The 224,556-nt window shown below is 70.8% G+C and carries 215 protein-coding genes, 3 tRNA genes, 4 pseudogenes and 1 riboswitch (1 of these 223 only partly in view); of the genes and pseudogenes, 128 read left to right on the top strand and 94 right to left on the bottom strand.

Features of this window, described 5'->3' with window-relative positions; genetic code table 11:
• Positions 1-68: 68 nt before the first annotated feature.
• Positions 69-1,505: a M1 family metallopeptidase gene (locus tag KV100_RS00905; RefSeq protein WP_220341037.1), complete on the top strand. Its 1,437-nt coding sequence runs from the start codon at positions 69-71 to the stop codon at positions 1,503-1,505.
• 113 nt (positions 1,506-1,618) lie between these two features.
• Positions 1,619-2,374, top strand: a complete 756-nt coding sequence (locus KV100_RS00910; RefSeq protein WP_220341038.1) for an SDR family oxidoreductase — start codon at positions 1,619-1,621, stop codon at positions 2,372-2,374.
• A gap of 154 nt (positions 2,375-2,528) precedes the next feature.
• On the opposite strand, the gene KV100_RS00915 is transcribed toward KV100_RS00910, so the two are convergent.
• The 4 genes from KV100_RS00915 to KV100_RS19970 all read right to left on the bottom strand — a co-directional run bounded on the left by KV100_RS00915 (position 2,529) and on the right by KV100_RS19970 (position 5,652).
• Positions 2,529-2,813 (bottom strand): hypothetical protein, encoded by a 285-nt coding sequence (locus tag KV100_RS00915; protein WP_220341039.1) that lies wholly within the window; start codon positions 2,811-2,813, stop codon positions 2,529-2,531.
• A 273-nt stretch (positions 2,814-3,086) separates the two neighbouring features.
• Positions 3,087-3,971 carry a deoxyribonuclease IV gene (locus tag KV100_RS00920; RefSeq protein WP_220341040.1) on the bottom strand — a complete coding sequence of 295 codons (885 nt, stop codon included), beginning with the start codon at positions 3,969-3,971 and terminating at the stop codon, positions 3,087-3,089.
• A gap of 9 nt (positions 3,972-3,980) precedes the next feature.
• Positions 3,981-5,048, bottom strand: a complete 1,068-nt coding sequence (locus tag KV100_RS00925; protein ID WP_220341041.1) for a DUF2776 family protein — start codon at positions 5,046-5,048, stop codon at positions 3,981-3,983.
• 382 nt (positions 5,049-5,430) lie between these two features.
• Positions 5,431-5,652 carry an FAD-binding protein gene (locus tag KV100_RS19970; protein ID WP_220341042.1) on the bottom strand — a complete coding sequence of 74 codons (222 nt, stop codon included), beginning with the start codon at positions 5,650-5,652 and terminating at the stop codon, positions 5,431-5,433.
• A 98-nt stretch (positions 5,653-5,750) separates the two neighbouring features.
• Here KV100_RS19970 and KV100_RS00935 point away from each other — a divergent pair, with 98 nt between their 5' ends.
• The 4 genes from KV100_RS00935 to KV100_RS00950 all read left to right on the top strand — a co-directional run bounded on the left by KV100_RS00935 (position 5,751) and on the right by KV100_RS00950 (position 10,571).
• The gene (locus KV100_RS00935; protein ID WP_220341043.1) at positions 5,751-8,540 is read left to right on the top strand and encodes an AAA family ATPase; all 2,790 of its coding nucleotides are present in this window, start codon (positions 5,751-5,753) and stop codon (positions 8,538-8,540) included.
• Positions 8,541-8,655: 115 nt separating this feature from the next.
• The gene (locus tag KV100_RS00940) at positions 8,656-9,294 is read left to right on the top strand and encodes a sigma factor (RefSeq protein WP_220341044.1); all 639 of its coding nucleotides are present in this window, start codon (positions 8,656-8,658) and stop codon (positions 9,292-9,294) included.
• 78 nt (positions 9,295-9,372) lie between these two features.
• Positions 9,373-9,960: a hypothetical protein gene (locus tag KV100_RS00945; RefSeq protein ID WP_220341045.1), complete on the top strand. Its 588-nt coding sequence runs from the start codon at positions 9,373-9,375 to the stop codon at positions 9,958-9,960.
• A 53-nt stretch (positions 9,961-10,013) separates the two neighbouring features.
• Positions 10,014-10,571: a TOPRIM nucleotidyl transferase/hydrolase domain-containing protein gene (locus tag KV100_RS00950; RefSeq protein WP_220341046.1), complete on the top strand. Its 558-nt coding sequence runs from the start codon at positions 10,014-10,016 to the stop codon at positions 10,569-10,571.
• Between the two features lie 168 nt (positions 10,572-10,739).
• Here KV100_RS00950 and KV100_RS00955 read toward each other — a convergent pair whose 3' ends face one another.
• Together KV100_RS00955 and KV100_RS00960 are read right to left on the bottom strand one after the other, a co-directional pair.
• On the bottom strand, positions 10,740-11,192 hold the full coding sequence (locus KV100_RS00955; RefSeq protein WP_220341047.1) for a DUF1203 domain-containing protein: 453 nt from the start codon (positions 11,190-11,192) through the stop codon (positions 10,740-10,742).
• A gap of 70 nt (positions 11,193-11,262) precedes the next feature.
• Positions 11,263-12,321, bottom strand: a complete 1,059-nt coding sequence (locus tag KV100_RS00960; protein ID WP_220341048.1) for a saccharopine dehydrogenase NADP-binding domain-containing protein — start codon at positions 12,319-12,321, stop codon at positions 11,263-11,265.
• Between the two features lie 71 nt (positions 12,322-12,392).
• Here KV100_RS00960 and KV100_RS00965 point away from each other — a divergent pair, with 71 nt between their 5' ends.
• Together KV100_RS00965 and KV100_RS00970 are read left to right on the top strand one after the other, a co-directional pair.
• Positions 12,393-13,352: a GlxA family transcriptional regulator gene (locus tag KV100_RS00965; RefSeq protein WP_220341049.1), complete on the top strand. Its 960-nt coding sequence runs from the start codon at positions 12,393-12,395 to the stop codon at positions 13,350-13,352.
• A gap of 54 nt (positions 13,353-13,406) precedes the next feature.
• A complete protein-coding gene (locus tag KV100_RS00970) occupies positions 13,407-14,018 on the top strand; it encodes a GyrI-like domain-containing protein (protein ID WP_308291317.1) in 612 nt (203 codons plus the stop codon).
• Here the strand turns inward: KV100_RS00970 and KV100_RS00975 are convergent.
• Positions 14,000-14,650 carry a TetR/AcrR family transcriptional regulator gene (locus KV100_RS00975; RefSeq protein ID WP_220341050.1) on the bottom strand — a complete coding sequence of 217 codons (651 nt, stop codon included), beginning with the start codon at positions 14,648-14,650 and terminating at the stop codon, positions 14,000-14,002. The genes KV100_RS00970 and KV100_RS00975 overlap by 19 nt on opposite strands.
• 79 nt (positions 14,651-14,729) lie before the next feature.
• Between KV100_RS00975 and KV100_RS00980 the strand changes: the two genes are divergently transcribed.
• The 3 genes from KV100_RS00980 (at position 14,730) to KV100_RS00990 (ending at position 16,176) form a co-directional block, all read left to right on the top strand.
• The gene (locus tag KV100_RS00980) at positions 14,730-15,404 is read left to right on the top strand and encodes a GNAT family N-acetyltransferase (protein WP_220341051.1); all 675 of its coding nucleotides are present in this window, start codon (positions 14,730-14,732) and stop codon (positions 15,402-15,404) included.
• Entirely contained in the window at positions 15,397-15,687 is a 291-nt protein-coding gene (locus KV100_RS00985; RefSeq protein ID WP_308290348.1) for a helix-turn-helix transcriptional regulator, read from the top strand. Before KV100_RS00980 ends, KV100_RS00985 begins: the two co-directional genes overlap by 8 nt.
• Positions 15,688-15,768: 81 nt before the next feature.
• Entirely contained in the window at positions 15,769-16,176 is a 408-nt protein-coding gene (locus KV100_RS00990; protein WP_220341053.1) for a VOC family protein, read from the top strand.
• A 36-nt stretch (positions 16,177-16,212) separates the two neighbouring features.
• Here KV100_RS00990 and KV100_RS00995 read toward each other — a convergent pair whose 3' ends face one another.
• Complete coding sequence (locus KV100_RS00995; RefSeq protein ID WP_220341054.1) at positions 16,213-16,653, bottom strand: peptidoglycan-binding protein; 441 nt, start codon at positions 16,651-16,653, stop codon at positions 16,213-16,215.
• A gap of 184 nt (positions 16,654-16,837) precedes the next feature.
• Between KV100_RS00995 and KV100_RS01000 the strand changes: the two genes are divergently transcribed.
• Positions 16,838-17,815: a helix-turn-helix transcriptional regulator gene (locus KV100_RS01000; protein ID WP_220341055.1), complete on the top strand. Its 978-nt coding sequence runs from the start codon at positions 16,838-16,840 to the stop codon at positions 17,813-17,815.
• Positions 17,816-17,830: 15 nt separating this feature from the next.
• Here KV100_RS01000 and KV100_RS01005 read toward each other — a convergent pair whose 3' ends face one another.
• The 4 genes from KV100_RS01005 to KV100_RS01020 form a co-directional block, all read right to left on the bottom strand.
• A complete protein-coding gene (locus tag KV100_RS01005; protein ID WP_220341056.1) occupies positions 17,831-18,538 on the bottom strand; it encodes a GAF and ANTAR domain-containing protein in 708 nt (235 codons plus the stop codon).
• An 84-nt stretch (positions 18,539-18,622) separates the two neighbouring features.
• Positions 18,623-19,582: a manganese catalase family protein gene (locus KV100_RS01010; RefSeq protein ID WP_220341057.1), complete on the bottom strand. Its 960-nt coding sequence runs from the start codon at positions 19,580-19,582 to the stop codon at positions 18,623-18,625.
• 211 nt (positions 19,583-19,793) lie between these two features.
• Positions 19,794-20,675, bottom strand: coding sequence for an RNA polymerase sigma-70 factor (locus KV100_RS01015; protein WP_220341058.1), 882 nt, complete (start codon positions 20,673-20,675; stop codon positions 19,794-19,796).
• Between the two features lie 2 nt (positions 20,676-20,677).
• The gene (locus KV100_RS01020; RefSeq protein ID WP_220341059.1) at positions 20,678-21,277 is read right to left on the bottom strand and encodes a carboxymuconolactone decarboxylase family protein; all 600 of its coding nucleotides are present in this window, start codon (positions 21,275-21,277) and stop codon (positions 20,678-20,680) included.
• Positions 21,278-21,511: 234 nt separating this feature from the next.
• Here KV100_RS01020 and KV100_RS01025 point away from each other — a divergent pair, with 234 nt between their 5' ends.
• The 4 genes from KV100_RS01025 (at position 21,512) to KV100_RS01040 (ending at position 25,922) form a co-directional block, all read left to right on the top strand.
• A complete protein-coding gene (locus KV100_RS01025) occupies positions 21,512-21,769 on the top strand; it encodes a hypothetical protein (RefSeq protein WP_255559275.1) in 258 nt (85 codons plus the stop codon).
• Positions 21,766-23,034 carry a cupin domain-containing protein gene (locus KV100_RS01030; RefSeq protein WP_220341060.1) on the top strand — a complete coding sequence of 423 codons (1,269 nt, stop codon included), beginning with the start codon at positions 21,766-21,768 and terminating at the stop codon, positions 23,032-23,034. Before KV100_RS01025 ends, KV100_RS01030 begins: the two co-directional genes overlap by 4 nt.
• Positions 23,024-23,959 (top strand): sucrase ferredoxin, encoded by a 936-nt coding sequence (locus tag KV100_RS01035; protein ID WP_220341061.1) that lies wholly within the window; start codon positions 23,024-23,026, stop codon positions 23,957-23,959. The genes KV100_RS01030 and KV100_RS01035 overlap by 11 nt, the downstream gene beginning before the upstream one ends.
• 100 nt (positions 23,960-24,059) lie before the next feature.
• The gene (locus KV100_RS01040) at positions 24,060-25,922 is read left to right on the top strand and encodes a glycoside hydrolase family 3 protein (RefSeq protein WP_220341062.1); all 1,863 of its coding nucleotides are present in this window, start codon (positions 24,060-24,062) and stop codon (positions 25,920-25,922) included.
• A 15-nt stretch (positions 25,923-25,937) separates the two neighbouring features.
• Here KV100_RS01040 and KV100_RS01045 read toward each other — a convergent pair whose 3' ends face one another.
• Positions 25,938-27,020, bottom strand: coding sequence for a HAMP domain-containing sensor histidine kinase (locus tag KV100_RS01045; RefSeq protein WP_255565883.1), 1,083 nt, complete (start codon positions 27,018-27,020; stop codon positions 25,938-25,940).
• A 10-nt stretch (positions 27,021-27,030) separates the two neighbouring features.
• A complete protein-coding gene (locus KV100_RS01050) occupies positions 27,031-27,726 on the bottom strand; it encodes a response regulator transcription factor (RefSeq protein WP_220341064.1) in 696 nt (231 codons plus the stop codon).
• Positions 27,727-27,813: 87 nt separating this feature from the next.
• On the opposite strand from KV100_RS01050, the gene KV100_RS01055 reads away from it, so the two are divergent.
• Both KV100_RS01055 and KV100_RS01060 read left to right on the top strand, forming a co-directional pair.
• Positions 27,814-28,416, top strand: coding sequence for a M15 family metallopeptidase (locus tag KV100_RS01055; RefSeq protein ID WP_220341065.1), 603 nt, complete (start codon positions 27,814-27,816; stop codon positions 28,414-28,416).
• Positions 28,413-28,964, top strand: coding sequence for a VanZ family protein (locus KV100_RS01060; RefSeq protein ID WP_301022291.1), 552 nt, complete (start codon positions 28,413-28,415; stop codon positions 28,962-28,964). The genes KV100_RS01055 and KV100_RS01060 overlap by 4 nt, the downstream gene beginning before the upstream one ends.
• Here the strand turns inward: KV100_RS01060 and KV100_RS01065 are convergent.
• Positions 28,855-30,141, bottom strand: a complete 1,287-nt coding sequence (locus KV100_RS01065; RefSeq protein WP_220341066.1) for an MFS transporter — start codon at positions 30,139-30,141, stop codon at positions 28,855-28,857. The genes KV100_RS01060 and KV100_RS01065 overlap by 110 nt on opposite strands.
• A 17-nt stretch (positions 30,142-30,158) precedes the next feature.
• On the opposite strand from KV100_RS01065, the gene KV100_RS19245 reads away from it, so the two are divergent.
• Entirely contained in the window at positions 30,159-30,623 is a 465-nt protein-coding gene (locus KV100_RS19245) for a hypothetical protein (RefSeq protein ID WP_255565884.1), read from the top strand.
• Here the strand turns inward: KV100_RS19245 and KV100_RS20305 are convergent.
• Positions 30,575-30,688, bottom strand: a pseudogene (locus KV100_RS20305) (hypothetical protein); the annotation flags it as partial. The gene KV100_RS19245 and the pseudogene KV100_RS20305 overlap by 49 nt on opposite strands.
• Positions 30,689-30,759: 71 nt before the next feature.
• On the bottom strand, positions 30,760-31,416 hold the full coding sequence (locus KV100_RS01075; protein ID WP_220341067.1) for a DUF4230 domain-containing protein: 657 nt from the start codon (positions 31,414-31,416) through the stop codon (positions 30,760-30,762).
• A gap of 94 nt (positions 31,417-31,510) precedes the next feature.
• Between KV100_RS01075 and KV100_RS01080 the strand changes: the two genes are divergently transcribed.
• Genes KV100_RS01080 through KV100_RS01090 form a run of 3 tightly spaced genes read left to right on the top strand, consistent with a single transcriptional unit; the run spans position 31,511 to position 33,860 of the window.
• Entirely contained in the window at positions 31,511-32,566 is a 1,056-nt protein-coding gene (locus tag KV100_RS01080) for a tocopherol cyclase family protein (RefSeq protein ID WP_220341068.1), read from the top strand.
• Between the two features lie 37 nt (positions 32,567-32,603).
• A complete protein-coding gene (locus KV100_RS01085; protein ID WP_220341069.1) occupies positions 32,604-32,984 on the top strand; it encodes a hypothetical protein in 381 nt (126 codons plus the stop codon).
• Between the two features lie 36 nt (positions 32,985-33,020).
• Positions 33,021-33,860 (top strand): alpha/beta fold hydrolase, encoded by an 840-nt coding sequence (locus KV100_RS01090; protein ID WP_220341070.1) that lies wholly within the window; start codon positions 33,021-33,023, stop codon positions 33,858-33,860.
• Between the two features lie 19 nt (positions 33,861-33,879).
• Here KV100_RS01090 and KV100_RS01095 read toward each other — a convergent pair whose 3' ends face one another.
• Entirely contained in the window at positions 33,880-34,251 is a 372-nt protein-coding gene (locus KV100_RS01095) for a PH domain-containing protein (protein ID WP_220341071.1), read from the bottom strand.
• A 59-nt stretch (positions 34,252-34,310) separates the two neighbouring features.
• Entirely contained in the window at positions 34,311-34,769 is a 459-nt protein-coding gene (locus KV100_RS01100; protein ID WP_220341072.1) for a hypothetical protein, read from the bottom strand.
• A 102-nt stretch (positions 34,770-34,871) separates the two neighbouring features.
• Between KV100_RS01100 and KV100_RS01105 the strand changes: the two genes are divergently transcribed.
• Entirely contained in the window at positions 34,872-37,082 is a 2,211-nt protein-coding gene (locus tag KV100_RS01105; RefSeq protein WP_220341073.1) for a glycoside hydrolase family 15 protein, read from the top strand.
• A gap of 26 nt (positions 37,083-37,108) precedes the next feature.
• Here the strand turns inward: KV100_RS01105 and KV100_RS01110 are convergent, their stop codons facing one another.
• The 6 genes from KV100_RS01110 to KV100_RS01135 form a co-directional block, all read right to left on the bottom strand.
• Positions 37,109-37,903, bottom strand: a complete 795-nt coding sequence (locus tag KV100_RS01110; protein ID WP_220341074.1) for an SDR family oxidoreductase — start codon at positions 37,901-37,903, stop codon at positions 37,109-37,111.
• Between the two features lie 172 nt (positions 37,904-38,075).
• Positions 38,076-38,912 carry an SDR family oxidoreductase gene (locus tag KV100_RS01115; protein WP_220341075.1) on the bottom strand — a complete coding sequence of 279 codons (837 nt, stop codon included), beginning with the start codon at positions 38,910-38,912 and terminating at the stop codon, positions 38,076-38,078.
• Between the two features lie 74 nt (positions 38,913-38,986).
• Positions 38,987-40,360: a hypothetical protein gene (locus KV100_RS01120; protein ID WP_220341076.1), complete on the bottom strand. Its 1,374-nt coding sequence runs from the start codon at positions 40,358-40,360 to the stop codon at positions 38,987-38,989.
• Positions 40,357-41,040, bottom strand: a complete 684-nt coding sequence (locus tag KV100_RS01125) for an ABC transporter ATP-binding protein (RefSeq protein WP_220341077.1) — start codon at positions 41,038-41,040, stop codon at positions 40,357-40,359. The genes KV100_RS01120 and KV100_RS01125 overlap by 4 nt, the downstream gene beginning before the upstream one ends.
• The gene (locus tag KV100_RS01130; RefSeq protein ID WP_220341078.1) at positions 41,037-41,555 is read right to left on the bottom strand and encodes a PadR family transcriptional regulator; all 519 of its coding nucleotides are present in this window, start codon (positions 41,553-41,555) and stop codon (positions 41,037-41,039) included. Before KV100_RS01130 ends, KV100_RS01125 begins: the two co-directional genes overlap by 4 nt.
• A 59-nt stretch (positions 41,556-41,614) precedes the next feature.
• Positions 41,615-42,781, bottom strand: coding sequence for a sugar MFS transporter (locus KV100_RS01135; protein WP_220341079.1), 1,167 nt, complete (start codon positions 42,779-42,781; stop codon positions 41,615-41,617).
• 30 nt (positions 42,782-42,811) lie between these two features.
• Here KV100_RS01135 and KV100_RS01140 point away from each other — a divergent pair, with 30 nt between their 5' ends.
• From KV100_RS01140 to KV100_RS01160, 5 genes are all read left to right on the top strand, one after another.
• On the top strand, positions 42,812-43,861 hold the full coding sequence (locus tag KV100_RS01140; protein ID WP_220341080.1) for a LacI family DNA-binding transcriptional regulator: 1,050 nt from the start codon (positions 42,812-42,814) through the stop codon (positions 43,859-43,861).
• A gap of 89 nt (positions 43,862-43,950) precedes the next feature.
• On the top strand, positions 43,951-44,925 hold the full coding sequence (locus KV100_RS01145) for an ABC transporter ATP-binding protein (protein ID WP_220341081.1): 975 nt from the start codon (positions 43,951-43,953) through the stop codon (positions 44,923-44,925).
• Positions 44,922-45,740 (top strand): ABC transporter permease, encoded by an 819-nt coding sequence (locus tag KV100_RS01150; RefSeq protein ID WP_220341082.1) that lies wholly within the window; start codon positions 44,922-44,924, stop codon positions 45,738-45,740. Before KV100_RS01145 ends, KV100_RS01150 begins: the two co-directional genes overlap by 4 nt.
• The gene (locus tag KV100_RS19975) at positions 45,737-46,876 is read left to right on the top strand and encodes a histidine kinase (RefSeq protein WP_220341083.1); all 1,140 of its coding nucleotides are present in this window, start codon (positions 45,737-45,739) and stop codon (positions 46,874-46,876) included. The genes KV100_RS01150 and KV100_RS19975 overlap by 4 nt, the downstream gene beginning before the upstream one ends.
• Positions 46,873-47,493, top strand: coding sequence for a DNA-binding response regulator (locus tag KV100_RS01160; protein ID WP_220342446.1), 621 nt, complete (start codon positions 46,873-46,875; stop codon positions 47,491-47,493). The genes KV100_RS19975 and KV100_RS01160 overlap by 4 nt, the downstream gene beginning before the upstream one ends.
• Positions 47,494-47,500: 7 nt before the next feature.
• Here KV100_RS01160 and KV100_RS01165 read toward each other — a convergent pair whose 3' ends face one another.
• On the bottom strand, positions 47,501-48,232 hold the full coding sequence (locus KV100_RS01165) for an SDR family NAD(P)-dependent oxidoreductase (RefSeq protein ID WP_220341084.1): 732 nt from the start codon (positions 48,230-48,232) through the stop codon (positions 47,501-47,503).
• 53 nt (positions 48,233-48,285) lie between these two features.
• On the opposite strand from KV100_RS01165, the gene KV100_RS01170 reads away from it, so the two are divergent.
• Complete coding sequence (locus KV100_RS01170) at positions 48,286-49,113, top strand: hydrolase (protein ID WP_220341085.1); 828 nt, start codon at positions 48,286-48,288, stop codon at positions 49,111-49,113.
• Positions 49,114-49,120: 7 nt separating this feature from the next.
• Here the strand turns inward: KV100_RS01170 and KV100_RS01175 are convergent, their stop codons facing one another.
• Positions 49,121-49,705 (bottom strand): dihydrofolate reductase family protein, encoded by a 585-nt coding sequence (locus tag KV100_RS01175; protein WP_220341086.1) that lies wholly within the window; start codon positions 49,703-49,705, stop codon positions 49,121-49,123.
• 74 nt (positions 49,706-49,779) lie between these two features.
• Positions 49,780-50,796 carry a magnesium and cobalt transport protein CorA gene (locus KV100_RS01180; RefSeq protein WP_220341087.1) on the bottom strand — a complete coding sequence of 339 codons (1,017 nt, stop codon included), beginning with the start codon at positions 50,794-50,796 and terminating at the stop codon, positions 49,780-49,782.
• A gap of 175 nt (positions 50,797-50,971) precedes the next feature.
• On the opposite strand from KV100_RS01180, the gene KV100_RS01185 reads away from it, so the two are divergent.
• From KV100_RS01185 to KV100_RS01195, 3 genes are all read left to right on the top strand, one after another.
• A complete protein-coding gene (locus tag KV100_RS01185) occupies positions 50,972-51,568 on the top strand; it encodes a hypothetical protein (protein ID WP_220341088.1) in 597 nt (198 codons plus the stop codon).
• 48 nt (positions 51,569-51,616) lie between these two features.
• The gene (locus tag KV100_RS01190) at positions 51,617-52,078 is read left to right on the top strand and encodes a GNAT family N-acetyltransferase (RefSeq protein WP_220341089.1); all 462 of its coding nucleotides are present in this window, start codon (positions 51,617-51,619) and stop codon (positions 52,076-52,078) included.
• 106 nt (positions 52,079-52,184) lie between these two features.
• Complete coding sequence (locus KV100_RS01195) at positions 52,185-53,291, top strand: neutral zinc metallopeptidase (RefSeq protein ID WP_220341090.1); 1,107 nt, start codon at positions 52,185-52,187, stop codon at positions 53,289-53,291.
• On the opposite strand, the gene KV100_RS01200 is transcribed toward KV100_RS01195, so the two are convergent.
• Both KV100_RS01200 and KV100_RS01205 read right to left on the bottom strand, forming a co-directional pair.
• The gene (locus tag KV100_RS01200) at positions 53,275-53,682 is read right to left on the bottom strand and encodes a DUF6069 family protein (RefSeq protein WP_220341091.1); all 408 of its coding nucleotides are present in this window, start codon (positions 53,680-53,682) and stop codon (positions 53,275-53,277) included. The two genes, KV100_RS01195 and KV100_RS01200, sit on opposite strands and share 17 nt — an antisense overlap.
• Positions 53,679-54,686 (bottom strand): RNA polymerase subunit sigma-70, encoded by a 1,008-nt coding sequence (locus KV100_RS01205; protein ID WP_220341092.1) that lies wholly within the window; start codon positions 54,684-54,686, stop codon positions 53,679-53,681. Before KV100_RS01205 ends, KV100_RS01200 begins: the two co-directional genes overlap by 4 nt.
• Before the next feature lie 132 nt (positions 54,687-54,818).
• Between KV100_RS01205 and KV100_RS01210 the strand changes: the two genes are divergently transcribed.
• From KV100_RS01210 to KV100_RS01230, 5 genes are all read left to right on the top strand, one after another.
• Positions 54,819-55,214: a DoxX family protein gene (locus tag KV100_RS01210; RefSeq protein ID WP_255565885.1), complete on the top strand. Its 396-nt coding sequence runs from the start codon at positions 54,819-54,821 to the stop codon at positions 55,212-55,214.
• A 259-nt stretch (positions 55,215-55,473) separates the two neighbouring features.
• Positions 55,474-56,028: an ATP-binding protein gene (locus KV100_RS01215; protein WP_220341093.1), complete on the top strand. Its 555-nt coding sequence runs from the start codon at positions 55,474-55,476 to the stop codon at positions 56,026-56,028.
• Between the two features lie 298 nt (positions 56,029-56,326).
• Positions 56,327-57,052 carry an AAA family ATPase gene (locus KV100_RS01220; protein ID WP_220341094.1) on the top strand — a complete coding sequence of 242 codons (726 nt, stop codon included), beginning with the start codon at positions 56,327-56,329 and terminating at the stop codon, positions 57,050-57,052.
• Positions 57,053-57,137: 85 nt separating this feature from the next.
• Positions 57,138-58,064, top strand: coding sequence for a hypothetical protein (locus KV100_RS01225; protein ID WP_220341095.1), 927 nt, complete (start codon positions 57,138-57,140; stop codon positions 58,062-58,064).
• Positions 58,065-58,373: 309 nt separating this feature from the next.
• Positions 58,374-58,691 (top strand): YciI family protein, encoded by a 318-nt coding sequence (locus KV100_RS01230; protein WP_255565886.1) that lies wholly within the window; start codon positions 58,374-58,376, stop codon positions 58,689-58,691.
• Positions 58,692-58,741: 50 nt separating this feature from the next.
• Here KV100_RS01230 and KV100_RS01235 read toward each other — a convergent pair whose 3' ends face one another.
• On the bottom strand, positions 58,742-59,398 hold the full coding sequence (locus tag KV100_RS01235; RefSeq protein ID WP_220341097.1) for a response regulator transcription factor: 657 nt from the start codon (positions 59,396-59,398) through the stop codon (positions 58,742-58,744).
• The gene (locus KV100_RS01240) at positions 59,395-60,534 is read right to left on the bottom strand and encodes a histidine kinase (protein WP_220341098.1); all 1,140 of its coding nucleotides are present in this window, start codon (positions 60,532-60,534) and stop codon (positions 59,395-59,397) included. The genes KV100_RS01235 and KV100_RS01240 overlap by 4 nt, the downstream gene beginning before the upstream one ends.
• Positions 60,535-60,657: 123 nt before the next feature.
• On the opposite strand from KV100_RS01240, the gene KV100_RS01245 reads away from it, so the two are divergent.
• The 3 genes and pseudogenes from KV100_RS01245 to KV100_RS01255 all read left to right on the top strand — a co-directional run bounded on the left by KV100_RS01245 (position 60,658) and on the right by KV100_RS01255 (position 63,770).
• A complete protein-coding gene (locus tag KV100_RS01245; RefSeq protein ID WP_308291318.1) occupies positions 60,658-61,188 on the top strand; it encodes a DUF6326 family protein in 531 nt (176 codons plus the stop codon).
• A 439-nt stretch (positions 61,189-61,627) separates the two neighbouring features.
• Positions 61,628-62,107: a YfbM family protein gene (locus KV100_RS01250; protein WP_220341099.1), complete on the top strand. Its 480-nt coding sequence runs from the start codon at positions 61,628-61,630 to the stop codon at positions 62,105-62,107.
• Positions 62,108-62,674: 567 nt separating this feature from the next.
• A pseudogene (locus tag KV100_RS01255) lies at positions 62,675-63,770 on the top strand (IS481 family transposase).
• Between the two features lie 748 nt (positions 63,771-64,518).
• Here KV100_RS01255 and KV100_RS01260 read toward each other — a convergent pair.
• The gene (locus KV100_RS01260; RefSeq protein WP_220341100.1) at positions 64,519-64,824 is read right to left on the bottom strand and encodes a hypothetical protein; all 306 of its coding nucleotides are present in this window, start codon (positions 64,822-64,824) and stop codon (positions 64,519-64,521) included.
• A 603-nt stretch (positions 64,825-65,427) separates the two neighbouring features.
• Positions 65,428-65,500: transfer RNA gene (locus tag KV100_RS01265), tRNA-Lys, on the bottom strand.
• A gap of 141 nt (positions 65,501-65,641) precedes the next feature.
• On the opposite strand from KV100_RS01265, the gene KV100_RS01270 reads away from it, so the two are divergent.
• Positions 65,642-66,748, top strand: coding sequence for an alpha/beta hydrolase (locus KV100_RS01270; protein ID WP_220341101.1), 1,107 nt, complete (start codon positions 65,642-65,644; stop codon positions 66,746-66,748).
• A gap of 16 nt (positions 66,749-66,764) precedes the next feature.
• Entirely contained in the window at positions 66,765-67,373 is a 609-nt protein-coding gene (locus tag KV100_RS01275) for a class I SAM-dependent methyltransferase (protein ID WP_220341102.1), read from the top strand.
• Here KV100_RS01275 and KV100_RS01280 read toward each other — a convergent pair.
• The 4 genes from KV100_RS01280 to KV100_RS01295 form a co-directional block, all read right to left on the bottom strand.
• A complete protein-coding gene (locus KV100_RS01280; RefSeq protein WP_220341103.1) occupies positions 67,362-68,039 on the bottom strand; it encodes a bifunctional 2-polyprenyl-6-hydroxyphenol methylase/3-demethylubiquinol 3-O-methyltransferase UbiG in 678 nt (225 codons plus the stop codon). The genes KV100_RS01275 and KV100_RS01280 overlap by 12 nt on opposite strands.
• Before the next feature lie 4 nt (positions 68,040-68,043).
• Positions 68,044-68,547, bottom strand: a complete 504-nt coding sequence (locus KV100_RS01285; protein WP_220341104.1) for an Lrp/AsnC family transcriptional regulator — start codon at positions 68,545-68,547, stop codon at positions 68,044-68,046.
• A gap of 12 nt (positions 68,548-68,559) precedes the next feature.
• Entirely contained in the window at positions 68,560-72,051 is a 3,492-nt protein-coding gene (locus KV100_RS01290) for an indolepyruvate ferredoxin oxidoreductase family protein (RefSeq protein ID WP_255565887.1), read from the bottom strand.
• Positions 72,052-72,302: 251 nt separating this feature from the next.
• Positions 72,303-73,820 carry an NAD(P)/FAD-dependent oxidoreductase gene (locus tag KV100_RS01295; RefSeq protein WP_220341105.1) on the bottom strand — a complete coding sequence of 506 codons (1,518 nt, stop codon included), beginning with the start codon at positions 73,818-73,820 and terminating at the stop codon, positions 72,303-72,305.
• Positions 73,821-73,910: 90 nt separating this feature from the next.
• On the opposite strand from KV100_RS01295, the pseudogene KV100_RS20310 reads away from it, so the two are divergent.
• Positions 73,911-73,970, top strand: a pseudogene (locus KV100_RS20310) (hypothetical protein); the annotation flags it as partial.
• 108 nt (positions 73,971-74,078) lie between these two features.
• Here KV100_RS20310 and KV100_RS01305 read toward each other — a convergent pair.
• Positions 74,079-76,010: an MFS transporter gene (locus KV100_RS01305; protein ID WP_220341106.1), complete on the bottom strand. Its 1,932-nt coding sequence runs from the start codon at positions 76,008-76,010 to the stop codon at positions 74,079-74,081.
• A 92-nt stretch (positions 76,011-76,102) separates the two neighbouring features.
• On the opposite strand from KV100_RS01305, the gene KV100_RS01310 reads away from it, so the two are divergent.
• From KV100_RS01310 to KV100_RS01325, 4 genes are all read left to right on the top strand, one after another.
• Positions 76,103-76,990: a LysR family transcriptional regulator gene (locus tag KV100_RS01310; RefSeq protein ID WP_220341107.1), complete on the top strand. Its 888-nt coding sequence runs from the start codon at positions 76,103-76,105 to the stop codon at positions 76,988-76,990.
• Between the two features lie 9 nt (positions 76,991-76,999).
• Positions 77,000-78,517 carry a glycerol kinase GlpK gene (gene glpK, locus KV100_RS01315; protein WP_220341108.1) on the top strand — a complete coding sequence of 506 codons (1,518 nt, stop codon included), beginning with the start codon at positions 77,000-77,002 and terminating at the stop codon, positions 78,515-78,517.
• A gap of 1 nt (position 78,518) precedes the next feature.
• Complete coding sequence (locus tag KV100_RS01320) at positions 78,519-80,261, top strand: glycerol-3-phosphate dehydrogenase/oxidase (protein ID WP_220341109.1); 1,743 nt, start codon at positions 78,519-78,521, stop codon at positions 80,259-80,261.
• A gap of 119 nt (positions 80,262-80,380) precedes the next feature.
• Positions 80,381-81,205 (top strand): pseudouridine synthase, encoded by an 825-nt coding sequence (locus KV100_RS01325; protein ID WP_220342450.1) that lies wholly within the window; start codon positions 80,381-80,383, stop codon positions 81,203-81,205.
• Between the two features lie 39 nt (positions 81,206-81,244).
• Here KV100_RS01325 and KV100_RS01330 read toward each other — a convergent pair whose 3' ends face one another.
• The 3 genes from KV100_RS01330 to orn form a co-directional block, all read right to left on the bottom strand.
• Positions 81,245-82,291 (bottom strand): biotin/lipoate A/B protein ligase family protein, encoded by a 1,047-nt coding sequence (locus tag KV100_RS01330; protein ID WP_220341110.1) that lies wholly within the window; start codon positions 82,289-82,291, stop codon positions 81,245-81,247.
• 113 nt (positions 82,292-82,404) lie between these two features.
• Positions 82,405-82,477, bottom strand: a tRNA-His gene (locus KV100_RS01335).
• A gap of 48 nt (positions 82,478-82,525) precedes the next feature.
• Positions 82,526-83,212 carry an oligoribonuclease gene (gene orn / locus KV100_RS01340; RefSeq protein ID WP_220341111.1) on the bottom strand — a complete coding sequence of 229 codons (687 nt, stop codon included), beginning with the start codon at positions 83,210-83,212 and terminating at the stop codon, positions 82,526-82,528.
• Between the two features lie 119 nt (positions 83,213-83,331).
• Between orn and KV100_RS01345 the strand changes: the two genes are divergently transcribed.
• The 3 genes from KV100_RS01345 (at position 83,332) to KV100_RS01355 (ending at position 85,488) form a co-directional block, all read left to right on the top strand.
• On the top strand, positions 83,332-84,126 hold the full coding sequence (locus tag KV100_RS01345; protein WP_220341112.1) for a thioredoxin domain-containing protein: 795 nt from the start codon (positions 83,332-83,334) through the stop codon (positions 84,124-84,126).
• A 3-nt stretch (positions 84,127-84,129) separates the two neighbouring features.
• Positions 84,130-84,930, top strand: a complete 801-nt coding sequence (locus tag KV100_RS01350; RefSeq protein WP_220341113.1) for a thioredoxin domain-containing protein — start codon at positions 84,130-84,132, stop codon at positions 84,928-84,930.
• Between the two features lie 111 nt (positions 84,931-85,041).
• Positions 85,042-85,488 carry an OsmC family peroxiredoxin gene (locus tag KV100_RS01355; RefSeq protein ID WP_220341114.1) on the top strand — a complete coding sequence of 149 codons (447 nt, stop codon included), beginning with the start codon at positions 85,042-85,044 and terminating at the stop codon, positions 85,486-85,488.
• A 1-nt stretch (position 85,489) separates the two neighbouring features.
• On the opposite strand, the gene KV100_RS01360 is transcribed toward KV100_RS01355, so the two are convergent.
• Positions 85,490-85,563 (bottom strand) — tRNA-Arg (locus KV100_RS01360).
• A gap of 60 nt (positions 85,564-85,623) precedes the next feature.
• On the opposite strand from KV100_RS01360, the gene KV100_RS01365 reads away from it, so the two are divergent.
• From KV100_RS01365 to ettA, 5 genes are all read left to right on the top strand, one after another.
• Positions 85,624-87,039 carry a PrsW family intramembrane metalloprotease gene (locus KV100_RS01365; RefSeq protein ID WP_220341115.1) on the top strand — a complete coding sequence of 472 codons (1,416 nt, stop codon included), beginning with the start codon at positions 85,624-85,626 and terminating at the stop codon, positions 87,037-87,039.
• A gap of 105 nt (positions 87,040-87,144) precedes the next feature.
• Positions 87,145-88,863 carry a dynamin family protein gene (locus KV100_RS01370; RefSeq protein WP_301022093.1) on the top strand — a complete coding sequence of 573 codons (1,719 nt, stop codon included), beginning with the start codon at positions 87,145-87,147 and terminating at the stop codon, positions 88,861-88,863.
• Position 88,864: 1 nt separating this feature from the next.
• Entirely contained in the window at positions 88,865-90,490 is a 1,626-nt protein-coding gene (locus KV100_RS01375; protein ID WP_220341116.1) for a GTPase, read from the top strand.
• A 102-nt stretch (positions 90,491-90,592) separates the two neighbouring features.
• Entirely contained in the window at positions 90,593-91,063 is a 471-nt protein-coding gene (locus KV100_RS01380) for a single-stranded DNA-binding protein (protein WP_220341117.1), read from the top strand.
• Between the two features lie 91 nt (positions 91,064-91,154).
• Complete coding sequence (gene ettA / locus KV100_RS01385; RefSeq protein WP_220341118.1) at positions 91,155-92,837, top strand: energy-dependent translational throttle protein EttA; 1,683 nt, start codon at positions 91,155-91,157, stop codon at positions 92,835-92,837.
• A gap of 15 nt (positions 92,838-92,852) precedes the next feature.
• Here the strand turns inward: ettA and KV100_RS01390 are convergent, their stop codons facing one another.
• The gene (locus tag KV100_RS01390; protein ID WP_220341119.1) at positions 92,853-93,338 is read right to left on the bottom strand and encodes a MarR family winged helix-turn-helix transcriptional regulator; all 486 of its coding nucleotides are present in this window, start codon (positions 93,336-93,338) and stop codon (positions 92,853-92,855) included.
• Between the two features lie 143 nt (positions 93,339-93,481).
• Between KV100_RS01390 and KV100_RS01395 the strand changes: the two genes are divergently transcribed.
• Positions 93,482-94,018 carry a YceI family protein gene (locus tag KV100_RS01395; RefSeq protein WP_255559266.1) on the top strand — a complete coding sequence of 179 codons (537 nt, stop codon included), beginning with the start codon at positions 93,482-93,484 and terminating at the stop codon, positions 94,016-94,018.
• Positions 94,019-94,103: 85 nt separating this feature from the next.
• Here the strand turns inward: KV100_RS01395 and KV100_RS01400 are convergent, their stop codons facing one another.
• A complete protein-coding gene (locus tag KV100_RS01400) occupies positions 94,104-94,685 on the bottom strand; it encodes a TetR/AcrR family transcriptional regulator (RefSeq protein WP_220341121.1) in 582 nt (193 codons plus the stop codon).
• A 101-nt stretch (positions 94,686-94,786) separates the two neighbouring features.
• Between KV100_RS01400 and KV100_RS01405 the strand changes: the two genes are divergently transcribed.
• The 4 genes from KV100_RS01405 to KV100_RS01420 are packed head-to-tail and all read left to right on the top strand — an operon-like array spanning position 94,787 to position 98,740.
• Entirely contained in the window at positions 94,787-95,932 is a 1,146-nt protein-coding gene (locus KV100_RS01405) for an acyl-CoA dehydrogenase family protein (RefSeq protein WP_220341122.1), read from the top strand.
• A 39-nt stretch (positions 95,933-95,971) separates the two neighbouring features.
• Entirely contained in the window at positions 95,972-97,195 is a 1,224-nt protein-coding gene (locus tag KV100_RS01410; RefSeq protein ID WP_220341123.1) for an acetyl-CoA C-acetyltransferase, read from the top strand.
• Positions 97,192-97,956, top strand: a complete 765-nt coding sequence (locus tag KV100_RS01415) for an SDR family oxidoreductase (RefSeq protein ID WP_220341124.1) — start codon at positions 97,192-97,194, stop codon at positions 97,954-97,956. The genes KV100_RS01410 and KV100_RS01415 overlap by 4 nt, the downstream gene beginning before the upstream one ends.
• A 1-nt stretch (position 97,957) precedes the next feature.
• Positions 97,958-98,740, top strand: coding sequence for an SDR family oxidoreductase (locus KV100_RS01420; RefSeq protein WP_220341125.1), 783 nt, complete (start codon positions 97,958-97,960; stop codon positions 98,738-98,740).
• 12 nt (positions 98,741-98,752) lie between these two features.
• Here KV100_RS01420 and KV100_RS01425 read toward each other — a convergent pair whose 3' ends face one another.
• The 3 genes from KV100_RS01425 to fabG are packed head-to-tail and all read right to left on the bottom strand — an operon-like array spanning position 98,753 to position 101,766.
• Entirely contained in the window at positions 98,753-99,961 is a 1,209-nt protein-coding gene (locus KV100_RS01425; RefSeq protein WP_220341126.1) for an acyl-CoA dehydrogenase family protein, read from the bottom strand.
• 19 nt (positions 99,962-99,980) lie between these two features.
• Entirely contained in the window at positions 99,981-101,009 is a 1,029-nt protein-coding gene (locus tag KV100_RS01430) for a phosphotransferase family protein (RefSeq protein ID WP_220341127.1), read from the bottom strand.
• 1 nt (position 101,010) lies between these two features.
• Positions 101,011-101,766, bottom strand: a complete 756-nt coding sequence (gene fabG / locus KV100_RS01435; RefSeq protein ID WP_301022839.1) for a 3-oxoacyl-ACP reductase FabG — start codon at positions 101,764-101,766, stop codon at positions 101,011-101,013.
• 167 nt (positions 101,767-101,933) lie between these two features.
• On the opposite strand from fabG, the gene KV100_RS19980 reads away from it, so the two are divergent.
• Positions 101,934-102,671, top strand: a complete 738-nt coding sequence (locus KV100_RS19980) for an acyl-CoA thioesterase (RefSeq protein WP_220341129.1) — start codon at positions 101,934-101,936, stop codon at positions 102,669-102,671.
• Positions 102,672-102,693: 22 nt separating this feature from the next.
• Complete coding sequence (locus KV100_RS01445; protein ID WP_220341130.1) at positions 102,694-103,116, top strand: globin; 423 nt, start codon at positions 102,694-102,696, stop codon at positions 103,114-103,116.
• Here the strand turns inward: KV100_RS01445 and KV100_RS01450 are convergent, their stop codons facing one another.
• Together KV100_RS01450 and KV100_RS01455 are read right to left on the bottom strand one after the other, a co-directional pair.
• Entirely contained in the window at positions 103,117-104,151 is a 1,035-nt protein-coding gene (locus KV100_RS01450) for a mechanosensitive ion channel family protein (RefSeq protein WP_220341131.1), read from the bottom strand.
• Between the two features lie 10 nt (positions 104,152-104,161).
• On the bottom strand, positions 104,162-105,577 hold the full coding sequence (locus KV100_RS01455) for an amidase (RefSeq protein ID WP_220341132.1): 1,416 nt from the start codon (positions 105,575-105,577) through the stop codon (positions 104,162-104,164).
• A 44-nt stretch (positions 105,578-105,621) separates the two neighbouring features.
• Here KV100_RS01455 and KV100_RS01460 point away from each other — a divergent pair, with 44 nt between their 5' ends.
• The 4 genes from KV100_RS01460 to KV100_RS01475 are packed head-to-tail and all read left to right on the top strand — an operon-like array spanning position 105,622 to position 108,667.
• On the top strand, positions 105,622-105,936 hold the full coding sequence (locus KV100_RS01460) for a hypothetical protein (RefSeq protein WP_220341133.1): 315 nt from the start codon (positions 105,622-105,624) through the stop codon (positions 105,934-105,936).
• A gap of 37 nt (positions 105,937-105,973) precedes the next feature.
• Positions 105,974-106,891 (top strand): tetratricopeptide repeat protein, encoded by a 918-nt coding sequence (locus tag KV100_RS01465; protein ID WP_220341134.1) that lies wholly within the window; start codon positions 105,974-105,976, stop codon positions 106,889-106,891.
• 46 nt (positions 106,892-106,937) lie between these two features.
• The gene (locus tag KV100_RS01470; protein WP_220341135.1) at positions 106,938-107,666 is read left to right on the top strand and encodes a hypothetical protein; all 729 of its coding nucleotides are present in this window, start codon (positions 106,938-106,940) and stop codon (positions 107,664-107,666) included.
• Entirely contained in the window at positions 107,663-108,667 is a 1,005-nt protein-coding gene (locus KV100_RS01475) for a hypothetical protein (RefSeq protein WP_220341136.1), read from the top strand. The genes KV100_RS01470 and KV100_RS01475 overlap by 4 nt, the downstream gene beginning before the upstream one ends.
• Positions 108,668-108,675: 8 nt before the next feature.
• Here KV100_RS01475 and KV100_RS01480 read toward each other — a convergent pair whose 3' ends face one another.
• From KV100_RS01480 to treS, 4 genes are read right to left on the bottom strand one after another with little or no spacing between them, the layout of a single operon-like run.
• Positions 108,676-109,512, bottom strand: coding sequence for an NUDIX hydrolase (locus tag KV100_RS01480; RefSeq protein ID WP_220341137.1), 837 nt, complete (start codon positions 109,510-109,512; stop codon positions 108,676-108,678).
• The gene (gene glgB / locus KV100_RS01485; RefSeq protein ID WP_255565888.1) at positions 109,505-111,310 is read right to left on the bottom strand and encodes a 1,4-alpha-glucan branching protein GlgB; all 1,806 of its coding nucleotides are present in this window, start codon (positions 111,308-111,310) and stop codon (positions 109,505-109,507) included. The genes KV100_RS01480 and glgB overlap by 8 nt, the downstream gene beginning before the upstream one ends.
• A gap of 13 nt (positions 111,311-111,323) precedes the next feature.
• Positions 111,324-112,799 carry an aminoglycoside phosphotransferase gene (locus KV100_RS19265; RefSeq protein WP_255565889.1) on the bottom strand — a complete coding sequence of 492 codons (1,476 nt, stop codon included), beginning with the start codon at positions 112,797-112,799 and terminating at the stop codon, positions 111,324-111,326.
• Positions 112,799-114,514, bottom strand: coding sequence for a maltose alpha-D-glucosyltransferase (gene treS / locus KV100_RS01490; protein ID WP_220341139.1), 1,716 nt, complete (start codon positions 114,512-114,514; stop codon positions 112,799-112,801). The genes KV100_RS19265 and treS overlap by 1 nt, the downstream gene beginning before the upstream one ends.
• 50 nt (positions 114,515-114,564) lie before the next feature.
• On the opposite strand from treS, the gene KV100_RS01495 reads away from it, so the two are divergent.
• The gene (locus tag KV100_RS01495) at positions 114,565-115,215 is read left to right on the top strand and encodes a hypothetical protein (RefSeq protein WP_220341140.1); all 651 of its coding nucleotides are present in this window, start codon (positions 114,565-114,567) and stop codon (positions 115,213-115,215) included.
• Between the two features lie 37 nt (positions 115,216-115,252).
• Here KV100_RS01495 and KV100_RS01500 read toward each other — a convergent pair whose 3' ends face one another.
• Together KV100_RS01500 and glgX are read right to left on the bottom strand one after the other, a co-directional pair.
• Positions 115,253-117,172 carry an alpha-1,4-glucan--maltose-1-phosphate maltosyltransferase gene (locus KV100_RS01500; protein WP_220341141.1) on the bottom strand — a complete coding sequence of 640 codons (1,920 nt, stop codon included), beginning with the start codon at positions 117,170-117,172 and terminating at the stop codon, positions 115,253-115,255.
• A 32-nt stretch (positions 117,173-117,204) separates the two neighbouring features.
• On the bottom strand, positions 117,205-119,175 hold the full coding sequence (gene glgX, locus KV100_RS01505) for a glycogen debranching protein GlgX (protein WP_220341142.1): 1,971 nt from the start codon (positions 119,173-119,175) through the stop codon (positions 117,205-117,207).
• Positions 119,176-119,317: 142 nt separating this feature from the next.
• Between glgX and KV100_RS01510 the strand changes: the two genes are divergently transcribed.
• From KV100_RS01510 to KV100_RS01525, 4 genes are all read left to right on the top strand, one after another.
• Positions 119,318-120,097: an enoyl-CoA hydratase/isomerase family protein gene (locus KV100_RS01510; RefSeq protein ID WP_220341143.1), complete on the top strand. Its 780-nt coding sequence runs from the start codon at positions 119,318-119,320 to the stop codon at positions 120,095-120,097.
• A 9-nt stretch (positions 120,098-120,106) separates the two neighbouring features.
• Positions 120,107-121,057 (top strand): class I SAM-dependent methyltransferase, encoded by a 951-nt coding sequence (locus KV100_RS01515; RefSeq protein ID WP_220341144.1) that lies wholly within the window; start codon positions 120,107-120,109, stop codon positions 121,055-121,057.
• A gap of 27 nt (positions 121,058-121,084) precedes the next feature.
• Positions 121,085-121,786, top strand: coding sequence for an acyltransferase (locus KV100_RS01520; protein ID WP_220341145.1), 702 nt, complete (start codon positions 121,085-121,087; stop codon positions 121,784-121,786).
• An 88-nt stretch (positions 121,787-121,874) separates the two neighbouring features.
• Entirely contained in the window at positions 121,875-122,267 is a 393-nt protein-coding gene (locus tag KV100_RS01525; RefSeq protein ID WP_220341146.1) for a helix-turn-helix domain-containing protein, read from the top strand.
• Here the strand turns inward: KV100_RS01525 and KV100_RS01530 are convergent, their stop codons facing one another.
• The 5 genes from KV100_RS01530 to KV100_RS01550 form a co-directional block, all read right to left on the bottom strand.
• Complete coding sequence (locus KV100_RS01530; RefSeq protein ID WP_220341147.1) at positions 122,268-122,882, bottom strand: ClpP family protease; 615 nt, start codon at positions 122,880-122,882, stop codon at positions 122,268-122,270.
• Positions 122,879-123,490, bottom strand: coding sequence for a ClpP family protease (locus KV100_RS01535; protein WP_220341148.1), 612 nt, complete (start codon positions 123,488-123,490; stop codon positions 122,879-122,881). The genes KV100_RS01530 and KV100_RS01535 overlap by 4 nt, the downstream gene beginning before the upstream one ends.
• 94 nt (positions 123,491-123,584) lie before the next feature.
• Entirely contained in the window at positions 123,585-124,331 is a 747-nt protein-coding gene (locus KV100_RS01540) for a bifunctional 2-polyprenyl-6-hydroxyphenol methylase/3-demethylubiquinol 3-O-methyltransferase UbiG (RefSeq protein WP_301021585.1), read from the bottom strand.
• A 28-nt stretch (positions 124,332-124,359) separates the two neighbouring features.
• The gene (locus tag KV100_RS01545) at positions 124,360-124,872 is read right to left on the bottom strand and encodes a DUF6069 family protein (RefSeq protein WP_220341149.1); all 513 of its coding nucleotides are present in this window, start codon (positions 124,870-124,872) and stop codon (positions 124,360-124,362) included.
• Positions 124,873-124,902: 30 nt separating this feature from the next.
• Positions 124,903-126,006, bottom strand: a complete 1,104-nt coding sequence (locus KV100_RS01550; protein ID WP_220341150.1) for an AI-2E family transporter — start codon at positions 126,004-126,006, stop codon at positions 124,903-124,905.
• A 270-nt stretch (positions 126,007-126,276) separates the two neighbouring features.
• On the opposite strand from KV100_RS01550, the gene KV100_RS01555 reads away from it, so the two are divergent.
• The 12 genes from KV100_RS01555 to KV100_RS01610 all read left to right on the top strand — a co-directional run bounded on the left by KV100_RS01555 (position 126,277) and on the right by KV100_RS01610 (position 142,877).
• On the top strand, positions 126,277-127,056 hold the full coding sequence (locus KV100_RS01555; protein WP_220341151.1) for an electron transfer flavoprotein subunit beta/FixA family protein: 780 nt from the start codon (positions 126,277-126,279) through the stop codon (positions 127,054-127,056).
• 13 nt (positions 127,057-127,069) lie between these two features.
• Entirely contained in the window at positions 127,070-128,026 is a 957-nt protein-coding gene (locus KV100_RS01560) for an electron transfer flavoprotein subunit alpha/FixB family protein (protein WP_220341152.1), read from the top strand.
• Positions 128,027-128,358: 332 nt separating this feature from the next.
• Positions 128,359-129,960, top strand: coding sequence for an ABC transporter substrate-binding protein (locus KV100_RS01565; protein WP_220341153.1), 1,602 nt, complete (start codon positions 128,359-128,361; stop codon positions 129,958-129,960).
• Between the two features lie 151 nt (positions 129,961-130,111).
• The gene (locus KV100_RS01570) at positions 130,112-131,038 is read left to right on the top strand and encodes an ABC transporter permease (RefSeq protein ID WP_220341154.1); all 927 of its coding nucleotides are present in this window, start codon (positions 130,112-130,114) and stop codon (positions 131,036-131,038) included.
• Positions 131,031-132,005 carry an ABC transporter permease gene (locus KV100_RS01575; protein WP_220341155.1) on the top strand — a complete coding sequence of 325 codons (975 nt, stop codon included), beginning with the start codon at positions 131,031-131,033 and terminating at the stop codon, positions 132,003-132,005. The genes KV100_RS01570 and KV100_RS01575 overlap by 8 nt, the downstream gene beginning before the upstream one ends.
• Positions 132,002-133,708: an ABC transporter ATP-binding protein gene (locus tag KV100_RS01580; RefSeq protein WP_220341156.1), complete on the top strand. Its 1,707-nt coding sequence runs from the start codon at positions 132,002-132,004 to the stop codon at positions 133,706-133,708. Before KV100_RS01575 ends, KV100_RS01580 begins: the two co-directional genes overlap by 4 nt.
• A gap of 128 nt (positions 133,709-133,836) precedes the next feature.
• Positions 133,837-134,520 carry a hypothetical protein gene (locus KV100_RS01585; protein ID WP_220341157.1) on the top strand — a complete coding sequence of 228 codons (684 nt, stop codon included), beginning with the start codon at positions 133,837-133,839 and terminating at the stop codon, positions 134,518-134,520.
• On the top strand, positions 134,520-136,073 hold the full coding sequence (locus tag KV100_RS01590; RefSeq protein WP_220341158.1) for a DNA polymerase Y family protein: 1,554 nt from the start codon (positions 134,520-134,522) through the stop codon (positions 136,071-136,073). Before KV100_RS01585 ends, KV100_RS01590 begins: the two co-directional genes overlap by 1 nt.
• A gap of 15 nt (positions 136,074-136,088) precedes the next feature.
• Positions 136,089-139,544 (top strand): error-prone DNA polymerase, encoded by a 3,456-nt coding sequence (locus tag KV100_RS01595; RefSeq protein WP_220341159.1) that lies wholly within the window; start codon positions 136,089-136,091, stop codon positions 139,542-139,544.
• A 113-nt stretch (positions 139,545-139,657) separates the two neighbouring features.
• A complete protein-coding gene (locus KV100_RS01600; protein WP_220341160.1) occupies positions 139,658-140,986 on the top strand; it encodes an NAD(P)/FAD-dependent oxidoreductase in 1,329 nt (442 codons plus the stop codon).
• Positions 140,983-141,930: a bile acid:sodium symporter family protein gene (locus KV100_RS01605; RefSeq protein ID WP_220341161.1), complete on the top strand. Its 948-nt coding sequence runs from the start codon at positions 140,983-140,985 to the stop codon at positions 141,928-141,930. The genes KV100_RS01600 and KV100_RS01605 overlap by 4 nt, the downstream gene beginning before the upstream one ends.
• Positions 141,927-142,877: an SDR family oxidoreductase gene (locus tag KV100_RS01610; protein WP_220341162.1), complete on the top strand. Its 951-nt coding sequence runs from the start codon at positions 141,927-141,929 to the stop codon at positions 142,875-142,877. Before KV100_RS01605 ends, KV100_RS01610 begins: the two co-directional genes overlap by 4 nt.
• A 30-nt stretch (positions 142,878-142,907) precedes the next feature.
• Here the strand turns inward: KV100_RS01610 and KV100_RS01615 are convergent, their stop codons facing one another.
• Genes KV100_RS01615 through KV100_RS01625 form a run of 3 tightly spaced genes read right to left on the bottom strand, consistent with a single transcriptional unit; the run spans position 142,908 to position 145,071 of the window.
• Positions 142,908-143,780 (bottom strand): LLM class F420-dependent oxidoreductase, encoded by an 873-nt coding sequence (locus tag KV100_RS01615; protein ID WP_220341163.1) that lies wholly within the window; start codon positions 143,778-143,780, stop codon positions 142,908-142,910.
• Positions 143,781-143,789: 9 nt separating this feature from the next.
• A complete protein-coding gene (locus tag KV100_RS01620; protein WP_220341164.1) occupies positions 143,790-144,647 on the bottom strand; it encodes an aldo/keto reductase in 858 nt (285 codons plus the stop codon).
• Complete coding sequence (locus tag KV100_RS01625; RefSeq protein WP_220341165.1) at positions 144,637-145,071, bottom strand: hypothetical protein; 435 nt, start codon at positions 145,069-145,071, stop codon at positions 144,637-144,639. Before KV100_RS01625 ends, KV100_RS01620 begins: the two co-directional genes overlap by 11 nt.
• A 62-nt stretch (positions 145,072-145,133) precedes the next feature.
• Between KV100_RS01625 and KV100_RS01630 the strand changes: the two genes are divergently transcribed.
• The 5 genes from KV100_RS01630 to ligA all read left to right on the top strand — a co-directional run bounded on the left by KV100_RS01630 (position 145,134) and on the right by ligA (position 153,041).
• Positions 145,134-146,339, top strand: a complete 1,206-nt coding sequence (locus tag KV100_RS01630) for a cysteine desulfurase family protein (protein ID WP_220341166.1) — start codon at positions 145,134-145,136, stop codon at positions 146,337-146,339.
• Positions 146,339-147,439 (top strand): tRNA 2-thiouridine(34) synthase MnmA, encoded by a 1,101-nt coding sequence (gene mnmA, locus KV100_RS01635; protein ID WP_220341167.1) that lies wholly within the window; start codon positions 146,339-146,341, stop codon positions 147,437-147,439. Before KV100_RS01630 ends, mnmA begins: the two co-directional genes overlap by 1 nt.
• 23 nt (positions 147,440-147,462) lie before the next feature.
• Positions 147,463-148,410, top strand: coding sequence for a methionine synthase (locus KV100_RS01640; protein ID WP_220341168.1), 948 nt, complete (start codon positions 147,463-147,465; stop codon positions 148,408-148,410).
• A gap of 72 nt (positions 148,411-148,482) precedes the next feature.
• Positions 148,483-150,840, top strand: coding sequence for an Ig-like domain repeat protein (locus KV100_RS01645; RefSeq protein WP_220341169.1), 2,358 nt, complete (start codon positions 148,483-148,485; stop codon positions 150,838-150,840).
• A gap of 53 nt (positions 150,841-150,893) precedes the next feature.
• On the top strand, positions 150,894-153,041 hold the full coding sequence (ligA, locus tag KV100_RS01650; protein ID WP_220342453.1) for an NAD-dependent DNA ligase LigA: 2,148 nt from the start codon (positions 150,894-150,896) through the stop codon (positions 153,039-153,041).
• Between the two features lie 492 nt (positions 153,042-153,533).
• On the opposite strand, the gene KV100_RS19270 is transcribed toward ligA, so the two are convergent.
• The gene (locus KV100_RS19270) at positions 153,534-153,668 is read right to left on the bottom strand and encodes a hypothetical protein (protein ID WP_255565890.1); all 135 of its coding nucleotides are present in this window, start codon (positions 153,666-153,668) and stop codon (positions 153,534-153,536) included.
• Here KV100_RS19270 and KV100_RS01655 point away from each other — a divergent pair.
• The 5 genes from KV100_RS01655 (at position 153,667) to KV100_RS01675 (ending at position 158,911) form a co-directional block, all read left to right on the top strand.
• Positions 153,667-154,578, top strand: a complete 912-nt coding sequence (locus KV100_RS01655) for a hypothetical protein (protein ID WP_220341170.1) — start codon at positions 153,667-153,669, stop codon at positions 154,576-154,578. The two genes, KV100_RS19270 and KV100_RS01655, sit on opposite strands and share 2 nt — an antisense overlap.
• Positions 154,579-154,654: 76 nt before the next feature.
• Positions 154,655-154,957 (top strand): Asp-tRNA(Asn)/Glu-tRNA(Gln) amidotransferase subunit GatC, encoded by a 303-nt coding sequence (gatC, locus tag KV100_RS01660; RefSeq protein ID WP_220341171.1) that lies wholly within the window; start codon positions 154,655-154,657, stop codon positions 154,955-154,957.
• Entirely contained in the window at positions 154,954-156,477 is a 1,524-nt protein-coding gene (gene gatA / locus KV100_RS01665; RefSeq protein ID WP_220341172.1) for an Asp-tRNA(Asn)/Glu-tRNA(Gln) amidotransferase subunit GatA, read from the top strand. Before gatC ends, gatA begins: the two co-directional genes overlap by 4 nt.
• Positions 156,474-157,988, top strand: coding sequence for an Asp-tRNA(Asn)/Glu-tRNA(Gln) amidotransferase subunit GatB (gatB, locus tag KV100_RS01670; protein WP_220341173.1), 1,515 nt, complete (start codon positions 156,474-156,476; stop codon positions 157,986-157,988). The genes gatA and gatB overlap by 4 nt, the downstream gene beginning before the upstream one ends.
• Positions 157,989-157,993: 5 nt before the next feature.
• Positions 157,994-158,911, top strand: coding sequence for a 2-hydroxyacid dehydrogenase (locus tag KV100_RS01675; RefSeq protein WP_220341174.1), 918 nt, complete (start codon positions 157,994-157,996; stop codon positions 158,909-158,911).
• On the opposite strand, the gene KV100_RS01680 is transcribed toward KV100_RS01675, so the two are convergent.
• From KV100_RS01680 to KV100_RS20315, 3 genes and pseudogenes are all read right to left on the bottom strand, one after another.
• Positions 158,886-159,758 (bottom strand): oxygenase MpaB family protein, encoded by an 873-nt coding sequence (locus KV100_RS01680; protein WP_220341175.1) that lies wholly within the window; start codon positions 159,756-159,758, stop codon positions 158,886-158,888. The two genes, KV100_RS01675 and KV100_RS01680, sit on opposite strands and share 26 nt — an antisense overlap.
• Positions 159,759-159,767: 9 nt before the next feature.
• Positions 159,768-160,667 (bottom strand): hypothetical protein, encoded by a 900-nt coding sequence (locus KV100_RS01685; protein WP_220341176.1) that lies wholly within the window; start codon positions 160,665-160,667, stop codon positions 159,768-159,770.
• A 359-nt stretch (positions 160,668-161,026) separates the two neighbouring features.
• Positions 161,027-161,365 (bottom strand): annotated as a pseudogene (locus tag KV100_RS20315) (PadR family transcriptional regulator); the annotation flags it as partial.
• Here KV100_RS20315 and KV100_RS01695 point away from each other — a divergent pair.
• The 11 genes from KV100_RS01695 to KV100_RS01745 all read left to right on the top strand — a co-directional run bounded on the left by KV100_RS01695 (position 161,355) and on the right by KV100_RS01745 (position 172,479).
• Positions 161,355-162,440 (top strand): exo-alpha-sialidase, encoded by a 1,086-nt coding sequence (locus KV100_RS01695; protein WP_220342454.1) that lies wholly within the window; start codon positions 161,355-161,357, stop codon positions 162,438-162,440. The pseudogene KV100_RS20315 and the gene KV100_RS01695 overlap by 11 nt on opposite strands.
• 157 nt (positions 162,441-162,597) lie before the next feature.
• A complete protein-coding gene (locus tag KV100_RS01700) occupies positions 162,598-163,146 on the top strand; it encodes a transposase (protein WP_301021650.1) in 549 nt (182 codons plus the stop codon).
• A gap of 12 nt (positions 163,147-163,158) precedes the next feature.
• Positions 163,159-163,734 carry a hypothetical protein gene (locus tag KV100_RS01705; RefSeq protein ID WP_220341179.1) on the top strand — a complete coding sequence of 192 codons (576 nt, stop codon included), beginning with the start codon at positions 163,159-163,161 and terminating at the stop codon, positions 163,732-163,734.
• A gap of 57 nt (positions 163,735-163,791) precedes the next feature.
• The gene (ilvD, locus tag KV100_RS01710) at positions 163,792-165,477 is read left to right on the top strand and encodes a dihydroxy-acid dehydratase (protein WP_220341180.1); all 1,686 of its coding nucleotides are present in this window, start codon (positions 163,792-163,794) and stop codon (positions 165,475-165,477) included.
• Positions 165,478-165,761: 284 nt separating this feature from the next.
• Positions 165,762-167,516: an acetolactate synthase large subunit gene (locus KV100_RS01715; protein ID WP_220341181.1), complete on the top strand. Its 1,755-nt coding sequence runs from the start codon at positions 165,762-165,764 to the stop codon at positions 167,514-167,516.
• Complete coding sequence (gene ilvN / locus KV100_RS01720) at positions 167,516-168,052, top strand: acetolactate synthase small subunit (RefSeq protein ID WP_220341182.1); 537 nt, start codon at positions 167,516-167,518, stop codon at positions 168,050-168,052. Before KV100_RS01715 ends, ilvN begins: the two co-directional genes overlap by 1 nt.
• Before the next feature lie 81 nt (positions 168,053-168,133).
• A complete protein-coding gene (gene ilvC, locus KV100_RS01725; RefSeq protein ID WP_220341183.1) occupies positions 168,134-169,162 on the top strand; it encodes a ketol-acid reductoisomerase in 1,029 nt (342 codons plus the stop codon).
• Positions 169,163-169,465: 303 nt separating this feature from the next.
• Positions 169,466-169,557: riboswitch (TPP riboswitch) on the top strand.
• The gene (gene thiM / locus KV100_RS01730) at positions 169,546-170,337 is read left to right on the top strand and encodes a hydroxyethylthiazole kinase (RefSeq protein ID WP_220341184.1); all 792 of its coding nucleotides are present in this window, start codon (positions 169,546-169,548) and stop codon (positions 170,335-170,337) included. (Overlaps the previous riboswitch by 12 nt.)
• The gene (gene thiE, locus KV100_RS01735; protein WP_220341185.1) at positions 170,337-171,002 is read left to right on the top strand and encodes a thiamine phosphate synthase; all 666 of its coding nucleotides are present in this window, start codon (positions 170,337-170,339) and stop codon (positions 171,000-171,002) included. Before thiM ends, thiE begins: the two co-directional genes overlap by 1 nt.
• 14 nt (positions 171,003-171,016) lie before the next feature.
• Positions 171,017-171,802, top strand: a complete 786-nt coding sequence (thiD, locus tag KV100_RS01740) for a bifunctional hydroxymethylpyrimidine kinase/phosphomethylpyrimidine kinase (RefSeq protein ID WP_220341186.1) — start codon at positions 171,017-171,019, stop codon at positions 171,800-171,802.
• Positions 171,799-172,479 (top strand): TenA family protein, encoded by a 681-nt coding sequence (locus KV100_RS01745; RefSeq protein ID WP_220341187.1) that lies wholly within the window; start codon positions 171,799-171,801, stop codon positions 172,477-172,479. Before thiD ends, KV100_RS01745 begins: the two co-directional genes overlap by 4 nt.
• A gap of 21 nt (positions 172,480-172,500) precedes the next feature.
• On the opposite strand, the gene KV100_RS01750 is transcribed toward KV100_RS01745, so the two are convergent.
• The 3 genes from KV100_RS01750 to KV100_RS01760 are packed head-to-tail and all read right to left on the bottom strand — an operon-like array spanning position 172,501 to position 175,619.
• Complete coding sequence (locus KV100_RS01750; protein ID WP_220341188.1) at positions 172,501-173,571, bottom strand: hypothetical protein; 1,071 nt, start codon at positions 173,569-173,571, stop codon at positions 172,501-172,503.
• A complete protein-coding gene (locus tag KV100_RS01755) occupies positions 173,568-174,140 on the bottom strand; it encodes an RNA polymerase sigma factor (protein ID WP_220341189.1) in 573 nt (190 codons plus the stop codon). Before KV100_RS01755 ends, KV100_RS01750 begins: the two co-directional genes overlap by 4 nt.
• 39 nt (positions 174,141-174,179) lie before the next feature.
• Positions 174,180-175,619 (bottom strand): PLP-dependent aminotransferase family protein, encoded by a 1,440-nt coding sequence (locus KV100_RS01760; RefSeq protein ID WP_220341190.1) that lies wholly within the window; start codon positions 175,617-175,619, stop codon positions 174,180-174,182.
• Positions 175,620-175,681: 62 nt separating this feature from the next.
• On the opposite strand from KV100_RS01760, the gene KV100_RS01765 reads away from it, so the two are divergent.
• Positions 175,682-176,374, top strand: a complete 693-nt coding sequence (locus KV100_RS01765; RefSeq protein ID WP_255565892.1) for a YitT family protein — start codon at positions 175,682-175,684, stop codon at positions 176,372-176,374.
• Here KV100_RS01765 and KV100_RS01770 read toward each other — a convergent pair.
• Positions 176,352-176,915 carry an O-methyltransferase gene (locus tag KV100_RS01770; RefSeq protein WP_220341192.1) on the bottom strand — a complete coding sequence of 188 codons (564 nt, stop codon included), beginning with the start codon at positions 176,913-176,915 and terminating at the stop codon, positions 176,352-176,354. The genes KV100_RS01765 and KV100_RS01770 overlap by 23 nt on opposite strands.
• A gap of 294 nt (positions 176,916-177,209) precedes the next feature.
• Between KV100_RS01770 and KV100_RS01775 the strand changes: the two genes are divergently transcribed.
• From KV100_RS01775 to KV100_RS01785, 3 genes are read left to right on the top strand one after another with little or no spacing between them, the layout of a single operon-like run.
• Positions 177,210-177,353, top strand: a complete 144-nt coding sequence (locus KV100_RS01775) for a hypothetical protein (RefSeq protein ID WP_220341193.1) — start codon at positions 177,210-177,212, stop codon at positions 177,351-177,353.
• A gap of 56 nt (positions 177,354-177,409) precedes the next feature.
• Positions 177,410-178,474, top strand: a complete 1,065-nt coding sequence (locus KV100_RS01780) for a 3-isopropylmalate dehydrogenase (RefSeq protein WP_220341194.1) — start codon at positions 177,410-177,412, stop codon at positions 178,472-178,474.
• A gap of 48 nt (positions 178,475-178,522) precedes the next feature.
• Positions 178,523-179,623 (top strand): branched-chain amino acid aminotransferase, encoded by a 1,101-nt coding sequence (locus tag KV100_RS01785; RefSeq protein ID WP_220341195.1) that lies wholly within the window; start codon positions 178,523-178,525, stop codon positions 179,621-179,623.
• Between the two features lie 42 nt (positions 179,624-179,665).
• Here KV100_RS01785 and KV100_RS01790 read toward each other — a convergent pair whose 3' ends face one another.
• Positions 179,666-180,676 (bottom strand): NADP-dependent oxidoreductase, encoded by a 1,011-nt coding sequence (locus KV100_RS01790; protein ID WP_220341196.1) that lies wholly within the window; start codon positions 180,674-180,676, stop codon positions 179,666-179,668.
• Positions 180,677-180,785: 109 nt separating this feature from the next.
• Here KV100_RS01790 and KV100_RS01795 point away from each other — a divergent pair, with 109 nt between their 5' ends.
• Both KV100_RS01795 and KV100_RS01800 read left to right on the top strand, forming a co-directional pair.
• Entirely contained in the window at positions 180,786-181,739 is a 954-nt protein-coding gene (locus KV100_RS01795; RefSeq protein WP_220341197.1) for a hypothetical protein, read from the top strand.
• Positions 181,736-183,181 (top strand): FAD-dependent oxidoreductase, encoded by a 1,446-nt coding sequence (locus KV100_RS01800; protein ID WP_220341198.1) that lies wholly within the window; start codon positions 181,736-181,738, stop codon positions 183,179-183,181. The genes KV100_RS01795 and KV100_RS01800 overlap by 4 nt, the downstream gene beginning before the upstream one ends.
• Here KV100_RS01800 and KV100_RS01805 read toward each other — a convergent pair.
• Entirely contained in the window at positions 183,159-183,854 is a 696-nt protein-coding gene (locus tag KV100_RS01805) for a hypothetical protein (RefSeq protein WP_220341199.1), read from the bottom strand. The genes KV100_RS01800 and KV100_RS01805 overlap by 23 nt on opposite strands.
• Positions 183,851-184,909, bottom strand: coding sequence for an NADP-dependent oxidoreductase (locus tag KV100_RS01810; RefSeq protein ID WP_255561125.1), 1,059 nt, complete (start codon positions 184,907-184,909; stop codon positions 183,851-183,853). Before KV100_RS01810 ends, KV100_RS01805 begins: the two co-directional genes overlap by 4 nt.
• Positions 184,910-185,056: 147 nt before the next feature.
• Here KV100_RS01810 and cimA point away from each other — a divergent pair, with 147 nt between their 5' ends.
• Positions 185,057-186,646, top strand: coding sequence for a citramalate synthase (gene cimA, locus KV100_RS01815; RefSeq protein WP_220341200.1), 1,590 nt, complete (start codon positions 185,057-185,059; stop codon positions 186,644-186,646).
• Positions 186,647-186,715: 69 nt separating this feature from the next.
• Here the strand turns inward: cimA and KV100_RS01820 are convergent, their stop codons facing one another.
• The 8 genes from KV100_RS01820 to KV100_RS01855 all read right to left on the bottom strand — a co-directional run bounded on the left by KV100_RS01820 (position 186,716) and on the right by KV100_RS01855 (position 193,791).
• Positions 186,716-188,011 carry a C39 family peptidase gene (locus KV100_RS01820; RefSeq protein WP_220341201.1) on the bottom strand — a complete coding sequence of 432 codons (1,296 nt, stop codon included), beginning with the start codon at positions 188,009-188,011 and terminating at the stop codon, positions 186,716-186,718.
• A 134-nt stretch (positions 188,012-188,145) separates the two neighbouring features.
• Complete coding sequence (locus KV100_RS19985; RefSeq protein ID WP_220341202.1) at positions 188,146-189,354, bottom strand: ROK family protein; 1,209 nt, start codon at positions 189,352-189,354, stop codon at positions 188,146-188,148.
• A 243-nt stretch (positions 189,355-189,597) separates the two neighbouring features.
• On the bottom strand, positions 189,598-190,476 hold the full coding sequence (locus tag KV100_RS01830; protein WP_220341203.1) for a 3-methyladenine DNA glycosylase: 879 nt from the start codon (positions 190,474-190,476) through the stop codon (positions 189,598-189,600).
• Positions 190,467-190,859 carry a Fur family transcriptional regulator gene (locus KV100_RS01835; RefSeq protein WP_220341204.1) on the bottom strand — a complete coding sequence of 131 codons (393 nt, stop codon included), beginning with the start codon at positions 190,857-190,859 and terminating at the stop codon, positions 190,467-190,469. The genes KV100_RS01830 and KV100_RS01835 overlap by 10 nt, the downstream gene beginning before the upstream one ends.
• Positions 190,856-191,719, bottom strand: a complete 864-nt coding sequence (locus KV100_RS01840) for a metal ABC transporter permease (protein ID WP_301021742.1) — start codon at positions 191,717-191,719, stop codon at positions 190,856-190,858. The genes KV100_RS01835 and KV100_RS01840 overlap by 4 nt, the downstream gene beginning before the upstream one ends.
• Complete coding sequence (locus KV100_RS01845) at positions 191,707-192,501, bottom strand: metal ABC transporter ATP-binding protein (protein ID WP_220341205.1); 795 nt, start codon at positions 192,499-192,501, stop codon at positions 191,707-191,709. The genes KV100_RS01840 and KV100_RS01845 overlap by 13 nt, the downstream gene beginning before the upstream one ends.
• Positions 192,498-193,466 carry a metal ABC transporter substrate-binding protein gene (locus KV100_RS01850; RefSeq protein WP_220341206.1) on the bottom strand — a complete coding sequence of 323 codons (969 nt, stop codon included), beginning with the start codon at positions 193,464-193,466 and terminating at the stop codon, positions 192,498-192,500. Before KV100_RS01850 ends, KV100_RS01845 begins: the two co-directional genes overlap by 4 nt.
• Before the next feature lie 61 nt (positions 193,467-193,527).
• A complete protein-coding gene (locus tag KV100_RS01855; protein ID WP_220341207.1) occupies positions 193,528-193,791 on the bottom strand; it encodes a hypothetical protein in 264 nt (87 codons plus the stop codon).
• 45 nt (positions 193,792-193,836) lie between these two features.
• Between KV100_RS01855 and KV100_RS01860 the strand changes: the two genes are divergently transcribed.
• From KV100_RS01860 to KV100_RS19990, 7 genes are all read left to right on the top strand, one after another.
• Positions 193,837-194,166, top strand: coding sequence for an antibiotic biosynthesis monooxygenase family protein (locus KV100_RS01860; protein ID WP_220341208.1), 330 nt, complete (start codon positions 193,837-193,839; stop codon positions 194,164-194,166).
• A gap of 25 nt (positions 194,167-194,191) precedes the next feature.
• Complete coding sequence (locus KV100_RS01865; RefSeq protein ID WP_220341209.1) at positions 194,192-195,181, top strand: aldo/keto reductase; 990 nt, start codon at positions 194,192-194,194, stop codon at positions 195,179-195,181.
• Between the two features lie 123 nt (positions 195,182-195,304).
• A complete protein-coding gene (locus tag KV100_RS01870; protein ID WP_220341210.1) occupies positions 195,305-196,693 on the top strand; it encodes a glycine--tRNA ligase in 1,389 nt (462 codons plus the stop codon).
• Entirely contained in the window at positions 196,690-197,292 is a 603-nt protein-coding gene (locus KV100_RS01875; protein WP_220341211.1) for a hypothetical protein, read from the top strand. Before KV100_RS01870 ends, KV100_RS01875 begins: the two co-directional genes overlap by 4 nt.
• 22 nt (positions 197,293-197,314) lie before the next feature.
• On the top strand, positions 197,315-198,526 hold the full coding sequence (locus KV100_RS01880) for a pyridoxal phosphate-dependent aminotransferase (RefSeq protein WP_220341212.1): 1,212 nt from the start codon (positions 197,315-197,317) through the stop codon (positions 198,524-198,526).
• A gap of 70 nt (positions 198,527-198,596) precedes the next feature.
• Positions 198,597-199,739 (top strand): tRNA dihydrouridine synthase DusB, encoded by a 1,143-nt coding sequence (gene dusB, locus KV100_RS01885; protein ID WP_220341213.1) that lies wholly within the window; start codon positions 198,597-198,599, stop codon positions 199,737-199,739.
• Positions 199,740-199,881: 142 nt separating this feature from the next.
• Positions 199,882-200,799 carry a DUF559 domain-containing protein gene (locus KV100_RS19990; RefSeq protein ID WP_220341214.1) on the top strand — a complete coding sequence of 306 codons (918 nt, stop codon included), beginning with the start codon at positions 199,882-199,884 and terminating at the stop codon, positions 200,797-200,799.
• Positions 200,800-200,901: 102 nt separating this feature from the next.
• On the opposite strand, the gene KV100_RS01895 is transcribed toward KV100_RS19990, so the two are convergent.
• Both KV100_RS01895 and KV100_RS01900 read right to left on the bottom strand, forming a co-directional pair.
• Positions 200,902-202,332 carry a PH domain-containing protein gene (locus KV100_RS01895; RefSeq protein WP_220341215.1) on the bottom strand — a complete coding sequence of 477 codons (1,431 nt, stop codon included), beginning with the start codon at positions 202,330-202,332 and terminating at the stop codon, positions 200,902-200,904.
• Positions 202,316-202,807, bottom strand: a complete 492-nt coding sequence (locus KV100_RS01900; protein ID WP_220341216.1) for a PH domain-containing protein — start codon at positions 202,805-202,807, stop codon at positions 202,316-202,318. The genes KV100_RS01895 and KV100_RS01900 overlap by 17 nt, the downstream gene beginning before the upstream one ends.
• A 184-nt stretch (positions 202,808-202,991) precedes the next feature.
• Here KV100_RS01900 and KV100_RS01905 point away from each other — a divergent pair, with 184 nt between their 5' ends.
• Positions 202,992-204,065: an ABC transporter ATP-binding protein gene (locus KV100_RS01905; RefSeq protein WP_220341217.1), complete on the top strand. Its 1,074-nt coding sequence runs from the start codon at positions 202,992-202,994 to the stop codon at positions 204,063-204,065.
• A 21-nt stretch (positions 204,066-204,086) separates the two neighbouring features.
• Here the strand turns inward: KV100_RS01905 and KV100_RS01910 are convergent, their stop codons facing one another.
• Together KV100_RS01910 and KV100_RS01915 are read right to left on the bottom strand one after the other, a co-directional pair.
• Positions 204,087-205,046: an ROK family protein gene (locus KV100_RS01910; RefSeq protein ID WP_220341218.1), complete on the bottom strand. Its 960-nt coding sequence runs from the start codon at positions 205,044-205,046 to the stop codon at positions 204,087-204,089.
• Positions 205,043-206,569, bottom strand: a complete 1,527-nt coding sequence (locus KV100_RS01915; protein WP_220341219.1) for a glycoside hydrolase family 3 N-terminal domain-containing protein — start codon at positions 206,567-206,569, stop codon at positions 205,043-205,045. The genes KV100_RS01910 and KV100_RS01915 overlap by 4 nt, the downstream gene beginning before the upstream one ends.
• A 230-nt stretch (positions 206,570-206,799) precedes the next feature.
• On the opposite strand from KV100_RS01915, the gene KV100_RS01920 reads away from it, so the two are divergent.
• The 3 genes from KV100_RS01920 to KV100_RS01930 all read left to right on the top strand — a co-directional run bounded on the left by KV100_RS01920 (position 206,800) and on the right by KV100_RS01930 (position 211,172).
• Complete coding sequence (locus tag KV100_RS01920; protein WP_220341220.1) at positions 206,800-207,000, top strand: hypothetical protein; 201 nt, start codon at positions 206,800-206,802, stop codon at positions 206,998-207,000.
• Between the two features lie 145 nt (positions 207,001-207,145).
• Positions 207,146-210,703: a chromosome segregation protein SMC gene (gene smc / locus KV100_RS01925; RefSeq protein WP_220341221.1), complete on the top strand. Its 3,558-nt coding sequence runs from the start codon at positions 207,146-207,148 to the stop codon at positions 210,701-210,703.
• 19 nt (positions 210,704-210,722) lie between these two features.
• Entirely contained in the window at positions 210,723-211,172 is a 450-nt protein-coding gene (locus tag KV100_RS01930; RefSeq protein ID WP_220341222.1) for a thioesterase family protein, read from the top strand.
• Here the strand turns inward: KV100_RS01930 and KV100_RS01935 are convergent.
• Genes KV100_RS01935 through KV100_RS01950 form a run of 4 tightly spaced genes read right to left on the bottom strand, consistent with a single transcriptional unit; the run spans position 211,135 to position 213,784 of the window.
• On the bottom strand, positions 211,135-211,680 hold the full coding sequence (locus KV100_RS01935) for a GNAT family N-acetyltransferase (RefSeq protein WP_220341223.1): 546 nt from the start codon (positions 211,678-211,680) through the stop codon (positions 211,135-211,137). The two genes, KV100_RS01930 and KV100_RS01935, sit on opposite strands and share 38 nt — an antisense overlap.
• A 29-nt stretch (positions 211,681-211,709) precedes the next feature.
• Positions 211,710-212,921: a 26S protease regulatory subunit gene (locus KV100_RS01940; RefSeq protein WP_220341224.1), complete on the bottom strand. Its 1,212-nt coding sequence runs from the start codon at positions 212,919-212,921 to the stop codon at positions 211,710-211,712.
• Positions 212,918-213,199 (bottom strand): hypothetical protein, encoded by a 282-nt coding sequence (locus tag KV100_RS01945; RefSeq protein WP_220341225.1) that lies wholly within the window; start codon positions 213,197-213,199, stop codon positions 212,918-212,920. Before KV100_RS01945 ends, KV100_RS01940 begins: the two co-directional genes overlap by 4 nt.
• Positions 213,200-213,232: 33 nt before the next feature.
• Positions 213,233-213,784, bottom strand: coding sequence for a tetratricopeptide repeat protein (locus tag KV100_RS01950; protein ID WP_220341226.1), 552 nt, complete (start codon positions 213,782-213,784; stop codon positions 213,233-213,235).
• A gap of 225 nt (positions 213,785-214,009) precedes the next feature.
• Between KV100_RS01950 and KV100_RS01955 the strand changes: the two genes are divergently transcribed.
• Positions 214,010-214,225: a hypothetical protein gene (locus KV100_RS01955; RefSeq protein ID WP_220341227.1), complete on the top strand. Its 216-nt coding sequence runs from the start codon at positions 214,010-214,012 to the stop codon at positions 214,223-214,225.
• Here the strand turns inward: KV100_RS01955 and KV100_RS01960 are convergent.
• Positions 214,202-215,113 (bottom strand): M56 family metallopeptidase, encoded by a 912-nt coding sequence (locus KV100_RS01960; protein ID WP_220341228.1) that lies wholly within the window; start codon positions 215,111-215,113, stop codon positions 214,202-214,204. The genes KV100_RS01955 and KV100_RS01960 overlap by 24 nt on opposite strands.
• Entirely contained in the window at positions 215,110-215,502 is a 393-nt protein-coding gene (locus KV100_RS01965; protein ID WP_220341229.1) for a BlaI/MecI/CopY family transcriptional regulator, read from the bottom strand. The genes KV100_RS01960 and KV100_RS01965 overlap by 4 nt, the downstream gene beginning before the upstream one ends.
• A 176-nt stretch (positions 215,503-215,678) precedes the next feature.
• Here KV100_RS01965 and KV100_RS01970 point away from each other — a divergent pair, with 176 nt between their 5' ends.
• Genes KV100_RS01970 through ftsY form a run of 5 tightly spaced genes read left to right on the top strand, consistent with a single transcriptional unit; the run spans position 215,679 to position 222,647 of the window.
• Positions 215,679-217,091: a cytochrome ubiquinol oxidase subunit I gene (locus tag KV100_RS01970; RefSeq protein WP_220341230.1), complete on the top strand. Its 1,413-nt coding sequence runs from the start codon at positions 215,679-215,681 to the stop codon at positions 217,089-217,091.
• A 13-nt stretch (positions 217,092-217,104) separates the two neighbouring features.
• A complete protein-coding gene (gene cydB / locus KV100_RS01975) occupies positions 217,105-218,130 on the top strand; it encodes a cytochrome d ubiquinol oxidase subunit II (protein ID WP_220341231.1) in 1,026 nt (341 codons plus the stop codon).
• Positions 218,127-219,812 (top strand): thiol reductant ABC exporter subunit CydD, encoded by a 1,686-nt coding sequence (gene cydD / locus KV100_RS01980; RefSeq protein ID WP_220341232.1) that lies wholly within the window; start codon positions 218,127-218,129, stop codon positions 219,810-219,812. The genes cydB and cydD overlap by 4 nt, the downstream gene beginning before the upstream one ends.
• The gene (gene cydC / locus KV100_RS01985) at positions 219,809-221,437 is read left to right on the top strand and encodes a thiol reductant ABC exporter subunit CydC (protein ID WP_220341233.1); all 1,629 of its coding nucleotides are present in this window, start codon (positions 219,809-219,811) and stop codon (positions 221,435-221,437) included. The genes cydD and cydC overlap by 4 nt, the downstream gene beginning before the upstream one ends.
• The gene (gene ftsY / locus KV100_RS01990; protein WP_220341234.1) at positions 221,430-222,647 is read left to right on the top strand and encodes a signal recognition particle-docking protein FtsY; all 1,218 of its coding nucleotides are present in this window, start codon (positions 221,430-221,432) and stop codon (positions 222,645-222,647) included. The genes cydC and ftsY overlap by 8 nt, the downstream gene beginning before the upstream one ends.
• A 112-nt stretch (positions 222,648-222,759) precedes the next feature.
• On the opposite strand, the gene KV100_RS01995 is transcribed toward ftsY, so the two are convergent.
• Positions 222,760-224,556, bottom strand: the 3' portion of a protein-coding gene (locus KV100_RS01995; protein ID WP_220341235.1) for a penicillin-binding transpeptidase domain-containing protein. 93 nt of this gene lie beyond the right edge of the window; 1,797 of the gene's 1,890 nt are visible here — the last part of the coding sequence; its start codon lies off the right edge, out of view; its stop codon occupies positions 222,760-222,762.

Below are 224,556 nucleotides of genomic sequence, written 5' to 3' on the forward strand. Positions count from 1 at the left end.
TGTGAACAATTGTGAAGACGAAATAGCAGACAAGGGTAGAGACCCCTGAGGAGCGCTAGCGTCTGCCCATGAGTCCTTTGCACCGCACCCTCCCCGTCGCCACCGCTCTCGTCCTCGGCCTGACCGGTGCCGCCCTCGGCTCCTCGGCGAGTGCCGCCCCGGCCGCCCGGCCCCCCGTCGTCGGGCACCCTGGCGGGTCCTGGGCCGGTGACCCCTACTTCCCGGCCATGGGCGCGACGGGATACGACGCGCTGACCTACCACCTCGACCTCGACTACGACCCGGTCGACGCGACGAGCGGCACCCTGGACGCGACCGCCCAGCTCACGCTTCGGCCCACCACGACGCTGTCGTCGTTCAACCTCGATCTGCGCGGGCTCGACGTCTCGTCGGTCAGCGTCAACGGTCGACGCGCCGGCTTCACCCACGAGGACGGCGAGCTGACGGTGACGCCGCGGCGACCGTTGCGCAAGCACGTCCGGGCGGTCGTGCGCATCTCGTACGGCGGGACGACCGGGCGTCCGGTCGACGCCGAGGGCTCCCTGTACGGGTGGGTCTCGACCGCCGACGGTGCGATGGTCGTCAACGAGCCCGATGGCGCCCCGACGTGGTTCCCGGTCAACGACGACCCCAACGACAAGGCGATCTACGCGTTCAGCATCACGGTGCCCAAGGGCAAGGCAGCCGTCGCCAACGGCGTCCAGATCGGCAAGCCGAAGACGCGTGCCGGGCGCACGACCTACCGGTGGTTCGAGTCGAGCCCGATGGCCAGCTACCTCACTACGGCGACGATCGGCGACTTCGACATCACGACCACCCGCGGCCCTCGCGGCATCCCGATCATCAACGCGATCGATCGCGACGTGACGCCGGCCAACCGCGCCACCAGCGAGGCGTCGCTGGCCAAGCAGGCCGACATGATCGCGTTCTTCAGCGACCACTTCGGGCGCTACCCCTTCGCGTCGGCCGGCGCGATCGTCGACGACGACTCGGTCGGCTACGCGCTCGAGACCCAGTCGCGCGCGATCTACTCCCGCTCGGCGAGCGAGGGCACGGTGGCGCACGAGATCGCCCACCAGTGGTACGGCAACGCGGTCTCGCCCCACCGTTGGTCCGACATCTGGCTCAACGAGGGGTTCGCGACCTACGCCGCGTGGATGTGGGGCGAGCACACCGGCGGTCGTACGGTCGAGGCGCGCGCGGCCGCGGTCTACGCGACCCCGGCGACCTCCGGTCTCTGGACGACGGTGATGGCAGACCCGGGCCCGCTGAACCTGTTCGCCGGAGCCGTCTACGACCGGGGAGCGCTGACGCTGCACGAGCTGAAGCAGAAGATCGGCGACGACGACTTCGCCAGGCTTCTGAAGGCATGGGCGCGTGGCTCCCGCTACGGCAACGCGACGACGAGCGACCTGGTCGCGCTGGCGGAGTCGATCTCGGGCCAGGACCTGAGCGCGTTCTTCGATACCTGGGCCTACACGCCGGAGAAGCCCACCACCTGGTGACGCCGGGCACCTCCGCAGGAGGGGCGAGAGGGCGTTGTCACAGACGGGCCTGCTGTCAGGTCACTACGTCGAGGGGCAACGCCCTCCGTCAACCGAGCCAGAGAGGTGCAGTCATGAAGGTCACCATCATCGGTGGAACCGGCCTGATCGGATCCAAGATCGTCGAGAGGCTCCGGGCACACGGCCACGAGGCCGTCCCCGCCGCGCTCCAGACGGGCGTCAACACACTCACCAACGAAGGCGTCGACGCCGCGCTCGTCGGCGCCGACGTGGTCGTCGACGTCTCCAACTCGCCGTCGTTCGCCGACGACGACGTCATGAGCTTCTTCGTCACCTCGACGACCAACCTCGTCGGGGCTGCGAAGCGGGCGGGGGTGGGGCACTACGTCGCGCTGTCCGTCGTCGGCGACGACCGCCTTCCCGCGAGCGGCTACCTGCGTGCCAAGGTCGCGCAGGAGAAGCTCATCCAGGAGTCGGGCATCCCGTACTCGATCGTCCGTGCGACCCAGTTCTTCGAGTTCGTCCCGGCCATCGCGGATGCGTCGACGGTCGATGGCGTGATCCACCTCCCACCGGCGCACTTCCAGCCGATGGCCGCGGACGACGTCGCCGCGACCGTCGGTCGTACGGCGGTCGGACCACCCGTGGAGGGCGTCCGCGAGATCGGCGGCCCGGAGAAGGTGCGGATGAGCGAGTTCATCTCCGACGCGCTCCAGCAGACCGGGGACGACCGTGAGGTCGTCGCCGACGAGCACGCGACCTACTTCGGCACCGAGGTCGCCGACGACAGCCTCGTCCCGGCCGACGGTGCCGAGCTGGGCGCCACCACCTACCGCGCCTGGGCCGACGCTCGCAGCGTCTCGGCCTGAGACGCAGAAGGACGCCGGTGACCAGATGCGCTCCGGTCGTCGGCGTCCTTGCACGCTCAGGCGACGCCGGCGACGGAGCACTCGTCGAGTGCCTCGACGATGGTGTCGGTGACGGCTGCAGGCCGAGACAGGCTCACCGCGTGCGACGCCCCGCTCAGCTGGGTGATGCTGCGGGCCTCCGCCCGACCAGCAGGACGGGGCGGTCGAGGCCGGCCACGACGTCACGCACGTACGCGGCATCGCCGCTCACGCTTCGCAGCGGATTAGCCGCGGCCACGACCTCCACGTCCCGGGCGTGGAGCATCTCGATCACGGGGTACCAGCTCGCCGACTCGGCGAAGGCGCCGTGGACCAGCACGACGGCCGGTGTGTGGTCGCTCCGCAGTTCGAGCTGGAGGTCGGTGGACCCGTCGTCGCGGGCGCGCAGGTAGATGTCCATGACCTCGGGCGCCGCCGTAGACGAGACCGAGCACCACGGCGCGACGCAGGCCGTCCCCGCGGATGGCCAGCACGGTCCTCGGCCGCAGGAGGAACAGGGCAGCGGCGGCGATCGCGAACCGTACGGCGAGGAAGTCGACCGGCGGGACGACCTCGACGAGGTCCTTGATGAGGAAGAACGTGGACCCCCACGCTGCCGTGACGGCGAGCAGCGCGGCTGCGGCGAGGACCCCGTACGAGCGGGGCGCCAGCTCCATGGCGCTGTCGGCGGCGCTCACTGCGGGCGGAGCGAGGCCAGGAGCGCCAGGTCCTCGCGCCACGCGTCGGCGCCGCCTGGGGTCTCGAGGACGAACGGCACACCTACGGTGGCCGGGTGCGCGAGCATCGCGGCGAACGCGTCCTTGCCGAGGTGCCCGACGCCGATCCGCTCGTGGCGGTCCTTGAAGCTGCCGCGGACGTCCTTGGAGTCGTTGGCGTGGACGAGGGCGAGTCGGCCGGGACCGGCGACCTCCACGAGACACTCGAGGGTCGCGGCGACTCCCGTGGGCTCGTCCAGCGGTTCGCCGGCGGCGAAGGCGTGGCAGGTGTCGAGGCAGATCCCCACGCGAGGGTGGCGTTCGAGCGCCTCGAGGTACGGCTCCAGGTCGTCGACCTTCGCGCACAGCGAGCGCCCCTGCCCCGCGGTCGGCTCGAGCAGCAGTCGAGGCCCCTCCTCGGGGAGGGCGTCGAGCAGCGGGAGCAGACCTTCGCGGACCTGCGCGAGCGCGGCGTCGTACGCGCCGTCGTCGACGCACGAGCCGGTGTGGACCACGAGCCCGCGTGCCCCGATCGCGTGCGTACGGGCCAGGTTGTGGGCCACGCTCGCCACAGACTTCTCGTACGTGGCGGGGTTCGGGCTGCCGAGGTTCACGAGGTACGGGGCGTGGACGAACGCAGGCACGCCCTCGGCCTCGCAGAGTGCGCGGAACGCGGCGTCCTGCGCCGGGTCGCCCGCGGACGCGGCCCATCCGCGGGGGTTGCCGGTGAAGACCTGCAGCGTGTCGCCACCGAGATCGCGCATGGCGCGCCAGGCACCCTTCGCCAGGCCCGGACCGACGGGGACGTGCGCCCCCAACGGGTTGCGGGCATGCGTCGGCGGAGGGGTGGCAGGGGAGGGCACGGCCGCATTCTAGGGCGCCTGGCCGGAGGTCCCGCTCTCGAGGATGCTGACGATCGAGTACAGCGAGAAGGCGACCGCCCCGAGGCCGACGAGGACGCGGGCAGCGATGAAGAGGTTCGTGTCGTCGACCGCCGCCTGGAACACGAAGGCCGCGAGGAACAGGCACGCGAGGGCGGTCGTCACCGGGATCAGAGGGACCCGGTTGGCGAGGTCGAACGTCCGGCGCCAGACGAGCGAGAGGAGGCCGACCTTGCTGAGGATGCTGTAGCAGACGAGGCCGAGGCCGATCATCACGAACCCCGGCGTCAGGGCGTACGGCTCGTCGTTCACCAGGAGCACCACGACGCCCCAGACCAGGCTCACGGTGCCCATCGCCACCACGAGCCACGGCCAGAGGATCCGCTCGCGGGCGACGTACTTGTTCTCGATCTGGCGGACGATGCTGACGACCAGGCCGACGAGGCTCGTGCAGATGCACGCAAGCCCGGCCATGACATGACCGACGGTGAAGCGAGCCGGGGTCGTCGACCCGAAGAGGTTCGCGAGGGCGAACCCCCACGCCACCGCGGCGAGGACGATCGGGACCGCGACCAGCAGCGGGGCGGTCGGGCGGCCGAACGCCTCCGGCCGTACGTGGTGGTCACCCACCTCGAAGCTCGAGTTCTCCGGGATGAGGGTGAACTTGGTCGACGCCGTGGCCACGGTCGCGACGCATCCGCTGATCAGGCCCAGGCCAAAGACCACGTGCCCCGCCACGTACTCCTGGCTCTGGGCCGTGCCCGATGCTCCGGCGAACAGCGTCACCCCGTACGAGGCCGTTCCGGCCGCTACCGCGTAGCCGAGAACGGGGTAGAGGACGCGGTCGAGCGCGGTGAACCGCTGAAGGAGCTGTCTGATGATCGTCGCCGCCGTGCAGAACAGGCACAGGCAGATGGCGGCCAGGAACGTCACCACGTGTCCCGCGACGAAGTTGTCGGCCACATCGCCGGCGTTCCACACGTAGAGCCCGAAGCCGAGGCACAGCGCCATCATCGCGACCGGGATCGCGCGGAAGACGACGCTCTCGACGTAGCTCACAGCTTCTGAGCCTAGGGCCGGCCCTACCCGGCCGCGAGCCGATCGGCGCTGGATCAGACGATGCGCAGGACGATCGTCGAGCCCGGGGGTGCCTCGTCGCCGCTTCCGGGGGACTGCCGGGACACCGTCCGTCCTGGGATCGCGGGGGAGAGCCGAGGAAGGCCCTCGTGAAGAAGTCCTCGAGCACCGGGCCAGGTCGTGTTCGTGTCACGCAAGCGCGGGCGTCGGCACCTTCCTAGAAGTAGGGAGCCGATGATCGAGGAGGGGCGACGCATGGGGGCGCCAACCGGGAGGGACGGTCGTGAGTACCTCGACGCTCCCGGCCGATACCAGCACGAGACGTGCAACTACATCGTCGACCGCGCCCACTACTACGCCCTCGCTAGAAAACCCGAGGAGGACCACGCCGCAGCCATCCGGGCCCGCTACCGGGCTCATCCAAGCCACCGGCCGCCAACGAGGTGTGCGCATCGGCGACGGGTCGCTTGCCCAGCGCCAGCACCGCCACACCGGCCTCGGCGACCTCGATCGCCGCGCGCAGGCCGGACCCTCCCGTCCCGACGACAAGGACAGACGTGGCGAGCTGGTTCTCTCGTCGCACCACGGTCGCTCCTCGATAGAATGCAGGCCTACGTCGACCCGACCGAGCAGCGTCGCGATCTGTGACACCGGCATTGCGGAGCGTTCCTGCAGGAGCCGCCCATGAGCGCCACCCCCCGCACGCAGCTGCTCGGGCGTCGGCGAGAGGCAGAGATCCTGTGCGACCTCGTCGATCGGACGCGACACGGCGCCGCCGCTGTCTGCGTCGTCCGGGGCGAGGCGGGCATCGGCAAGTCGACGCTCCTCGACCACGTCGCCGTCCACGCCTCTGACCTCACCGTGGTCCGGGCGCAGGGCGTCCAGGCCGACATGGACCTCGCTTTCGCCGGCGTCCATCAGCTGTGCGCGCCGTTCCTCGGACAGCTCGGCGACCTCCCCAGCCCTCAGCGCGACGCGCTCCAGGTCGCCTTCGGGTTGGTGGACGGACAGGCGCCCGACCGCTTCTTGGTCGGTCTCGCGGTGCTGAGCCTGCTCACGGCATCGGCTGACGCGCGGCCGCTCGTGGTGATCGTCGACGACGCCCAGTGGCTGGATCGGGTCTCACTCCAGACACTCGAGTTCGTGTCGCGTCGTCTGCTGGCCGAGCCGGTGGCCGTCGTCTTCGCCGTGCGGCACTCCGAGGGTGAGCCGGTCCTCGCCGACCTCCCGTCGTTGGAGGTGGGCGGGCTGGATGACCACGCGGCGCGGCAGCTGTTGGCCTCGGCGGTGCACGGACCGATCGACGACCAGGTCCGCGACCGGATCGTGGCGGAGACCCACGGCAACCCGCTCGCGCTGCTGGAGCTGCCGCGGGGCCGCAGTGCCGCCGACCTCGCGTACGGCTTCGAGATCGGGGACGCAGGATCGGTGTCGACGAGAGTCGAGCGCGACTACGCGCAGAGGCTGGCGGGCCTGCCGCGGCCGACTCGGCTGCTGCTGCTCCTCGCCGCGGCGGATCCGGTCGGTGACGCGAGCCTTCTCGCGCGGGCCGCCGGGCACGTCGGCATCACCGCGGACGCAGCGCCGGCGAAGGCCGCCGGCCTGCTCGAGTTCGGGGAGTCGGTCCGGTTCCGACACCCGTTGGCACGCTCGGCCGTCTACCGCGACGCGCTCCCTGACGAACTGCGCCAGGTCCACCGCGCGTTGTCGCTGGCCACCGACCCGGTCCAGGACCCCGACCGGCGTGCCTGGCACGCCGCGAAGGCCGGCTCCGGCCCGGACGAGGAGGTCGCGGCCGCTCTCGAGAGCTCCGCAGAACGCGCTCGGCTCAGGGGCGGCATGGCCGCTGAGGCCGCGCTCCTCGACCAGGCAGCGCGGTCGACACCGGATCCGCGACGGCGTGGGCGACGCGCGTTGGCCGCGGGGGAGGCGTACGTCGCTGCAGCGTCGCCCGACGCCGCGTCCGAGCTGGCCGGCGTCGCCGTGCTGTGCCCGTTGAGCGCGCAGGACCAGGCGCGGCTCGTACGCCTGCGGGCACGTGTCCTCTTCGCCCGCAGCCGCAGCGACGAGGCCGCACCACTGCTCCTGGACGCAGCCGCCGCCTTCGCGAGCGAAGGGTCACCCCTCGCGCGCGAGACCTACCTGGAGGCGATCAGCGCCACCGTGTTCTCCGGTCGGGTCCACGGGCCCGCGGGTGCTCAGGCTGCGGCGATCGCCGCACGTGACTACGTGACCGGCGTTGTCGGCGCGCCGTCATCACCGCCTGCCCCGTCAGACCTGCTGCTGGAGGGGGTCACCACCCTGCTCGCCGACGGGCTTCCCGAAGGGGCGCCGCTGCTGCGACGAGCGCTCGGGCCGTTCGCGGACGAGGAACCAACCGACAGAGAGGCGACCCAGCGGTGGTTGGCGCTGGCCCCTGTGGCGCAGGAGACCTACGTCCACCAGCTGTGGGACTTCGCGGCGTGGACGACGCTGGCGGCCCGGATGGTGCGCGTCGCGCGAGACGTCGGCGCACTCGGCGTGCTGCCCCAAGCACTGCAGTTCGAAGCCGGGGTGCACCTCCACCGCGGCGATCTCGCCGCTGCCGCGCGCCTGATCGCGGAGGGTGACGCGATCAGCAGGGCGACCGGCTCCGCGCGGCTGACGTACGCGGCGCTCGTGCTCGCGGCCTGGCGGGGTGAGGAGGCTGATGCCACACGCATCCTCGACGAGGCACGCGAGAGCGCGACCGTCCGCGGCGAGGTCTCGCTCCTCGGAGTCAGCGGACATGTCGAAGGGGTCCTCTACAACGGGCTCGCCCGCTACGACCGAGCGCTGGACGGAGCCCGCGCAGGGATCGAGCACGACGGCTTCAACTTCACCGGCTGGGCGCTGGCCGAGCACGTCGAGGCGGCCGTCAGGTGTGGCGAGGACGACCTCGCCGCGGAGTCGCTCCGTCGCCTGACCGAGCGGACTGCTCGGGTCGGCACCGGGTGGGCCCAGGGCATGCGAGCACGCTGCGAGGCCCTGCTGCGGGCCGGGGACGAGGCGGACCGTCTGTACGAGGCAGCGCTGGAGCACCTGCGGGGCGAGGGCATCACGGTTCAGGTCGCCCGCACGCACCTTCTCTACGGCGAGTGGCTCCGGCGTACGAAGAGGCGAGCGCTGGCGCGCGAGCACCTTCGTGCCGCGCACGAGCTGTTGCATGCGATGGGAGCCGACGCCTTCGCGGAGCGGGCCCGCCGCGAGCTCCGCGCGACGGGGGAGAGTGCCCGTCCCAGCGACGACCGCCGGGACGACCCCCTCACACCCCAGGAGTCGCAGATCGCCGCGCTCGCGGCGGAGGGGATGACCAACCCGGAGATCGGCGCCGAGCTCTATCTGAGCCCGCACACCGTCGAGTGGCACCTGCGCAAGGTGTTCGCGAAGCTCGGGATCGGCTCACGGCGTCATCTGCGCGACGCGCTGACGTCGGGGACGGCCGCTCGTCCGTAGGCGCGCGACCACGCACCGGACCACGGATCTCCGGGGCGCGGGGCACGAGGCGACGACCGGAGGCTGGATCTCCCAGGCACTCGGGTGCCGTCGGTCCGGTCCCACAGGAGCCCGCATGTCCCCACACGACCTCGACGCCGCCCTCCAGACCTTTCTCTGTCACCGCACGCACCTCTTCCGGGTCGCCTACCGCATCGTCCACGACGTCGCCGGCGCCGAGGACGTCGTCCAGGACGCGTGGCTCCGCTGGCAGCGCACCGACCCTGCAAAGGTCACGAACCCCGCTGCCTTCCTCTCGACGACCACCACCCGCCTCGCGATCAACGTGATCCAGTCGGCCCACCACCGGCACGAGAGGTCAGGCAGCCCGGCCGTGCTCGGGCTCGCCGACCCCGCCCAAGACCCGTCAGGGCACGTCGAGCGCGCCAGTGAGGTCGAGCAGGTCCTTCACCTCCTGCTGGAGCGGTTGACCGCGGCCGAGCTGGCGGCGTACGTCCTCCGCAAGGGTTTCGACTACCCCTACGCGACGATCGCCCGGCTGCTCGAGACCACCGCCGCGAACGCTCGGCAGCTGAGTCGTCGAGGGCAGGAGCACCTCTCGAGCGACCGTGCGCGTCGAGTCGACGCCGATGCTCACGGTCACCTCCTCCAGGCGTTCTTCGCGGCCTCGCGTACCGGTGACCTGAGGTCCCTGGAGCGGCTGCTCACCGAGGGCACGCGTGTGCCGTCCCGGCTCGCTGACGTGGCCGCCTAGTCCGGACCTGCCGCAGAGAGCGGTGCGGGCGTGCGGCACCATCGGTGCACCACCCCTTCTCTTGATGGCGAGACGGCGTTGAACGACCATGAGACGCGGCGCGAGACGCCGCGCCGAGCTGCGCTGGCGGTCGGTGTGGTGGTGGCCGTCGCCGCTGCGTCGATCGGAGCGCTCGCGTTCGTGACCGGCGGAGCCCCGGTCGAGGACGTCGAGGGAGACGGCTCGGTCGCGGCCGTTGCTCGCGTTGCCGGCCCGGGCAGGCTGACGCTCTCGGTCGGCCCGCTCTGCGCGGACGCAAACGGGGCCGTCGACGTTCTCGCCGTTGCGGCCGCCGGTCGTGCCCGTGGGCTGGCAGTGACCGACTTCGGCTTCGTGGCTCCCGTGCGAGCCGCCAACGGCGACAGTGGGGTGGTGGTCGACGAGAATGCCTCGCTGCACGAGAACCTCGATGGCCGGCCGGTCACGACGCGGTTGTCTGCGCCGTGCAGCGGGGCCGCAGGCAGCCCTCCGGAGCTGGTCGTGGAGCTCCGCAAGACCCTGAAGGGGATCGCTCGGGCGCGCGGGTTCGACATCACGTACCGGGCAGGTGGTCGCAAGCACCAGATCTTCGTCCCGTACGGCCTTCGGGTGTGTGAGCCGACAGGGAAGTGCGACACGACGGCCTGAGGCGTCGACCGGGACGACCCCGCTCCTGACGCTGGGGTGGCTATCGTCAGTCCATGCCACGCAGGCTGCTGCTGGTCGAGGGCGAGAGCGACGAGGTCGCCGTGCGGGCGCTCGCGCGTCGGCGGGGAACCGACCTCGCGGGCGCCGGGGTGGCCGTCGTGGCGCTGGGCGGGGTGACCAACCTCGGCCGCCATCTCGACCCCGTCGATGATGCCGAGCTGGTCGCTGTCCTCCACGACGTCCGCGAGTCCCCGTACGTCGAGCGGACCCTCGCCCGTCACCAGGCCATCCCGACCGCGAGGTTCGTCTGTGACCTCGACCTCGAGGACGAGCTGATCCGCAGCCTCGGCGTGCCGCGGGTCCTCGAGGTGATCGAGTCGGCGGGCGACCTCGGCGCGTGGCGCACGCTGACCCGACAACCGTTCCACCGAGACAGGCCGGAGGACCAGGTGCTTCGGCGCTTCCTCGGCACGACGAGTGGACGAAAGGCACGCTACGCGCGGCTGCTCGTCGGTGCGCTCGACCTCGACCGGGTGCCGCGCCCTCTCGTCGATGCCCTCACGGCAGTTGGTGCGTCATCCCTCTCGCCGGGGGAGAGTCCCCTGTCTTGACTCGAACCGTTCCAGCTCCCTGCCACGATCCGTGGCTACCTCACCGCGCACGAGCCGGTGCCCCGACGCCGCGCTCCGTGCGTGCACCCCCAGATCGACCGCCTCCTGCGCCCAGCTCACGCACACGACCGAGCTCGTCGGCGCTCAGCGCGTGGACGACGATCCGAGTCACGCCGCCGGGTGGACTGCGAACATGTAGCAGCCGTAGACCGTGTTGCGGACGTGCAGAAAAGCGACGTCTGGCTCCGCCAACAACCGCTCGGCCACAGCCTCTTGACCGGTGCCCGGCTCGACGATCTCACCACCAACTATCTGCCCACGCTGGTCGTACGCCCGGAAGACCACCGTCCTTGAGCGGAAGTCGTCCGGATAGCCCGGAGACTGCGGCCCCTCGCAACCGTCGGCGTGTAGGAAGACCGGCCCGGTCTCGGCGTACACACCTTGCGGGCCGGGCGGGGTCACGGCGCCCAGACGCACTCGCTCGCCGACTCGACTGTTGCGCAGGCAACAGCGCAGCTGAGCACCACCTTCGGTGTCGAGCCAGTCCCTGGCGTGCGTGATCGAGACGGAGGCGGGCAGCGCGTGAATTGACATGCTCATAGACAGATCCTTGTCAGCCACCGCACTGCATGCTGGCGGTTATCGGACGTCGTGATCCCGGTGCGGAGGTGGACGGAATCGCGGTGCTGGTTCAGGAGCGCGCGGCAGCAGCGGACGGTTGAGCGCGGCGGACGTCCCGCCGCAGGGTCAGCACGTCAGGCGTGAGCGCCCGCAGGAAGTCCTCGGCGTCGAACACCTCACCCGGTGCGACGGCACCTGTACCGGAAGCGCGGCCGTCGAGCAGTCGAGCCGTTGCCTCGACGATCACCGGTGCCGTGGCGGCGTAGATGTCCCGGCCACTGGCTGACATCCGGTGCGTCTGCGTCCCAGCCTGCGCGACGACGTCGACCACGAACTGCTGGGACGAACGGCCGCGGTCATCGATCGCCGGGGGAGGAGGGGTCTCTGGATCGCGGATGTCGGTGAGTGCCGACGCGCTGAGGTAGGAGTCGAGCCGGTCGACGGGCAGGTGCCGCGCGATGAGGACCGGCTCCGAGAACGGGACGGCGACGACGGCCTGCTCGCCCAGCCCCGGGAAGTCCCACGGGTCGGGCGGCGGGGACTCGCCGAGTGGTGCCAGCCGTCCGTCGACGATGGTCCGTCGAGGTGCGGTGTTGCGGCTCCCTGTGAGTCGTGTGCCGGTTGTCGGCCACCAACGGTCGAGCCCGACCGCGACCGTGAGCGCGGCCGGCTCTGTCAACCCGTCGAGGATGGACGTCGCGAGCAGGTCGGCGAGGCCGCCGTAGAACGCCATCGCGGGGATGACCGCGACCCCCGCCTCCTCTGCATCGAGAGCGCGCGCGGCGTACACGGCTTCGACGGCAGGCTGTTCGGCGGTGACGTCGAGGTAGTGGGCTCCCGCGGCAACCGCAGCACCCGACACGATCACGCCCGTGTCGAGGAACGGGCCGGCGACGTTGATGACGGCAGCCGCGCCAGCCACCGCCGTACGCAGCGCATCGGGATCGTCCACCCGCGCCGGACGGATCTCCAGGTCGCGCCGCCCGTCGGTCATCGCTGCGAGTCGCGTCTCGTCACGGCCGGAGAGGATCGGAGTGAGGCCGCGTCGAAGGAGCTCGTCGACGACGAAGCGGCCGGTGTGACCGTACGCGCCGTACACGACGACGGGACCGGGGGAGGAGGAAGTCATGTCCCCATCCCATCGCGAGCCACCGCTGAACAGCCAGTGTCCGAACCGACGCCTGTCGTACAGTTTGCGACATGGTCAACGTGGGGCTGGCTCTGCACGCTGACGCGATGCTGTACGAGACGGCGATCGCCGCCGAGGTCTTCGGCGTCGACCGGTCGGACCTCTCGGGCGACGGCGCGTGGTACTCCCTCGTCGTCGCCACCCCCGACGGCACACCCGCGCCGTGGCTCGGCGATGCGCCGACCGTGGGGTACGACGCGCTGACAGGGGTCGACCTCGTCATCGTCCCGTCGACGAACCACCTCGACGCCGCGCCCGACCCGACCCTGGTGGACGCGCTGCGGGCGGCTCATGCGCGAGGGGCGCGCATCGCGTCGTTGTGCACCGGCGCCTTCGTCGTCGCCGCGGCCGGACTGCTCGACGGGCGTGAGGCCGCGACGCACTGGATGCACGTCGCTGAGCTCGAGCGCCTCTATCCGGCCGTACGCGCGCGTGCCGACGTGCTCTACGTCGATGACGGGCAGGTCCTCACCTCCGCCGGCAAGACGGCCGCCCTCGACCTGTGCCTGCACCTGGTGCGTTCCGACTTCGGCAGCGCCGCCGCCAACGGGCTCGCGCGGCGCCTGGTCGTGGCGGCGCAACGACCGGGCGGGCAGGCACAGTTCATCGCGGCACCCGTGAGTCCGACCGGGCCGGACTGCGTGGGTGCTGCCCTGGACTGGGCCCGCGAACACCTCGACCAGCCGCTCACGGTCACCGACCTGGCACGCGAGGCCGGACTCGGCGCACGCCAGCTGACGCGCCGGATGAGCACCGCGACCGGGCTGACGCCTCTGAGGTGGCTCCACCGCGAACGCGTGCTCCGCGCCCAGGAGCTGCTCGAGCGCACCGACGCGTCGGTGGAGCAGATCGCCACCCGGTGCGGCCTCGGCACGGCCACCACGTTGCGTCGGCACTTCGTCCGTACGGTTGGTGTCAGTCCCACCACCTACCGCGCGACGTTTCGCGGTGAGCTGACCCGCAGCCACTAGGGTCGTCTGCACGCCGGAGGGGCCGGTCGTTCACGGGGCGCGGGGGAGCGGACAGTGTCGAGCTACGACATCAAGAAGGAACGCAAGGACCTCTACGCGCCCAAGGCTGACGACTTCGTCGTCGTGGACGTCCCCGAGATGTCGTTCCTCATGATCGACGGACACGGTGACCCCAACACCTCGCCCGCCTATCGAGAGGCGGTCGAAGCGCTCTACACGACGTCGTACGGCGCCCGGTCGATCGCGAAGACGCGACTGGACCGGGTACACACGGTGGCGCCGCTCGAAGGACTCTGGACCGCCGACGACCTGTCGGTGTTCCAGACGCGGGACAAGAGTGCGTGGGACTGGACGATGATGATCGCTCAGCCGGACTGGATCACCGGCGACATCGTCGACGAGGCGTTGGCCGTGGGGAGCAAGAAGGGACTACCGGCGCTGGGTCTGCTCAGGTTCGAAGGATACGACGAGGGCCGGAGCGTGCAGATCCTCCATCGAGGCTCGTACGACGACGAGGGTCCGACCCTGAGACGCCTCCACGAGGAGTTCCTTCCCGCGCACGGGCTGCGTCCGTCCGGACGCCACCACGAGATCTACCTCTCCGATCCTCGCAGTACGGACTCGTCCGCGCTGCGGACGATCTTGCGTCAGCCCGTCGTCGGGTGACCGTGGGCGGCCAAGCGCAGGCGGTCGCGGATGGCGCGTCGGGCGCGGTCGTAGGACGTGTCGCCGCGGTCGAACAGGGAGTCGAGGTTGGCGCCGTCGAGGAACGCGTTCAGCTCGAAGACGAGCTGGTCGATTGATTCGGCGGCATCGAGCTCGCCGAGGGCCTGGGCCTCCATCAGCGACCGCTCGATGAGCTGAAGCCACTCGTAGTGCGCCGTGGTCAGGGCGTCACGCACCGCGCCGTCGCGGGCGGCGTACTCGGTGCTCGTCCTGGCGAAGAAACAACCGCCCGGAAAGACGCGTTCGCGCGAGTAGTCGAGCCATGCGGCGAGGAGGGCCGACACCCGCCCGAGGCCGGGGGTCGTCTCGAGCGCCGGGCGGACCACGGTGTCGAAATAGATCCGCTTCGCTGCCCGGATGGTGGCGAGCTGGAGCTGCTCCTTCGCGCCGAACAGGGCGAACAGGCCGCTCTTGCTCATCGAGAGCTCCGTGGCCAGGCGCCCGATGGAGAGTCCGTCGAGGCCCTCGACGGAGGCCACATCCACGGCACGACGGAGCACTGCCCGCCGCGTCGCATTGCCGCGGCGCACCCTCCCGTCGGGATGGTCGCCGAGAGTGGTCTCCGTCTCCATGTCTCCCCGAACTTAGCGCAGAGCCACAGCCTAACAAATGATACGATCGTTCGTATTGTCTTTGCTTTCGGGGGGTTTTATGACAGCGACGGTCGAGCCGAGCGACGTGGAGCTCCGTGCGGGTTCCCTCGACGACCTCGAGGCGATGGAAGCCTTCCTGTTCGCTCTGTCGCCAGACACCTCATATCGGCGCTTTCTCACCGGCTTCGGACCCCAGACACCACCGGCCCTCGCGAAGCACCTGCTCCGGCCCGGTGCCGTGGGCGGTTCGGTGCTCGCCTTCCGCGGCGCCGCTGTCGTCGGACATGCCATGTGGGCACCGATCGCGACGAGCACGGGCGACGGCGAACCGGCCGGCGGCGGGTTGACGGCCGAGGTCGCGGTGGTGGTCGCCGACTCCGACCAGGGCAGAGGTCTCGGCTCCCGCCTGATCGACGCCGTCGTCCACGACGTCCCGAGCGAGGACTTCTCCGCCGTCCAGGCCGTCGTCAGTGCCGAGAACCGCATCGCGCGGCGGATGATCCTCGCGCGGGTGAGCGACCCGGCCTACGTGCGCAACGGTGCGGAGATCACCGTCACGGCAGAGGTAGGTCAGATCGCGACGAGCGCGGCCGACGGGGCGGTACCGTCGGGAGGTGCAAGCGCAGAGCCCGCAGACCCTCGCGCACCTTCGTCGTGCTCGCGACCTGATGGACGCCGACTACGCGCGTGCGCTCGACGTGCCAGCGATGGCCAGACGCGCGTGCATGTCTGACGCGCACTTCAGCCGCGAGTTCAAACGCGCGTACGGCGAGACGCCGTACGGCTACCTGATGACACGACGTGTGGAGCGCGCGATGGCGCTGCTGCGCGCCGGCGTCAGCGTGACGGATGCCTGCATGGCCGTCGGCGCCTCCTCGCTCGGATCCTTCAGCTCGACGTTCACGCGCATCGTGGGAGAGACGCCCAGCGCCTATCGCGCGCGGCCCCACGACGCGGTCGAGGCGATGCCTCCCTGCATCGCGCGTCTGCTCACGCGCCCTGTGCCCCTTCGCTGAGGACGGGGGGAGGGCCGAGGACAGGGCAGCTCAGCAGGATCGGAGAAGCCTCGGCGTCGCCGTGTCCGTAGCGTGAGGCGCATGGACATCAGAGCGAAGTACTTCCCGATCACGGTGGACGACGTCGACGCCGCGATCGGCTTCTATCGCGACGCGCTCGGCCTCGAGGTGGTCAACGACGTCGAGTCCGACGGTCACCGGTGGGTGAGCCTCGGCTTCCCCGGCCAGCAGGGTGTCACCGTCGTCCTCTCCGACCCGGGAGCGGGACGGTCCGAGGACGACGGCGACTCCCTGCACCGTCTCGTCGCCAAGGGCTCCGGTCCGGGCCCTTACGTGTTCAGCACGAGCGATCTGGACGCCCTCTTCGACAAGGTCAGCTCGAGTGGCGTCGACGTCTTGCAGGAGCCGATGGACCAGCCATGGGGTCCACGGGACTGCGCGTTCCGTGATCCGGCCGGCAACCTGATCCGGGTCGACCAGCTGACCTGAACACGGTGATGGCGGCACCGCCTAGCGCGTCGGTCACTAGAGCCTTCGGCAGACGTTAGTGTCCTGGTCGCCCTCCCACACGTCTTGTCGGTGCAGCATCTTGTCCCTGGTCGCCGGTCCGTACACGCCGTCAGCCGTGATCTTTGCGATCTGCTGGACCCGCTTGACCGCGGCCTTGGTCGCCGGGCCGTAGTTGCCGTCGACGGCGATCTTGAGGACCGCTTCCCCCCGGCCTCGGTAACACCAGTTGATCGAGTTCTGGAGAGTGCGGACCGCTGCAGAGGCGTAGCCCTGCTGGAGGTGGCAATGGTCATCGCCGCTGCTCGTCGCGGGTATGGCGACGATGTTGCCGGTGCTGGCCACTGCCAGTCCCTTGTGGGTGCAGCCGGGACTGGCCGAGGCCGGCGCGCCCGACGTGACCAGCAGGCCGGCGGTGAGCCCGACGGCGGCCAAGGCCGAGTAGATCTTCCTCTTCATGTTTCCCCCTGGTGATGCTGATGGACGCCGTGGCGCGTCGACGTGCTGCGTGCACGGCGCCTCGGCGAAGGGATCGTGTCATCCGGCCGCACCAGAACGACAGGCATTTCGACGAGCATCGAAATAGGCAGCGCTGACCTACCCGTGTGCGAGCCTGTGGGAGGTCTGACAAGGGGGGAAGCCAGTGCTGCGCATTCACTTCAGCGAGCACGATCTCGCTCTCACGAGCGTTGCTGCCGCGCCCGATCCCATGTGGGAGATCGCGTCCAGCCTCCACCGGTTCCAGACTCGTGGGGGCCGCTGGCTGCACGAGAGGTGGTACGAGGATGCGTTGCGCAACCTGCGCGACACCGGCCTCGGACGCGCGGTTCGTTCGATGCTGCTGCCGTTGTTTCCGCTCGCCCGCTACTACCCCGACTTCCTCACGCCGGGAAGGGCGGCGGAGGGTCTCGATGCCGGGCTGGACGCGATCCTCGAATCGCCCGAGCATCGCGTCGCCGAGCAGATCGCGCGGGTGGATCCGAGCCGGGGCGCCGGTTCACCGCTGAGCACGCTGGCCGAGCCCCGTTCGCGCTCGACCCTGACCGATGCCCTGCGTGCCTACCACGCCACGGTGATCTCGCCGGTCACCGGTCAGATGGAGAGCCTGTTCGAGAGCGAGCGAGCACTGCGCGCCCGGCAGCTGCTGGACGGGGGTGTGGACGGACTGCTCCGGGGCCTCGGTCCGTCATTCGTCTGGCATGCACCGGTGCTCGGTGTGGTCGACCACGTGGACGACCGCGACGTCTATCTCGAGGGTCGCGGGCTCCGCCTCGTCCCTTCGTACTTCTGCTGGCGGCAACCGGTCACCCTCAGGGATCCCCACCTGCCGCAGGTCCTCGTCTACCCCGTGTCGCGAACCGCCGCGGACCTCGTCGCCGTGTCCCCTGAGCGGGCCCTCGCCGCCCTCATCGGAGGCAGTCGCGCGACGGCGCTCGCCGCCTGTGCTGTCGGTGCCACCACCTCCGAGCTTGCCGCTCGGGTGGGCGTGTCGGCCGCGACCGTCAGCTATCACACCCGCACCTTGCGCGAGGCCGGGCTGATCACCAGCCGCCGCGACGGCGACTCGGTGCTGCACACCCTGACCCGACTCGGCGGGGACCTTCTGCGCGAGACCTCGTGAGAGGTCTGGCCAGCGCTAGCCGGCCGCCGTGTGCTGCTCGGGGATCCGCCGGGTGGTGACGATGTGCTCGGCAACCGCGAGGAGCCGGGTGTTCGTGATGCTGGAGACTCGCTGCAGGAATCGGAACGCTCGCGAGTCGTCGAGCCCGTACCTCTCCATGACGATGCCCATCGCCTGGCCGATGACCGTGCGGCTGTTCACCGACCGTCCGAGGTTGTCGATCTGGCGGGACGAGGCGAGGGCGACGGCGATGTGGGCGGCCATGGCCAGGCCCACGATCTGGTCATGGCCGTCGAACGCGTCGGCGCGCTCGGCATACATGTTGAGCGCGCCGTAGTCGGTGGCGGTGGTGAACAGCTGGAAGGAGAGGGCACTTCCGAAGCCCAGGTCACGGTTGACCCGTTGACTCCAGCGCGGCCACCGCGCCTCGTCGGCCAGATTGGGCACGAGCGTGGTCTCGTGGTGGGCGATGGTATCGAGGCACGGCCCCTCACCGGCGTCGTACTGGAGCTGGTCCGCCTCTGCCGCCCGCGACCCGATGGTGTTGAGGGTCTCGATGCGGCCCCCGCGTCGGATCAGGCTGACGGCCGCCTCGTCGCACCCCGAGATGATGTCGACCGCCATCTTGAGAGCATGGTCAAGGGTCTCGCTCTCGTCGCCTTGTTCTTTGAGCGAACGCGCCAGTTCGACGAACCGGTCTTCGGGATCCTGCTGACGTGGCATTCACACATGATAAAGCGAGACGTCGGAGTGGTCAGGCTGGCACACGGCAGCCCCGCCGCGGTGCGACGGGGCCGCTGCGTAGTCCTAGGCCTTGGTCGTGGGCCCGAAGAGCGGGTCGGACGCCTCCGCCATCTCGATCTCCGCGGTGGCCTGGATCAGCGACAGGAGCTCGGGGTCGAGACCGGGCGAGAACTCTTCGAACCGCTCCTCGGCGATCGTCAGAGGGACCCCCATCGGCGCCTGCTCCGTGGCGTCGAGCTGCGTCCCGTCGTTCGACGGTGACATGCCCTGGAAGATGCGTCCGGCCTCCGAGGCACCCTCGAGATCGAACGTGTACTGCTTCGACTGGAGTCCGAGGTCCACCAGCTTCTTGACCTCCGGGTACCTCTCGGCGTTGGTCTTGGGGATCGGGAGGACCGATGCCCAGTTGACGCCGAGCGTCTCGAGAGCGCGCGCATAGGCGTTCTCGTGGGCCTGGTCGCGCACGATCAGGTACGAGATCGTCGAGCGCGCCGTCTTGTTGCTGGTCATCTCGTAGATCCGGCACTTCTGCAGGCGTCCGGTGGACTCGAGCATCAGGTTGTACAGGAGGTCGAGGACGAGGTTGCCCGAGTTGTAGACATAGCTTCCGGACCACGGATTGCCCGCGGCGTCGACCGGCAGGGCGCCCTGAGCGGCCACCAGGTAGTGGTGGATGTTGCTCTCGTGGAGCGCCGTGTCGAGAGGAGTCTTGCCCTTGGCGCCGGGCATGTCGAGCGGGTCGGTCTTCTTCCCGTTGTATCGGGGCGAGCCGTCGAGCAGGCGCGAGATCGTGGTGCCGATCAGCTCGACGTGGCTGATCTCCTCTGTCCCGATCCCCTGGAGGAGGTCCCGGTAGGGCTTCCCGTCCGGGCCGCGGAAGTTCATGCTCTGGAAGAGGTACTGCATCATCGTCCGCATCTCGCCGAACTGGCCGCCGAGCCCTTCTTGCAGCGCGTTGGCCGCTGCGGGGTCCGGCTCGTCCGGGATGATCTCGTTGATGAGTCGCTGAACGTGCAGATACATCGCTGCCTCCTGGCGAGCCCGCGCACCCCCGCTCCATGGATGGAGCGATCTGGTGAGGGCGTGCAAGGCTATGGAGGTACCCCCTACGCGCGTCGTCAACCTTCCTCAGGCTTCGCTTTTCTCGCGGTGACGGCGGCTCGGGCTCAACCTGCGGATCCCGCCGGGGATGGACCCGGCGACCGCGATGGAGAGGGACGCCCGTACGCCGGCCCTAGCGGCTCAGCGTCGCCACGACGTCGATCATGCCGAGCTTGGCCGGGTTGCGCACCACGTAGATGCGGCTGATCCGACCGGCTTCGACGACGAAGCTGATCGCGGTGTCGAACCCGTCGGCGATGCCGACGACCCGAGCGCCGAGGGTCCCGTTGAACACGGTGGGAACGATCTCAGCACCCGGAGTCAGACGTCTGAACGGCTTCAGGAGGTTGGCGACCTTCTTGGCGCCGGCCACCGGGTTGAGCACGGCCTGAGCGACGCCGCCGCCGTCGGCCACGAGCACGACGTCCGGTGCCAGGACATCGAGCAGCCCTTGCAGGTCCCCCTCCCACACCGCCGCGAGGAAGCGGTCGACCACCTGCCGTTGCTCGACGCGGCCGACCTCCATCCGGGGCCGCCGCGCTGCGACGTGCTCACGGGCACGGTGCCCGATCTGGCGTACGGCTGCCGGAGTCTTGCCGAGGGTCTCCGCGATCTCCCCATACGGCGTCTCGAACACCTCGTGCAGCACGAACACCGCGCGCTCGGTCGGCGTCAGCGTCTCGAGGACGGTGAGCATGGCGATCGAGACGCTCTCGGCAAGCGCGACGTCGTCCGCCACGTCCGGCGCCGTGAGCAGCGGCTCGGGGAGCCACTCTCCGACGTACTCCTCACGCCGCCGTGCGTTCGCCCGGAGCCGGTCCAAGGCCTTGCGCGTCACCATCCGTACGAGGAACGGGCGCGGGTGGCGCACGTCCGCGCGGGCGTCGGCGCCGATCGCGTCCCACCGCAGCCAGGTGTCCTGGACGACGTCCTCGGCATCGGCCGCCGAGCCGAGCATCTCGTAGGCGATCGTGAAGAGGAGACCTCGGTTGGCGAGGAACGGGTCGTCGGACACCTTCACGACCCTACGGCCGTCGGTGGGGTTGTGGTCGGCCCTGCGAGAGGAGGGAGTCCGCACGCCGCAGCGAAACCGTCGGACTCGATACCGAGAGCGATGTTGCCTCGTGTCGTGAAGTTGGCGAAGGCGATGATGGCGGTCAGCTCGACGACGGCGGCCTCGCCGAGCTGCGCGACGAGCGACGCCACCATCTCGTCGGTCACCGTCGGCTCCGTCGTCGACATCGCCTCCGCGTACGCCAAGACCTCGCGCTCGAGCGGGGAGAAGACGTCGGACTCGCGCCACCGCGGGATCTCGCGCGCCTTCTCGATGTCGAGGTTCTTGTTGAAGGTCTCGAAGTAGTTGAAGTCCAGGCACCAGCTGCACCCCACCTGGGCGGCCACCGCCATGTGCGCGAACGACTTCAGCTGTTCGTCGCAGGCGTCCCACTTCTCGACCTTGGTACTGGCACCGCTCAGGGCCATCATGACCTTCTGGTTGTGCCAGTACACGCCGACCGACGCCGGCACCTGGCCGAGCTTCTTCTTCGCGAACCGCTTGATGACTGCGCCCTTGATGCCGGTGATCTCGGCGGGGGCGATGCGGGGTGATCCGTTCATGTCGACCTCCTGTGCGAGCGGGTATGACATGGAGACGCACACCGACCCCGGAACGTGACAGCGCACGATGATCCCGCTCGGATCGCACGTGACCTGAACCCGGGACCGATTCGCCGTAAGGTTTCGCCCACACGGCAAGAGGGCAAGACTGAGGTGGTGGAGTCCTCCGTGGCTCCCGGTCTCAGCACATCCGCACTCCGCCGGCGTGGTCGGCGTAGGCAGAAGGAGATCCACATGAGCGAACGCGATCCCGAGACAGAAGGCCCCGCGGACGGTGGCGCCGAGGGTGTCCCCGGTGTGCACGACGGTGGCGCGGACGGTGGTGCCGACAGCGGTGCCGAGGGTCCCGCCGACGGTGGCGCCGAGGGCGTTCCCGGTGTGCACGACGGTGGCGCGGACGGTGGTGCCGACAGCGGTGCCGAGGGTCCCGCCGACGGTGGCGCCGAGGGCGTTCCCGGTGTGCACGACGGTGGGGCAGACGGCAGCGCATGACAGCTGATCGGATCGGGGCGCCCCTCTCCGAGGGGCGCCCCGCTGTCGTTCCTGAGGCCGCGTCGGCGAGCCCGACGGCACGCCTGCTGGGCCGACCGCTGGAGGAGTTCGCGTCGACCTACTGGGGCCGTGAACCGCTCCTGGCGACGGCCGCCGAACGCGACGGCGGGTTCGAGGACCTGCTCGACGAGGACGCGGTCGACGCGCTCCTCTCCGAGCACGGTCTGCGTACGCCGTTCCTCCGGGTGGCGCGCGACGGGACGACGCTGCCGAACCGCGACTTCACCGCCGGGGCCGGCGTCGGTGCGGGCATCACCGACCAGGTCGACGACTCCCGCCTGAGCACGCTCTTCGGCGACGGCGCGACGTTGGTGCTCCAGGGGCTGCACCGCACGTGGCCGCCGCTCGTACGCTTCGTCGCAGATCTGGCCGAGGAGCTCGGCCACCCCGTGCAGGCCAATGCATACGTCACCCCGCCGCAGGCGCAGGGGTTCGACGACCACTATGACGTTCACGACGTGTTCGTGCTGCAGGTCAGCGGTGAGAAGGAGTGGCGTATCCGCCCTCCGGTCCTCGAGGCGCCGCTGCGTGATCAGCCGTGGACGGAGCGCCGCGCCGCGGTCGCGCACGCCGCGCAGGAGCCGCCGCTGATCCGTACGGTCCTGCGGCCCGGCGACTGCCTCTATCTGCCCCGCGGATATCTGCACGCGGCCACCGCGCTCGGAGACGTCAGCACGCACCTCACGCTCGGCGTCCATGCCTGGACCCGGCACGCGCTCGCCGGTGAGGTCCTCCAATCGGTGCTCCGGTCGCTCACCGACGACCCCGCGATCCGTGCGTCCCTCGACGTCGGCGTCGATCTCGGGGACGAGCAGGCGATCGGTGACGATCTCGACCTCGTACGCGACCGACTGGCCTCGGCGATCGCCGACCTCGACCGTGCCGCCGTCGCTCGTCGGCTCGAGGGTGCCTCGCGTCGCGCTGGCAGGCCCGCGCCCGTCGGCCCCGTCGCGCAGCTGCGAGCCTCGCAGCAGCTTCAGCCGGACGACGTGGTGACGTTGCGTGAGCACCTGCACGGAGAGCTGCGCCTGCGCGACAACGGTGGCGCCGATCTTGTGAGCCGTGCGGGGACGGTCCGGCTCGATGCCGCGGACCTTCCTGCGGTCCGCGAGCTGCTGGTCTCGCGGGAGATCCCGGTCGGGACGCTCGGGATCGACCTCGCGCGCCGTCTGCTGGCACGGGCAGTCGTGGTCCGTGGCCGCTGATCCCGTGCCGACCGAGGCGCCGGCCGCCGAGCCGTTCCGTTGTGCGACGGCGGCGCGGCGACGTGAGGACCCGCTCGTGGCCACCGCGACTCCCGCGCGCCGCTGGCTCCTCGTCGAGCACCCCGGGCCGTGGCCGTTCAACGCCTTCGCGTCCGACGCGATCGAGCCGCACGTCCTGGCGGAGCTGGCTGCCGCGATCCGTCCCGCGCGGTCACGGCTGCTGATGATCCGCAGACCGGGACGTCAGGTGGTCGGTGCCGAGCGGCGCTGGGCCGTCCTGGACACCGAGCCGGGGCGCGAGCAGGTGTGGGGCACGTGGCGGGACAGCGCGGACCTCCGTGACGCCGCCGCCATCGTCGGCGAGCCGCTCCCGGAGGCGACGGGGCCGACGCCGACGACCCTCTTGGTGTGCACCCACGGCAGGCACGACGTCTGCTGCGCGGTCCGCGGTCGCCCCGTCGCGGCGGCTCTCGCCGAGCGCTGGCCCGAGGGGACGTGGGAGTGCTCGCACATCGGCGGCGACCGCTTCGCCGCCAACGTGATCGTGCTGCCCGGCGGCACGACGTACGGCAACCTCGATGCCGACAACGCCGTCGACATCGTCTCGTCCCACCTCACGGGCGCAGTCGTCCCGGCGTACCTGCGCGGTGTGGCGTCAGCGCCGCCGTACGGCCAGGCAGCGGTCATCGCGGCGTACGAGCGGTACGGGCCGTTGCCCGCCGAGGCGGTGCGCTTCGTCGACGGTCGTCAGGTCGGAGACGGTCGGTGGGTCGCGGAGCTGGAGGTTGGCCAGGAGCGTCGAGCGGCGGCCCACGTGGTGGCCGAGGTCGAGGCGAGCGAACGACCTCCGACGCTGCTCACGTGCGCCGCGCACATGGAGACGTCGGCGAGGGCGTACACGGTGACGCGGATGGGCGAGGCCTAGGCGGACGCACAGCGCCGCTGTTTTTCGCCTTCCCAACCCGCCTCGCGCGGGTCTAGGGTGCGTGTGACCCTCGTCACAGGTCGGGAACCCGGAGGCTCACATGTCCGCTCGGTCCACATCCACCACTCGCCATGTCCGGACACCGCTCCGGCTGCTGGCGATCGGGCTGTCGCTGGCGCTGGTCGCCGCGTTCGGGCCACCTGCGGCCACGGCGAGCGGGCCGGGGCACTCCGGTGACGCGCCGTACCGCGGCAAGGTGATCTCGCAGCTGCGGCACATGACGCTCGAGCAGAAGGTCGGTCAGCTCTTCGTCATCGAGGTGGCCGGGCGCGACGCCTACGCGCCGAGCGACGCAGCGAAGGCGATCAACCGGCGGATGTACGGCGTGGACACCCCGGCCGAGGTCGTGGCGAAGTATCAGCCCGGGGGAGTCATCTACTACACGCTCCGCAACAACGATGACAACATCGGCGACCCTGCGCAGGTCGCGACGTTGTCCAACGGCCTCCAGCGGGCTGCGCTGTCGCTGCCGTCCCGCATCCCGCTGCAGATCTCGGTCGACCAGGAGGGCGGCGCACTCGTCGCCCGCTTCGGGCCTCCCGCGACCCAGATGCCCGGCAACATGGCGCTCGGTGCAGGCCGGTCGACACGAGATGCTCGACGCTCGGCCGAGGTCATCGGCACCGAGCTCGATGCCGTCGGGGTCACTCAGGACTACGCGCCCGTCGCCGACGTCAACGTCAACCCCAACAACCCGGTCATCGGGATCCGGTCGATCGGGTCCGACCCGGGGCTGGTCTCGCGTCTGGTCGCCGCCCAGGTCCGCGGCTACCGTGCCGGCGGGGTCTCCGCCGTCGCCAAGCACTTCCCGGGGCACGGCGACACCGCCAAGGACAGCCACTTCGGTCTCCCCGAGGTGACGCACGACCGAGCCGAGCTGGAAGCGATCGACCTCCCGCCGTTCCGGGCCGCGATCGACGCCGGGATCGAGTCGATCATGACGGCGCACATCGTCCTGCCGGCGATCGACCCCGGTGTGCCGGCGACCATGTCGCACAAGATCCTGACCGGTCTGCTGCGCGAGGAGCTCGGGTTCGAGGGCCTCATCGTCACCGACGCGCTGGACATGCAGGGCGCCACCGCGACCTACCCGCCGGACGTCGCGCCCGTCCGCGCCTTCCTCGCGGGAGCCGACCAGCTGCTCGTGCCGCCGCAGATGGACACCGCCTACAACGCCGTGCTCGACGCCGTCCGCAGCGGCGAGATCAGCAAGCAGCGTCTCGACGAGTCGGTCTACCGCATCCTGCTGCACAAGCACCGCCGCGGGATCTTCGGTGACCCCTACGTCGACCCGGTGGCGGCCACCCACGTCGTCGGAGCCCCCGAGCACGTGGCCGACGCCCAGGCCATCACCGACCGGACGACCACCCTGGTCAAGAACGACGACGCGCTCCTGCCGCTCACGGCCGGACCTCGTCGGGTGCTCGTCGCCGGGTGGGGAGTCGGGACCACACAGACGATCGCGAACGCGGTCGCAGCACGGGGGGCGACCCCCCAGGTCCTGGAGTCGGGGACGACACCGACGGCCGCCGCGATCGCCAACGCCGTGACAGCAGCGCGAGCGTCCGACCTCGTGGTGGTGACGACCAACAACGCCTACGGCTTCAACCCGGACACCGGCCAGCCGACCGCGGCCGCGGTGGCGCAGACCGCGCTGGTCCGGGCGCTGCTGGCGACGGGGACGCCGGTCGTAGCCGTGGCGGTCCGCAACCCGTACGACGTCGCGTCGTTCCCCGCGGCGCCCACCGTGCTGGACACGTACGGGTACACCGCGCACCAGATGGACTCACTGGTCCGCGTCATGTTCGGCGAGCTCGAACCCACCGGGAAGCTTCCGGTCTCGATCCCGCGGGCGGACGGCACGGGCGACCTGTTCCCGTTCGGGCACGGGCTGGGCTACTGACGGGAGCGTCTGCGGCTATCGGTCCGTGTGAGGCTGTCCCCGCAGGAGGGGCAGCCGGACCGTGACGCACAGCCCACCGGCAGGCCGAGGGGCGAGGGTCAGAGTCCCAGCGTGCGCGCGGGCGATGTGCTGGACGATCGCCAGGCCGAGGCCGACCCCGGAGTGGTCGGCGTGGATGCGATCGGTGCCGCGCCGGAACGGCTCGGCCAGTGTCGCGACGAGCTGCGGGGTGAGCTGCTCGCCGGTGTTCTCCACGGTGAGCAGCGTGCTGGTCGGCTGAACGCTCGTGGTGACCTGCACGCTTCCGCGATCAGCGAGGTTGTGGACGATCGCGTTGTGGATGAGGTTGGTGGTCATCTGCAGCAGCAGCGCGGGTGAGCCGCTGGTCGTCGCGACGTCACCAGAGGTCTGGATGCTGACGCCGCGCCGTTCCGCGAGCGGGAGCAGGGTCTCGGTGGCCTCTTCGGCCACCAGCGACAGGTCGACGGGCTCGTGGGTGAAGGAGCCCTGGTCGGTGCGGCTGAGCAGGAGCAGGGCTTGGGTGAGCTCGATCGCCCGGGTGTTGACTGCCGAGAGACGTTCCACGAGCTCCCCCGTGTCGCGGCTCGGGTCCTTCCGAGCGAGATCGAGGAGCGTCTGCGTCACCGCCAGCGGCGTACGCAGCTCGTGCGAGGCGTTGGCCGCGAACCGCTGCTGCTCGGCGACGTGCGCCTCGAGTCGTCCCAGCATGGTGTCGAAGGCGTCGGCGAGCTCACGGAACTCGTCGTGTCGACCGTCGAGGTCGATCCGGTGCGAGAGCTCGCCGGTCGCCGCCCGACGCGTGGCAAGGGTGATGCGGGTCAGTGGAGCGAGCATCCGACCGGCAAGGAACCAGCCTCCGGCGAGACCGACCAGGAGCAGGACCGCCAGTGCTTGAGCAGCTCTCGGTGCGAAGGCTTCCAGCAGGTCGGAACGTGTGGGGGTGAAGGGGCCGGGGCCGAGGTTCGCATGGTCGGGCACATAGCGCAGGAGGAACACCCAGACCGTGGCGAGGAGCAGGGCACCGGCGACCATCAAGAAGCCGGCATAGCTGAGGGTGAGCTTGAGCCGCACGCTCATCCCCGGCGCCCTAGCCACCGCGTGCTCCCTCGCGCCCCACGTGCGTCTGCGTGTCGAGGCGATACCCGACGCCGGGAACCGTGGCGATCAGCCCGGGTTCCCCGAGTCGCTTGCGGAGGCCGGAGACGGTGATGCGTACGGCGTTGGTGAACGGGTTCGCGTTCTCGTCCCACGCCCGCTCGAGGAGCTGCTCCGCGCTGATGACGCCACCCTCGGCAAGGACGAGGATCTCGAGGACGGCGAACTGCTTGCGGGTGAGCGGGACGTAGCGGCCGTCTCGATAGACCTCACGACGGAACGGGTCCAGCCGCAGGCCGGCCACCTCGTGCACGGGCGGTCTGCTGTGCGCGCGGCGACGATCGAGCGCCCGCAACCGCAGCACCAGCTCCCTCAGCTCGAACGGCTTGGTGAGGTAGTCGTCGACACCCAGCTCGAACCCTGACGCCTTGTCGTCGAGGCGGTCGGCGGCGGTGAGCATGAGGATCGGTGTCCCGGCCCCGGAGTCGACGATGCGCCGGGCGATCTCGTCTCCGGACGGGCCGGGGATGTCACGGTCCAGCACGGCGATGTCGTAGGCGTTGACGCTGAGCAGCTCCAGAGCGGTGTCACCGTCGCCCGCGATGTCGGCGGCGATCGCCTCCAGCCGGAGGGCGTCGCGGACCGCCTCCGCCAGGAACGGCTCGTCCTCGACGACCAGTACGCGCATCCTCCGATGGTAGGGAGTGGGAACCTATCGCCGCCGTATCGAAATCTGCGTACGCCCTGACAACACGCCCTTTCCTTGACTGGCGGCATGTCCCGTCCCCAGGAACCGCGAGCGGCAGCGCGCCGCACCCGATCGATCCTCCTCACGGTCACGGTCGCCGCCGCGGCTGCCGCCACCGCCGCGCTGTGGGTGACCGTTCTCGGCATCCCGCAGACCGGCGTTCCCGCGGAGACCCGTGCCGTCGGCGCGAGCGGCAGGATCGCCGAGGGCGCGTCCGTCCTCGCCGAGATCCCTGCGGTGACGAACCTCGACCCAAGGCTCCGTACGGCGCTTCGCCGGGCGGCGACCGATGCGGCCGACGACGGTGTCGAGCTCGCCGTCAACAGTGGATGGCGCTCGTCCGACTACCAGGAGCAGCTCTTCCGAGAGGCCGCGGAGAAGTACGGCTCGGACGAGGAGGCCAGGCGGTGGGTCGCCCGGCCCGGGGCCTCGGTGCACGAGGCCGGGGACGCTGTCGACATCGGTCCGTCGACGGCCACGGCATGGCTGGCCGAGCACGGCGCCTCCTTCGGGCTCTGCCGGATCTACGACAACGAGCCGTGGCACTATGAGCTGCGAACCGACGCCGTGGCTCATGGTTGCCCACCGACCTACGCCGACCCGACCGAGGACCCGAGGATGCAGCGGTGATCATCGACCGGTACGGCGGCATCGGCCTCGTCATGCTGGCTCTTCTGCCGGTGGCAGCAGTGGTCGCGTGGGCGCTGGCACGCGTACGCCGTCGCGCAGGGAGCCCGACGAGATCGGCGTGGCGGGTGTCGCTCACCGAGGTCGGCATCGTGTACGGGACGGCACCGTGGGTCTGGCTCACCATGGAGCCGGGCAACCCCGCTGAGACCGGCACGGTGAGCCTGGTGCCGCTCCGGGACGTCGTCACCATGCCGCCGTACCAGGTCGTCGGGAACCTGTTGGTGTTCGCGGTGCTCGGCCTCCTGATCCCCGTGAGGTTCCGGGCACTCGCCTCGGTCCCGCGGGTCATGGTCGTCGCGGCCTTCTGCTCGCTGCTGATCGAGGTCACGCAGTACGTCGTCCAGCTGGGGCGCGTGGCCTCGGTCGACGACATCCTGCTCAACAGCGTCGGCGCAGGTCTCGCCGCTCTCGTCTCGCGCCCGTGGTGGCGCCGGTCGCGAGGGGCCGGCACGGCGTCGCGGCGGGAGCAGCCACGCGCGATCGCGTGAGCGCCACGACCATCAGGACCGACATCATTCCTCCGAAGATGCCGAACGCGCCCGCGAGCGACACACCACCTGCCACCGCGCCGAAGGTGGCCATCGCCGCCGGCATGAGGCAGTCGTCGCCGAGGCGCTGGATGGAGCCGAGGCGACCGAGGAACTGGGGCGCGACACTCCGGACGAAGACGGCATAGAGCAGCGCCGAGGCGGCTCCCGCGGTGAGACCGATGACCACGCACGACGTAGCCGTGACGAGGACCGTGGGCATCGCGAGGAGGACGATCGCCAGCCCCTGCACGACGAGCAGCGTGAACGCCAGTGGGGCGGGCCGGTGGGGTTGCCAGCGGATCATGACGGCTCCGCCCACGAGTGCGCCACACGCGACCAGGGCCTGGAGCAGGCCCAGCGTCCCCGCGCCCCACTCCGCGTCGCGCACGCGGAGGGCGAGACCGAGCCCGAGCGCCGGTCCGACGGCGAGATTGAGGCCCGAGAGGGTGATCACGAGCGTCCTCGTCGTCCGGGTGGTCCTCAGGTGCCCGAACCCCTCCCCGATCGCGCGCAGCATCGGGGCCGGATCCATCCGAGGCATGGGGAACCGGAGGCGGAGCGCCACCGCCAGATAGCCGAGAACCCCGAGATAGGTGATCGCGTTGAGCGCGGCACTGACCGTCAGCCCGCCGAAGGCGACCAGTCCACCGCCAATCGCGGCGCCGGTCATGGCGCCGAGACGTGCGGAGGTCTGGCTCGCCCCTCCGTACGCGGACAGGTCGTCCTCTCGCACGAGGTGACGACCGAGGGTGACGGCGGCCGGCTCGAAGATCGCGTCGCAGAGTCCGAAGCCGATCGCGGCGACGGCGAGCAGGGCGATCGACTCTCCTGCCAGGACCGCGACCGCGATGGTGCCGAGGAGGACGAGCACCCGAGCCGCGGTCGTCACGGTGAGGATCCGGCGTACGTCGAAGCGGTCGGCGACCGCCCCGCCGACCAGGAGGGCGGCGGCCCGGGGGAGCGTGCCGGCGGCAACGACCAGGCCGGCGACAGCGGGACTCGCGAGCTGCACCGACGTCCACGCGAGAGCGATGATCCATGCGGCGTCGCCGGCGTCCGAGACACCCTTGACCACGAACCACCCGTGGACCATCCGATCTCGGGCGAAGGGCGGCACGGTCGACGTCGTCGTCATGGCGCGCTGGGGAAGCCGTGCGTGAAGACGAAGACCGGCTCTCGATCGTGGCCGTCGTCGACGTCGATCGCGTCGCGCCACTCGCGCCAGGTCCGGACGAGGGCCTGATGGAGCGCGTCCAGCTCCGCGGTGTGGCGGAGGCGATCAACCCGCTGTTGAACGCGGCACGACGCCACTCTTCGCCCGCACCGTCAGACGCCCGCTTCCACGCTGCGAGCTTGGCGAGCTGGTGGTCGATGTTGACCCGCTCCGCGGCCTTCGCCTCCATCCGCGCAGCAGGGTCGGTGTTGAAGTCGTCGACCGACCAGGAGATCGAGCTCTGCACCAGTCGCCACCAGCTCGTCCGGGCGTCGGTTGCCAGCTCCGTCGCCTGGGAGACGACTCCGGCGCGCTCCAGCATCCGGAGGTGGTGGCTGATGCTTCCGACCTGCTGGTCGAGCGCGCGGGCCAGCGTGCTCACCTGGCACGGCCCGTGCAGATAGAGGTACTCGATCATCCGTCGCCGGGTCGGCTGCATCACGGCGCGCAGTGTCTCGATGGACGTCATGTCGCGACGCTAAGTTCGGTGTCGCTGTTAGACAACAGTTCTTGTACATCTCCGCCGAGCCGCTGCGGGCGCTACTGCCAGGTGATGCTCACGGTCTCAAAACCTGCCGCTGCGAGGAACGTGCGGAGCCACTGCTCGGTGTTCGCGCGCGCACGGTCGACCAGCTCGGACTCGTCGGCTGCCTTGTCGATCCGGGCCTTCGCGGTCCGGAAGACCGGACTGTCGTCGGTCGGGTTCTCGGCGAAGAAGTCCTCGACGCGGTCGGCGACGCCCCGCTGGCGCGAGACGATCCGTACCGACTGCTCGTCGATCTCGGCGCCGCTCAGCGTCGGTTGCGGGAGGGTGATCCTGATCGTGCTGGAGTCCTCCTCGACCGCGACGGAGTCCGCGTCGAGGCGGCTGAAGTCGACGGTGGCGCCCACCGAGCCGGTCACGATGGCGACGACGCGTTGGCCCGAGACGAAGCCGGGGACGAACTTCGTGTCGTTCTCGATGTCCACGTCCTGGGTGAAGTTGCCCTCGGCCGCGGTGAACTCCTCGAGCGTACGGATCCGTTCGAGCATCGTCGGCCCCGAGCGATCGACCGTCTCGGAGCCGAAGGGGTTGAAGCCGTCAAAGATGTTGAGGCGGTCGATCGCCATGACAGCAGCGATGGTGAGCAACGACGACGCGATCACCAGAGCGATCACGGTCTTGAACGCGGTCACACCGCTGCGCTGGAAGGCCACGGGCGTCAACATAGTGGCTCGACACGCGTCTGTGGTCCGGCCAGGGCCGCCGACGCGGCGCCTTCGGGCTCCGGTGCTCTGCCATAGTGCGGGGATGACTTCCTGGGTGCGCACCGCCGTCTCGTCAGTCCGGCAGGCGTACCGCGCGAGTGGTGCCGACCGACCGTTCGGCGACCCGCTGCCCGCGCACGGGGTCGCGATGGAGGGCTACTTCTGGCGGTTCACCGACCCCGCGTCGGGTCGCGTCGTGATCGCGCTCGACGGGGTGAACCAGGCCGCCGACGGGACGTGGTCGACGCTGGGACTCGCGGCTCACCCGGGCGGCTTCCTCCGCACCACGGCGCACCCGGCGGGCTCTGCCGCCGCGGACGGGCTGGGAGTGCTGTCGGGAGAGGCCTTCCACGGCACACCGGACAGCCTGCGGGTCGATCTCGGCCCGGACGCGCGGCTCGACGTCAGGGTCACGACCCCGGTGCCGTGGCCGCGTCGGAGCGTGGGTGGATCGAGTGTGTTCCAGGCCGTGCCTGGTCTCAACCAGTACTGGCACCCGTGGCTTCTCGGTGGGTCTGCGTACGGCCAGGCCGTCGTCGGGACGGAGACCTGGGACCTCGACGGGTGGTCGGTGTACGCCGAGAAGAACTGGGGCAAGGGCGGGTTCCCCGACTCCTGGTGGTGGGGGCAGGCCCAAGGGTTCGCCGAGCGGTCGGTGTGCGTCGCCTTCGCCGGCGGAGAGGTGACTGCCGGCCCGATCCGGACCACGGTGACCGCCGTCGTCGTGCTCCTGCCCGACGGCCGGTTGGTCCGGCTGGGCGACCCGGTCGTGTCGCCGGTCCGTGCGGAGGTGAGTGACGAGCGTTGGACGCTGCGCGGGCGCAGTGCCCAGTGGCAGCTCGAGATCGAGGGCTCGGGCAGTCTGGCGAGCGCGCACGTGCTTCCCGTTCCCCTCCCCGCGCAGCGGCGCAACGTCCCGGGTGCGATCGAGCATCTCGGCGCCACCATGCAGGTGACGGTGCGTCGCCGGGGACGGCGTGTCTGGGAAGGCGAGTCCCACCTCGCCGCACTCGAGCACGGCGGTATCGACCGGGCGCGCGCCGAGGTCGTACGCCGTGGCGGCGGGCCGGACGCCGTGGATGCCCCGCCGTTGTCGTAGCCGAGGCCTGACACCGGCGCGGCCTTATCGTGGCGGTGTGAGCGACGCCGCGGCGCATCTGCAGGTCCTGGTGATCGGCCTCGACCCCTTCCGGGTTCCCGGACCGTGGGATCCGGAGCCGGTCGCCGAGGCGATCGAGAGCGGCATGGCCGACCTGGCCGCCCGCGGTCATGACGCCGAGGCATGTCTGGTGGGGCTGGACGGCAGCGACGACATCCGCACGCGCGTCAGCAGTGCGCTTCGAGCGCGCCCTTGGAACTGTGTTGTCGTCGGCGGTGGTCTCCGCAAGGATGAGGACCAGCTCGAGCTCTTCGAAACGGTCGTCAACCTGGTCAGGCGTCACGCCTCTCAGGCGACCATCGCCTTCAACAGCACGCCCCACGACCTCGCAGACGCGGTCGTCCGATCTCTGCGATGAGCCCACGCCCAGGACCCGGCATCTGAAGGGATCCCCATGAACATCACTGCCCCCGACGGAACTCGCCTCGGCTATCGCCGAGTCGGTGCTGGCTCGCCGCTGGTGTGCGTCCCGGGAGGTCCGGCGTTGCCCGCCGACTACCTCGGCGACCTGGGCGGCCTCAGCGACGAGGCGGAGCTGGTGCTCCTCGACCCCCGGGGGACCGGTGCGTCCGAGGCGCCCGCCGACCCCGCGACGTACCGGTGCGACCGGCTGGTCGACGACGTCGAGGCGCTGCGGCTGCACCTCGGCCTGGACACGCTCGCGCTGCTCGGCCACTCGGCCGGGGCGAACGTCGTCTACCGATACGCCGAGCAGTATCCGGACCGCGTCGAGCGACTCGTGCTGATCACTCCGAGCACTCGGGCCGTCGGCGTCGAGATCAGCGACGAAGCCCGGTCCGAGGTGGCGCGCTCGCGAGCGGCCGAGCCCTGGTACGCCGACGCGGCGGCCGCGCTCGACCGCATCCAGTCCGGCGCTCCCGACGAGGCGGACTGGGCCGCGATCACCCCCTTCACCTACGGGCGGTGGGACGACGAGGCCGCCGCGTACGACGCCGAGATGGACGCGGCTCGCAACCCGGTGGCAGCCCAGGAGTTCGGCGCCGACGGGGCCTTCGAGCCCGAAGCCACGCGGTCCGCCCTGGCAGCGCTCGACATCCCGGTCCTCGTCCTCGCTGGGAGCGTGGACGTGGGCAATCCGGTCGGCCCGTTGAAGGAGCTCGCCGCCCTGTTCCCGCGCGGAGAGCTCGCGGTGCAGGACGGCGCCGGCCACTTCCCGTTCTTCGACGACCCGGCGGCCTTCCGCGCACTCGTGGCCGGGTGGTTGGCGCGCTGAGGCCGGTCGGGCGACCGTGTCAGTGGTTGCCGAGCACGGCCCACGCGATCAGGCTGTCGATCCGCCGGACGTCCGCGCCCTTGCTGAGCTTGACCTTGATGTGGCCGGCGCGCGTCCAAAGCTCGATCTCCGAGTTCCAGTCGAGCCGGCCGGCGTTCTCCGACGACCACATGTTGATCGTGTTGTACGGAAGCGAGTAGATCTCGACCTTCTTGCCGGTCAGCCCTTGTGCGTCCCGCACGATCAGGCGTTTCGACGTGAAGACGGCGCTGTCGCGGAAGGTCTTGAAGGCGGCGACGGGTTCCTCGCCCGGCACCAGCAGTGGCCTCACGTCCTCGGGGATCGGGATCTCGTTCTGCAAGGTCCAGGCGGCAATCGGGGCGGTTTCCATGCGGGTGCTCCTCAGAGCTCGATGACGATGTCGCGGAACAGACTGCCGTACGAGCGCCGTCAGACGGCCGTGTTCCGGATCATCTGCTGGAGGACCTTCACCGTCGTCGCATAGTCGGCGTCGTCGATGCCGCGATGGATCGCCTCCCGGATCGCCGGGGTGTGCTGCTTGAACGCGACACGAGCCTCCTCGCCCGCATCGGTGAGCCAGAGCCTCCCCTCGGCATCGCGAGTCAACCATCCGCGGTCCAGCATGACCTCCGCTTCGGCAGCGAGGTCGTCCTCGACTCTGAGGTAGGAGCTCATGGCCTGCTGGAGGGCGGGGACGGTCATGCCGTGGCCGTCGGAGGAGATGTCGTTCTTCGACAGGTTGCGCAGCAGCCAGAACTGCGGCTGGGTGAAGCCGAGCGCGGCTTGCTTCGCGCGGATGAACGCGATCACCGACTCGTAGGCGACCCCGGTCCAGTAGGCGACCGGTTGCGCGGTCACGTCGGCGTCTGCGGTTTGCTGTGTCGTCATTCGACGACCGTAGGACTTCAAGCAACGTTGAGGTCAACACGCCGGGTTTGTGGTGCAGGTCACAGGGAACAAGACGGGCAGCGCAGCGCTCTGGAGGTCCCCATGCCCGCACCCCGCCCCGCCCGACGTCCTCTCGCCGCAGTCTTGGCCGCCACGGCCGCGGTGCTGCTCGGCGCCTCGTTGCTCGCGGCTCCGCCGGCCGCCGCAGCACCTGACGGCCCCGCGCCCGGGAGCCCCGGCGCCAAGAGCACCTGGACCGAGGCCGACAAGACCGGCTTCGGCACCGCTCGGGCTCGCCGCAGCAACGTGTGGTTCACACTCCAGCGTGGCCGGGTCGGCGAGGTCTTCTATCCCGATCTGTCGACACCGAGCGTGCGGAGCCTCGAGCTCGTCGTCACCGACGGCAGGAGGTTCACCGACCGCGAGTCCGTCGACATGCGTCCGGCCACCACGCGACCTGACGCACGCAGCCTCCGGTTCCGCCAGGTCGGCGGGCGAGCCGGTCGCTATCGCATCGTCAAGCAGGTGACGACCGACGCGCGCCGCGCGGCCCTGGTCGTCCGTGTGCGTCTGCAGTCGCTGGACGGGCGCCGCTACCGCCTGTTCGTACGGCACGACCCGGCCCTGAACAACGGCGGAATGGATGACCGTGCCCGTACGGTCGGCCGGACGCTGGTCGCCAGTGACGGCCAGGTCGCGACCGCGCTGCGGTCCCGTCCGCGCCTCGGCGCGAGCAGCAACGGGTACGTCGGTCGTGCCAGCGACGGGTGGCGTGACCTGCGCCGTGACCACCGCCTCGACCGGCGCCACCGCTCGGCCGGACCCGGCAACGTCGTCCAGACCGCCCGCGTCAGCCGTGTCACTGGTCTGCCGGGGCGACAGCGCGCCACGCTCACCCTGGGGTTCGGGCGACGCCCGGCTGCAGCACGTGCGACCGCCGCCGCGAGCGCCCGTACGGCGTGGTCCAGCATCCAGCGCCGGTACGACCGCGGATGGCACCGCTATCTCGCCTCGCTGAAGCGGGTTCCCGCGTCGGCGGCTCCGGTCCGGCGGCAGTACCTCGCTTCCGCGCTCGTGCTGGCCGCCGCCGAGGACAAGCGCAACCCCGGTGCCGTCGTCGCCTCGCCGTCCGCGCCGTGGGTGTGGGGCGACGAGATCCCCGAGCTCTCCTCGCCGTCCGGCGCCTACCACCTCGTCTGGTCACGCGACTCGTACGAGTTCGGCAGCGCGATGTGGGCCATGGGGGACAAGGCGGCGGCGCGACGCATCGTCGACTGGCTGTTCCGAGTGCAGCAGGAGCCCGACGGATCCTTCCCACAGAACTCCGACGTCGAAGGCGATCCGGTGTGGTCTGAGCTCCAGCTCGACGAGGTGGCGCTGCCGATCGTGCTCGCGCGGCTGACCGGCAAGACCGACCGCGCGACGTACCGGGGGGTAAAGCGCGCGGCCACCTTCCTCGAGCGTTTCCGCGACGAGGAGACCGGGCGCCCCGCGCCGTTCTCGCCGCAGGAGCGCTGGGAGAACCAGTCCGGCTACTCGCCGAACTCGATCGCCGCGCAGATCGCCGGCCTGGTGTGCGCCGCCGACATCGCGCGCAGGAACGGCGACCAGGAGTCCGCGGGCCGCTGGCTCCGCCTCGCCGACCGGTGGGCGTCCCAGGTCAAGGGCTGGACCGTCACCACAAACGGCCCGCTCTCGACGCGTCCGTACTTCCTGCGGCTCACCAAGAACGGGCTCCCCGACACGGCTTCGCCGTACGAGATGGGTGACGGGGGACCCGTCAGCATCGACCAGCGCCGGGTGGTCGACCCGAGCTTCCTCGCCCTCACCCGGTGGGGGATCCTCCCCGCGAACGACCCGGTGATCGCGTCGTCTCTCGCTGTCGTCGACCAGGAGCTGAAGGTGCAGACGCCGAACGGTCCGTTCTGGCGCCGGTTCAGCTTCGACGGGTACGGCGAGACGCGCGAAGGTCGCCAGTGGGAGATCACCGAGCCGGGCACGGGCACCACGCTCGGCCGGGCCTGGCCGCTCCTCACCGGTGAGCGGGGTGAGCAGGAGGTGGCCGCCGGGCGCGACGCGTCGTCGTACCTCGCCGCGGTGGCGGCGGCCGCCAACGAGAGCGACATGATTTCCGAGCAGGTGTGGGACGGCCGACCACCGACGGGCAGACCCTGCTGCCAGCTGGGGGAGAACACGCGTGCCGCGACGCCGCTCGTCTGGTCGCACGGGCTCGTGGTGCGGCTGGCCTGGTCGATGCAGCGCGGCCGGCCCGCGGACCAGCAGGACGTGGTGGCGCGGCGATACCTCGACTGAGCGCGACCGGCGGCGACCGGCGGCCCTCAGACGTCGCGCCAGTCGGAGTTGGCCTGGTCGTGACCGTGCGCCGCCATCAGGCTCAGGCCGCCGTCGACCGTGAACGAGGCGCCGGTGACGTACGCCGACCGCGGTGAGGCGAGGAACCCGATCACCGAGGCGACCTCGGCGACGTGGCCGGGTCGTCCGAGGGGGTTGCCCGGGCGCTCCTGGTCGTACGCCTCGGACTCGTCCATGCCGGTCATCTCGGTGGCGATCTCGCCAGGGGCGACGGCGTTGACGGTGATGCCGTGCTCGCCGAGCTCGAGGGCCAGCACCTTCGTGAACATGCCGAGCCCAGCCTTGGCGGCACAGTACGCCGCGGAGCCCGCTCGGGGGAGGTGCTCGTGGACGCTGGTCACGTTGATGATCCGGCCTCCCTGGCCTGCGTCGATCATCACCTGAGCCGCGCGCTGCGAGGTGAGGAACGGGCCGTCGAGATCGGTCGCGATCACGTGCCGCCAGGTGTCGAGAGGGAGGTCGACGACCTTGTCGGAGTGACCCGTACCGGCGACGTTGACCAGCACCCCGAGGCCTCCGAGCTGTTCGACGAGCCGGTCGACCAGCGCTCCCGCGTCGGGGTTCGCCGCGTCGAAGGACTCGACGTACACCCGTTGCCCGCGTGCCTCGATCTCCTTGGCGGTCTCGCGGACGCCCTCGGTGTCGTGGTGGCAGGTGAGGCCGACGTCGAAGCCCTCGCTGGCGAGCAGCTGCGCCGTGGCCTGGCCGATGCCGGAGTCGCTGCCGGTGACGATGGCGAGCCGGGGATGCGTACGGGTCATGGGTCCTCCTGTCGAGTGGGTCCTCGACATCCGTTCCCCGTCAGCGCCGCACCACACCCGTACGCCCTAGGTGTCCCCGTCCCGCCGCGCGCCCGATTTGTGCAGTTGGTATGCGAACTCCGTGCCGAGAACCTTGACGAACTGCGCACATCGCGGACGGGGCCGCGGGAGATCAACGGAAGAGGTGTGCGTGGTCGCGCGCCCAGGTCGCGAAGCTGCGCGGGGGAGCACCGGTGATGTCGGTGACAGTGGTGGTGACCGGCTCGGGATCTGCGATGAACGACTCCCACCCGTCGAGGACGGCGTCGGGCGAGGAGAACCCTCCCAGCGCGGTGCGTAGCAGCTCGCGCGCCTCGTCTCGACCGAGGTCCTGCCATCGCAGGGCCCGCCCCAGCGCCTGACCGATCAGCGCCACCTGCTCGTCCTGCCGGAGGAGCTCGGGCCCACTGATCACGTGCCGCTGACCGGCGTGGCCGTCGCCGGTGAGGGCGGCGGCCGCGACGTCGGCGATGTCGCGCTCGTCGACGAGCGGGCGTCTCGCCGCGCCGAACGGCCAGCGCACCACGTCACCGGCACGGATCTGGTCGGCCCACATCTGGGTGTTGCCGGCGAAGCCGACCGGTCGCAGCTGGGTCCACTCACGCGCACGCTCCTCGACCTCGCGCTCGACGATCGCCCAGAACGACTGCGGTCTGCCCTCAGCCGCCTGCGCGGACAGGTGGACGACCCGAGGCGAGCGTGCGGCGATCGTCGAGACCACCCCCGGCGCCCAGCGTGCAGCGTGCTCGGGGGAGGAGAACGGCCACAGCAGGAACGTGGCGTCGGCACCGTCGGCCGCATCTGCCAGGGCGTCCAGGTCGAGGATGTCGGCCGCGACCACGTCCACTCCGTCAGGAACGTCCGTGCGGTCCACCGAGCGCGACATCGCACGCACCTTGTGTCCGTCGCTGACGAGTCGTTCGACGAGTGGGCGGCCTACCTTGCCGGTCGCTCCGGTTACGAGAATCATCGAAGTCCGTCCTTCCTACGAGTCGCCGATGTCTCGACCGACGCTAGGACTTCAACCTCGCTCGAGGTCAAGGACTACTCCGTTCGCAGGTTCTCCGCCGTGAGGGCACCTCGTACGACGCTGCGGGTCAGGCGGTTCGCGAGGTGGAGCGCGAGGACCATGAGGCCGATCGTCGCGACGAGTCCGACGAGCGTGGCGACGCCAGCACCGCTGTCGCTGCTGAGCGCGGCGATCGAGAGGGTGCCGATGACAGCGCCGACGACGGTCACCGGCAGCGCGACGAGACGTGCCTCCACCGCCAGCGAAGACGTGACGACCTCGGCAGGCACGCCGGTCGCAACCAGGGAGGAGATCTCGCGCCGCCGTTCGGCGACGGCCTCAGCTGATCGGACGACGATCGCGATGGCGATGATGCCCATCGACGCGACGATCGCTGCCAGGCATGCGAGCAGCGCGACGGTGAAGCTGGTGTCTACGTTGCCGCCGGCCCGAGTGTCGATCCCGAGACCGATGGCGACGCTGCAGGCAAGGGCGGCAGCGCCGGCGGTCGCGGCTGCGCGAGCTGCCGGTCGCGGATCGGCAGACAGACGCCGCGCGGCGAGGAGCGTCTCGACTCGGTTCGTCCGGACCGCGACCGCACGAGCGATCCTCCAGCCGAACCAGGGGGCAAACGCGGCGAGCGCGACGATCAACAGCGCGATCACGGGGATCATCACGACCTGAGAGTCGATGCCGGTCTCGACGAAGAGCGCAAGGGAGAGAACGGGGACGGCGACCACCACGAGGAGCAGCATGACCGGCCGCCAGATGCCGGGCGGGCGTGGCAGGGCCTTCGAGGCGAACCAGGCGTCTGCCGAGCGCCCGCCTGCGCGCGCTCCGACGACAGCCGCATCGGTTATCACCAGCAGGACGATGATGAGGGCCCACCACGCCGGGCCTGTCTCAGTGGGGACGAGCCCGCCGGCACCTCCGGGGTCGAAGCGTGGCCAGCCGAGGGTGTACCGCGACAGCTGCCAGAGGCCGAACCCGAGCACCACACCCACCGCGGTGGGCCCAACGACCTCGAGAGCTGCCCACCTGACAAGGTCCTGTCGCGTTGCCCCCGCCACCTGCAGCGAGGCGTAACGGCGGTCACGTGCTGACGACCCCAGGCGTACGGCCTGCCGCAGGAGGACGAGCAGGGGCACCGTCATGAGGAGGATCGCGAACAGGACTCCACCTCGCGTGCCGGGATCGGTGAGCGGTGCCAGCAGCACCTCCCCACCGCCGTTCGAGAACCCGTGCTCGGTGGGACCGTACGACACCCAGGACGCATCGGCCCTCGGATCGATCCGCGCAATCGAGGCCGCGATCAGCAGCAGCGCCACCACCGGAGCTGTGACGAGTGCGAGCATGGCTGGTCGTGCGCGTCCGGCAGCCGCGACCACCGCCAGCGCGGGCGGTCTCATGCCTGATCGACCAGACGCTCGACTGCCCCGTCGCGGAGCACCACGTCGCGGTCGGCCGCTGCGGCGACCCGGTTGTCGTGCGTGACGATCACGAGGCTGGCTCCGGTGTCGCGAGCTGTGGTGACGAGCAGGTCGAGAACAGACTCGGCGGAGACGGAGTCCAGGGCTCCCGTCGGCTCGTCGGCGAGGATCAACCGCGGGGCGGTGACGAGTGCGCGCGCGATCGCGACACGTTGCTGCTGCCCGCCGGACAGCTCTCCCGGGCGCTGGTCGGCGACCGCCCCGACGCCCAGCCGGTCGAGCCAGTCGAGGGCGATCGTCGTCGCTGCCGCGCGGTTCTTCTCCTCCAGCAGGAGAGGAAGTCCGACGTTCTCGGTCGCGGTCAGCTCCGGGACGAGCTGACCGAACTGGAGAACCAGACCAATCTCACGGCGTCGCAGCCGCGTCCTCGCCGTGGCGCTCAGCTGGTCGAGGTCGGTGCCGAGCATGTTCACCGTGCCGGTCTCGGGTGTGAGCACGCCGGCCAAGCACAACAGCAGCGTGGACTTGCCTGAGCCTGACGGGCCGGTGATGGCGACGGACTCTCCGTCGGCGACGCGGAGCGAGGCACCCCGCAGAGCGGGTGTGGGCCCGAACGCCTTGTGGAGGTTGGTCGCCTCCACGGTCGGGGGAGTGGTCATCTGCGGGTCCTCTCGACGATGCGGAGTCGGGATGCCTCGAGCCACTGGAGGTCGGCGTCGAGGTGGGTCAGGGTGTGGTCGAGCGCGATGCGCTGCGCGAGCTCGTCGGTCTCGGCGATCTGGTGACGCAGTCGCCGCATGGCTTCGAGATGATCGGCACGTTGGCGCTGCAGGAACCCGGCCGCGTCACCGCCCAGGCGCAACGCGGTCACGGTCTTGCGAACCAGGTCGATCGCGGCGTACTGCCCGGCGGGCTCGGTCTGCCCCAGCCATCGGTCGAGTGCCGTACGCCCGACGTCGGTGATCGCGTAGACGGTGCGCTCGGGACCGTTGCCGGGCATCGTCTCGAGCTGCTCGACCTCCCCGCGCTTCTCCATCGATGCCAGAGCCGCGTAGACCTGGCCGTACGCGAGGGGTTTCGTTGCAGGGAAGCGTTCGTCGTACGCGCGCTTGAGGTCGTACCCGTGCTCTGGCCCCTCGCTCAGGACGCCGAGGAGCGCGTGTGCCAGTGTCATGGCGAGGACTATACACAGAATGAATACACAGTGTGAATAGTCGAGGCCGACTGTCGTCGCTACCGCGACGCGGCGTGCGAGCCCGCCCGGAGCCCGGCGAGCAGCAGCGCGAGGCACGCGGCGATGAGCACGGGCTCGATCGCGAATGCCGTGGTGAGGCCGAAGCGGTCGGCGACGGTGCCGAGCAGGTACGGAGCGGTGATGACCACCAGGCCCCCGAGCAGCTGGGAGAGGGAGTTCGCACGGTCCTCGTGCCCGTCCGCGGCGCCGAGGCTGAGCGCGACCGAGAGCGGATACAGGTTGGCGATGCCGAGGCCCGCGACGAACAGGCCGAGGACGACCGCCAGCGTTGCCGTGCCCAGCCAGAAGAGCAGGAAGCCGCCGGTGGTCGTCACGAGCGAGAGGTGGAGCAGGGGAACGGTACGGCCGGGGCGCCGTGTCGCCGTCGCCCCGAGGAGTCGACCGACGAGCAGCCCGAGGAAGTGGCTGCTCATCGCGAAGGTCGCAGTCGTCGCCGTCAGGCCGATGGCTCGGAGCTGCTCCGCGCCGAAGTAGACGAGGCAGAACTCCACGCCCATGCCGCCTGCGGCAAGGCCGGCGAACAACCAGCAGGCGAGCGGCAGGCGGCCGTCCCGCCGTACGGTGCGCCGGTCCGACGGTGTGGGCATCGGCTGCCGTCGATACCGCAGGACGAGCCACCCGAGCCCGACCGCGGGGAGGAGGTACGCGACTCTCCAGCCGAGCGGGCCCACAGCCAGTGCGCCGAGGGCGAGGGGTGCGACCACGGCGCACGCGGCGGCGCCGATGTTGGCCTCGGTGAGTGCGCGGTCCCGACGTGCGCCGTGGCGGTCGGACAGGATCCCCTGGATCGTCGCGAGCAGTGTCGTCCCGCCGAGCCCCAGGACCCAGCCGCCGAGCAGGGTCAGTGACGTGGTCGATCCCGCCACGAAGGCGAGGGCGCCGAGGGTGGCGAGCGCGGCCGAGCCCCACAGGAGCGCGGCACGGGACAGCCTTCGGGCCGCGAGGGGGAAGGTGATGCCGGTCATCACGGTGCCGATGGACCAGACCGCGGTGTGCACGCCGAGCATCGTGTAGGAGAAGTGCAGCTCGTCTCGCAGCAACGAGAGCGCGGGGCCGTAGCCGTAGTTCCAGAACGCGAAGCACAGCAGCGCGGAGTAGGAGAGGGCGGTCGAGGCGTCCCTGCTGAAGGAGGTCTCGCTGGTCATTGTGTAACGCTACACAGATAGAGTGACGTCATGCAACCGTCATCTCGCCCGTCCTCGTCGCGACGCGTCACGATGACCGACGTGGCCCGCGTCGCGGGGGTGTCCCCGATGACGGTGTCCTACACCTACAACCGCCCGGACCGCGTGTCGGAAGAGAGCCGGGCCAAGGTCCTCGACGCCGCGGCGACGCTGGGCTATCCCGGTCCGGACCCCAGCGCGCGCTCTCTCCGGTACGGCGCCACGCAGACCCTCGGCGTGGTGCTCGGCGAGCACCTGACGTACGCCTTCGACGACCCCCAGGCCGTCGCCTTCCTGGCCGGCGTCGCCGAGGTGTGCGCCGAGCGCGGGTACGGTCTCCAGATCGTGCCGACGGGTACGGGGGAGGGCGACCGAGACCGGGTGGTCGGTGCGGCCGTCGACGCGTACGTGGTGTGGACGACCACCGCCGACGACCCGATCCTGGAGGCGGCCCGCAGCACGCGACGTGCCGTCGTCGTCCACGGAGGGCCGAGCCTCGAGGGTGCGACGCTGATCGGCATCGACAACCATGCCGCCGCGCGAGAGGTGGGGGCAGCCGTGTTCGCGACTGCTTGGCGTCCTGCGGTGCTGAGCCTTCCCGTGGACCGCCAGCGGGAGACCTTCCTGGCCCCCGGACTTGACCCGACGACCGTCGCGTACCCCGTGACCCGTGACCGGTTGGCCGGATACCGCGACGCGGCCGACGACCGCGGGATCGCGTGGTCCGACGTGCTCGTGGGTGTGTGCCGGACGAACGACCCGGGCGACGCCCGATCGGTCATGCGGCAGATGCTCGACGTGGCACCAGACATCGACGCTGTCGCCGCGATGAGCGACCAGCTCGCGGTCGGCGCGCTCGAGGCCATCCCCGGCACGGTGCGGATCAGCGGCTGGGACGACTCCGACGCCGCTCGAGAGCGCGAGCTCACGACGGTGGCCCAGTCGCTGCGCGAGCAAGGCGTCGCCTGCGCCACCGCCGCGCTCGGTGACCCGGCACCGGACCACCGCGACGCGTGGAGAGTCGTCCGCAGGGCGTCGACCGAGAGAACCGGCCGCCGATGACATTCGTCATGGCTCAGGCATTGCCTCTCCACACGCACCGGTGACATCGGGCACTACTGGCGGTGTCCCCGCCCCGGCAGGGTGGAGACATGAGCGAAGACCTGAGAACAACCAGGACCGAGCACCGTGATCCGGTGATCGCGGTGCGCGGGCTCCGGCGCGTGTACGGCGAGGGGAGATCCGTCTTCGAAGCGGTCCGCGGGATCGATCTCGAGGTTGCCGAGGGTGAGGTGTTCGCGCTGCTGGGGACCAACGGTGCCGGGAAGACGTCGACCTTCGACGTGCTGGAGGGGTTGGCGGAGCCGACGGCGGGGGAGGTGCGGGTCTTCGGGCGCGACCCCGTCCGTGACCGGCGGCAGATCCGGCCGTACGTGGGGACGATGCTCCAGTCCGGCGGGCTCCCCGCCGAGCTGACCGTCGCCGAGACGCTGGAGATGTGGCGCGGGACGTGCAGCACGCCGACGACGGTGGACGACGTCCTCGAACGGGTCGGGCTGACCGACCGCGCCGGGGTACGCGTGGCGGCGCTCTCCGGGGGTGAGCGCCGCCGCGTCGACCTGGCCTGCGCGTTGCTCGGGCAGCCGCAGCTGCTGTTCCTCGACGAGCCGACCACGGGACTCGACCCGGAGAGCCGTCGGGGGACGTGGCAGCTGCTGTCCGACCTCAAGGCGGCGGGGGTGACGATGGTGCTCACGACGCACTACCTCGACGAGGCCGAGGCGCTGGCCGACCGGATCGCCATCATGCACCACGGCGCGATCGTCACGAGCGGCACGCTGCGCGAGATCGTCGACTCCGAGCCGGCCACGATCCGGTTCGATCACCCCGGCCTGGCCCTGCCTCCGCTGCGCGACGCGACAGTGGATGCAGGGGCTCGCGTCACGATCACCACCCCGGACCTGCAACGTCACCTGTCGGAGCTGTTGGAGTGGGCCGATGATCAGCGGCTGCGGCTCACCGGGCTGGATGCGCGCGCCGCCTCGCTCGAGTCCGTCTTCCTCCGTATCGCCCAGGGCGAACGCACCTCCGCGACCGCCGCCGTACCGATGGGAGCAACGGCATGACTACGACCGCGACCACCCCTGCCACGGTGCAGAGCCGTACGCGACCTCTGCTCGCGCTGGCGAAGGCGGAGTATCTCCAGTTCCGGAGGAACCGGACCCTGATGTTCATGGGGACCGCGTTCCCGATCGCGATCCCCCTGCTGCCGTACGTCGTGGGCCGCCGGACGGGCGGAAGCACACCCGAGCTGGCGGCGACCGCCCTCGAGATGGTCGCCTTCATCACCCTGGTCTTCGTGCAGTACTACTCGGTGCTGTCGATGGTCACCACCCGGCGCGGCGAGGGGGTGCTCAAGCGGCTGCGGACCGGAGAGGCCGCCGACTGGCAGATCATGTCGGCACCCGCGGTGCCTGGCGCGCTGCTCGCGTTCGCCGGCGCGGGAGCCGTCGCCGTCGTCGTCTACGCCACCGGCGCACCGATGCCGGTGAACGCGCTGGCGATGGTCCTCGGTCTGGTCGGCGGCCTCGTCGTGTTCGCGCTGCTCGCGCTGGTCACGGCAGCACACACCAAGAACGCCGAGGCCGCGCAGATCACCTCGCTGCCGGTCATCGCGCTCGCCACGGCCGGCCTGGGAAGCCTGCGCAGCGTCTTCCCCGACAACATCGCCGCGGTCGTCGACTGGACGCCGTTCGCCGCGGTCTCCGACCTCGTCTCGGTCGGAGCGCTCGGTCGGCCGCTGGCCGCCACGGATGCCGACGTGGTGGACTTCGCGGCATCCTTCGGCGAGCTCGGGCGCCCGGTTGCCACACTGGTCGCATGGACGGTCCTCACCCTCGTGGTCGTGCAGCGGAGCTTTCGTTGGGACGACCGCGGGTGACACGCGTCGCCTCGTGGTGGGGCGGGCTGAGCGACTGGCAGCGGTTCCGGCTCTACAGCCGGTTCACCCTCGAGGTGGCGCTCGGGGTGGTGCTCGTGGTGACCGCCCTGGTCGCGAGCACGGTGTGGGCGCGGATCGGGATCATCGTCGTCGCCCTGGCGATCGCGGTCGCGATCGAGGCACGTCCGGAGCTGGCCGACTGGCCGAGGGCGGTGCAGCGGTGGATGGCGGGTGCTGCCGTGTCGGTCGTGGTCGTCGTCGGTGCCGTGGCCTCGGTCGTCGTCCACACCTCCACGGACGACACCGCGGTCGACGACGCGCGTACGACCGGGGTGCTCGCCGTGCTCATGGTCGCCGTCGCGATCGTCCCGTTCCTGCGCTGGAGGTGGCCGGCCGTCGGGGTGCTCGCCGTCGTCGCCGGGTTGGCGTACGGCACCTCGCCGGCCGGGATGCTCGGCGTCGCGGTGGGTGTGGCGCTGGCGGGTGTGTTCATGACAGGGACCACGGTGCTGACGCTCTGGGCGCTGCGCGTCGTCGAGGACCTCGAGCGAGCCAGGTCGGTCGAGGCGCAGCTGCAGGTCGCCGAGGAACGACTGCGGTTCGCTCGTGACCTGCACGACGTGGTCGGCCGCGGGTTCTCGGCGGTCGCGGTCAAGAGCGAGCTCGCCGCGACGCTGCTGCGGGCGGGAGAGGAGGAGCGCGCCGCCACCGAGATGGAGGAGGTCAAGGTGCTGGCCGTCGAGTCGATGGAGCAGATGAGGGCGCTGGTGCACGGATACCGCGAGGTCAGTCTCGCCGCGGAGGTCGCCGGCGCGCAGTCCCTGCTGTCGGCGGCCGGTTGCCGGCTCGTCGTCGAGGGTGACGCCTCCGCCGTGCCCGACGCCTACCATGAGGCCGCCGCCTGGGTCGTCCGGGAGGGGACCACCAACATCGTCAAGCACTCCTCGGCTACCCTCGCGACGCTCGCGCTCGGAGCCGACGGCATGTCGTTGACCAACGACGCGCCGCGTGCGGTGTCCGAGGTGCGATCGGGGCAACAGGGGCTGGCCGAGCGGCTGGCGGCCGTGGGCGCGACGATGCGGACCGTGGCACGCGATGACGAGTACGTCCTGGAGGTTCGGTGGCCGACCCGATGATTCCCGTGCTCCTGGCTGATGACGAGACCCTGATCCGTACGGCGGTCGCGACGATGCTCGACCTGGAGGCGGACCTCGACGTCGTCGCGCACGTGGAGTCAGGGGAGGAGCTGCTCGCGGTCTGGCAGCAGCGGGCACGCTCCGGCGAGCCCCTCGGCGTCGCGGTGATCGACCTGCAGATGGGTGGGCTCGACGGGATCGAGACCGCGGTGCGCGTCCTGGAGACCACTCCCGAGGCCGGCATCCTCATCGTGACCAGCCACGGGCGTCCGGGATATCTCAAGCGGGCGCTGTCGGTCGGCGTACGCGGGTTCGTCCCCAAGACGAGCTCCGCGGCGACGCTCGCGTCGGTCATCCGTACGGTCCACCAGGGTGGCCGCTATGTCGACCCGTCGCTGGCGGCGGAGGCGATCAGCGCCGGTGACTCGCCACTGACCGCACGCGAGGCGGACGTGCTCGAGTTCGCGCTCGACGGCGCGTCGGTCGAGGAGATCGCGCGACGTGCGCACCTGGCCGTCGGGACGACGCGCAACTACCTCTCGGCCGCGATGACCAAGCTCGCGGTCACCAACCGGTACGAGGCCGCGCTCAAGGCTCGCGAGCTGGGGTGGATCTAGCGGCTGGTCAGGCCGGGAGAGGGATGCCGGTGCGGGCCTCGAGCGCGTCGACCACCGCGTCCTGGAACCCGGGATCCGACGCGGCGGGATGAGGCGCCTGCGCAGCCTGGTGATACCAGTAGCCGCCCGTGCGCGGGTCGATCGAGTCCGTGTCGGCGGTCGCGAGCCACACCTGGGTCCGGTGACCGTCCTCCAGGCTCTCCGGCGCCGACGGGCCACCCATCCGGGTCGGCACCCAGCCGGGGTCGACGGCGTGCGACAGGGTCTGCGGCAGGCGGTGAGCCAGCGCCAGGGCCAACGCTGTGACGAAGAGCTTGCTGTCTCCGTACGAGGTGCGGCCGGGCCGCGCGAAGTCGGGAGCCAGACGTTGCGGTGAGCCGGAGTGGTGCAGCCCGCTGCTGAGGAAGATCGCCCGCTTGGGCGGTGTCATGATCGCGGTGAGGACGAACGGTGCCACTGTGTTCACGGTGAGGACGTCGTCGCCGCGCATGACGCCGGCGTTGTGGACGACGGCGTCGAACCGGCCGATCGCGTCAGCCCGTCGCGCGACCTCGGCGGTCTCCTCGCGGCGTGAGAGGTCGCCGTAGACGACGTCGTACATCTGCTCGAGGACGCGTACGTCCTCGATGCGGTCGGCGTTGCGGGCGTGCAGCACGACGTCGTGCCCGCCCGATGCGAGAGTCGTGGCGGTCGCGAGTCCGAGCCCCGTCGACGCTCCTGTCACCAGCAGCAGTGCCATGATCGCTCTGAACCAGAGGAGTCGTTCATGCTCCTCACTGTAGGGAGGTTGCGATGCAGATCTGTGCGACGTGCGGCGTCGAGTACAGCGAGCCGCTCCCCGAGGTGTGCCCGATCTGTGCCGACGAGCGCCAGTGGGTGCCGGTCGACGGTCAGCGCTGGACCACGACGGCGGAGCTCGGCGCGGCAGGCCAGCGACTGGTCTGGACCGACCGCGAGCCAGGTCGTGCCGAGCTCGCCACCGACCCGAAGGTGGGGATCGGTCAGACCGCGCAGCTGGTGACGACGGAGCAGGGATCGCTGCTATGGGACCCGCCCGGCTACGTCGACGACGAGACCGCCGCCCGGATCCTCGATCGTGGTCCCGTGCTGGCGGTCGCCGCCAGCCACCCGCACATGTTCGGCGTCCAGACCGCGTGGGGCGACGCCCTCGACGCTCCCGTGCTGGTGTGCGCGTCGGACGAGGGCTGGGTCGGACGTCGTACGGAGCGCATCGGGCTCTGGGAGGACGACCACGCGCTGGCGCCGGGACTGACCCTCCATCGCGTCGGCGGCCACTTTGCTGGCGCGGCGGTCGCTCACTGGGCCGGCGACGCCAGCGGGGGAGGACTCCTGCTCAGCGGCGACACGGTGTTCCCGAACCCCGACCGGCGGTCGCTGGGCTTCATGCGCAGCTATCCGAACAAGATCCCGCTGTCGGCGGCCGTCGTCCAGGCGATCGCCGACCGGCTGAGCACCCTCGACTTCGACCGCATCATCGGCAACTTCGGCAACCCGATCGACGGTGACGCGAAGGCCGTTCTCGCGTACTCCGCCGCCCGCCACATCGCCTGGGTGCGGGGCGACCACGACGACGAGACCGGCATCCGGACCGGCCGGTGAGGCAGGGTCAGCGGTGCGGGCTCGGTCGATAGACGAGCTCCTGGGTGCGGCCGTCGAGGGTACGGGCCTCCAGCAGCTCGAGGTCGAAGTCGGCCGCGCCGCCGAAGATGGGGGCCGTCCCCGTCTGACCGCTGATGACGGGAAAGAGGGTCACCTGGAGGCGGTCGACGAGGCCGGCCGCCATCAGCGCGCGGTTCATCGACAGGCTGCCGTGCGAGCGCAGCGGCACGTCGGACTCCGCTTTGAGACGGGCGACGACGTCCACGGCGTCGCCGCTCGCGACGCTCGCGTTCGGCCAGTCGAGCGGTCCTGTGAGGGTCGACGAGACCACGGTCGTCGGCATGCTCACCATGCGGTCGTTGATCGGGTCTGCCCCTGGTGTCCTCTCGGCGCTCGGGCCCAGGATCTCGACGAACTCCCGATAGGTGTTCGCGCCGAGGACCATCCTCTGCTCGGCCTCGTACTGGGCGAGGCGGTGGGCGAGGAACTCAGGGCCCTGCTTGCCCCAGTAGCCGCCCCAGTCGCCACCCTCTCCGTACGAACCGAAGCCGTCGAGGGTGGAGACGATGTCGAACGTGTAGCTGGCGGTCATGCTGATCTCCTCGCGGGGCTGGGTCGACTCTCTGCAGAGGAGACCGGCTCCGCGCCGAAACTCATCGGCGTCGGCTAGAGCCAGCCACGTCGTTTGAACACGACGTAGAGCGTCGCGCACACCAGTGCCATCAGCGCGATGGCGAAGGGGTAGCCGAACAGCCACCCGAGCTCGGGCATGTGCTCGAAGTTCATCCCGTAGATCGTGCCGACGAGAGTGGGCGCGAAGAGGATCGCCGCCCACGAGGAGATGCGCTTGACCTCCTCGTTCTGGAGCAGGCTGGCCTCGGTCAGACGCTGCATCTCCTCGTTCTGCCGTTGGCCGACGAGCGTGGAGTTGACGGCGAGGATGTTCTGGAGGAGCAGCCGGAAGCCCTCCACCCGCTCGACGACCCGGATCACGTGGTCCTCGACGTCGCGCAGGTTGCGTCGCAGCTCCTCGTCGACCTCGTACTTCTCGAAGCCGCTGCGCAGCGCGTCGAGCATGCCGATGAGCGGGCGGGTGGCGCGTTGGAACTCGATGACCTCGCGAGACAGCTCGTAGATGCGTCGCGAGACCGCGGGGTCGCCGGCGAACACCTGGTACTCGATCTCGTCGATGTCGTTCTCCAACCCGTCGACGACCGGACCGTACTCGTCGACGACCTCGTCGAAGATGGCGTACAGGACGGCTTCCGGGCCGAGGGAGAGGAGGTCCGGCGCTGCCTCGAGGCGACTCCGGACGTGTCCGAGGTTCGGAGCCTCTGCGTGCCGGACCGTGACGACGAAGTCGGCTCCGGTGAAGACGTGGACCTCGCCGAACTCCACGCGCTCCTCGGCGTCGAGATAACGCGCCGGCCGTAGGACGGTGAAGAGGACGTCGCCGTAGCGCTCGAGCTTCGGGCGCTGGTGAGCACGGATCGTGTCCTCTACCGCGAGCTCGTGGAATGAGAACTCCGCGGCGACCGAGTCGATCTCCTCGCGTGACGGACGGTAGAGGCCGATCCAGCCCATGCCGTGCTCGTCTCGCAACAGCTCGTAGGTGTCCTCGAGGGTCGGCGGCTCCACCTTGCGTGCCCCACTGACGTACACGGCGTTGTCGACGATCCCCATCGCGCCTCCCCTCGTTGCCACGCCGACCGTACCCCGCTGACGCGCGTGAGGCGCTGACGCCACCGGGATTCGGCAACCTCAGAAGGACCGGATCCGGCCGCGGCGCCGACCCGCGGCGCGCGTTGCGACCGGCTTCTGACGCAGTGGATGATGGGGCGTCGCGGGGGAGGCCCGCGTGAGCCGATGGGGAGATCAGATGGCGGTCACGACCGCAGGTGTCGTCGATCGAGGGCTACGGCGCACGGGCGATCCGCGCGTGTGGGGCACGACCATCGGCGCCGCGGGCGCCAGCGTGTTCGTCCATGCCAACCGGGGCGAGCTGTCGTCGGCGGCCTCGATCGTTGCGGTGGTCCTGTGGGCGGGCGCCCTGGCGGCGTACGTCTGGGCGGTGTTCGTGAGGCCGCGCTGGTTCCCCGAGCCCGAGCCGGTCCGCGGCAGTGCCCCCTGGATCTATCTGGCCAGCGTCGTCGGCATGCTCGCCCTGGTCCAGGTCGGACAGATGGCGCTGGACGCGGGGGACAAGGTCGGCGTCCTTCCGGCCGTCATCGTGCTCGCCGTCGGACTGCACTTCCTGCCCTTCGCCCGGGCTTTCCACACGCCGATGTTCATCCGGCTCGGTCTGGCCATGGCCGCGCTCGGTGTCGTGGGGCTGGTGCTCGGCCTCGCGTGGACCGAGACGGCTGCCCCGGCGATCGCCGTACTCGCGGGCCTGGTCATGCTCCTCGTGATCACGGAGGCGGCCCTGCGGGACGACGGTCACGCGCCGTTCTGACCGGCCGGTTCGTTGCGGCGCGGGGTCGCACGGAGGATCGTGGTGCCGGTGCCTGAGGTAACACCCGTACCCGCCGAGCCCGCGGACGCAGGCGCCGTCCGCCAGATGGTGCGCAGTGCGTACGCGCCGTACGTCGAGGCCATCGGTGGCGAGCCGGCACCGATGAACACCGACTACGGGCGGGCGATCGCGGACGGCGACATCCACGTCGTGCGCGAGGACGGCGAGATCGCCGCCGTCGTGGTCACCCGCGGGCAGGGGGACCACCTCCTGATCGAGAACATCGCGGTCGCTCCTGCGCGGCAGTCGCGCGGACTGGGCCGGGCGATGCTGGTGTGGGCCGAGGCCCAGGCCGCGAGCCGCGGGTACGAGGAGGTGCGGCTCTACACCCACGAGACGATGGTCGAGAACATCGCGTTCTATCGCCGGCACGGCTTCGAGATCAGCCGCATCGCCGCCGCCGATCCGTACGGGCGGGTGCACCTGCGCAAGGTGCGCTCCTCGCCCTGACCGGGCGTCCTCGTACCTCTCGCCAAGCGCGCCGCGACGTCTTATGTTGACGGGACCACACGACCCGGCTGCGTTGCCGTCCGGGTCTCACCTCAAGGAGACGCGCGTGAACAGATCCACCCGTTTGCTCGTGGCGCTCGGCGCCACGATTCTCCTGGCCCTGGGACTGGTCAGCCCGGTCGCCACCGCGACCGCGGCCCCCACGCCCACCGCGACATCAACCGACCGCGACCTGGTCGAGATCCCAGCCAAGGCCGCGTTCGAGCGGGCCGTCTCGCCCAGCGAGTGCGGCAGCACCTTGCTCGACTCGTACGTCGACGGCCTGATCGCCGACTGGACGCCCGAGCAGCTCAGGTTCGCGGCCGCCCACCTCAACGTCCTGACGAGTGTTCCCACCTACGACGCGCTCTTCTTCGGAACCACCGGTGACCCGGACTATGCGCTGGAGTCCCACGAGCACCAGCTCCAGAACACCTTCCGTGACCTCCGGCGCTTCTGGGACATCGAGTCCGCCGACATCCAGCTGATGGCCATGCACGGTGACGTGCTGCTCGACGCCGACCGCATCGCCGCCACGCTGACCGCCATGGTCGCGACCAGGCAGATCGCTCCGCTGACGCCGGCGCAGATCCAGCGCGAGGCCGAGACCGTCGCCACCTTCATGCAGGCGCAGGGCGACTTCTACGACGATCCATTCTGGACGTTGAACGCCTTTGCCTTCAGCGGCGAGGACGAGACCGATCCCTTCCTCAAGGCGCTCCCCGACAAGCTGGTCTTCGGTGACGGCATCCTCGAGGCGTACGACGCCATCGGTCTCGGCGACGTCGGTCCGCGGGTGATCATGGCGCACGAGTTCGCCCACCATGTGCAGTTCGAGCTCGGCGTCTTCGACACCGGGCCGTCCGATCCGTCGGAGGCCACCCGCCGTACGGAGCTGATGGCTGACGCCATGGCGTCGTACTACGGCACCCACAAGAAGGGCCTTGCCCTCAACAAGAAGCGGGTCACCGACGCGCTGCTGAGCTTCTACACAGTGGGCGACTGCAGCTTCGCCAGCCCCGGCCACCACGGGACGCCGCTGCAGCGCGAGCGCGCCGCCGCGTGGGGCGCCGAGCTCGCGGCTGCTGCCCAGCCGAAGAGCTACGTGCTGCCGGCTGCGACGTTCATCGACCTGTTCGAGGCTGCGCTGCCGGGGATCATCGCCGGCAGCTGACCGGTGCCGGCTCTGGCGCGCGGCTGAGGGCGCGCGCCAGGGTCGGGATCATCACCGCCGCCGCGAGGAGATGCAGGCCGATGAGGGTGACGGTGGTGGGGGTGTCTGCCTCGACGAGGACGGGCGGGATCAAGGAGACCCCCGTCAACGCGAGGGCCGTCCACACGAACCGTTCGGTGGGGCGAGCGCTCCACCGATGAAGTGCGGCCGCGATCACGACGCCGACGAGCGAGAAGAAGCTGGTCACGACGGAGATCCCGGACAGCGGGATCGCTTCACCCTCGGACACCTCGAGGTCGACACCGGCAGCGCGGGCGAGCGCGGCGGCCAGGGTCGTGACGACGACGGCTCCGAGCGCCGCGAGCACGCCGACGCCGACGAGGCGCCTCATCCCTCCGCCTGCAGGCGGTCCGGGAGCCCGAGCAGCGGGAACTGGTCGGCGTGGAACGTGACGATCTCGGTGACCGCCCCGCCGTTGATACGTAGGACGTCGATCGTGAGCGGCAGGTAGGCGCCCGTCGGCTTGCGCCGGTGGTAGAACGCAACGGCGGGCTGCCGGTTCGCTGCGGTGGGGAGGGCGCGCAGTCCCGTCATGCTCTCGAAGCCGTCCGCGCTCCAGTCGTTCAGCACCGCCACGCGGCCGATGCACAGGCCGGGCGTGGGCGGCATCGAGAAACGCACGTCGTCGCGCAGCATGGTGGCGAGCGTGGCGACGTCCGTGGCCACGCTCGCGTCGGTGAATCGGCGCACCAGCTCGCGTGTCGCGGCGTCTTCCTCACCGCCGGTCCAGTCCTGACGTTCGGCGGGCAGATGCTCCCGCATGCCGGCTCGGGCACGCTGCAAGGCGCTGTTGACGGAGTTGACCGAGTCTCCGAGGAGCTCAGCGACGTCCTTCGCCGGCCAGCCGAGCACGTCACGCAGGATCAACACGGCCCGCGGACGCGGTGCGAGGTGCTGGACGGCGACGATGTACGCGAGCTCGATCGTCTCCCGCGCGACGGCGGCGCTCTCCGGCTCGTCCGCGGCGTCTGCGGAGAGCTCGTCGAGCAGCCGGTCCGGGTACGGCTGCAACCACAGCACCTCGCCACCGGTCGCCGGCTCCGGGCGGCGCTTGGCGAGCAGGTCCAGGCAGGCGTTGGTGGCGATCTTGTAGAGCCAGGCGCGCACCGTGGACCGTCCTTCGAAGGTCTCCCTCCGTCGCCAGGCCCGGAGGAACGTCTCTTGGACGGTGTCCTCAGCGTCCTGGAACGACCCGAGCATCCGGTAGCAGTGCACGTGCAGCTCGCGCCGGTGCCGTTCCGCCAGTCCGGAGAAGTCCCGCTCGTCGAGCGCGCTCAGACCGCCCCCACCCGGATTGCTCACGTCGATCTCCTTCAGCCGCGTGTCCGCAGTCATGAGTCATCCTTCCCTCTTTCGTGTCCCGTCGTACGTGTGACGGGGGAGGGCGGGATTAGTCATCACTCGACTCGGTCGGGGCAGGAGCGCCGCCTCGTGTCACAGCACGCGGTCACGCGGCGTCTCCATGACATGAACCTCGACATGAACGTGGTGCTGTGGATCGCCACCGGCCTGCTGGCCCTGGTCGCCGTGGTGGGTGGAGTCACGAAGACCTTCATCCCCAAGGAGAGGCTGACTGCACAGCGCGGTGGTGAATGGACCGCTGATGCGAGCGTCGGCTTCGTCAAGACGCTCGGTGTCGTGGAGCTCCTGGCCGCCGTGGGGCTGATCGTTCCCGCCGTCGTCGGTATCGCGCCAGTGCTGGCCCCCGTCACTGCCGCCTGTTGGGTGGTGCTCATGGTCGGGGCGATGATCACTCATGGCCGGTTGGGGCAGCCAGCCCTCGTGGCACTCACTGGGTTCTATCTCGCGATTGCGGCCTTCATCGCATGGGGTCGCTTCGGCGACTATCCGCTCGTGAGCTGATCGGCGGCGTACGGCTCGTTCGTCGAGGAAGCCGTCCTGTCACAACGAGTGGTCGCACGGTGTCTTCGTGACATGAACCTCGACATGTGCGTGTCGCTGTGGATCGCCACAGGTCTGCTGGCTGTGGTCGTCTTCGTAGGTGGCGTCACCACGACCTTCGCGCCCAAGAGGCCCCATCGTGGTGGCCATCATCGGTGTCGCTCGCGGCCGGCTGGGTCAGTCGTGGGTCTGCGTGCTTGCGACGTGACAGGCTTTCTCCGTGAGCGCGACAGCAACCCTTCACCTCATGGTCGGGCTGCCTGGCGTCGGCAAGACCACGGTCGCTCGCGGCCTCGAAGACACTGCACGAGCCGTACGCCTCACCCCTGACGAGTGGATGATCCCGCTGTTCGGTGACCCGGAGGCCGACGGAAAGCGCGACATCCTCGAGGGGCGGCTCCTCTGGACGGCCCACCAGGTCCTTCGCGCCGGGGCGTCGGTCGTCGTGGACTTCGGTTGCTGGGTGGCGGCCGAGCGATGGGCCGTACGTGCGATTGCCGAGCATGCGGACGCGCAGTTCGAGATGCACGTCGTCGACCTGCCGGACGCCGAGCGCCGTGCCCGGGCCGCAGGTCGATGGGAGAGCGACCCGGAGACCACCTTCGACCTGCAGGAGTCGGACCACGAACGAGCTCTTGCGGTCTTCGAGCCCCCGTCCGCCGACGAGCTGGGCGATGGTCCGCTTGCCAGTCCGCCGCGTGGTTTCAGCTCATGGCTGATGTGGGCTGCACATCGGTGGCCGAGCCTGCCAGACCTGAGCGAGCAACGTAGGTAGTCGGTTCGTTCGACCCGCGTGGCCGACCTGTTCCTCTCGCCAGACCTCCGTCGGCAACTCAGCGGCGGGTTCGCCGTCCTGGAGCTGCCGAACCGCGAAGCGGCGAGGAAGCGGGCACGAAAGATCGCGGTGGGCTGTCGCTGCGCGCAGCTGTCCGACCTGGGTGGGAGGCGTGGTGGGGCGGGGTAGACGGAGGGTGGCACCGCCCGGCGGGGTAGACCATCCCGAATGCACGACACATCGCCGTTCCGATGCTTCGCGTGCGGTCTCGCCTTTGCCGTGATGCGACAGTGGTCGCGTGAGCTTCGATCAGCAGCCGGTGGTACGAGTATCGGCGAACCCGGGCGCGCCGCTGCCCGACGACTGGGCCGGCGACATCCCCGCTGTGAAGCAGCTTCTCAGCGAGGGCCTTGACCTCGCACCCGGCGTGACGTTCCTCGTGGGTGAGAACGGGTCGGGCAAGTCGACGATCGTCGAGGCCATCGCCGTCGCGTACGGGTTGTCGCCTGAGGGTGGCACCGCCTACGGGCATCACCAGACGCGCCGTACGGAGTCAGATCTGCACGGCTCGCTGTTGCTGCAGCGAGGCATCGGATCAGGGCGGTGGGGCTTCTTCCTGCGCGCAGAGACGATGCACGGCTGGTACACGTTCCTCGAGGACAACCCGGGCAGCGGTCCGGACTTCCACGCGATGAGTCACGGGGAGTCGTTCCTCGCGGTGCTCGAGGCACGCTTCAACTCAACGGGTTTCTACGTGCTCGACGAGCCGGAGGCCGCGCTGTCTTTCGCGTCGACGCTGGGGCTGATGGCGCGACTCGACGACCTCACGCGCTCGGGCGCACAGGTGCTGTGCGCGACTCACTCGCCGGTCCTCGCCTCGCTTCCCGCCGCGCGGATCATCGAGGTCGGTCCCTGGGGTCTGCGGGACGCTCGCTGGGAGGAGCTCGAGCTCGTACGCCACTGGCGTGCATACCTCGAGACGCCCGAGCGGTACCTCCGTCACCTGCTCGACCCCGGCGGCTGACCAGCGCCGCGAGTGCCTGCGCTCGAGGAACGGGCGAGCCACCCGAATGGTGGACGGGTGGACATCGAGGGTGCAGACTGCCCCCGTGATCGACGACGACGCCTATCTGGCGCAGCTGCAGAGGATCTTCGACGCGAACGACCCTGGAATCGGCATCGATCGATTCACCGGGTACGGCAGCGAATGGCGTGTTTCGGGCCTCCGTGTGGTCGCCAACGAGGATGGGTTCGACGACGTCGACGTCGATGTTGAGGTCAACGGGAGCGGTGCGGACGGGGCGCTGCAGGTGCGGTCGCAGGTGCTGTTCGATCGGCAGTGGCGCAGCGACGCCGGGTATGAGGATCCGGCGGTGTTTGCGCCATACCTCGTCCGGGAGCTCGATGGGAGGATCTACGGTCTTGTCCGCGATCGCGACTCCGATGTCGCGGGCACACTCCCTCCGGCCATCGACGGCGCCACGCGCGACGAGTGGTGGGCCGCTCTGCTCGACGATCTGAGTGGTGAGGCCGTCGTGGCGCGGGAGGTCGGTCCGGGGACCATCGAGGTTGAGCAGCTCGACGAACCCACCACGTGGGTCCATGTGACCAGTGACCAGTGGGCCCGGTACGTCTCCGAGCACGGGTGGGATCAGGCTACGGAGGACCTCGCGACGACACGGTCTGCGCTGTGGGAGGAGCACACGGTCCTGTTCCGAGGGCGCCTGTGGTGCTCGATCCGCGCGGAGCTTCCTCCCATCAGCCAGGAGCAGGATGAACGCTCCAAGGGAATCCCGCCCGAAGAAGGGAGGATGGCCGGGGGCTATTGGGTGGCGGTCGACGGGCGGGGGCAGGAGCACCGCTTTCCCGAGATGCTCGAGGACGAACCGGGCGGGTTCGCCGGTGTGGTGCGGCGTCAGTTCGATCGGTTGCGCCGGCGCTGCACGGACTGTCGGACGACACCCGGCTCGTGGTCTCCGAGCTGCTCGGCGACCTGCGCGGCGCGTAGCGGGAGGTCCCGGAGTCGACGTGCGTGATCGTCCACGGCGGCTCGGAGGAGCTGCGCGCCTTCGAACCCGTGTAGGTAGCCATCTGCCGGCACGACTCACCGCGCGCGTCTCCCGCCTGCGAGACATCGAGTCCGGCTTCCGGCCACGGACGGGCCGTGGTGGTCAGCTGGCTCACGTCAGCGCGGGTGCTGCCTTGACTCCTAATCTGAATGATTAAGACTGGGCCGGTACGTGGGCCGGTACGTGGGCCGATGAGTCCCCGCGTCGAGGACGGTCGTACACCGCATGAGCCAATTCCTGCTTTCCGTCCCGCACGACTCCGATGAGGAGCCGACTATGGAGACCATGGACCCGGCTGAACTCGAGGCGGCCATGGCGGTCACTGGCGCGATCATCGAGGAGCTGACGTCGACCGGAGCCTTCGTCTTCGCGGGTGGTCTGATGCCGCCCTCGAGCGCGATCACGGTCGACAACACAGGCGAGTCGCTGAGCACCGTCAACGGCCCGTTCGTGGAGGCGCCGGAGTACCTCGGGGGCTTCTGGGTGATTGACGTCGCCGATGAGGAGGCAGCCCTTGGCTGGGCTGCCCGGGCGTCGAAGGCCCTCGGCGGCCGGATCGAGGTCCGAGCCTTCCAGGTGCCGGCGGGGGAGTGAGCTCGGTCACCGAGCGGGGTTCCCGAGCTTACGGGCTGCGATCTGTACCGCTAATCGGCTCTCACGCGTCTGGTGCCGTATGCCCACATCGCGATCTCGACGCGGTTGCGGGCGCCGAGCTTGGTCATCAACGAGGCGACGTGGGTCTTGACCGTGCTCAGGCCGACGAAAAGCTCCGTGGCGATCTCGGCGTTGGTCCGGCCCTGTGCCACCAGCGCGAGGACCTCCTCCTCGCGCTCGGTGAGCGGGTCGATCGGCTGGACCGGCACCACCGGCGTCTGGTCGGCGAAGGTCGCCAGCAGTCGGCGGGTGACGTTGGGGGCGATCAGCGCGTCCCCGTTGGCCGCCGCGTGGATGGCCTGCACCAGGAGCTCCGGCCCGGCGTCTTTGAGCAGAAAGCCGCGAGCGCCGGCGCGTAGGGCGCCGAGGACGTACTCATCGAGGTCGAAGGTGGTGATCACGACGACCGCCATCGGGTCCGTCACGTCTGGCCCGGCCAGGCGCCGTGTCACCTCGACGCCGTCGAGCCCGGGCATCCGGATGTCGACGAGGAGGACATCGGGTCGCAGCCGGGCCGCCAGGTCGAGCGCTTCGAGCCCGTCTGCCGCCTCCCCCACGACCTCGAGATCGGGTTGCGCGCCGAGGATCATCACCAGCCCGGTCCGGACCAAGTCCTGGTCGTCGGCGACGACAACGCGGATGCTCATGCCAGCGGCTCCGCCGGCAGCACGGCCTCGACCACCCAGCCACCCTCCGGCCCCGGCCCCGCGGAGAGCGATCCGCCGAGGAGCTGGGCGCGTTCGGCCATGCCCAGCAGGCCGAACCCAGGCTCCGGGGCTGGTCCCGGCTCGATCTGTCCATCGTCGCTGACACGCAGCCTGACGGCGTCACCCTCCCGGCGTACGTCGATCCCGACGCGGGTCGCGCTCCGCGCGTGCCGTACGGCGTTGGTCAGCGACTCCTGCGCAAGCCGGTAGAGCGCGGCGTCGACGGGTCGTGCCAGCTGGGTTGACGAACCGTCCAGCGAGACTTCGACGGTGGGCGTCGCGTCGGCGCGCGCCAGCGCAGGCAGGTCCGCGACACCCCTCGGCGGTGAGTAGGTGACCGCTTCCTCCTCACGCAGCACCCGCACCATGGATCTCATCTCCGCAAGGGTCGACGACGCTTCGGACTCGATCGCGGCCAGGATCTCGGCAGCCTTCTCAGGCTGGATGCCGGCGACCACGCCACCGGCCTGCGCCTGCACCGCGATGGCCGAGACGTGGTGGGCCACGATGTCGTGCAGCTCGCGCGCCAGCGCCACCCGCTCCTGATTGCGGATCTCGCGCTGTTGGCGATGCCAGAGGTCTGCGCGGTAGCGGAACACCGCCGCGAGGGCGACGAACAACAGCAAGAGGACGCTTCCGCCGAAAACGTCGGCCCAGCCGACGGAGGAGGCGTACATCCCCAGCGCGACGACGAAGGTCACGAACGCCGTCCCCAGGACAATCTCCCGTCCCGAGCCCCACCGCACCAGGGAGTAGAGCAGGATCAGCACGGCCATCATGGAGTAGAGGCCGAGGTCCCCGGCGTGCGCAGTCAGCTGGAGGACCGAGAGCAGCCCGGCGACGCCCCACCCGACCAGGGCGGCTGTCAGAGGGCGGTCCCGCCGCCAGAGCAGGGCAGGAATCAGCGCCAGGGCGAGCACCGTGACAACGGGTCGCCAGGTCAGGTCCGGACGAACGATGCCCTCGACCAAGGCCGCGACCGCGAACACTCCCACCAGCAGCCAGTCGAGACGACCGACGGGTGGGGCGTCAGCAGGCCGCGGCTCGTGCCAGAGGGAGCGCCGGACAGTGACCACGGGCCCAGCCTAGGGATCCGCGCGCCTCGGCGTACCCGCCGAAAGTACGAGCGAGAGACCATGCCATCGGCCAGGTGAACTCCGGCCTCCGGACCGAGGCGCCCGCCGCCGGGCTCAGCGAGCGTGGACCTACCGATCCGCACGACACCAACGGAGCCCATGATGAGAAAGCGTCAACCCACCACCGCGGCGCTGGAAGACCAGCCGATCCCGGTGAGAGTCAAGCTCGCCGCAGCGTGGACAAGCCTCATGTTCCTGTACGCCTACGTGGACATTCTGAACTTCTTCACGCCCGGCGTCGTCGACGACATCCTTGACGGCAGGGTCTTCGAGTTCGACCTCTCTCAGACCTTTTCGACCGCGGCGCTGACCCTCATGGCCTTCCCGATCTTCATGGTCGTGCTGTCGACGACGCTGCCGGCCCGGGCGAACCGTATCGCGAACCTCGTCGTGGCCGCGGTCTACGTCCCCGTCACGGCGTTCAACGTGGCAGGCGAGTCCTGGCTGTACTTCTTCGGCCTTGGCGTCGTCCTGGAGCTGATTCTTCTCGCCCTCATCGTCCGGTTGGCCTGGACCTGGCCCCGCACGGCAGGGTCGACGACGAAGGCGACCACACCGGACCGGGAGAACGTTCGCGCGCCACAGCAAGCGTGAGCCCGAGAGCAGTCCCGTCGAGCCGGCGGCGGTACGGGACTGCTCGACCATAGCGACGTACGACGAAGGCCAGGCATCGTGATGATGCCTGGCCTTCCGTTGATGTGCGCCATCGAGGACTCGGACCCCGAATCCAGTGAGAAGCGGGACGGGTTTTCATCGGTGCGGTCGAGTGCTCGCAACTGTCCTCTGACCTGCGGCGACGCTCGATCCGGTGTATCGGCCGTGCTCGCTCGTTCGCGCCGTTTCACGCTGAAAGAGGGAGCATAAGCCGGAGGCTCCGCTCCTGAAATTGCATGCCAGGCAGCGTTTGTCAGCAACGTCATTCGCGGCGGTAAGACGCACCTCGGGCCGCGTCCGGCGGCGTAAATCATCGTCCGCATGGCGTCGCTTTGCGATTGCGGCACGTCGTCGCAGTCCGAGGGCATAGCCTGCGCCCATGGGAATGCTGTGGGTCGGATATCGCCGGGGTGCTGATGAGGCAGCCAGGATCTTGAACGACCCCGAGCTGGTCGAGGATCTGCTTGAATCCGAGGACGACGAGAGTTTCGTCGACCTCGACAAGAGCTGGCACGGCATCCACTGGCTGCTGACCGGTTCGGGCGAGCCGACTCCCGCCGAGGTGTCCGATGCGATCTGGGGTGGAGAAGAGGCCGGCGAGGACCTCGGCTACGGGCCGCCACGGCTGTTGTCACCCGCTGGAGTCCGGGCTGTCTCAGCCACGCTCGAAGCCATCAGCGTGGAGAACCTTCGGTCGAGGATGGATCCGGCGGCCATGGCGCAGGCGCAGATCTACCCCGCGATCTGGGACGAAGAGGACGTTTTCGATGAGTACGTGGCTCCCTCCTTCGAGCAGTTGCGCCAGTTCTATGCCGCCGCTTCGGAGGCGGGCGAGGCTGTGATCCAAACTCTCTGCTGAGCTGCCTCTGCCGCCATGGATCAAGATTCGACACAGACGAGGGTGTGTCCGGGAAGCGGCGATATGACGCGCGTGCGCAACCGCACTCACCGCGGCACGAGCGGGCGTCCTGCTAGTCGTCGCGTCGTCCGCGAACGAGTTCGGGATGGTCGCGAACGGCCATAGACACCCATTGGATGTCGACGACTTCCTGTGAGTCCCGGTCCCGGAACAGTCGAACGAACCGTTATCGCAGTGGTCGCAAGACTGATCGGTCGTCCACGAGTGCGGTGAGGCTTTCGCATGCCTTGCAGAATCCGCCTGGCGTCCCGCAGGAGACTGATGACAACGGATGGGTGGAGTTCGAGGAAGTCAACACGTGACCAGTTTCTGGGAACGTGCGTGCGGAATCAGCACTGCTCACGCGCATCGACGATGAAGGTCATCGTCGGTCGACTAACTGTGATGTCCGGGGAGGTTGTCGGGGTCGGGGTCGGGGTCGGGGTCGGTGAGTCTGGCTGACAGACGAAGGCCTCCGGTTGTGAAGTGGAGCTGTCTAGTTCACCGCTTCACTGACCGGAGGCCCTCGTGTCCCACGCTAACGCTGCCCTGACCCCACGTGCCCGACTGCGTCTGGCTCGTCTCGTCGTCGACCACGACTGGACCTACGCCGCGGCAGCCAAGATGTTCATGGTCGCCCCACGCACCGCGAAGAAGTGGGCCGACCACTACCGCACCGAAGGCCCGGCCGGGATGGTCGACCGCAGCTCACGGCCACACGCCAGCCCGACCAAGACGAGTCCCGATCTGGTGCGTCGCATCGTTCGGCTGCGGTGGCGCCAGCGGCTCGGCCCGGTCCAGATCGCCGGCCGACTCGGCATGCATGCCTCCACCGTCCACGCCGTGCTGGTCCGTTGCCGGATCAACCGGCTCTCCCACATCGACCGCGTCACCGGCGAACCCCTGCGCCGCTATGAGCACCCCCACCCCGGCTCACTGATCCACGTCGACGTCACCAAGTTCGCCAACATCCCCGACGGCGGCGGGCACAAGTTCCTCAACCGCCAGCAGAGCAGAGCCAACGCCATCGCGACCGCCAAGAGAACCGGCGAGCGCGGTAACCAATACCGGCCGCTGATCGGCACGGCCTACGTCCACACCGTCATCGATGACCACTCCCGCGTCGCCTACGCCGAGATCTGCACCGACGAGAAAGCCGACACCGCCATCGCCGTCCTGCGACGAGCCGTGGCCTGGTTCGCCGACCACGGCGTCACCGTCGAACGCGTCCTCTCAGACAACGGCAGCTGCTACCGATCCCACGCCTGGCGCGCCGCCTGCGCCGACCTCGACATCGTTCACCAACGCACCAGGCCCTACCGGCCCCAGACCAACGGCAAGATCGAACGTTTCCACCGCACCCTGGCCGACGGCTGGGCCTACGCACGCCACTACGAATCAACCGAGCAACGCAACACCGCCCTACCCAGCTGGCTCCACTTCTACAATCACCACCGCGCCCCACTCCGCCACCGCAGGCAAACCACCGATCACCCGACTGACCAACCTCAACAACGCCCTACCCAGCTGGCTCCACTTCTACAATCACCACCGCGCCCACTCCGCCACCGCAGGCAAACCACCGATCACCCGACTGACCAACCTCCCCGGACATCACAACTAACCGGCCCGACAGGCGGCGGAGTGACACAGCCATTGGGACCTGCCGAGTGGCTCAGCAACGTCAAGAGATACAACAGCAAGGGCGACCTTGCGACCGAAATGGGAGATCTGTGGCGTCACGAGCATCAGCTGCACTGTTCGCTCTCGCAAGGGGACGAGATGCGTGGCTGCGTCGCCGAGAAGTGCGGAGCCAGTCCAAGGCAATGGCTTCGCTCTGGTCTGAGCGAGCAGGAATAGCCACGGACCAGTGCGCTATCGGCATCAACCCAGACGCGCCGCTGTCAGCAGTGCTGTTGGGGCTACGACTCGGAACGTGCCAACTCGAGATCCAGTGTGTCGTGGCCGGAGTCGACGCGATGGCGACCGTGACCCATGACGTAGTACGCGGACGCGTTCTCCGGCTGGTAGTTCGTCCGCGCGTTCCCCGGCAGTACCCTCGCTGGACTGTCCAGCCCGACACACTTGCGCAGGTACGACACATCACGGCCGAAGACGGCGTCGCTTGCCTTCTGGACGAGGTCCACATAGGCCACTTGCGCACAGACGACGACCTAGATCCGTACATGATCGGCAGCACAGCGCTCGTCGAGCTCGGTGATGGCACTGTCACATCGAGGCGCTGGACGGCGAATCTGCTTGGAGCGTTTCGACCGGCAGATCGATGGTCCGGGGTCCTGGCTAACGTTGACCTGACCATCGGCACCTACGAGGGCGAACCACACGAAGGGCACCTGACTGCTCTCGCGCAGTCAATGCGCTTGGACACCTTTCAACGCCTCGTTCGTGATGCGAGCTGGCGCCGCGACCACGTTGCGGGTGAGTACGCCCAGCTCCTGCGGGTCGAACTCCAGTTCTCCCGGCCCGTCACCGTTCTGGAAGCGGAGGCGTACCTCCTTGATCACGTCTGCCGGCTGTTGCATTTGTTCTCCGGCGCACGACCGGCGTTGTGCGGCCTGTGGGACCCGAACGGCGGGCTTGGCCGGCTGGTCGACCTTGGGCGGCCCCTCCTGGGCGATCGTCGGTTGCTGATCGACAGGAACACCGTGACGCTTCATCATTTCATGGACGAGGTCGCGCCAGCCTGGGACGCGTTGCCCGAGGACCGCCGGAAGGTTGTCAAAGTCGCTATGGATGCGTTGACCGCGATGCCTCCGGACGTTGAGCCCGCGGTCGTAGCCGGCGCCATGACGCTCGAGTTCCTGGCTGATGCGCTGCTCCCTAAGGCCAACAACAGCTACAACCTCACCAAGGCGCAGCGAAAGGAGATTCTCGCGGGCCTTACCGCACTGTCCGGAACGATTGCCCCCGGCTCTACCTGGGAACAAGACCTGACCCGCACAGCCTCCAGGATCTTTGAGGCGCCTACCGGCGACCGAATTCTCGCCTTGCTGAATGCTTTTTCGCTCCAAACGAGTGCAGCTGAGCGAAAGGCGTACACGGCCGTCAGTAACTCGATAACTCACGGCCGACCGGGCGATGCGACGCTTGATGAGAAGGTGACAACGACGGCGTTCGCGCGATACGGCGGCTGGTCGGTCGTGATGCGCACCGTCGGCTTCACGGGTGTTGTGGCAGATCCCCGAAGTCGCTTCGCTCGCTCAACCAGCGCACGTACGACGAAGGCCAGGCATCTCGCGATGCCTGGCCTTCGTGGATTGTGCGCCATCAGGGACTCGAACCCCGAACCCGCTGATTAAGAGTCAGCTGCTCTGCCAATTGAGCTAATGGCGCGTGGTGCCCCTAGACCGTCGTCCGAAGCAGTAGGAACTTTAGCAGGGCCTCCAGACCAGTCCTAATCGAGCCCTGGTGTGTGACCTAGGACACCGCCCGACCTGCAAGAATGCGGCTCCGACCGATCGAGAGAGTCCCCCGATGAGCCAGGCTACGTCGCGCCCCCTGTCCCTGCCTCTGCGCCTCGAGCGGGCCGCGATCCGCGGCTTCGCCCGGCTCCCGCAGGCCGTCATCGCACGCCTGGGCGCAGGCGCCCCGGTCAACCGCGACGGTGAGCGCCTCGCGCCCGAGGTCGCCGCAGCGCTGGGTGTCCTCAACCGCATCCCCGGCTCCGACTTCTCCACCAAGCCGCTCGACGCCGCGCGTCACCAGATCGAGGACGAGTCGCTCGTCTTCGCCGACACGTTCCCTCCGTTCGCTGTCGAGGAGGACCTCCTCATCCCCTCGCCGCACGGCGCGATCCCCGCGACCCGCTACCGCGCCACGGCGGGGGCGTCGCGTGGGCTCGTGGTCTACTTCCACGGTGGCGGCTGGGTGCTCGGGAGCCGCGTGAGCACCGACTCCGCCGTACGGTTCCTCGCCCTGCACGCCGGCGTGGACGTGCTGTCGGTCGACTACCGGCTCGCGCCCGAGCACCCGTTCCCCGCGGCGATCGAGGACGGGCTGGCTGCGTGGGAGTACGCGGTCGCGCAAGCACCGGTATGGGGCCTCGACCCGTCGCGCATCGTCGTCGCGGGCGACAGCGCCGGCGGCAACATCAGCGCCGTCCTCGCCCTCGAGCTCCGCGGGCGAGAGGTCGAGCCGTGCCTGCAGGTGCTGTTCTTCCCCGTCACCGACCTCTCCACGAAGCACCCCTCGTACGCGGAGTTCTCCGACGGCTACTTCCTCACTGAGCGGCAGATGGACTGGTATCGCGAGCACTACCTCGCCGATCCCGCCGATGCCCTCGATCCACGCGTCTCGCCACTGCTCGCCGACGACCTCTCCGGTGTGGCGCCTGCGTACATCGCGGTAGCCGGCTTCGACCCGCTTCGCGACGAGGGCATCGCGTATGCGCGTCGGCTCCAGGAAGCCGGAGTCCCGACCGAGCTGGCCCGTACGGGCGACCTCATCCACGCGTTCATCAACATCACCGGCGTCAGCCCGAGCGCGTACGAGGCGACGCTGCACGCGGCCCAGGCGATCAAGGCCAGGCTCCTGACGACCCCCTCGGGCTCCCGCAACGCCTTCCGGCAAGGCACCCGGTGACATCGGGGCGCGCCTCGTGACGACGGGGACGGTGGCCGAGGCGTACGCGCGCCGAGCCGCCGAGTACGCGCACGTCCTCGGGTCGATGGAGGCGGTGCACCCCTCCGACCGGCAGCTCGTCGAGAGCTGGGCCGACACCGTGACGGGGCCGGTGCTCGACGCGGGGTGCGGACCTGGCCACTGGACGCACCACCTCGCGGGGCGTGGCCTCGACGTTCGCGGCATCGACCTCGTCCCCGCCTTCGTGGAGCATGCTCGGCGGAGCTATCCGGACGTGCCGTTCCGGATCGGCAGCATCGACGCGATCGAGGAGCCCGACCAGTCCTGCGGCGGGGTGCTGTCGTGGTACTCGACGATCCATCATCACCCGTCCCGGATCGCCGCCACCTTCGACGAGTTCGCCCGTGTCCTCCGGCCCGAAGGCGGGCTCGTCCTCGGCTTCTTCGACGGACCAGCGATCGAGGCGTTCGACCACGCGGTCACGCCGGCCTACCGGTGGCCGCCCGAGGAGCTGCACCGGCTCCTCGCGGCGAGCGGCTTCACCGTGAGCGAGACCCGTACGAGGACAGGACAAGGGCAGCGGCCCCTCGGCGCGATCGTGGCCCGACTCGGCTCAGCCTTGTGAGGCGGACCGCTCCAGGCGCCACACGTTGTCGACGTGCGTCCCCGTACGGCCGTCGGGTGCCGTCGATGCGCGCTCGACGCCTTCCTTGGTGACGACCGTCCACTCGTCCTCGGGGAGCGACAGCACGTCGAGGACCTCTTCGAGTGTCGGGAAGACGGCGTGGGGCACGGAGTGCTCGTGCGGCTCGGCCCACGAGGGCCAGCCGCCGTGCATGACGACCAGCAGCGTGCCGCCCGGGGCCACCGCGTCGGCGGCGCTGCGGAGCACGCCGTCCTGGTCGAGGGCGACGGGGGACTGGAGGTAGTGCGCGTTGACGAGGTCGTACGAGCCGTCGGGGAAGGTGACGCCCAGCTCGTGCCGCTCCCACGTCGTACGGTCGGCCACCCCGGCGTCGGCGGCGTGCACCGCTGCGCGGTCGAGGGCGGTCTGCGAGATGTCGACACCCGTGACCGTCCAGCCCTGCGTGGCCAGCCACACGGCGTCGGCGCCTTCGCCGCAGCCGAGGTCCAAGGCGGTGCCGGGAGTCAGGTCGGCAACCTCGCGGACGAGCAGCGGGTTGGGCTTGCCGCTCCAGATGCGGTCGGAGCTGCCATAGCGCTGCTCCCAGAACTCCGTCGGATCCGTGGGCTCGGCGGGGGCGGTGGGCTCTGTCGCGTCGTTGCTCATGCTGCTAGTCGACCACGGGGGTGGAGCGGCCGTAGCCGGATCTGCGGGTCAGCTTGTCCAGCAGCGGCTGCACGCGGTACGGGAGAGGAGTCGAGATCGCCAGCGTCGAGGTCGTGTGGCGGACGCCGTCGGTGTCGATGATGCGGACGACGACCTCCTGCAGCTCGGCGTGCGTCACCGCGCCGACGCGTACACGCAGGTCCTCACGTCCGGCCTGCGTGATGATCTCGAGCACCTCCGGGATCTCCGAGATCGCCTGCACGACGTAGGCCATCCGCCGCTGGTCGAGCTCGACGTCGACGAACGCCTGCACGGACACGCCGATCGCCTCGAGGTCGACGTCCGGGCGGAAGCCGCGGAGGACGCCGGTCTCTTCGAGCCGCTTCAGGCGCGCCTGCACCGTGTTGCGGGCGACGCCGAGCGCCGACGCGAGCTCGACGACGCCGGCGCGCGCGTTGCGGGTCAGTCTCCCGATGATCTCGGCGTCGAGGCGGTCCAGGCGAGGCACGGGTCGAGTCTGTCAGACCAGTCCGTCGACCGGCGCACCCTCGGCACGCAGCCGCTCGACGTACGTCGCGACGTTGCGCAGCTTGACGTCCTCGTAGCCACGCACGAGGTCCGGCAGCTCGGCGATCCGCACCGCACGCTCGTACGAGTCCGCCGACAGGCCGGCGGTCACCGTGTCGAGCAGCGCGTCGTAGTGCGCGGCGAGACGACGCTCGAGGCGCCGGACCTTGGCGTAGCCGAACACGTCGAACGGTGTCCCGCGCAGGCCCTTCATCCGCGCGAGCCCGCGCAGCACCACGTGCGAGCGTGGCGTGAATCCGACCTTGGAGCTGCGGCCCATCGAGCGCATCACGGGCGGGTGCAGCTTGTAGGTGAGCGTGGCGCCGCCGGGCACCTGACGCGCGACCTCGTCGGCGAACGAGGAGTCGATGAGCAGGCGAGCCACCTCGTACTCGTCCTTGTAGGCGGTGAGCTTGAAGAGGTACTGAGCCGCGGCCCGCGTCAGCCGGTCGTCGCTGGTCACGGCGCGCTCGGCGTCGCGTACGGCGGCGACCCTCGCGACGTAGCGCTGCGCCGTCGCCATGCCCTGGAATCCGACGAGGTCGCTGGCCCGGCGGGCGACCATGGCGCGGATCTCGTCGCTGAAGCCGGCAGCGTCGACGGCCGGCACGGCGACGAGCGGAGCTGCGCTCGTCTGCGGGCGCGTGGCCGTGGCAAACGCCTCCGGATCGGCGACCGCCACACGGCCCCACCGGAAGGCGGCCACGTTGGCGTCGACCGCGACGCCGTTGATCGTGATGGCCTCCTCGATCGCCTCGGCCGGGATCGGGAGAGCGCCGGCCTGGTAGGCGGCACCGACGAGCAGGAAGTTCGCGGTGGTCGTGCTCCCGAACAGCTCCTCGGCCGCCTCGAGCGCGTCGAAGGCGTGCACGTCACGCGTGACCGCGTCCAGGCGGCCGATCAGCGTGTCGAGCTCGGGATAACCGACCGATGCGTCATAGACCATGTCACCGGTGGGCGTCCTGCTCGTCGACGCGACCGCGACGGTCGTCGCCGGGTCGCCGTACCCGAGGTTCTTCGGGGACGTTGCGGCGAGCAGGTCGAACGCGAGGACGCAGTGCGCGCCCTGCGGGGTGAGCCGGTTGGACGGCTCGAGGCCCGCCCCGGACTCTGTGCGCGGCGAGAAGCGCAGGTGCCCGGTCACCGGACCGGCCTTCTGGCTCAGACCAGTCTGATCGAGCGTCTCGGCGTCGAAGCCCGCCCGCATCGCCGCCATCGCGAGCACCTGGTTGACCGTGACGATGCCGGTCCCGCCGATGCCGGCCATCAGCACGTCGTGGGTGCCGGCGAGCGGGGGAGCGGTGGGGTCGGCGACCGCCGTCGGCGTCGGCGTCGTACGGCGCGCCGGGCGTGCATCCGGGTCGACCTCGACCGTCACGAACGACGGGCAGTCTCCGTCGAGGCACGAGTAGTCGGTGTTGCACGACGTCTGGTCGATGCGCGTCTTGCGGCCGTACTCGGTGTCGACCGGCTGCACCGACAGGCAGTTGCTCTTGACGCCGCAGTCGCCGCAGCCCTCGCACACGGCCTCGTTGATCACGACGCGGGTGTTGCGCGCGGGCAGGGTGCCCCGCTTGCGCTGACGGCGAGCGTCGGCGGCGCAGTGCTGGTCGTAGATGAGCACGGTGACACCGGGGACGTCGCGCAGGATCCGCTGCGCCTCGTCGAGCCGGTCGCGGTGCCACAGGAGCGTGCCCTTGGCGAGCGAACGCCTGCGGTGCCGCTGCGGCTCGTCGGCCACCACGATGACGCGCGCGACGCCTTCGTCGGTGAGCTTGTGCGTCAGCTCCGGGACGGTCAGCGCGCCCTGGGCGTCCTGCGCACCGGTCATCGCGACGACGTCGTTGTAGAGGATCTTGTAGGTGATGTTGACCCCTGCCGCGATGCACGCCTGGATCGCGAGCTGGCCGGAGTGGAAGAACGTGCCGTCGCCGAGGTTCTGGAAGATGTGCCCGGTGCGTGTGAAGCCGGACTGGCCGATCCACTGGCTGCCCTCGGCGCCCATCTGGGTGAAGCCCGTGACGGCACTGTCCTCGCGGCCCGACGTCGACACCATGATGTGGCAGCCGATGCCGCCGCCGGCCAGCGAGCCCTCCGGGACGGCGGTGGAGCGGTTGTGCGGGCAACCGCTGCAGAAGTACGGCGCGCGCGAGGTCGACAGCAGGGGGAGCGGGATGGTCTGGGGCCTCGGGATCTCGATGCGGACGCGGCCGTCGAGCACGTGGCGCAGAGGTGCGAGCAGGCGGCCGGAGGTGACCTCGCCGTCGGCGGGGACGAGCCGACGGCCGGCGGCGTCCTTCTTGCCGATCACGCGGGGAGCGCCGGGCAGCCCGTAGAGGATCTCGCGGACCTGCGTCTCGATGAACGCGGTCTTGTCCTCGACGACCACGATCTCGCCGAGACCGGTCGCGAACTTCTCGACGATCCCCGGCTCCAGGGGCGACACCAGGCCGAGCCGCAGCACCCGGATGCCGGCGGCGTGCAGCGCGTCGTCGGTGAGGTTGAGGTCGAGGAACGCCTGACGGAGCGCGTCGTACGTGGTGCCGGCGGCGACGAAGCCGATGGTCGCGTGCGGCGGGTCGATGTCGACGACGTTGAGCGGGTTGGCGGCGGCGTACGCGAGGACGGTCTCCGTGCGCGGGCCGACGAGCTGCGCCTCCGCCCCCACGATCGCGTCCGGGTTCACGATCATCGGCGCCTGGGCGTACGACCAGGGCTTGCCGTCCCACTCGATCGACGGCACGACCGGGCGGAAGGCGTCGGCGGGGCGGTCGACCACCCACGAGCCGTCGGCGACGTCGGCGACGATCTTGAGCCCGACCAGGCAGCCCGACGCACGCGAGAGCGTGACGGCGTGGAGCCCGAGCGTGACGATCTCGGCGGCGTTGCGGGGGAAGAGGACGGGGATGCCGAGCGCGGCCAACGTCCGCTCGCTGACAGCGGGGACGGTGGACGACTTGGAGGCGGGGTCGTCGCCCGCGAGGATCACGGCTCCGCCGCGCGGATCGACGCCGTACATGTTGGCGTGCCGCAGCGCGTCGGTCGCGCGGTCGACGCCGGGCGCCTTGCCGTACCAGTAGCCGACGACGCCGTCGAAGACCGCCTCGGCCGGATCGAGCGGCTGCTGGGTGCCCCACACCGACGTCGCGGCGAGCTCCTCGTTGAGCCCGGGGACGAAGCGGATGTCGTGCGCCTCGAGCACGTCGGGCATCTCGGCGAGCATGCGGTCGACGCCCCCGAGCGGGCTGCCCTGGTAGCCGGACACGAACGACGCGGTGCGCCGGCCCTCACGCCGGTCGTGCTCGCGCTGCTCGACCAGGAGGCGCGCGATGGCCTGGACGCCGGTCAGCAGCACCGGCGGCGAGCCGGCGCGATAGCGGTCACGCAGGTCGTACGGCTCCGGCTCGGGAAGCGAGTCCGGGCGGCCGATCATCAGCTCGGTCATGGGAGCTCCTTCACGCGGCGGGCATCGATGTGATGCCCCCACGGTGGAGGAGCGTGACGGATCGCGCAACAGCCCGCTAAGCAGCGACGCATCATGCTCAAATGTGACGCCCGTAACGGACAGCAGGACCGCAACGTGACCAGCATCACGCCGGGGTGCGGCACCGTCCCCGTTTTGTCGAGTTGTGGACCGAATCACGACGAAGAACAGACCGGAACTCGACGAAACGCGGACGGGGCGGACGGGGACGCTCAGGCTGCGCGGCCCTCGTGGTCGAGCACCGCCATCGCAGCGTTGTGCCCCCCGATGCCGCTGACCGCGCCGCCGCGCCGTGCACCCGATCCGCACACCAGCACGCGCGCGTGCCCGGTCTGGACACCCCACCGCTCCGCCGGCGTACGGCCCAGCTGCTCGACCCAGGGCCACTGCAGGTCGCCGTGGAAGATGTGGCCACCCGGCATCGCGAGATCCTTCTCGATGTCCGCCGGAGTCTTGACCTCGACGCAGGGGTCGCCGTTCGCGTCGCGCGCGATCACCGACGCGATCGGCTCCTCGAGGTAGGCGTCGATCGCCGACTCGAACGCCCGCCAGCCGCGCGCCTTGGCGTCATCGCTGCTCTCGGCGTACGGCCAGTGGATCCCGAAGTACGTCAACGTCTGCGCGTCCGTCCCCGCGAGCTCCGCACCGAGGATCGAGCGGTCGGTGAGCGTGTGGCAGTACAGCTCCCCGCAGGCCACGTCGGGCGACGGCGTCGCGAACGCCCGCTCGAGCTCCTCGTAGGTCTCGCCGAGATGGAAGGTGCCGGCGAAGGCGACCTTCGGGTCGACGCCCGACTTCAGCCGAGGCAGCCGGTCGACGAGCAGGTTGATCTTGAGCTGGGACCCCTCGGGCTTCGAGGGCAGGGGATCACCGAGCAGCCCCGCCAGCACGTACGGTGCCACGCCCGACAGCAACCAGCGGGCCTCGACGTCGAGGCCGTCGGCGTGGACGACGACGCCGTCGGTGTCCGCATCGACGGCACGGACCGTCACCCCCGTCCGGATCTCCGCGCCGGCCTCCTCGGCGACGCGACGCAGCTCGTCGGTCACCGCGCCCATGCCGCCCACCGGGACCCGCCACTCGCCGTTCCCGTTGCCGACCAGGTGATAGAGGAAGCAGCGGTTCTGCTGGAGCGTCGGGTCGTGCAGCGAGGCGTACGTGCCGATCAGGCCGTCGGTCGCGACCACGCCGCGGACGAGGTCGCTGGTGAAGCGACGCTCGATGGCGTGGCCCAGCGGCCGCGCCACGAGGTCGCTCCACACGGCCTCGCCCACGTCCTCTCGGATCGCCTCGGTCGTGGGCAGCGGCCGCAGCAAGGTCGGCGCCACGGAGAGCGCCAGCCTCTGCGCGTCGGCGTAGAAGGCCCGCCAGGCGTCGTACTCGGTGTTGGTCCCCGTCGTCTCCCGGAACGACTCTGCTGTCGACCGTCCCTCGCGCGTCTCGACGAGCAGCCCGCCACCGTCGTAGGGCGTGTACGAGGCGGTGTCGCGTGCCCGCAGCTCGAGCTCGAGACCGAGGTCCTTGATCAACTCGTGCGGCATGAGCGAGACGAGGTAGGAGTAGCGCGAAAGCCGGGCATCGACCCCCGGGAACGGGCGCTCGCTCACGGCGGCGCCGCCGGTCCGGTCGAGGCGTTCGAGCAGCACCGTACGGAGGCCGCTGCGGGCGAGGAGGGTTGCGGCGACGAGGCCGTTGTGGCCCCCGCCGACGATGACGACGTCGTGAGTCATGCGGGTCAGCCTAGGCTGGTTGATCGAGTAGTAGTGCGTGCCAGCCAGCCAGCCAGCCAGCCAGCCAGCCGTCGGGCGGACATGGACCCGATGGGCGAGGTCGAATACGCGCCGGGCGAGCCCAAGGGCACGCCGTGGCACCCGCACCGCGGCTTCGAGACCGTGACCTACATGCTCGATGGCGTCTTCGACCACGCCGACTCCCACAGCGGCGGATCGATCACCGACGGCTGCGGCCTTCGCGGCGGACCGGGGCCCCTACACCCGCGACCCGCTCCCGATCCGCTGACCCCGGCCCCTGGCACCCTTACTCGGGTCCGGGGGCTTCGCTTTTGCCCTGAGCAGCGCGCGGCGCCCTGGCGGACTCCCTCCCCGATCGTTCCCTGACGTCCTAAGAGGCCACATGAGATTCAAGAAGTCGCTCACCGCGCTCGCTGGTGTCGCCGCTATCGGCACACTCACGACGTCGTGTTCTTCAACGGGATCACGGACAAGTACCTTCTGACGATCGAGGGCCGGTGCGCGATCGAGGACGATGGCGGGCAACTCGAAGTGACGTGCAAGGTCGGGAAGGGCGCCTACAAGAAGCACTTCCTCGGGCTGTCTGACAACGTCTCGTACTTCGTCGAGCAGATCGAAGGCGCGTACGCGGACCCGAACCACTATCGGGTCACGTTTAAGCCGGAGGCGATCGTCCCATCGATCGACCTGCGCACGTCTGCCGACGACTGACCGTTCCTGAAGGCCCCGGCTCCTCTTCATGAGGGGTCGGGGCCTTTTGTGTGAGCAGCCTCCGGCGTCCTGGCGGACTGCGCGCTCATGTCTCCCTGTTACGTCAGGAGGCATGGAGGCGTACGAGGACTTCCGCAGGGGACGGTTCGGCCAGATCCCGGCGAAGGAGATGCCGCACGGCGACGTCGGCGGAGCCGCGCCCGGCGCGTGAGGCACTGGCCCGCGTTGAGCCCCGTTGGGCGAGTGGGGCGGAGCGCCAGCGGAGCCCGTATCGAGATCCCTCGGCGCCCGCCGTCCCTCGAGCCACACCACGCAGGTCGAGGCCGCGAGCACGGCGCCGAGCGCGCTGACCGCGGCCCACCCGCCGGCCACCCAGGCGGCGGTCGTCGCGGCCGACCCTGCGGCCCCGCCGACGAAGAACGCCGTCATGAACGCCGCGTTGAGCCGGTTGCGCATCGCAGGGTCGAGCGCATAGATCGCGTTCTGGTTCGCGTTGAGCAGCATCTGCTGCGCCACCACGAGCGCCAGCACGCCGAGCAGCAGCCACGTCAACCCCGCCGCGCCGCCTCCTCCGCCGAGCGCGATCAGGCCCCACGCGATCGGCAGGGCGAGCGTCGACGCCCGGGCGACCGCACGGGCACGCCCGGCGTCGACCAGCCGCCCCGCGACCGGCGTCGCCACGACTCCGGCGATCCCCATCAGACCGAAGGCGCCGATCGCTGCCTCCGACCACCCGTACGAGGTGGCGAGCAGGAAGGTCGACGCAGTCCAGAACGTGTTGAAGGACGCCAGCGACAACGCGGCGACGAGCGCACGGCGGCGCAGCACGGGTTGCGTCCCGAAGAGCGCGAGCGTCGAGCCGAGGAGGGCGGGATAGGCGAGGCCGCTCGGTGTCTGGAGCGTCGGGAGCCGCACCCGAAGCGCCACCGCGACCGCCGCCACCAGCACCCCGCACACGACGTAGACCGACCGCCACCCGGCGAGCTGCGCGACCGCCCCCGAGATCGGCCGCGACACGATGCTCCCCAGGAGCAGACCGCTCATCACGACAGCGACCACCCGGCCCCGCTGCTCCGGCTCGGCGAGCGTCACCGCGAACGGGACGACGACCTGCGCCGCGACCGACGTCAGCGCCGTGAGCGCGGTGGTGACGAGGAGGACGCGGCCGCCGGGCGCGAGCGACGACGCGACCAGCAGGACGGCCGTCGCGCCGAGGAGGGAGACCGCCAGCCGACGCCGTTCGAGGAGGTCACCCAGAGGGACGATGGCGAGCAGGCCGACGGCGTACCCGACCTGCGCGGCGGTCACGATCATGCCCGCTGTCGAGTCTCTGATCCCGAGGTCGTCGGCGAGCAGGTCGAGGAGGGGGAGCGCGAGGTAGTTCGCCGAGACCGACAGCCCGGTGGACAGCGCCATGAGCAGGAGCAGGGAGCGGGGCAGGTCGCGCGGGCCGGGCATGACTCCAGCCTGAGCCGTCAGGGTGCATGAGTCCAACGCATGCTTGTCACGCCAGCGATCGCGATTTGAGATCGATCTGCCACCATGGGCGGATGGAGCTCCAGCAACTCCGCTACGTGGTCGCCGTCGCCGAGACGCGCAGCTTCACGCGCGCCGCACAGCGCTGCCACGTCGTCCAGTCGGCGCTCAGCCACCAGGTTGCCAAGCTCGAGCGAGAGGTCGGGGCCCGGCTGTTCGAACGCACGAGTCGCCGGGTCGCGCTGACCGCGGCGGGCGAGGCGTTCCTTCCCGCGGCACGGGAGGCTCTCGACGCGGCCGAGCGTGCGCGGGCGGAGGCGGCCGCCGTCTCCGGCGTGGTGAGCGGACGACTGCGTCTCGGTGCCATCCCGACCGTCACCGCCGTCGACGTCCCCCAGGTCCTGCGCGCCTTCCGTGACGACCACCCGCGCGTCGACGTGAGTCTGCGGACCGACGGGAGCGAGGAGCTGGTGGCACGGATCGCGGGCGCGTCGATCGATGTCGCGTTCCTCGGCCTTCCGCCAGGGCGCGAGCCCGCCGGCGTACGCTCGCGTCTCCTCGGTCGCGGCACGCTCGTGGCCGTCCTCGCACCGGACCATCCACTGGCGGATCGGCGCCGCACGAGCCTCGCCGAGCTGGGAGACGACGACTTCGTCGACTTCACGGCGGGGACGCCGGGACGCGTCCAGTCCGATCTGGCCTTCGCCGCCTCGGGCGTCGAGCGGCACGTCGCCTTCGAGGTCACGACCGGTGACCTCGCCGGACGTCTGGTCGCGGAGGGTCTCGGGGTGGCGCTCTTGCCGGAGGCGTACGCGGCCACGCTCCCCGGCGTCCGTACGGTCCCGATCACCGACGCCCCGGTCCGCGAGGAGCACCTCGCCTGGAGCCGCTTCCGCCCGTCACCGGCGGCAGCGGCCTTCCTCGCGATGCTCGGGGTGCCGGAGGCGGGGGCGAGCGTGTAGAAACGTCGCATGGCCGACTTCGTGGGGTCCGTGGACCAGGGCACGACCAGCACCCGCTTCATGATCTTCGACCACGGCGGCAACGAGGTCGCCCGTCACCAGCTCGAGCACGAGCAGATCATGCCGCGCAGCGGCTGGGTGGAGCACAACCCGCTGGAGATCTGGGAGCGCACGAGCGCCGTCATCCAGACCGCGCTCGCCAAGGCCGGCCTCTCGTCGTCGGACCTGGCGGCCCTCGGGATCACGAACCAACGTGAGACCACCGTCGTCTGGGACCGCCGCACCGGACGGCCGTACGGGCCCGCGATCGTCTGGCAGGACACCCGCACCGACCGGCTCGCCTCCCGCCTGGAGCACGACGGCCGCGGCCAGGTCATCCGCGAGAAGGCGGGCCTGCCGCCGGCCACCTACTTCTCCGGCGGCAAGATCGCCTGGATCCTCGAGAACGTGCCCGGTGTCCGCGAGGCCGCCGAGCGCGGTGACGCGCTGTTCGGGACGACCGACTCGTGGGTGGTCTGGCAGCTCACCGGCGGACGCCGGGGCGGCGTGCACGTCACCGACGTGACCAACGCCAGCCGGACGATGCTGATGAACCTCGAGACTCTCGACTGGGACGACGACCTGCTGGAGATCTTCGACATCCCGCGCGCGATGCTCCCCGACATCCGACCGTCGTCGCTCACCGACGCGTACGGCACCACGCTCGACAACGGTCCTCTCGACGGCGAGGTGCCGATCACCGGCATCCTCGGCGACCAGCAGGCGGCGCTCGTCGGGCAGGTGTGCTTCGCGCCGGGGGAGGCCAAGAACACCTACGGCACCGGCAACTTCCTCCTCCTCAACACCGGCACCGAACTCGTGCGCAGCAAGGCGGGTCTGCTGACGACGGTGGCCTACCAGCTCGGAGACGCCGACCCGGTCTATGCGCTGGAGGGCTCGATCGCCGTCACCGGGTCGGCGGTGCAGTGGTTGCGAGACCAGCTCGGCATCATCTCCGGGGCCGCCCAGTCCGAGGCCCTGGCACGCCAGGTCGAGGACAACGGCGGCGTCTACTTCGTGCCGGCGTTCTCGGGGCTGTTCGCGCCGTACTGGCGCTCGGACGCCCGCGGCGCGATCGTCGGCCTGTCCCGCTACAACACCAACGCGCACCTGGCGCGAGCGACGCTGGAGGCGATCTGCTTCCAGTCGCGCGACGTCGCCGACGCCATGCGCGAGGACTCGGGCGTGGCCGTCGACGTGCTCAAGGTCGACGGCGGCGTCACCGACAACGAGCTCTGCATGCAGATCCAGGCCGACGTGCTCGGGACTCCGGTCAGCCGGCCCGTCGTGTCGGAGACCACGGCGCTGGGAGCGGCGTACGCGGCGGGACTGGCCGTGGGCTTCTGGGACAGCACCGACGAGCTGCGGGAGAACTGGCAGGAGTCGAAGCGCTGGGAGCCGCAGTGGGACGAGGAGCGGCGCGAGTCGGCGTACGCGGGGTGGCAGAAGGCCGTCGAACGCACCCTCGACTGGGTGGAGGTCGACTGACGTGCGGCCCGTCGCGCTGGACCACGCAGCCCGCAGGGGGGCTCTCGAGCGGCTGCGCGCAACGGCCTCGGAGGGCCCGCTCGACGTCCTCGTGATCGGCGGCGGCGTCGTCGGCGGAGGGTGTGCCCTCGACGCCGCGACCCGGGGTCTGACGGTCGGGCTGGTCGAGGCACGCGACCTCGCCTCCGGCACGTCGAGCCGCTCGTCGAAGCTGATCCACGGTGGCCTGCGCTATCTCGAGATGCTCGACTTCTCGCTCGTCGCCGAGGCGCTGGCCGAGCGCAGCCTGCTGGTCGAGCGCCTCGCGCCGCACCTCGTCCGCCCGATCCCCTTCCTGTACCCGCTCACGCACCGCGGGTGGGAGCGGGCGTACGCCGGCACGGGGGTCGCGATGTACGACTCGATGGCGTGGCTGTCGGGGCAGTCACGCGGGATGCCCCGTCACCGTCACCTCTCACGGCGCAAGGCGATGCGGCGGATGCCGGCGCTGCGCAAGGACGCGCTCGTCGGTGCGATCGAGTACTACGACGGCCAGGTCGACGATGCGCGCCACACGATGATGCTCGCGCGGACGGCTGCCTCGTACGGGGCGCACGTCGCCACCCGCACGCGCGTGACGGGCATGCTGCGCGAGGGCGAACGCGTCACCGGTGTGGTCGCGCGCGATCTCGAGAGCGGAGACGAGCTCGAGATCCGTGCGTCGCAGGTGATCAACGCGACGGGCGTCTGGACCGACGAGACGCAGGCGATGGTGGGTGAGCGCAGCCAGTTCCACGTGCGGGCGAGCAAGGGTGTGCACCTCGTCGTGCCGCGCGACCGCATCCAGGGCGACGTCGGGCTCATCCTGCGGACCGAGACGTCCGTGCTGTTCGTGATCCCGTGGAAGCGGCACTGGATCGTCGGCACCACCGACACCGACTGGTCGCTGTCCAGGGACCATCCTGCGGCGAGCCGGACCGACATCGACTATCTGCTCGCGCACCTCAACAGCGTGCTGGCGACGCCGTTGACCCACGACGACGTGGAGGGCGTGTACGCAGGGCTGCGCCCGCTGCTGGAGGGGGAGTCCGACGCGACCTCGACGCTGTCGCGCGAGCACGCGGTCTCGCACGCGGTGCCGGGCCTGGTCGTGGTCGCCGGCGGCAAGTACACGACGTACCGGGTGATGGCGCGCGACGCCGTCGACGCGGCCGCCGACGCGCTCGGTGTCCAGCTGTCGCGAGCGATCCCGGCGTGCGTGACCGAGGACGTGCCGCTGCTCGGCGCCGACGGGTACGCGGCGCTGTGGAACCGTCGTGGCCTGATCGCTGCGCGCAGCGGGCTGCACGAGGTGCGGGTGGAGCACCTGCTCCGGAGGTACGGCGCCCTGGTGCACGAGCTGCTCGAGCTCATGGAGGCCGACCCGACGCTGGCGGAGCCGCTCGCGGGCGCGGACGACTATCTGCGGGCCGAGATCGTCTATGCCGTGACCCACGAGGGCGCGCGCCATCTCGACGACGTCCTCACCCGCCGTACGCGGATCTCGATCGAGACGTTCGACCGCGGTGTCGACTCGGCCGACGAGGTGGCCGCCCTCATGGCGGGCCCGCTCGGATGGGGACCCGAGCAGGTGCGCCGGGAGGTCGAGCACTATCTCGCGCGGGTGGCCGCGGAGCGCGAGAGCCAGACGATGCCGGATGACGAGACAGCAGATGCGGCGAGGATGGGGGCGGGGGACGTCGTGCCGGTGGCGCGCGGCGGGTAGAGCGCCCCACCTACGATCGACGTGTGCCACCTCGCTCCCCGCTCCCACCCCAGAACGGCCTCGGCGCCGTCTGGTTGCGGACGCCGGACCGCGGTCGCGAGGCGGTGACCTGGGCGACGATGGGGGAGTGGCTGCGCTGGCGGCTGCCGGAGCAGGTCGACGTCGCCGGCATGTTCGCGACGCGACGGTTCGTCGACGACGGGGGAAGTCCCGTGGCCGCCGACGACCCGTACCAGCCGCACGCCTTCGTGTGGTTCTACCGCGACCTGCGCGAGGAGGCCCCGGTGCCGGGGGAGCTGCGCATCCTGCATCGCGACGAGCGCCTCGTGGTGGTGGACAAGCCGCCGTTCCTCGCGACGATCCCGCGGGGACGCCACGTGCGCGAGAGCATCGTGGTCCGGCTGCGCGACGAGCTCGGCCTGCCCGAGATCTCGCCCGTGCACCGGTTGGACCGGATCACCTCGGGCGTCCTCGTGCTGACCACCGAGCGGAGATGGCGCGGCGCGTACCAGATGTTGTTCCAGCGGCGGGAGGTGCGCAAGACCTACCGGGCCCTCGCGCCGGTGGACCCCGGGCTGGACCTGCCGGTGACCGTACGCAACCACCTCGTGAAGCGCCGCGGGCTCTTCCAGGTGGCGGTGGTCCCGGACCTGCGGGTGAACGCCGTCACCCGCGTCGTCCTCGAGGGCCGCCTCGGCGAGCACGGCGTCTACCGCCTGGAGCCCGAGACCGGCCGGACCCACCAGCTGCGGGCTCATCTCCACGGCCTCGGCATCCCGATCGTCGGCGACCCGGTCTATCCCGAGGTTCTCGACGTCGACCTGGACGACTTCACGCGACCGCTCCAGCTACTGGCGAGCGAGCTGGCGTTCACCGACCCGATCGACGGTTCCGAGCGCCGCTTCGTCAGCGAGCGCGCGCTGCCGCTCCTCCCCGAGGACTAGCGTCCTCGGCGCCGCTCGGCCGGGACGAGACGAGCCGGCTCACGGTACGCGCGCGGTCCACTCCTCGGTGGCGTACTTCGCCGCGGCCAGCGACTCCATCGCCTCGCGTGTTCCCTCGTCGAGCGCGACCGGCCTCAGCCCATAGCTGGCGTCGAAGTGCTTGACCATCGCACGGACGATCTCGTCGCGGGTCATGCCCGTCTGGCTCCGCAAGGGGTCGACCCGCTTGGCGGCGCTGGCCGTCCCCTTGTCCGACAGCTTCTCGCGCCCGATCCGCAGGATGTCGAGCATCTTCGCGGCGTCCATGTCGTACGACATCGTCACGTGGTGCAGGACCGCGCCGCTGGCCAGCCGCTTCTGCGCGGCGCCGCCGATCTTGCCGTGCGGGGTCGCGATGTCGTTGAGCGGCACGTACGACGCGTCGAGGCCGAGCCCGCGCAACGCACGGATCACCCAGGCGTCGAGGAATGCGTACGACTCGGCGAACGTCATGCCCTCGACGAGGGACGCAGGGACGTACAGCGAGTACGTGATCGTGTTGCCGGGCTCGACGAACATCGCGCCGCCGCCGGACATGCGACGTACGACCGTCGCGTCGTGCCGTGCCGCGGCGTCGAGGTCGACCTCGTTCGACAGCGACTGGAACGAGCCGATGATGACCGCGTTGGACGCCCACTCCCAGACGCGCAGCGCCGGTGCGCGCAGACCCTCACCGACCTGCGTCGCGAGGACCTCGTCGAGCGCCATCTGCTGCGCAGGGTGGAGCGGGCCGGCGTCCACGAGCTCGAAGTCGAGGTCGTGCCACGCGGTCGAGCGTCCGAGCGCGCGTGCCACCGCGAAGCCGACGGAGCGCGGGTCGAAGCCGATCATCGTGGCGTCCTCGAGCGCGTCCTCGACGGCGCTCGCGTACGACCCCACCGAGGCGTCGGCCGGCTGACCCTCGAGCGCGTCGGTGATCCGGTCGAGCCCGTCGTCGGGCTCGAGGAAGAAGTCGCCCGACAGCCGGACGTCCTTGAGCCGGCCGTCGACCACCTCGAGGTCGACGACCACCAGCTTGCCTCCGGGGACCTTGTACTCGCCGTGCACCGCGACCTCCTCCTCGACTGCGCCGACGTCGGGGTCAACGCGCGACGAGGGGCAAGGCTTCCCAGGAACGGGAGAAGCCCGGTCGGGACATCGTCCTGACCGGGCCTCATCGGGGTGGATGACGGGACTTGAACCCGCGACCACCGGCACCACAAGCCGGTGCTCTACCAACTGAGCTACACCCACCGCGCGCGACCCGGCTCGTACCGAGTGCGGCCAGACGAGTGTAGCGGGTCAGCCTTCGTCGTCCGAAATCCGGGTCGGGTCCACCTGCTCCACCGCGGCGTCTGTCTCCGGCGCCGCCGGAACCGTCGCCCGGAGCGATCCGGAGTGCTCTGCGGCGAGCGCCTTGGCGGTCTCGCTGTCCGGCCCGGGCTCGGGGACGAAGACGGCGGCGCGGTAGTAGCGCAGCTCCTCGATGCTCTCGAGGATGTCGGCCAGCGCCCGGTGGTTGCCGGTCTTGGCCGGGCTGTTGAAGTAGGTGCGCGGATACCAGCGGCGCGAGAGCTCCTTGATGGAGGAGACGTCGACGACCCGGTAGTGCAGGTAGCCCTCGAGCTCGGGCATGTCGCGCAGGAGGAACGCGCGGTCGGTGCCGATCGAGTTGCCTGCGAGCGGCGCCTTGCCGGCCTCGGGGACGTGCTGCTTGATGTAGTCGAGGACGACCTGCTCGGCGTCGGCGAGCGGCAGACCGGCATCGAGCTCGGTCAGGAGGCCCGACGCGGTGTGCATCTGCGTGACGACCTCGTTCATCTGGTCGAGGGCTTCACGTGGCGGCTTGATCACCACGTCGATGCCGTCGGCGATCGGGTTGAGCTCGAAGTCGGTGACGATCGCGGCCACCTCGATGAGCGCGTCGCGCTCGAGGTCGAGCCCGGTCATCTCGCAGTCGATCCATACAAGCGTGTCCACGACGATCAACCCTAGCGGGAAGGGCGGACACCGACCGGTAGCCTGGTAGCTGTCCCTGGGAACGTGCGACGCTGTGCCGCGCGTTGGACGGGGGACACGTGTCCGTAGGCGAAGGATGGTTGAGCCAGGTGGCCAGCAGGGATGACAAGCGCGCGCGGCGTGAGCGCGCGGAGCAGATGCGCATGGAGCGAGAGCGGAAGGACAAGCGTCGCCGCACCCTCATCACCGCCGCGATCGTCGCGGTCGTGCTGGTCGTGATCGGTGGAGCAGGCTTCGCCGTGAAGTCGGCGGTCGACAACTCCGCCGACGAGCCCACGCGTGCTCCCGGCGGCCTGACCGACGACGGTGGCGTGGTGCTGACCGCCACCGACCTCGGCGGCTCCGCCGCCTCCGACCCGGTCAAGGTGACGGTGTTCGAGGACTTCGCGTGCCCGCACTGCAAGACCTTCGAGGACGAGACCGGCGACTGGATCGACGAGCAGGTCGCGGCAGGTGCGATCGACGTGGAGTTCCGTCCGGTGGCGTTCCTGTCCGACTTCTCCCACGACACGATGGGCGCCGCGATGTGCGTCTTCGAGGAGGGCGGGTCCAAGGCCTACCGCGACTTCGCGAAGCTCGCCTTCGCCAGCCAGCCCACGGAGGGCTCGGGCCTGGACGAGAAGGACTACGTCGACATGGCCGAGCAGGCCGGAGCGCCCGGAGCAGCGACCTGCATCAAGGGTCGTCCCTTCCGCGATTGGACCGACCCGGCGACCAAGGCGTCGTTCGACCAGCCCGACTCCGAGGGCGAGAAGCTCTCCGGCACGCCGACGGTGTGGGTGGACGGCGCCACGGTCAACGGACCCGAGGGCTCCGACGGCAAGCCGACCGTCCCCGGGCTCGCCGACATCCAGAAGGCCGTCGCGGCCGCGAAGGCGAGGTGACCCATGGCAGCCGAGAGCTCGCGAAGCCGTCGTGAACGCGCTGAGCAGATGCGCAAGGAGAAGGAGCGGCAGGACAAGCGTCGCCGCACCCTCATCACGGCGGCGGTCGTCGCCGCGGTGCTCATCGTCATCGCCGGTGCGGGCTTCGCCGTGAAGTCGGTGATGGACGACTCCGCCGGTGACGAGGTCCGCACTCCCAAGGGGCTCACCAAGGACGGTGGCGTGCTGGTCACCGCCGAGGACCTGGGCGGCACCGCCCAGCCGGACCCGGTCAAGCTGACCATCTTCGAGGACCTCCAGTGCCCGGTCTGCAAGGCCTTCGAGGAGACCTCGGGTGGCTGGATCGACGAGCAGGTCGCCGCCGGGGCGATCGAGGTCGAGTACCGCCCGGTCGCGTTCCTCAACGAGTTCTCCGGCGCCGCGCTGGCGGCGTCGATGTGCGTGTTCGAGGAGGCCGGCGCCAAGGGCTGGGTCGACTACACGCGCACCGTCTATCAGAACCAGCCCGACGAGACCAGCACCGACGTCGACGAGGACCAGCTCGTCGAGTGGGCCGACCAGGTCGGCGCCGGGGCAGCGACCGACTGCATCAAGGGTCGTCCGTTCCGTGAGTGGGCCGGCAACCCGCCGGGCAGCACGAGCGAGGTCACCGACGAGGCGTTCGCCTCCAAGGACTCCGAGGGGCAGCAGGTGTCCGGGACCCCGACGGTGTGGGTCGACGGCACCGCGGTGACCGGCTCCGGCGGCAACATCCCGACGCCCGCAGACCTCGAGGCGGCGGTGACCGCCGCGAAGGCAGGCTGACGCCCGCAGGTCGAGCGATCGTGATCGACGCCCCGTACGCCTTGTGCGTGCGGGGCGTCGCGTCTCTACGGTGGGGCAGGAACACCACCGACGAACGACGGGAGCGACACCATGGCCACACGCACCGCGACGACACAGTGGACCGGCGGGCTGCAGGACGGATCAGGACGGGTCAACCTCGACACCTCCGGAGCCGGATCGTACGAGGTCTCGTTCCCGCGGCGGATCGCCGACGAGGCCGAGGGGGTGACCAGCCCGGAGGAGCTCCTCGCGGCGGCGCACGCGGCCTGCTACGCGATGGCGCTGTCGGGCGGGATCGCGAAGGCCGGAGGCACGCCGCAGTCCTCTACGGTGCGGGCCGACGTCACCGTCCGTCCCGACCGTGAGGGTGGTGGGCTGCTCATCTCCACGATCACGCTGACCGTCCGCGCGAAGGTCGACGGCCTGACGGCCGAGCAGTTCACCGAGGTCGCCGAGCAGACCAAGAAGGACTGCCCGGTGAGCAAGGCGCTCGCCTCCGTCCCGGAGATCGAGCTCGACGCTGCTCTGGAGAGCTGAGCGCGCCCGGCAGGATTCGAACCTGCGACCGGCGGATTAGAAGGCCGCTGCTCTGTCCAGCTGAGCTACGGGCGCTCACGGGAACCAACCCTAGCGGCGACGTCGCTCTCGGCGCTCGCCGCTAGGGTTCTCCCTGTGTCCCCGCCGTTTGCGGCGCGTCTGCCGCAGCCCCCTTCGTCGCCGGTCCCGCCAGGGCCGCTTCCTCGGCTGCGCGACCCCATGTGGCAGCGGGGGCACACGCTGCTGGTCGTGCTCATGCTCATCACCGCGGTGATCGGTGTGGTGGGCGCCGGCTTCTTCGCCGTCGGGAGCGGCGACGCGGCCGGGAGCGGGCTGAGCCTGCTGTACGCGCTTCTCCCTCTGCCCGCTCTGCTCGGCTGCTTCTTCTGGCTCGACCGCTACGAGCCGGAGCCGTGGCACTATAAGCTGGCCGCGGTGGTCTGGGGTGGAGTCGTGGCCGTCGCGATCGCGCTCGCGGCGCAGATCTTCGTCTCCGAGACGTTCGACCTCTCCGACCCGGTGCTCGCGACCTTCATCGCACCGGTGACCGAGGAACCGGCCAAGTGCCTCTTCCTCGTGCTGACCTTCCTGCGGATGCGACGCGTGATCGACGGGGTCATCGACGGGCTGGTCTTCGCCGGGCTCGTCGGGCTGGGCTTCGCCTTCGTCGAGAACATCGGCTACTACGCCGGCGCGTACGTCGGCATCGACGAGACCGGCATCGAGGGGGCCGGCGCCACGACCGTGACCTTCGTCCTCCGCGGCATCATGAGCCCGTTCGCGCACCCGATGTTCACCGCCGCCTTCGGCATCGCGGTCGGTCTCGCCGTGAGTCAGCGTTCCCGCCTCAAGCGCGCACTCCTGTGGTCCGCGGGTCTGCTCGGGAGCGTCCTGCTGCACGGCATCTGGAACGGCGGCGTGAGCTATCTGGGGGGCGGCGGTTTCCTCATCGCGTACGCCTTCACCGGTCTCCTGCTCGCGGCCACCGTGGTCCTCGCCGCCGTCGCGCGACGCAACCAGGGCCGCTACCTGACGCGTGCGCTGACCGACATCGCGCGCCGAGGATGGCTCGTCGCAGACGAGATCCCGTTCATCGCTTCCCTCTCCTACCGGCGCAAGGCGGTCAAGCACGCACGGACGCACGGTGGCCGGATCTCGGCCAAGGCGACGCGGCGCTACCAGCGCGACGCGATCACGATGGCGTTCCTGTACGCGGGAGTGATCGACCGGATGCCCAAGCCGCACGCCGTGGAGCGCGTCGACGCCTTCCTCGCCGAGATGCGGATCCTCCGGCCGTACGTCGTCCTCCCGCCGCCGCTGCGCTTCGCCTCGCCCCCGGTCGGCCCGTACGGGCAGGGCTACGGCCAGACCCACGGTCCCGGCCCGTACGCGGTCCCTCCCTACGGTCGGGCGCCGTCCGTCCCGCCTGGGCCTGCTGCGCCGCACTACGGGATGAACACGCCGTACGCCCCTCGGCCGCAGCCGCGACCGGCCGACGTACCCCCGAACGCGCCGGGGCCTGACAGCCCCGAGCCGCATCGTCGAGAGTGACCGCGACCACCTGACGGGCTCGTCCCCGGTCACCGGTGCGTCAAGCGTGGTGCTCTCCACTACGCTGAGGCCGGGGCAAGCACACCCACTCTCCCGGAGGTCCGAGTGTCGAGGGACGGTTCTACCGCCACCCTGCTCGCTGCGCTGCTCAAGCTGCGCGCCGAGCTGAGCGGTGCTGCTCTCGGGCTGGAGATCGCGGGGGCGTCCGACGGGCGCGAGGCGCAGCGCCGACTGCTGTCACAGCTCGACGACTACGTGCTGCCTCGCCTGGTGCAGCTCGACGCGCCCTTGCTGACGGTGGTCGGCGGGTCGACGGGCGCAGGCAAGTCCACGCTGGTCAACTCGCTCGTCGGCCGCCGGGTCACCGCCTCGGGGGTCCTGCGGCCCACGACGCGGTCAGCGGTGTTGGTGCACAACCCCGCCGACGCCGAGTGGTTCCAGCCCGACCGCATCCTGCCCGACCTGGCGCGTGCGACCACCCAGTCGCACGACACCCGGGCGCTGACGCTGGTGCCCGCGCACACCGTCCCCAAGGGCCTCGCGCTCCTCGACGCCCCTGACGTCGACTCCGTCGAGGCCGAGAACCGTCGGCTCGCGAGCGAGCTGCTCGCCGCGGCAGATCTCTGGCTGTTCGTCACCTCGGCCGCACGGTACGCCGACCAGGTCCCGTGGGACTACCTGCGCGAGGCCGCCGAGCGCAGTGCCGCCGTCGCGATCGTGCTGGACCGTACGCCCGACCAGTCGATGGGCGAGGTCCGCGGCCACCTGGCCCGCATGCTCACCGCACGTGGCCTGAAGGACTCGCCCTTGTTCACGGTCCTGGAGGCCGAGGTCGACGACGACGGACTTCTGCCGCCGAGCGCGGTCGCCCCGATCCTCAACTGGCTCCACGACCTGGCGGGCGACCCCGAGGTGCGTGCGTCGATCGTGACCCAGACCCTCGACGGCGCGGTGCGCAAGATCGTCTTCGGGGCCTTCGACGTCGCCGACGCCGTCGCCGAGCAGGGCACGGTGCTCACCGGGCTCGTCGAGGACGTGGACCGCGCTTACAACGGCGCTGAGGCCGCGTTCGCCAAGAGCCTCTCCGACGGCACGTTGATGCGCGGCGAGCTGGCCGCGCGCTGGCGCGACTTCGCCGGCTCCGGCGACCTGCTGCGCGGCAACGAGGACAAGATCGGGCGACTGCGCGACCGCATCGTGGACAGCGTCCGCGGCCGTCGAGCGCGCGTCAACGAGGTGCAGGAGAGCTTGTCCCACAACGTCGAGCTGCTGCTGCTCGAGCAGGCCGAGGCCGGCGCCCACGCGGCGTACCAGCTGTGGGAGCAGGTGCCTGCCGGCGCCATCCTCCTGCGCAACGCCGGCCGCGACCTGGAGCGTGCCAACCGCATGCTGCGTCCGCGAGCCGAGCGGATCGCCGCCGACTGGATCGAGGCGTGCACCGAGATCGTGCGCGCGGAGGGCTCCGAACGCCGGATGACGTCCCGCTTCCTCGCCCTCGGCACGACCGGCTCCGCGGTCACGCTCGGCGTCTGCGTCATCAACGAGCTCGCACCCCGCGACGAGGAGATCGCCACCGGGGCCTCGACGGCCCGTGAGCTGCTCATCGACGTCTTCGGGGAGACGACGGCGCGACAGCTGCTCGACCTCGCCAAAGAAGACCTTCTCCGGCGAGCCGCGACCGTTCTGCGAGACGAACGCCAGCGTTTTTACGACGTACTCGCACGGGCTGCCGCAGCACCCTCGGCAGCCGATAGCATTCGAGCCGCTGCTCGGGCCGCCGAGGATGCACGCCACACCGACCTGATCCCCGAGGACTGGGACTGACGTGAACGACACCCCACCCGCACCGCTGTTCAGCACGAATGGCGGTGACGTCGCCGCGCGCGTCGACGGCCTCGCCGCCGCCGTGGATGCCGCCTCCGGCCGGCTCGACCCTGGCCTGGTGAACGAGGGCGCCACCGTCGTCCGTCGCGCCGCGGACCGCCTGCGCCTGGCCAGCGACCGTACGGTCGTCGCACTCGCCGGTGCCACCGGCTCCGGCAAGTCGTCGCTGTTCAACGCGGTGGCCGGCATCGAGCTGTCGGCCGTCGGCGTGCGCCGCCCGACCACCTCCTGGGCGATGGCAGTCGCCTGGGGCGAGAGCGGGTCCCGTGACCTGCTCGAGTGGATGGGCATCCCCGAGCGCCAGCAGATGTCGCTGACCAGCCCGCTCGGGACCGTCCCCGACGACACGAACCTCGACGGGCTGGTGCTCCTCGACCTGCCCGACCACGACTCGACCGAGGTGAGCCACCACCTCGAGGTCGATCGGCTCGTGCAGTACGCCGACGTCCTGGTGTGGGTCCTCGATCCCCAGAAGTACGCCGACGCGGCGATCCACGACCGCTACCTCCGCCCGTTGGCCCGCCACGCCGGCGTGACCATGGTCGTGCTCAACCAGATCGACAGGCTGCCACCCGAGAAGTGGGACGGGACGTTGCAGGACGTCCGCCGGCTCCTGGCCGACGACGGGTTGGCGGGGGTCCCGCTCATCGCGGTGTCCGCCCTGCGGGGCGACGGCGTGGACGACTTCAAGCGCGCGCTGGTCCGCAAGATCCGGGACAAGCAGGCCGCCGGGATGCGGACCGGTGCCGACGTCGAGCACATCGCCAAGGCGTTCGAGCAGATGAGCGGAGACGTGCCGGCGATCGGGTTGACCGACTCCGACCGCGACCAGCTGGTGGCGACCCTCGCCGAGGCGGCGGGCGTGTCGGCGGTCGCGGACTCGGCCGAGAAGGCACTCGTCTCGCGTGCGGTCACGGCGACGACGTGGCCGCCGCTGCGGTTCGTCGGCCGCTCGAAGCGGCCCTCGGCCACCGAGGGCGGGGCCCTGCGGTCGCTCGAGTTCGATGACGTGAGCGCGAGGGTGCAGCGGCCGGCGGTCGACGTGGCTGTCCGCGACGTCGCCGAGAAGGCCACGATCGGCCTGACCCCGCCGTGGGTGCAGTCCGTACGCCGCGCCGTCGTCGTCCCGAACCGCGACCTGGCCGACGTGCTGGACCACGCGATGTCCCGCACCGGGCTGGGTCTCGACCGCGCGCCGACCTGGTGGTCGGTCGTCAAGACGGTCCAGTGGACGGCGCTCGCGGTGACGGTGGCGGGTCTGCTCTGGTTGCTCGCGCTGGTCGGCGCGGAGGTGACCGGCGACGCAGCGGCGCCGATGATCGGCGGAGTCTGGCTGCCCGTCTACCTCTCGGTCGGAGGGCTGGTGATCGGTCTGGTGCTCGCGATGGTCGCGACGGTGGCAGCGAAGTCCTCAGCGAGTCGCCGGGCGCAGGAGATCGACGAGGCGCTCCGAGCGACGATCGTCGACGTCGCGAGCGAGCGGGTCCTCGCGCCCGTCGACAACGAGCTCGCCGCGTACGACCAGGTTCGCCGCGGCATCGCGACGGCCCTGGGCCGCCGCATCTGACGTCGCGCACAGCGCGCCGCCGTCCACAGCCGGCAGCGGCGTGCTGCCGCCGCGCTCTGGCAGGCCCCACCATCGGGATGTCCCCGATGATTGGAGCAGCACATGAGCGACAACCAGATGACCGTCTACGGCAACCTCGGCACGCCGGTGGATCTCAGGGAGAGCAACGGCTTCGCCTGGGCGATGTTCCGGGTCGGATCCACGCCTCGCTACTACGACCGCCAGCAGGGCGGGTGGCGCGACCTCGAGACCGTGTGGATCACGGTCAAGGCCACCCGCGCTCTCGCCCAGAACGCCGCTGCCTCCCTCGCCCTCGGTGACCCGATCGTCGTGATCGGCAGGCTCCGGACCCACTCCTGGCAAGACCGGGAGACCGGAGAGCAGCACTGCCGCGACGTCCTCGAGGCGACGGCGGTCTGCCACGACCTCAACCGTGGGACGACCGAGTTCCACCGCAACGAGCCCGCGGCGACACCCGAGCCCGCAGGCGGCGAGGGTCAGGCGGTCGCGGCGTTCGAGAGCACGCACGTCGTCGACGGGGGCGCTCCGCGGGGCGAGCCGGTGGCTGTCTGACGCCCCGCTTCCGTCCCGGCCGTCGCGGCCGCAGGCCGCTCGACGGTCCGATTCACGCGGCGGCCGGGGGAGCGCCTACCCTTGACCCATCATGTCTGACTACGTCTTCACCCTGCGCAACGTCCGCAAGTCGCTCGGCGACAAGGTCGTCCTCGACGACGTGACGCTCTCCTTCCTCCACGGGGCCAAGATCGGTGTCGTCGGGCCTAACGGCACCGGCAAGTCGACCCTGCTCAAGCTGATGGCCGGCATGGAGCAGCCGAGCAACGGCGACGCCCACCTCGATCCCGGGGCCAACGTCGGCATCCTCCTCCAGGAGCCGCCTCTCACCGACGGCGCGACCGTCCTCCAGAACGTCGAGGAGGCCGTCGCCGACATCAAGGGCAAGCTCGACCGCTTCAACGCGATCAGCGAGGAGCTCGCGAGCCCCGACGCCGACTTCGACTCCCTTCTCGCGGAGATGGGCGACCTCCAGACCGCCCTCGACCACGCCAACGCGTGGGACCTGGACTCGCGTCTCGAGCAGGCCATGGACGCGCTGCGGTGCCCGCCGCCGGACGCCCTCGTCGACAAGCTGTCGGGTGGAGAGCGGCGGCGTGTCGCGCTGTGCAAGCTCCTGCTCCAGCAGCCTGACCTGCTCCTCCTCGACGAGCCCACCAACCACCTGGACGCCGAGAGCGTGCTCTGGCTCGAGCAGCACCTCGCCAAGTACCCAGGCGCCGTCCTGGCCGTGACCCACGACCGCTACTTCCTCGACAACGTGGCGCAGTGGATCCTGGAGCTCGACCGCGGCAAGACCCACCCGTACGAGGGCAACTACTCGACCTACCTCGACACGAAGCAGCAGCGGCTGGTCGTCGAGGGCAAGAAGGACGCCAAGCGGCAGAAGATCCTCGAGCGTGAGCTCGAGTGGGTCCGCTCGAACCCGAAGGCCCGCCAGGCCAAGAGCAAGTCGCGTCTGGCCCGGTACGAGGAGCTCGCCGCCGAGGCCGAGCGCAGCCGGGCGGTGGACCTCTCCGAGATCAACATCCCGCCGGGCCCCCGCCTGGGCGACGTGGTCCTCGACGTCCGCGACCTCAAGAAGTCGTTCGGCGAGCGGACGCTGATCGACAACCTCAACTTCTCGCTCCCGCGTGCCGGCATCGTCGGCGTGGTCGGTCCCAACGGCGTCGGCAAGACGACGCTGTTCAAGATGATCACCGGTGAGCAGCAGCCTGACTCCGGCGACCTCACTGTGGGCACCACGGTCAAGATCTCCTACGTCGACCAGTCCCGGTCGGGCATCGACCCCTCCAAGAACGTGTGGGAGGTCGTGTCGGACGGCCTCGACCACATCAAGGTGGCCAACTTCGAGATGCCGAGCCGCGCCTACGTCGCGTCGTTCGGATTCAAGGGGCCCGATCAGCAGAAGCGTGCCGGCATCCTCTCCGGCGGTGAGCGCAACCGCCTCAACCTGGCGCTGACGCTCAAGATGGGCGGCAACCTGCTGTTGCTCGACGAGCCGACCAACGACCTGGACGTCGAGACGCTTCAGTCGCTCGAGGACGCGCTGCTCGACTTCCCCGGCTGTGCCGTGGTCGTCTCCCACGACCGGTGGTTCCTCGACCGGGTCGCCACCCACACGCTGGCCTGGGAGGGCGACGCCGAGAACCCAGCCCGCTGGTACTGGTACGAGGGCAACTTCGCCGACTACGAGGCCAACAAGGTCGAGCGACTCGGCCCCGAGGCTGCACGGCCGCACGCGCTGACCTATCGGCGCCTCACCCGCGACTGATCCACCGAGGGTCGGTCAGAAGCGCGCGCCGCCGAGGTCGTTGCGGATGCGCTCGAACACCCGACCGATCACCTCGAACTCCTCGTCGGTGGCGTTGTCCAACAGATATCGGCGTACGCCGCCGACGTGGGTGTGGGCAGCCTCGCGCAGCCGCTCCATGCCGGCCTCGGTGAGCTGCGCGTTGACCCCGCGGCCGTCCGAGACGCACGAGCGGCGCACGACCAGCCCTGCGCGCTCGAGGCGCGCGACGGTGTGGGTGACCCGGCTGCGAGAGTGGGAGACCTGGTCGGCGAGCTGGGCCATCCGCAGCGTCCAGTCGTCGGCCTCGGACAGGCGGACGAGGATCTCGTACTCGGGCATCGAGAGGTCGTGCTCGCGCCTCAGGTCGCGGTCGAGCTGGTCGAAGAAGACCGTCGAGCCGCCCAGGAACGACCGCCAGATCGCCTGCTGGCCGTCGTCGAGCCAGCGTGTCTCGGGGGAAGCCTGCGTGGTCGAGGTCATGCGAGAAGTGTAGCGCGGGAATAGTTGGATCTTAAATCAGTTGTGCTATCGTGACGGCAGTTGGTTGAAACCGCAGGAACCTAGCGGATCGCCAGCGCCAGACCAGACCGACGAGCACAACCCGCCCGAAGAGGATGCAACCCATGGCACAGATCACCACAGGCACCTGGACGTTCGACCCGACCCACACGGAGATCGGCTTCACCGTCCGCCACCTCATGAGCAAGGTTCGCGGCAAGTTCGAGCGGTTCGAGGGCAGCATCACCACCGCGCCCGTGATCACCGACTCGACCGCCACCGCCACGATCGACCTCGTCTCGATCAACACCGGCACGCCTGATCGTGACGCCCACCTGCGCTCGTCCGACTTCTTCTCGGTGGAGACCCACCCGACGATGACCTTCACGTCGACCGGCGTCGTCGAGAAGTCCGACACCGAATTCGTTCTGCGTGGCGACCTCACGATCAAGGACGTCACTCGCCCGGTCGAGCTGGCCGTCGACTTCCTCGGCGAGGGTCAGGACCCGTGGGGCGGGACGCGCGTGGGCATCGAGGCCACCACGACGATCAGCCGCAAGGACTTCGGCATCGACTTCAACATCCCGCTCGAGGGTGACAAGGTCATGATCGGCGACAAGATCAGCATCATCATCACCGGCGAGGCCGTCCTCGCCCAGTAGCACGCGACATCGACGTCCCGAGGACGTCGATGACGACGACGGCCGTCCTGGAGCCCACGGCTCCGGGGCGGCCGTCTTGCTGTGCTCAGCGGTGCACGGCCCCCACGGCTCGGAGCGCCAGGTCGGCATACAGGTTGCCGACAGCCTCGGGCGTACGAGGCCCACCCGGCTGATACCAGCGGACGAGGTCGATCGCCATGGAGATGAGGGCGAGCGCGGTGCCAGGGACATCGCTGACCTCGAAGACGCCCTTGTCGACGCCCTCGCCGATCGCGTCGCGGTAGACGCGCTCGATGTCGCGCCGGTAGCCCGCGACCTCCTTGCGGTGCTCAGGCGTGAGCGCAGAGATCTCGTACTGGACCACCCGGGCGCGCTTGCTGTGGACCGCGTGCCACCGCGTGAACTCGAACTGGATGGTGGCGAGCCGCTCGACGGGGTCGGCGGTGGAGGCGTACGCGGCGGCGATCATGTTGCGGGTATTGAGGTGGCCGGCCGAGCTGATCTCGTAGAGGAGCTGCTCCTTGGACGCGTGGTGCACGTAGAGCGCTGCCGGGCTCATGCCCGCCCGCGTCGAGATGTCGCGAGTCGTCGTGGCGTGGAACCCACGCTCGGCGAACGCCTCGACTGCGGCGTCCATCAGCCGCTCGCGTGCGGGAACCTCGGTCATGGGCGCTCCTGGTCTTCGACGGCGGGGTGGGGGACCCCTGGCGCTAAGCGATCGCTTAGTACACTCTAGGTGATCGTGACCCCATGACCCGGAGGCACTCCGTGAAACGAGCCATCTTCGACGACGACCACGAGGCATTCCGCGCATCGGTCGCGGCGTTCGTCGAGCGTAGCGTCCTGCCCCACGCCGATGCGTACGCCGAGGACAAGGGCCTGCCGCGTGACTACTGGCTCGAGGCCGGCAAGCAGGGCTTGCTCGGCCTCGAGGTCCCCGAGGCGTTCGGCGGCGCCGAGGCACGCGACTTCCGCTTCAACGCCGTGCTCGCCGAGGAGCTGTCCAAGGTCAACGCCGCCCTCCCGTCGTGCACCGGCATCCACTCCGACATCGTCGCGCCGTACCTCGTCGAGCTCACCACCGACGAGCAGAAGGCGCGGTGGCTCCCGCGCTTCGTGACCGGCGAGCTGCTCACCGCGATCGCGATGACCGAGCCGTCGGGCGGCTCCGACCTGGCCGCGCTCAAGACCACCGCCGTGCGCGATGGTGACGGGTGGGTCATCAACGGCTCCAAGACCTTCATCACCAACGGCTGGTCCGCCGACCTCGTGGTGGTCGCGGCCCGCACCAGCCCGGAGAAGGGCGCCAAGGGCATCACGCTGTTCGCCGTCGAGACCGGCATGGACGGCTTCACCCGTGGCCGCAAGCTCGACAAGGTCGGCCAGAGCGAGTCCGACACAGCCGAGCTGTTCTTCTCCGACGTGCGGGTGAGCGACAACCAGGTGATCGGCGAGGTCGACCGCGGGTTCATCGCGATGATGGAGCGTCTCCCGCAGGAGCGGCTGTCGTGCGCCGTCTCCAACGTCGCGCACGCCAAGCAGATCCTGCTCGAGACGATCGCCTACGCCAAGGAGCGGCACGCGTTCAAGCAGCCGATCGGGTCGTTCCAGCACAACAAGTTCCTCCTCGCCGAGCTCGTGACGCGGATCGAGTCGGTCGAGGCGTACGTCGACGCCGCCGTGCTCGCGCACACCTCGCGCGAGCTGACCGCGATCGACGCGGCCAAGGTCAAGTGGCTGTCGTCGCAGGTCCAGAACGAGGTGCTCGACCACTGCGTCCAGATCCACGGCGGGTACGGCTACATGAACGAGTACCGAGTCGCCCGTGCCTGGCGTGACGCCCGTGTCACCAAGATCTGGGCGGGTTCCAACGAGATCATGAAAGAGCTCATCGGTCGCGACCTCGGGCTCTGACCACACGACAAGATCCGGCCCCTCAGACAAGGAATCCTCATGACCGAAGCCGTCATCGTCTCCACCACGCGCTCGCCGATCGGCCGTGCCTTCAAGGGCTCGCTCAAGGACATGCGTCCTGACGACCTCACCGCGCAGATGGTGCGTGCCGCGCTCGACAAGGTGCCCGAGCTCGACCCGCGCGAGATCAACGACCTCATCCTCGGGTGCGGTCTGCCGGGTGGCGAGCAGGGGATGAACATGGGGCGCGTCGTCTCTGTGCTCCTCGGCTACGACTTCCTGCCCGGCACCACCGTGACCCGCTACTGCTCCTCGAGCCTCCAGTCCACCCGGATGGCGTTCCACGCGATCAAGGCGGGCGAGGGCGACGCCTACATCTCGGCCGGTGTCGAGACGGTCAGCCGCTTCGTCAAGGGCAACAGCGACGCGATCCCGGGTCAGGAGATCACCAACCCGGTCTTCGCCGATGCCGCGCAGCACACCGAGGAGCTCTCGAAGGGTGGTCAGACCTGGACCGACCCGCGCGAGGACGACCGGCTCCCTGACGTCTACATCGCGATGGGCCAGACCGCCGAGAACGTCGCCCAGATCCTCGGCATGAGCCGCGAGGAGCAGGACCGCTTCGCGGTGCGCAGCCAGAACCTCGCCGAGGAGCGCATCAAGGACGGCTTCTGGGAGCGGGAGATCACCCCGGTCACGCTGCCCGACGGCACCCAGGTCACCGTCGACGACGGCCCCCGCCCCGGCACGACGTACGAGGCGGTGTCGCAGCTGAAGCCGGTCTTCCGACCCGACGGCACCGTGACCGCCGGCAACGCCTGCCCGCTCAACGACGGCGCCGCGGCCCTGGTGATCATGAGCGACACCCGCGCCAAGGAGCTCGGCCTCACCCCGCTGGCGCGCATCGTGTCCACCGGCGTGACCGGTCTCTCCCCGGAGATCATGGGGCTCGGCCCGGTGGAGGCGATCCCGCAGGCGCTCAAGAACGCCGGGATGGCTCTCGGCGACATCGACCTGTTCGAGATCAACGAGGCGTTCGCGGTCCAGTCGCTCGGCTCGGCCCAGCAGCTCGGCATCGACATCGACACGCTCAACGTCAACGGCGGTGCGATCGCGGTCGGTCACCCGTTCGGCATGACCGGTGCTCGGATCACGGCGACGCTGATCAACTCGCTCCAGACCCACGACAAGCAGTTCGGCGTCGAGTCGATGTGCGTCGGCGGCGGCATGGGCATGGCGATGGTGCTCGAGAGGCTGTCGTGACCGGCGGCGCGAAGCGCTTCGAGGGCCGCACCGCGATCATCACCGGGGCGAGCCGTGGCATCGGGCTCGGCATCGCGCAGCGCATCGTCGACGAGGGTGGGCGGGTGTGCCTGACTGCCCGCAACGACGAGGCGCTGCAGGAGGCCGTGGTCCACCTCGGTGGCCCCGAGGTGGCGATCGGCGTCCCGGGCAAGGCTGACGACCCTGCCCACCAGGAGGAGGCGGTCGCGCGCACGCTGGAGGTGTTCGGGTCCCTCGACCACCTGGTCAACAACACCGGCATCAACCCCGTCTACGGGCGCATGATCGATCTCGACCTGGCGGCGGCGCAGAAGATGTTCGCGGTCAACGTGCTGAGTGCCCTGTCCTGGACGCAGCGGGCCTACGCTGCCTGGATGGAGACCCACGGCGGCACGGTCGTCAACGTCGCCTCGGTCGCGGGCACGAAGCCGGCGCCCGGGATCGGCTTCTACGGAGCCACCAAGGCGATGCTCATCCACATCACCCAGGAGCTCGCGGTCGAGCTCGGCCCGCAGCTGCGCGTCAACGCGGTCGCGCCGGCGGTCGTGAAGACGCGGTTCGCGTCGGCGCTCTACGAGGGTCGAGAGGACGAGGTGGCCTCGGCGTACCCGATGAAGCGCCTCGGTGTCCCGGCCGACATCGCCTCCGTGGTCGCGTTCCTGCTGTCGGACGACTCCGGGTGGTTGACCGGGCAGAACATCGTCGTCGACGGCGGGCTCACCCTCACCGGCGGGGTCTGACGTGCTTCCCGATCGCGCGGGTGTCGTCGTCACCGGCGGCGGCAACGGGATCGGACGGGCGATCGCGCACCGGCTCGTCGCAGCCGGTGCGCGGATCGTCGTCAACGACCTCGATGGCGACGCTGCCGCACGGGTCGCGGAGGAGGTCGGAGGGCTGGCGGTCGCCGGTGACGCGGCCTCGGCCGACGGCGTCCAGGCCCTCGTCGACGCTGCACGCGACCACCTCGGGTCGATCGACGTCTTCTTCGCCAACGCCGGGATCGCCCGCGGCGACGCCGCGACGGCGACCGACGCCGACTTCGAGACGTCGTGGCAGGTCAACGTCATGGCGCACGTCCGCGCCGCGCGGGCGCTGCTGCCGGAGTGGCTGGAGCGGGGGGAGGGGCGGTTCGTCGCGACCGCCTCGGCCGCCGGCCTGCTGACGATGCTGGGCTCTGCCCCGTACACGCTGAGCAAGCACGCTGCCGTGGCGCACGCCGAGTGGTTGTCGGCGACCTACCGGCACCGGGGTGTCGTCGTGCAGGCGCTGTGCCCGCAGGGAGTGCGTACGGCGATGCTCGACGACTCCGGGCCGGCGGGGGACGTCACCCTCACCGAGACCGCGATCACGCCGGAGCGCGTGGCGGCGACGGTCTTCGACGCGCTCGAGGACGACCGGTTCCTGATCCTGCCCCATCCCGAGGTCGCCGACTACGTGCGGGCGAAGGCAGCCGACCCCGACCGCTGGCTGGGTGGCATGAACCGGCTCCAGCAGCGGGTCGAGGAGCTGCGCGCCGACTTCTGAGCCGGCGCCGCGTCAGGCGTGCCGACGGAGCTCGGCCTTGGCGAGGGCGTTCTTGTGCACCTCGTCCGGGCCGTCGGCGAACCGGAGCGTACGGATGCCGGCGATCGCGGCGGCCAGCGGGAAGTCCTGCGAGAGCCCGGCGGCCCCGTGCGTCTGGATCGCCTTGTCGAGGATCCACTCCACCGTGCGGGGCGTGGCGATCTTGATCGCCTGGATCTCGGCGTGCGCGCTCTGGTTGCCGACGGTGTCCATGAGCCAGGCCGTCTTGAGCGTCAGCAGGCGCAGCTGCTCGACCTTGACCCGCGACTCGGCGATCCAGTCGCGGACCACGCCCTGCTCGGACAGCGGCCGACCGAAGGCCACCCGGCTGCTGGCGCGTCGGCACATGGCCTCGATCGCGCGCTCGGCGATCCCGATCGCCCGCATGCAGTGGTGGATCCGGCCGGGCCCGAGACGGGCCTGGGCGATCGCAAATCCGTCGCCCTCGCCCGCGATCAGGTTCGACGCGGGCACGCGCACGTCGGTGAACACGATCTCCGCGTGACCTCCGTGGTCACGGTCGTCGTAGCCGAGGACGTGCATCCCGCGGACGATCTCGACGCCGGGAGTGTCGCGCGGGACCAGGATCATCGACTGCTGGCGGTGCCGTCCGGCGGTCGGGTCGGTCTTGCCCATCACGATGAAGATCGCGGCGTTGGGGTTCATCGCGCCGGTGATCCACCACTTGCGCCCATTGATCACGTAGTCGTCGCCGTCGCGCACGATCGACGTCGCGATGTTGGTCGCGTCGGAGGAGGCGACATCGGGCTCGGTCATCGCGAACGCGGACCGGATCTCACCGGCGAGCAGCGGCTCCAACCAGTCGCGCTTCTGCTCCTCGGTGCCGAAGGCGTGGAGCACCTCCATGTTGCCGGTGTCAGGCGCGGCGCAGTTGAGGGCGACAGGCGCGATGGCGGAGCTGCGGCCGGTGATCTCGGCGAGGGGAGCGTACTGGAGGTTGGTGAGCCCGGCGCCGCCGTCCCCGGGAAGGAAGAGGTTCCACAGGCCCTGCTTGCGCGCCTCCGCCTTCAGGTCCTCGATCATCGGTGGCGGGCCCCAGTGGTCGGGGTGGGCGTCGACCGCCGCGTGGAACTCCTTCTCGGCCGGATAGACGTGCTCGTCCATGAAGCCCAGCAGCCGCTCGCGCAGCTCGATCGTCGTGGAGTCGTACCCGAAGTCCATGGTGCTCCTTGCTCGGGGGTCAGGTGCGGGCCGAGGCGAGGCCGGCGGCGATCAGCGGCTCGGTCGCCGCGCCCATGCGGCTGAAGCCGTCGCCGACCGTCTGGCCCTGGGTGTAGCGGTAGTGGATGCCCTCGGTGATGACCGCGAGCTTGAAGTAGCCGAGCGCCAGGTGGAAGCCCATCGTCGAGACGTCGCGTCCGCTCCGGGAGGAGTAGCGCTCGAGCACCTCGTCGACCGTCGGGTAGCCCGGCGCTGCCGTCGCGTCGGCCACCGCGTTGTTGCGGGTCGACCGGCCCATCTCCTGGTAGACGATCGTGAGGGCGATGTCGGAGAGCGGGTCGCCGAGCGTGGCCATCTCCCAGTCGAGCACCGCGGTGATCGCGTCCTTGCCGTCGGGGGAGGTGTCGACGAGGACGTTGTCGAGACGGTAGTCGCCGTGCACGATCGTCGCGTCGGAGTGGGTCGGCACGTGCGTGCCCAAGAAGTCACGTAGCTCCTCGTACCCGGCGAGGTCCCGGCTCTTCGATGCCTCCGCCTGCTTGGTCCACCGGCGCACCTGGCGCTCGAGGTAGCCCTGCGGCCGCCCGAACTCCTCGAGGCCCACGGAGGCCGGGTGGACGGCGTGGAGGTCGGCGAGCGTGTCGATCAACAGGCCGGCGATGTCGGCGGTGCGCTCGGGCCCCAGCTCCTCGAGCTCTCCGGCACGCCGCAGAGCACGGCCCTCGGCCTTGCTCATCACGTAGAACGGCGAGCCGATGACGTCGGTGTCCTCGCACAGGACGTACGCGTGGGGGACCGGGACGTTCGTCGAGCCGAGCGCGTTGATGACGGTGAACTCACGCCGCATGTCGTGCGCGGTGGCGAGCACGTGCCCCAGCGGCGGGCGACGCACGACCACGTGGGTCTCGCCGTCGGTCACGTCGTACGTCAGGTTGGAGCGCCCGCCCGGGATGACGGATCCGGTGAGCGGACCTCCGACCAGGCCGGGCACCGAGTCCTCGAGGTAGGTGCCCAGCCGGTCCAGGTCCAGGCCTGGGAGGTCGGTCATGTCAGTCCTTCGGTCCGCCGGCGACGTAGATGACCTGGCCGGAGACGAAGCCGGACTCCTCGCTGGTGAGGAACGACGCCGTCGCGGCGATGTCCTCGGGCTGACCGACGCGCGCCACCGGGATCTGCTGGGCGCTGAACTTCTTGAAGTCCTCGTAGTCGACGCCCACGCGCGCGGCGGTCGCCGCGGTCATCTCGGTCTCGATGAACCCGGGTGCGATCGCGTTGGCGGTGATGCCGAACTTGCCGAGCTCGATCGCGAGGGTCTTGGTGAAGCCCTGGAGACCGGCCTTGGCCGCGGAGTAGTTGGCCTGGCCGCGGTTGCCGAGCGCCGAGGTCGACGAGAGGTTGACGATGCGGCCGAACTTCGCGTCCACCATGTGCTTCTGGGCGCCTCGGGACATGAGGAACGCGCCGCGCAGGTGGACGTTCATGACCGCGTCCCACTCGGCGACGCTCATCTTGAAGAGCATGTTGTCGCGGATGATGCCCGCGTTGTTGACCAGGATCGTGGGAGCCCCGAGCTCGGCCTCGACGCGTGCGTAGGCGGCCGTGACCGCCTCCTCGTCCGAGACGTCGGCGCCGACGGCGATCGCCTTGCCGCCCGCGGTGGTGATCGCGTCGACGGTGCCCGCGCACGCGTCCTCGTCGAGGTCGATGACGGCGACGGCGTGTCCGTCCGACGACAGCCGCCTGGCGACGGCGGCGCCGATCCCGCGTGCGGCGCCGGTGACGATGGCGGTGCGCTGCTGGCTCACAACTTCTCCTCGTGGCTTCGGGTGAGTGCTCGTGGTACCGCTAAGCGGTCGCTTAGCAAGGTACCGCATGGCAGTGGGGCGAAACACAGGGTCACATCACGGTTCGCCCCAGACCTGGGGGCCGAGTCTGCCACGATCGTCGGGTGCACCACGTCTACTCGTGTCCGATGCGTTGGGCCGACATGGATTCCCAAGGTCACGTCAACAACGTCACCTACGCCGACTACTTCCGCGAGGCCCGGCTGGCGGCCGGGGAGGGGGCGCGGCTCGTCCGCCTCGAGCTGGAGTACCGCGCACCGCTGGTCTTCCGTCCCGAGCCGGTCCTGGTCGAGTCGAGCGTCTTCGGGTCGAGGACCCGGGGTGACACCGTCCTGGAGCAGCAGATCATCGACCTGCGGGAGGACGGCGGCCGCACGGTCTACGCCCGGGGCCGGAGCGTGCTCGTCCGTACGCGGGGACGACTGCCCGCGGTCGCACCGTCGTCGGGGCCCGCCACGGACGTCCCCGTGCTCGTGCGGGCCCGCGACCTCGGTCCCGACGGAGCGGTAGACGAGGCAGCCACCCTCGAGCTCTTCCAAGAGGGTCGTGTCGCCTTCGTCTCGTCGATCGGTGCCCGCGATCCCGAGCTCCCCTGGGTCATCGGGCGCAGCGAGCTGACCTACCTGCGCCCGATCGTGCACCGCGAGCGCCCGTACGCCGTGCGCACCGCCGTCACCCGCGTCGGCCGGTCGTCCTTCGAGATCCGTGCCGAGATGGTCGACGACGAGCCGGCCGAGGTCGACGGTCCGGTGGTCCTCGTGACCTCGCGCGCGGTCATCGTCGGGTTCGACCCTGGGGAGCAGCGGTCGCGGTCGCTGACCGAGCACGAGAGGTCCCATCTCCTACCGCACCTCGCCCGGGCTTGAGGCGACCGGTGACAATGGTGGCGTGAGCCAGAACCAGGCGGAGCAGCAGCAGACCTTCTACGACGCGATCGGCGGGTACGAGACGATCGCGTCGATCGTCGCTGCCTTCTACGAGGGTGTCGCCGACGACCCGGTCCTCCGTCCGATGTACCCGGAGGAGGACCTCGGCCCCGCGCAGGAGCGTTTCACGGACTTCCTCGTCCAGTACTGGGGCGGCCCGACGACCTACTCCGAGCGCCGGGGTCACCCGCGCCTGCGGATGCGCCACGCTCCCTTCGCCGTGACACCGACCGCCGCCGAGCACTGGCTGCGCCACTTCCGGGCGGCCCTCGACCGCGTCGGTCTGTCGCCCGAGCACGACCGTGAGTTCTGGGCGTACGTCACCCATGCCGCGCAGTTCATGATCAACGCGCCGCAGGACCTCGGACCGGCACAGCCGCGCTGATCAGCCCGCGTCGCTCGCCTGGTCCGAGTCCTGCTGCCCGTCCTGGTCCCGGTCTGAGTCCCGGTCCTGCGTGGGCAGGGGAGGGGCCCCGTACGCCGCTGCGTGCGCGTACGGGATCTCGATCCCGAGCGAGTCGAACCGCTCCTTGATCAGCTCGCGCATCTCGCGCGCGACCTCCCACTGCTTCATCGGGGCGGTCTTGAGGACGACGCGGACGACGACACCCTCGGGCGTCCACCGCTCGACCCCCCAGACCTCGGGCTCCTCGAGGACGGCGCCGCTCCAGGCCGGGTCCTGCCACAGCGCGAGCGCGACCTCGTGCAGGGTCGCGCGGACCTCGCCCAGGTCGACGTCGTAGCCGACCGGCACGTCGAGGACCGTGCGGGCCCAGTTCTGGCTCTGGTTGCCGACGCGCAGGATCTCGCCGTTGCGGACGTACCAGACCGTCCCGTTGACGTCGCGCAACCGCGTGACGCGCATGCTGACCGCCTCGACCGTGCCGGTCGCGTCGCCGAGGTCGACGACGTCGCCCACGCCGTACTGGTCCTCCAGGATCATGAAGATGCCGGAGATGAAGTCCTTGACGAGGCTCTGGGCGCCGAAGCCGAGCGCCACGCCCAGGATCCCCGCGGACGCCAGCAGCGGCCCGATGTTGTAGCCCATCGTCGCGATCACCATGAAGGCGACGACGGTGAAGATCACGATGGTCGAGATGTTCTTGAGCAGCGAGCCCATGCTCCGGGCACGCTGCTCGCGCCGCTCGTGCAGGATGGGGGTGATCGCCTCGGCGGCCCGCGCACCCGGGACGGTGCCGGCCGCGGCGGTCCGGGTGATGCGGTCGATCAGGCGGTTCACGAGCCACCGGGCCGCGACCCCCGCGAGCACGAGGACGAGGATCGCCAGCGGCTTGGCCAGCAGCAGGTCGGAGAGCTCGGCAAGGGTGTCGTTGTCGGTCCACCGGTGGACGAGCCGGCAGATGGTGTTGTCCGAGTCCGCCCAGCACGGGTTCTCGGTGGCGTCGGCGGTCACGAGCATGCCCTCGACGTTAGCGGTCGGTCATCACCGTGCGCGGACGCCTCCAGGGGTTGCCCCGGCTCGAGCACTCGTGCTCGACCTGGGCCGCGAGGCTCAGCAGGAGCGGCTCGGCGCCCGGCTTCCCGGCGATCATCGTGCCGATCGGGAGACCCGTCCGACTCCACCCGGTGGGCAGCGAGAGGGCCGGGGCGCCGGCGATGTTCCAGACCGACGTGTAGGGAGTGAAGCCCTTCTGCGCCTCGAAGTCGGCAACGGGATCGGCGTCGTCGCGCAACGAGCCGACGAGGGCAGGCAGCTGGCCGAGCGTGGGGGTGAGGACGACGTCATAGCCGGCGTAGGCCTCGAGGGTGCGCTGCTCGGCCTGGCGCATCGCGAGCAGCGCGGCGGCGTACTCGACGCCGGTGGCGGCGCGGCCGCGGTCCCGCTCCCAGCGGGTGAGGGGTCGCAGCAGCCCCTCGCGCTCGGGGGGCACGTCGACCGAGGCGGCGCCGACGAACCAGGCGGTCTCGAACGCGGCGACCGTGTCCGGCCCGAACGGAGGGGCGACGTCGACCACGTCGTGCCCGAGGCGCTCGAGGAGGCGGCTGGTCTCCTCGTACGCGGCGACCACCTCGGGGTCGGGAGGCAGCTCGCTGATCACCGGGTCGCAGAAGCGTGCCACCCGCAGCCGGCCGGGTGCCCGGCCGCAGGCGTCGAGCATGCGGCTCCCGGTGAGCGCGACGACGTCGAGCATCGCCGCGGCGTCACCGACGGTGAGAGCGAGGGTGCCGGGCACGGAGAGGCCGGCGACGTCGATCTCCTCGGGCGTCCCGGCGACCAGCCCTCGGCTCACCTTGATGCCGACCAGTCCGCACGAGGATGCGGGGATGCGGACCGAACCGCCTCCGTCGGAGCCGACGGCCACGGGGACGAGGCCTGCCGCCACCGCTGCCGCGGCGCCGCCCGACGAACCACCGGCGCCACGGCTCAGGTCGTACGGGGTGCGGGACGGCGGTGCCACGTCCGGCTCGGTGTAGCAGGGGAGCCCGAGCTCGGGCGTGCTCGTCTTGCCGAGGCTGATCATCCCGGCCGACGCGACCCGTACGGCGATGGAGCCGTCGGTCTCCGGCACCAGGTCTGCGAAGGCGGCAGAGCCGTACGTCGTACGGACACCCGCGGTCGGCGTGAGGTCCTTCAGCGCCGTCGGCACCCCGAACATCGGCGGGAGGGCGTCGGCTCCGGACCCGCGCAGCGCGTCGCGGGCCGACAGCGCGGCGGCGCGTGCCTCGTCGGCGGTGACGGTCACGAAGGCACCGACCTCCGCGTCCAGAACGCCGATCCGCTCCAGCAGCCTGTCGACCACTGCGACGGGATCGGTCTGGTCGCTGCGGTAGGCGGCGGCCAGCGCGAGGGCGGAGGCGGGAGGTGTGCCGAGCTGAGCGGGCATACCGCCGAGCCTAGACGCGGTCCCCCCTCGGCTAGAATGTCGCCATGCTGAGCCGGAGCCGTACCGCTGTCCGTTCTGCCGTCGCCGGTGCGCTGGTCGCGTCGCCGCTGCTTGCGGTCGCTGCTGCCGCACCCGCCGCCGCCGACGTCCCGGTCGGCTGGGAGGACCCCCAGTCGCTGACGACCCTCCAACTGATCCTCATCTTCGCCGGGATCCCGCTGGGGATCGCGCTGGTCCTGACCGTCTTCGGCTACCTCCTGGCACGCCGGACGACGCCGAGCTACCTCCCGTACGTCGTGGCGCCGGGCAAGGCGGTCACCTCGTCGTCCGAGCGCAAGACGCTCGAGTCCCACCGCTGACCGTCCGTCCTACCCGAGCCTTCGAGGAGACCCGCCCGTGAGCTTCTCCCGTCCTGGTGCGATCGATCTGTCCGCCCTCAAGAACGCTGCTCCCGGTGCTCCGGCCGGCGCTCCACGCGGCCCCGCACCCGCGGGTGCCTCGTGGGTGCTCGACGTCACCGAGCAGAACTTCCAGGACGTTCTCCAGAGCTCCCTCGACCATGTGGTCGTGCTGGCGCTCTGGTCGTCCCGTGCCCCGCAGGGTGACGACTTCAACCGGGTGCTCGCCACCGTCGCCAACTCCTACGGCGGTCGGCTCCTTCTGGCGCGGGTGGACGTCGACACCAGCCCGCAGATCGCGCAGATGCTCGGTGCACAGGGCGTTCCGTTCGTCGTCGGTGTCGTCAAGGGTCAGCCGGTCCCGCTGTTCCAGGGGACGGCTGACGAGGCGCAGGTCCGTCAGTACCTCGACGAGCTGCTCCGCGTCGCCCAGGCCAACGGCGTCACCGGGTCCGCCCCGCCGGTCGGCGGCGTGGCCGAGGTTGCCGAGGAGGAGCCCGCAGACGACCCGCGTTTCGCCGTGGCCGACGACGCCTTCGCGGAGGGCGACTACGCCACCGCGATCAGCGAGTACGAGAAGCTGCTCGCCGCCAACCCTGCCGACACCGAGGCAGCCGAGCGGCTCGCCGGTGCGCGACTTCTCGACCGCACCGCCGACGCCGACCTGACGGCGGCGCGCGAGGCGGCCGCCCAGAACCCCGACGACCTGGACGCGCAGATGCTCGTCGCCGACCTCGACCTCTCGGGCGGCCACGTCGACGACGCGTTCGGTCGCCTGATCGACCTCGTGCGACGCACGGCCGGTGACGAGCGCGAGCGGGTCCGCGGGCGGCTCGTCGAGATGTTCACGATCGTCGGCTCGGACGACCCCCGGGTCGCCCAGGCGCGCCGCAAGCTCGCCTCCGCCCTGTTCTGAGCGCGGGCCCCGGCGTCCGCTGTGGCGGCCCCTGCATACTGGCTCCATGCGACGGGTGGCGGGGGCCGGGCTGCTGACGCTCGGGATCCTGCTGGCGATCCTGGGCGCTGTGGTCGCGTTCGCTGTCGGCCCGGACGACCGCATGACGACCGGGACGCGCACGCTCGACACCGACTCGCGTGCGGTCGCGACCAGCCCGTCGGTGCTCGCCCGCCACGGCCCTCAGGTCAGCGTTCTCGTCGAGGTTCCGGACGATAAGCCGGTGTTCGTCGGACTGGCACACTCCCTCGACGTCGCCGACTACCTCTCGTCGACCTCGCACCTGGAGCTGACGCGCTACCGCGTCCCGTGGTCGGTGCGCACCCGGGCCGTCGAGGGTGAGCCGCAGCTTCCCGCGGCACCGACCGCGCTCGACTGGTGGCTCGAGCAGGCCTCCGGCGTCGGCGGTGCCGAGCTCCGCTTCCGGCTGCCCGACGAGACCGTCTCGCTGGCTGTGCTGGCCGTCGGCGACTCCGACCTCGCGGGCCTGCGCCTGACCGGTGCGTACGAGGTGCCGGGTGCCTTCGGGGTGGCGGTGGGGACGACGCTCGCCGGTCTCGGAGCCGTGGTCCTGGGTCTCGTCGCCCTCGGTGCCGTCGCGGGCGTACGCCGTCCGCCGCCGCCTGCCGATGCACCCGGGTTCGCCGACGACGAGTGGGACGCTCCCTGGCTGGAGACCGATCCCGCCGACGCCGACACGTGGGACGACTTCCTCACCGAGAAGGCAACCGCATGATCAGCGGCCGCCGTCCGGGCGCGGTGCTCGCTGCAGGACTCCTCGTCGGGGCGCTGGTCAGCGGGTGCGGCATCGTGCCACTCGAGAAGACCAGCACCGAGGTCTCGAAGATCGCGGCCGACCACGACGAGGTCGACCGTACCTACCGCAACTACGAGAAGGCCCGAGCCGCCGCCTTCGGCGCGCTGGATCCCGACATCCTGGCGCTCGTCGAGACCGGGCCGGTGCTCGCGGTCGACGGACGTGCGATCGACGTGGCGAAGCGAGTGCACGGCAGCGCGTCGACCGGGGCAGCGGTGGCGCCGGCGGAGATCGAGGACGTCTACACGCCGCGCCTGGACGCCTACCCTCTGTGGTTCGTCGTGACCGCGCGCGACGCGGCACGCGGCATGCGGAGGATCCAGGTCTTCGAACGCGCGTCATCCACCGAGCAGTGGGAGCTCACCGCCTCCCCCGAGGCGCTCCTCAGCACGGTCCTCCCCGTGCCGAGGACGGTCGACGGGGTGCTCGAGACGGTCCCCGCCGACGACGGCGACGGTCTGGTCTCGAGCCCGGCGGCCGCGATGCAGGCGTACGCGGCGGTCCTGGGCGACCCGAGCTCGCCGCGCGCCGACCAGGTCACCGCGGACTCGTTCGTCACCCAGATGCGCGCCCAGGCTGCCGGGCTCGCCAAGCCCGGCACGACCTTCCGCCGGACCTGGTCGTCGCAGCCGGTCACGCACACCATGCGGACGCAGGACGGCGGTGCGCTGGTCTTCGGGACGCTGATGCGCCAGGACGGCTGGGTCCTGGCACCCGGCGCGACGGTCACCTGGCCGGAGGCGTCGGAGCACAAGGCCTACCTCGGGAGCCCGATGACGGGATCCGGCGTGCTGCGCTACTACCACCAGGTGCTCATGTACGTCCCGCCGCAGGGCGGGGTCGGTCTGCCCCGCGTCCTCGGGCAGTACGGGGGAGTGGTCGACGTCGAGGAGACCGGCCCGGTGGAGGCGAGCCCCTGACTTCCAGGTCAGCGCTCGGGCGAGGGCCGGAAGACGTGGCCCGCCTCGCGGTAGGTGCCGTCCGGGTCGGCGTCGAGGTTGTCGAGCAGGTCGATCGTCGCTGCCGCGGCGCGCTCTCGCAGGAGGTCGCGGTCGCACCAGTGGACCGCGGCGATCTCGGTCGGCTGAAGCGTGAGCGGGGCGTCGGGGTCCCACGCCTCGACGTCGAACACGAACAGCACCGCGTCGTCCCAGGCGCTCCACGGCGGCAGCCAGTTGACGGTGCGCAGCCCGCGGATCCGTGCCTCGACACCGAGCTCCTCGCGGAGCTCCCGCACGACCGCGTCGGCGGGTGACTCACCGGGGTCGACGACCCCGCCGGGCAGGTCCCACTCGCGCTTGTAGGTCAGCTCGCACAGCAGCACCCGGCCGTCGGGGTCGCACACGAGCGCCTGCGCGATCGCGCGCTTCTTGGGCAGCGCCGCGTTGAGCATCGCGACGAAGCCCTCGCGGCTCTGCGGCTGGGGGTCGTCGGCGAGCCGCGACAACAGCTCCTGGTCGGGCCTGTCGACGTGGCGGATCAGTCCGTCGCGTCGCATGCCCGCACGCGCCGCGGCCCGGCGGTCGGGCACGGCGTCCTCGTCGGTCAGTGTCTGGACCCGGGTGACGCCCAGCTCGTCGAACGCATGGGTGATCGCGAGGTTGACCGCCTGGGAGCGCAGGGGTTCCTCCGTGGGCCCGAGGTCCCACCGCAGGGACGCCGTACGCGCGTCGTCCAGACGCAGCGAGACGGTGCCGAGCGCACGGCCGTCGTCCAGGACCTCGAACGTCTCCGCGTCGACCGGCCGCAGCGTGAGGTCAGCCATCGGCGGGCTCCAGCCAGGTCACCGAGAGGGCAGGCAGACGGAGCTCGACCGAGTGAGGCTGGTCGTGCCACGCGACCTCGTCGGCCACGATCTCGGGACCGGGGGTGTCGCCCGTGCCGCCGTACGCCGCGTCGTCGGTGCAGAGCGCGACCCGCCACGCGCCCGCCAGGGGCAGCCCGACGCGGTAGGTCGGCCAGGTGCGGCCGGACAGGTTCGCCACGCACACGAGCGTACGACCGCCGCCGCGCCGCACGAAGGCGTAGACGTTGCCGGCGGCGTCGTCGGCCTCCAGCCACCGGAACCCGTCCGGGTCGTGGTCCTTGGCCCACAGCGCCGGGTTCGCGCCGTAGACCGCGTTGAGATCGGTGACGAGCCGCTGCACGCCGGCGTGCCCGGGATCGTCGAGCAGCGACCAGTCGAGCGAGCGTTCGTCGGACCACTCGGAGAGCTGGGCGATCTCCCCGCCCATGAAGAGCAGCTGCTTGCCCGGGTGGGACCACTGGTAGGCCAGCAACGAGCGCAGGTTGGCGAGCTGCTGCTCCCGGTCGCCCGCCATCTTGCCCAGCAGCGAGCCCTTGCCGTGCACGACCTCGTCGTGCGAGAAGGGAAGCACGAAGTTCTCGGCGTCGTGGTACATCATCGCGAACGTCAGCCGGTTGTGCTCCCCGCTGCGGTGCACGGGATCGACGGCGAAGTAGTCGAGTGTGTCGTGCATCCACCCGAGATTCCACTTGAACCCGAAGCCGAGACCGCCGTGGGTCACGTCGCGCGTCACGCCGTCGTAGGCCGTCGACTCCTCCGCGATCATCGCGATCGCGCCGAAGCGGTCATAGCACGACGCGTTGAGCTCCTGGAAGAACGTCACCGCGTCGAGGTCGATGTTGCCGCCGTGCGCGTTCGGCACCCAGCCGCCCGGTCCGCGCGAGTAGTCGAGATAGAGCATCGACGCGACGGCGTCGACCCGCAGGCCGTCGACGTGGAACTCCTCGAACCACCAGAAGGCGTTGGCGAGAAGGAACTCCCGCACCTCCTCCTTGCCCAGGTCGAAGACGTACGTCCCCCAGTCGGGGTGCTCGCCGCGGAGCGGGTCCGCGTGCTCGTAGAGGGGGGTGCCGTCGAAGCGCGCGAGCGCCCACTCGTCGCGCGGGAAGTGGGCCGGGACCCAGTCGAGGATCACGCCGATGCCCGCGGCGTGGAAGGCGTCGACGAGCGCCCGGAAGTCGTCGGGGTCGCCCCATCGCGAGGTCGGCGCGTAGTAGCCGGTCACCTGGTAGCCCCATGAACCGCCGTACGGGTGCTCCATCACCGGCATCAGCTCGACGTGGGAGAAACCGCGTTCTGCGACGTAGGGGACGAGGGTCTCGGCCAGCTCGCGATAGCCGAGACCGGTGCGCCACGAGCCGAGGTGCACCTCGTAGACGCTCATCGGCTCCGCCCACGGTCGCCGATCGCGCCGTTGCTCCATCCAGTCGTCGTCGGCCCAGGTGTAGCCCGACGCGAACACGCGTGAGGCGTTGGCCGGCGGGACCTCCGTCCAGAGGGCGAGAGGATCAGCCTTCTGACGCCAGACGTCGTCGGCGCCGTGCACGGCGTACTTGTAGAGCGCGCCGGCACCGAGCCCTTCGACGCGACCCCGCCACACGCCGTCGTCGCCGCGGACCAGCGGGTGGCCGCCGCCGTCCCATCCGTTGAAGTCGCCCAGGACCTGGACGTCACGGGCGTTCGGTGCCCAGACGGCGAAGTCGACGCCGCCGCCGCGCAGGTGCGAGCCGAGGTCGTGCCACAGGTCTCGAGTCATGGTCGGAGGCCCCTCACGTCCGGTCGTCGGCGAGCAGCTGGTCCAGCGCCTGCTCGGGAACCGCGCGCCAGTCAGGTCGGTGGTCGAGCTCGTAGACGAGCTCGTAGACGGCCTTGTCGATCTCGTACGCCCGCAGCAGCGCCGCCTCGACCGGCGTCGGCCCCGTGCGTTCGGCACTCTCATCCGGCTGCCCGTGGTAGCCGTCGAGGAACGCCTGCCGGTTGCGCCGGACCCACGCGCGGGCCTGGTCCACCTCGTCCTCGCCGCGCGTGCCGGTCTGGAGGAGGTAGGAGAAGGCCGCGTAGTCGAACGACCGGACCATCCCGGCGACGTCACGCAGCCGGGAGTCGAGGGTCACTCGCTCCTCGAGCGGCGCGACCGGCTCGCCCTCGAAGTCGATCAGCTTCCACCCCGCCGTCGTGCGCAGCGTCTGGCCGAGGTGGAGGTCGCCGTGGACCCGCTGGGCGACGACCGGTCCGTCGAGCGAGCGCAGGTCGCCGTAGCGCTGCCTCGCGCCCTCGGTATAGCCCTCCACCTCGGGGCAGCGCTCGGCGAGCCGGTCGAGACGGGCGTCGAGGCGGTCGGCCAGCGCCTGCAGGTCGGCGGCCGCCCACTCGGTGGTCGGCAGGCGGTCGGCCATCAGGGTGTGCACGAACCGGACGGTCGCACCCAGACGGGCGGACTCGGCGGCGAAGTCGCCGCCGGCCTCCTCGGGCGCCAGGCCGGGCTCGGCGAGGAGGTCGCGCACGCTGGCTCGGGCGCCCTCCCACCCGTTGGTGGCCGTACGGAGGAACTTCTGCAGCATCGCCAGGTCGTACGAGGTCTCACCCTCGGCCGGTGTCGCCGAGATCCATCCCCACATGGGCGCGATCGCGTCCTCACCCGGACCAGCGAGCGCGTCGTGGATCTCGACGTCGGGGTTGCGGCCGGGGACGACCTTGCGGAAGACCTTCAGCATCGCGCGCTCGTCGACGACGACGGAGGTGTTGGACTGCTCGACCGAGAGCAGGACGGACTCCGACTCCGAGCCGATCGACGAGGTGCCGTCGTCGTCGGACGGGATCCGGGACACGTACGTCGCCGCGGACCCGGTGTCCTCGGCGAAGAACCCCTGCATGATCACCCGCCGCGCCTCCGGGTCGTGCAGCGCGTCGTAGACGAAGAGGTCGTCGACGGTCTCGCCGAGCCCGGGGGAGTAGGTGCCGATGAAGCCGTACGCATTGGCCTCGACCGGCTCGGCGCGGTAGGCGAGCGGCACGTTGTAGGTGTGCGTGCCGCCGGGGCCGCGCACGGTCACGAGCTCGAAGCGGACGCCGAGGCCGGTCGCCGGCCGGCTCAGCCAGCCCAGCGGCGCGACGCGCTCCAGCTCCCAGCCCTCGCCCTCCCCGGAGAACCAGCGGCGTCGGACGAGGTAGTCGAGCAGGTCCTTGCGCTCGGCCGTCCTCCGATCGGCCGTCCCTCGGTCACCCGTCGTACGGTCGGTGCTCATCAGACCCCCTCGGTCTCGGCCGGTCGGCCCAGGCGGAACCAGTAGAACCCGTGCCCCGCCAGCGTCAGCAGGTAGGACAGCTCGCCGATGGCCGGGAACTCCACGCCTCCGAACGTCTCGATCGGGCGGACCCCGGCGTAGGCGTGGAGGTCGAGCTCGACCGGCTGCGGGAACCGCGACAGGTTGTTGACGCAGAGCATGACGTCGCCCTCGTGCTCGCGCAGGAACGACAGCACCGACGGGTTGGAGCCGCCGATGTCACGGAACGTGCCGACGCCGAACGCCGGGTGCTGCTTGCGGATGTGGATCATGCGTCGTGTCCAGTGCAGCAGCGAGGAGGTGTTCTCGCGCTCTGCCTCGACGTTGACCGACTGGTACCCGAAGACGGGGTCCATGATCACCGGGAGCGTCAGCTTGCCGGGATTGGCGACGGAGAAGCCGGCGTTGCGGTCGGGCGTCCACTGCATCGGCGTCCGGACGCCGTCGCGGTCGCCGAGCCAGATGTTGTCGCCCATGCCGATCTCGTCGCCGTAGTAGAGCACGGGAGAGCCGGGCAGGCTCAGCAGCAGCGCCGTGAACAGCTCCATGCGGTTGGTGTCGTTGTCCAGCAGCGGGGCGAGCCGGCGGCGGATGCCGATGTTGGCCTTCATCCGCGGGTCGGTGGCGTACTCGCTCCACATGTAGTCGCGGTCCTCGTCGGTCACCATCTCGAGGGTGAGCTCGTCGTGGTTGCGCAGGAAGATGCCCCACTGGCACCCCTCGGGGATGTCGGGCGTCTGCTCCATGATCTCGCTGATCGGGTAGCGCGACTCCCGGCGCACGCCCATGAAGAGGCGCGGCATCACGGGGAAGTGGAAGCACATGTGGCACTCGTCGCCGCCGACGGCCGGGTCGCCGAAGTAGTCGACCACGTCGGAGGGCCACTGGTTGGCCTCGGCGAGCAGGACGCGGCCCGGATAGTGCTCGTCGACGTAGCGACGGACCGTGCGGAGGAAGGCGTGGGTCGGCTCGAGGTTCTCGCCGCTGGTCCCCTCCTGCTCGTACAGGTAGGGCACGGCGTCGAGCCGGAACCCGTCCACACCGAGGTCGAGCCAGAAGCGGAGGACGTCGAGCATCGCCTCGTGCACCGCCGGGTTCTCGAAGTTGAGGTCCGGCTGGTGGCTGTAGAAGCGGTGCCAGAAGTAGCGACCCCGGACAGGGTCGTACGTCCAGTTCGAGCTCTCGGTGTCGACGAAGATGATGCGGGCGTCGGAGTAGGCCTCGTCGTCCTCGCGCCACACGTAGAAGTCGCCGTACGGCCCGTCGGGATCGGTGCGCGACTCCTGGAACCACGGGTGGGCGTCGGACGTGTGGTTCATGACGACGTCGATGATGATGCGGATGCCGCGCTCGTGGGCGGCGTCGAGGAGCGTCTTGAAGTCCTCGACGGTCCCGAGCTCGGGCGACACGCTGGTGTAGTCGGCGACGTCGTAGCCGCCGTCACGCAGCGGGGAGGGGAAGAACGGCGGGAGCCACAGGCAGTCGACGCCGAGCCACTGGAGGTAGTCGAGCTTGCTGGTGATGCCGGCGAGATCGCCGATCCCGTCACCGGTCGAGTCGTGGAACGACCGGACCAGAACCTCGTAGAACACGGCACGCTTGAACCACAGCGGATCGTCGTCGCGCCGGTCGGTGGGGGAGCCCGGCACGGGCACGGGGGCGTCCATGCGCGCCATCCTCGCACGGCCTCCCACAGCCCCGAAGGTCGCGGCACTAGGCTGTTCCCATGCTTCTGGCCGTGGTCGCCGCAGCCCTCACGGGAGTCGCCATCGGGGCGCTCATCGTGTGGTTGAGCGCACGCCAGGGCGCGCCCGAGCCGATCACCGGACGGCAGCTCACGCCGATCGCGCCCGAGCTCAAGAAGGCCGCGCTCGAGACGCGCGGCAACCGCCCGGTCGACGAGGTGACGCGCTCGGAGATCACCCGTCTGCTCGAGTCGGGCCGCAAGATGGAGGCGACCCGGCTCCTCCACGCCAGCGCCGACATGTCGCTGCTTCAGGCCAAGGCCCGCATCGAGGAGTGGTCCGACGCGGTCGAGCGTCGCCTGCTCGGCCAGGCATATGCCGACGCCGTCAACCTCGACCACGCCGAGATCGACGAGACGCTCGCGGGCGACCTGCGCGAGCTGCTCAGCCGGCGGTGGGGACGATGGCGCGCGCTCAAGGTGCTCCGGCGCCGGACGACGATGCGGCTCATCGACGCCATGCACTACCTCGACGCACTCCTCCGGACCCCCAGCGCCGCTCGGCTTCCCGTCGACGTCCCGGAGGCGGTCCCGTCGACGACCGAGCCGACCATCGTGGTGCAGCCGGCCCCGGTCGTGCAGCCGGCTCCGGTCGTACGGCCCGCCCCGGTCGAGCGTCCGCCCGGCGGCTGAGCGGGAGCCGAGCGGGAGCGACGACTCGGGGAGGTCCCTACCGCAGCACGGTCAGCACGTGCGCGACCTCGGCGTCACCGCCCAGCCGGACGTAGTTCTCCTCGGTCCAGTCGAACACCTCGCCGCTGAGCTCGTCGCGGACCGCGAAGCGCTCACCCCAGCCGATGCCGAGCGCCGGCAGGTCGAGGCGGACGATCGTCTCGTGGGCGGCGCCGGGGTCGAGGTTCGCGACGACGATCACGGCGTCGTCGCGGGTGTCGCCGAGGTGGCGGCGCGAGAAGCAGAGGATGTGCTCGGAGTCGTTCGGGTGCACGGCGAGCCGGTGCAGCTGCCGTAGTGCCGGGTGCCGGCGCCGTACATCGTTGAGCCTCGCCACGAACGGCGCCAGCGAGTCGGCGACGCCGTAGTCGCGGTGCTTGATCTCGTACTTCTCCGAGTCGAGGTATTCCTCCGAGCCTGGACGCAGCGCGGTGTGCTCGAGCAGCTCGTAGCCCGAGTACATCCCCCACGTCGGCGCACCTGTGGCCGCCAGCACGGCCCGCAGCCGGAACATCGCCGGATCGCCGGTCTGGAGGTGGACCGGGAGGATGTCGGGGGTGTTCACCCAGAACGCCGGGCGCATCACGTCGGCCTTGCGGCCCGTGACCTCCTCGAGGTAGGCGGTGAGCTCCTCCTTGGTCTCGCGCCAGGTGAAGTAGGTGTAGGACTGGTGGAACCCGATGGTCCCGAGGGCCCGCATCATCGCCGGACGGGTGAACGCCTCGGCGAGGAACACGACGTCGGGGTCGGTGCGACGGATCTCCGCGAGCAGCCGCTCCCAGAACGGGACCGGCTTGGTGTGCGGGTTGTCGACCCGGAAGATCCGGATCCCGTGGGACATCCAGTGCCGCACCACTCGCAGCACCTCCGCATGCAGTCCCTCGGGGTCGTTGTCGAAGTTGAGCGGATAGATGTCCTGGTACTTCTTCGGCGGGTTCTCGGCGTAGGCGATGGTGCCGTCGGCGCGGGTCGTGAACCACTCCGGGTGCGCGGCCACCCACGGGTGGTCAGGAGCGCACTGGAGCGCGAGGTCGAGCGCCACCTCCATGCCGCGGTCACGCGTCGCGGCCACGAAGGCGTCGAGGTCCTCAAGGGTGCCGAGCTCGGGGTGGATCGCGTCGTGGCCGCCCTCCGCGGCACCGATCGCCCACGGCGACCCGGGATCGCCCGGCTCGGCGTGGAGCGAGTTGTTGCGCCCCTTGCGGTTGACCCGCCCGATCGGGTGGATCGGCGGCAGGTAGACGACGTCGAACCCCATCGCCGCCACCCGGTCGAGCTGGTCGATCGCCGGCCGCAGACCCCCGAACGATCGGGGGAACAGCTCGTACCAGGCGCCCGCGAGGGCCCGCTCGCGGTCGGCGAAGACGGGGTACGGTCCGGTGCTGCCGACGAGGTCCCGCAACGGGAACCGGCTCATGATGCCGAGGATCTCCGGCGTCCTCGCCGCGTCGACCCGCTCGGCGGCGTCGAGGCTCGGGTCACGGAGGACCTTCGCCGCCTTGCGAAGCGCCGCTCGTTCCGCCGTCCGGTCGCGGGGGAGCGTCGTCGCCGCGCGCTCCAGCACGACCGCTCCTTCGATGGGCATCAGCTCTCTGTCCACGTCCGCGGCGACCTTTACCGGGGCGTCGTGCAGCCACGTGCCGAACGGGTCGGACCAGGTCTCGATCCGGAACGTCCACGGTCCGACCTCGTCCAGGGTCACCCACAGCTCGTGGTGGTCGTTGTCGAGGTGCGGCAGTGGGAGCAGGGGCCGGTCGCGTCCGTCCGGGCCGGCGAGCACCACCCCCGCGCCGAGGGCGTCGTGGCCCTCACGGAAGATCCGGGCACGGATCGGGAACGGTTCCCCCACGGCGGCCTTCGCGGCGTAGGCGCCATTCTCGACGACAGGGCACACGTCCATCACGGGGATGCGCAACATGGGCCCGACGCTATCCGACGCGACGCGGCCCCTCAGGAGGCGATCAGCAGCACCATGCTGTGCGCGGCGACCGGCACCGCGGCACCAGGACCGTAGGACGTGGCGTGGTCGAGATCGGCGGTGTCGAGCGCCACGGCGTACGTCTGCTCCCACGCGCCGTCGGGGAGCGCCCACTCCTGCGGCTCGTCTCCGGCGTTGAGCAGCACGACCGCGCACGCCGCGTCGGCGCCGCCGTCGAGCGCCATCCCGATCGTGCGGAGGCCTTCGTCGTGCCAGTCGTCGGGGGCCCACGGCCGCCCGTCGGGGTGGAGCCAGCGAAGGTCCTCGCGGCCGGTCTCGTCCGACACCTCGCCGGTGAAGAAGCGGGTGGTCCGGAGCGCCGGGTGCTCGGCCCGCAGCGTCGTCACCCGCGAGACCACCTCGCGGACGTGCTCCCAGCCGACCTCCGGCACCGGCGGCAGCCAGGTGGTGGGGGAGTCGTGGCAGTACGCGTTGTTGTTGCCGCCCTGGGTCTGACCGAGCTCGTCGCCCGCGCGCAGCATCGGCACGCCGGCTGCGACCAGCGTGGTCGCCACGAGGTTCGCCGACTGGCGTCGCCGTAGCGTCAGGACGTCGACGTCGACGTCGTCGGTCTCGCCCTCGACGCCGCAGTTCCACGAGCGGTTGTCGGAGTGCCCGTCGCGGTTGTCCTCGCCGTTGGCCTCGTTGTGCTTGTCGTCGTACGAGACGAGGTCGCGCAGCGAGAACCCGTCGTGCGCCGTGACGAAGCTCACCGACGCCTGCGGTGGCCGTCCGCTCGGTGCGAAGACCTCCGACGACCCGGCGAGGCGGGTCGCGATCCCGGCGACGCCGCCGCCGTGCCCGCGCCAGAAGTCGCGCACGTCGTCCCGGAAGCCGTCGTTCCACTCGCTCCAGCCCTGGGGATACCCCCCGACCAGGTAGCCGTCCATGCTCGCGTCCCACGGCTCGGCCACCAGCTTGACGTCGCGCAGCACCGGGTCGCGGCCGATCGCGGCGATCAGCGACTCGGCGAGGGTGACCCGACCAGCCTCGTCGCGGGCGAGGGCCGAGGCGAGGTCGAAGCGGAACCCGTCCACGTGCATCTCGCGGACCCAGTAGCGCAGCGACTCGAGGATGAGCTCCGACCCGGGCCCGGAGTCGGACCGCACCGTGTTGCCGCAGCCGGTCACGTCGAAGTAGTGGCCGTCGGAGTGCCGGTAGTAGCCGTCGTCGTCGAGGGCACGGAGATGGATCGTCGGCCCGCCGTCGCCGCCCTCGCCGGTGTGGTTGTAGACGACGTCGAGGATCACCTCGAGGTTGCGGGCGTGCAGCGCCCGCACCATCTCCTTGAACTCGCGCACCGGATCGTCGGACGCGGCGTACGGGGCGTGGGGCGCGAGGAACGAGACGCTGTTGTAGCCCCAGTAGTTGACGAGCCCGCGGTCGGCAACGGTCGGCTCGGTGACGAAGTGGTGGATCGGCAGCAGCTCGACCGCGGTGACACCGAGCGCGACGAGACGGTCCAGGGTCGCGGGGTGCGCGAGACCCGCGTAGGTGCCGCGCAGCTCCTCCGGCACGTCGGGGTCCTGCTTGGTGAGGCCCCGCACGTGCGCCTCGTAGATGACCGTGCGGTCCCAGGGCGTGCGCGGTGCGCTGTCGCCCGACCAGTCGAACGCCGTCTCGGCCACGTACGCCCGCAACCGGGAGGCGTTGCCGTCCAGCCCGCCGCGGACGTGCATGGCGTACGGGTCGAGGACCCGGGTGCCGTCGACCTCGAAGGCGTACTCCTGCCCGGGACCGGTGCCACGCACCTCGAGGTGCCACACCGACCCGGTCCGGGACTCCAGCTCGTACGTCCCCACCTCCGGGAGGTGGAGCCGCACGCGGCGGGCCTGCGGTGCGTGCACCGCGAAGTTGGTGCCGCCGACGACGGGCCGGGCGCCGAGGGGGTGGCAGCTCCCCGCCACGCTCGGGTGACGCTCGTACGCCCAGGTCTCGGCCATGAGCCCCATCATGCGGTACGACCACCACGCGCTCGGCCCCGCATCCGTAGCGTTCGCTACCCTCGGAGCCACGGCGGACGTCGACAGCAGCACTGTCACGACGCTCCGCCGGACCCGGCATCCCACAAGAGAGGCAGCGCGCATGGGCGAGCTCGTCAGGCTCGAGGTTTCGGACGGCGTCGGCACGATCCGGCTCGACCGGCCGAAGATGAACGCGATCAGCGCGCAGCTCCAGACCGAGCTCGCGGAGTGCGCCGTCGAGGCCTCCGCGCGCGACGACGTCGCCGCGGTCGTCGTCTACGGCGGAGAGCGCGTCTTCGCCGCGGGTGCGGACATCAAGGAGATGGCCGACCTCACCTATCCGCAGATGAACGTGCGTGCCCAGCAGCTCCAGGCGTCGCTCAACGCCGTGGCGGCGATCCCCAAGCCGACGGTGTCCGCGATCACCGGCTACGCCCTCGGCGGTGGCTGCGAGCTGGCGATGTGCACCGACGTCCGCTTCGCCGCCGACAACGCCAAGCTCGGCCAGCCCGAGATCCTCCTCGGCATCGTCCCCGGCGCCGGCGGCACCCAGCGCCTGCCGCGACTCGTCGGCCCCGCGAAGGCGAAGGACCTCATGTTCACCGGCCGGCAGGTCGACGCCGCGGAGGCGCTCGCCATCGGGCTCGTCGACCGCGTGCTTCCCGCCGCGTCGGTCTACGAGGAGGCCGTCGCGTGGGCCCGCCAGTTCGTCGGCGGCGCGTCCCTCGCGCTGCGGGCGGTCAAGGAGGCCGTCGACCGCGGTCTCGAGGTCGACCTGGTGACCGGGCTCGAGATCGAGCGCCACGCCTTCGCGGCCCTGTTCGCGACCGAGGACCAGAAGACCGGCATGCGGTCGTTCATCGAGAACGGGCCTGGCAAGGCCACCTTCGAAGGAAAGTAAGCAGCAAGCATGAGCACGATCGCCACCCCCAACCCCCACGCCAGCGCCGACGAGGTGGAGGCCGCCTGGTCCGACACCAAGCTCGCCCAGGTGCTCTACCACGACTGGGAGGCGCAGACCTACGACGAGAAGTGGTCGATCTCGTTCGACGAGCGCTGCATCTCCTACGCCCGGGAGCGCTTCGTCGCCGTCGCCGGCGAGGGAGACTGGCCGTACGGACGCAGTCTCGAGATCGGTGCGGGCACCGGCTTCTTCACCCTCAACCTGATGCTCGCCGGCGTGGTCGACAAGGGCACGGTCACCGACATCTCCCCGGGGATGGTCCAGGTCGCCCAGCGCAACGCCGAGGGCCTCGGCCTCTCGCTGGACGGGCAGGCCGCCGACGCCGAGGAGCTGCCGTACCCCGACGAGTCCTTCGACCTCGTCATCGGCCACGCCGTCATCCACCACATCCCCGACGTCGAGAAGGCGTTCCGAGAGATGCTGCGCGTGCTCCGTCCGGGCGGACGGATCGTGATCTGCGGCGAGCCGACCACGCGTGGCGACTTCGTGGCCCGCCGCCTGTCGCGCCTGACCTGGTGGGCGGCGACCCGCGCGACCCGGCTGGGTCCGCTGCGCGACTGGGCGCGTCCGGCCGAGGAGCTCGACGAGTCCTCGCGTGCGGCCGCGCTGGAGGCCGTGGTCGACCTGCACACGTTCGAGCCCGCCGACCTGGAGCGTCTGGTGCTGCGCGCGGGCGGGGTCGACGTCCGTACGCAGACCGAGGAGCTGACTGCCTCCTGGTTCGGGTGGCCGGTACGCACCTTCGAGGCCGCGGTCCCCGAGGACAAGCTCGGCCCGCGCTGGCGGATGTTCGCCTACCGCTCGTGGGTGCGGTTGTCCGCGCTCGACAAGGCGCTCGCGCCGGTCGTGCCCAAGGGCCTCTACTACAACGTCTCGGTGGCAGCGACCAAGCCGTGACCCGCCTTCGATGACGCCCGTCGGCTGATGCCCGCTCCGCAGCCCGCACGCTTCCTCACCCTGGACTCGCTCCGCTGGGTGAGGCGCCACCGCGCGTGGACGTGGTATCACCTGGTCCGCTACTGGCGGCTCTGGAGGTTCAAGCGGCGCTATCCCCACGTGGTCACGGAGGGGATGGTGTTCCTCGGCAAGGACGTCGTCGTCGAGGACCACCCCCCGTACGGCCGGGTGGTCCTCGGTGCGTTCGTGCACCTCGGCGACCGGACGGCGCTGCGCGCGCACAACGGGACGCTCCGGCTGGGCGACAAGGTCGTGATGGGGTCGGACAACACCGTCAACGCCCACCTCGACATCGAGATCGGTGCGTCGACGATCATCTCCGACTGGACCTACATCTGCGACTTCGACCACGTGACGCTCGACCTGGCCGTGCCGATCAAGGACCAGGGTCTGGTCGTGTCACCCGTCCGTATCGGCCCCGACTCCTGGATCGGGGTCAAGGCGACGGTCCTCCGCGGGACGCGTACCGGCCGTGGCGTCGTGCTCGCGGCCCACACGGTCGCACGCGGCGAGTACCCCGACTTCGCGATCGTCGCCGGGCTCCCGGGCCGCGTGGTCAAGAGCCGCCGCGACGACCTGGCTGAGTGGGCCGAGATCCAGCGCTACACCGCCGAGGTCGCCGACGAGCAGGCCGAGGCTCGCGACCAGCGCGACGGACCCGCCGTCTGACCGGGACATCGTCGTCGCGAGGGGGATGGCGTTCTGCGGAGAGCGGAACGCCGGTCACGACCGCGGCGCGGCGCCCTAGCATCGGGACATGGGCGATCTGATCCGCTTCCCGGCGCCGCACGAGCCGGCAGCCGAGCCTGCCACCCGGCCGCAGCCGCCGCGTCCGCTGCGTCGTCCGAGTGTCCCTGCCGAGCCCGAGCCGCTCTGGCGGGAGGTCCTGGGCGAGCGGATGCGGCAGCGTCGTGCGGCGCTCGGCCTCCGTCTCGTCGACGTCGCCGACCTCGCCGGCATCTCCGTGCAATACCTGTCCGAGGTCGAGCGTGGCCGCAAGGAGCCGTCGAGCGAGATCATCGCCGCGGTCGCCGGTGCGCTGGAGACCTCGCTGCGCGAGCTCACCGGCGTCGTCCACCACGACCTCGCGTCGCGTGTGATCAGCTCGTCGACGAGCCGCGGCCCGAAGGCGATGGCCGGGGTCGCCTGATCACGAGGCGTACGCCGCGGGCGGGAGCACCGCCTGCTCCATGACCGCGTCGACGAGGCCGTACTCCCGCGCCGCTGTCGCCGAGAACACCCGGTCACGGTCGGTGTCGTGCCTCAGGGTCTCCACGCTCTGTCCGGTGTGCGCGGACAGGATCGCCTCCATCTCGTTGCGCACCCGGACCACCTCGTCGGCCTGGAGGATGAGGTCCGGGATCGTCCCCTGGCCGCGCGCTGCAGGCTGGTGGAGCACGAAGCGTGCGTGCGGGAGGCTCGCGCGACGCCCCGGCGCACCACCGGCGACCAGGGCTGCGCCGGCCGCGATCGCCTGCCCGACGCAGACGGTCGCGATCGGGGAACGGATGTGCTGCATCGTGTCGTAGACGGCCAGCATCGCGGTCTCGTCGCCACCCTCGCAGTTGACGTAGAGGCTGATCTCCGCGTCGGGGTTGTCGGCCTCGAGGTGCAGCAGCTGCGCGATGAGGGCGTTGGCGACACCGGCGTCGATCGCGGTCCCGAGATAGACGATGCGCTCGGTCAGCAGGTGGGAGTAGACGTCCATGATCCGCTCGCCGCGCGGGTGCTGGGCGATCACGTTGGGGATCGTGTACTGGCTCATCGCGTCACCCCGATCCCGACCGTGCGCCGACGAGCGGGCATGACCTGGTCGAAGCGATCGACGACGTGGTCCACGAAGCCGTACGCCAGCGCCTCGGGTGCGGTGTACCAGCGGTCGTGGAGGGAGTCCTCGAAGATCTGCTCGAACGGCTGACCGGTGTCCTCGGCGATGAGGGCGAGGACGGTGTCACGGGTGTGGCGGAGATCGTCGGCCTGGACCTCGATCTCCACCGCGCTGCCACCGATCCCCGCTGATCCCTGGTGCATCAGGACCCGAGCGTGGGCGAGCGCGTGCCGCTTGCCCGGCGTCCCGGCAGAGAGCAGGAACTGCCCGGCGCTGCAGGCGAGGCCGAGGGCGAGCGTCGAGACGTCGCACGGCACGAGCCGCATGACGTCTCGCAGTGCGAGCATCGCCGGCACGGACCCGCCGGGGGAGTGGATCCACAGGGCGATGTCGGCGACGGCGTCGTCGGCGGCCAGCGTGAGGATCTGGGTCGTGAGCAGCGTCCCGTTGTCGTCGTCGAGGACGCCGTCGAGCACGAGGATGCGCTGGCCGAGCAGCTGTTGTCGCGTCGCGGCGTCGAAGAGGGGTGTTCTGGTGTCGGTCATGGACCTACGGTGCGCCGCGAGGGTCCTGCCGATCCAGTGCTTCGTCCGAGAGCGGATCTGCCCTCGGCAGCACGACCGGGACCGTGCCGGAGCGTCAGTCGCGGACCGCGGTGACCACGAGGTCGAGCGAGGCCGCGAGGTCCGCGTCGTCGCCCTCGCGCAGCACGAAGTCGTCGGTGCGCACCGAGCGGACGACCTCGGCGACCGCTGTCGGCCACTCCTCGTACGGCGTGGCGATCTGGGCATCGACCAGGGACCCGTGGTCCTGCTCCCACGCGGCGACGCGGGGCCCGTGGTGGAGGCCGACGAGCGAGGTGACGGTCGCGTGCCGGGCCACGAGGTCGCGCAGCTCGCCGGGCTCGAGCTCCTTCGGGTGGTAGATGTTGCCCGGCGGGAACGTCAGCGTGTTGGGGGTGCTGACGACGAGCACACCACCCGGACGCAGCACGCGCACGCACTCGGCGACGAACCCGTCCTGGTCCCAGAGGTGCTCGATGGTCTGCAGACTGACGACGACGTCGAACGAGGCGTCGGCGTAGGGGAGGGCGACGAGGTTGCCGCGCACCACCGGCACGTCGGGGTAGGCCGTGCGGACGTGACCGGTCGCGTACTCGTCGTAGTCGAGCGCGAACAGCGAGCCCGCCGCGCGGCTCAGGAGGTCGGCGCCGTACCCCTCGCCGCAGCCGGCCTCGAGCACGCGGGCGCTGCGGACGCGATCACGCAGGGACTCGTACACGACCTCGTGGCGACGGAACCAGTAGTTCTCGTGCCAGATCCCCGGCACGGTGCGCTCACCGGTGATCACCATCTGAGGTCTCGTGTCGTCGTCCTCGCTGCTCACGTCCGCAGCGTACGGGTCAGGTCCCCGCTCAGTAGGCGGGAGGGGCGACCGTCACGGCGCGATCAGCGGTGCTCGAGACGAGGCTCGCGATCACCACCACGATCAGCACACCGACCACCGCGCTGGCGACCTGCTCGCTGGTCTCGACGTTGATGGTGAATGGCAGTACGCCGGCGATCACACCCACCAGCACCATGATCCACCCGAAGAACAGCCGGGGCCGCGGCGTCGCCAGGACGAGGAGGTGCATCAGCGCCGTGGCGAGCAGGGCACCGCCCGCCGCGACCAGGGCAAAGGGGATCGTGGACACGACGTCCCACCGTCCCCCGCCCGACGGCACGAGCACCGCGATGTCGAACACCCCTCGGAAGACGAGGAGACCCACCACGGCGGCCAGGCCGGCCACCACCGCGGTGGCGACCCCGCCGGCCCAGAGCCTGCCCGTGTTCACCGTCAGGCCGCTGGGTGTCTCGGAGTCGGCGTCCGCAGCGGGCTGGGGCACTCGGCGGGGATCGTTCTGGGGTGGCTGCTGGTAGGACATCATTCCTCCTGGTACGGGGTCTCCGTCACGCTACCGGTGATCCGCCCCGCGCCGCCGATCTCGTGCCCCTGATCTCGCGTCGCCGCCACCGGCGTCCGCGACCTCGCGCCCGGCGAGGAACGGCGACAGCCATCGCGTCTCGGGATCACGGTCGACCAGGAGCTTCTTGACCAGCAGGGTGGCCGGGATCGCGAGGATCGCCCCCCACGCGCCGAGGACGAGCGTCCAGAAGATCAGCGAGAGCATGCTCAGGGTCGCCGACAGGCCCACCGAGTCGCCCACGATCTTGGGCTGGATGACCGACTGCACGACGCCGTTGATCACGCAGTATCCGACCACCACCCAGAACGCGGTCTCCCAGCCCGAGTCGAGCAGCGCCAGCATCGCCGGCGGCACGAGGCCCAGCACGAAGCCGATGTTGGGGATGTAGCCGGTGATGAGCGACAGCACGCCCCACAGGATCGGCTCGGGCACCCCCAGGGCGTAGAGCAGGATCACGTTGCCGATGGCGACGATCAGCCCGAACACGGTCGCGACGACGAAGTAGCGCCGTGTCCCGGTGGCGAAGTCGGCCAGCGCCTCGAGGGTCGCCCGGTGGCGCTCGGGGACCTGGGTGGAGAGACGCGGGAAGATGCCGCCGTCGAGGGCCATGAACAGCAGGAGGATCAGGATGAGCAGCACGTTGCCGGTCACCGAGGTGGCGCTGGAGACCGCGTCCGCGACGTACGGCGCGACGCTCTTGATGTCGACGCTGGAGAAGATCTGGTTGAGCTCTCCCTGACCGATGCCGAAGCTGTCGAGCGCCTTCTTGATGTCGGCCACCCAGCGGTCGAACTCGTCCTCGTACGAGCCGACGAGCTGCACGAAGCGCGCCCCGGACAGGACGAGGGTCACGGCGAGGACGACGAGGATCGCGTAGACGGTGACGACGCAGGTCACGGTCCCGACCCAGCGAGGAAGTCCCCAGCGGGTGAGGACTCCGCGCAGCGGGTGGACGGTGACGGTGAGGCACACCGCGAGGAAGGTGGGGCCTGCGATCCCCTGGATCCTCATGACTCCGGCGACGACGACCACGAAGGCCGCCGTCCCGACCAGGATGGTCAGCGTCCTTGGCAGTGCCCTAGGCTCGGACATGTGGCTCAGTGTCGCAGCGTGCCGCGCTGACGACCTCTCGAAGTCCCCCCGGCTACGGGCCACCGCTGCGGGAAGCCGGAGGGTCGCAGGGTCCGTGGTGTGACCCACGCCACCCGTGACGAAGTCGTCATAAAGGTTACCTGTCGGTAACCTGGGGGTGCCGTGGTCGTAGCGCGACCAGGCACGCAGTCGCCCGCGGCTGCAACGACGCGCGTCCCGTGCGAGCGCCGTGTCCAAGAAGTCGACTCCACAGGAGGGGCCGAGCAGGCCATGAACATCGTCGTCTGTGTGAAGTACGTACCGGACGCTACGGCGGACCGGTCCTTTGACTCGTCGGACAGCACCGTCGACCGTGAGGGCGTCGACGGCCTCCTCTCGGAGCTCGACGAGTACGCCGTGGAGCAGGCGCTCCTGGCTGCGGAGGAGAGCGACGGCGAGGTGACCGTCCTGACGGTCGGCCCGGCCGACGCCGCCGACGCCGTCCGCAAGGCACTCCAGATGGGCGCCGACAAGGGCGTCCACGTCGAGGACGACGACATCGCCGGCTCGGACGCCGCGGCGACGTCGCTCATCATCGCCAAGGCCCTGGGCACTCTCGAGTACGACCTCGTGTTCTTCGGCATGAGCTCGACCGACGGCACCATGGGCGTCGTCCCCACCATGGTCGCCGAGCGACTTGGTCTCCCGGCCGTCACCTACGGCTCCGAGATCAGCGTCGACGGCTCGACGGTGACCGTCCGCCGCGACGGCGACGTCGCGACCGAGACCATCACCGCGACCGCTCCGGCGGTCGTGTCGGTGACCGACCAGTCCGGTGAGCCTCGCTACCCGTCGTTCAAGGGCATCATGGCGGCCAAGAAGAAGCCGGTCGAGGAGCTCACCCTCTCCGACCTCGGCATCGATCCGTCCGAGGTCGGCCTCGACGCCGCCTGGACCAAGGTCCTCTCGTTCGCGCCGCGCCCGCCCCGCAGCGCCGGCGAGATCGTCACCGACGAGGGAGACGGCGGCGTCAAGCTGGCCGAGTTCCTCGCGTCGAAGAAGTTCGTGTGAGGAGCAGCGACAGATGAGTGAGATTTTCGTTCTGGTCGACCACGTCGACGGCACCGTCCGCAAGACCACCGGTGAGCTCCTGACGCTGGCGCGTCGTCTCGGCACCCCGTCGGCCGTGTTCATCGGATCCGGCGCGGACGCCGCGCAGGCCTACCTCGCCCAGTACGGCGCAGAGAAGGTCTACGTCCTCGACGCCCCCGAGCTCACCGAGTACCTCGTGGCCCCCAAGGCCGAGGCCCTCGCCGAGCTCGTCTCGAGCAAGCAGCCGGCCGCCGTCCTCGTCTCGAGCTCGGCGGAGGGCAAGGAGATCGCGGGCCGCCTCTCGATCAAGACGCAGTCCGGTCTGATCACCGACGCGGTCGACGTACGCGCGGCCGGTGACGGCGTGGAGACGACGCAGTCGGTCTTCGCCGGCAACTTCACCGTCGAGGCGACCGTCACCACGGGCACCCCGATCGTCGCGGTCAAGCCGAACTCCGTCACCCCGGAGCAGTCGTCCGCAGCCGCCACCCTCGAGCCGGTGTCCGTCACTGTGTCCGACGTGGCCAAGGGCGCTCGGATCACCGACTCCAAGCCTCGCGAGGCCACCGGTCGTCCCGAGCTGACCGAGGCGGCCATCGTCGTCTCCGGCGGCCGTGGCACCGGCGGCGACTTCTCGCAGGTCGAGGCGTTCGCCGACTCGCTGGGTGCCGCAGTCGGCGCCTCGCGCGCGGCGGTCGACTCGGGCTGGTACCCGCACAGCTTCCAGGTCGGTCAGACGGGCAAGACTGTCTCGCCGCAGCTGTACGTCGCCAACGGCATCTCCGGAGCGATCCAGCACCGCGCCGGCATGCAGACCTCCAAGACGATCGTCGCCGTCAACAAGGACGAGGAGGCGCCCATCTTCGAGCTGGTCGACTTCGGCGTCGTCGGCGACCTCAAGGAGGTCCTCCCACAGGCGACCGACGAGGTCAACAAGCGCAAGGGCTGACCCAGCACCAGGTCCGTACGACCCCAGGCCGCCACGTCCCCCGAACCGGGAGGCGTGGCGGTCTTGCTGTGCTCGAAACCTCGCTCTGCGTCCCGCAAGGCCCGCGAAGGCACATCAGGGCCCCTCTGCGCACCTCAATTTCGGGGATCTGATAATACTGTGGTCACGATCAAGGAGCCTGGCGGTTGTAACACTTCGATAAGTGTCTGGCTCCCGACCTGTTCTGGTCGAAGATCCCGAGCAACGATGGGTCCGCGGAAAGTTTTCTGCGCGTTCCCACACACAACAGGAGGATTCCCATGCGACTCTCCCGGCGTACTCGCCTTGGAGGCGTGGCGCTGCTCGCAGCCATCGGACTGACACTGTCCGGCTGCGGCGGCGACGGGGGAGATGAGGGCAACGGTTCGAGCGATTCGACCGACGCCGTCATCACCGCTCGTTCGACCGAGCCTCAGAACCCGCTGGTTCCGCAGGCGACCAACGAGGTCGGCGGCGGCAACGTCATCGATCTGCTCTATGCGGGCCTCATCACGTACAAGGAAGACGGCTCGCAGGAGCTCGAGGTCGCTGAGTCGATCACCTCTGACGACAACAAGACCTGGACGATCAAGCTCAAGGACTGGAAGTTCAGCGACGGCACCGCCGTCACCGCGAAGTCCTTCGTCGACGCCTGGAACTACGGCGCCGGCCCCGGGGGCAAGAACGCGCAGAACGCCTCGTACTTCTACTACCCGATCGAGGGCACGACCGCCGAGGGCACCCTCGACAAGAACGCCCAGACGATCTCGGGTCTGAAGGTCGTCGACGACAAGACCTTCACGATCACGCTGAAGCAGCCGGAGTCCGACTTCCCGCTGCGTCTCGGCTACTCGGCCTACTACCCGCTGCCTGAGTCGGCCTTCGCCGACATCAAGGCGTACGGCGAGAAGCCGGTCGGCAACGGCCCGTACAAGCTCGAGGCCTGGGAGAACAACAAGGAGATCCGTCTCGTCCCGAACGGCGAGTACGACGGCGCCCGCAAGGCCCAGAACGGCGGCGTGACCTTCGTGGTCTACACCGACACCGAGGCCGCCTACACCGACCTCCAGTCGGGCAACCTCGACGTCCTGGACACCGTCCCGGACAGCGCGCTGGCGACCTTCGCCGACGACTCGGCCATCCAGCCCATCGAGGCACCCGGCTCGGTCAACGGTTCGTTCCAGTTCCCGGTCGACCTCCCCGGCTTCACCGGTGAGGCCGGCAAGCTTCGCCGTCAGGCCGTCTCGATGGCCCTGAACCGCGAGGAGCTCACCGAGAAGCTGTTCTTCGGCACCCGCACCCCGGCGCTCGACTTCAGCGCGCCGCCGATGCCGGGCTGGACCGACGAGATCCCCGGCAACGAGGTTCTCGAGTTCAACGCCGACGAGGCCAAGAAGCGCTGGGCCGAGGCCGAGAAGATCGAGCCTTGGGGCAACAAGAAGCTGCTGATCGCCACCAACACCGATGGCGCCGGCAACAAGGCATCGGTCGACGCGATGGCCAACCAGATCAAGAACACGCTGGGCATCAACGCTGAGCCGAAGTACTACGCCACGTTCGACGAGTTCCTCGACGACCGTGACAACAACAAGACCGGTGCGCTGTTCCGCGCCGGCTGGCAGCCCGACTACCCGTCGATCTCGAACTACCTCGGCCCGATCTACGGCACCGGGGCGGCCTCGAACGACGCGCGTTGGTCCAACAAGGAGTTCGACGCCCTCATCGCCAAGGCGGCCGGCGCGGAGAACGACGAGGATCGCTACCAGGCGTTCGTCGACGCGCAGGCCATCCTCATGGAGGAGCTGCCGGGTCTGTCGATGTGGTACACCGATGCCACTGGCGCCGCTGCCAAGGGCGTCAAGAACGTCAAGTTCAACTGGCAGGGTGTTCCGATCTACCAGAACATCACAAAGTAGTCGCACCACCACCGCATGCGGGGCGCGCGGGGGTCAGCTCACCAGCTGCCCCCCGCGCGGCCTGCGCGGGTCCCCGGTGCCTACCGGCGCCGACGGGCCCTGAAACCATCTCTCTCCTCTCGGAGAGACCATCCCGTAGGAGGCCACTGACATGTGGTGGTATGCCGCGCGGCGAATCCTGCAGACGATCCCCGTCCTGCTCGGGTCGACGCTGCTCATCTACGCGCTAGTCTTCCTTCGCCCCGGTGATCCCGTCCGTGCGCTGTTCGGCGACAAGCCGGTCTCCGAGGCGACGCTGGCTCAGGTCAGGGAGCAGTACAACTTCGACGAGCCGTTCCTCGTGCAGTGGCTCCTCTTCCTCAAGGGCGCCGTCACCGGCGACCTCGGACAGTCGTTCACCGGCCGTCCTGTCATCGATCTCGTGGCCGATGCCTTCCCGGTCACCATCAAGCTCGCGCTGATGGCCCTCGTCTTCGAGGCCGTCTTCGGCATCATCGCGGGCACCATCGCCGGTCTCCGCAAGGGCAAGCTCTTCGACTCGACGATGCTCGTCGTGTCGCTGCTGGTCATCGCCGTCCCCATCTTCGTCTTCGGCTTCGTGCTGCAGCTCATCTTCGGCGTCAAGCTCGAGTGGTTCCCTGCGACCGTCGGCGGTGACGCTTCGTTCTACAACCTTCTTCTTCCCGCGATCGTGCTCGGACTCGTCTCGTTCGCCTACGTCCTGAGACTCACGAGGACCTCGGTCGCCGGCAACCTCGGCGCCGATCACGTGCGAACCGCGCGGGCCAAGGGGCTCCCCGAGGGGACCGTCGTCCGGCGCCACGTCCTGCGCAACTCCCTGATCCCGGTTGTGACGTTCCTCGGTGTCGACCTCGGTGCCCTGATGGCAGGCGCGATCGTGACCGAGGGCATCTTCAACATCCCCGGCGTCGGCAATCTGGCCTACCAGGCAGTCATCCGCGGGGAGACACCGACGATCGTCTCGGTCGTGACGATCATGGTCCTCGTGTACGTCATCGCGGCGCTGCTCGTCGACCTGCTGTACGCCTTCCTCGACCCAAGGATCCGTTATGCCTAAGCCGACGCTCGCGGGGCAGGAGCGCTACGTGGCCCCGATCGAGGAGACCCCGCTCGCGGCGGTCGACTCGATCCAGGTGGACGAGGCGCCCTCCAGCCAGTGGAAGGAGGCGTGGAAGCAGCTCCGCCGCAACCCCATGTTCCTCATCTCCGCCGCGCTCCTGGCCGTCCTGGCCGTGGTGATCGCGTTCCCCGGGCTCTTCACCAACGCCGACCCACGATTCTGCGAGGTCGGCCGAAGCCTCGACCCCCCGTCGCCCGGCCATCCTTTCGGGTTCAACTTCCTGGGGTGCGACGTGTGGTCGCGGACCCTGTACGGAGCGCGTGCCTCGGTCGCCGTCGGTGTCCTCACCACGCTGTTCGTCGTCGTGATCGGTGGCATCACCGGAGCGATCGCCGGCTTCAAGGGAGGCTGGGCCGACGCGATCATCTCGCGCATCAGCGACATCTTCTTCGCGATCCCGTTGATCCTGGCAGCCATCGTGAGCCTCTCGGCGCTCACGAACGCGTTCCCTGACCGCGGGTTCTGGGGCGGCATCGCCGCCGTCGTCGTGACGCTGGCCGTCTTCGGCTGGCCGCAGATCGCCCGCATCATGCGCGGTTCGGTCATCGAGGTCAAGAACCTCGAGTTCGTCGATGCCGCCCGCGCGATCGGCGCCAAGGACTCGCGCAACCTGTGGCGTCACATCGTCCCGAACGCGATGTCTCCCGTGATCGTCACCGCGACCGTGTCGCTCGGCATCTTCATCGTCGCCGAGGCCACGCTCTCGTTCCTCGGGCTCGGCCTGCCCTTCACCGTTGTCTCCTGGGGCAACGACATCGCGGAGGCCCAGCGGCTCGTCCGGTCGGGCACCCGGCTCGGCGTGTTGTTCGTTCCCGCGACCGCTCTCGCGCTCACCGTGCTGAGCTTCATCCTGCTCGGTGACGCTGTCCGTGATGCCCTCGACCCGAAGGCGAAGAAGCGATGAGCCAGCAGCCACTCCTCGAGGTCCGCGACCTCGACGTCGCCTTCTACGCCGACAAGAAGGCCATCCCTGCCGTGCAGGGGGCGAACCTGACCGTCTACCCGGGCCAGACCGTCGCCATCGTCGGTGAGTCCGGCTCGGGCAAGTCGACGACCGCGCACGCGATCATCGGGCTGCTTCCGGGCACCGGGCGGGTGACCGGCGGCGAGATCATCTTCGACGGCAAGGACATCGCGCACTCGAGCACGAAGGACTTCGAGTCCCTGCGTGGTGACCAGATCGGCCTCGTGCCCCAGGACCCGATGTCGAACCTCAACCCGCTCTGGCGGGTCGGGACGCAGATCAAAGAGTCCCTGGTCGCCAACGACATCGCCAAGGGCAAGGACGCCGATCGCCGCGTGAACGGGCTGCTTGCCGAGGCCGGCCTGAACGACGTCGAGCGTCGTGCGCGCCAGTACCCGCACGAGTTCTCCGGTGGCATGCGCCAGCGTGCGCTCATCGCGATGGGTCTGGCCGCGCGTCCCAAGCTCCTCATCGCCGACGAGCCGACCTCGGCGCTCGACGTGACCGTCCAGAAGCAGATCCTCGACCACCTCGACAGCCTGACCGACGAGCTGGGCACCGCGGTGCTGCTGATCACCCACGACCTGGGTCTGGCGGCAGAGCGTGCCGACCACATCGTCGTCATGTACAAGGGCCGGGTCGTGGAGTCCGGTCCGGCGCTGGAGATCCTCAAGAACCCCGAGCACCCCTACACCCAGCGGCTCGTGTCCTCGGCCCCCTCGATCGCGTCGCAGCGCCTGAGCTCGGTGCGGGCGCGCGCGGAGGTCCGGGAGCAGGCGGTGCAGACCGCCGGCGAGATCGCGGCCCAGGTCGCGACGACGCAGGGTGAGGTCGGCAAGGGCCACGACGACATCATCGTCGTGGAGAACCTCACGAAGGTGTTCATGCTGCCGAGCGACCGTCCGTGGCGCAAGACCGAGCTCCGAGCGGTCGACGACGTCAGCTTCCGGCTGCGTCGTGGCACCACCACCGCGATCGTGGGCGAGTCCGGCTCGGGCAAGTCGACGGTCGCGCGGATGGTCCTCGGCCTGCTCGATCGGACCGGCGGCACCGTCCACTTCGATGGGTACGACACGGGTCAGCTGAAGGGCAAGAGGCTGATGGCGCTGCGCCGCCAGATGCAGCCCGTCTTCCAGAACCCGTACGCCTCCCTCGATCCGATGTACTCCATCTTCAAGTCGATCGAGGAGCCCTTGGCGACTCACGGGATCGGCTCGTCGGCGGAGCGCGAGGCCAAGGTCCGTGACCTGCTCGAGAAGGTGTCGCTGCCGGGGTCGATCATGCGGCGCTACCCCAACGAGCTGTCCGGTGGACAGCGCCAGCGGGTCGCGATCGCGCGCGCGTTGGCGCTCGAGCCGGAGGTCGTCGTGCTCGACGAGGCGGTCTCCGCCCTCGACGTGCTGGTCCAGGCTCAGATCCTGGAGCTGCTCAACGACCTCCAGGCCGAGATGGGTCTGAGCTATCTGTTCATCACGCACGACCTCGCGGTGGTCCGTCAGATCGCCGACAACGTGCTGGTGATGCAGGACGGCAAGATCGTCGAGGCCGCCGGCGTGGGCGAGGTGTTCGACAACCCGCGCGAGGGCTACACGCGCAGGCTGCTCGACGCCATCCCCGGACGGGACCTCCTGGCCTCGGCCTGACCACGACGCGCACGCCGCAGCGCCGCCGTACCCCCTGATCGGGGGTACGGCGGTGCTGTCGTTCACACCCTCGGCCAGGCGGTGGACACCCGTTTGACTCCTTCGAACATCTGTTCGAACATGGAGAGGTGACCGGAGCCGTTCTCGATCAGCTTGCCGCGCGGATGCGGGCGATGGAGGGGTCCCCGCAGGTGCGGGACCGCCTTCCGACGCTGCCCGCGTTGGCCCAGGTGGTGCCGGGTGGGCTGCTGCGCGGCACCACGTACGAGGTGGCTGACTCCCTCGCCCTGGCTCTCGCGCTGGCCGCCGGCCCGTCGATCGACGGGGCCTGGTGCGCCGTGGTGGGGGTGCCCGAGATGGGAGCCGAGGCCGCAGCCTCGCTCGGTCTCGCGCTCGAGCGGACCATCCTCGTCCCGGCGCCCGGTGAGCACTGGCAGCACGTGGTGAGCACGCTCGCCGACGTGACGGACGCGATCGTCGTACGCCCTTCCTCTCGTGTCCGTGACGGTGACGCGCAGCGGATCACGGCACGTCTGCGACAGCACGGCACCACGGTGGTCGCGCTGACGCCCCACCCGGGCGTGTGGCCCCGTGCCACCGGCCGGCTCGAGGTCACCGAGAGCTCCTGGACCGGGATGGGCGACGGGCACGGTCACCTGCGCCGTCGTCATGTCACCGTGACCGCGACCGGTCGCTGGGGGCGGCCGCACCGCACCCGGCTGTGGCTGGACGCGGTCGTCGAGCCGGCTGCTGTCGGGGACGACACGGTCGTGGCGCTGCCCGGGGCGCTCGGCTACGGGGTGGCGAGCTGATGGCGCGCACCCTGGTGGCGTGGTGCCCCGACTGGCCCGTCCGGGCGGTCCGGCACACCGGTGCCGGCGCCGGGCTGCCGCCGGGGGCACCGATCGCGCTGTTCGAGCGCGGCGAGGTCCGGGCGTGCTCGACCTCCGCGCGCGCCGAGGGGGTGCGCCGTGGCCAGCGGATGCGCGACGCGCAGGCGCGCTGTCCCGACCTGGTGACGCTCGACTACGACCCCGGGCTCGACGTGCGTGCGTTCGAGCCGGTGCTCGCCGCGGTCGAGGAGATCGCTCCTGGGGTGCAGCCGCTGCGTCCGGGGACCTGCGCGGTCCGCGTGGCGGGTCCCGGCCGCTACTTCGGTGGTGAGCAGCACGCGGCTGCGGTCCTCGCCGAGAGGCTGGTCGAGCACGGCATCGACGACGTGCGCTTCGGTGTCGCCGATGCCGTGTTCGCTGCCGAGCAGGCTGCTCGGCAGGCGAGCGTGCAGGACAGTCTCGTGGTGCCCCCGGGGGAGTCGGCCGCCTTCCTCGCCGACCTGCCGGTGAGCGTCCTCGACCGGCCCGAGATGGTGAGCCTGCTGCAGCGGCTCGGGCTCCGTACGCTCGGGGCGTTCGCCGCTCTGCGTCCGGCCGACGTGCTGACCCGGTTCGGGCCCGACGGGGCACTCGCCCATCGGCTCGCTCGAGGCGCCGACGACCGGGCGTTCGCGGCGCGCCGCCCTCCCTCGGACCTCGAGCGCGAGGTCTCGTTCGAGCCGCCGCTCGAGGATGCGGAGGCGGTCGCGTTCAGCGTCCGGCGGACGGCCGAGGCGTTCGTCACCGGTCACGCCGAGCGGCAGCTGGTCTGCACCAGCCTGTGGGTCGAGGTGCACACCGACGACGGGCAGATCGCCGAGCGTCAGTGGCTGCATCCCCGCTGGTTCGACGCCGGCGACATCGTCGACCGGGTCCGCTGGCAGCTGCAGGCGTCGTCGGGATCGGGCACGGCCGTCTCGGCCGTCGGTGCGCCGATCACCGGGGTGAAGCTGATCCCGGAGGACGTGGCGCCGGTGACCGACCATGCCGAGGGCCTGTGGGGGAGTGGCCCCGACGCGCGCATCCACCGGGCCGCGTCCAAGGTGCAGAGCATGCTCGGCCGGGAGGCCGTGGTCTCGGCGGTCGTCGGAGGCGGACGAGGTCCCTCCGACCGACGGACGCTGGTGCCGTGGGGCGATCCGCTCTCAGCTGAGCGCCCGGCCGCACCACCGTGGCCCGGCAGCCTGCCGGCACCGGCGCCGGCCACCGTCTACGACCCACCGCGTCCGGCACAGGTGGTCGGTTCCTCCGGACAGCCGGTCAGGGTCAGCGAGCGGGGCATGGTGACGGCCGCGCCTGCGCGGTTCGCCGCGAGCGACGCCGAGCTCCGGCCGGTGGCCGCCTGGGCAGGGCCGTGGCCGGTCGACGAGCGCTGGTGGGACGCGCGGGAGGCGGTGCGGGCGGCCCGGTTCCAGGTGGTCGGGGTCGACGGCAGCGCGTGGCTGCTGCGAGTCAGCGACGGGGTCTGGTGCGTGGAGGCCCGATATGACTGAGGCCGGGGCCGACTGATGGGCTTCAACAACCCCGACATGCCCTGGTCCGAGCTCGAGCGGCGGCTGTCGGGGCGGCTGCCGCCGGAGAAGCAGTCGCCTGCCTTCGACGTCCCCGACGGCGGCGACGGTCCGGCGTTCTCCCGCAAACGTGCCCCGTACGAGCCGTCGGGCGCCGTCGAGGAGTCGTCACCGGAGCCGGACGAGCCGTACCTCCCCTACGCCGAGCTCCACGCGCACTCCGACTTCAGCTTCCTCGACGGTGCGAGCAGCCCGGAGGCGCTGGTCGAGGAGGCGGTGCGGCTGCGGCTGACCGGGCTGGCGCTCACCGACCACGACGGCTTCTACGGGGTGGTGCGGATGGCGGAGGCCGCGGCAGTGCACGGTCTGCCGACCGTGTTCGGAGCGGAGCTGTCGCTGGACCTGCGCGGTCCTCAGAACGGCGCCGCAGATCCGGACGGCACTCATCTCCTGCTGCTCGCCCGTGGACAGGAGGGATACCACCGCCTCGCCGGGGCACTCACCGCCGCGCACCTGGCGGGCGGCGAGAAGGGCCGACCCCTCTACGACCTCGACGACCTCGCCGACCGCCTCGGCCGGCACGCGGTCGTGCTCACCGGCTGCCGCAAGGGCGCCGTACGCCAGGCGTTGGTCGGTCCGACCGGCGTCGAGGTCGACGAGCTCGCCGCCGAGAAGGAGGTGCGGGCGCTGCTCGACCGGTTCAGCGAGGACCAGGTCCTCGTCGAGCTCACCGACCACGGCGACCCGTACGACTCCGTCCGCAACGACGCGCTCGCGGCGATCGCGGACCGCTTGGGGCTTCCCACCGTGGCGACCGGCAACGTGCACGCGGCAACGCCCCACGACCGCCGTCTCGCGGGGGCGGTCGCTGCAGTCCGGGCGCGTCGCAGCCTGGACGCGATGGACGGATGGCTGCCCGCGGCGGGGCCACCGCACCTCCGCTCGGGCTTCGAGATGGCCCGCCTCTTCGCCCGATATCCCGGCGCGGTGGAGCGGACCGTCGACATCGCCGCCGACCTCGCGTTCGAGCTGCGCCGGGCCAAGCCGCGACTGCCCAAGCAGAAGGTGCCTGACGGGCACACCCCGATGTCGTGGCTGCGCGAGCTGGTGCGGCGCGGGGCTGCCGAGCTCTATCGCGACGGCCCGCCGAGCACCTACGAGCGCCTGGAGGCGGAGCTCGCGGTGATCGAGGAGCTCGACTTCCCGGGTTACTTCCTCATCGTCCACGACATCGTCGCGTTCGCGAAGGGGCGCGGGATCCTCTGCCAGGGTCGGGGGTCGGCCGCCAACTCCGCGGTCTGCTACGCCCTGGGGATCACGGCGGTGGACTCGGTGACGTTCGACCTGCCGTTCGAGCGGTTCCTGTCGGCGAGCCGTGAGGAGGAGCCCGACATCGACGTGGACTTCGACTCCGACCGGCGAGAGGAGGTGATCCAGTGGGTGTACGAGCAGTACGGCCGCCACAACGCCGCGCAGGTCGCCAACGTCATCTCGTACCGTCCGAAGTCTGCGGTCCGTGACATGGCCAAGGCGCTCGGCTACTCCCAGGGGCAGCAGGACGCGTGGTCCAAGCAGATCGACCGCTGGAGCAGCCTGCCGCGCGACGAGGCGACCGAGGACGTACCCGAGCCGGTGCTCGACCTGGCCGAGCAGCTCCTCAAGGCGCCGCGCCACCTCGGCATCCACTCGGGCGGCATGGTGCTCACCGACCGACCGGTGGGGGAGGTGTGCCCGATCGAGCACGCCCGCATGGAGGACCGCACGGTCCTGCAGTGGGACAAGGACGACTGCGCCTGGATGGGTCTGGTCAAGTTCGACCTGCTCGGTCTCGGGATGCTCGGCGCCATCCAGCACACGTTCGACATCGTCGCCGAGCACACCGGCGAGCAGTGGAGCCTGGCGTCGATCCCCAAGGAGGAGGCCGGTGTCTACGACCAGCTCTGCCGCGGCGACTCGGTCGGGGTGTTCCAGGTGGAGAGCCGCGCTCAGATCGGGACGCTGCCGCGCCTGAAGCCGCGACGCTTCTACGACCTGGTGTGCGAGATCGCCTTGATCCGGCCGGGTCCGATCCAGGGTGGCGCGGTGCACCCGTTCATCCGGCGGCGGACCGGCGAGGAGGAGATCACCTATCTGCACCCGGCGCTCGAGCCGGTGCTTCGCCGTACCCTCGGCGTGCCGCTGTTCCAGGAGCAGCTGATGCAGATCGCGATGCAGGTCGGCGGCTGCACCGGGGACGAGGCCGACCTGCTGCGGCGGGCGATGGGGTCCAAGCGCGGCGTCGAGAAGATCGAGCGGCTGCGCGCGACGCTGTACGCAGGCATGGCCGCGCACGGCATCACCGGCGACCTGGCCGACGAGATCTACCAGCGGATCGAGGCGTTCGCGAGCTTCGGGTTCGCCGAGTCGCACTCGATCAGCTTCGCGCTGCTGGTGTATGCGAGCACGTGGCTGCGACTGCACTATCCGGGGGCGTTCCTCGCGGGGCTCCTACGCTCGCAGCCGATGGGGTTCTACTCGCCGGCGAGCCTGGTCGCCGACGCGCGGCGCCACGGGGTGGAGGTGCTGCGCCCCGACGTGAACCGCTCGGGTGCAGGCGCCGACCTTGAGCTCGCGGGTCACTCTCTGGCACTCGCGGGTCACTCTCTGGCGTCCGCGGGTCACGACGCCTGCCTCGAGCAGGATCAGCCACCGGTCGGTGACTTCGACGCGGACGTGCCGTTCGACCACGCGTGGCACCGCCGCGACGGACGCTTCGTCGTACGGCTCGGGTTGGCCGGGGTCACCTCGGTGGGCAAGGACGCGGCAGAGCGGATCGTCACCGAGCGCGCTCGCGGTGGGCCGTACGCCTCGATGACCGACCTCACCCGCCGGGTCTCACTGACCGCGACGCAGGTCGAGGCGCTGGCGACCGCAGGGGCGTTCGACGGGTTCGGGCTGTCGCGGCGCGAGGCGCTGTGGTCCTCGGGGCCTGCCGCGCAGGAGAGTCCTGGGCAGCTCGAGGGGACGACGGTGCTCAGCGACGCGCCGACGTTGCCGGGGATGAGCGAGGCCGAGATCACGATGGCCGATCTCTGGTCGACGGCGATCGCGCCGGACAGCCACCCGATGGACCACGTCCGGGAGGCGATGCGCGCACGCGGAGCACTGCGCGTGTCCGACCTGGCGGCGGTCGAGCCGGGGACCCGCATCGAGGTCGCCGGCCTGGTCACGCACCGGCAACGCCCGGCGACGGCCGGGGGAGTCACGTTCCTCAACCTCGAGGACGAGACGGGGATGCTCAACGTCATCTGCACGGCAGGACTGTGGTCGCGCTACCGGCGGATCGCCCGCGACTCCAGCGCGCTCGTCGTCCGCGGGATCGTCGAGCGGCGCGACGGCGCGACCAACCTGCACGCCGACCGGCTCGAGCGCCTCCCCATCACGATGCGGACGACGTCGCGCGACTTCCACTGAGGCCGGCGGGGGCGGTTCGCCCGTTCGCCCCACGATGAGTGGAAGGCGGCCGAACGGGAGGATCTTCTGGGATACCCTCCAGCAGCCGCAAACCGTCTGGCACACTAGGGCGCGTGTCCAAGATCACATCAGGTGGCGATGCCCCGCCCGCACTCCCGTACGCCGTCATCGGCGCCGGCCCGTCCGGCCTCGCGGCCACCCGGGCACTGACCAAGCGCGGCCTCGACGTCGTCGGGTACGAGCTCCATGACGACGTCGGCGGCCTGTGGGACATCGACGGGCCACGCAGCACGATGTACGAGTCGGCGCACTTGATCTCCTCCAAGACCACGACCCAGTTCGCCGAGATGCCGATGGGCGACGAGGTCGCCGACTACCCGAGCCACCGTGAGCTCAAGCGCTACTTCCGCGCGTACGCCGACCGTTTCGGTCTCCGCGACCACTATCGCTTCGGCACGGAGGTGACCCGCGTCGAGCCGCACGCCGACGGGGGTTGGGTGGTCACGACCCGCGAGGTGTCCTCAGGTTCGACGAGCACCGACCGCGTCTCCGGAGTCGTCATCGCCAACGGCACCCTGTCCGAGCCGAACGTGCCCCAGCTCAAGGGCCAGTTCGACGGCGAGGTGTTCCACACCAGCGCGTACAAGAAGGCGACCACCTTCGCCGGCAAGCGCGTCCTCATCATCGGCGCCGGCAACTCGGGCTGCGACATCGCCGTCGACGCGGTGCACCACGCCGCATCGGTCGACATGAGCGTGCGGCGCGGCTACTACTTCGTGCCGAAGTATCTCTTCGGCAAGCCCGCGGACACGCTCAACCAGGGCAAGCCGCTCCCTCCTCGGGTCAAGCAGGCGATCGACACCCGCGTGCTCAAGCTCTTCACCGGTGACCCCGTCAAGCTCGGCTTCCCCAAGCCCGACTACAAGATCTACGAGTCGCACCCGATCGTGAACTCGCTGATCCTCCACCACCTCGGCCACGGCGACCTCAGCATCAAGCCCGATGTCGACCACGTGGACGGCTCGACGGTGCACTTCCGTGACCGCACGAGCCGCGACTACGACACGATCGTGCTCGCGACGGGCTACACGCTGCACTACCCGTTCATCGATCCGGCCCTGCTGCGCTGGAACGGCTGGTCGCCGCAGCTCTACCTCAACATCTTCACTCCCGAGCGCGACGACCTCTTCGTGATGGGCATGGTCGAGGCGTCGGGGCTCGGCTGGCAGGGCCGCTACGAGCAGGCCGAGCTGATCGCGTCGTACGTCGATGCTCGGCGGACACGCCCGGCCCAGGCGGAGTCGTTCGCCGCCAGGACCCGTGGCCCGCTGCCGGACCTGTCCGGCGGCTACCGTTACCTCGGCCTGGAGCGCATGAGCTACTACGTCAACAAGGACGCCTACCGTACGGCGGTCCGTGCCGCGATCGAGGAGCTCTCGTGACCGACCTCGTGTTCCTCGCCGCCGGCGACGTCGACGCGATCAGCATCTCGTTCAACGAGTCGTCGCTGACGCTGCTCAAGATCGTCATCGGCACGATCCTCTTCGGCATCGCCCTCGACACGCGGCTCGAGGACTTCCGTGCCGCCGCCCGCAAGCCCCTGGCGATGGGAGTCGCGATCGCCGGGCAGTTCCTCCTGCTGCCCGCGATCACCTTCGCTCTCACCCTGCTGCTCAACGTCCGCGGGTCGATCGCGCTCGGCATGATCCTCGTGGCGTGCTGCCCTCCCGGCAACGTCTCGAACATCCTCACCCACCGCGCCCGCGGTGACGTCGCGCTCTCGGTCGCGATGACGTCGGTCGGCAACGTGCTGGCGATCTTCCTGATGCCGCTCAACTTCGCCTTCTGGGGCGGCCTCCACCCGACCGGTCAGAACTTCCTCACCGACATCGAGGTGAGCCCCTGGGACATGCTCTGCGAGGTCCTCCTCGTGATCGGCCTGCCGTTCGTCCTCGGGATCACGATCGCGCGGCTGTGGCCGCGGGTCGCCGCGCGTGCGCACGGCATCGTCAGCAAGGTCGCGTTCGTCGCGCTCGGCGCCATCATCCTGGTCGGCATCGCCAGCAACTGGGGCGTGTTCGTCGACTACATCGGCGTCGTCGTCATCGCCGTCTTCCTCCACGACGCCCTCGCGATGGCCCTCGGGTACGGCGTCGCTCGGGGTGCACGCCTGTCCGACCGGTCGACACGGGCGATGACGTTCGAGGTCGGCATCCGCAACGCCGGGCTCGGGCTGCTGCTGGTCTTCGAGTTCTTCGACGGGCTCGGGGGCATGGCGCTGGTCGCGGCCTGGTGGGGGATCTGGGACATCATCGCGGGTCTCGTGGTGGCGTCCCTGTGGGCGCGCAGACCCGTCCGCGAGGAGAAGGTCGAGGTGCCGGCATGAGTCGTCGCGTCCTCGTCACCGGTGGCTCGGGCTTCCTCGGCTCGTCCGTCGTCCCTGGTCTCGCGGCCGACCCCGGGGTCGCGCTCGTCGTGAGCGCCGACGTGCGGGAGCCGCGCGAGCGGGTCACGGGCGTCGAGTACGCGACAGTCGACGTCACCGACCCCGGCGCCGTGTCCGACGCGGTCTCCTCGTACGAGGTCGACACGATCGTCCATCTCGCCTCGATCGTGAACCCGCCCCCCGGCATGACCGACGACGTGGCCTACCGGGTCGACGTCGACGGCAGCCGCAACGTCCTCGACGCGGCCCTCACCCACGGCGTACGCCGGCTCGTCGTCTCCTCCAGCGGCGCGGCGTACGGCTACCACGACGACAATCCCGCGTGGATCACCGAGGATCAGCCCGTACGCGGCAACGACGCCTTCGCGTACAGCCGGCACAAGCGGCTCGTCGAGGAGATGCTGGCCGACGCCCGGCGCGACCACCCGGAGCTGCAGCAGACGGTGCTCCGCATCGGGACGATCCTGGGGGAGCGGGTCGACAACCAGATCACCGACCTGTTCCGCAAGAAGCGCCTCCTCAAGATCGCGGGGGCCGACTCACCCTTCGTGTTCGTCTGGGACACCGACCTCACGGCGATCGTCGTGCACGCCGTCACCGCCGACGTGACGGGCACCTTCAACGTCGCGGGCGACGGGGCGCTGACGATCGACGAGATCGCGGTGCGCCTCGGACGGGGCACGCTGGCGATCCCCGAGGTCGTGCTCCGCGGGGCGCTCACGGTCGCGAAGCCGCTGCGGTTGACGCAGTACGGCCCTGAGCAGACGAAGTTCCTCCAGTTCCGCCCGGTGCTCGACAACACACGGCTCAAGACGGTCTTCGGTTATGAGCCTGCCTACACGTCTGCGCAGGCGTTCGAGGCGTGGAGGGCCGCGCAGGGGCTGTGACGTCGCGGCCCACCCGGCACGGCGCCGCCGCTACAACGCAGCGACCGGCTCGACGACGGTGTCGACCAGCTCGCGGGCGAACCCCACCGGGTCGTCGTCGGACGGCGTCACGAACACTTCCTCGACGCCGATCTCGGCGTACGGGGCGAGAGAGTCCGTGAACGAGCCGTCGAGCGGCACCGAGCCGTTCCAGAGGATCGTCTTGCGGATCTCCTCGTACGGCCGCCCGACGTCCTCGCAGTGGCTGCGCAGTACGTCGAGCTTGTGCGCCACGCCGTCCGTCCCGTCGCCGGCCTGCGCGAAGAGGTTGCAGGCGTCGGCGTACTGCGCGACCAGCCGCAGCGTCTTGCGTTCGCCGCCTCCGCCGACCATGACCGGCACGGGTCCGAGCGGCTTCGGCGAGCAGAGCGTCTCGGCGAGCTGGTAGTAGCGCCCGTCGTACGGGCCGTCGTCGTCGCCGAACATCTGCGTGACGATCTGCAGCGTCTCTTCGAGCCGCGCCAGCCGCTCACCCGCCGGCCACACGGGCACCCCGAGCCCGCGCTGCTCGCGCTCGTACCAGCCGGCGCCGATCCCGAGGGTCGCGCGGCCACCGCTCAGCACGTCCAGCGACGCGACGATCTTGGCCAGCAGCCCGGGATGGCGGTAGGGGACACCGGTGACGAGGACCTGGAGCCCGACCCGCTCCGTCCGCGCGGCGAGGAACCCGAGCGTCGTGTAGGCCTCGAGCATCGGGTCGCGCGGACCACCGGCGTAGCCCTCCATCTGGAAGAAGTGGTCCATCACCGACAGGGACCGCAGGCCGCCGGCGTCGGCGACCGCGCCCACCTCGGCGTACGCCGGCGCGATCGCTGTCGCGCCACCGGGAACGTCGTAACGGGGGAGGTGGAGCGAGACATGCATGGCTAGACGCTACCCTGCGCGGTCCAGCTCATTAACGGTCTCGGGATCGAGGGTGAGCGCGGCTGCGGCCATGTTCTCCTCGAGGTGCGCGACCGACCCGGTGCCGGGGATGGGCAGCATCACCGGCGAGGTCTGGAGCAGCCACGCCAGCGCGACCTGGGCGGGTGTCGCGTCGTAGGCCTCCGCGGCCCGCGCGACCGGTCCGTCCGGCCCGGCGAGCTCGCCCGCATCGACCGGTGCCCACGGGATGAAGCCGATGCCGTGCTCGGTGCAGTAGGCCAGGACGTCGGCCGAGGAGCGGTCGACGAGGTTGTAGCGGTTCTGGACCGTGACGACGGGCACGTACGTCCGCGCCTCCTCGATGTCGGCCACCGTGACCTGCGACAGCCCGACCGCTCGGACCTTGCCGTCCTCGCGCAGCTGGGCCAGCGTCTCGAACTGCTCGTCGCGGGGCGTGCGCTCGTCGATCCGGTGCAGCTGGAAGAGGTCGATCACGTCGGTCCGGAGCCGACGCAGGCTCATCTCGACCTGCTGCCGGAGGTACTCACGACGGCCGACCGGCCACCACTCGTCCGGACCGGTGCGGACGAGGCCGGCCTTCGTGGCGATGGTCAGACCTTCTCCGTACGGCGCCAGCGCCTCGGCGATGATCGACTCGCTCACCTCGGGCCCGTAAGAGTCGGCCGTGTCGATGAAGTCGACGCCCAGCTCGACGGCCCGCCGGAGCACCGCGCGCGCCGTCTCACGGTCGGCAGGCTCGCCCCAGATCCCCGGACCGGTGATGCGCATCGCGCCGAATCCCAGCCGGTTGACGGTGCCCACACCGTCGATGTCGAACGTGGTCGCGCGGGTGCCCTCAACGGTCATCGCTGTCGTCCTCCTCGAGATCGGCGAGCGTGTCGTAGTACGCCCGACCTGCAGGGTAGTAGTCGGTCCAGACAGGCTCGGGCTCGTCGACGATCCTCGCTCCGAGGACTCCGAGCAGGTAGTCGCCGCGAGGGCCCTGCTCGCCGACGTCGGCCGGTGTGACGTCGTGGATCACCAGCTGCATGTCGGTCGTGCTGTCCTCGCGTGTGCGGAGGTAGGCGTCGACCACGGTGCCGGTGTCGAGGCGAACCGCGAGATGGTCGGGCTCGCTCTCGCCGATCACCGTCACCTCGATGTCGCCGAGCGGCTCAGGACCCGTCACCGCCGCCCAGGCGTCGTCTCGGTCGAGCGGCAGGATCCGGTTGTAGACGAGGTCGATATGCTTGTCGTGAGTGCGCATCCGGCCCGTCGGAAGGTGCTTCATCCCTCTAGCGTCGCAGGCACCGGACGCACGCACAGAACACCGGCGACTAGGTTGGAGGTGTCATGAGTCTCGCGCCCGCCACCACCTCCTACCTCGACCACGCAGCGACCACGCCGATGGTCCCCGAGGCGATCGCGGCGATGCAGGACGCCATGCTCGAGGGAGGCAACCCCTCCTCGCTCCACGGGTCCGGACGCCGGGCTCGGCGCCGGGTCGAGGAGGCGCGTGAGCTGATCGCCCAGCGGATCGGTGCCCGCCCCAGCGAGGTCGTGTTCCTGTCCGGAGGCACCGAGGCCGACAACCTCGCAGTCAAGGGCCTGTACTGGTCGCGCCACCGTGCCGACCCCGCCCGCCGCCGCTCGGTCGCGTCGGCGATCGAGCACCATGCCGTGCTCGACTCCCTGGCCTGGTTGGAGAAGTCCGAGGGGGCGGTCGTCGACCTCGTCGGCGTCGACGCGGTGGGCCGGCTCGACGTCGACGCCTTGCGCGCCACCCTCGAGCGTGACCCGAGCGACGTCGCGCTGATCAGCTGCATGTGGGCCAACAACGAGCTGGGCACGGTGCAGCCGATCCCCGAGATCGTGGCGCTCGCCCGCGAGCACGGCATCCCTGTGCACAGCGACGCCGTGCAGGCGCTCGCCCATCTCCCCGTCGACTTCGCCGCGAGCGGCCTCGACGCGATGTCTCTCGCCTCGCACAAGGTCGGCGGCCCGACCGGCGTCGGCGCCCTGGTCGCCCGTCGCGAGCTGGAGGCGGTCCCGCTGGTACACGGCGGCGGACAGGAGCGCGACCTGCGGTCCGGCACGTTGAACACGGCGGCGATCGCCGCGTTCGCGGTCGCGGTCGACCTCGCCGTCACCCGCCGTGAGGACGAGTCCGCGCGGCTCGAGGCGCTGCGGCGGCGTCTCGTCGAAGGGTTGCGTCAGGCGGTCCCCGAGGCGGTCGTCAACGGCGACCCGGAGCCCGGTCCGCAGTCGCGTCTGCCGCACGTCGTCCATCTCACGTTCCCCGGCGCCGAAGGAGACTCGCTCCTCATGCTCCTCGACGCGGCCGGGATCGAGTGCTCGACCGGGTCGGCCTGCTCGGCCGGGGTGCCTCAGGCGAGCCACGTCCTGACCGCGATGGGTCTGGACGACCTCGCGGCGCGCGGGTCGTTGCGCTTCAGCATGGGGCACACCACGACCGCGGCCGACGTCGACCGGCTGCTCGCCACACTCCCGGGGATCTACGAGCGCGCACGTGCTGCCTCGACGGCGGGGAGGCGCTGATGCGTGTCCTGGCCGCCATGTCCGGGGGAGTCGACTCGGCCGTCGCCGCAGCCCGCGCGAAGGACGCCGGCCACGACGTGACCGGCGTGCACCTGGCTCTCTCACGCAACCCGCAGTCGTACCGCACCGGAGCGCGCGGGTGCTGCTCGATCGAGGACAGCAACGACGCCCGCCGCGCCGCTGACGTGATCGGCATCCCGTTCTACGTGTGGGACATGAGCGAGGAGTTCCACGAGGAGGTCGTCGAGGACTTCATCGCCGAGTACACCGCCGGCCGCACCCCGAACCCCTGCCTGCGGTGCAACGAGAAGATCAAGTTCGCCGCCGTCCTCGACCGTGCTCTCGCCCTCGGCTTCGACGCCGTGGTGACCGGTCACTACGCGCGTCTCGAGACCGCGTCGGACGGCACGGTCGAGATGCACCGCGCCGTCGACCACGCCAAGGACCAGTCGTACGTGCTCGGCGTGCTCACCGCCGACCAGATCGCCCACTCGATGTTCCCCCTCGGCACCGACACCAAGGACGAGGTACGGCGGGAGGCGGAGCGCCGGGGCCTGCAGGTGGCGCACAAGCCGGACAGCCACGACATCTGCTTCGTCGCCGACGGCGACACGCCCGGCTGGCTGCACGACAAGCTCGGCACCCGTCCCGGTGTGGTCGTCGACGAGGGCGGCGAGGTCCTCCGCGAGCACGAAGGTTCCTTCGCCTTCACGATCGGTCAGCGTCGTGGGCTGCGGCTCGGCCGTCCCGCCGCGGACGGCAGGCCGCGCTTCGTCCTCGACATCGAGCCCGTCTCGGGCACGGTGACGGTCGGTCCCCGCGAGCACCTGGCGGTCGACGGTCTGGTGGGCATCCGGCCGCTGTGGTGCGGGGCGCCGCCCGACGGCGAGCTCTCGTGCACGGTCCAGCTGCGCGCCCACGGCGACGAGCACCGCGCTTCCGTCCGTCTCGACGGCGACCGGCTGCACGTCGACCTGCACGACCCCGCCGACGGCATCGCCCCTGGGCAGGCGGTCGTCGTCTACGACGGCACGCGTGTGGTCGGGTCCGCGACGATCTCCGCCACCCGGCGGGTCGCCGGTGCGGTGCCGGTCCGATGAGCGTCGACGGAGGAGCCGCAGGCATGCGCGCGACCGGTATCGGCTCGATGCCGGGGGAGGACTTCCGTGGCGTCGTCCGGTTCGTCCTGGAGACGCTCGACCTGCCGTTCCTGCCCGAGCTGCCGGCGCGCGGTGACGGGGCGGGGATGATCGGGCGGGCGGCCGGCCTCCTCGACGGTCTCGGTGCGGACCTCCAGCCGGCCGGTTGGCGTCTGACGGACCGTCCCGGCCTCGACCAGCGACGTGCCCGTTCGCTCCTGGCCCACGACCTCGACGTGCTCGAGGAGGAGGCGGACGGCTACGAGGGCGACCTCAAGGTCCAGGTCGCCGGACCGTGGACGCTGGCCGCGACGATGGAGCGTCCGCGGGGCGACCGCCTGCTGGCCGACCACGGAGCCCGCCGAGAGCTCGCCCAGTCGCTCGCGTCGGGTCTGGCCGCCCACGTCGAGGAGGTGCGTCGCCGCGTCCCCGCGGCCTCGATCGTCGTCCAGGTGGACGAGCCGGGCCTGCGGTCGGTGCTCGAGGGGCAGGTCCCGACCGCGAGCGGCGCCGGGAACCACCGGCGGGTGCACCCCCCGGAGGTGGACGCCGCGCTGCGCGAGGTCGCCGACGCGGCGCGTGGCGCGGGAGCGCGCCCGGTGGTCCACACCTGTGCGCCCCGGGTGCCGCTGTCGCTGCTCGCAGGGGCCGGATTCGAGGCGATCTCCTTCGACCTCGGCCTGGTGAGCGGCGAGGAGCGCGACGCGTACGCCTCGGTGCTCGAGTCCGGGGTGGACCTGTGGCCAGGAGTTGCCGACGACGACGTGAGCGCGATGCGGCGTACGAGCGACCGCTTCTTCAGCGGGCTCGGGTTCGGGGAGGAGGCGACCGTCCCACGGACCGTCCTGTCGCCGCCCTGCGGGCTCGCCGACGCGTCGCCGGACGACGCGCGCCGCGTTCTGCGCGGTGTCGCGGCCACGACAAAACTCTGATCTCGCTCCGAGTAGCGCCGTGACGTGGCTCACGTACGCTGCCTGGGAGCACACCACCCCTGGGGGGTCAGCATGAGCACATCTCGGAGCGCCATCGCACTCGCCGTCCTACCGACCGTCGCGGCCGGACTGGTCGTTCTTCCCGTGGTCACCTGGAACGAGACGGTGACCGTCGGCACGACGCCGGACCCGACCACGTACGCCCTCGCGGCGTACACCGCCGGCGCTGACGACGAGCCGAGCACCGATCCGCCGGTCGACGGGGCCCTCGCGCCCGACGGGAGTCCGGCACCGGACCCCACGCACGCCGTCGCGACCGCCGTCGACTCGCCCAAGCTGCCGACCGAGGACTTCCGCGTCGCGGGCGTCACGTGGGACCGGGGCTCCGTCGACGGCGAGGTGGTCACCTACGTCCGTACGCGCGAGACGAGCGGTTGGACGCAGTGGTATCGGCTCGACGACGCCACCGACGACGGCCCGGACCCCGGCTCCCGGGAGGCGATGAAGGCACGCGGGGGCACCGCGCCGCTCATCGTCGGTGAGTCCGACGCCATCCAGGTCACCGTGGCCACGCCGGACGGATCGGTCCCCGACGACGTCCAGGTCGACCTGCTCGACCTCGGGACGACCACGACCACGCAGCAGGTCGAGCCCCTCGCGGCGGCGTCGGCGGCGACGCCGAGACCCTCGATCAAGTCGCGGGCGGCCTGGGGAGCCGACGAGCGCATCCGGGACCGCTCCGCGCCCGACTACGGGTCCGTCCAGGGCGCCGTCGTCCACCACACGGCCGGCTCCAACTCGTACTCGCGTGGCGAGGTGCCCGCCGTGATCCGGGCGATCTACGCCTACCACACCAAGGCGCTGAAGTGGCGGGACATCGGCTACAACGTGGTCGTCGACAAGTGGGGCCAGGCGTGGGAGGGACGCTGGGGTGGACTGGCGCGCAACGTCGTCGGCGCGCACGCGCTCAACAACAACTCGACGACGTTCGGGATCTCCGTCCTCGGCAACTTCGAGTCGGCCCAGGCGTCCTCGGCGGTGGTCGAGACGATCTCCCGCGTGATCGCGTGGAAGTTCTCCCTCAACCACGTGATCCCGACCGGCTACCGGACCTTCACCACCAACACCGGCAAGAAGGTCTCGCGCACCAAGATCGTCGGGCACCGTGACGTCGGCCAGACGGCGTGCCCGGGCCGCAACCTCTACTCCAAGATGGGCACGATCCGCACGCGGGTGGGCGCCTTGATGAAGAACACCGGGATCACCCCCACGATCACCGCGACCCCCGCGCCGACCGCCTACACCGTCGGTGGCAACCGGGTGGACGTCGCGATCACGGTGGCTGCCTCCGGGAGGGTCCCGACCGGCACCGTGCAGGTGGTCGACACCCAGCGCGGAGACGTGCTGGGGCAAGCGACGCTGGCGTCGGGCAAGGCCTCGATCAAGCTCCCCAAGCTCATGTACGCCGGTGCGCGACGTCTCGCGGTGATCTACAGCGGGGATGCGGCGGTCGCCTGGCGGCAGGCGGCGCCGTTCACGGTCAACGTCACGAAGGCAGCCACCACGACCGCTGCCACGTTCGACAAGACATCGGTGACGTCCGGCGACCAGGTCTCGGCCCGCGTCACGGTGGAGGGCGCCAACGTGGTGCCCCGCGGCACGGTCAGCATCCTCGCCGGCTCCGCGCTCCTCGGCCGAGCGACCGTCTCCCGGGTGGGCGACCGGTACGCCGCGGCCGCGACGGTACGCCTGCGGCGCGACCTCCCCGGTGGCACCCACCGGCTCGTCGCCCGCTACGACGGCCACTACGCGATCTCGGGCTCCACGGCGCCCGCCGCGACCCTCCGGGTGGCGAAGGGCCGCTCCTCGCTGTCGCACGCCTGGGTCGGTGTCCCGCGCTGGCGGGCGCAGCCCGTGCTCCGGGTGCGGGCCTGGGCGAACGGGCAGACGCCGACGGGCACGGTCGTCGTCCGCGAGGGCGGGCGGGTCGTGGGCTCCCGGGCTCTGTCGCGCGGGGTCACCGACGTGAGGCTCACCCCGAGCCGTACGAAGCGGCGCGCGTTCACGATCTCGTACGCCGGGTCGCGGAGCCTGAACGCCGCCCCGACCGCCCGCCGGACGGTGGCCGTGGCGAAGGCCAAGCTCAAGGTCACCCGCAAGCTCAGTGACCGGTCGGCGCGACGCGGTCAACGGGTCGTCCTGCGAGTGCGGGCGACGGCGCCGGGCTTCCGACGGGTCGTGGGCCGGGTGACGGTCTACCGCGGAGGCAGGGTGCTGCGGTCGGCTGCGATGACCAAGAAGCTCAGCGGGCGCGTCGTGCTGAAGATGCCGACCTCCCGTCGGGGCACGCAGAGGCTGCGGATCGCGATCAGGCCGAAGGGCTACGTGCTCCCGTACCGGTCGAAGGCGTTCACGCTACGGGTGCGCTGACCTCCGGGCCAGGCCCGGTTCACCTCGTACGGCTGTCCGTGGGCAGCGGTAGATTGGCGTCCGTGCCGACCTCTGACGAACGCATCGAGAGCCCTCCGGACGAGGCCGCCGCGCGCTCGCGACATGCCGAGCTGAGCGAGAGCATCGAGCAGGCCCGCACCCGCTACTTCGTCGAGGACGCGCCGACCCTCTCCGACGCCGAGTACGACCAGCTGATGGTCGAGCTGCGCGAGCTGGAGGACGCGTTCCCGCAGCTGCGCACGCCCGACTCGCCGACGCAGACGGTCGGCGGCGGCATCTCGACGGCGTTCTCGCCGGTCCGGCACCGGCGCCGGATGGAGAGTCTCGACAACTGCTTCTCGTTCGAGGAGCTGGCGGCCTGGGGGGCCCGCGTCGAGAAGGAGGCGGGCAAGGAGAGCGACTTCCTCGTCGAGCTCAAGGTCGACGGTCTCGCGATCAACCTGACCTACGAGGCCGGCCGTCTGACTCGGGCGGCGACTCGCGGTGACGGCACGGTCGGCGAGGACGTCACCGCCAACGTCCGCACGATCGACGGCATCCCGCACCGGCTGACCGCTTCCGACGAGCACCCGGTGCCGTCGTTGCTCGAGGTCCGGGGCGAGATCTTCTTCCCGACGCGGGCGTTCGAGGAGTTCAACGCGGCGTGGAGCGAGGCCGGCAACACGCCGTTCTCCAACCCGCGCAACGCCGCCGCCGGGTCGCTGCGCCAGAAGGACCCACGGGTCACCGCGAGCCGGCCGTTGCAGATGGTGTGCCACGGCATCGGTGACCGGGAGGGCTACGTGCCCGAGCGGCAGTCCGAGGCGTACGCCGCCCTCGCCGCCTGGGGCCTGCCGACGAGCGACCGGGTGCGTGTGCTGCCGACGATGGCTGAGGTCGAGGAGTTCATCACCTTCTACGGCGAGCACCGGCACGACGTCGAGCACGAGATCGACGGCATCGTGGTCAAGGTCGACCAGATCGCGCTGCAGCGGGCGCTCGGGTCGACGTCTCGTGCGCCTCGCTGGGCGATCGCGTTCAAATACCCGCCCGAGGAGGTCAACACCAGGCTCCTCGACATCCGCGTCAACGTCGGCCGCACCGGCCGCGTCACGCCGTACGGCGTCATGGAGCCCGTCTTGGTCTCGGGGTCGACGGTGGAGATGGCGACGCTGCACAACGCGTCCGAGGTGGAGCGTAAGGGCGTGCTCATCGGTGACACCGTCGTGCTCCGCAAGGCCGGCGACGTGATCCCCGAGATCGTCGGACCGGTCCCCGCACTGCGCGACGGCAGCGAGCGTGCATTCGTGATGCCGACGCAGTGTCCCTCGTGCGGCACCACGCTGGCGCCGTCCAAGGAGGGCGACGCCGACATCCGGTGCCCCAACACCCGCAGCTGCCCCGCGCAGCTGCGCGAGCGTCTCTTCCACGTGGGCAGCCGGGGCGCGCTCGACATCGAGGTGCTGGGCTATGAGGCGGCGAGCGCGCTGCTCGACGCGGGTGTGCTGACCGACGAGGGCGGTCTGTTCTCCCTGGACGAGCAGCAGCTCCTCCGCGTCCCCTTGTTCACCCGAGCGGCCAAGAAGGCCGAGCGCGAGGCCGGGGCCGGAGACCGGGTGCTGTCGGCCAACGGACGCCGATTCCTGGACAACCTCGGCAACGCCAAGGAGCAACCTCTCTGGCGGGTCTTGGTCGCGCTCTCGATCAGGCACGTCGGCCCGACCGCCGCACGAGGGCTGGCCGCGGAGCTGGGGACGATGGACGCGATCCGCGACGCCGACTCGGCGACGCTGGCTGCCGTCGAGGGGGTCGGCCCCACCATCGCGGCGTCGGTCGTGGAGTGGTTCGGGGTCGACTGGCACCGCGACATCGTCGATCAGTGGGCTGCTGCCGGTGTCCGGATGGCCGACGAGCGTGACGCGTCGATCGCGCGCACGCTGGAGGGCCTGACGCTCGTCGTGACCGGCTCCCTGCAGGGCTTCACGCGCGACGAGGCCCGCGAGGCGATCCTGACCCGAGGCGGCAAGGCGGCGGGGTCGGTCTCCAAGAAGACGAGCTTTGTCGTCGTCGGTGAGGCGGCCGGCACGAAGGCCGCCAAGGCCGAGGAGCTCGGGGTGCCGCTGCTCGACGAGGCCGGGTTCGTCGACCTGCTGCGCGAGGGCCCGCCTGCGGCCGACGAGGCCCCGGCCGCAGACGCCTGATCGCCCGTCCTGAGGGGGGCGAGTCCTCGGCACGGACGGTCGCAGATCGGTCGTGACGGTCGTCGACCTCCGGCGTCGGCGACGAGATGTGGCTGGTCCACAATGGAGCGCACCCTTCCCCGGAGGACCGATGTCGAACCCGAACGGCCCGCAGCCGCCTGTCCCGCCTCAGAGCCCGTCTCCCGATGGCGAGCCTGCCCGCGGCGACCGACCGCAGGGTCCGCCACCAGGGTGGGCCTCGCCGCAGGGCCCTCCCGCGCAAGGCTGGGGTCCGCCTCAGGGACCTCCGCCCCGTCAGGGCCCGCCGGCGCAGGGTTGGGGTCCGCCTCAGAGCCCGCAGGGGGGTTGGGGTCCGCCGCAGGGACCTCCGCCTCATCAGGGCCCGCCGACGCAGGCCTGGGGCCCGCCGCAGGGTCCGCCGCCGCCGCCGTACGGCCCGCCACCCGGGCAGAGCAGCTATCCGGCGCAGCCGGGCTACTCCTCACAGCCAGGTCAGGGCACCGCGCAGTGGGCCCCCGCGCCGCAGGGCGTCACGAGCAGCGGCAACCGTGGACGGACGATCGCGCTCGTCACCGGCGGCGTCGTCCTCGTCGTCGCACTCGTCGTGGCGATGGTCTTCGTGGGCATGACCGTTCTCGGCGGTGACGACGACGCCAGCGGGTCGGCCAGCAAGCCCGAGAAGGTCGGGTCCTCGTCCGACGACTCGGGCGAGGGAAAGCCGATGAGCGAGGGCGCCGCCACTGCCCTGACGGCGGCGCTGGGCGAGCAGGACGGGTGGTCCTGCTACGCCTCGGTCCCGGGCTCGCTGATGCGGTGCCACTACTTCGTCGCCGCAAAGGAGCCGCAGCGAGCGATGTTGCGGATCGACCTCGCCGACGGTGCCGTCGACACCGTCAGTCTCCTCGCCTACCGGGTCGACGACCCGGCTTCGATCACCGAGACAGTCGCCCGTCTGGTCGGTGACACGTTGTTCGCGGGTCGCGGTGACGAGGTGGTCGCCGCGGTCCAGAACGAGGCGTCGCTGGGGCCCGAGGACCTGGGGACCGAGGCCTCGCTCAACGCCTACGGCGACGGCCTCCAGGTCCGTGCACCCGATGCCCCGTCGGTCCCGGCGAGCGGGCCGTCTCCGGCCACCACCACGGCGTTGACGCCGACTCTGGAGGCGCAGGGCTACACCTGCGAGCAGACCGAGCTGGGCTCGCTCTCGTGCGGCAAGGAGAAGGGCGCGGCGACGATCCGCGTGATGGGGATGGATCAGAAGTCCTCGACCACGTCGACCACCTCGACCACCTCGACCACCTGGAACCTCTCGGTCCGCAGCTCGTCGTACGACGCACCTCTCGACGAGAGGCAGGGCCGCACGGTCGTGGGTCAGGAGCTGGTCGCGCTCGGTCTCACCGACGAGTCCGGTGCCGCGTTCACAGGAGCGGCCGCGGCCCGTCAGGAGGGCGACTTCAAGAGCTACGTGCTGGGCTTCGACTCCTACGGCTCCAGCGCAGGCGCCTACCTGTCGGTGATGGTGCGCCAGATCCGGTGAGCGCGGGCACCGGACCTCTCGGGCGACGCCCTAGGATGGATCGGTAATCCCCACCCACGCTCGAAGGGACTCTCCGTTGTCCGACGGGATCTCGCGCGCTGACGTCGCCCACCTGGCGAACCTCGCACGCATCGACCTCACCGACGCCGAGCTCGACCGTCTCACGCCTGAGCTGACGGTCATCCTCGAGTCGGTCGCCAAGGTCGCCGAGGTGGCGGCCGCCGACGTGCCGCCCACCTCTCACGCCGTGCCGCTCTCCAACGTCTTCCGCGAGGACGTCGTCACTCCGGGGCTCACACCCGAGCAGGCGCTCGCGGGTGCGCCGGCCGTGGAGCAGCAGCGATTCGCCGTCCCGAAGATCCTCGGGGAGGACGCATGAGCACCATCCGTCTGAGTGCGGCGGAGATCGCCGACAGGCTGGCCACGGGCGAGGTCTCGTCCGCGGAGGTGACGCAGGACCACCTCGACCGGATCGCCGCCGTCGACGGCGACCTCAACGCGTTCCTGGCGCTCGACGCCGACGGTGCGCTGTCGACGGCACGCGACGTCGACGCCCGCCGCGCCGCGGGGGAGCAGCTGCACCCGCTCGCCGGCGTGCCGATCGCGGTCAAGGACGTCGTCGCCACTGCCGGCATCGCCACCACCGCGGGCTCCAGGATCCTGGAGGGCTGGGTCCCGCCGTACGACGCCTTCCTCGTACGCCGCCTCCGCGAGGCCGGGCTGCCGATCCTCGGCAAGACCAACATGGACGAGTTCGCGATGGGCAGCTCGACCGAGCACTCCGCGTACGGCCCCACCCGCAACCCCTGGGACCGTGACCGCATCCCCGGCGGTTCCGGAGGCGGCTCTGCGGCCGCCGTGGGCGCGTACGAGGCTCCGCTCGCGATCGGCACCGACACCGGTGGCTCGATCCGGCAGCCGGCCGCGGTCACCGGCACCGTGGGCGTCAAGCCGACCTACGGCGGCGTGTCCCGCTACGGGCTCATCGCACTGGCGTCGTCGCTCGACCAGGCCGGTCCCGTCACCCGCACCGTCCTGGACGCGGCGCTGCTGCACGAGCTGATCGGCGGGCACGACCCGCTCGACTCCACGAGCATCGATGCGCCCGTCCCGCCTGTGGTCGAGGCCGCTCGCCGCGCCGACGTGTCCGGGCTTCGGATCGGTGTCGTGCGCGAGCTCGGCGGAGAGGGCTACCAGGCGGGAGTCCGGGCCCGCTTCGACGAGGCCGTCGCGCTCCTCACCAAGGCCGGAGCCGAGATCGTCGAGGTCTCGTGCCCGAGCTTCGACTATGCGCTCTCGACGTACTACCTGATCCTGCCCGCTGAGGCCAGCAGCAACCTCGCCAAGTTCGACGCGATGCGCTATGGCCTGCGGGTCAGCCCGCAGGGCGTGCCCGACCCGAGCGCGGAGCAGGTGATGGCGGCCACCCGCGAGGCCGGCTTCGGTGACGAGGTCAAGCGCCGCATCATCATCGGCACCTACGCGCTCTCCAGCGGCTACTACGACGCCTACTACGGCTCCGCGCAGAAGGTCCGCACGCTCATCGCGCAGGACTTCGCCCGCGCCTTCGAGCAGGTCGACGTGCTCGTCTCCCCGACGTCGCCGACGACGGCGTTCCCGCTCGGGAGCAAGCTCGACGACCCGATGTCGATGTACCTGCAGGACGTCGCCACGATCCCGGCCAACCTTGCCGGCATCCCGGGCCTCTCGCTGCCGGTCGGCGTCACCGACGAGGACGGGCTGCCGGTCGGCATGCAGGTCCTCGCGCCTGCGATGGCCGACGACCGTCTGTACAACGTCGGAGCCGCGCTCGAGCGGCTGCTGCTCGAGCAGTGGGGAGCGCCGCTGCTGAGCCGCGCACCCGGGCTCGCCGCGACGCCCCAGGAGGAGAGCAAGTGACCGCCACCCGTACGGAGCTGGTCCCGTTCGACCAGGCGCTCGAGACGTACGACCCGGTGATGGGGCTGGAGGTCCACGTCGAGCTCAACACCGCGTCCAAGATGTTCTGCGGTTGCTCGACGGTGTTCGGCGCCGAGCCCAACACCCAGGTGTGCCCGACGTGCCTGGGGCTCCCTGGGGCGCTCCCGGTCGTCAACGGCAAGGCGGTCGAGTCGGCCATCCGGATCGGGCTCGCGCTCAACTGCTCGATCGCCCCGTGGTCGCGATTCGCACGCAAGAACTACTTCTACCCGGACATGCCCAAGAACTTCCAGACCTCGCAGTACGACGAGCCGATCTGCTTCGAGGGCTGGACCGAGGTGACGATCGAGACCGACGAGGGCCCTCAGGCTTTCCGTGTCGAGATCGAGCGCGCCCACATGGAGGAGGACACCGGCAAGTCGCTGCACGTCGGCGGCGCCACCGGGCGCATCCACGGTGCCGACTACTCGCTGGTCGACTACAACCGTGCGGGCATCCCCCTGATCGAGATCGTCACCAAGCCGATCGTCGGCACCGGCAAGTACGCCCCGCAGGTCGCGCGGGCGTACGTGGCGCACCTCCGTGAGCTCGTGAAGGCGCTCGGCGTCTCCGACGCACGCATGGAGCAGGGCTCGATGCGCTGCGACGTCAACCTGTCCTTGATGCCCAAGGGCGCCGACGTGCTCGGCACCCGGTCGGAGACCAAGAACGTCAACTCCCTGCGCTCGGTGGAGCGCGCGGTGCGCTACGAGGTCGAGCGCCACGCAGGCGTCCTGGACGCAGGTCAGAAGATCGTCCAGGAGACCCGGCACTGGCACGAGGACACCGGCGTCACCACGTCCGGTCGCGAGAAGTCCGACGCCGAGGACTACCGCTACTTCCCCGAGCCCGACCTGGTCCCGGTCGCCCCCTCGGAGGAGTGGATCGACGAGCTCCGCGCGAGCCTGCCCGAGCCGCCGGCACAGCGCCGCGCGCGCCTGCAGGGGGAGTGGGGATACTCCGACCTCGAGATGCGCGACGTCGTGGGCGCGGGTGCGCTCGACCTCATCGAGGCGACCGTCGCCGCCGGCGCGACCCCAACGGCCGCCCGCAAGTGGTGGCTCGGTGAGCTGGCGCGTCGTGCGAACGACACGGGCACGCCGATCGACGGGCTCGGTGTCACCCCGGCGCACGTCGCCGAGGTGCAGGCGCTCGTCGACGCCAAGCGGATCAACGACAAGCTCGCACGCCAGGTCTTCGACGGCCTCGTCGCGGGCGAGGGCACGCCGGAGGAGATCGTGGTGGCCCGTGGACTCGAGGTCGTCTCGGACGACGGCGCGCTCACCGCGGCCGTCGACCGCGCGATCGAGGCCAACCCCGACGTCGCCGCCAAGATCCGTGACGGCAAGGTCGCGGCCGCGGGTGCGCTCATCGGTGCCGTCATGAAGGAGATGCGGGGTCAGGCGGACGCAGGCAGGGTCCGCGAGCTGATCCTCAGCAAGCTCGGCTGACGGCGATGACCGTGGTGGTGACGCCGTTCGGCGCCGACGAGCTGTCGGCGCCCGAAGGGCTGACCGTCGTGCCGTTCTCGGGAGATGCGTCGAACCTCCCCCCGGACGACGTCCTGGCTGAGGCGGAGATGTGGGTGCTCCCGTACGACCTGTCGTTCTCCGTCGGCGAGATCGCGGCGAGGATGCCTCGGCTTCGCGTCATCCAGGCGCAGTCGGCCGGCACCGACGGCATCGCGGCGCAGATCCCGGACGGCGTCACCCTGTGCAACGCGCGCGGCGTCCACGACGCGGCGACCGCCGAGCTCGGGGTCGGCGCAATCATCGCGTCCCTGCGCGGCATCCCCGCCTTCGTTCGGGCACAGGACGAGCAGCACTGGCTGCCGTACCGGTGGTGGGACTCCCTGGCGGACAAGACCGTGATGATCGTGGGCTACGGGAGCATCGGTCACGCTCTCGAACGCCGGCTCGCCGGCTTCGAGGTCGAGATCGTCCGCGTGGCCGGGCACGCACGCGAAGGGGTGCACGCCTCCTCGGAGCTCTCCGAGCTGCTGCCGACGGCCGACGTGGTCGTCGTCCTCACGCCGTTGACCGACGCCACCCGTCACCTGGTCGACGCGGAGTTCCTCGCCGCGATGCGCGACGGTGCGCTGCTGGTCAACCTCGCACGGGGCCCCGTGGTCGACACCGAGGCGCTGCTCGCCCAGCTCGAGGACGGACGCCTGCGCGCGGCGCTCGACGTGACCGACCCCGAGCCGCTGCCGGCCGACCACCCGCTGTGGAAAGCGCCCAACCTCCTCCTGACGCCGCACGTCGCGGGCGGGACCTCGGCGATGCGACCCCGGATCCTCGCGCTGGTCAGAGATCAGCTCCAGCGGTTCGCGGCCGGTGAGGACCTGCTCAACCAGGTCCGGCTCCACCGCTGACCGCGTTCGGCGGTCCCGGCTGCATCGCCCATCTGATGGTCTTCGTCGCCGCCGACCCGGCCGTTCGGAAGGCGAGCGTCTCGGTGACGGGGAGCCACGGCAGCCGTAGCGGCCTGCGAGCCCAGCGGGGGAGCAGACCGACCGCGGCGCCCGACAGTGCGGCGTAGCCCGGTCGCAGCGCCCACGGCACCGGCGGAGTCAGCAGCAGGAAGCGCGCGGCTTCCCGCGCGGCGGCGGTGGAGGCGAGCTCGGGCCGGAAGGCGTGGAGCCGGTCGGCCAGCCCGGCGGTGTCGGAGGGCGGATCGTCGGCTCCCAGGGCCCGCGCGACCTCGGCCGCCTGCGCGACGTACAGGTCGCGCTCGTCCGGAGAGAGCGGCGATCCTCCGTACCGGTCGTGCGCCCGCAGGAAGCTGTCCACCTCGGCGACGTGCACCCAGGTCAGCAGATGGGGGTCGTCGGCGGCGTACGGCCGTCCGTCCGGTGCCGTCCCGCGCACCCGTCGATGGATGGCCCGGACGATGCGTACGGCCCGCTCCGAGGTCTCCACCGTGCCGAAGGTGGTCTCGGCGAGGAAGCCGCTCGTCCGCTGGAGGCGCCCCCACGGGTCGCCGCGGAAGCCGGAGTGCTGGTCCACGGCCGCCATCGCGAGCGGGTGGAGCGACTGGAGGAGGAGGGCACGGATGCCTCCCACGAACATCGAGGCGTCCCCGTGCACACGCTGGATCGGGTCGTCCGGTCCGAACCGACGGGGACCGTCGGCGCCATGGATGCGCACGCGACGACGCGCCCCGTCGTCGCCCGCAACGCGGGCGAACAGCTCGTGCCCGAGCCGGTCGCGTACGCCCATGCGTCGACTCTAGACGCGTCCCAAAGAGTTCACCGTCGAGGTGATCGCCGCCGCGAACCGCTCGGCGGCCCCGTCGACCGACGGAAGGAACAGCGACGGCTCGGTCAGCTCCAGCTCGAGCAGCTGCGGGGCCCCGTCCCGACCGGTGACGACGTCCACCCGCGCGTACAGCAGGTCGGGGCCGCCGCCGAGCGCCTGGGTGGCCGCCCGGAGCGCCTGCGCGGCGACGGCGAGCTGTGCGTCGGTGGCGGTGGTCGGCGTGATGCTCTCGCGCGCGTCACGATCGTGACGCACCCCCTCGCCCCGGCGGAGCATCGCGCCCTTGACGACGGCGTGCGAGAGCTCGCCGCCGACGAAGAGGAGCGCGGTCTCACCCTCGTCGTCCACCGAGGCGATGTAGGGCTGGAGCATCGCCGTACGGCCCGCCTCCACGAGCGACCGGCTGTGGGCCAGCGCGTCGTCGACGTCCGACCAGCGCGCGGTGTCGCGCGAGCTCGCCGAGACGGCAGGCTTGACGACCCACTCGGTCTCGTCGACCGGGATCGCCCAGGCATCGGCGTGGGCGACGAGCGTCTCCTCGTCGGTGACGTCCCAGGCGGTCGGGATCACGGGGCAGCCGGCCTGGGCGAGGTCGCGAAGGTAGGTCTTGTGGGTGTTCCAGGCGATCACCTCCGCCCGGTTGCGCAGTCGCGGCACCCGCCGGGCCCACTCGAGGAACGCCTCGCGACGCGGGGTGTAGTCCCAGGTCGAGCGCACGACGGTGAGCGCGTAGGCATGCCAGTCGACGGCGTCGTCGTCCCACACCTCGACGGCGACGTCGTGGCCGTCGGCGCCGAGCGCGTCGCTCAGCAGCGTGACCTCGGCGTCGTCGACGTCGGACGCGGAGCTGGCGAGGGCGATGCGAGCCACGGGGATCCCTTCGTGAGGTGGAACAGCCGACCTGACGGTACGCGACCCGTGCTTCAGCCCTGGACGTCCCCTCCGACCTCGCGGAGGTCCTCGGCGATGGCGCGCTCGCTCGCGAAGTAGGCGAGCCCCCAGTCGGCGACGGTCGCCGGCGACCTCAGGCGGGGGTCGTCACCGAGCATCTCGCGGACGCCACGGAGCTCGGCGGTGCGCTCCTCGAGCTGGGCGATGTAGACGTCCAGCCATCGCTGGACGTGCTCCGGCGAGACCATGTGGGCAAACATCAGGCGTAACGCCACCGGGTGCTTGAGGACCGGGAACGCCGGCTCGGAGGACTCGAGCCACTCCAGGAGGTGGGTCCTGCCGGCCTCCGAGACCGCGTACCGGCGGGTGCTCCGCCGTCCGTTCGGGGCGTCGGTGACCTCGACCAGCCCGTTCTGCGCGAGCCGTGCCAGCTCGGTGTAGACCTGGCTGGTGGCAGGGGAGACCCAGTAGTAGCGCAGCGTCTGGTCGCAGCGCTGCTTGAGCTCGTAGCCGGTAAGCCCCGCGGCGTCGTGCGGGTCGAGCGTGAGCAGACCGAGGAGAGCGTACGAGGTCGTTGACAGGGCGCTCGGCACGTCCTTAGCGTAGCCAGTATTCCAATTAGGAACACTGGTGAGCACGTCGAGCGAGAAGACCGGGTGGGACGTCATGGAGGCCATGCTGCTGATCGGCACGCGCAAAGGACTGTGGATCGGTCGTTCGGACGACCGCTCGAGGTGGGAGCTGCGTGGGCCGCTGTTCGGGATGAACGCGGTCTACGCGACGTGCATCGACACCCGCAGGGAGGCGCCACGCCTGCTGGTCGGGACGATGAGCGAGCACTGGGGTCCTCAGGTCACCTGGTCCGACGACCTCGGCGAGACGTGGTCGGAGACCCCCGGCGGTGGCATCCGCTTCCCCGAGGACGCGGGGGTCGCTCTGGAGCAGGTCTGGCAGCTGACGCCGGGCACCGAGACCGACGAGGTGTGGGCCGGGACCCAGCCCTCCGCGCTGTTCCGGTCGACCGACCGCGGCGAGACCTTCTCGTTCGTGCGCGGACTCTGGGACCACCCTCACCGGACGGAGTGGGACGCCGGCTTCGGCGGTCAGGCCGTCCACACCGTGGTGCCCGACCCGGTCGACCCGGCGCGCGTCACCGTCGCGATGTCGACGGGCGGTGTCTATCGCACGGAGGACGGGGGGACGAGCTGGGACCCGCACAACGTCGGCATCAAGGCCTACTTCTTCCCCGACCCCTGGCCGGAGTTCGGGCAGTGCGTGCACAAGGTCGCCTCGCACCCCGACCGGCCGGAGCGGATGTACGCCCAGAACCATCACGGTGTCTACCGGTCCGACGACGGCGGTGACTCGTGGACGTCGATCGCTGACGGGCTGCCGAGCGACTTCGGTTTCCCGATCGTGGTGCACCCCGCCCAGCCCGACACCGTGTACGTGTTCCCTCTGGTCGCCGACTCCGACCGGATGCCGCCGGGGGCGCAGGCGCGGGTGTGGCGCTCCGACGACGCGGGGGAGACCTGGCGCGATCTCGGCAAGGGTCTGCCCGACCCCTACTACGCGGCCGTGATGCGTGACGCGTTCCGGGCCGATGACGCGCCGGCGTACGGACTGCCGGCAGGCCTCTATCTCGGTGGGCGCGACGGCAGTGTGTTCGCCAGCGCCGACGAGGGGGAGACCTGGGCGGAGGTCGCCTCGCACCTTCCCGACGTGATGTGCGTGCGTGCGGCCATGGTCTGAGGTGACGTGCAGAGCGATCATCAACCCTGACCGCTTGACATCATACAATCAAAGATGCAGGCTTGATCTCTAAGGATCCACTCTGCAACCTTGATGGAGGGCCGTCGTGTATGTCATGACGCTCGACCAGCGGCGAAGCCGCCGAGACCGTGACGCCGTGCCCGAGCTCCTCGTCACCCTCGCGGGCATCGCCGATCCTGTACGCCCCTTCGAGCGCACCGCCGGCGACGAGGTCCAGGGCCTGGTGGAGGATCCGAGACAGGTCGCCGATCTCGTCGTGCACGCCCTGCGCGAGCGCCGGTGGTGGATCGGGATCGGGGCCGGCGTGGTCGAAGGGCCGCTCCCCGACACGACCCGGGCCGGGCGCGGCCCTGCCTACGTCTACGCGAGAGAGGCCGTCGAGCGTGCCAAGTCCGAGCCGCAGCCCGTGTGCGTCCGCGCCGAGGACACCGGTCCGGCGGAGGATGCCGAGACTGCGTTGTGGCTGCTCGCCGGCCTGCTGTCCCGGCGTACCGACGCCGGGTGGGAGGCGGTCGATGCGATGGCGGACGGCGGGACCCAGCGGTCCGCGGCGGCAGGGCTGGGGATCACGGCGCAGGCGATGAGCAGCCGCCTCGCCGTCGCGGGCTGGACCGAGGAGCGCCGAGGCCGTACGCTCGCCGCGCACCTCCTGGCAGCCTGCGACCCGGAGCAGAAGAATCACTGAGGAGCGAGGCCGATGACGACCTACGTGCTGGTGGTCGCTGCCGCCTGCCTGGCGCTGGTCGGATGGGCCTTCGTCCAGAGCGAGCCCGGACGCCAGGTGGTCGGCGCAGTGCTCGGTCTCGCGGTCGCGCTCGCCGTCGTCGCGAGCATCTTCGGAGAGCCCGTCACCGGTGTCCAGCACGACATCCTGATCCTCTTCGCCATGGTCCTGGCGGTCGCCGGGGGCGGTGTGGTGACCTCCGCCGTCTTCGACACCATCGACTCCTCGCGCTCACCGGCGACCACGCACGGCCAGACGATGAGCGCCGCGGCCGACATCCTGCGCGGCGGGGTGTGGATCGGGGCGCTCGAGCGGCTCGCCGTCTTCGGCTCGCTCGCCGCCCGGTGGCCCGAGGGCGTCGCCATCGTGCTCGCCGTCAAAGGACTGGGCCGCTATCCGGAGCTCAAGATGGGCACGGCGACCGGGGTTCGGGGCGAGACGACGGGGACGGCCGAGCGCTTCATCATCGGGACGATGACCAGTGTGATCTGGGCGGTCACCTGCGCCTACCTCGCCTTCGCCCCGTACGTGCTCCCGCCCGGCCGCTGAGTCCCAGCCCCCGGGACCGTCGTCCAGACCCCGCCTCGTCCGCCGTAATCTTGAGTCATGGCGTCCGAGACCCCCGACATCAAGCCCCGCAGTCGTGACGTGACCGACGGACTGGAGAGCACCGCGTCCCGCGGCATGCTCCGTGCCGTCGGCATGGGAGACGACGACTGGCAGAAGCCGCAGATCGGCGTCGCCTCCAGCTGGAACGAGATCACGCCCTGCAACCTCTCGCTGGACCGTCTCGCCGGAGCAGTGAAGAACGGCGTCCACGCGGCGGGCGGCTACCCCCTCGAGTTCGGCACGATCTCCGTCTCCGACGGGATCTCCATGGGTCACGAGGGCATGCACTACTCGCTGGTGTCGCGCGAGGTCATCGCCGACTCCGTCGAGACCGTCATGATGGCCGAGCGGCTCGACGGGTCGGTGCTCCTCGCCGGTTGCGACAAGAGCCTGCCCGGCATGCTGATGGCCGCGGCGCGGCTCGACCTGTCGAGCGTGTTCCTCTATGCGGGCTCGACGATGCCAGGGCAGGTCGACGGCAAGGACGTCACCATCATCGACGCCTTCGAGGCCGTCGGCGCCTGCCTGAAGGGCATGATCTCGCGTGACGAGGTCGACCGCATCGAGCGCGCGATCTGTCCGGGGGAGGGGGCCTGCGGCGGCATGTACACCGCCAACACGATGGCCTCGGTCGCCGAGGCTCTCGGCATGTCGCTGCCCGGCTCGGCCGCCCCGCCGGCGGTCGACCGTCGACGCGACGGCTTCGCGCACCGCTCCGGCGAGGCCGTGGTCAACCTGCTCCGTCGTGGCATCACGGCCCGGCAGATCCTGACCAAGCCGGCGTTCGAGAACGCGATCGCGGTCGTGATGGCGCTCGGGGGCTCGACCAACGCCGTCCTCCACCTGCTGGCGATCGCCCGCGAGGCCGAGGTCGACCTCACGCTGGACGACTTCGTGCGGGTGGGTGAGAAGGTGCCGCACCTCGGTGACCTCAAGCCCTTCGGCCGCTACGTGATGAACGACGTCGACAAGGTCGGCGGCATCCCGGTCGTCATGAAGGCGCTGCTCGACGCCGGTCTGATGAACGGCGACACCCTCACGGTGACGGGCAAGACGATGGCGGAGAACCTCGCGGAGCTCGTGCAGCCCGTCGACGGCGACGTCATCCGCCGCCTCGACGACCCGATCCACGCGACCGGTGGACTCACGATCCTCGAGGGCACGCTCGCCCCGCAGGGAGCAGTCGTCAAGAGCGCCGGGTTCGACGAGAGCGTCTTCAGCGGTACGGCGCGGGTCTTCGACGGTGAGCAGGCCGCGATGGCCGCGCTCGCCGACGACACCATCGGTGCCGGTGACGTCGTCGTGATCCGCTACGAGGGGCCCAAGGGCGGCCCCGGCATGCGGGAGATGCTCGCCATCACCGGGGCGATCAAGGGCGCCGGTCTCGGCAAGGACGTCCTGCTCCTCACCGACGGCCGCTTCTCGGGCGGGACCACCGGGCTCTGCGTCGGCCACGTTGCGCCCGAGGCCGTCGACGGCGGCCCGATCGCGTTCGTGCGCGACGGAGACCCCATCACGCTCGACGTGGCGAACCGTCGCCTCGACGTGGAGATCGACGCCGACGAGCTCGAGGCGCGCAAGGTCGGATGGACGCCGAAGCTGCCCGTCGTGCCGCCGCGCGGCGTGCTCTCGAAGTACGCCAAGCTCGTCGGCTCGGCAGCGGACGGGGCGGTCCTGGGCTGAGCGTGAGGAGGGGCGCACGCCGTCATGTGGGACGGACATCTCAGGATGCGAGACGCGGGTGATGCTGGCTTGACCCTCGGGGGCCCGTCGCGCACTCTTGTCTCGTGCGCAACCTCCTTCTCGTACCCCACTGACGCGCGACCGGCAACGGTTCCGCGTCACCCCTCGAATGCCCGCTCGGGCCGAGGGGTTTTTTGTTGCCACCAGACCGTCCGAGAAGACCCCAGCACGAGGGCAGCCGCCCACCACACGCCGGCGAGACCGGTCCGTACGAAGGGACAGCGATGAGCGAGCAGGTCACCGGGGCCCAGAGCCTCGTCCTGGCACTGGAGCACGCCGGGGTCGAGGTCGTCTTCGGGATCCCGGGCGGCGCGATCCTTCCGGCGTACGACCCGTTGATGGACTCGCAGAAGGTCCGCCACATCCTCGTCCGTCACGAGCAGGGCGCCGGTCATGCGGCCCAGGGCTACGCGGTGGCCAGCGGCAAGGTCGGTGTCTGCATGGCGACGTCCGGCCCCGGGGCGACCAACCTCGTGACCGCGATCGCCGACGCCTACATGGACTCGGTCCCGATGGTCGCCGTGACCGGGCAGGTCGCGAGCCGCGCGATCGGCACGGACGCGTTCCAGGAGGCCGACATCCGCGGCATCACGATGCCGATCACCAAGCACAGCTATCTCGTGACCGATGCCGCGGAGATCCCGCGAGCGATCGCCGAGGCTTTCCACATCGCGTCCACCGGCCGACCCGGGCCGGTGCTGGTCGACATCTCCAAGGACGCGCTGCAATCCGCGACGACCTTCGCATGGCCGACCGAGCTGCACCTCCCGGGCTACCGGCCGACCAGCAGGCCGCACAACAAGCAGGTCCGTGAGGCGGCGCGTCTCATCGCGGCGGCCGAGCGCCCGGTCCTCTATGTCGGCGGCGGCGTCGTGAAGGCCAACGCCTCGACCGAGCTCAAGGTCCTCGCCGAGATGACCGGCATCCCTGTCGTCACGACGCTGATGGCGCGCGGCGCGTTCCCCGACAGCCACCCCCTCCACCTCGGGATGCCGGGCATGCACGGCACGGTGGCGGCCGTCGGTGCGCTCCAGAAGAGCGACCTGCTCATCTCGCTGGGTGCGCGCTTCGACGACCGGGTGACCGGGCACCTGGAGTCGTTCGCGCCCGGCTCCAAGGTCATCCACGCCGACATCGACCCGGCTGAGATCTCCAAGAACCGCACCGCCGACGTGCCGATCGTCGGAGACTGCCGTGAGGTGATCGCCGACCTGGTCGTCGCGCTGCAGGCCGAGTACGCCGAGCACCCCGCCGACTACACCCCGTGGCGCGGGCAGATGCAGGCGCTCTCCGCCCGCTACCCGCTCGGGTACGAGGAGCCGGACGACGGGTCGCTGTCGCCGCAACGGGTGATCCAGCGCATCGGCCAGATCGCCGGCCCCGGCGCGACCTACACCTCCGGCGTGGGACAGCACCAGATGTGGGCTGCCAACTTCATCGAGCACGAGCGCCCCGCCCGCTGGATCAACTCCGGCGGCATGGGCACGATGGGCTTCTCCGTCCCTGCCGCCATGGGAGCGCAGGTCGCCCGCGCCGGTGAGGTGGTGTGGGCCATCGACGGCGACGGTTGCTTCCAGATGACCAACCAGGAGCTCGCGACGTGCGCGCTCGAGGGCATCCCGATCAAGGTCGCCGTCATCAACAACTCGTCGCTCGGCATGGTCCGGCAGTGGCAGACGCTCTTCTACGATGGCCGCTACTCCAACACCGACCTGCAGACCGGCGCCGACGAGGCCCGCATCCCCGACTTCGTCAAGCTCGCCGACGCCTACGGCTGCGTCGGGCTGCGGTGCGAGAAGGCCGAGGACCTCGACGCGGTGATCGAGAAGGCGATGTCCATCACCGACGCGCCGGTCGTCATCGACTTCGTCGTGCACCGCGACGCGATGGTGTGGCCGATGGTCCCGGCCGGAGTCAGCAACGACATGATCCAGATCGCGCGCGACATGGCGCCCGAGTTCGGTGACGAGGAACTGTGATGAGCCAGCACACCCTGTCCGTCCTGGTCGAGAACACCCCTGGTGTGCTCGCCCGCGTCGCGAGCCTCTTCATGCGCCGCGGCTTCAACATCGACTCGCTCGCGGTCGGGCCGACCGAGATCCCCGAGATCTCGCGGATGACGATCGTGGTCAACGTCGACGAGCTGCCTCTGGAGCAGGTCACCAAGCAGCTGAACAAGCTCGTCAACGTCCTCAAGATCGTCGAGCTCGAGCCCACCACCTCGGTCGAGCGTGAGCTCATGCTGATCAAGGTCCGCGCCGACTCACGGACGCGCGGACAGGTCTTGGAGACCGTCCAGCTGTTCCGGGCGAAGGTCGTCGACGTCGGCGTCGACGCGGTGACCATCGAAGCGACCGGAGACCCCGGCAAGCTCGACGCGATGCTGAAGGTGCTCGAGCCCTTCGGCATCCGCGAGATCGCCCAGTCCGGACGCGTCGCGATCGGTCGCGGAGGACGGTCGATCACCGACCGCACCCTGCGGGCGGTCCCCGGCGCGTCCACCCAGACCGCCTGAGCGTACGGTCGATAGGGGCCGTACGTCTGATCCGAGCGGCACCACCCGGTGCCACACGGCACCACGAGAAGGAGCAACCCCGTGCCTGAGCTGTTCTACGACGACGACGCCGACCTGAGCGTCATCCAGGGCCGCAGCGTGGCCGTCCTCGGCTACGGCAGCCAGGGCCACGCCCACGCGCTGTCCCTGCGCGACTCCGGCGTCGACGTCCGCGTCGGACTCCCCGAGGGCTCGAAGAGCCGTGAGAAGGCCGAGAACGAGGGCCTTCGGGTGCTCACCCCGGCCGAGGCGTGCGCCGAGGCCGACGTCATCGTCGTGCTCGCGCCCGACCCGGCGCAGCGCAGCCTCTACACCGAGGCGATCGAGCCGAACCTCAACGACGGCGACGCCCTGATCTTCGGGCACGGCTTCAACATCCGCTACGGCTACGTCAAGCCGCCGGCCGGTGTCGACGTCGGCATGATCGCCCCCAAGGGTCCCGGTCACCTCGTCCGCCGCGAGTACGTCGAGGGCCGTGGCGTCCCCGTCCTCGTCGCCGTCGAGCAGGATGCCACCGGCAACGCGTGGCCCCTGGTCCTCTCCTACGCCAAGGCCATCGGCGGCCTGCGTGCCGGCGGCATCAAGACGACGTTCACCGAGGAGACCGAGACCGATCTGTTCGGTGAGCAGGCGGTCCTCTGCGGCGGCGTCTCCGCACTGGTCCAGGCGGGCTTCGAGACCCTGACCGAGGCCGGCTACCAGCCCGAGGTCGCCTACTTCGAGTGCCTGCACGAGCTCAAGCTGATCGTCGACCTCATGTACGAGGGTGGCATCGCCAAGCAGCGCTGGTCGGTCTCCGACACGGCCGAGTACGGCGACTACGTCTCCGGTCCGCGGGTCGTCGACGCGCGCGTCAAGGAGAACATGCAGGCGGTCCTCGCCGACATCCAGAACGGCGCGTTCGCCGAGCGCTTCATCGCCGACCAGGACGCCGGTGCGGCAGAGTTCAAGAAGCTGCGCGCCGAGGGCGAGGAGCACCCGATCGAGGGCACCGGCCGCGAGCTGCGCAAGCTCATGGCCTGGGTCAAGAGCGGCGACGACGACTACACCGAGGGCACCGCTGCGCGCTGACCCTCGTACGTCCCGACCGGCGGTGAGCCCGGTCCCACGCGCATCACGGCGTGGGACCGGACTCACCGCCGTCGGCGTTGGCGGGCCGCGGGGAGGTCTCCGGGGTAGATGAGACGAGCGAGCCAGCGGCGGGACGCGAGATAGACCTCGTGAACCCCTCCGCGGCGCCAGGCGCGACGGACGCGACGGGCGGAAGCCATGCATACCCCTCGTGGGAAGGAGTCGGGTGGGTTGCCCGAACGCTAGCGGGCCGGTGCGACGTCGCGGAAGGGGCTCCCGGCACTTCTGTTATCGTCGCCAGCAGTTGCAAGGCCGGGGTGCCCGAAGGGCTGAGAACACACCCGCCGAACCTGATCCGGGTCATACCGGCGAGAGGGAGCCTGATGCTCGAACCCCGTACCGCTGCCCACGTCCACGACCAGCTCCGGGCGCAGACCCCGCTGGTGCAGGTCATCACGAACTACGTGTCGATGGACATCGCCGCCAACCTGCTCAATGCCGCAGGCGCCTCTCCGGCGATGGTCCACGACCCGCACGAGTCCGCGGAGTTCGCCGGCATCGCCCAGGCCGTCGTCGCCAACATCGGCACGCTGTCCCCGCCGTGGGTCGACGGCATGCTCGCCGCGGTCGAGGTCGCCTCGGCCACGGGCAAGCCGTGGGTCCTCGACCCGGTCGCGGTCGGCGCGACCACCTATAGGCGCGAGTCCGCCGCTGCCCTGATCGAGCACCGCCCGACGGTGATCCGGGGCAACGCGAGCGAGATCCTTGCGATCGCGACCTCGACGGGGGCAGGGCGAGGGGTCGACGCCGACGCCGATACGGCCGACGTCCGTACGGACGCCGAGGCGCTCGCGTCCAAGCTGGAGACCGTCGTCGCCATGACGGGCGCCGTCGACATCGTCACGGACGGCACCCGTACGACCGAGATCCACGGCGGCGATGCGCGCGCCCCGATGATCACCGCGCTCGGGTGCTCCGCGAGCGCCCTGGTCGCCGCGGCCTGCGCGGTCCACGACGACGCGTTCGAGGCGTCGGCGAGCGCACTGGCGATCCTGACGGCCGCGATCGAGAAGGCCGCGCCGCTCGCCGAGGGTCCCGGATCGCTGCGCTGGCGGTTGCTGGACGCGCTGTCCACGTTGTCTTCCGAGGCGGTCGCCGAGGTCGTCGCGCGCTGATGGTCGGCCCGGCCGGAGACGTCCGTCTCTATCTCGTCACCGGGTCCGTGCCTCACGGTGCGGACCTGGTCGACGTCGTCGCCGACGCCGTCGACGGGGGAGCGACGACCGTCCAGCTCCGCGACAAGCACGCGTCGACCGACGAACGCATCCGGCTGGCCACGAGGATCGCCGCGCGCGTCGGTGACCGTGCGTCGTTCGTGCTCAACGACGACCTCGCGGCGGCGCGCGCCGTGCCCGGTGCGGGCCTGCACATCGGGCCCGATGATCTCCACCCCGCGCGAGTGCGAGAGGTGCTCGGCGACGACGCGGTCGTCGGGTGGTCGCTGCACGACCTGGCCCAGCTCGACGACGCCGAGGCGCTCGCCGCGTGCAGCTACCTCGCGGTCAGCCCGGTGTGGGCGACGCCGACCAAGCCCGACACGACCGCGCCGTGGGGACTCGACGGCGTACGCCGCCTGCGCGCGGCAACGCCGGACGACCTCCCGCTCGTCGCGATCGGTGGCATCTCCGCATCGAACGCCGCGTCGGTCGTCGCCGCCGGCGCCGACGGCATCTGCGTGGTCTCCGCGATCTGCTCGGCACCCGAGCCGCGTGCGGCCGCCCGCACGCTCCGCGAGGTCGTCGACGCCGCCCTCGCCGCACGCTCGGAGGTCCAGCCCTGAGCGCCGTGCCCGTCATGCTCACCATCGCCGGCTCCGACCCCTCAGGCGGCGCCGGGATCCAGGCGGACCTCAAGACGGCGACCGCCCTCGGCGTGTACGGCGCCGCGGCCCTGACCGCGCTCACCGTCCAGAACACCCGCGGCGTCTTCGGGATCCACCCGGTGCCTGCGGCGTTCGTCGCCGAGCAGGTGCGTGCCGTGCTGGACGACCTGGACGTGAGCGTGGTCAAGATCGGGATGCTCGGCACGGTGGAGATCGTGCTCGCGGTCGCCGACGTCCTGCACGCCGCGGACGTGCCCGTCGTGCTTGACCCGGTCATGGTGGCCACCTCCGGCGACACGCTGGTCGGGGAGGACGTGGTGGACACCATCCGTACGACGTTGCTGCCGCTGGCGGCCGTCGTCACGCCCAACGTGCCGGAGGCTGCGGTCCTGACCGGCACCGCGCCGGCGACCGATCCCCACGGGCTGGCGACCGCCGGGCGCGCGTTGCGCGCAGCGGGCGCTGCAGCCGCGCTGGTCAAGGGCGGACACCTCGAGGGTCCGGAGAGCATCGACGTGCTCGTCGACGCGGAGGGTGCGTGCACCTATCGTGCACCGCGGATCGACAGCCCCAACACGCACGGGACAGGCTGCACGCTGGGGTCGGCGATCGCGTCCGGCCTCGCGCTCGGCCTGCCGCTGCGCGAGGCGGTGGGTGAGGCCAAGGACTACCTGACCGGGGCTTTGCGCAGCGGCGCCGAGCACTCGGTGGGTCGCGGCCACGGACCTGTCGACCACCTCTGGAGGTCGCGCGGGTGACGGACGAGAGGACGTTCTCCGAGGCCGCGTGGGCGCACGTCGCGAGCTGGTACGACGCGATCCTCGAGCACCCCTTCGTGGTCGGTCTCGCCGCCGGGACGTTGCCGGAGGACGTGTTCGGCCGCTACCTGCTCGACGATGCCCACTACCTCTCCCGCTACGGCAGCACGCTCGCGATGCTGGCCGCGCGTGCGGGCGACCCGGCGCTGTCAGCCGGCCTCGCACGCGCGGCCGCCGAGGCGGTGGAGGCCGAGCGGCTGATGCACGCGGAGTTCCTCGTGCCTCGCGGCCTCGACCCGGACGGGCCTGATGCGGCGGAGCCGACGCCGACCTGTCAGGCCTACGCCGGCACGCTGCTCGCCGACGCCGCGTACGCACCGGTCGAGGTCGGTCTTGCGGGTGTGCTGCCGTGCTTCCGCGTCTATCTGGAGGTTGGGCGCGCGATCGCGGCACAGGCGACCGACGCTGCGCATCCCTACCGCGCCTGGATCGACACCTACTCCGACCCCGCCTTCGACGCCGCGGTCACGCGGGCCGAGGGGTGGGCCGACCACCTCGCGACGGCGGCGACGCCCGAGCGCCGTACGAAGATGCTCGCCGCCTACGAGCGCGCGACGCGATTCGAGTGGATGTTCTGGGACGCGTCGTGGCGCGGGGAGACCTGGCCGAGGGCCTGACCTCCCCGCGCCCACCTGCCGTCACGGGCAGCCGGACATCTCCCGCACCGTGAGCGTCGGAACCCCGTCGCGGACCGCGTCGGCCACCGCCCGGACCCCGTCGGCATACTCGCCCTCGGCGTCCATCGGCGCGAGCAACGGCCAGCGGCGCCCGCTTGCCAGCGCCTCGACGGCGGCCTTCCTCGCCCGGTCGTCTCGCGCGTCCTCGGCACGCCGGAGCTCTCCGACCCAGCCGCACACCACCGGCTCGAGCACCTGGGCGCTGAGCTGGTAGCGGTCGTTGGTGCCGAGGTCGTCGAGTGACGCACGGTCGAGTCCCGGCGGGAGCGGCACACCGGCCAACAGCTCGTCGATCACCTGCGAGGCCTTGTCGGGAGTGACGATCTCCGGCGGCATCGCCGCGAGCCACTCCGGGACCGAGACCGCTCGAACCGTTCGCAGGACAGCCACGATCTCGGCGCGATTCCTCCAGCCGCCGCCGGTGCGGATCTCGGAGAACGTGCCGCCGGACGGGCGCAGCATCACGGCGATGTCCGTGGTCGAGTATCGGAACTCGCTGCCGTCCTGCCCGTCGATCGAGAACGGTCGCGGAGCAGAGACGTCGAGACGGTCCTCGAAGTAGCCGGCGTACTGGTCGGCTCGGTACCAGACGAACTCGAGCTCGCGATCGCCCTGGGTGAACACGATGGTGCCCTCGTCCTCGGCGAACCCGTACACGTGGGTCACCTTCCAGCCGGGCTCGCCGACCAGCAGCCGCGGCTGGCGGCCGGCGGCTTCGACGACGGCGGCGGCGTAGCGGATGGGCGCCTCGACCGTCGGCTCGGAGGCGGCAGGAGGCGCGGCCGGCGTCTCGGGGTCGTCGGTCGAGCCCACCCAAGCAGGGACGAGGAGGGCTGCGGCCATGACGGCAGCGGACGCGAGCGCTCCGGCCAGTGGCAAGCGCCACGATCGTCTCGACCGCTGCGGGCGTCGAGCGGTGTCGGCCATGATCTCGTCCAGCAGGGCTCGGTCGGCTCCGCCGAGGTCAGGCGTCGCGTGCCGCACGTACGGGTCGGCGGCGCTGAGCCGGCGGTCGAGGTCGGTGTCGTTCATCGTCCCTCCTCAGGGCTGAGCATGGTGCCGACGCTCATCACGCGTCCGGGTTCGGGATGGTCGTCGCCAAGGGCGTCGCGAAGCCGTCGACGCGCTCGGGACAGGCGGGTCCGTACGGCGCTCGGACTGATCTCGAGGACGCGTGCGATCTCGCGGGGTTCGAGCTCTTCCCACGCCGAGAGCATCAACAGCTCACGGTCGGCCGCTCCGAGCCGCTGCAGCGCCGTTCGGACGGCACTGTGCTCCGCGACGTCGTCGGAGGGGTGGGCGTCGGAGGTCTCGCTCAGCTGCTGGCGCAAGCGCTCGCCGAGGCGCTCGCGGCGGCGCCCACTGCGCTCGGCGTTCGAGCGGACGTGCCGGGCCACCCCGTACAGCCAGAGGCGGCTCTCGTCCCCGGACGGGATCGCGTCCCAGCGCCGCCAGGCGACGAGGAAGGTCTCCGCGACGAGGTCGGCGGCGTCGTCAGGGTGGCGCGTCCGGCGGATGGCGTAGGCGAGGAGCGCGTCGAAGTGGGCGGTGTAGAGCTCGCGGAAGCGCTCCTCGCGAGCCGTGTCTGGTGTCGTCGTCACATCACGTCATGTCCGGGGCGTAGCCGATCGTGACAGCCGCTACGCGGTCAGCGCAGGGCCGCGTCGCGAGGGTCCCGACGTGGGGCGCCCGGCCAGCACGGTCTCCCATGCGAGGGCGAGACGGTCGACGGCGTCGTCGATGGCGCCCGTGCTGCGGTCGTACGGGAGGCGCAGGGCGGACTCACCACCGCCGTCGGCGTAGAACCGTGGGCCGGCGGTGAGCAACAGGTCCTGGGCCTCCGCGGCGACGACGAGCCGGCTCGAGGCCCGCCTCGGCAGGCGCACCCACAGCGACAACCCGCCGGCGGGGGAGTTGAGACTCCAGTCGGGCAACCGATCGGTCACCGCCGTCCTGAGTGCGGACCGGCGCGCGCGCAGGGTGTCTCGGCGCTCGTCGAGCACCTCCTCGCGGACGCGGAGGAGCTCCGCGACCGCGAGCTGCTCGAGCACCGGCGTGCCGATGTCGAACGTCTCTCGCGCCGCGACCAGCCGCGGGACGACGGCGTGCGGGGCGCGGATCCACCCGATCCGCAGGCCACCCCAGAACGACTTGCTCGCGGAGCCGAGCGTGATCGCGCCTGGATGGTGCGCGGCCAGCGGGACCGGCATCGCACGCTCCTCGACGTCGAGCGCGAGGTCGAGCATGGTCTCGTCGACGATCGGGACCGTCGTCGAGCGACGCAGGATCGACGCCACCTCGTGACGCATGATGTCGTCCATCAGTGCGCCCGTGGGGTTCTGGAAGTCCGGGATCAGGTACGCCCACGCGACGGGCGCCGCGCGGACGGCCGCGGCGAGCGCGTCGAGGTCGAGGCGGTGGCCGTCGTGCGGCACGCCGAGGACGCGCAGGCCGGTCCGGCGCAGCGAGTCGATGGCGTTCGGGTACGTCGGGCTCTCGACCACGACGCGATCGCCTCTCGCGGCGAGGGTCCGGCTGACGAGGTTGAGCGCGGACTGGGCCCCCGAGGTGACGAGAATCTGGTCGGGATCGGTGAGCAGCCCGCGGTCGGCGTAGCGCTGCGCGACGAGCTCGCGGAGCACCGGGACGCCCACCGTCTCGTACCCGGTCTGCGCGAGGTAGGCGGGCAGCTGTTCCAGCGCGCGGCTGTAAGCCAGCCCGACGCCTGGGGCCGCCTGGCCGGCAGCGATCGTCCAGCCCACCATGCTCGATCCGCTGGGAGGCGTGTACGGAGGACGGGCACCGCGAGGCAGGGTGACGACGCTGCCGGACCCACGCCGCGAGACCAGCAGCTCGGCATCCCGCAGCACCGCGTAGGCGCGGGTCACCGTCGTCCGGCTCAGGGGGAGGGCGGCGGTGAGCTCGCGCTCGCTCGGCAGCCGTGTGCCGGCCGGGATGCGCCCGTCGAGCACGAGGAGTCGGATGAGGTCGGCCAGTTCGCGGTACCCGGGAGGGTCGTCCGCCTCGATGTCGAGCAGGACGTGGAGACGCTCCGCCGACAGGACCGATGTGGGAGCCATGTAGGCCACCATGTCACGATTGGCTATCGAACGGTAGGCCAATCGCGACGATGATGGACGGCATGGCCCGCGCCCCGTACACCCCTGACACCCAGTCATCCCTCGACCAGCTTCGGTCGGGAAAGCTCGGGCGCCGGCTTCCTCAGCTCGTGTTCGGGCTCATGCTCTACGGCTGGTCGATGGCGCTGATGATCGAGGCAGGCCTCGGTCTGGACCCGTGGGACGTCTTCCACGAAGGACTCACGAAGTACCTCCCGCTCACCTTCGGGCAGGTCACGATCCTCGTCGGTGCCGCAGTTCTGCTGCTGTGGATCCCGCTGCGCCAGTGGCCCGGTCTCGGCACGATCCTCAACGTGATCCTCATCGGCCTCGCCGTCGACCAGGGCCTGTGGCTGCTCGCGCAGCCAGACTCGCTCCTGCTGCGCGTCGTGATGCTGGTGGCCGGTGTCGTGCTCAACGGTCTTGCCGGCGCGCTCTACATCGGGGCGCACCTCGGGCCTGGCCCCCGTGACGGGCTCTTTCTGGGGCTGGTTCGCCGCACCGGCTACAGCGTCCGGTTGATGCGGACGTCGGTCGAGATCACGGTGCTCGCCATCGGCTGGCTGCTCGGCGGGACGGTGGGTGTCGGCACCGTGCTCTACGCGCTGACGATCGGGCCCCTCGTGCAGGCGTTCCTGCCGCTGGTCCAGGTCCGGATGCCGGAGCCTGAGCCTGCAGCGAGCCCGAGCGAGGTCAGACCCGCGTCGCCAGGATGACCGACGCGTCCGGCGCGACCATCACCTCGACGGCGACGAAGCGTTCGTCGGTGAGCCACTGCTCGCGGACGGTGTCGACCCTGCCCTCGTAGATCGGGGGCCAGGTGTGCGACGGCGTGAAGTCGTCGAGGACGGCGATCCCGCCGATCTCCATGAGGTCGGCGACCTGGTCGACGGCGCGCTTCACGTCGCGCACGTCGACGAACAGGAGCGAGAACGGTGCGTGCTGCTCGAGGGCGCTCCAGTCACCGGAGGTCACCTCGACCGTCGGGGTGTCGGAGAACAGGTCCTGCACCGCCTCGGCCAGCGTCGGGTCGAGCTCGGCGCTGACGATCCGAGCACCCTCGGAGACCCCGCTCGACAGCCACGCGGATCCGACGCCGCACCCGGTCCCGAGCTCGGCCAGCGTGCCCCTGCGCGAGGCGGCCAGCGCGGCGAGCAGGCGTCCGGTCTCGTTGCGGGTCGCGGTGATGAAGCCCTTGCGCCGTGACAGGTCCAGGGCGCGCGCGACAAGGGGCGGAACTTCGGTGGGGGCACTCACGTCGCGAGTCTGTCACACGCCACAGCCTGGACACGAGTCTCAGTCAGCGAGATCGTCGGCGGAAATCGGGACAGAGCGGGCGAGTCCGACGTACCGTCGACCCATCATGCGGAAGCAGGTAGTAATCCTCGGCTGCCGCGGCGAGGCCTCCTAGGCCGACACCTCGCCGCGGAGCTTGGCGTTGGCCGACTACCCGCAGCGAGGATCCCGCACCGTACGACCCTCCTCCCGTTCGGGGAATCGGTTTCCAGCGCCATCGGCCAGGACCGACACCAACCCGAAGAGGAGAGAACGATGTCCGAGACGCAGATGCAGTACTCCGAGTGGGGCCCGAGCCGCCACTGGTCCGACGAGTCCCGCGGCGAGGGTCCCCGCAACCCCGTGCAGACCGCCCTCGACCTCCGTGACAACGGCGGCCCGCGACCGGACGACAACTGACCATCATCCGAGATCCCGGTATCAGATGCTGGGACTGGCGCAAGTAGAGTGCACCCATGACACGCAGCTTCTCCCTGGCCGTGATCCCCGGAGACGGGATCGGCCCCGAGGTCGTCGCCGAGGCGACCCGCGTCCTCGACGAGGTCGCGCGCGTCCACGGGATCACCTTCACCCAGACGCCGTACGTCCTCGGTGCCGAGCACTACCTCGAGTCAGGAGAGGTTCTTCCTGACGCGACGCTGGCCGAGATCCGCGGCCACGACGCGATCCTTCTCGGAGCGATCGGCGGCAGGCCGGGCGATCCCCGCATCCCCGCCGGACTCCTGGAGCGCAACCTGCTCCTGCGTCTGCGCTTCGAGCTCGACCACTACGTGAACCTGCGTCCCACCAGGACGTACTCGCAGGTCGACTCCCCGCTGCGTGACGCGGGCGAGGTGGACTTCGTCGTCGTGCGCGAGGGCACGGAGGGCCCGTACGTCGGTAACGGCGGCCGGTTGCGCGCCGACACTCCCCACGAGGTGGCGACCGAGGTCAGCCTCAACACCGCCTTCGGTGTCGAACGCGTCGTGCGCGACGCCTTCGCGCGGGCCCGGACGCGCCGCAACAAGCTGACGCTCGTCCACAAGACCAATGTGCTGGTCCACGCGGGCAGCCTCTGGTCACGCATCGTGGACCAGGTCGCGCCGGAGTTCCCCGACGTCGCCGTCGACTACCTCCACGTCGACGCGGCGACGATCTTCCTGGTGACCGATCCCGCCCGCTTCGACGTCATCGTCACCGACAACTTGTTCGGTGACATCCTGACCGACCTGGCCGGGGCGATCTCCGGAGGCATCGGCCTCGCCGCGAGCGCGAACATCAACCCCGACCGTACGGCGCCGAGCATGTTCGAGCCCGTGCACGGCTCCGCCCCCGACATCGCAGGGCAGGGCGTCGCCGACCCGACCGCTGCCATCGGATCGGTCGCACTGCTCCTCGACCACCTCGGTCTCACCGAGGCCGCCGCGCAGCTCGACCGCGCGATCGCGGCGGACATCACCGCCAGGACAGGACGGCGCACCACCAAGGAGGTGGGGGAGGCCATCGCGTCGCGTGTGGCCGGTGACGTACCGGAGGTGTGACCTTGCCTCCTCTCGTCCCCCTCTGAAAGGTCCAGTACCGTGCCACTCATGACCACCTCTGCCGACGCCACGTTCTCGTTCGCGCTCGAGCCGACCCCGTCGCCCGTGCCAGAGCAGCGTCGCGCCGAGATCCTCGCCGACCCCGGGTTCGGGCGCTACTTCAGCGACCACATGTTCACCGCCGAGTGGACGCCGGAGACCGGATGGACGGCGCCGACGATCAAGCCGTACGGTCCGCTCCAGCTCGACCCCGCCACCGCGGTCCTCCACTACGCCCAGGAGATCTTCGAGGGTCTCAAGGCGTACGCGCACGACGACGGCTCGATCTGGACGTTCCGTCCCGAGGAGAACGCCCGGCGTTTCCAGCGCTCGGCGCACCGCCTCGCGCTCCCCGAGCTCCCGGTCGACTGGTTCGTCGGCTCCATCGATGCGCTCGTCGAGACCGACCGCGCGTGGGTCCCGACCGGCGGCGAGACCAGTCTCTATCTGCGGCCCTTCATGTTCGCCTCCGAGGCGTTCCTGGGCGTGCGACCGAGCAAGCACGTCACGTACTGCGTGATCGCCTCACCCGCAGGCGCCTACTTCTCCGGTGGGGTCAAGCCCGTCAACATCTGGCTCACGCGCGAGTACGCCCGCGCCGGCGCCGGCGGCACGGGCGCGGCGAAGTGTGGTGGCAACTACGCCTCGAGCCTCCTCCCGCAGCAGATCGCCGCCGAGCACGGGTGCGAGCAGGTCGTGTTCCTCGACTCCGAGAAGCACACCTACATCGAAGAGCTCGGGGGCATGAACCTCTACTTCGTCCACGACGACGGCACCATCGTGACGCCGGCCAGCGACTCGATCCTCGACGGCATCACGCGCGACGCGGTCAGCACGATCGCAGCCGACCTGGGTCGCACCGTCGAGCAGCGTCGCTACACCATCGACGAGTGGATCGACGGTGTCGCGAGCGGACGGGTGACCGAGGTGTTCGCCTGCGGCACCGCAGCGGTCGTGACGCCGGTCGGTGCCCTGCGCTGGGACGGTGGCGAGGCGGTCTGCAGCGACGGCGACGGCGGCAAGGTGACGATGGCGATCCGCGAGGCGCTCATCGATCTCCAGTACGGCCGCGCCGAGGACACCCACGGCTGGATGCACCGCATCGGATGAGGCGTGGTCGGCGGCGACTGCCGCCGACCTCGCCGTACGACGTCAGCGTCCGACGGTGACGACGACCTTGCCGCGGTTGCGGCCGGCCATCAGCCGGGCGAACGCCGCGGGCGCGGAGGCGAGACCCTCGTGGCGCTCCTCGTGCAGCGTCAGCGATCCGTCGGCGAGCAGTGCCGCGACCTCGGCGAGCTGGGCGCCGACGAGGTCGCCGTGGTCGTACACGACCATCCCGTGCACCGTGGCGCGCGCCATGATGATCGCGGCGACGGGCAGCGTCGTGGGAGGCCCGTCGTTGTACTGGTCCATGAGCCCGCACAGCGAGACCCTCGCGTGCGGCGCGAGCCGGCGCACCACGGCGTGCAGCGTCGGCATGTCGCCCATGTGCAGATAGCCGTCGATGCCGTCCGCGCACGCCGCTGCCAGCGCGTCCTCCCAGCCGTCGCGCCCGCGGACGACCGCCGCCGCGTACCCGAGCCGGTCGATCGCGTCCGCCGCCTTGTCGTCGTCGCCCACGATCGCCACCGTCCGCGCCCCACGGTCGCGGGCCAGCGCCCCGGCGACAGAGCCGACGCCCCCGGTCGCCGCGCCGACGACCACGGTTTCGCCGGGCCGAGGTGTGAGGTGTCGGACGATCGCGGCGTACGCGGTGAGCCCCGGCATCCCGAGTGCGCCGAGCGCGGCGGAGGCGGGGACCCCAGCGGGCACACGGACGAGTGTGGTCTGCTTCGCGGCGACGACGGCCTCGGCCCGCCAGCCGGTCTCGGCCAGCACGAGCGCTCCCTCGGGGATGTCGGCGGCGCGCGACGCGAGCACGCGCCCGACGGAACGACCGGGGACGACGTCGCCGACGGCGACGGGGGCGTCGTCGAGGTGCCGTCCCGCCAGCGTCGAGCGGAGGTAGGGGTCGAGCGAGAGGTCGAGCACCGAGACGCGGACCTCGTCGTCACCGAGTGTGGGAACCTCGACCTCGGAGAGGGCGAGGTCGTCCGGCCGGGGGAGTCCGCTGGGGCGGCGGCGCAGCACGACGGCGTCGACGTGGCGGGGTGCAGTCATCGGAGGGCCTCTTCCTCGGTGAAAGTGTGTTGAGCCATAATGGAACACCATTCCATCAGGTGTGACGACGGATCCCTTCGGTCGGCACGCCGCGTCGGAAGGAGCGCCGGTGCCACCGTCGGACTCCCACCTCTTCGGTCCGCTCGTCTCCGCGCGCGATCTCGACGCGCAGCGCCGCCTCTTCGTGTCCGTGCTCGGGATGGAGGAGCGGGGAGAGACCGTGCTCGGCGCGCGTGACGCGGGCGTCCTCCTCGGCGCCGGAGCGGGGGAGACCTCCGTCGTGGCGCTGCAGACTCCTGGAGCCGTCGCGGGAGCCGTGGTGTGCCGGTTCGAGGCGCCCTCGGACGAGACGGTCCGTGATCCCGCTGCGCCGCTGGACCGCGACGCGTTCAAGGTCATCGACTTCCACGCGCCCGACCTCGCGGCGGCGGCCGCCCAGGCCGCGGCGGCCGGCTTCGACGTGACGGCGCCGGACGGTGAGTACGACATGGCAGGCACCGGGCTGAGAGAAGCACACGTCCGAGGCGCCGACACCCTCACGGTGGCCCTGCTCGGCGGCGCGCCCGGAGCGCTCGATCCCTACGTACGGGTGACCGACAGGGCGGTCAGCGAGGTCCTCGGCATCACCGCGCCCGTGAGCGACGTCGACGCGGCCGCGGCCTTCTGTGCCGACGTCTTCGGCTGGAAGGTCGTGCACGAGTACGTCGTCGACGGCGCGTCCGTCGCCGACCTGGTGGGTGCTGGCACGCGGGTCAGGATGGAGGGCTGCTGTGTCGGGACCGCCGCCGACGAGCCGTACATCGGGCTGGTCAGGTACGTGGTCGAGCGCGGTGGGGAGGCGGGTGCGTCGCTGCGGGGGCGCGCCGTCCCCCCACGCCGCGGCCTGCTCGGTGCGGTGGTCGTCACCGGCGACCTGGACGGCGTGCGAGACCGTGCGGGCGTGCTGGCGGGGGAGACGGTCGGTCTGACGCTCGCGCCGTTCGGCGAGACGCGGGCGGCGGTGGTCCACCCTCCGTCGGGAGTGCCGCACCTGGTGATCGAGGTCCAGGGAGACCAGGCATGAACGAGACGTTCGACGTGGTCGTCGTGGGTGCCGGGACCGCGGGCATCCCCTGCGCCGTCCATGCCGCTGACGCCGGCGCCCGTGTGCTCCTCGTGGAGAAGGACACCCGCATCGGCGGCACGCTGCACCTCAGCGGAGGACACATGGCGGCCGGTGGCTACCGCCGCCAGCGCGAGCGGGGGATCGAGGACAGCCCCGAGGCACATCTGGCCGACATCCGCCGCATCAGCAGCGGGACGGCGCGCGACGATCTGGTCCAGATCGTCGCCCGCGAGGCTCCGGCGACCCTCGACTGGCTCGACGACCACGGCTTCGCCTTCGCGCCCGAGACACCGCGGATCATCTACGGGCACGAGCCGTACGAGACGCCGCGGACCAGCTACGGCACCGACGAGGGCGTGTCGGTCCTCGACGTGCTCAGGCCCGAGCTGGAGCGTGCGTGCGCCGAGCAGGGCCTGGTGCTGTGGACGAACGCGGCCGTGACCGAGATCCTGACCGACGAGTCCGGGGCCGTCGTCGGGGTCGACGTCTATCGCGAGGGTCGGGACGTCGCGGTGTCGGCCGCCGCCGTGGTGCTCGCGACCGGTGGCTACGGCGCCGACCCCGACCTCTTCGCCGAGCTCGAGGGCGCACCGCTGGTCTCGGCCGCGGCGCGCACCGCGACCGGCGACGGACTCCACCTGGGGATGTCGGTCGGCGCGCGGCTGCAGGGACAGGGCACCTCTCTTCCCACGTTCGGCGGACTCCCCGATCCCCGTACCCCCGGGCGCGCCAACTGGTCCGACCGGCAGCGGCTCACCAGCGAGCGTCCCCCCTGGGAGATCTACGTCGACCGGCACGGTCGGCGGTGGGTGGCCGAGGACGAGGGGTCGATCGACCTCAAGGAACGCGCGCTCGCCGAGGTCACCGACCAGACCTTCTGGACGGTCTTCGACGACGTGGCGCTGTCGGCCGCGTCCGGGACGACGCAGCAGATGGTCGTCGGCAAGGAGCCGGACGAGGTCCGCGCGATGATGAACACCCGTCCCGGCCTGCATGCCGCCGACACCCTCGAAGATCTCGCGGACCTCGCAGGCATCGACGCCGCCGGCCTGCGCGAGACCGTCGGCACCTACAACGAGGCGGTCGCGAGCGGGCACGACCCGGCGCACGGGCGGACGTTCCTCCCGGCGCCCATCGCCGCTCCGCCGTTCTACGCGGTCCGGAACCACGCGATCACGTTGGTGACCTTCCAGGGCCTGGACGTGGACACATCCCTCGCGGTCCGGGACGAGTCGGGGAACCCGATCCCCGGGCTGTACGCCGTCGGCGAGGTCATCGGCGCGGGCGCGACCTGTGGCAACAGCTTCTGCTCGGGGATGCTCGTCACCCCCGCACTCACCTTCGGCCGGCTCCTCGGGACCGACCTGGGGCGAGCCGTCACGCCGAGAAGAGAGCCTTAGCCGGGTCGTCGTGCAGCGTGACCACCAGGAGGTCACGGTCGGCGTCGTAGGCCAGCGTCACGTCCACACGTCGTGCGAGGGTCGGGTCGTCGCCGCCGGCGCCGGCGTCACCGTAGCCACGGGCGACGTCGCGCAGCGTGATGGTGGCCGGCCCCACCGGGTCGTTGTCGGGCCACTCCTCGGTCACACGCTGGGCGATCCCCGTGAGCACCGCGTCGTACATCGGCAGGGCATCGGGGTCGGCGTCCGGCACCACGAGCTCCGGCAGGCCGAACCTCGCCAGGCCGTGGGTCGTGGTCGTCGACTCGTCGGGACGCTCCAGGACGAACCACTCGCTGATCCTTAGCACCTCGGGGTGCGGCGCTTCGGGTCCGAGCAGGCGGGGAACGGCCGCGTCCACCACGATGCCGACGTGCTCGGCGGCCAGCGCCCGCGCCTCGGCCTGGGTGCGTCGCTGCACCTCCAACGCCTCGGAGACGTCGGACTCCGCGGACACGGCGGTCGCGTACGTCAAGGACTCGGCGTAGCGGACCGCCTTGGGGCTCGAGCCCCGGGCGAGCAGGAGGCTCACAGGCGGCAGCGGAGGAGCGGGGGAGTCGGACTCGAGCGGCTCGTCGGTGAGGACGACGTACAGCGCGGCGACCCCGCGGGGGATCGGGACGGGCCGCGTCACGACGTCGTCGGGTCCGAGCCGACCTGCACCAGGAGCTTGCCGAAGTTGGTGCCCTTGAGCATCCCCACGAAGGCGTCGGGCGCGTTGTCCAGTCCTTCGACGACATGCTCCCGGTAGCGGATCTTGCCCTGGGCGACCCAGTCGCCCATCTCCTCCTGGAACCGGCGGTAGTGGAGCCTGACGAACTCGCGCTGGATGAAGCCGCGGACGGTGAGGCTGCGGACGAGGATCCGGTTCATGAGGGCGGGCAGCCGGTCGGGGCCCTCGGGGGTGCCCGTCGCGTTGTACTGCGAGACGAGGCCGCACACCGGGATGCGACCGAACTCGTTCATGCGTGGCAGCACCGCCTCGAAGACCTTGCCCCCGACGTTCTCGAAGTAGACGTCGATGCCCCCGGGAGTCGCGGCGGCGAGCTGGTCGACGAAGTCGGGTGCGCGGTGGTCGATCGCCTCGTCGAAGCCGAGCTCGTCCTTGACATATGCGACCTTGTCCGGTCCGCCGGCGATCCCCACGGCGCGCGCGCCCTTGATCCTTGCGATCTGGCCGACCGCTGAGCCGACCGGTCCGGCGGCCGCGGCGACCACGACCGTCTCGGACGGCTGTGGGTCGGCGATCACCAGCAGGCCGGCGTACGCAGTGAACCCGGGCATCCCGAGCACGCCGAGCGCCGTCGTGATGGGGGCGCGTGCCGGGTCGATCCGACGTACGGCCTTGTCGGAGGCCACGGCGTACTGCTGCCAGCCGGTGTGGGCGAGGACGATGTCGCCCACCTCGTACAGGTCGCTGCGGGTGGCGACCACCTCGCACACCGTCCCGCCCTCCATCACGCCGCCGACCGGGACCGGGACGGCGTACGACTCGGCCTCCGACATCCGACCGCGCATGTAGGGGTCGAGGGAGAGGTAGATCGTCCTCAGGAGCAGCTCGTCGGGGCCCGGCTCGGCCGTCGGCTCGTCGTCGAGGACGAAGTTGTCCGACGTGGGCTCGCCGTGCGGTCGGCTGGCGAGCCGCACGGCGCGGTTGATCGTGGGCATTGAGGCTGCGCTGGAAGTCATGGTTCTCTCAGTCTAGAGTGGGGCCCATGCATCACATGACCCTCGTGATCATTCATCAGCGCGTCTGACCCGCGATCCGGGTCCGACGCGCAGCCTCTCGTACTCCGAGGGGCTTTTTTGTTGTCCCGCGCGCGAGGAAGTTCCACCATGAGCACCGCACCCGACCCCACGTTCCACGTCTACGACACCACCCTGCGCGACGGCGCCCAGCAGGAGGGTCTCAACCTGTCCGTCGCCGACAAGCTCGTGATCTCGCGCCACCTCGACGAGCTGGGCGTGGGCTACATCGAAGGCGGTTGGCCGGGCTCGAACCCGAAGGACACGGAGTTCTTCGCCCGCGCGCGGACGGAGCTGTCGCTGCAGAACGCGACGCTCGCCGCCTTCGGGGCGACCCGCCGTGCCGGGTCTGCCGCGGGCGACGACGCGCTCGTCGGGGCGTTGCGCGACTCGGGCGCCTCGGTCGTGACGCTCGTCGCCAAGAGTCACGACCGCCATGTCGAGCTCGCGCTGCGGACCACGTTGGAGGAGAACCTCGCGATGGTCCGCGACACGGTGCGCCACCTGCGTTCAGAGGGGCAGCGCGTCTTCCTGGACTGCGAGCACTTCTTCGACGGATACCGCGCCAACCGGTCCTACGCGCTGGAGGTCGTCCGCGCGGCCGCCGAGGCGGGCGCCGAGGTCGTCGTGCTCTGCGACACCAACGGCGGCATGCTGCCGCACTGGGTCGGCGAGATCGTCTCCGACGTCGCCGCGACCACGGGAGCGCGGCTGGGCATCCACGCCCACAACGACACCGGCTGCGCGGTGGCGAACTCGGTGGCCGCCGTCCAGGCCGGTGCCACGCACCTGCAGGGCTGCATCAACGGGTACGGCGAGCGGACCGGCAACGCCGACCTCGTCACGTCGGTCGCCAACCTCGAGCTCAAGCTGGGTCAGAAGGTCATGCCACGGGGCTCGCTGCGGGAGGCGACCCGCATCGCCCACGCCATCGCCGAGGTGACCAACTATCCGCCCGGCGCGCGGCAGCCGTACACGGGCGTCTCGGCCTTCGCGCACAAGGCGGGCCTGCACGCGAGCGCGATCCGGGTCGACCCCGACCTCTACCAGCACATCGATCCCGAGCTCGTCGGCAACGACATGCGTCTCCTCGTCTCAGAGATGGCCGGCAGGGCGACGATCGAGCTCAAGGGCAAGGAGCTCGGCTTCCACCTCGCCGACGACCCGGCGATGCTGGTGCGCGTGACCGAGGTCGTGAAGGAGCGTGAGCAGGCCGGCTACACGTTCGAGGCGGCCGACGCGTCGTTCGAGCTGCTGCTGGCCGAGCTCGTCGAGGGCCGGCGGCCCTCCTACTTCGACGTGGAGTCGTGGCGCGTGATCACCGAGTCGCACCACGCGGCGGGGGAGGAGGCACCATCGGAGGCGACGGTCAAGCTGCGTGCGGGCGGCCGTCGGTACGTCGTGACCGGCGAGGGCAACGGTCCCGTCTCAGCGCTCGACCATGCGCTGCGTACGGCGATCGAGCAGGCGTTCCCTGATGTGTCGACGTTCGGGCTGAACGACTACCGCGTGCGCATCCTCGACGAGGCCGGCGGGACCGACGCGAGGATCAGGGTTCTCCTCAGCACCACCGACGGCAGATCGACCTGGACCACGGTCGGCGTGGGGCACAACATCGTCGAGGCGTCGTGGGAGGCGCTGCTCGACGCGTTCACGTACGGGTTGCGCCACCACGGCTGACGTCAGCACCGACGAGAGGACCCGACGACCACCCCGTACTGCGTGATCGTCGGGTCCTGCGTCAGCGTGTCACCAGTTGGTCGCGCCACCCGGCAGCCGCTTGCCCGGCGGCCGGTACAGGTACGAGACTCCGCCGGTCGAGTCCTGCCAGACCTTCTCGAAGTTCTCGCGGGTGTAGACGTTGCGGACGGCCTCGTTGCTGCTCGACGCAGGGTCGTTGAGGATCGGGTCGCCGTCAGCGGTGAAGCCGATGAGCACCATCAGGTGGCCGTTGGTCTCGTAGCCCGCCTCGGGCATCTCGTCGAGGTCCCACGACAGCGACGTGATCACCGGGATCCCCGCCGCGACCAGCCGCTCTGCCTCGGCGAGCGACCGCAGTCGGGTGACGAAGGTGTCGAGCCCGAAGGTGTGGGCGTACGCCGCGTTGAACGGCCAGTTGCCCGCACCCTCGTAGGTGTAGTCCCACGTCTTGATCGCGGCGTAGTCGACCTGGGGGTCCCCGTTGGGAGCGACGATGTCAGCGAGCTCTCGGCGCGGCACCTGGTACCGCTTGCCCCAGTAGTACTGCACCATCGTCGTCGACGTGGGCGAGCACCAGACCTGGCCGCCGCCGCCGAACTCGGGGTATTCGCCCTTGTGGATGTTCTGCGAGAACCGAGGGACGGGCAGCTCGACGTGGCGGCCGAGCGTGAAGTCGCTCGTGACCCCGTCGTCTCCGGCGAGCAGCTCGTTGGTCATGGTCGTGACCCCGTCGAGGCGCGGGGACTTCCGGGTGCCCTCAGGACGGAGCAGCGTGACCCGCGTCTGGTAGGCGACCGGCTCTCGGCCGGTGCGGGCGGAGAACGTGTCCGTCCAGATGTTGGCGTTGGTGTCGCCCTGGCCGTCGACCGACGTCCGGTGGATGTCGCCGGCCGCGAAGTCGTCGCCGGAGGCCCAGCGGCCCATCACGTACCACTTGGTCCACGTGCCGTCGGGCAGCTTGCCGCGGAAGGTGGTCTCGACGAACGTGCCGGTCGGTGTCCGCGCGTTCCAGGACGTGATCGACTCGTCGATCGCGTAGCCGGGCGTGACGACCGGGGACGTCCAGCGTCCGTACACGTACGACTTCTCCGTGCCGGCCGCGAAGGGGTCGGCGTAGGTGGTCGTCCGCTTCGACCTGGGGCTGATGACGAGGCTCCCGTCGAGCGCGGGGATCACGCCCTCCCAGGTGCCGCGTGCGAAGTCGCGGACGCTGTCCCAGTGCTTCGCGGTGATCTGGGGCGACGCGACGGTGGGCTCGGATGTGGCGTTGACCGGGGCGACCGGGGCGGTCACGGCGGCGATGGTGGCAAGGCTTGCGATACCTATCGCGGTCTGACGGAACATGGCGCTCCTCGGGCTGGTGAGTGCGGCGATCTTCCCGCACGATCAGCCTGGCAGGGAACACTGCGTCTCGCCCCTCGGATGGTAGACGTCGGGGCCGCCCGCGTCGCGGTGCGATATCCGGAACGTATCCCGAGTCAGGCAGTCTGGAGCCGGGCATCCGTCCCGCCGGCGCGGGCCGCCGTGGGGCCCGTCGGTCGGGAGCGGCGCGTGCCGAGGGAGCGCTGGGCGAGCCGCTCGTAGCGGTCGAGGGCCGCGATCGGGTCGCGGTAGACCGGCCCGAGCGCGATGGCACCCGCGGCTGCCGCCTGCACCTCGGCGCCGAACCGCGAGAGCGAGATCGGGACCGGACCGAGGCCGGTCGTCCGGCGGAACGCGTCGAGGACGACCGGCGCCGCGGGCGGATAGGCAGTGAATGCCTGCCCGGCCAGGACCACCCTGTGGGGGTCGAGGAGATCGCGGACGATCGCCACCGCCCGCCCGAGGTGGTCGGCCCGCGCCATGAGCAGCGCGTGCGCCGTCGCGTCCCCGCTGAGCCCCGCGGCGTGCACCAGCTCGACGTCGGGCCGGGTCACGATGCCCGCGGCGTGCGCGGCCGGCCCGATCGCGGCGACGGTGGCGCCGAGGCAGCCGCGTGACCCGCAGGAGCAGGGGGCGTCGGAGGTGGTGGGCAGGTGGGTGACACTGCCGGTCCGGCGTCCGCCCGACGGGACGGCGCCGTCATGCACCGTGGCCACGCCCACGGTCTCTCGTGCGTAGACGTAGACCGTCGTGCCCTGGGCGTGCTCCGGCGACGACAGGAGGTCGGCCGCAGCGACCGCGGCGACGTGGTCGGCCGTGGCGGTGGGCAGCGCGGTGACGTCGCGCAGCGCACGCCCGGCGACCATCGGTGAGCGGTCCAGCGCCTCCCACGGTGCGACGACGGCCGCGGTCACGAGCGTGCGGTCGCCGATGCCGGCCCGGAGCCCGACCAGACGACGAGCGGCGACGGTAGCGAGGTCGCGGTCGCTGCCCCGGGTCGGGAGATGGGCGATGCCGAGGACCCGTCCCCGGAGGTCGGTCAGGGCGACGGTGGTCACCAGCCGCCCGATGTGGACGGCGCCGGCCGACAGGCGCCTGTCGTCGACCTCGACCGGGATGCTCGGTCGCCCGACGTGCCCGCTGCGCGTGCAGTCGGGGCGTTCGCGCAGCAGCCCGCGCCGTGCCAGGGCGGTGACCTGCCGACCGACGGTCGCGGCGCTCAGACCGGTGGAGTCCGCGATCTGGTCCCGGAAGGCGACCCCGTGGTGGAGAACCGTGCGAAGCACGAGCCCGGCGGTCGAGCTGTCCTGCTGGAACGTCTTCACGAGCCCTCGTTTCGTCACGGCGTCATCGCGGAGCCACTTAAGTGGATAAAGTTAGGTGACTAGAGCGACCTTAGCGTCAGCGGGCTCCTCGGCGCAGCATTCTCGACCGCTGGGACGTCGGCGCGGTTGCCGTCAAGGTGACCGCAACTCTTCGACGACCCGCCCTGGCGGGTCACCCTGGGAGAGTGCGGGTGGAGGGCAGACGGCGGCCCTCCACCCGCGTGCCTCTCCGCGAGGAGACGCTCAGCGTGTCTGGGCGCCTGCGGCGAGCGCGCGGTCGTAGTCGGCGAGCAGACGCGCGCGCAGACCGGCCGCGCGCTCGGCGTGCGCGCGCTGGAGCCGTACGTACTCGGCCTTGCCCTCGGGCGTCTCGATCGGCACCGGCGTGCAGCCCAGCGCGGAGAGGTCGTACGGCGCGGCGCGCATGTCGAGCTCGCGCACGTCACGGGCCAGCGCGAAGCAGTCGACCAGCAGGTCGGAGTCTCCGTACGGCACGAGCTTCATGGCCCACTTGTAGAGGTCCATGTTGGCGTGCAGGCAGCCCGGCTGCTCCATGGCGCGCTGGGTCTCACGGCTCGGCGACGACGCGTTGCGGGGTGCCGCCTCCGGCGTGAAGAACCGGTAGGCATCGACGTGGGTGCACCGGAGCTGGTGGGCCTCGACGACGGCATCGGTCCCAGCCGTGCCCAGGCGCAGGGGCCACGACGCATGGCGGACCTCGTCGGGAGCCTGGCGATAGACCATGGCCCACTCGTGCAGACCGAAGCAGTCGGTCCGGCCCGGACGCGAGGCCGTGAGCGCGAGCAGACCGCGGGTCCACTCGAAGCCGTCCCGTCGGCCGGCGATCCGTCCCAGGTCGGCGCCGACGCCGTCGTCGTACGTGCGGTACGTCCCGAGCTGCGCGTACTCCGACGCGTCACCGCCGAGCACGACGCCCGCGCCGGGGTGCCAGCGCATCAGCCGAGCGGGGGAGTAGCCGTAGTACTCGAAGAGGAAGTCGTCGACCGGATGCTTCTCACCGCGTTGCCGGCGTCGCACCCGGCCGGTGACGTAGGGCTCGACCCGGGCGCGGTGACGCTGCGCCCGCTCGCGCCAGTCGCGCTCGTCGAGCCTCAGGCGCACTGGTCGCAGGTCCCGAAGATCTCGAGGGTGTGCGACATCTGCCGGAACCCGTTCTCGGCACCCACCTGCTCGACCCACCGTTCCAGCGCCGGGCCCTGGACCTCCACCGTGCGGTTGCACTCACGACAGACGAGGTGGTGGTGATGGTGGTCGGTCATGCACCGGCGATAGAGGACCTCGCCGTCGTCGCTGCGCAGCTGGTCGACCTCCTCGGCGTCGACCAGCGCCTGGAGGTTGCGGTAGACCGTCGACAGCCCGACGGACTCGCCGCGGTCACGCAGCGCGTCGTGGATCTCGCGCGCGCTCGCGAAGCCGTCGAGGTCGGCCATCACAGCGGCCACGGCGCGCCGCTGGCGCGTCGTACGCACAGGCGTCTCGGTCATGCGGCCTCCTCCGCGAGGTCGTGCGCCGGGCGGCCCCGCCGTCGCCAGGAGCGTGCGAGGTGCCCCACCACCGCCACGGCGAGGAACACGGCGAGGCCGACGATGACGATGGTCGGGCCGGGCTGGGTGTTGATCTCGTAGCTGCCGAGCAGGCCCGCGACGGCGGCGAAGGTGCCGATCACCATCGCGAGGAGGAACGTGCCGCGGAAGCTGCGGCTCACCTGCTGCGCCGCGGCGACCGGCACCACCATGAGCGCCGAGACCAGCAGCAGCCCGACGGTCCGCATCGACACGGTGACCGTCACCGCCGCGAGCACGGCGATCAGCAGGGCGTACGCCTGCACGGGCACGCCGGAGACGCGCGCGTGCTCCTCGTCCTGGCACACCGCGAACAGCTGCGGCGACAGGCCGATCCCGAGCAGGAGGACGACCGCCCCCAGGATGCCGACGATGACGAGGTCGCCGGCGCCGATGGTCGTGATCGACCCGAAGAGGTAGCTGTTGAGCGCTGCTGCCGAGCCGCCGGCGAGGTTGGTCAGCATGACGCCGCCGGCCAGCCCGCCGTAGAACAGCAGCGCGAGGGCGACGTCGCCGCTCGTGCGGCCGTACGTGCGCAGCAGCTCGATCGCGACGGCGCCGAAGATGCTCACGACGACGGCGGTGAGCAGCGGCTGGGTGTTGGTGAGCAGGCCGGCGGCGACTCCGGTGAGGGCGATGTGGCCGATCCCGTCGCCGAGGAGCGCGAGGCGCCGCTGCACGAGGTACATGCCGATCGCCGGCGCCGTCAGGCCGGTGATGACAGCGGCGAGCAGTGCTTGTCGCATGAAGTCGTACGAGAGGATGTCGATCACGCCGGCCACACCCCCGACTCGTCGATCCCGGTCCGCGGCTGAGGGGCGACCAGGTGCGGATGGTGCTGGTTGTGCGGCTCGGCGGCTGCGGCGGGGTCGCCGCCAGAGCACGGACCGTCGTAGGAGACACGGCCCGCGCGCAGGACGACGGCCCGGTCGATCATGGGCTCGAACGGTCCCAGCTCGTGCGCGATCATGAAGATCGCACGGCCCTCGCCCAGGAGCCGCGCGAACAGCTCCGCGAGCGCAAGCTGGCTGCGGGCGTCGACCCCGGCGGTGGGCTCGTCCATCACCAGGAGGTCGGGGCGCGAGGCCAGACCGCGGGCGATCATCACGCGCTGCTGCTGTCCGCCCGACAGCTCGCTGGCCGGCTCGTCGGCATAGCCCTCCAGGTCGACGAGCGAGATCGCCTCGGCGACACTGCGACGGTCCTCGCGGGAGGAGAGTCCGGCGAACGGTCGCCGCGAGAGGCGACCGCTCATCACGACCTCGCGGACCGTCGACGGCACACCGGCCGCCGCGGTGGACCGCTGCGGCACGTAGCCGATGCGCTGACGGTCGCGGAACCGCCGCAGCGGGGTGCCGAAGAGCCGGACCTCGCCTGCCGCGATCGGGATCACGCCCATCGCCGCCCGCATCAGGGTCGTCTTGCCCGAGCCGTTGCTGCCGAGCAGCACGACGAACTCCGACTCGTGGACGGCGAGGGAGACACCGCGCACGACCTCGCGTCCTCCCAGGACGACGTGCACGTCGTCGATGGTGAGCGGATCGGTGGAGGCGGAGGCTGTCATGAGCAGCGGTTCGCCTTCTGCAGGGCGGCGAGGTTCTGACGCATGAGCGTCAGGTAGGTGTCGTCGCTGTCGTCGTCGGTGAGTCCCTCGATGGGGGAGAGCACGGCGGTGGTCGCCCCGCTCTCGCGGGCGATCGTGTCCGCCGTGCGCGGGCTGGTGAGCTCTTCGGTGAACACGGTGGTGACGCCTTGGCTCTCGACCAGGTCGGCGATGTCGGCGAGCTGCTGCGTCGTGGGCTCGGTGTTGGGCTCGATCCCGGCGATCGCGACCTGCGTCAGGTCGTAGGCGTCGGCCAGGTAGCCGAAGGCCGCGTGGCTGGTGACGAACGTGCGGGTCTCGCACTGCGCGAGGCCCTCGTCGAACTCGGTGCCCAGAGCCGTGAGCTCGGTGTCGAGCGCGCCGGCGTTCGTGCGGTAGGCGTCGGCGTTGTCGGGATCGATCTCGGCGAGCCGCTCGGCGACGGCGTCGGCGATCTCGCTCATGCGTTCGGGGTCGAGCCACACGTGCGGGTCCTCGCCCTCGTGGTCACCCGTCGCGTGGTCATCGTCTGCCTTGCCCCCCTCCTCGACGGTGTGGTCGTCGTCGGTCACGCCGAGGAGCTCGACGACGTCGGCCACGTCGAGCCGCGCCTCGTCGGGCAGGCCGCTCTGGTCCACGGCTTCGTCGACCTGCGGCTGGAAGCCGTGGAGGAACACGACGAGGTCGGCGTCGGTCACCGCCGCCATCTGCTTGGCGGTGAGCTCGACGTCGTGCGGCTCGACGCCCGGCTGCGTCAGGTTGTCCACGTCCACCATCGTGCCCCCGATCTGCTCGACCACGTACGCGAACGGGTACGCACCGGCGACCACCTTGACGGGGTCGTCCGACCCGCCGGCGTCGTCACCGCCGCACGAGGCGAGAGCGAGGACGAGCGGAGCGACGGCGAGGGCGCAGAGCCGACGACGGGCCGAGAAGAGGCGGAGCATGAGGGAGAGCCTATTGCAGTTGGGAACCATTCTCAAAACGGATTCTGCTGCAGGCCTCGTCTCACCCGAGCATCGCCGTCACGAACCGGCCCACCGTGAGCGCGACCAGGATGCCGAGGACCAGCATCCTCAGGCGAGCGAGTCCGCTGTCCTGAGCGGGGGACCGGAACGCCATCCATCCGACGAAGACGATGAGGAGCAGCAGGGCCGGGACCCCGATCCACGGGTCTGCCGCCAGCCCGACCACGAGGAGCGCGGCCCCCGCGACGGGGACGGCGACGCGTGCGCCCCGGGAGCTCTGGAGCCGTTCGAACAGGTCGCTCATGGCGTCATCCTGCCGTACGGGTGAGGCGCTGGATACGCTGCGCGCGTGCTGGTCATCACACGGTTCCGCGTCCCCTCCGCACGCGCCGACGTCTTCGCCGACGATCTAAGCGCCGTCGTCGAGGCGTTTCGAACCCGCCCCGGCCTCGTCGACGCCTTCGTCGGGCGCAACCTCGACGACGCGACGCTGTGGACGCTCACCACGCGCTGGGAGGGCGTCGGGGCCTACCGTCGAGCGCTGTCGGCCTACGACGTGAAGGTCGCCACCGCCGCCCCCTACGCGTTGGCCCTCGAGGAGCCCGCGGCCTACACCGACGCGTACGACGACATCGCCGACGTGGCCGGTGACGCCACGCCGCCGCTCGGGAATAGGTGAGCAGCGCGACGCCTTGGCGGCAGGCATGAGCCTCATGAGCATCGAGCTGGGTGACGGACTGCGGGTCAGCGCGCAGGGATTCGGCGGGATGGCGTTGACCGCGGTGTACGGCGGGACGGACCCCGACACCGCGCTCGCGACCCTCGTCCACGCCGTGGATCTCGGCGTGACCTTCGTCGACACCGCCAACGTCTACGGCAACGGGACCAACGAGGAGCTGATCGGCCGGCTGCTCGCCGAGCGCCGCGACGAGGTGCAGCTTGCGACGAAGTTCGGCGTGTCGGGCAACATCACCACGGGCGAGCGCGTCGTCCGGGGCGACGCGCCGTACGTCCGTGAGTGCCTGGAGGCCTCCTTGACGCGGCTCGGCACCGACGTCGTGGACCTCTACTACCTGCACCGCGTGGACCCCGACGTCCCGATCGAGGAGACCGTCGGCGCGATGGCCGAGCTCGTGCACGAGGGGAAGGTGCGTCACCTCGGACTCTCCGAGGTGACCGCCGACGAGCTGCGTCGTGCCCACGCCGTGCACCCGGTCGCGGCCGTGCAGAGCGAGTGGTCGATCTGGAGCCGCGACGTCGAGCGCCATGTCGTCCCTGCGGCGATCGAGCTGGGCGTCGGCTTCGTCCCGTACTCGCCGCTCGGACGCGGGTTCCTCGCGGGCTCCGTCGACGTCCTGCCCGACGGCGACATGCGGCACACCTTCCCTCGGTTCGGGGCGGAGGCGCTCGACGCCAACCAGGTCGTGGTCCAGACCGTCCGCCGGGTCGCCGACGAGGTGGGCGCGACACCGGCCCAGGTCGCTCTCGCCTGGCTGTACGAGCACGGGCGACGCCTCGGCCTCCCGATCGTGCCCATCCCGGGGACGCGCCGGCCCGAGCGTGTCGACGAGAACGTCGGTGCCGTGTCCGTGCGCCTCGACGCCGCCTCGCTGGCCATGCTGGACGACGTCTCGTCCGCCGTGGTCGGCGACCGCTCCGCGGACCCCACCTGGGTCTCCGCGGGACGCGAGTAGGGCTCGGAGGCGCCCCTCGTCCGTCAGCGGCGAGGGAGTAGCCTGGAGCGGCCAACTCGGGCGCGGTCCGCCACGGCGCACCGCCCATGCCCGCCGACACCCAGCCGGAAACGGAGCACACCTGTGCCTGCCTCTGTGATCGACAACGTCGTCAGCCTCTCCAAGCGCCGGGGCTTCGTGTTCCCCAGCGGCGAGATCTACGGAGGCACGCGCTCCGCCTGGGACTACGGTCCGCTCGGCGTCGAGCTCAAGGAGAACATCAAGCGCCAGTGGTGGCGGGCGATGGTCCAGCGCCGCGACGACGTCGTCGGCCTCGACTCGTCCGTGATCCTGCCGCGCCCGGTCTGGGAGGCGTCGGGCCACGTCGACGTCTTCACCGACCCGCTGATCGAGTGCCAGCACTGCCACAAGCGGTTCCGTGAGGATCACCTCCAGGAGGCGTATGCGGCCAAGAAGGGCATCGAGAACCCTGACGACGTGCCGATGGCCGAGGTCGTGTGCCCCCACTGCGGCACCCGTGGTCAGTGGACCGAGCCGCGCCAGTTCTCCGGTCTGCTCAAGACCTTCCTGGGTCCGGTCGACTCCGAGGAGGGCATGCACTACCTGCGTCCCGAGACGGCTCAGGGCATCTTCGTCAACTTCGCGCTCGTGATGGCCGCGGCCCGCAAGAAGCCGCCATTCGGCATCGCCCAGCTCGGCAAGTCGTTCCGCAACGAGATCACGCCCGGCAACTTCATCTTCCGCACCCGCGAGTTCGAGCAGATGGAGATGGAGTTCTTCGTCAAGCCCGGCACCGACGAGGAGTGGCACCAGTACTGGATCGACGAGCGCATGCGCTGGTACACCGACCTGGGGGTGGCCGCCGACAACCTCCGGCTCTACGAGCACCCGGCCGAGAAGCTGTCGCACTACTCCAAGCGCACCGTCGACATCGAGTACCGCTTCCGCTTCGCCGGCTCGGAGTGGGGCGAGCTCGAGGGTGTCGCCAACCGCACCGACTTCGACCTCGGCACCCACTCCAAGCACTCGGGCAACGACCTCTCCTACTTCGACCAGGAGCTCGGTGAGCGCTGGACGCCGTACGTCATCGAGCCCGCAGCGGGCGTGAACCGGTCGATGATGGCGTTCCTCGTCGACGCCTACCGCGAGGACGAGGCGCCCAACGCCAAGGGCGGTGTCGACAAGCGCACCGTGCTCGCGCTCGACCCGCGCCTCGCGCCGGTCAAGGCCGCGGTGCTGCCGCTCTCGCGCAACGAGCGGCTGAGCCCCGCCGCCCGCGATCTCGCCGCGGAGCTGCGACAGAGCTGGAACGTCGAGTTCGACGACGCCGGCGCGATCGGCCGCCGCTACCGCCGCCAGGACGAGATCGGCACGCCGTTCTGCATCACCGTCGACTTCGACACCCTGGATGACAACGCGGTGACCATCCGTGAGCGCGACACGATGACGCAGGAGCGCGTCGCGCTCGACCAGGTCCCGGCGTACCTCGCGGCGCGGCTGATCGGCGCATGACACGACGTACGGCCCGGGGCGGCGGCCTGGTCGCCCTGGCCGTCGCCGTGGGGCTGGTCCTCGCAGGGTGCAGCGGCGGCGACGACGAGGGGTCGGCCGACGCGACGCCGGAGCCGTCGTCCGCGGTGGAGCTCCCCGACGGAGTGGAGCTGACCGAGGCCGGGGCGGAGGTCGCGCTGGGCAAGCCCGCCACGGTCGGCTATCCCGTCGGCGAGGCGGCGAGCGCGATCACGGTCACCGTCTCGTCGGTGAAGCCGGGGAAGATCGCGGACCTCGCGGGATACGTGCTCGACCCGGTGTCGGCGACCTCCACCCCGTACTACGTCGGTGTCCAGGTGCGCAACGACGGTCCTGACCCGCTCGGTGGCGCCGCGGTCCCCGTGTACGGGTTCGACTCGACACCGGCCTACTTCCCCCCGACGACGTTCAGGGGCGAGCCGTACAAGCGTTGTGCGGGTGGTGCGCTGCCGAAGGCCTTCGAGCCGGGCGCGACGTGGAAGGGCTGCTTCGTGCTGCTCGTACCGAAGGGTGCGACGCTGCAGTCGGTGCAGGTACGGACGTCCGATCTCGCCAGCCCGGTCTCCTGGCCCGTCGGCTGAGGCACGCTGGCATGCTTGGCCCATGCGCGAGGTGATGCAGTCCACGAAGCTGGCCGACGTCCTCTACGACATCAGAGGACCGGTTCTCGAGGAGGCCAGGCGCCTCGAGGACGAGGGCCACCGCATCCTCAAGCTCAACATCGGCAATCCCGCGCCGTTCGGGTTCGAGGCACCCGACGAGATCCTCGTCGACATCATCGCCAACCTGCACCAGGCCCAGGGATACAGCGACTCCAAGGGCCTGATGCCCGCGCGCCGGGCGATCGTGCAGCACTACGAGGAGCGCGTCTGCGACGTCGACGTCGAGGACGTCTACATCGGCAACGGCGTGTCCGAGCTCATCGTGATGGCGATGCAGGCGCTGCTCGACGACGGCGACGAGGTGCTCGTGCCGATGCCGGACTATCCGCTGTGGACCGCCGCGGTCAGCCTCGCCGGCGGGACCGCGGTGCACTACCGGTGCGACGAGGCCTCGGACTGGAACCCAGACCTCGACGACCTGCGCTCCAAGGTCACCGACCGCACCAAAGCCGTCGTGGTGATCAACCCCAACAACCCGACCGGTGCCGTCTATGCACCGCAGGTGCTGGAGGAGATCGCGCAGGTGGCGCGCGAGAACGAGCTGATCGTCTACGCCGACGAGATCTACGACAAGATCCTGTACGACGACGCCGAGCACACCTTGATGGCGTCGGTGGCCGACGACATCGTCTGCGTCACCTTCAACGGCCTCTCCAAGGCGTACCGCGTCGCCGGCTTCCGCAGCGGCTGGATGATGATCACCGGCCCGAAGCACCATGCGCGCAGCTACATCGAGGGCCTCAACATGCTGGCCAACATGCGGCTGTGCCCCAACGTGCCGTCCCAGTACGCGATCGCGACCGCGCTCGGGGGTCGGCAGTCGATCAACGCGCTGCTGCTGCCGGGCGGACGGCTCCTCGAGCAGCGCAACCGGGCGTACGAGCTGCTCACCGCGATCCCCGGCGTCAGCTGTGTCAAGCCGAGGGGTGCGCTCTACATGTTCCCGCGGCTGGACCCGCAGATGTACCCGATCGCCGACGACGAGAAGTTCGCCTACGAGCTGCTCCGGGAGCAGAAGCTGCTCGTGGTCCAGGGGACCGGGTTCAACTGGCCGACGCCGGACCACTTCCGGATCGTCACGCTGCCTCGGCTCGAGGACCTCGAGGACGCCGTCGGCCGGATCGCGCGCTTCCTGGAGACCTACGCGTCCTGAGGACGCCCACGACGCCCCGGCGGTGCCTGGCCGCTCGGGTCGGTTGACCGCGCCTGGGAGAATGGACGTCATGCCCACGACCGCTCCCGTACGCCCGTCGCTGCGCCTCGGCGACCTCGAGGTCGCGACACCGGTCGTGCTCGCCCCGATGGCCGGCGTCACCAACGCCGCCTTCCGGCAGCTGTGCGCGGAGCAGGGCGCGGGTCTCTACGTCTGCGAGATGATCACCTCGCGCGGGATCGTCGAGCGCGACCCGATCAGCCTGCGGATGCTGAGCTTCGCCGCGGCGGAGTCGGTGCGCTCGGTCCAGCTGTACGGCATCGACCCCGTCTATATCGGCCGCGCGGTGCAGATCCTCTGCGACGAGTACGGCGTCGCGCACGTCGACCTCAACTTCGGCTGTCCTGTCCCCAAGGTGACCCGCAAGGGTGGCGGTGCCGCTCTGCCGTGGAAGTCGACCTTGCTCGGCGAGATCCTGACCGCGGCCGTCCGTGCCGCGCGACCGTACGGCGTGCCGGTGACGATGAAGACCCGCAAGGGCATCGACGAGGACCACCTGACCTACCTCGACGCCGGACGCATCGCCCAGGAGGCCGGGTGCGCCGCGATCGCGCTGCACGGCCGTACGGCGGCCCAGCACTACTCCGGCCGTGCCGACTGGGAGTCGATCGCCACGCTCAAGCAGGCCGTCGACATCCCGGTGCTCGGCAACGGTGACATCTGGGAGGCCTCCGACGCGCTCGCGATGGTGGAGCAGACCGGCGCCGACGGCGTCGTGGTGGGGCGTGGCTGCCTCGGGCGCCCGTGGCTGTTCCGCGATCTCGCGGCGGCGTTCGCCGGCGAGCAGGACACGGCCATGCCGTCGCTCGGAGAGGTCGCGGGGTGGATGCGGCGGCACGCCGAGCTGCTCTCGGCCGACATGGGCGAGGAGCGCGGGTGCATCGAGTTCCGCAAGCACATCGCGTGGTACCTCAAGGGCTTCCGGGCTGGGGGCGAGATGCGCCACGCGCTCGCGACGATCAGCTCGCTGGGAGCCCTCGACGCGCTGCTCGCCGACCTCGACCACGACGAGCCGTACCCGGTCGCCGAGCTCGGCAAGCCGCGCGGGCGGCAGGGGAGCCCGAAGCGGGTCGCCCTGCCCGACGGCTGGCTGACCTCGCGCGAGGTCACCCACATCGACGCCGCCGCCGAGGACGCAACCTCCGGCGGCTGAGCGACGGCGCCCGTCCCCGTTTTGTCGACTTCCGGTCGCTTTCTGCGCCGCAGACCGTCCACAAGTCGACGAAACGCGGACGGCGTCCACAGGTGGGCTCGGCCTGCGCCCGAAGGTGGCCGACGGGAACCACCGTGACCGGGTGAAGCCCATACCCGCCCCCTTGTACGACCGTCCATTCACGAGCACGGAGGCAGCGCGCCACGGACTGTCCGCGCGCGGCCTGCGTGGCCGTCGGTTCCGAGCGCTCTTCCGTGGGGTGCACGTGCGCGCCGACCTGGCCATGACGTGGGTGCTGTGGGTGCGAGCAGGCCTCCTGGTGATGCCCGAGGACGCGCTCGCGAGCCACCTCACCGCACTCCGGCTGTGGGGCCTGGCGCTCCGGTCGCCCCTTCCGTTGCACTTCTCGACGAACACCACCTGTGTCGTGGTCCGCGACGAGATCCGTCTGCACCGGCGTCGCGGGCGCCTGCACGCGTACGTCCGTGACCGCATCGCGTGCACGGGACCGGATCGGACCTACGTCGACTGCGCGACCGTGCTGTCGCTCGTCGAGCTGGTCCAGGCCGCGGACCACCTGCTCCACGCCGGCCACACCACGCTCGCCGGCCTCCGGTCGTACCTCGACGGCTGTCACCTCCACGGCGTGGTCCGTGCCCGGCGCGCTTTCACGCTGGTCCGGGAGCGAGTCGAGTCGCCGATGGAGAGCCTCGTCCGCCTCGCCCTCGTCTTCGCCCGTCTGCCCGAGCCGGAGTGCAACCGCGACATCACCGACGGTGCCGGTGGTTTCGTCGCACGCTGCGATCTGGTGTACGCGCGGTGGCACGTCGTCGTCGAGTACGACGGTGTGTGGCACGAACGCTCGCCGGAGCAACGCGCGTACGACCGGACCCGGCGCGAGCGGCTGGAACGCCTCGGCTGGACCGTCATCGTCGTGCTCGCCGACGACCTGCCCACGATGGAGCGCGTCGTCTGGAGGGTGTACGGCGCTTTGCGCGACCGCGGGTACGACGGGCCGCGCCCCCACCTCAATGCGATGTGGCTCCGCTGGTTCGGGTGACCCCGCGTCCGCGTCCGCGTTTCGTCGATTTGCGGTCGGTCTGGGCGCACAGAACCGACCGCAAGTCGACGAAACGCGGACGGGCGGCTGAGCGACGGCGCGTCAGGCTTCGCCGAGGGCCTCGCGGGCCCGACGTGCGAGAACCAGCTGAGTGGTCGCGAGGGCACGCGCATCAGCCGCATCGAGGGAGCGGCCGCGTGCCGCGACAGGCCCGTCGGGCGTGTGGACGGCGACGTCCGCGACACCCCGCAGACGCTGCAGCGGCCCCTGCGAGAGGGTCACGGACTGCGTCTTCGCGTGCGGGACGACGTCGGTCCGGTGGGTCACCCACCCCTGCTCGGCGACGAAGGCGTGCCCGTCCGACCCCGCCGCACGGAATCGCCAGCCCACGGGCGCGAGCAGCCACGACCGACGCGGCGCCCGCACCTTCGGCACCGCCGACGGATCGACGTCGGCGAACAGCTCGGCAAGGACACGCCGCACCTCCTCCGGCGTCGCCGCCGGGACGAGGGTCGCGCTCCCCGAGTCGTCGGAGTCGCGCGAGGCGCCGGCGACGGTGACCTCGGCGCGGTGGAGGTGCAGCGGCCGCCACAGCGCCGCCTGGCGGGAGACGACCGCCTGCACCCGGTCGTACGGGATTGTCTGCGAGATCCGCGAGAGCAACCCGCGCGTGACATGGAGCCCGGTGGGAGCGCGCCGCAGCGTGAAGCCCCACTGAGCGATCACGCGCGACATGATCACCTGGCCCGCCCACAGCAGCAGGGGGACCACACCGAAGACGATCAGGCCGGGGAACACGACTCCGCCGACCACGAGTGCCGTCAAGAACACCGCGGGGGTCAGGAACTCCGCTGACAGGACGGTCGCCACCACGAGTCGGGTCGGGGGTACGACGAGGATCGGCGGGGAGAGATCGAGAGATGGCACCGGTGGCGGACCCGGCGGGGCAGTGCCGGCCCCGTCCGAGCCTGCGACACCGGGCGCGGCCGGCGCGGGGACCGCCGCGGTTTCCCGCAGGGCCTGCGAGCCTGCCTCGTACGCCCGTTGCAGGAGCATCGCGCGCAGCCGGTCGGCCTCGCCGCGCCGGAGGTACTGGAGCGAGACACGTGAGTCGTCGCCACCCGCCAGCTCGATCCTGAGCTCGCACAGCCCGAAGATCCGGGCGGCGAACGGCTCGGCCACGTCGACGGACTGGATCCGCTCGTACGGCGCGCGCCGCGAGCGTCGTGTGAGGACGCCGCTCTCCACCCGGACCTCGCGCCCGTCGATGAAGTAGCGCGTGAACCGCCACGACAGGTAGCCGAACGCGATCCCGAGGACCGCGGCGGCGGCCACGATGGCGAGCCCGATCCACAGTGCCGACAGCAGGCTGCGCTCCGGCCCGCCCTCGAGGACGTCGCGTCCGAATCCGACGAGACCGGCCGCGACCCACAGCCACACCCGCACCAGCGCGCTCGCCGGGTGCGTCCGCTGTCCGACCGCGGGAAGCGCCTCCTGCGGGGGGAGCGCCGGGTGCTCAGATCCCGGAGCCACGGGTCTTCCGGAGCTCGGTCAGCCGGTCGCGGAGTCGGGCGGCCTCGTCGGAGGGGATCCCGGGGATCACGGCCGAGGTGTGGGAGCTCGCGGTGTGCAGCGAGACCTTGGCGATCCCGAGCGAACGCTCCAACGGACCGGCCGTGACGTCGACGTACTGGACACGGCCGTACGGGACCGCGACGATCTTGCGCCACGCGACTCCGTGGCGGATCCACAGGTCCTCGGCGTTCTCGGCGAAGCCCCACGCCGCCTGGTTGCGGGCCGCCCAGAACCAGCCCCAGACGAGAACGGCCACCGCGACGCCCGCCACGGCGGCGACCGGCCACCACCACTGGAGCAGGAGCGCGAGGGCGACACAGACCACGACCGCGGGAACCACCGTCCACAGCACCAGGACGAGGCGGTGCAGCGTGCGCAGCTTGACCGAGACGGGGTGCCACGTCTCGGCGGGTGGTGCGAAGAGCGGATCCACGCTCCGACCCTATCGGGGGCCGTCGGCGGAACCCCGCCGGTCCGGCGTCGCGGACCTCGGATCACCGCAACCCGTAGACGGATAAGTCGTCCTGGGCAACAATGAGCCGCAGGCCCGTCCCGGGTCGTCTCCACTTCACTCGGATCGTGCGGCACGTTCCTGCCGCTGAAGGGATGTATCAGTCATGGCATCTGTCACCTTCGAGAAGGCGACGCGCGTCTTCCCGGGCCAGGAGCGGCCCGCCGTCGACAAGCTCGAGCTCGAGGTCAACGACGGCGAGCTCCTCGTCCTCGTCGGGCCCTCAGGCTGCGGCAAGTCCACCTCCCTGCGGATGCTCGCGGGACTGGAGGACGTCGACGCCGGCCGGATCCTCATCGGGACCCGCGAGGTCACGGACCTCCCGCCCAAGTCCCGCGACATCGCGATGGTCTTCCAGAACTACGCGCTCTATCCGCACATGTCGGTCGCCGAGAACATGGGCTTCGCGCTCAAGATCGCCGGCAAGTCCAAGAGCGAGATCAAGTCACGTGTCGCCGAGGCTGCTGACATGCTGGGACTGACCGAGTACCTCGACCGCAAGCCGAAGGCGCTCTCGGGCGGCCAGCGCCAGCGCGTCGCCATGGGCCGCGCGATCGTACGGTCGCCGCAGGTGTTCCTCATGGACGAGCCGCTGTCGAACCTCGACGCCAAGCTGCGCGTCCAGACCCGCGCACAGATCGCGCAGCTGCAGCGCCGTCTCGGCACCACCACGGTCTACGTGACGCACGACCAGGTCGAGGCGATGACGCTCGGCGACCGGGTCGCGGTCATGAAGGACGGTGTCCTCCAGCAGATCGACACCCCCCGTGCGACGTACGACGCGCCCAACAACGTCTTCGTCGCGGGCTTCCTCGGCTCTCCGGCGATGAACCTCTTCGAGGTGGAGGTCACCGAGGGAGGAGTCAAGGTCGGCGACACCGTCGTGCCGGTGACGCGCGAGGTGCTCGCGCACGCCGACGCCGCCACGGTCACGCTGGGCGTCCGCCCGGAGGACATGGCGCTCGGTGAGCAGGGGATCGCAACCGTCGTCGACGTCGTCGAGGAGCTCGGCTCGGACGCATTCGCCTACGGCCACACCAAGCACGATGACAAGGACCAGCTCCTCGTCTCCCGGGTCAACTGGCGTACGCCGCCGGCCATCGGCGACGTCGTCCACCTCACGGTCGACCCTGAGCGCGTCCACGTCTTCTCGAAGGCGACCGGCCTGCGTCTCGGCTGAGCGACGGGCGGGGCGCCGGCGTCACGGCGTCCCGCCCGCACGCCGGCCCTCGCTCGCGAGGGCGGCTGACCCGAGGGCGGCGGCCCCGAGCGCGGCGGCCGGATAGTCGACGGGCAGCGCGAGCGTCCGCTCCCGCAGCCGCATGCTCGACACGAACGCCGAGGCGGTCGCGTCGGCGTCCATCCGCGCGAACAACGGTTTGGTCACGCGGTCGCCGAGCCGCATCACGCCACCCGTCAGCACCACGCGTGCCGGGTCCACCGCAAGGGTCACGATGCGGACCGCTTCCACGAGCCGACCCACGAACGACTCACGGACGGCGATCGCCCGCTCGTCCCCGGCGTCGGCGGCGTCGAACATCGCGACCGGCTGGGGGGAGGGACCGTCGTACGGCCACTGGCGTGCGAGTCCGCGACCCGAGGCGTAGAGCTCGAGGCATCCACGCTGCCCGCACGTGCAGAGGGGCCCGTCCTCGACGACGGTGAGGTGCCCGACCTCACCCGCGAGCCCCGACGCGCCGTGCCGGAGTCGCCCGCCGAGGACGAGGCCCGCGGCGAGGCCGGTCCCGACAGACAGCAGTGCGAGGTCCTGGGGCTCGCCGCGCGAGCGGAGCCACGTGGCGGCGCCGGACGCGGCCGCGTTCACGTCGTTGTTGACGGTTACCGGGATCGACAGGGCCTGGCTGAGCACGCCCCGGAGATCGAGCGGGTGGTGGACGTCGAGGTTGACGGCGTTGGTCAGCACACCGGCCGCGTCGACCGCACCGGGGATCCCGACGCCCGCCGCGACGAGCGTCGTCCCGCTCGGCAGCCTCTCGACCAGCCGCCCGACCACCTCCAGCGCGGTGGCGACGACCCCGGCGGGGCCCGGTGCCGTGGGGAGGCGGGCCTCCGCCAGCACCTCGTCGGGACGGGCTTGGTCGGCGGCGATGCCGTGGACCTTGGTCCCGCCGATGTCCAACCCGATGGTGGTGGCGATCATCGTTCCTCTCGGTGGGGACCGTCGGGTGCGGGTGCGGGTGCGGGTGCGGGTGCCGTCGCCCGCCGTGCGCGGTCGATCGCCTCGCCGACGGCCCGGGACGGGGGCAGAGAGCCCCCCCACCCTCGTACGACGCGGGGGAGGGCGTCGATCTCGGGCGCGGGCCAGCCCAGCTCCACCACGACGGCGTCGGGGCGCGCGTCGACGAGAGTACGGAGCCACGCCCAGCTGTCGGCATGAGAGGCGGCAGCGCGGGCGACGACCACGAGCGGACCGTCGTGTCCCCGCAGGTCGGTCGCCGAGGGGTGGCCGTCGACGACCGAGACGACGGAGGCGCCGGTGACGCCGAGATCTCCCCACGCCGCGTCCCCGACGGCCATGTTGGCGCCGGTCTCGAGGCGGACGACGAGGGGTGGCCCGTCGCCGACGGTCCCCACCTCGCCGACGACCGCCACGGCGGCGCGCCGCCCGGCGGCTCGCCCGGTCTCGACCAGCGTCGGGTCGGCCGGCCTCGCGCCTGTCGCATAAGCGGCGCTCAGCGCGTCCACCCGCGCGGCGGCGTCGTACAACCGCTCGACGGGAAGCGTCCCGTCCCCGACGGCGGCGACGACGGCGTCGACGACGTCGCGCACCTCGTCCCGCCCGCGTCCACGCAGCGAGGGCCCGATGCACAGCAGGTCGGCCCCCGCGGCGAGGGACGCCACGGCGGCCGCCGGGACACCGATCATGGCGCTCGCGCCCGCCATGTCGAGGGCATCGGTGATGATGACGCCGCTGAACCCGAGCTCGCCGCGGAGGAGCCCGGTGAGGATCCTCGGGCTCAGCGTCGCCGGACGCTCGGGGTCGAGCGCGGGCAGCACGATGTGAGAGGTCATGATCGTCGCGGCGCCGGCCGCGCTCGCCGCCACGAAGGGGACGAGCTCGCGCCTCAGGAGAGTGGAGAGGTCCGCGTCGACACGGGGGAGCGCCAGGTGGGAGTCGGTGGAGGTGTCGCCGTGGCCCGGGAAGTGCTTCACGCACGCGGCGACACCCTGGCTCTGGAGCCCACGCACCCACGCCGCGGTGTGGCGGGCGACGAGGGCGGGATCGGCGCCGAAGCTGCGGGTCCCGATCACCGGGTTGCGCGGGTTGGAGTTGACGTCGGCGTCCGGCGCGAGGTCGAGCGAGATCCCGGCCGCCTTGAGCTCCGCGCCGATCGCGCGAGCGACGGCGCCGGTGGTCCTCAGGTCGTCGGCGCGACCGAGCACGGCGTTGCCCGGGTACGGGCTGCTGTCGGCGTAGTGCAACCGGGTGACGTCACCGCCCTCTTCGTCGAGGGCCAGCACCAGCGAGGGACACGCGGCGGCCAGCGCCCGGCCGAGGCTCGCGACCTCGAGGGGGTCGGCGGCGAGGTTGTTGCCGTAGAGGCAGATCCCGCCGAGCCCGTCGTCGGCCAGGCCGGCCAACCACCCGGGCACCGAGGTCCCCTCGAACGCGCCGAGGACGGTCCGGTGCGCGGCTCGGCGTACGGAGGCGTCGGCGATCATCCCTCGCTCACCCGGTCAGTCCATCGGACGGGGCCGCCGCCGGTCAAGCGCCACAGGCCCGAGCGGTGGACGGCGGAGCCGGATTGACCCGAATGGGACCCGGGTGGGACACTAGGAGACGGCGTCGTCCGTCCCACGACGGCTCGCCGGTCAAGGGTCACTCGACAGGCCGGCTCGACCTTCCGGATGCGGCGTCGCCCCGCCCATCAGTCCCGATGAGAAGGAATCCGATGGCCAAGGCTCTCCTCGGCTACGTGGCGACGCCGAGCGTCCACCAGCAGGTCCGCGAAACCCAGCTTCGCCGACGCATCGCCGATCTCGAGGCGGAGGTGGTCCGGCTCAAGCACGAGAACGACGAGCTGAGCGCCTCGACCGACCTCGACCAGGTGCGTCTGTCGACTGCCGACCTGCTGGAGACCGCCGGCTCCTGACCCCCGGGTCCCCTCTGGGTCCGACGGGGGGCGTGGCGCTGCCCCGGGCGTGGCGCGACGGGCGACCGCTGCCGGTCGCCTACCCTGAGAGCGGCATCCTTCCCCGCTGCCCGCAGTCCCTGTCGTACGCGTGAAGGAGCATGGCTTGCATCTCAAGAGCCTGACGCTGCGTGGGTTCAAGTCCTTCGCGTCTGCCACCCACCTCCAGCTCGAGCCCGGCATCACCTGTGTCGTCGGACCCAACGGCTCCGGCAAGTCCAACGTCGTCGACGCCCTCGCCTGGGTCATGGGCGAGCAGGGGGCCAAGTCGCTGCGCGGCGGCAAGATGGAGGACGTCATCTTCGCCGGGACCGCGGGTCGGGCGCCGCTCGGGCGCGCGGAGGTCGTCCTCACGATCGACAACGCCGACGGTGCACTCCCGATCGAGTACGCCGAGGTGACGATCTCGCGCACGATGTTCCGCAACGGCGGCTCCGAGTACGCGATCAACGGCAACCACTGCCGGCTCCTCGACGTGCAGGAGCTGCTCAGCGACTCCGGCATCGGTCGTGAGATGCACGTGATCGTCGGCCAGGGCCAGCTCGACTCCGTCCTCCGGGCGTCGCCGGAGGAACGCCGAGGCTTCATCGAGGAGGCGGCCGGTGTTCTCAAGCACCGCAAGCGCAAGGAGAAGGCGCTCCGCAAGCTCGACGCGACCGACGGCAACCTGACTCGTCTCCAGGACCTCCTCGCCGAGATCCGTCGCCAGCTCAAGCCGCTGGGCCGCCAGGCGGAGGTGGCCCGCAGGGCTGCGGTCGTCCAGGCCGACGTCCGCGACGCCCGAGCGCGGCTGCTCGCCGACGACGTCGTCCGTGCCCGCGAGGTCCTGCGCTCGGAGCTCGCCGACGAGGAGGCGCTCAAGCACCGGCGTGCCGCCGTCGAGGGAGCCGTCCATCAGATGCGCGACGAGGAGGCGGCGCTCGAGGACGCGCTGCGTGCCGACGCGCCGCGGCTGCAGGAGGCGCAGGACACCTGGTACGGCCTCACCAGCATGCGCGAGCGCGTCCAGGGCACGGCCGGTCTCGCCGCCGAGCGGGTCCGCAACGCCGCCGCGCTCCCTCCTGACGAGCGACGGGGCCGCGACCCTGAGGAGCTCGAGGACGAGGCCGGTCGGTTCGAGGCCCAGGAGAAGGCGATCGCCGAGGAGGTCGCCGCCGCCGAGAAGGGGCTCCAGGACGCGATCGCCGCCCGCAAGGAGGCAGAGCAGGCCTTCCAGGTCGAGGACCGCCGCATCGCCGACCTCGTCCGAGCCGCCTCCGACCGGCGTGAAGGGCTCGCGCGTCTCACCGGTCAGGTCAACACGCTCCGCACGAGGGTCCTCGCCGCGGAAGAGGAGATTGGTCGGCTCGAGGAGAACCGCCTGCTCGCCGAGCAGCGCGCCCAGCGCGCTCAGCACGAGTTCACGGTCGCCGAGACGCAGGTGGCGGGTCTCGGGTCGGGTGAGACCGGCCTGGCCGCGGAGATCGAGGCCGCCGAGGCCGCGCTCGCCGACGCGACCGAGCGGCTTGCCAAGACCAAGGACGCGGTCCACTCCGCCGATCGCGAGCGTGCAGCTCTCGAGGCACGCAAGGAGGCCCTCGAGATGGGTCTCGCGCGCAAGGACGGTGCCGGTGCCGTGCTCGGCGCCTCCGACCGGCTTGGTGGTGTCCTGGGCTCGGTCGCCGCGGTCATGACAGTGCGGGAGGGGTACGAGACGGCCGTGGCCGCAGCCCTGGGCCCGGCCGCCGATGCCGTCGCCGTCGACACGCTGGAGACCGCGCTCAGCGCCGTCGCGTCGTTGAAGGAGGGCGCAGACGGCCGCGCCGGACTCGTCCTCGGATCGGCCGAGGCCGGCGACCGGACGTCGTGGCCGTCGCTGCCCTCTGGTGCCTCGTACGCCCTCGACGTCGTGGAGGCTCCGGCCGGGGTGCACGCGGCTCTCGGTCGCCTGCTCGACCGCGTCGCGGTCGTCGACGACGTCGAGGCGGCGCGCGCCCTGGTCGAGCGGATGCCGGAGCTCGTCGCGGTGACGCGCGACGGCGACCTGGTCGGTGGCCACTACGTGGCCGGGGGTTCGCAGGACGTCCCGAGCCTCATCGAGGTCCAGGCCGCGGTCGACCACGCCGGTGAGAGCCTCCGCGAGGTCGCTGCCCGTCGCGACGAGCTGGACGTGGAGGTCGCCGACCTGACGGTGCAGCGCGACGAGGCCAAGCAGCGCCTCGACGTCGCGGTCTCGAAGCGCCGCGAGTCGGAGGCGAAGTCGAACGCCCTGACCGAGAAGCTCGCCCAGCTCGGGTCGACCGTCAAGGCGGCCAAGGACGAGGCGACCCGCGTCGCGGCCGCGATCACGACGGCGCAGAAGGCGCGCGACGACGCGGCCTCCGGTCTCGTCGAGCTCGAGCAGCGCCTCGCGGACGCCGAGGAGGCGCCCGAGGACGAGCCGGACACCAGCGCGAGGGAAGAGCTCGCCGAGGCGGCTCGGGCGAGCCGCGCCGCGGAGACCGACGCGCGGCTGGCCCTGCGGACGAGCGAGGAGCGGGCTCGCGCGATCTCTGGCCGCGCGGCCGGTCTGCGTCGCCGGGCGAGCGAGGAGCGCGCCGCCCGCGAGCGCGACCGCGTACGCCGCGAGCGGCTGCGTCGTGAGGGCGCTGCCGCGCGTGCCGTCGGTGAGGCCGCGCAGGTCGTGCTGGAGCACGTGGCGGTGTCGCTCGCCGCGGCCAAGAAGGCGCGCGACGAGATCATGGAGGCGCGTGCGGGCCGCGACCAGCAGCTGGCCGACGTACGCCGTCGGCTCCGCGACCTGTCCGTCGACCTTGCCCGGCTGACCGACTCCGTCCACCGTGACGAGGTCGCCCGGACCGAGCAGCGGCTCCGGATCGAGGCGCTCGAGCAGCGGGCGCTGGACGAGATCGGTGTCGAGGTCGACACGCTGGTCGCCGAGTACGGCCCCGAGACGCTCGTCCCCGTACCCCGTCCTGTCGATGCGGACGAGGATGAGCCCGACCCGGAGCCGGTGCCGTTCGTCCGCGCCGAGCAGGAGAAGCGGCTGCGCGTGGCCGAGAAGTCGCTCGCTCTCCTGGGCAAGGTCAACCCCCTGGCGCTGGAGGAGTTCTCGGCGCTGGAGGAGCGGCACAAGTTCCTGTCCGAGCAGCTCGAGGACCTGCGCAAGACCCGCAAGGACCTCCTCGACATCGTCATCGAGGTCGACCAGCGCGTGGAGCAGGTGTTCACCAGCGCCTGGCACGACGTCTCCCGCGAGTTCGAGGGGGTGTTCTCCCGGCTGTTCCCCGGAGGCGAAGGGCGCCTGATCCTCACCGACCCGTCCTCGATGCTCACGACGGGGATCGAGGTGGAGGCGCGGCCCCCGGGCAAGAAGGTGAAGCGGCTGTCGCTGCTGTCGGGTGGCGAACGGTCGCTGGTGGCGGTGGCGTTCCTCGTGGCGCTGTTCAAGGCGCGACCGAGCCCGTTCTACATCCTCGACGAGGTCGAGGCCGCGCTCGACGACACCAACCTCGGGCGTCTGCTGGAAATCTACGAGGAGCTGCGCGAGAACAGCCAGCTCATCGTCATCACCCACCAGAAGCGCACGATGGAGGTGGCTGACGCGCTCTACGGCGTGTCGATGCGCGGTGACGGCGTCTCCGCGGTGATCAGCCAGCGGATGCGCGAGGCCGAGCCCGCCTAGCCCCCGCTATCGTCGGCGCGTGAGCGCCACTCCTGAAGGTCCCTCGAGCTCGAGCCGCGACGACTTCCCGGTGCTGCGCCGCATCACCACGCGGTGGTCGGACGAGGACGTCTACGGGCACGTGAACAACGTGACCTACTACTCCTACTTCGACACCGCGGTCAACGGCTACCTGATCGACGCCGCCGGCACGGACATCCGCCGGCTCGACGCGATCGGACTCGTGGTCGAGACGGGCTGCCGATTCAAGCGCGAGCTCGGCTTCCCCGAGGACGTCGAGGTGGGCCTGGCGGTGGAGAAGCTCGGCACGTCCTCGATCGTCTACGAGATCGGGCTGTTCCAGGGCACCTCTCCCGAGCCGGCGGCGATCGGGCGGTTCGTGCACGTCTACGTGACTCGCGCCGACCGGACGGTCACCCCGGTGCCGGACGTCATCCGTGCGGCGGTCGCTCCGCTGGTGCGGGGTTGATCGCCGCGCGCTCGTAGACGATCTCGAGCCCGTCCTCGTCGTCCCACTCGCCGACCTCGACGAACCCGTACGGCAGGGCGAGATCGCGCGAGACGGTGTTGTGCGGGCCGATCGTGACGCGGACGACGCGCACCCTCGGATCCGCGTCGGCGCGGGCGAGCAGCGCCTCGAGCGCAGCCCGCGCGTAGCCGCGCCGTCGGAGCTCCGGATCCACCTCGTAGCCGATCTCGACCATCCCGTCGGAGTCGGGTGGACCGTGGAAGCCCGCCCGGCCGACCGCGCGCTCTGCGTCCTCGTCCCACACGACGCCGGTGACCCACGCGGCGCTGGAGGGATCGGTGACGACCTGCTCGGCACGCATCGCCCAGATGCTGCGGAAGGTCGGGCTGACGAACGCCGCGGACAGCGGGACCTGCGCGATCGCGTTGGCCGCGTCGAGGTCACCGTCCGCGAGGGCGCGGAGGGTGTCGGGGGAGAGCTGGATGATGCAGACACGGGGGAGAGGCACCGGCTGATCGTAGGCGCGCGTGGCGGGCCTCAGAGCCGTTTTCGGATCGGCCGGCTCCGCAGGTAGGCGGCGACGTCGTCCCAACGGTCGTCGGCGTTGGAAAACTCGACGTAGTCGCGTGCGCGGCGTAGCCAGTCGAGGGTGCTGGGGCGCAGGCCAGCCAGCCCGTGCTCGATGTCGCCTGCACCGAGCGGAGCCTCGTCCCCCGTCTCGAGTGCACGGTCGATCGCTCGGTCGGCGGCCCGCTCGACGAGGGCACGCAGATCCGCTCCGGAGAAGAACTCGGTCCGCCCGGCCACACGAGCGGTGCTGCCCGGCTCGGCGTGGACATCACGAAGCAGTCGTTCCAGGATCATCTCGCGGGCACGCGCGTCTGGCGGAGGGACGAACACGTGCCGATCGAACCGGCCTGGTCGGACGAGCGCAGTGTCGACGTCCCACGGTGCGTTGGAAGCACCCATCACGAGGATGTCGGTGGTATCGCTGCCGACCCCGTCCATCACCTGGAGCAGCACGTTGGTCAAGCGTCGCGCGGAGTCTCCCTCCGCGCGGTGGCGCTTGTAGGCCAGGGCGTCCAGCTCGTCGATGAACACGACGCAGGGGGCAAACGCCCGTGCGTGGGCGAACGCGTCGGCGAGGTTGCGCTCCGATGCCCCGAAGTAGGGGGAGACGACGTCCTCGATCCGGATCGGGATGAAGGGCAGCCCGCACTCGCCGGCCACCGCGCGCGCCATCAGCGTCTTGCCGCAACCTGGAGGTCCATAGAGCAGGACACCGCCGCCGCCGTGTCGGCCGTACTTCGCGTAGAGGTCGGGCCGGACGTAGGGCATCACGATCATGCGGTGCAGGAGCTTCTTCAGGTCTTCTAGGCCACCGACGTCGCTGAAACGGATCACCTCCGCCGGCTCGGCCGGGGCATCTCCGGAGGGGGCGAGTGCCGTCGCGATGCGCGACTCGAGATCCGACAGCCCTTCGATCTGGCCCCCGCCGCGCGCGACCTCGAGGCACCCGCGCGCGACGCCGAGGTGGCCGAGCGTGAGGGCGAGATCGGCGGCCACCAAGGCTTCTTCGGGAGGAAGGGTATGCGCCGCGAGCAGGCGCGCGTACACCTCGAGTGCCGCGTCGTCGTCGCCGTCGGCGCGCAGTGCCTCGGCCAGGAGGAGCAGGAGGGTCTCGTTGTCCGGGCTGGCCTCGAGCGCGGCGCGCAGTCCCGTGATGCGCGCGTGCCCCGAGGTGGTCACCGCGCCCTCCTCTTCACCCAGGCCGTGAGGACCGCCGGGAGCGCCCAGCTGTACACAAGGAAGGCGACCCACACGGCCGCCACGGTGATCTGAACCGGCTCGGGCATCGTCGCCCGGACCAGTCTCAGGGCGACGAAGGTGACCAGCGCCACCTGCCACCAGGCGAAGCGGCTCAACAACCGCAGCGGCCACATCACGGGGAGCATCGCGATCGCGGCACGTCGCGCCGCGAGGGCCAGCTCCCGATCGTCGAGGTTGGTCGCCGCAGCCCGGCGCATGCTGCGGACCGCCGTCTCCTGGTCGCCGAGCTCCTAGGCGGCGACGGCGTCGAGCTGGAGCGCCTCCGAGTTGTCGGGCTCCTCGGCGAGCACGCGGCGCGCCAGCGCACGCGCCTGCTCCCAGCCCTTGCGGGCCACCGCGATGCGCGCACGCAGCAGGGTGAGCTCCAGAGCCTCAGGGTCGAGCTCGCGTGCCTGAGTGACCTGACGGTCGGCCTCAGCGAGCCGCTTCTCGTCGACGAGGAACGCGCCGTACCGGGTGCGTATCGCCAAGTCGGACGGGCACAGGGCGAGAGCACGCTGGAAGTGTCGCTCGGCTTCCTTGGGGCGCCTGGAGAAGTCAGCGGCCTGCGCGGCGTAGAAGTGCAGCGGACCGCTGTCGGGGTCGATCTCGAGGCCTCGGAGCGCTACCTCGTACCCTTCTTGGCGACGTCCGAGGCGGATCAGCGCGAGCGAGCGGAGCTCGAAGGCGCGAGCCTGGTCGGGTTCCGACGCGCCCTCGGCGAGGAGGTCCAGGCAACGCTGCGGGTTGCCGACGTCCAGCCAGTGCTCTGCCATCGCCAATGGGTCGCTCGTGCTCGTCATGGGCGGAGCGTAGTGACTCACCTCTCACCGCCGGACCCCGACCCACGCCGCGCCGAGATGCCCGGCGCGACCTGTGCCCGGTTGGCGCCACGTGACGCAGGTCATGTCCGAGGCGTGGTGTCCGAGGACGCGGCTGCCCCTCTCGTGTGAGAGCCTGATCGAGTCCGTTTTAGACCGAATCTTGGGGGTCGTCCTGTGTCGCCGGTCGTCGTCATCGTGCCCGTCATGCTGATCATCGTGGCAGCGGCCGTCATGCTCGGCGCAGTGCTCGCCTACCCGTACCGAGGGAAGCACGTGCCGTCGTCCGTGTGGGGCGCGGAGAGCATCGACCGGCTTCTCGTGGCGATCGCGGACCGGCTCGACATCGGTCGGCACCCCGAGGCCGAGGTCGCCGAGGTCGCCGAGGTCGCCGACGCGTCAGGTCAGCGTCGACCAGGCTGAGGCGATCCACGGCACCGCCAGGCTGAAGGTCGGCACCAGCACCACGACGGCGGCGACGACGTAGCAGGTGAGCGCCTCGACGCGACCCGCAGGTGCGGCGGCGCTGACCTCGTTCTCGAGCCGATCCATCCGGCGTACGAGCGTGCTGCTCGCTCCGAGCGCCCCGGCAGGGGCGGGGCGGGTGCCGAGCTTGACGAGCGCACGCGCCAGCGGCGTGGTGCCCGCGCGGCGCCTCGCGTGGTCGTCGGCGAGCAGCTCCACCAGGACACGCGTGCTCTCGAGCGCCGCCTCGGTCCGCAGCACCCGCGGGAAGGCCCGGTGCAGAGCCGAGAACGTGTCCACCACGACGTCGTGCCGTGCCCGGAGGTGGGCGCGCTCGTGCGCGAGGACGGCGTCGAACTCCGCCGGGTCGAGCGAGTCGAGGGTCCCTCGGGAGACCACGACACGCGCGTCGAGGCCAGGGACGCAGTAGGCGAAGGGCTCGTGGGCGTCGAGGATGCGGACCGAGCGGCCCGCGTCGTCGCGGGTGCCGACAAGATCCACCATCGCGCGGTGTCGCCGGCGGGTCGTGCGCACCTCGGCGGCCACACTGAGGAACGACCACACCGTCCGGGCGACGACGACGACGGTGAGCCCGAGGAACGCGACGTGCAGCACCATCCGTGCCACGCCGGGCTCGGGGTTCGGGGCGCCTTCGTGGACGACCAGCCACAGCGACGCGGACAGCCCGGCGCCGACGACGGCGAGGATCGCGGCGAGCGCGAGCGCCTGCCAGAGGACGACGGCCGCCCGCGGCGCGCGATAGGGCCAGTCCATCCGCGCGAGCATCGCGGGGACGGGCTGAGCCAGCGCGAGACCGATCAGCCCGAGCAGGAGCGGGGTGGTCATGAGCTCGTGGCCGGCGTCTCCGGAGGCTGCGTCGCCTCGATGCGCGCGAGAGCCTCGCGCAGAGCTCGGGCGTCGTCGTTGCTGGCGGTCTCGGCGAAGTGCACCAGCGCCGCCGTACGGTCGTCTCCGGCCGAGGCCAGGACCTCGTGCAGCAGCGTGGCGGTGAGCTCGTCACGACCGACGGTGGGCGCGTAGGTAAACGCGCGTCCGCTCCGGTCACGGTCGACGACACGCTTGCGGGCGAGCCGGTCGAGGATCGTCGTGACCGTCGTGTAGGCCAGGTCCCTGCGGGGGGTCAGAAGGTCCAGGACCTCGCGTCCGGTCAGGGGGGTGGCGGACTCCCAGAGGAGGTCCATCACCTCGCGCTCGAGCTCGCCCAGTCGTGCCATGGCTCAAGGGTACCGGGGGCTACGACTCTGTGTCGTACCCCACCTGCTGATCTACGACACTGCGTAGTAGCGTTTCTCCTACAGAGCGTCGTCGACGGTCTGGCGAGGACTCGCCGGATTCGCCGCCCACCGGCTCCGGATTTAGCCTGACGATTGATCGAGCCTTGAGGGGCACCATGGAAGCACTCGAGATCGCACGGTGGCAGTTCGGGATCACCACCGTGTACCACTTCTTCTTCGTACCGATCACCATCGGACTGTCATTTCTCGTCGCAGGCCTCGAGCTGGCCTGGGTGCGCACGCGCAACGAGAAGTGGCTCCGTCTGACGAAGTTCTTCGGCAAGATCTTCCTGATCAACTTCGCGATGGGCATCGTGACCGGCATCGTGCAGGAGTTCCAGTTCGGGATGAACTGGTCCGACTACTCGCGGTTCGTCGGTGACATCTTCGGTGCGCCGCTCGCCGTCGAGGGCCTGCTGGCGTTCTTCCTCGAGTCGACGTTCCTCGGCATCTGGATCTTCGGGTGGGACAAGCTCTCGCCCGCGCTGCACAACGCCTGCATGTGGATCGCCGCTGTCGGCACCGCGCTGTCGGCCTACTTCATCCTCGCGGCCAACTCCTTCATGCAGAACCCGGTCGGCTACACGTTCAACGCCGAGCGCGGACGCGCGGAGCTCGAGAGCTTCACCGACGTCCTCACCAACAAGGTCGTGCTCATCACGCTCCCGCACACGCTGTTCGGTGCCTTCATGGTCGCCGGCGGGCTGATGGCCGCGGTGTCGATGTGGTGGCTGATCCGCCGCAAGCCCGCGGACGCCGACGCCTTCCGATCCACCCTGCGCCTCGGAGCGGTCACCCTGCTCGTCGCGGGCCTTGGCACGATCGTCACCGGCGACATCCAGGGCAAGATCATGACCGAGGTGCAGCCGATGAAGATGGCGGCTGCAGAGGCCCTGTACGAGGATGCCCAGCCCGCGCCGTTCTCCGTGCTCACCATCGGGTCGCTCAGCGGTGACAAGCCGTTCTACCAGCTCGAGGTGCCGCACGTGCTGTCCTACCTCGCGACGGGCACGTGGGACGGTGAGGTGCGCGGCATCAACTCGCTCCAGGCCGAGTACGAGGAGACGTACGGCCCCGGCAACTACAAGCCGTACATCCCCGTCACCTACTGGAGCTTCCGCCTGATGATCACGTGCGGTGGTCTGGCGATGGCGATCGGCGCGTGGATGCTCTGGTCGACCCGCGGGGGTCGTGTGCCGCGTGGCGACAAGCGCTGGCCGATCTGGCTCGCCGTCGCCTCGATGCTCCTTCCGCTCCTCGCGAACTCCTTCGGCTGGATCTTCACCGAGATGGGTCGTCAGCCCTGGATCGTCTTCAGCCTGATGCCGACCGAGGCCGGAGTGTCGCCCAACGTCGGCGCCGGCACGGTGCTCACGTCCTTGATCGTCTTCACCCTCGTCTACGGCGTTCTCGCGGTGATCGAGGTCAAGCTGCTCCTGGCAGCCGTCAAGAAGGGGTTGCCCGAGGTGGACCCGGACAACGAGACAGGCAAGCAGCCCGACGACCGCCCGATGGCGTTCGCGTACTGAGAGGAGAGGGATCATGGAACTCACCACCATCTGGTTCTGCGTCATCGCGTTCCTCTTCATCGGCTACTTCGTGCTCGAGGGATTCGACTTCGGTGTCGGGATGCTGCTGCCGATCCTCGGCCGCAACGACCGCGAACGCCGCACGATGATCAACACGATCGGCCCGCTCTGGGACGGCAACGAAGTCTGGTTGATCGTCGCCGGCGCGAGCATCTTCGCCGCGTTCCCCGAGTGGTACGCCACCTTGTTCAGCGGGTTCTACCTCCCGCTGCTCCTGATCCTGGTGGCGCTGATCGTGCGCGGGGTCGCCTTCGAATACCGCCACCAGCGCGACGACGCGACCTGGAAGAGCCGCTGGGACGCCGCGATCATCTTCGGCTCCTTCGTCCCGGCCCTGCTGTGGGGTGTCGCGTTCGGCAACATCGTCCGCGGCGTCGAGATCGACGCCGACAAGAACTACGTCGGCGGCTTCTTCGACCTCCTCAACCCGTACGCGCTGCTGGCGGGCGTGGTCATGCTGACGCTGTTCCTCACCCACGGCGCCAACTTCCTCGCCCTCAAGACCAGCGGCATCATCCACGAGCGGGCGCGGGCGTTCTCGCTCAAGATCGGCCTCGTCGCCGCGGTGCTGGCCGTCGCATTCCTGCTCTGGACCTGCCTCGACCACGACAAGATCTGGGTCTGGGCCCTGTCCGGGCTCGCGGCGCTGACGTTCGTGGGCGGCCTGCTCGCAGCCTGGGCACGGCGCGACGGCTGGGCGTTCATGGGGACGATGGCCGCGATCGGTCTCGCCGTGATGTCGCTGTTCGTGGCGCTGTTCCCGGACGTGATGCCGTCCACCCTCGATCCGGCCTACAGCCTGACGACGGAGAACGCGGCCTCCACCGACAAGACGCTCACCATCATGAGCTGGGTGGCCGTGGTGTTCGTCCCGATCGTGATCGGCTACCAGGCGTGGAGCTACTGGGTGTTCCGCAAGCGGATCAGCGTCGACTCGATCGCGGTCGAGGACGACGAGCACCTGCACTCGCCGGTATGACAACCCTGAACGTACGGACCGCCTCGTCGCCGCCGCTCGACCCCCGCCTCGTCCGGCGGTCGCGGGCGGTCCGTACCTACCTCGCCGCCAGCGTCGTGATCGCGACGGCGATGGCGGCGCTGGTCGTTGGCCAGTCGTGGCTCATCGCCCGGGTCGTCTCGGAGGGGTTCGAGCGGTCGGGACTGGTCGACGTCGTCACCGCCGCCGTGCTGGCACTGGCTGCGGTGATCCTCACCCGCGCCGCGCTCGGCTGGCTCCACGCGGTCGTGTCGGCACGCGCGGCGGCACGGGTGAAGGTGCAGCTGCGCGAGGAGGTGGTCGGCCGGCTTCTCGACGGTGCGCCCCACCACGGGGCTCGCCCGGAGTCGAGCCACGTCGTCACGCTGCTCGGGCCCGGCATGGACAAGCTCGACACCTACTTCGCGCGCTACCTCCCACAGCTCGCGCTGGCTCTCACCGTGCCGGCGGTGGTGGTCGTCGCGGTGTTCGTGGCCGACCCGTTGTCGGGGATCACGATCGCCGTGACGCTCCCGCTCATCGTGGTGTTCATGGTGCTGGTCGGCTACATGACGCGTGACCGGACCGAGCGGCGGTGGCGCGCGATGGTCCGGCTCAGCCACCACTTCGCCGACGTGCTCGACGGACTCGTCGTGCTCAAGGTCTTCGGGCGCTCGCGCAACCAGACCGAGGGCATCGCCGAGGTGGGCGAGCGCAACCGCAAGGAGACGATGGGTGCCCTGCGCCTCGCGTTCCTGTCGTCGTTCGTGCTCGAGCTCGTCGCAACGATCTCGGTCGCCCTCGTCGCCGTGTCGATCGGTCTGCGGATCGTCGAGGGCCACCTCTCGCTGATGACAGGTCTGTTCGTCCTCGTGCTCGCGCCGGAGGCCTACCTGCCGATCCGCCAGGTCGGCGCACACTTCCACGACTCGGCCGAGGGGCAGGCGGTCGCCGACGACGTCTACGCGATCCTCGACGACCAGGACGTCGCCGTCCGCCGGACCGTCGCACCGGACCTCGGCGGCGCAACGATCGTCGTGGACGACGTCTCCGTGTCCTACCCGGGGCGTACGACACCCGCTCTCGCGCCGACGTCGTTGGTGCTCGAACCAGGACGCGTGCTCGCCGTCACCGGCTCGTCGGGGTGCGGCAAGAGCACCCTGGTCGATGTGCTGATGGGATTCGTCGCCCCCACCACCGGCCGTGTCACCGTCCGTGCGGCCGACGGGACGACGTACGACCTCGCAGACATCGACCTCGCCTCGTGGCGTTCGCGCCTGGCCTGGGTGCCGCAGGTGCCCGGTCTGCTGTCGGGGACCGTCGCCGGCAACGTCCGTCTGGGGGCGCGTGACGCCTCCGACGACGAGGTCGCCGAGGCGCTCCGCGACGCCGGCGCGCCCGATCTCTCGCCGCAGCGCGAGGTCCACGAAGGCGGGGCCAACCTGTCGGCGGGGGAGCGGCGGCGTCTGGCCGTCGCCCGGGCGCTGCTGCGGGTACGCCGAGCAGGAGCGACCGTGATGCTGCTCGACGAGCCCACCGCCGGCCTCGACACCGCGGCCGAGGAGGACGTACGACGAGCGCTGCGCGCCGCCGACGTCACCGTGCTGGTCGTGGCGCACCGCCGCGCACTCGTCGACGACGCCGACCGGGTCGTACCCCTCGTGCCCGCGGGGATGGCGGCATGACCACCGCGCGCCGCCAGCTGGTCCTCGGCGGCTTCTTCGGGCTGCTCGCGAGCCTCAGCTCGATCGGGCTGCTCCTCGTCTCCGCCTGGCTGATCTCGCGTGCGGCCCAGCACCCGCCCGTGCTCTATCTCATGCTCGCGATCGTCTCCGTGCGGGCGTTCGGGATCGCGCGCGCCGCGCTGCGCTACGTCGAGCGGCTCTACACCCACGACGGCGCCCTGCGTGTGGGCACCTCGATCCGGCTCGCGGTCTACGAGCGGCTGGAGCGGCTGTCGCCCTCGACGCTCGCCGCGGGCCGACGCGGGGAGAGGATCGCTCGGATCGTCTCCGACGTCGACGCGATCCAGGACCGGATCGTCCGGGCGACCATCCCGCGGGCCGTGACCGCGGTCTCGTCGGCGATCGTGGTCGGGTTCGTCCTCGCGATCTTCCCCCGCGGCGGCCTCGTGCTGGCTGCGGCGGTGGTCGTGGCGTGGGTCGGCGTCCTCGTCGCCGTACGGACCGGAGGGAGTCGTTCCAACGCGGCGACCGCCGGGCTGCGCGGTGAGCTCGCCGCCGAGGTCGCGGAGACGCTGCGCACCTCGCGCGACCTCGTGGCGTACGGTGCCGCCGAGGATGCCCGTGCCACGGTCGCGCGCACGGGGGAGAGGCTCGCGGAGACCGAGCGCCGTGCCGCCTTCCTCGACGGACTCGGCGTCATGGTCGTCCGGATCTGTCTCGGCGTCGCGACGTGCCTGATCGCATGGGCGGGTGTGGCCGCCGTCGCCGACGGCGCCCTGAGCCCGGTCCTGCTCGCCGTGGTCGTCCTCGCCCCGGTGGCGCTCGCCGAGCCGCTCGAGGGCCTGAGCGCGATCGAGCAGCAGGCGCAACGGTCGGCAGCCTCCCGGCGACGCATCGACGAGCTGGTCGCCGCTCACGACGACGTGGTGGATCCGGAGCACCCTGCACCCGACCCCGCCGGGTTCGACCTCCACCTGCGCGACGTCGCCCTCGGGTGGGGTGAGGGCGAGGATCTCGTCCGTGGCCTCGACCTGGACCTCCCAGAGGGTGCGGTCGTCGCGGTCTCGGGACCGAGCGGGTCGGGCAAGTCGACCCTCGCCGCGGTGCTCCTGAGGCTCGCCGCACCGAGGGCGGGCACGATCACCCTCGGCGGTACGCCGATCGACGCGCTGACCGGTGACCAGGTCCGCCAGGTGGTGGCGACCCTCCGCCAGGACGAGCACGTCTTCGACACCTCGATCCGAGAGAACCTGAGGATCGCCGACCCGCAGGCCGACGACCGTACGCTCCTGGCCGCCCTCGACGCGGCGGGTCTCGGGGCCTTCGTCGCAGGGCTGCCCGACGGTCTCGACACCGAGGTGGGGGAGAACGGCGACCGCCTCTCCGGCGGGGAGAGGCAGCGTCTGGGACTGGCCCGGCTGCTGCTCGGAGGGCACCGCGTCCTCGTGCTCGATGAACCCACCGAGCACCTCGACGCGGCGACCGCCGAGGCCCTGCTGCGCGACCTCGTCGCGCTCGCCCCGGAGCGCTCCATCCTGCTCGTCAGCCACGACGAGCGAGCGCTCGCGGCCGCGTCGCACGTCGTCCGGATCGGCGAGCCCACTAGGATCAGGGATCGTGTCTGACACCACCACGCTCTACGTCTTCATCGGTCTCGCCGTCGCCGTCCTCCTGATCGGAGGGATCGCCGCCTTCGTGGTCGGCTCGCGGGGCAAGGCCCTGCCGCCGGCCGACACCGTCGACCGCCGTCTCGACGACCTCCGCGAGCGCCCCGAGCAGGAGCCTGCACCGACCGGTGACGGGGTGGAGCCCGTGCTTCCCGAGCCGGGCGAGATCGACGAGTCCGACACCGGCAACGAGCCCGGAGCCGTCGCGACCGCTCCGACCGCGCCGGGACCCGCGATCGAGGAGCCTGCGCCCGCCGCGGGCCGGTTGGTCCGGCTCCGTACCCGGCTCGCCCGCTCCCAGTCCTCGCTCGGCAAGAGCCTGCTCGCACTCCTCGGCCGTGACCGTCTCGACGAGGACACCTGGGAGGAGATCGAGGACACGCTCCTGACCGCCGACGTGGGCGTTGCGCCGACGCAGGAGCTCGTCGAGCGCCTCCGCACCCGGATCCGGGTCGAGGGTGTCGCCGACCCCGCGGTCGCCCGGTCGATCCTGCGCGAGGAGCTCGTGACGCTGGTCGACCCGTCGTACGACCGCAGCATCGCCGCCAAGGGTGTCGACGGCGCCCCCGGCGTGGTGCTCGTGGTGGGCGTCAACGGCACCGGCAAGACCACGACCGTCGGGCGGCTCGCACGCGTGCTGATCGCCGACGGCGACAGTGTCGTGCTCGGCGCCGCGGACACCTTCCGCGCCGCGGCCGCCGACCAGCTCCAGACCTGGGGCGAGCGCGTCGGTGTCCCGACCGTCCGTGGTCCCGAGGGCGGCGATCCCGCCTCGGTCGCGTTCGACACCGTCAAGACCGGCAAGGAGGGCGGCTACGACACCGTCGTCATCGACACCGCCGGCCGCCTCCACACCAAGGCCGGCCTGATGGACGAGCTCGGCAAGGTCAAGCGGGTCATCGAGAAGCAGGCACCGGTCACCGAGGTGCTGCTCGTCATCGACGCGACCACCGGTCAGAACGGCCTGACGCAGGCTCGGGTCTTCGCCGAGGTCGTCGACGTCACCGGGATCGTGCTCACCAAGCTCGACGGCACCGCCAAGGGCGGGATCGTCATCGCCGTACAGCGAGAGCTCGGGGTCCCCGTCAAGCTCGTGGGGCTCGGAGAGGGCGCCGACGACCTGGCGCCGTTCGTGGCCGACGAGTTCGTGGACGCGCTCCTGTCCTGACCCACCCGGTCCCCGACCGCCCGTCCCCGTCCCCGATTTGTGCAGTTGAGCAAGGAATCCGGGGACGCAAACCCGTGCCAACTGCACAAATCGGGGACGGGACGGGGCGGGGTCAGCGTGCGCGGGCGAGGAACCGCTTGAGGAGGGGCCCGGCGGTCTGAGAGCCGGACTCGCCCGTCTCGACGAACACCGCGACCGCGAGGTCGCCCTTGGTCGCCACCATCCAGGCGTGAGTCTTCACCGGTGAGCCGTACTCGGCCGTCCCCGTCTTGGCGCCGACCTCACCGCCGAGCCCTGCGAGCGCGCGGCCGCTGCCGTCGGTGACGACGCGGCGCATCAGCGCACGGAGCTGGCGGGCCTCGGCGGGTTCGAGCGTGGACTCGACCTTGGGCGCCTCGCGATCGGGGAGCAGCACGGGCACGACCGTACGGCCGGCGGCGACCGACGCGGTCACGGTCGCCATCGTGAACGGCGAGGCGAGCACCTTGCCCTGGCCGATCATCGACGCCGCGTGCTCGGTCGTGGGTGCCTCGGTGGGAACGGAGCCGAAGTAGGACGGGAAGCCCAGGTCCTGGTCGACGCCCATCCCGAGCGAGGCCGCGGCGGAGGCGAGGTCGCTCTGCGCCACCCTGTCCCGCAGCCCGATCATCGACGTGTTGCACGACTGCGCAAAGGCCTCGGTGAACCGGATGCGGCCGAGCGAGCTGCTGGGGTAGTCGTCGTAGTTCTTGAACGACTTGCCGTTCACGACGGTCGTCGCGGGGCACGGCGTGGTCGTCGTCGGGTCGACACCAGCGCGCAGCGCGGCGAGCGCGGTCGTGATCTTGAACGTCGAGCCCGGGGCGTACTGCCCGGTGGTCGCGATCGCCTGTCCCGCGGCACCCGGGCCCGTCGCCGCGGCCAGCACAGCGCCGGTCGAGGGCTTGATCGCCACCAGCGCGCTGGCCGGCTTCGTCCCGGCGAGCACCTCCTCGGCGAGGATCTGCAGACGCTGGTCGAGCGTCGTGCGCAGCGGCTCACCGGGGACCGGCGCCTGCTCGTACGCCGGCACGTCCTTGATCGACGGGGACGGGTTCGCCGGGTCGGACACGGCGTCGCTGACGATGTCGACGACGTAGCCGTCGCGACCGCGCAGCTGCTCGTCGTAGCGCAGCGCGAGCCCCGACAGACCGGTGAGGTCGCCGGTGGACAGACGTCCGTCGCTCTTGTCGATGAGCTCCTTGGTCGCCTCGCCGACCGAGCCGAGGATGGCGGAGGCGAAGGTCCGGGTCGGCGCCAGCGGCAGCTTGTCACCAAGGACCCTCGCTCCGAAGACCGACTCGGGGTCCCCGTTGGGTGCTCGCTGCTCGGCACGCAGCACGATCGCCTCCACGAACGCCTTGGGACCCGCCGCCGCGACCTCGGCGGCGTAGTCGTCCGCGTCGATGCCGAGGATCCGCGCCAGCGCGCGGGCAGACGACTGCTGGCGGGCCGCGGGGACGGCCGTCTTGTCGATCCCGATGCGCTGGACGGAGCGCTCGGTGACCAGGACGGTCCCCGAGCCGCCGAGGATGTCTCCGCGCTGCGCCGGCACGGTGCGTACGCGCAGACGCTGGCCCTCGGCGAGGTCCGGGGCGACCAGCGACGGCGACCAGGCGACCGTCCAGGTGTCGTCGGCACGACGCATCTCGGCCTTTGTCTCGTACTCCCAGGCGACATCGGGCCCGAACTCCCAGCGGTAGGCGAGGGTGGCGGTCGCCGTCTCGTCCTCCTCGGCGACGCCCTTCACCGAGACGGTCGGCCGGAGGTCGTCGAGGCCCTTGGTGATCTGCGCCAGCTCGGCGCCCGCGGCGGAGTCGTCGATCTCGACGCCGGAGAGGTCGAGGCTCGAGAGGCCCTCGGCGAGCTGCTCGGCCTCCGGCTCGGCCGG

Source organism: Mumia sp. zg.B21 (assembly GCF_019550855.1).
Lineage (GTDB): Bacteria > Actinomycetota > Actinomycetes > Propionibacteriales > Nocardioidaceae > Mumia.

What these genes read in the sequence shown, in the direction of transcription:
- KV100_RS00905 (WP_220341037.1), top strand. Translation starts at nt 69, where the DNA reads ATGAGTCCTTTGCACCGCACCCTCCCCGTCGCCACCGCTCTCGTCCTC.
- KV100_RS00910 (WP_220341038.1), top strand. Translation starts at nt 1,619, where the DNA reads ATGAAGGTCACCATCATCGGTGGAACCGGCCTGATCGGATCCAAGATC.
- KV100_RS00915 (WP_220341039.1), bottom strand. Translation starts at nt 2,813, where the DNA reads ATGGACATCTACCTGCGCGCCCGCGACGACGGGTCCACCGACCTCCAG.
- KV100_RS00935 (WP_220341043.1), top strand. Translation starts at nt 5,751, where the DNA reads ATGAGCGCCACCCCCCGCACGCAGCTGCTCGGGCGTCGGCGAGAGGCA.
- KV100_RS00940 (WP_220341044.1), top strand. Translation starts at nt 8,656, where the DNA reads ATGTCCCCACACGACCTCGACGCCGCCCTCCAGACCTTTCTCTGTCAC.
- KV100_RS00950 (WP_220341046.1), top strand. Translation starts at nt 10,014, where the DNA reads ATGCCACGCAGGCTGCTGCTGGTCGAGGGCGAGAGCGACGAGGTCGCC.
- KV100_RS00960 (WP_220341048.1), bottom strand. Translation starts at nt 12,321, where the DNA reads ATGACTTCCTCCTCCCCCGGTCCCGTCGTCGTGTACGGCGCGTACGGT.
- KV100_RS00965 (WP_220341049.1), top strand. Translation starts at nt 12,393, where the DNA reads ATGGTCAACGTGGGGCTGGCTCTGCACGCTGACGCGATGCTGTACGAG.
- KV100_RS00975 (WP_220341050.1), bottom strand. Translation starts at nt 14,650, where the DNA reads ATGGAGACGGAGACCACTCTCGGCGACCATCCCGACGGGAGGGTGCGC.
- KV100_RS00980 (WP_220341051.1), top strand. Translation starts at nt 14,730, where the DNA reads ATGACAGCGACGGTCGAGCCGAGCGACGTGGAGCTCCGTGCGGGTTCC.
- KV100_RS00985 (WP_308290348.1), top strand. Translation starts at nt 15,397, where the DNA reads ATGTCTGACGCGCACTTCAGCCGCGAGTTCAAACGCGCGTACGGCGAG.
- KV100_RS00990 (WP_220341053.1), top strand. Translation starts at nt 15,769, where the DNA reads ATGGACATCAGAGCGAAGTACTTCCCGATCACGGTGGACGACGTCGAC.
- KV100_RS00995 (WP_220341054.1), bottom strand. Translation starts at nt 16,653, where the DNA reads ATGAAGAGGAAGATCTACTCGGCCTTGGCCGCCGTCGGGCTCACCGCC.
- KV100_RS01005 (WP_220341056.1), bottom strand. Translation starts at nt 18,538, where the DNA reads ATGCCACGTCAGCAGGATCCCGAAGACCGGTTCGTCGAACTGGCGCGT.
- KV100_RS01010 (WP_220341057.1), bottom strand. Translation starts at nt 19,582, where the DNA reads ATGTATCTGCACGTTCAGCGACTCATCAACGAGATCATCCCGGACGAG.
- KV100_RS01020 (WP_220341059.1), bottom strand. Translation starts at nt 21,277, where the DNA reads ATGAACGGATCACCCCGCATCGCCCCCGCCGAGATCACCGGCATCAAG.
- KV100_RS01025 (WP_255559275.1), top strand. Translation starts at nt 21,512, where the DNA reads ATGAGCGAACGCGATCCCGAGACAGAAGGCCCCGCGGACGGTGGCGCC.
- KV100_RS01030 (WP_220341060.1), top strand. Translation starts at nt 21,766, where the DNA reads ATGACAGCTGATCGGATCGGGGCGCCCCTCTCCGAGGGGCGCCCCGCT.
- KV100_RS01040 (WP_220341062.1), top strand. Translation starts at nt 24,060, where the DNA reads ATGTCCGCTCGGTCCACATCCACCACTCGCCATGTCCGGACACCGCTC.
- KV100_RS01045 (WP_255565883.1), bottom strand. Translation starts at nt 27,020, where the DNA reads ATGAGCGTGCGGCTCAAGCTCACCCTCAGCTATGCCGGCTTCTTGATG.
- KV100_RS01050 (WP_220341064.1), bottom strand. Translation starts at nt 27,726, where the DNA reads ATGCGCGTACTGGTCGTCGAGGACGAGCCGTTCCTGGCGGAGGCGGTC.
- KV100_RS01055 (WP_220341065.1), top strand. Translation starts at nt 27,814, where the DNA reads ATGTCCCGTCCCCAGGAACCGCGAGCGGCAGCGCGCCGCACCCGATCG.
- KV100_RS01065 (WP_220341066.1), bottom strand. Translation starts at nt 30,141, where the DNA reads ATGACGACGACGTCGACCGTGCCGCCCTTCGCCCGAGATCGGATGGTC.
- KV100_RS01080 (WP_220341068.1), top strand. Translation starts at nt 31,511, where the DNA reads ATGACTTCCTGGGTGCGCACCGCCGTCTCGTCAGTCCGGCAGGCGTAC.
- KV100_RS01090 (WP_220341070.1), top strand. Translation starts at nt 33,021, where the DNA reads ATGAACATCACTGCCCCCGACGGAACTCGCCTCGGCTATCGCCGAGTC.
- KV100_RS01095 (WP_220341071.1), bottom strand. Translation starts at nt 34,251, where the DNA reads ATGGAAACCGCCCCGATTGCCGCCTGGACCTTGCAGAACGAGATCCCG.
- KV100_RS01100 (WP_220341072.1), bottom strand. Translation starts at nt 34,769, where the DNA reads ATGACGACACAGCAAACCGCAGACGCCGACGTGACCGCGCAACCGGTC.
- KV100_RS01105 (WP_220341073.1), top strand. Translation starts at nt 34,872, where the DNA reads ATGCCCGCACCCCGCCCCGCCCGACGTCCTCTCGCCGCAGTCTTGGCC.
- KV100_RS01110 (WP_220341074.1), bottom strand. Translation starts at nt 37,903, where the DNA reads ATGACCCGTACGCATCCCCGGCTCGCCATCGTCACCGGCAGCGACTCC.
- KV100_RS01115 (WP_220341075.1), bottom strand. Translation starts at nt 38,912, where the DNA reads ATGATTCTCGTAACCGGAGCGACCGGCAAGGTAGGCCGCCCACTCGTC.
- KV100_RS01120 (WP_220341076.1), bottom strand. Translation starts at nt 40,360, where the DNA reads ATGAGACCGCCCGCGCTGGCGGTGGTCGCGGCTGCCGGACGCGCACGA.
- KV100_RS01125 (WP_220341077.1), bottom strand. Translation starts at nt 41,040, where the DNA reads ATGACCACTCCCCCGACCGTGGAGGCGACCAACCTCCACAAGGCGTTC.
- KV100_RS01130 (WP_220341078.1), bottom strand. Translation starts at nt 41,555, where the DNA reads ATGACACTGGCACACGCGCTCCTCGGCGTCCTGAGCGAGGGGCCAGAG.
- KV100_RS01135 (WP_220341079.1), bottom strand. Translation starts at nt 42,781, where the DNA reads ATGACCAGCGAGACCTCCTTCAGCAGGGACGCCTCGACCGCCCTCTCC.
- KV100_RS01140 (WP_220341080.1), top strand. Translation starts at nt 42,812, where the DNA reads ATGCAACCGTCATCTCGCCCGTCCTCGTCGCGACGCGTCACGATGACC.
- KV100_RS01145 (WP_220341081.1), top strand. Translation starts at nt 43,951, where the DNA reads ATGAGCGAAGACCTGAGAACAACCAGGACCGAGCACCGTGATCCGGTG.
- KV100_RS01150 (WP_220341082.1), top strand. Translation starts at nt 44,922, where the DNA reads ATGACTACGACCGCGACCACCCCTGCCACGGTGCAGAGCCGTACGCGA.
- KV100_RS01160 (WP_220342446.1), top strand. Translation starts at nt 46,873, where the DNA reads ATGATTCCCGTGCTCCTGGCTGATGACGAGACCCTGATCCGTACGGCG.
- KV100_RS01165 (WP_220341084.1), bottom strand. Translation starts at nt 48,232, where the DNA reads ATGGCACTGCTGCTGGTGACAGGAGCGTCGACGGGGCTCGGACTCGCG.
- KV100_RS01170 (WP_220341085.1), top strand. Translation starts at nt 48,286, where the DNA reads ATGCAGATCTGTGCGACGTGCGGCGTCGAGTACAGCGAGCCGCTCCCC.
- KV100_RS01175 (WP_220341086.1), bottom strand. Translation starts at nt 49,705, where the DNA reads ATGACCGCCAGCTACACGTTCGACATCGTCTCCACCCTCGACGGCTTC.
- KV100_RS01180 (WP_220341087.1), bottom strand. Translation starts at nt 50,796, where the DNA reads ATGGGGATCGTCGACAACGCCGTGTACGTCAGTGGGGCACGCAAGGTG.
- KV100_RS01200 (WP_220341091.1), bottom strand. Translation starts at nt 53,682, where the DNA reads ATGAGGCGCCTCGTCGGCGTCGGCGTGCTCGCGGCGCTCGGAGCCGTC.
- KV100_RS01205 (WP_220341092.1), bottom strand. Translation starts at nt 54,686, where the DNA reads ATGACTGCGGACACGCGGCTGAAGGAGATCGACGTGAGCAATCCGGGT.
- KV100_RS01210 (WP_255565885.1), top strand. Translation starts at nt 54,819, where the DNA reads ATGAACCTCGACATGAACGTGGTGCTGTGGATCGCCACCGGCCTGCTG.
- KV100_RS01230 (WP_255565886.1), top strand. Translation starts at nt 58,374, where the DNA reads ATGGAGACCATGGACCCGGCTGAACTCGAGGCGGCCATGGCGGTCACT.
- KV100_RS01235 (WP_220341097.1), bottom strand. Translation starts at nt 59,398, where the DNA reads ATGAGCATCCGCGTTGTCGTCGCCGACGACCAGGACTTGGTCCGGACC.
- KV100_RS01250 (WP_220341099.1), top strand. Translation starts at nt 61,628, where the DNA reads ATGGGAATGCTGTGGGTCGGATATCGCCGGGGTGCTGATGAGGCAGCC.
- KV100_RS01260 (WP_220341100.1), bottom strand. Translation starts at nt 64,824, where the DNA reads ATGAAGCGTCACGGTGTTCCTGTCGATCAGCAACCGACGATCGCCCAG.
- KV100_RS01270 (WP_220341101.1), top strand. Translation starts at nt 65,642, where the DNA reads ATGAGCCAGGCTACGTCGCGCCCCCTGTCCCTGCCTCTGCGCCTCGAG.
- KV100_RS01280 (WP_220341103.1), bottom strand. Translation starts at nt 68,039, where the DNA reads ATGAGCAACGACGCGACAGAGCCCACCGCCCCCGCCGAGCCCACGGAT.
- KV100_RS01290 (WP_255565887.1), bottom strand. Translation starts at nt 72,051, where the DNA reads ATGACCGAGCTGATGATCGGCCGCCCGGACTCGCTTCCCGAGCCGGAG.
- KV100_RS01295 (WP_220341105.1), bottom strand. Translation starts at nt 73,820, where the DNA reads ATGACTCACGACGTCGTCATCGTCGGCGGGGGCCACAACGGCCTCGTC.
- KV100_RS01305 (WP_220341106.1), bottom strand. Translation starts at nt 76,010, where the DNA reads ATGCCCGGCCCGCGCGACCTGCCCCGCTCCCTGCTCCTGCTCATGGCG.
- KV100_RS01310 (WP_220341107.1), top strand. Translation starts at nt 76,103, where the DNA reads ATGGAGCTCCAGCAACTCCGCTACGTGGTCGCCGTCGCCGAGACGCGC.
- glpK (WP_220341108.1), top strand. Translation starts at nt 77,000, where the DNA reads ATGGCCGACTTCGTGGGGTCCGTGGACCAGGGCACGACCAGCACCCGC.
- KV100_RS01325 (WP_220342450.1), top strand. Translation starts at nt 80,381, where the DNA reads ATGGGGGAGTGGCTGCGCTGGCGGCTGCCGGAGCAGGTCGACGTCGCC.
- KV100_RS01350 (WP_220341113.1), top strand. Translation starts at nt 84,130, where the DNA reads ATGGCAGCCGAGAGCTCGCGAAGCCGTCGTGAACGCGCTGAGCAGATG.
- KV100_RS01355 (WP_220341114.1), top strand. Translation starts at nt 85,042, where the DNA reads ATGGCCACACGCACCGCGACGACACAGTGGACCGGCGGGCTGCAGGAC.
- KV100_RS01380 (WP_220341117.1), top strand. Translation starts at nt 90,593, where the DNA reads ATGAGCGACAACCAGATGACCGTCTACGGCAACCTCGGCACGCCGGTG.
- ettA (WP_220341118.1), top strand. Translation starts at nt 91,155, where the DNA reads ATGTCTGACTACGTCTTCACCCTGCGCAACGTCCGCAAGTCGCTCGGC.
- KV100_RS01390 (WP_220341119.1), bottom strand. Translation starts at nt 93,338, where the DNA reads ATGACCTCGACCACGCAGGCTTCCCCCGAGACACGCTGGCTCGACGAC.
- KV100_RS01395 (WP_255559266.1), top strand. Translation starts at nt 93,482, where the DNA reads ATGGCACAGATCACCACAGGCACCTGGACGTTCGACCCGACCCACACG.
- KV100_RS01400 (WP_220341121.1), bottom strand. Translation starts at nt 94,685, where the DNA reads ATGACCGAGGTTCCCGCACGCGAGCGGCTGATGGACGCCGCAGTCGAG.
- KV100_RS01410 (WP_220341123.1), top strand. Translation starts at nt 95,972, where the DNA reads ATGACCGAAGCCGTCATCGTCTCCACCACGCGCTCGCCGATCGGCCGT.
- KV100_RS01425 (WP_220341126.1), bottom strand. Translation starts at nt 99,961, where the DNA reads ATGGACTTCGGGTACGACTCCACGACGATCGAGCTGCGCGAGCGGCTG.
- KV100_RS01430 (WP_220341127.1), bottom strand. Translation starts at nt 101,009, where the DNA reads ATGACCGACCTCCCAGGCCTGGACCTGGACCGGCTGGGCACCTACCTC.
- KV100_RS19980 (WP_220341129.1), top strand. Translation starts at nt 101,934, where the DNA reads ATGCGTTGGGCCGACATGGATTCCCAAGGTCACGTCAACAACGTCACC.
- KV100_RS01450 (WP_220341131.1), bottom strand. Translation starts at nt 104,151, where the DNA reads ATGCTCGTGACCGCCGACGCCACCGAGAACCCGTGCTGGGCGGACTCG.
- KV100_RS01455 (WP_220341132.1), bottom strand. Translation starts at nt 105,577, where the DNA reads ATGCCCGCTCAGCTCGGCACACCTCCCGCCTCCGCCCTCGCGCTGGCC.
- KV100_RS01460 (WP_220341133.1), top strand. Translation starts at nt 105,622, where the DNA reads ATGCTGAGCCGGAGCCGTACCGCTGTCCGTTCTGCCGTCGCCGGTGCG.
- KV100_RS01470 (WP_220341135.1), top strand. Translation starts at nt 106,938, where the DNA reads ATGCGACGGGTGGCGGGGGCCGGGCTGCTGACGCTCGGGATCCTGCTG.
- KV100_RS01475 (WP_220341136.1), top strand. Translation starts at nt 107,663, where the DNA reads ATGATCAGCGGCCGCCGTCCGGGCGCGGTGCTCGCTGCAGGACTCCTC.
- KV100_RS01480 (WP_220341137.1), bottom strand. Translation starts at nt 109,512, where the DNA reads ATGGCTGACCTCACGCTGCGGCCGGTCGACGCGGAGACGTTCGAGGTC.
- glgB (WP_255565888.1), bottom strand. Translation starts at nt 111,310, where the DNA reads ATGACTCGAGACCTGTGGCACGACCTCGGCTCGCACCTGCGCGGCGGC.
- KV100_RS19265 (WP_255565889.1), bottom strand. Translation starts at nt 112,799, where the DNA reads ATGAGCACCGACCGTACGACGGGTGACCGAGGGACGGCCGATCGGAGG.
- treS (WP_220341139.1), bottom strand. Translation starts at nt 114,514, where the DNA reads ATGGCGCGCATGGACGCCCCCGTGCCCGTGCCGGGCTCCCCCACCGAC.
- KV100_RS01495 (WP_220341140.1), top strand. Translation starts at nt 114,565, where the DNA reads ATGCTTCTGGCCGTGGTCGCCGCAGCCCTCACGGGAGTCGCCATCGGG.
- KV100_RS01500 (WP_220341141.1), bottom strand. Translation starts at nt 117,172, where the DNA reads ATGTTGCGCATCCCCGTGATGGACGTGTGCCCTGTCGTCGAGAATGGC.
- glgX (WP_220341142.1), bottom strand. Translation starts at nt 119,175, where the DNA reads ATGGCCGAGACCTGGGCGTACGAGCGTCACCCGAGCGTGGCGGGGAGC.
- KV100_RS01510 (WP_220341143.1), top strand. Translation starts at nt 119,318, where the DNA reads ATGGGCGAGCTCGTCAGGCTCGAGGTTTCGGACGGCGTCGGCACGATC.
- KV100_RS01515 (WP_220341144.1), top strand. Translation starts at nt 120,107, where the DNA reads ATGAGCACGATCGCCACCCCCAACCCCCACGCCAGCGCCGACGAGGTG.
- KV100_RS01520 (WP_220341145.1), top strand. Translation starts at nt 121,085, where the DNA reads ATGCCCGCTCCGCAGCCCGCACGCTTCCTCACCCTGGACTCGCTCCGC.
- KV100_RS01525 (WP_220341146.1), top strand. Translation starts at nt 121,875, where the DNA reads ATGGGCGATCTGATCCGCTTCCCGGCGCCGCACGAGCCGGCAGCCGAG.
- KV100_RS01530 (WP_220341147.1), bottom strand. Translation starts at nt 122,882, where the DNA reads ATGAGCCAGTACACGATCCCCAACGTGATCGCCCAGCACCCGCGCGGC.
- KV100_RS01535 (WP_220341148.1), bottom strand. Translation starts at nt 123,490, where the DNA reads ATGACCGACACCAGAACACCCCTCTTCGACGCCGCGACGCGACAACAG.
- KV100_RS01545 (WP_220341149.1), bottom strand. Translation starts at nt 124,872, where the DNA reads ATGTCCTACCAGCAGCCACCCCAGAACGATCCCCGCCGAGTGCCCCAG.
- KV100_RS01550 (WP_220341150.1), bottom strand. Translation starts at nt 126,006, where the DNA reads ATGTCCGAGCCTAGGGCACTGCCAAGGACGCTGACCATCCTGGTCGGG.
- KV100_RS01555 (WP_220341151.1), top strand. Translation starts at nt 126,277, where the DNA reads ATGAACATCGTCGTCTGTGTGAAGTACGTACCGGACGCTACGGCGGAC.
- KV100_RS01560 (WP_220341152.1), top strand. Translation starts at nt 127,070, where the DNA reads ATGAGTGAGATTTTCGTTCTGGTCGACCACGTCGACGGCACCGTCCGC.
- KV100_RS01570 (WP_220341154.1), top strand. Translation starts at nt 130,112, where the DNA reads ATGTGGTGGTATGCCGCGCGGCGAATCCTGCAGACGATCCCCGTCCTG.
- KV100_RS01575 (WP_220341155.1), top strand. Translation starts at nt 131,031, where the DNA reads ATGCCTAAGCCGACGCTCGCGGGGCAGGAGCGCTACGTGGCCCCGATC.
- KV100_RS01580 (WP_220341156.1), top strand. Translation starts at nt 132,002, where the DNA reads ATGAGCCAGCAGCCACTCCTCGAGGTCCGCGACCTCGACGTCGCCTTC.
- KV100_RS01590 (WP_220341158.1), top strand. Translation starts at nt 134,520, where the DNA reads ATGGCGCGCACCCTGGTGGCGTGGTGCCCCGACTGGCCCGTCCGGGCG.
- KV100_RS01595 (WP_220341159.1), top strand. Translation starts at nt 136,089, where the DNA reads ATGGGCTTCAACAACCCCGACATGCCCTGGTCCGAGCTCGAGCGGCGG.
- KV100_RS01610 (WP_220341162.1), top strand. Translation starts at nt 141,927, where the DNA reads ATGAGTCGTCGCGTCCTCGTCACCGGTGGCTCGGGCTTCCTCGGCTCG.
- KV100_RS01615 (WP_220341163.1), bottom strand. Translation starts at nt 143,780, where the DNA reads ATGCATGTCTCGCTCCACCTCCCCCGTTACGACGTTCCCGGTGGCGCG.
- KV100_RS01620 (WP_220341164.1), bottom strand. Translation starts at nt 144,647, where the DNA reads ATGACCGTTGAGGGCACCCGCGCGACCACGTTCGACATCGACGGTGTG.
- KV100_RS01625 (WP_220341165.1), bottom strand. Translation starts at nt 145,071, where the DNA reads ATGAAGCACCTTCCGACGGGCCGGATGCGCACTCACGACAAGCATATC.
- KV100_RS01630 (WP_220341166.1), top strand. Translation starts at nt 145,134, where the DNA reads ATGAGTCTCGCGCCCGCCACCACCTCCTACCTCGACCACGCAGCGACC.
- mnmA (WP_220341167.1), top strand. Translation starts at nt 146,339, where the DNA reads ATGCGTGTCCTGGCCGCCATGTCCGGGGGAGTCGACTCGGCCGTCGCC.
- KV100_RS01640 (WP_220341168.1), top strand. Translation starts at nt 147,463, where the DNA reads ATGCGCGCGACCGGTATCGGCTCGATGCCGGGGGAGGACTTCCGTGGC.
- KV100_RS01645 (WP_220341169.1), top strand. Translation starts at nt 148,483, where the DNA reads ATGAGCACATCTCGGAGCGCCATCGCACTCGCCGTCCTACCGACCGTC.
- KV100_RS01655 (WP_220341170.1), top strand. Translation starts at nt 153,667, where the DNA reads ATGACCGTTCTCGGCGGTGACGACGACGCCAGCGGGTCGGCCAGCAAG.
- KV100_RS19270 (WP_255565890.1), bottom strand. Translation starts at nt 153,668, where the DNA reads ATGCCCACGAAGACCATCGCCACGACGAGTGCGACGACGAGGACGACG.
- gatA (WP_220341172.1), top strand. Translation starts at nt 154,954, where the DNA reads ATGAGCACCATCCGTCTGAGTGCGGCGGAGATCGCCGACAGGCTGGCC.
- KV100_RS01675 (WP_220341174.1), top strand. Translation starts at nt 157,994, where the DNA reads ATGACCGTGGTGGTGACGCCGTTCGGCGCCGACGAGCTGTCGGCGCCC.
- KV100_RS01680 (WP_220341175.1), bottom strand. Translation starts at nt 159,758, where the DNA reads ATGGGCGTACGCGACCGGCTCGGGCACGAGCTGTTCGCCCGCGTTGCG.
- KV100_RS01695 (WP_220342454.1), top strand. Translation starts at nt 161,355, where the DNA reads ATGGAGGCCATGCTGCTGATCGGCACGCGCAAAGGACTGTGGATCGGT.
- KV100_RS01705 (WP_220341179.1), top strand. Translation starts at nt 163,159, where the DNA reads ATGACGACCTACGTGCTGGTGGTCGCTGCCGCCTGCCTGGCGCTGGTC.
- ilvD (WP_220341180.1), top strand. Translation starts at nt 163,792, where the DNA reads ATGGCGTCCGAGACCCCCGACATCAAGCCCCGCAGTCGTGACGTGACC.
- KV100_RS01715 (WP_220341181.1), top strand. Translation starts at nt 165,762, where the DNA reads ATGAGCGAGCAGGTCACCGGGGCCCAGAGCCTCGTCCTGGCACTGGAG.
- ilvN (WP_220341182.1), top strand. Translation starts at nt 167,516, where the DNA reads ATGAGCCAGCACACCCTGTCCGTCCTGGTCGAGAACACCCCTGGTGTG.
- thiM (WP_220341184.1), top strand. Translation starts at nt 169,546, where the DNA reads ATGCTCGAACCCCGTACCGCTGCCCACGTCCACGACCAGCTCCGGGCG.
- thiE (WP_220341185.1), top strand. Translation starts at nt 170,337, where the DNA reads ATGGTCGGCCCGGCCGGAGACGTCCGTCTCTATCTCGTCACCGGGTCC.
- thiD (WP_220341186.1), top strand. Translation starts at nt 171,017, where the DNA reads ATGCTCACCATCGCCGGCTCCGACCCCTCAGGCGGCGCCGGGATCCAG.
- KV100_RS01750 (WP_220341188.1), bottom strand. Translation starts at nt 173,571, where the DNA reads ATGAACGACACCGACCTCGACCGCCGGCTCAGCGCCGCCGACCCGTAC.
- KV100_RS01760 (WP_220341190.1), bottom strand. Translation starts at nt 175,619, where the DNA reads ATGGCTCCCACATCGGTCCTGTCGGCGGAGCGTCTCCACGTCCTGCTC.
- KV100_RS01765 (WP_255565892.1), top strand. Translation starts at nt 175,682, where the DNA reads ATGGCCCGCGCCCCGTACACCCCTGACACCCAGTCATCCCTCGACCAG.
- KV100_RS01775 (WP_220341193.1), top strand. Translation starts at nt 177,210, where the DNA reads ATGTCCGAGACGCAGATGCAGTACTCCGAGTGGGGCCCGAGCCGCCAC.
- KV100_RS01780 (WP_220341194.1), top strand. Translation starts at nt 177,410, where the DNA reads ATGACACGCAGCTTCTCCCTGGCCGTGATCCCCGGAGACGGGATCGGC.
- KV100_RS01785 (WP_220341195.1), top strand. Translation starts at nt 178,523, where the DNA reads ATGACCACCTCTGCCGACGCCACGTTCTCGTTCGCGCTCGAGCCGACC.
- KV100_RS01790 (WP_220341196.1), bottom strand. Translation starts at nt 180,676, where the DNA reads ATGACTGCACCCCGCCACGTCGACGCCGTCGTGCTGCGCCGCCGCCCC.
- KV100_RS01800 (WP_220341198.1), top strand. Translation starts at nt 181,736, where the DNA reads ATGAACGAGACGTTCGACGTGGTCGTCGTGGGTGCCGGGACCGCGGGC.
- KV100_RS01810 (WP_255561125.1), bottom strand. Translation starts at nt 184,909, where the DNA reads ATGACTTCCAGCGCAGCCTCAATGCCCACGATCAACCGCGCCGTGCGG.
- cimA (WP_220341200.1), top strand. Translation starts at nt 185,057, where the DNA reads ATGAGCACCGCACCCGACCCCACGTTCCACGTCTACGACACCACCCTG.
- KV100_RS01820 (WP_220341201.1), bottom strand. Translation starts at nt 188,011, where the DNA reads ATGTTCCGTCAGACCGCGATAGGTATCGCAAGCCTTGCCACCATCGCC.
- KV100_RS01835 (WP_220341204.1), bottom strand. Translation starts at nt 190,859, where the DNA reads ATGACCGAGACGCCTGTGCGTACGACGCGCCAGCGGCGCGCCGTGGCC.
- KV100_RS01845 (WP_220341205.1), bottom strand. Translation starts at nt 192,501, where the DNA reads ATGACAGCCTCCGCCTCCACCGATCCGCTCACCATCGACGACGTGCAC.
- KV100_RS01850 (WP_220341206.1), bottom strand. Translation starts at nt 193,466, where the DNA reads ATGCTCCGCCTCTTCTCGGCCCGTCGTCGGCTCTGCGCCCTCGCCGTC.
- KV100_RS01855 (WP_220341207.1), bottom strand. Translation starts at nt 193,791, where the DNA reads ATGAGCGACCTGTTCGAACGGCTCCAGAGCTCCCGGGGCGCACGCGTC.
- KV100_RS01865 (WP_220341209.1), top strand. Translation starts at nt 194,192, where the DNA reads ATGAGCCTCATGAGCATCGAGCTGGGTGACGGACTGCGGGTCAGCGCG.
- KV100_RS01875 (WP_220341211.1), top strand. Translation starts at nt 196,690, where the DNA reads ATGACACGACGTACGGCCCGGGGCGGCGGCCTGGTCGCCCTGGCCGTC.
- KV100_RS01880 (WP_220341212.1), top strand. Translation starts at nt 197,315, where the DNA reads ATGCGCGAGGTGATGCAGTCCACGAAGCTGGCCGACGTCCTCTACGAC.
- dusB (WP_220341213.1), top strand. Translation starts at nt 198,597, where the DNA reads ATGCCCACGACCGCTCCCGTACGCCCGTCGCTGCGCCTCGGCGACCTC.
- KV100_RS01905 (WP_220341217.1), top strand. Translation starts at nt 202,992, where the DNA reads ATGGCATCTGTCACCTTCGAGAAGGCGACGCGCGTCTTCCCGGGCCAG.
- KV100_RS01910 (WP_220341218.1), bottom strand. Translation starts at nt 205,046, where the DNA reads ATGATCGCCACCACCATCGGGTTGGACATCGGCGGGACCAAGGTCCAC.
- KV100_RS01915 (WP_220341219.1), bottom strand. Translation starts at nt 206,569, where the DNA reads ATGATCGCCGACGCCTCCGTACGCCGAGCCGCGCACCGGACCGTCCTC.
- KV100_RS01920 (WP_220341220.1), top strand. Translation starts at nt 206,800, where the DNA reads ATGGCCAAGGCTCTCCTCGGCTACGTGGCGACGCCGAGCGTCCACCAG.
- KV100_RS01945 (WP_220341225.1), bottom strand. Translation starts at nt 213,199, where the DNA reads ATGCGCCGGGCTGCGGCGACCAACCTCGACGATCGGGAGCTGGCCCTC.
- KV100_RS01950 (WP_220341226.1), bottom strand. Translation starts at nt 213,784, where the DNA reads ATGACGAGCACGAGCGACCCATTGGCGATGGCAGAGCACTGGCTGGAC.
- KV100_RS01955 (WP_220341227.1), top strand. Translation starts at nt 214,010, where the DNA reads ATGCTGATCATCGTGGCAGCGGCCGTCATGCTCGGCGCAGTGCTCGCC.
- KV100_RS01960 (WP_220341228.1), bottom strand. Translation starts at nt 215,113, where the DNA reads ATGACCACCCCGCTCCTGCTCGGGCTGATCGGTCTCGCGCTGGCTCAG.
- KV100_RS01965 (WP_220341229.1), bottom strand. Translation starts at nt 215,502, where the DNA reads ATGGCACGACTGGGCGAGCTCGAGCGCGAGGTGATGGACCTCCTCTGG.
- KV100_RS01970 (WP_220341230.1), top strand. Translation starts at nt 215,679, where the DNA reads ATGGAAGCACTCGAGATCGCACGGTGGCAGTTCGGGATCACCACCGTG.
- cydB (WP_220341231.1), top strand. Translation starts at nt 217,105, where the DNA reads ATGGAACTCACCACCATCTGGTTCTGCGTCATCGCGTTCCTCTTCATC.
- cydD (WP_220341232.1), top strand. Translation starts at nt 218,127, where the DNA reads ATGACAACCCTGAACGTACGGACCGCCTCGTCGCCGCCGCTCGACCCC.
- cydC (WP_220341233.1), top strand. Translation starts at nt 219,809, where the DNA reads ATGACCACCGCGCGCCGCCAGCTGGTCCTCGGCGGCTTCTTCGGGCTG.